The 230,686-nt window shown below is 37.2% G+C and carries 224 protein-coding genes, 6 tRNA genes, 1 other RNA gene, 7 pseudogenes, 1 riboswitch and 1 other annotated feature (1 of these 240 cut by a window edge); of the genes and pseudogenes, 56 read left to right on the top strand and 182 right to left on the bottom strand.

The annotated features are described in order from the left end of the window. From cysP to LDX58_RS01165, 6 genes are all read right to left on the bottom strand, one after another. Positions 1–651 carry the 5' portion of a sulfate permease gene (gene cysP, locus LDX58_RS01190; RefSeq protein ID WP_227935032.1) on the bottom strand. Its footprint begins 426 nt before the window's first position, so 651 of the gene's 1,077 nt are visible here — the first part of the coding sequence; its start codon is at positions 649–651; its stop codon lies off the left edge, out of view. 18 nt (positions 652–669) lie between these two features. After that, the gene (gene sat / locus LDX58_RS01185; RefSeq protein ID WP_227935469.1) at positions 670–1,812 is read right to left on the bottom strand and encodes a sulfate adenylyltransferase; all 1,143 of its coding nucleotides are present in this window, start codon (positions 1,810–1,812) and stop codon (positions 670–672) included. A 74-nt stretch (positions 1,813–1,886) separates the two neighbouring features. Then, positions 1,887–2,594 (bottom strand): phosphoadenylyl-sulfate reductase, encoded by a 708-nt coding sequence (locus LDX58_RS01180; protein WP_227935031.1) that lies wholly within the window; start codon positions 2,592–2,594, stop codon positions 1,887–1,889. 454 nt (positions 2,595–3,048) lie between these two features. Next, positions 3,049–3,819, bottom strand: coding sequence for a DUF4097 family beta strand repeat-containing protein (locus tag LDX58_RS01175; RefSeq protein ID WP_227935030.1), 771 nt, complete (start codon positions 3,817–3,819; stop codon positions 3,049–3,051). A gap of 106 nt (positions 3,820–3,925) precedes the next feature. After that, a complete protein-coding gene (locus LDX58_RS01170) occupies positions 3,926–4,165 on the bottom strand; it encodes a hypothetical protein (RefSeq protein ID WP_227935029.1) in 240 nt (79 codons plus the stop codon). A gap of 85 nt (positions 4,166–4,250) precedes the next feature. Next, complete coding sequence (locus LDX58_RS01165) at positions 4,251–4,682, bottom strand: SRPBCC family protein (protein ID WP_227935028.1); 432 nt, start codon at positions 4,680–4,682, stop codon at positions 4,251–4,253. A 352-nt stretch (positions 4,683–5,034) separates the two neighbouring features. Between LDX58_RS01165 and LDX58_RS01160 the strand changes: the two are divergent. After that, a pseudogene (locus LDX58_RS01160) lies at positions 5,035–5,367 on the top strand (CPBP family glutamic-type intramembrane protease); the annotation flags it as partial. A gap of 143 nt (positions 5,368–5,510) precedes the next feature. On the opposite strand, the gene LDX58_RS01155 reads toward LDX58_RS01160, so the two are convergent. The 6 genes from LDX58_RS01155 to LDX58_RS01130 all read right to left on the bottom strand — a co-directional run bounded on the left by LDX58_RS01155 (position 5,511) and on the right by LDX58_RS01130 (position 12,331). Further along, complete coding sequence (locus LDX58_RS01155) at positions 5,511–5,948, bottom strand: YaaR family protein (protein WP_227935027.1); 438 nt, start codon at positions 5,946–5,948, stop codon at positions 5,511–5,513. A 121-nt stretch (positions 5,949–6,069) separates the two neighbouring features. Further along, on the bottom strand, positions 6,070–7,491 hold the full coding sequence (locus LDX58_RS01150) for a flagellin N-terminal helical domain-containing protein (RefSeq protein ID WP_227935026.1): 1,422 nt from the start codon (positions 7,489–7,491) through the stop codon (positions 6,070–6,072). Between the two features lie 23 nt (positions 7,492–7,514). Then, complete coding sequence (locus tag LDX58_RS01145; protein WP_227935025.1) at positions 7,515–7,940, bottom strand: flagellar export chaperone FliS; 426 nt, start codon at positions 7,938–7,940, stop codon at positions 7,515–7,517. 63 nt (positions 7,941–8,003) lie between these two features. Beyond that, positions 8,004–8,303 carry an EscU/YscU/HrcU family type III secretion system export apparatus switch protein gene (locus LDX58_RS01140; protein WP_227935024.1) on the bottom strand — a complete coding sequence of 100 codons (300 nt, stop codon included), beginning with the start codon at positions 8,301–8,303 and terminating at the stop codon, positions 8,004–8,006. Continuing rightward, complete coding sequence (locus tag LDX58_RS01135) at positions 8,300–10,924, bottom strand: coiled-coil domain-containing protein (RefSeq protein ID WP_227935023.1); 2,625 nt, start codon at positions 10,922–10,924, stop codon at positions 8,300–8,302. The genes LDX58_RS01140 and LDX58_RS01135 overlap by 4 nt, the downstream gene beginning before the upstream one ends. Positions 10,925–11,146: 222 nt before the next feature. Next, positions 11,147–12,331: a DNA polymerase IV gene (locus LDX58_RS01130; protein WP_227935022.1), complete on the bottom strand. Its 1,185-nt coding sequence runs from the start codon at positions 12,329–12,331 to the stop codon at positions 11,147–11,149. Positions 12,332–12,444: 113 nt separating this feature from the next. On the opposite strand from LDX58_RS01130, the gene LDX58_RS01125 reads away from it, so the two are divergent. Beyond that, the gene (locus LDX58_RS01125; RefSeq protein WP_227935021.1) at positions 12,445–12,645 is read left to right on the top strand and encodes a hypothetical protein; all 201 of its coding nucleotides are present in this window, start codon (positions 12,445–12,447) and stop codon (positions 12,643–12,645) included. Positions 12,646–12,670: 25 nt separating this feature from the next. Here the strand turns inward: LDX58_RS01125 and LDX58_RS01120 are convergent, their stop codons facing one another. The 3 genes from LDX58_RS01120 to mce all read right to left on the bottom strand — a co-directional run bounded on the left by LDX58_RS01120 (position 12,671) and on the right by mce (position 15,006). Further along, complete coding sequence (locus tag LDX58_RS01120; RefSeq protein ID WP_227935020.1) at positions 12,671–12,811, bottom strand: hypothetical protein; 141 nt, start codon at positions 12,809–12,811, stop codon at positions 12,671–12,673. 346 nt (positions 12,812–13,157) lie between these two features. Beyond that, on the bottom strand, positions 13,158–14,279 hold the full coding sequence (locus tag LDX58_RS01115; RefSeq protein ID WP_227935019.1) for a M20/M25/M40 family metallo-hydrolase: 1,122 nt from the start codon (positions 14,277–14,279) through the stop codon (positions 13,158–13,160). Between the two features lie 319 nt (positions 14,280–14,598). Further along, on the bottom strand, positions 14,599–15,006 hold the full coding sequence (gene mce, locus LDX58_RS01110; RefSeq protein ID WP_227935018.1) for a methylmalonyl-CoA epimerase: 408 nt from the start codon (positions 15,004–15,006) through the stop codon (positions 14,599–14,601). A 151-nt stretch (positions 15,007–15,157) separates the two neighbouring features. On the opposite strand from mce, the gene prli42 reads away from it, so the two are divergent. Further along, entirely contained in the window at positions 15,158–15,247 is a 90-nt protein-coding gene (gene prli42 / locus LDX58_RS01105; protein ID WP_157076802.1) for a stressosome-associated protein Prli42, read from the top strand. Between the two features lie 56 nt (positions 15,248–15,303). On the opposite strand, the gene LDX58_RS01100 is transcribed toward prli42, so the two are convergent. The 12 genes and pseudogenes from LDX58_RS01100 to LDX58_RS01045 all read right to left on the bottom strand — a co-directional run bounded on the left by LDX58_RS01100 (position 15,304) and on the right by LDX58_RS01045 (position 26,453). Further along, positions 15,304–15,816 carry a L,D-transpeptidase gene (locus tag LDX58_RS01100; RefSeq protein ID WP_227935017.1) on the bottom strand — a complete coding sequence of 171 codons (513 nt, stop codon included), beginning with the start codon at positions 15,814–15,816 and terminating at the stop codon, positions 15,304–15,306. A 37-nt stretch (positions 15,817–15,853) separates the two neighbouring features. After that, positions 15,854–16,822 carry an aromatic acid exporter family protein gene (locus tag LDX58_RS01095; RefSeq protein ID WP_227935016.1) on the bottom strand — a complete coding sequence of 323 codons (969 nt, stop codon included), beginning with the start codon at positions 16,820–16,822 and terminating at the stop codon, positions 15,854–15,856. A gap of 166 nt (positions 16,823–16,988) precedes the next feature. Continuing rightward, positions 16,989–17,711, bottom strand: coding sequence for an amino acid ABC transporter ATP-binding protein (locus LDX58_RS01090; RefSeq protein WP_227935015.1), 723 nt, complete (start codon positions 17,709–17,711; stop codon positions 16,989–16,991). Beyond that, positions 17,704–18,360, bottom strand: coding sequence for an amino acid ABC transporter permease (locus LDX58_RS01085; protein ID WP_227935014.1), 657 nt, complete (start codon positions 18,358–18,360; stop codon positions 17,704–17,706). Before LDX58_RS01085 ends, LDX58_RS01090 begins: the two co-directional genes overlap by 8 nt. A gap of 86 nt (positions 18,361–18,446) precedes the next feature. Further along, positions 18,447–19,259 (bottom strand): transporter substrate-binding domain-containing protein, encoded by an 813-nt coding sequence (locus LDX58_RS01080; protein ID WP_227935013.1) that lies wholly within the window; start codon positions 19,257–19,259, stop codon positions 18,447–18,449. Positions 19,260–19,575: 316 nt separating this feature from the next. Next, positions 19,576–19,722 (bottom strand): hypothetical protein, encoded by a 147-nt coding sequence (locus LDX58_RS01075; protein ID WP_227935012.1) that lies wholly within the window; start codon positions 19,720–19,722, stop codon positions 19,576–19,578. A gap of 292 nt (positions 19,723–20,014) precedes the next feature. Beyond that, positions 20,015–21,793 carry a PAS domain-containing protein gene (locus tag LDX58_RS01070; protein WP_227935011.1) on the bottom strand — a complete coding sequence of 593 codons (1,779 nt, stop codon included), beginning with the start codon at positions 21,791–21,793 and terminating at the stop codon, positions 20,015–20,017. A 499-nt stretch (positions 21,794–22,292) separates the two neighbouring features. Beyond that, positions 22,293–22,605, bottom strand: a pseudogene (locus LDX58_RS01065) (manganese catalase family protein); the annotation flags it as partial. 214 nt (positions 22,606–22,819) lie between these two features. Further along, complete coding sequence (locus LDX58_RS01060; protein ID WP_227935010.1) at positions 22,820–23,278, bottom strand: spore coat protein; 459 nt, start codon at positions 23,276–23,278, stop codon at positions 22,820–22,822. A 200-nt stretch (positions 23,279–23,478) separates the two neighbouring features. After that, positions 23,479–23,856: a spore coat protein gene (locus tag LDX58_RS01055; protein WP_372459050.1), complete on the bottom strand. Its 378-nt coding sequence runs from the start codon at positions 23,854–23,856 to the stop codon at positions 23,479–23,481. Positions 23,857–24,049: 193 nt separating this feature from the next. Then, positions 24,050–24,370, bottom strand: coding sequence for a hypothetical protein (locus LDX58_RS01050; protein WP_227935009.1), 321 nt, complete (start codon positions 24,368–24,370; stop codon positions 24,050–24,052). A gap of 358 nt (positions 24,371–24,728) precedes the next feature. Further along, entirely contained in the window at positions 24,729–26,453 is a 1,725-nt protein-coding gene (locus LDX58_RS01045) for a BCCT family transporter (RefSeq protein WP_227935008.1), read from the bottom strand. A 292-nt stretch (positions 26,454–26,745) separates the two neighbouring features. Between LDX58_RS01045 and LDX58_RS01040 the strand changes: the two genes are divergently transcribed. The 3 genes from LDX58_RS01040 (at position 26,746) to msrB (ending at position 28,256) form a co-directional block, all read left to right on the top strand. Further along, positions 26,746–27,222 (top strand): DUF5683 domain-containing protein, encoded by a 477-nt coding sequence (locus tag LDX58_RS01040; protein WP_227935007.1) that lies wholly within the window; start codon positions 26,746–26,748, stop codon positions 27,220–27,222. A gap of 64 nt (positions 27,223–27,286) precedes the next feature. Next, on the top strand, positions 27,287–27,829 hold the full coding sequence (gene msrA / locus LDX58_RS01035) for a peptide-methionine (S)-S-oxide reductase MsrA (RefSeq protein ID WP_227935006.1): 543 nt from the start codon (positions 27,287–27,289) through the stop codon (positions 27,827–27,829). After that, positions 27,822–28,256, top strand: a complete 435-nt coding sequence (gene msrB, locus LDX58_RS01030; RefSeq protein ID WP_227935005.1) for a peptide-methionine (R)-S-oxide reductase MsrB — start codon at positions 27,822–27,824, stop codon at positions 28,254–28,256. Before msrA ends, msrB begins: the two co-directional genes overlap by 8 nt. A 560-nt stretch (positions 28,257–28,816) precedes the next feature. On the opposite strand, the gene LDX58_RS01020 is transcribed toward msrB, so the two are convergent. After that, positions 28,817–29,002 carry a hypothetical protein gene (locus tag LDX58_RS01020; protein WP_227935004.1) on the bottom strand — a complete coding sequence of 62 codons (186 nt, stop codon included), beginning with the start codon at positions 29,000–29,002 and terminating at the stop codon, positions 28,817–28,819. Between the two features lie 240 nt (positions 29,003–29,242). On the opposite strand from LDX58_RS01020, the gene LDX58_RS01015 reads away from it, so the two are divergent. The 3 genes from LDX58_RS01015 to LDX58_RS01005 are packed head-to-tail and all read left to right on the top strand — an operon-like array spanning position 29,243 to position 30,943. Beyond that, entirely contained in the window at positions 29,243–29,977 is a 735-nt protein-coding gene (locus LDX58_RS01015) for an esterase family protein (protein WP_227935003.1), read from the top strand. A gap of 12 nt (positions 29,978–29,989) precedes the next feature. Beyond that, positions 29,990–30,505 carry a YjcG family protein gene (locus LDX58_RS01010; RefSeq protein WP_227935002.1) on the top strand — a complete coding sequence of 172 codons (516 nt, stop codon included), beginning with the start codon at positions 29,990–29,992 and terminating at the stop codon, positions 30,503–30,505. Positions 30,506–30,511: 6 nt separating this feature from the next. Beyond that, complete coding sequence (locus LDX58_RS01005) at positions 30,512–30,943, top strand: GNAT family N-acetyltransferase (protein ID WP_227935001.1); 432 nt, start codon at positions 30,512–30,514, stop codon at positions 30,941–30,943. Between the two features lie 50 nt (positions 30,944–30,993). Here the strand turns inward: LDX58_RS01005 and LDX58_RS25715 are convergent, their stop codons facing one another. The 13 genes and pseudogenes from LDX58_RS25715 to LDX58_RS00945 all read right to left on the bottom strand — a co-directional run bounded on the left by LDX58_RS25715 (position 30,994) and on the right by LDX58_RS00945 (position 41,695). Further along, positions 30,994–31,344, bottom strand: coding sequence for an MTH1187 family thiamine-binding protein (locus LDX58_RS25715; RefSeq protein ID WP_265416539.1), 351 nt, complete (start codon positions 31,342–31,344; stop codon positions 30,994–30,996). A 78-nt stretch (positions 31,345–31,422) separates the two neighbouring features. Next, positions 31,423–32,103, bottom strand: a pseudogene (locus LDX58_RS25710) (DUF1385 domain-containing protein); the annotation flags it as partial. A 100-nt stretch (positions 32,104–32,203) separates the two neighbouring features. After that, the gene (locus LDX58_RS00995) at positions 32,204–32,791 is read right to left on the bottom strand and encodes a hypothetical protein (RefSeq protein ID WP_227934999.1); all 588 of its coding nucleotides are present in this window, start codon (positions 32,789–32,791) and stop codon (positions 32,204–32,206) included. A gap of 199 nt (positions 32,792–32,990) precedes the next feature. Further along, entirely contained in the window at positions 32,991–33,812 is an 822-nt protein-coding gene (thiD, locus tag LDX58_RS00990; RefSeq protein ID WP_227934998.1) for a bifunctional hydroxymethylpyrimidine kinase/phosphomethylpyrimidine kinase, read from the bottom strand. Between the two features lie 231 nt (positions 33,813–34,043). Beyond that, positions 34,044–35,150, bottom strand: a complete 1,107-nt coding sequence (gene thiO / locus LDX58_RS00985) for a glycine oxidase ThiO (RefSeq protein WP_227934997.1) — start codon at positions 35,148–35,150, stop codon at positions 34,044–34,046. Positions 35,151–35,175: 25 nt separating this feature from the next. Continuing rightward, positions 35,176–35,955, bottom strand: coding sequence for a thiazole synthase (locus tag LDX58_RS00980; protein WP_227934996.1), 780 nt, complete (start codon positions 35,953–35,955; stop codon positions 35,176–35,178). A 4-nt stretch (positions 35,956–35,959) separates the two neighbouring features. Continuing rightward, positions 35,960–36,157, bottom strand: coding sequence for a sulfur carrier protein ThiS (thiS, locus tag LDX58_RS00975; protein WP_227934995.1), 198 nt, complete (start codon positions 36,155–36,157; stop codon positions 35,960–35,962). A gap of 3 nt (positions 36,158–36,160) precedes the next feature. After that, positions 36,161–36,787, bottom strand: a complete 627-nt coding sequence (gene thiE / locus LDX58_RS00970) for a thiamine phosphate synthase (RefSeq protein ID WP_227934994.1) — start codon at positions 36,785–36,787, stop codon at positions 36,161–36,163. Positions 36,788–36,922: 135 nt separating this feature from the next. Continuing rightward, a riboswitch (TPP riboswitch) is annotated at positions 36,923–37,029 on the bottom strand. Positions 37,030–37,102: 73 nt separating this feature from the next. After that, positions 37,103–38,218, bottom strand: coding sequence for a YqgU-like beta propeller domain-containing protein (locus LDX58_RS00965; protein WP_227934993.1), 1,116 nt, complete (start codon positions 38,216–38,218; stop codon positions 37,103–37,105). 279 nt (positions 38,219–38,497) lie between these two features. Further along, a complete protein-coding gene (gene aspA, locus LDX58_RS00960; protein WP_227934992.1) occupies positions 38,498–39,913 on the bottom strand; it encodes an aspartate ammonia-lyase in 1,416 nt (471 codons plus the stop codon). An 88-nt stretch (positions 39,914–40,001) separates the two neighbouring features. Continuing rightward, entirely contained in the window at positions 40,002–40,961 is a 960-nt protein-coding gene (locus LDX58_RS00955) for an ROK family glucokinase (protein WP_227934991.1), read from the bottom strand. Then, a complete protein-coding gene (locus LDX58_RS00950) occupies positions 40,958–41,164 on the bottom strand; it encodes a YqgQ family protein (RefSeq protein WP_227934990.1) in 207 nt (68 codons plus the stop codon). The genes LDX58_RS00955 and LDX58_RS00950 overlap by 4 nt, the downstream gene beginning before the upstream one ends. An 18-nt stretch (positions 41,165–41,182) precedes the next feature. Continuing rightward, complete coding sequence (locus LDX58_RS00945; protein ID WP_227934989.1) at positions 41,183–41,695, bottom strand: hypothetical protein; 513 nt, start codon at positions 41,693–41,695, stop codon at positions 41,183–41,185. Between the two features lie 152 nt (positions 41,696–41,847). On the opposite strand from LDX58_RS00945, the gene LDX58_RS00940 reads away from it, so the two are divergent. After that, positions 41,848–42,246: a YueI family protein gene (locus LDX58_RS00940; protein WP_227934988.1), complete on the top strand. Its 399-nt coding sequence runs from the start codon at positions 41,848–41,850 to the stop codon at positions 42,244–42,246. A 69-nt stretch (positions 42,247–42,315) separates the two neighbouring features. On the opposite strand, the gene LDX58_RS00935 is transcribed toward LDX58_RS00940, so the two are convergent. Further along, positions 42,316–43,779 carry a spore germination protein gene (locus LDX58_RS00935; protein WP_227934987.1) on the bottom strand — a complete coding sequence of 488 codons (1,464 nt, stop codon included), beginning with the start codon at positions 43,777–43,779 and terminating at the stop codon, positions 42,316–42,318. Positions 43,780–43,904: 125 nt separating this feature from the next. On the opposite strand from LDX58_RS00935, the gene LDX58_RS00930 reads away from it, so the two are divergent. Next, positions 43,905–44,783, top strand: a complete 879-nt coding sequence (locus LDX58_RS00930) for a hypothetical protein (protein ID WP_227934986.1) — start codon at positions 43,905–43,907, stop codon at positions 44,781–44,783. Positions 44,784–44,871: 88 nt separating this feature from the next. Here the strand turns inward: LDX58_RS00930 and LDX58_RS00925 are convergent, their stop codons facing one another. The 11 genes and pseudogenes from LDX58_RS00925 to LDX58_RS00875 form a co-directional block, all read right to left on the bottom strand. Further along, positions 44,872–46,371, bottom strand: a complete 1,500-nt coding sequence (locus LDX58_RS00925; RefSeq protein ID WP_227934985.1) for a rhomboid family protein — start codon at positions 46,369–46,371, stop codon at positions 44,872–44,874. Between the two features lie 120 nt (positions 46,372–46,491). Next, positions 46,492–46,695: a protein YqgO gene (yqgO, locus tag LDX58_RS00920; RefSeq protein WP_227934984.1), complete on the bottom strand. Its 204-nt coding sequence runs from the start codon at positions 46,693–46,695 to the stop codon at positions 46,492–46,494. A 76-nt stretch (positions 46,696–46,771) separates the two neighbouring features. Continuing rightward, positions 46,772–47,500, bottom strand: a pseudogene (locus LDX58_RS00915) (lactate/malate family dehydrogenase). A 33-nt stretch (positions 47,501–47,533) separates the two neighbouring features. Next, a complete protein-coding gene (locus tag LDX58_RS00910) occupies positions 47,534–48,550 on the bottom strand; it encodes a ThiF family adenylyltransferase (protein ID WP_227934983.1) in 1,017 nt (338 codons plus the stop codon). 56 nt (positions 48,551–48,606) lie between these two features. Then, on the bottom strand, positions 48,607–49,401 hold the full coding sequence (locus LDX58_RS00905; protein WP_227934982.1) for a DUF92 domain-containing protein: 795 nt from the start codon (positions 49,399–49,401) through the stop codon (positions 48,607–48,609). Then, positions 49,398–49,958 carry a 5-formyltetrahydrofolate cyclo-ligase gene (locus LDX58_RS00900; RefSeq protein WP_227934981.1) on the bottom strand — a complete coding sequence of 187 codons (561 nt, stop codon included), beginning with the start codon at positions 49,956–49,958 and terminating at the stop codon, positions 49,398–49,400. The genes LDX58_RS00905 and LDX58_RS00900 overlap by 4 nt, the downstream gene beginning before the upstream one ends. 118 nt (positions 49,959–50,076) lie before the next feature. Next, positions 50,077–50,226 carry a 50S ribosomal protein L33 gene (gene rpmG / locus LDX58_RS00895; protein WP_034624960.1) on the bottom strand — a complete coding sequence of 50 codons (150 nt, stop codon included), beginning with the start codon at positions 50,224–50,226 and terminating at the stop codon, positions 50,077–50,079. A 158-nt stretch (positions 50,227–50,384) separates the two neighbouring features. Next, on the bottom strand, positions 50,385–51,065 hold the full coding sequence (locus tag LDX58_RS00890; protein WP_227934980.1) for a hypothetical protein: 681 nt from the start codon (positions 51,063–51,065) through the stop codon (positions 50,385–50,387). Then, on the bottom strand, positions 51,028–53,442 hold the full coding sequence (locus tag LDX58_RS00885) for a sugar phosphate nucleotidyltransferase (protein ID WP_227934979.1): 2,415 nt from the start codon (positions 53,440–53,442) through the stop codon (positions 51,028–51,030). The genes LDX58_RS00890 and LDX58_RS00885 overlap by 38 nt, the downstream gene beginning before the upstream one ends. 18 nt (positions 53,443–53,460) lie before the next feature. Beyond that, positions 53,461–56,241 (bottom strand): 1,4-alpha-glucan branching protein domain-containing protein, encoded by a 2,781-nt coding sequence (locus tag LDX58_RS00880; protein ID WP_227934978.1) that lies wholly within the window; start codon positions 56,239–56,241, stop codon positions 53,461–53,463. Positions 56,242–56,254: 13 nt separating this feature from the next. After that, the gene (locus LDX58_RS00875) at positions 56,255–56,893 is read right to left on the bottom strand and encodes a DUF4912 domain-containing protein (RefSeq protein WP_227934977.1); all 639 of its coding nucleotides are present in this window, start codon (positions 56,891–56,893) and stop codon (positions 56,255–56,257) included. A gap of 503 nt (positions 56,894–57,396) precedes the next feature. Between LDX58_RS00875 and LDX58_RS00870 the strand changes: the two genes are divergently transcribed. Continuing rightward, positions 57,397–57,771, top strand: a complete 375-nt coding sequence (locus tag LDX58_RS00870; RefSeq protein ID WP_227934976.1) for a hypothetical protein — start codon at positions 57,397–57,399, stop codon at positions 57,769–57,771. A gap of 263 nt (positions 57,772–58,034) precedes the next feature. Next, a complete protein-coding gene (locus tag LDX58_RS00865; RefSeq protein ID WP_227934975.1) occupies positions 58,035–58,220 on the top strand; it encodes a hypothetical protein in 186 nt (61 codons plus the stop codon). A gap of 253 nt (positions 58,221–58,473) precedes the next feature. Here LDX58_RS00865 and LDX58_RS00860 read toward each other — a convergent pair whose 3' ends face one another. From LDX58_RS00860 to LDX58_RS00845, 4 genes are all read right to left on the bottom strand, one after another. Then, entirely contained in the window at positions 58,474–60,564 is a 2,091-nt protein-coding gene (locus tag LDX58_RS00860; RefSeq protein ID WP_227934974.1) for a peptidoglycan D,D-transpeptidase FtsI family protein, read from the bottom strand. Positions 60,565–60,634: 70 nt separating this feature from the next. After that, positions 60,635–60,815, bottom strand: a non-coding RNA gene (gene ssrS, locus LDX58_RS00855) — 6S RNA. A 67-nt stretch (positions 60,816–60,882) separates the two neighbouring features. Next, the gene (locus LDX58_RS00850) at positions 60,883–62,181 is read right to left on the bottom strand and encodes an MFS transporter (protein WP_227934973.1); all 1,299 of its coding nucleotides are present in this window, start codon (positions 62,179–62,181) and stop codon (positions 60,883–60,885) included. Between the two features lie 298 nt (positions 62,182–62,479). Next, positions 62,480–63,088 (bottom strand): superoxide dismutase, encoded by a 609-nt coding sequence (locus LDX58_RS00845; RefSeq protein ID WP_227934972.1) that lies wholly within the window; start codon positions 63,086–63,088, stop codon positions 62,480–62,482. Between the two features lie 233 nt (positions 63,089–63,321). Here LDX58_RS00845 and LDX58_RS00840 point away from each other — a divergent pair, with 233 nt between their 5' ends. Next, complete coding sequence (locus LDX58_RS00840; RefSeq protein WP_227934971.1) at positions 63,322–64,134, top strand: undecaprenyl-diphosphate phosphatase; 813 nt, start codon at positions 63,322–63,324, stop codon at positions 64,132–64,134. A 757-nt stretch (positions 64,135–64,891) separates the two neighbouring features. On the opposite strand, the gene LDX58_RS00835 is transcribed toward LDX58_RS00840, so the two are convergent. The 7 genes and pseudogenes from LDX58_RS00835 to LDX58_RS00805 form a co-directional block, all read right to left on the bottom strand. Continuing rightward, a tRNA-Ser gene (locus LDX58_RS00835) sits at positions 64,892–64,984 on the bottom strand. A gap of 3 nt (positions 64,985–64,987) precedes the next feature. Further along, positions 64,988–65,064, bottom strand: a tRNA-Ile gene (locus LDX58_RS00830). 3 nt (positions 65,065–65,067) lie between these two features. After that, a tRNA-His gene (locus LDX58_RS00825) sits at positions 65,068–65,143 on the bottom strand. A 25-nt stretch (positions 65,144–65,168) separates the two neighbouring features. Continuing rightward, positions 65,169–65,242 (bottom strand) — tRNA-Met (locus LDX58_RS00820). A gap of 6 nt (positions 65,243–65,248) precedes the next feature. Next, a tRNA-Asn gene (locus tag LDX58_RS00815) sits at positions 65,249–65,323 on the bottom strand. 194 nt (positions 65,324–65,517) lie between these two features. Beyond that, on the bottom strand, positions 65,518–65,604 hold the full coding sequence (locus LDX58_RS26545; RefSeq protein ID WP_227935468.1) for a hypothetical protein: 87 nt from the start codon (positions 65,602–65,604) through the stop codon (positions 65,518–65,520). A 46-nt stretch (positions 65,605–65,650) separates the two neighbouring features. Then, a pseudogene (locus tag LDX58_RS00805) lies at positions 65,651–65,969 on the bottom strand (sodium-dependent phosphate transporter); the annotation flags it as partial. 256 nt (positions 65,970–66,225) lie between these two features. Here LDX58_RS00805 and LDX58_RS00800 point away from each other — a divergent pair. Continuing rightward, positions 66,226–67,008 (top strand): DUF1189 domain-containing protein, encoded by a 783-nt coding sequence (locus LDX58_RS00800; protein WP_227934970.1) that lies wholly within the window; start codon positions 66,226–66,228, stop codon positions 67,006–67,008. Between the two features lie 10 nt (positions 67,009–67,018). Here LDX58_RS00800 and LDX58_RS00795 read toward each other — a convergent pair whose 3' ends face one another. From LDX58_RS00795 to LDX58_RS00785, 3 genes are all read right to left on the bottom strand, one after another. Continuing rightward, on the bottom strand, positions 67,019–67,669 hold the full coding sequence (locus LDX58_RS00795; protein WP_227934969.1) for an NfeD family protein: 651 nt from the start codon (positions 67,667–67,669) through the stop codon (positions 67,019–67,021). A 203-nt stretch (positions 67,670–67,872) separates the two neighbouring features. Beyond that, complete coding sequence (locus LDX58_RS00790; protein WP_227934968.1) at positions 67,873–68,748, bottom strand: DUF1002 domain-containing protein; 876 nt, start codon at positions 68,746–68,748, stop codon at positions 67,873–67,875. A 313-nt stretch (positions 68,749–69,061) separates the two neighbouring features. Further along, positions 69,062–70,291 (bottom strand): MFS transporter, encoded by a 1,230-nt coding sequence (locus LDX58_RS00785; RefSeq protein ID WP_227934967.1) that lies wholly within the window; start codon positions 70,289–70,291, stop codon positions 69,062–69,064. A 115-nt stretch (positions 70,292–70,406) separates the two neighbouring features. On the opposite strand from LDX58_RS00785, the gene yqfZ reads away from it, so the two are divergent. Both yqfZ and ispG read left to right on the top strand, forming a co-directional pair. Then, positions 70,407–70,763: a protein YqfZ gene (yqfZ, locus tag LDX58_RS00780; RefSeq protein WP_227934966.1), complete on the top strand. Its 357-nt coding sequence runs from the start codon at positions 70,407–70,409 to the stop codon at positions 70,761–70,763. A gap of 268 nt (positions 70,764–71,031) precedes the next feature. Further along, positions 71,032–72,126, top strand: a complete 1,095-nt coding sequence (ispG, locus tag LDX58_RS00775) for a flavodoxin-dependent (E)-4-hydroxy-3-methylbut-2-enyl-diphosphate synthase (RefSeq protein ID WP_227935467.1) — start codon at positions 71,032–71,034, stop codon at positions 72,124–72,126. 64 nt (positions 72,127–72,190) lie between these two features. Here the strand turns inward: ispG and LDX58_RS00770 are convergent, their stop codons facing one another. Beyond that, positions 72,191–72,649, bottom strand: coding sequence for a DUF4190 domain-containing protein (locus LDX58_RS00770; protein ID WP_227934965.1), 459 nt, complete (start codon positions 72,647–72,649; stop codon positions 72,191–72,193). A gap of 161 nt (positions 72,650–72,810) precedes the next feature. Here LDX58_RS00770 and LDX58_RS00765 point away from each other — a divergent pair, with 161 nt between their 5' ends. Further along, entirely contained in the window at positions 72,811–73,389 is a 579-nt protein-coding gene (locus LDX58_RS00765; RefSeq protein WP_227934964.1) for a 5' nucleotidase, NT5C type, read from the top strand. 47 nt (positions 73,390–73,436) lie between these two features. Here the strand turns inward: LDX58_RS00765 and LDX58_RS00760 are convergent, their stop codons facing one another. The 6 genes from LDX58_RS00760 to LDX58_RS00735 form a co-directional block, all read right to left on the bottom strand. After that, positions 73,437–73,655: a DUF1540 domain-containing protein gene (locus LDX58_RS00760; protein WP_227934963.1), complete on the bottom strand. Its 219-nt coding sequence runs from the start codon at positions 73,653–73,655 to the stop codon at positions 73,437–73,439. A gap of 62 nt (positions 73,656–73,717) precedes the next feature. Next, positions 73,718–73,873 (bottom strand): hypothetical protein, encoded by a 156-nt coding sequence (locus LDX58_RS00755; protein WP_227934962.1) that lies wholly within the window; start codon positions 73,871–73,873, stop codon positions 73,718–73,720. 272 nt (positions 73,874–74,145) lie between these two features. Then, a complete protein-coding gene (locus LDX58_RS00750) occupies positions 74,146–74,565 on the bottom strand; it encodes a Fur family transcriptional regulator (RefSeq protein WP_227934961.1) in 420 nt (139 codons plus the stop codon). Between the two features lie 15 nt (positions 74,566–74,580). Beyond that, positions 74,581–75,411, bottom strand: a complete 831-nt coding sequence (locus LDX58_RS00745; protein WP_227934960.1) for a metal ABC transporter permease — start codon at positions 75,409–75,411, stop codon at positions 74,581–74,583. A 10-nt stretch (positions 75,412–75,421) separates the two neighbouring features. Then, complete coding sequence (locus LDX58_RS00740; protein WP_227934959.1) at positions 75,422–76,303, bottom strand: metal ABC transporter permease; 882 nt, start codon at positions 76,301–76,303, stop codon at positions 75,422–75,424. Beyond that, positions 76,304–77,083, bottom strand: coding sequence for a metal ABC transporter ATP-binding protein (locus LDX58_RS00735; RefSeq protein ID WP_227934958.1), 780 nt, complete (start codon positions 77,081–77,083; stop codon positions 76,304–76,306). 165 nt (positions 77,084–77,248) lie between these two features. Between LDX58_RS00735 and ppx the strand changes: the two genes are divergently transcribed. Both ppx and LDX58_RS00725 read left to right on the top strand, forming a co-directional pair. Beyond that, complete coding sequence (gene ppx, locus LDX58_RS00730) at positions 77,249–78,793, top strand: exopolyphosphatase (RefSeq protein WP_227934957.1); 1,545 nt, start codon at positions 77,249–77,251, stop codon at positions 78,791–78,793. A gap of 78 nt (positions 78,794–78,871) precedes the next feature. Then, entirely contained in the window at positions 78,872–80,983 is a 2,112-nt protein-coding gene (locus tag LDX58_RS00725) for an RNA degradosome polyphosphate kinase (RefSeq protein ID WP_227934956.1), read from the top strand. A 337-nt stretch (positions 80,984–81,320) separates the two neighbouring features. Here LDX58_RS00725 and LDX58_RS00720 read toward each other — a convergent pair whose 3' ends face one another. Beyond that, complete coding sequence (locus LDX58_RS00720; protein ID WP_227934955.1) at positions 81,321–82,460, bottom strand: two-component system sensor histidine kinase NtrB; 1,140 nt, start codon at positions 82,458–82,460, stop codon at positions 81,321–81,323. Positions 82,461–82,625: 165 nt separating this feature from the next. Here LDX58_RS00720 and LDX58_RS00715 point away from each other — a divergent pair, with 165 nt between their 5' ends. Continuing rightward, positions 82,626–82,889, top strand: coding sequence for a DUF2624 family protein (locus tag LDX58_RS00715; protein WP_227934954.1), 264 nt, complete (start codon positions 82,626–82,628; stop codon positions 82,887–82,889). Between the two features lie 546 nt (positions 82,890–83,435). Here the strand turns inward: LDX58_RS00715 and LDX58_RS00710 are convergent. Beyond that, on the bottom strand, positions 83,436–84,329 hold the full coding sequence (locus LDX58_RS00710; protein WP_227934953.1) for a deoxyribonuclease IV: 894 nt from the start codon (positions 84,327–84,329) through the stop codon (positions 83,436–83,438). Between the two features lie 22 nt (positions 84,330–84,351). Further along, a complete protein-coding gene (locus tag LDX58_RS00705) occupies positions 84,352–85,707 on the bottom strand; it encodes a DEAD/DEAH box helicase (RefSeq protein WP_227934952.1) in 1,356 nt (451 codons plus the stop codon). A 230-nt stretch (positions 85,708–85,937) separates the two neighbouring features. Between LDX58_RS00705 and vrrA the strand changes: the two genes are divergently transcribed. The 3 genes from vrrA (at position 85,938) to LDX58_RS00690 (ending at position 88,236) form a co-directional block, all read left to right on the top strand. Beyond that, positions 85,938–86,519 (top strand): VrrA/YqfQ family protein, encoded by a 582-nt coding sequence (vrrA, locus tag LDX58_RS00700; protein WP_227934951.1) that lies wholly within the window; start codon positions 85,938–85,940, stop codon positions 86,517–86,519. A gap of 143 nt (positions 86,520–86,662) precedes the next feature. Next, on the top strand, positions 86,663–87,157 hold the full coding sequence (locus LDX58_RS00695) for a CarD family transcriptional regulator (protein WP_227934950.1): 495 nt from the start codon (positions 86,663–86,665) through the stop codon (positions 87,155–87,157). 134 nt (positions 87,158–87,291) lie between these two features. Continuing rightward, complete coding sequence (locus LDX58_RS00690; RefSeq protein ID WP_227934949.1) at positions 87,292–88,236, top strand: 4-hydroxy-3-methylbut-2-enyl diphosphate reductase; 945 nt, start codon at positions 87,292–87,294, stop codon at positions 88,234–88,236. Positions 88,237–88,561: 325 nt separating this feature from the next. Here LDX58_RS00690 and LDX58_RS00685 read toward each other — a convergent pair whose 3' ends face one another. From LDX58_RS00685 to LDX58_RS00550, 28 genes are all read right to left on the bottom strand, one after another. Further along, positions 88,562–89,683 (bottom strand): Nif3-like dinuclear metal center hexameric protein, encoded by a 1,122-nt coding sequence (locus tag LDX58_RS00685; protein WP_227934948.1) that lies wholly within the window; start codon positions 89,681–89,683, stop codon positions 88,562–88,564. Beyond that, on the bottom strand, positions 89,680–90,387 hold the full coding sequence (locus LDX58_RS00680; protein ID WP_227934947.1) for a tRNA (adenine(22)-N(1))-methyltransferase: 708 nt from the start codon (positions 90,385–90,387) through the stop codon (positions 89,680–89,682). The genes LDX58_RS00685 and LDX58_RS00680 overlap by 4 nt, the downstream gene beginning before the upstream one ends. Before the next feature lie 228 nt (positions 90,388–90,615). After that, positions 90,616–90,993, bottom strand: a complete 378-nt coding sequence (gene cccA, locus LDX58_RS00675) for a cytochrome c550 (protein WP_227934946.1) — start codon at positions 90,991–90,993, stop codon at positions 90,616–90,618. A 145-nt stretch (positions 90,994–91,138) separates the two neighbouring features. Continuing rightward, positions 91,139–91,672: a hypothetical protein gene (locus tag LDX58_RS00670; protein WP_227934945.1), complete on the bottom strand. Its 534-nt coding sequence runs from the start codon at positions 91,670–91,672 to the stop codon at positions 91,139–91,141. Between the two features lie 172 nt (positions 91,673–91,844). Beyond that, positions 91,845–92,963: an RNA polymerase sigma factor RpoD gene (rpoD, locus tag LDX58_RS00665; protein WP_227934944.1), complete on the bottom strand. Its 1,119-nt coding sequence runs from the start codon at positions 92,961–92,963 to the stop codon at positions 91,845–91,847. Between the two features lie 40 nt (positions 92,964–93,003). Then, on the bottom strand, positions 93,004–94,803 hold the full coding sequence (dnaG, locus tag LDX58_RS00660; RefSeq protein WP_227934943.1) for a DNA primase: 1,800 nt from the start codon (positions 94,801–94,803) through the stop codon (positions 93,004–93,006). A 56-nt stretch (positions 94,804–94,859) separates the two neighbouring features. Then, a complete protein-coding gene (locus tag LDX58_RS00655) occupies positions 94,860–95,324 on the bottom strand; it encodes a YaiI/YqxD family protein (protein WP_227934942.1) in 465 nt (154 codons plus the stop codon). 394 nt (positions 95,325–95,718) lie between these two features. Continuing rightward, complete coding sequence (locus tag LDX58_RS00650) at positions 95,719–96,534, bottom strand: pyruvate, water dikinase regulatory protein (protein WP_227934941.1); 816 nt, start codon at positions 96,532–96,534, stop codon at positions 95,719–95,721. 19 nt (positions 96,535–96,553) lie between these two features. Further along, positions 96,554–97,189, bottom strand: a complete 636-nt coding sequence (gene ccpN, locus LDX58_RS00645) for a transcriptional regulator CcpN (protein ID WP_227935466.1) — start codon at positions 97,187–97,189, stop codon at positions 96,554–96,556. A gap of 252 nt (positions 97,190–97,441) precedes the next feature. After that, positions 97,442–99,523, bottom strand: coding sequence for a glycine--tRNA ligase subunit beta (glyS, locus tag LDX58_RS00640; RefSeq protein ID WP_227934940.1), 2,082 nt, complete (start codon positions 99,521–99,523; stop codon positions 97,442–97,444). After that, entirely contained in the window at positions 99,510–100,406 is an 897-nt protein-coding gene (glyQ, locus tag LDX58_RS00635) for a glycine--tRNA ligase subunit alpha (protein ID WP_227934939.1), read from the bottom strand. The genes glyS and glyQ overlap by 14 nt, the downstream gene beginning before the upstream one ends. 326 nt (positions 100,407–100,732) lie before the next feature. Further along, positions 100,733–101,485 (bottom strand): DNA repair protein RecO, encoded by a 753-nt coding sequence (gene recO / locus LDX58_RS00630; protein ID WP_227934938.1) that lies wholly within the window; start codon positions 101,483–101,485, stop codon positions 100,733–100,735. Between the two features lie 39 nt (positions 101,486–101,524). Beyond that, complete coding sequence (locus LDX58_RS00625; RefSeq protein WP_227934937.1) at positions 101,525–101,671, bottom strand: YqzL family protein; 147 nt, start codon at positions 101,669–101,671, stop codon at positions 101,525–101,527. A 490-nt stretch (positions 101,672–102,161) separates the two neighbouring features. After that, positions 102,162–103,073: a GTPase Era gene (era, locus tag LDX58_RS00620; protein ID WP_227934936.1), complete on the bottom strand. Its 912-nt coding sequence runs from the start codon at positions 103,071–103,073 to the stop codon at positions 102,162–102,164. After that, positions 103,066–103,464 (bottom strand): cytidine deaminase, encoded by a 399-nt coding sequence (locus tag LDX58_RS00615; protein ID WP_227934935.1) that lies wholly within the window; start codon positions 103,462–103,464, stop codon positions 103,066–103,068. Before LDX58_RS00615 ends, era begins: the two co-directional genes overlap by 8 nt. Then, complete coding sequence (locus LDX58_RS00610; protein ID WP_227934934.1) at positions 103,461–104,201, bottom strand: DUF502 domain-containing protein; 741 nt, start codon at positions 104,199–104,201, stop codon at positions 103,461–103,463. The genes LDX58_RS00615 and LDX58_RS00610 overlap by 4 nt, the downstream gene beginning before the upstream one ends. Before the next feature lie 112 nt (positions 104,202–104,313). Then, a complete protein-coding gene (locus LDX58_RS00605; protein ID WP_308017427.1) occupies positions 104,314–104,646 on the bottom strand; it encodes a diacylglycerol kinase family protein in 333 nt (110 codons plus the stop codon). A 37-nt stretch (positions 104,647–104,683) separates the two neighbouring features. Beyond that, the gene (gene ybeY / locus LDX58_RS00600) at positions 104,684–105,157 is read right to left on the bottom strand and encodes an rRNA maturation RNase YbeY (RefSeq protein ID WP_227934932.1); all 474 of its coding nucleotides are present in this window, start codon (positions 105,155–105,157) and stop codon (positions 104,684–104,686) included. After that, entirely contained in the window at positions 105,141–107,315 is a 2,175-nt protein-coding gene (locus LDX58_RS00595; protein ID WP_227934931.1) for an HD family phosphohydrolase, read from the bottom strand. The genes ybeY and LDX58_RS00595 overlap by 17 nt, the downstream gene beginning before the upstream one ends. 150 nt (positions 107,316–107,465) lie before the next feature. Continuing rightward, positions 107,466–108,437, bottom strand: coding sequence for a PhoH family protein (locus LDX58_RS00590; RefSeq protein WP_227934930.1), 972 nt, complete (start codon positions 108,435–108,437; stop codon positions 107,466–107,468). A 5-nt stretch (positions 108,438–108,442) separates the two neighbouring features. Further along, positions 108,443–109,642: a sporulation protein YqfD gene (yqfD, locus tag LDX58_RS00585; RefSeq protein WP_227934929.1), complete on the bottom strand. Its 1,200-nt coding sequence runs from the start codon at positions 109,640–109,642 to the stop codon at positions 108,443–108,445. Positions 109,643–109,695: 53 nt separating this feature from the next. Then, positions 109,696–109,986: a sporulation protein YqfC gene (gene yqfC, locus LDX58_RS00580; RefSeq protein ID WP_227934928.1), complete on the bottom strand. Its 291-nt coding sequence runs from the start codon at positions 109,984–109,986 to the stop codon at positions 109,696–109,698. 172 nt (positions 109,987–110,158) lie between these two features. Continuing rightward, on the bottom strand, positions 110,159–110,683 hold the full coding sequence (locus LDX58_RS00575) for a YqfB family membrane protein (RefSeq protein ID WP_227934927.1): 525 nt from the start codon (positions 110,681–110,683) through the stop codon (positions 110,159–110,161). A 39-nt stretch (positions 110,684–110,722) separates the two neighbouring features. Continuing rightward, positions 110,723–111,724, bottom strand: a complete 1,002-nt coding sequence (gene floA, locus LDX58_RS00570; RefSeq protein ID WP_227934926.1) for a flotillin-like protein FloA — start codon at positions 111,722–111,724, stop codon at positions 110,723–110,725. A gap of 23 nt (positions 111,725–111,747) precedes the next feature. Next, positions 111,748–113,091: an NfeD family protein gene (locus LDX58_RS00565; RefSeq protein ID WP_227934925.1), complete on the bottom strand. Its 1,344-nt coding sequence runs from the start codon at positions 113,089–113,091 to the stop codon at positions 111,748–111,750. Positions 113,092–113,361: 270 nt separating this feature from the next. Beyond that, complete coding sequence (locus LDX58_RS00560; RefSeq protein WP_227934924.1) at positions 113,362–113,805, bottom strand: GatB/YqeY domain-containing protein; 444 nt, start codon at positions 113,803–113,805, stop codon at positions 113,362–113,364. A gap of 22 nt (positions 113,806–113,827) precedes the next feature. Next, the gene (gene rpsU / locus LDX58_RS00555; RefSeq protein ID WP_003323311.1) at positions 113,828–114,001 is read right to left on the bottom strand and encodes a 30S ribosomal protein S21; all 174 of its coding nucleotides are present in this window, start codon (positions 113,999–114,001) and stop codon (positions 113,828–113,830) included. A 285-nt stretch (positions 114,002–114,286) separates the two neighbouring features. Then, positions 114,287–114,850, bottom strand: coding sequence for a TetR/AcrR family transcriptional regulator (locus LDX58_RS00550; RefSeq protein WP_227934923.1), 564 nt, complete (start codon positions 114,848–114,850; stop codon positions 114,287–114,289). A 265-nt stretch (positions 114,851–115,115) separates the two neighbouring features. Here LDX58_RS00550 and LDX58_RS00545 point away from each other — a divergent pair, with 265 nt between their 5' ends. Then, entirely contained in the window at positions 115,116–116,048 is a 933-nt protein-coding gene (locus tag LDX58_RS00545; RefSeq protein WP_227934922.1) for a Na/Pi symporter, read from the top strand. A 117-nt stretch (positions 116,049–116,165) separates the two neighbouring features. Here LDX58_RS00545 and LDX58_RS00540 read toward each other — a convergent pair whose 3' ends face one another. Continuing rightward, complete coding sequence (locus LDX58_RS00540) at positions 116,166–116,828, bottom strand: hypothetical protein (RefSeq protein WP_227934921.1); 663 nt, start codon at positions 116,826–116,828, stop codon at positions 116,166–116,168. 406 nt (positions 116,829–117,234) lie between these two features. Here LDX58_RS00540 and ymzB point away from each other — a divergent pair, with 406 nt between their 5' ends. Continuing rightward, positions 117,235–117,588: a protein YmzB gene (gene ymzB / locus LDX58_RS00535; RefSeq protein ID WP_227934920.1), complete on the top strand. Its 354-nt coding sequence runs from the start codon at positions 117,235–117,237 to the stop codon at positions 117,586–117,588. A gap of 141 nt (positions 117,589–117,729) precedes the next feature. Here the strand turns inward: ymzB and LDX58_RS00530 are convergent, their stop codons facing one another. The 6 genes from LDX58_RS00530 to LDX58_RS00505 all read right to left on the bottom strand — a co-directional run bounded on the left by LDX58_RS00530 (position 117,730) and on the right by LDX58_RS00505 (position 124,305). After that, complete coding sequence (locus LDX58_RS00530) at positions 117,730–118,656, bottom strand: AEC family transporter (RefSeq protein ID WP_227934919.1); 927 nt, start codon at positions 118,654–118,656, stop codon at positions 117,730–117,732. 84 nt (positions 118,657–118,740) lie between these two features. Further along, complete coding sequence (locus LDX58_RS00525; protein ID WP_227934918.1) at positions 118,741–120,231, bottom strand: tripartite tricarboxylate transporter permease; 1,491 nt, start codon at positions 120,229–120,231, stop codon at positions 118,741–118,743. 20 nt (positions 120,232–120,251) lie between these two features. Further along, positions 120,252–120,710: a tripartite tricarboxylate transporter TctB family protein gene (locus tag LDX58_RS00520; RefSeq protein ID WP_227934917.1), complete on the bottom strand. Its 459-nt coding sequence runs from the start codon at positions 120,708–120,710 to the stop codon at positions 120,252–120,254. A gap of 112 nt (positions 120,711–120,822) precedes the next feature. Then, complete coding sequence (locus LDX58_RS00515; protein ID WP_227934916.1) at positions 120,823–121,842, bottom strand: tripartite tricarboxylate transporter substrate binding protein; 1,020 nt, start codon at positions 121,840–121,842, stop codon at positions 120,823–120,825. Between the two features lie 187 nt (positions 121,843–122,029). Further along, a complete protein-coding gene (locus LDX58_RS00510) occupies positions 122,030–122,704 on the bottom strand; it encodes a response regulator (protein ID WP_227934915.1) in 675 nt (224 codons plus the stop codon). Between the two features lie 2 nt (positions 122,705–122,706). Next, the gene (locus tag LDX58_RS00505) at positions 122,707–124,305 is read right to left on the bottom strand and encodes an ATP-binding protein (RefSeq protein ID WP_227934914.1); all 1,599 of its coding nucleotides are present in this window, start codon (positions 124,303–124,305) and stop codon (positions 122,707–122,709) included. 250 nt (positions 124,306–124,555) lie between these two features. On the opposite strand from LDX58_RS00505, the gene LDX58_RS00500 reads away from it, so the two are divergent. Beyond that, on the top strand, positions 124,556–125,857 hold the full coding sequence (locus LDX58_RS00500; protein ID WP_227934913.1) for an ATP-binding protein: 1,302 nt from the start codon (positions 124,556–124,558) through the stop codon (positions 125,855–125,857). A gap of 63 nt (positions 125,858–125,920) precedes the next feature. Here LDX58_RS00500 and LDX58_RS00495 read toward each other — a convergent pair whose 3' ends face one another. The 11 genes from LDX58_RS00495 to lepA form a co-directional block, all read right to left on the bottom strand. Continuing rightward, positions 125,921–126,460, bottom strand: coding sequence for a hypothetical protein (locus tag LDX58_RS00495; RefSeq protein ID WP_227934912.1), 540 nt, complete (start codon positions 126,458–126,460; stop codon positions 125,921–125,923). 204 nt (positions 126,461–126,664) lie between these two features. Beyond that, complete coding sequence (gene deoC, locus LDX58_RS00490; protein ID WP_227934911.1) at positions 126,665–127,342, bottom strand: deoxyribose-phosphate aldolase; 678 nt, start codon at positions 127,340–127,342, stop codon at positions 126,665–126,667. 269 nt (positions 127,343–127,611) lie between these two features. Continuing rightward, positions 127,612–128,961 carry a tRNA (N(6)-L-threonylcarbamoyladenosine(37)-C(2))-methylthiotransferase MtaB gene (mtaB, locus tag LDX58_RS00485; protein ID WP_227934910.1) on the bottom strand — a complete coding sequence of 450 codons (1,350 nt, stop codon included), beginning with the start codon at positions 128,959–128,961 and terminating at the stop codon, positions 127,612–127,614. 5 nt (positions 128,962–128,966) lie between these two features. Then, the gene (locus LDX58_RS00480; RefSeq protein WP_227934909.1) at positions 128,967–129,719 is read right to left on the bottom strand and encodes a 16S rRNA (uracil(1498)-N(3))-methyltransferase; all 753 of its coding nucleotides are present in this window, start codon (positions 129,717–129,719) and stop codon (positions 128,967–128,969) included. 51 nt (positions 129,720–129,770) lie between these two features. Continuing rightward, positions 129,771–130,706, bottom strand: a complete 936-nt coding sequence (gene prmA, locus LDX58_RS00475; RefSeq protein ID WP_227935465.1) for a 50S ribosomal protein L11 methyltransferase — start codon at positions 130,704–130,706, stop codon at positions 129,771–129,773. A gap of 27 nt (positions 130,707–130,733) precedes the next feature. Next, on the bottom strand, positions 130,734–131,846 hold the full coding sequence (dnaJ, locus tag LDX58_RS00470) for a molecular chaperone DnaJ (protein WP_227934908.1): 1,113 nt from the start codon (positions 131,844–131,846) through the stop codon (positions 130,734–130,736). A gap of 202 nt (positions 131,847–132,048) precedes the next feature. After that, entirely contained in the window at positions 132,049–133,881 is a 1,833-nt protein-coding gene (gene dnaK / locus LDX58_RS00465) for a molecular chaperone DnaK (RefSeq protein ID WP_227934907.1), read from the bottom strand. Between the two features lie 154 nt (positions 133,882–134,035). After that, positions 134,036–134,593, bottom strand: coding sequence for a nucleotide exchange factor GrpE (gene grpE / locus LDX58_RS00460; protein ID WP_372459046.1), 558 nt, complete (start codon positions 134,591–134,593; stop codon positions 134,036–134,038). A gap of 80 nt (positions 134,594–134,673) precedes the next feature. Then, positions 134,674–135,705: a heat-inducible transcriptional repressor HrcA gene (gene hrcA / locus LDX58_RS00455; protein WP_227934905.1), complete on the bottom strand. Its 1,032-nt coding sequence runs from the start codon at positions 135,703–135,705 to the stop codon at positions 134,674–134,676. Between the two features lie 149 nt (positions 135,706–135,854). Continuing rightward, a complete protein-coding gene (gene hemW, locus LDX58_RS00450) occupies positions 135,855–137,000 on the bottom strand; it encodes a radical SAM family heme chaperone HemW (RefSeq protein ID WP_227934904.1) in 1,146 nt (381 codons plus the stop codon). A gap of 156 nt (positions 137,001–137,156) precedes the next feature. Next, positions 137,157–138,977: a translation elongation factor 4 gene (gene lepA / locus LDX58_RS00445; RefSeq protein WP_227934903.1), complete on the bottom strand. Its 1,821-nt coding sequence runs from the start codon at positions 138,975–138,977 to the stop codon at positions 137,157–137,159. Between the two features lie 204 nt (positions 138,978–139,181). Between lepA and LDX58_RS00440 the strand changes: the two genes are divergently transcribed. Beyond that, positions 139,182–139,421, top strand: coding sequence for a YjcZ family sporulation protein (locus tag LDX58_RS00440; RefSeq protein WP_308017402.1), 240 nt, complete (start codon positions 139,182–139,184; stop codon positions 139,419–139,421). 50 nt (positions 139,422–139,471) lie between these two features. Here the strand turns inward: LDX58_RS00440 and LDX58_RS00435 are convergent, their stop codons facing one another. The 3 genes from LDX58_RS00435 to gpr all read right to left on the bottom strand — a co-directional run bounded on the left by LDX58_RS00435 (position 139,472) and on the right by gpr (position 142,311). Beyond that, positions 139,472–139,834, bottom strand: a complete 363-nt coding sequence (locus LDX58_RS00435) for a DUF3679 domain-containing protein (RefSeq protein ID WP_227934902.1) — start codon at positions 139,832–139,834, stop codon at positions 139,472–139,474. A gap of 15 nt (positions 139,835–139,849) precedes the next feature. Continuing rightward, positions 139,850–141,022, bottom strand: coding sequence for a stage II sporulation protein P (gene spoIIP, locus LDX58_RS00430; RefSeq protein WP_227934901.1), 1,173 nt, complete (start codon positions 141,020–141,022; stop codon positions 139,850–139,852). A 173-nt stretch (positions 141,023–141,195) separates the two neighbouring features. Next, the gene (gene gpr / locus LDX58_RS00425) at positions 141,196–142,311 is read right to left on the bottom strand and encodes a GPR endopeptidase (RefSeq protein WP_227934900.1); all 1,116 of its coding nucleotides are present in this window, start codon (positions 142,309–142,311) and stop codon (positions 141,196–141,198) included. Positions 142,312–142,531: 220 nt separating this feature from the next. Here gpr and rpsT point away from each other — a divergent pair, with 220 nt between their 5' ends. Beyond that, positions 142,532–142,798, top strand: coding sequence for a 30S ribosomal protein S20 (gene rpsT / locus LDX58_RS00420; RefSeq protein WP_227934899.1), 267 nt, complete (start codon positions 142,532–142,534; stop codon positions 142,796–142,798). A gap of 52 nt (positions 142,799–142,850) precedes the next feature. Here rpsT and holA read toward each other — a convergent pair whose 3' ends face one another. Beyond that, entirely contained in the window at positions 142,851–143,876 is a 1,026-nt protein-coding gene (gene holA, locus LDX58_RS00415; RefSeq protein ID WP_227934898.1) for a DNA polymerase III subunit delta, read from the bottom strand. A 402-nt stretch (positions 143,877–144,278) separates the two neighbouring features. Between holA and LDX58_RS00410 the strand changes: the two genes are divergently transcribed. Then, complete coding sequence (locus tag LDX58_RS00410; RefSeq protein ID WP_372459045.1) at positions 144,279–144,413, top strand: YqzM family protein; 135 nt, start codon at positions 144,279–144,281, stop codon at positions 144,411–144,413. A 51-nt stretch (positions 144,414–144,464) separates the two neighbouring features. On the opposite strand, the gene LDX58_RS00405 is transcribed toward LDX58_RS00410, so the two are convergent. The 3 genes from LDX58_RS00405 to LDX58_RS00395 form a co-directional block, all read right to left on the bottom strand. Then, positions 144,465–146,786: a DNA internalization-related competence protein ComEC/Rec2 gene (locus LDX58_RS00405; protein WP_227934897.1), complete on the bottom strand. Its 2,322-nt coding sequence runs from the start codon at positions 146,784–146,786 to the stop codon at positions 144,465–144,467. After that, positions 146,783–147,361: a ComE operon protein 2 gene (locus tag LDX58_RS00400; RefSeq protein WP_227934896.1), complete on the bottom strand. Its 579-nt coding sequence runs from the start codon at positions 147,359–147,361 to the stop codon at positions 146,783–146,785. The genes LDX58_RS00405 and LDX58_RS00400 overlap by 4 nt, the downstream gene beginning before the upstream one ends. A 73-nt stretch (positions 147,362–147,434) precedes the next feature. Further along, positions 147,435–148,034 carry a helix-hairpin-helix domain-containing protein gene (locus tag LDX58_RS00395; RefSeq protein ID WP_227934895.1) on the bottom strand — a complete coding sequence of 200 codons (600 nt, stop codon included), beginning with the start codon at positions 148,032–148,034 and terminating at the stop codon, positions 147,435–147,437. Between the two features lie 87 nt (positions 148,035–148,121). Here LDX58_RS00395 and LDX58_RS00390 point away from each other — a divergent pair, with 87 nt between their 5' ends. Further along, positions 148,122–148,376: a DUF2533 family protein gene (locus LDX58_RS00390; protein WP_227934894.1), complete on the top strand. Its 255-nt coding sequence runs from the start codon at positions 148,122–148,124 to the stop codon at positions 148,374–148,376. An 82-nt stretch (positions 148,377–148,458) separates the two neighbouring features. Continuing rightward, entirely contained in the window at positions 148,459–149,286 is an 828-nt protein-coding gene (comER, locus tag LDX58_RS00385; RefSeq protein WP_227934893.1) for a late competence protein ComER, read from the top strand. Between the two features lie 162 nt (positions 149,287–149,448). On the opposite strand, the gene LDX58_RS00380 is transcribed toward comER, so the two are convergent. The 8 genes from LDX58_RS00380 to yqeH all read right to left on the bottom strand — a co-directional run bounded on the left by LDX58_RS00380 (position 149,449) and on the right by yqeH (position 155,037). Further along, the gene (locus LDX58_RS00380; RefSeq protein WP_227934892.1) at positions 149,449–150,198 is read right to left on the bottom strand and encodes a class I SAM-dependent DNA methyltransferase; all 750 of its coding nucleotides are present in this window, start codon (positions 150,196–150,198) and stop codon (positions 149,449–149,451) included. Positions 150,199–150,209: 11 nt separating this feature from the next. Then, the gene (locus tag LDX58_RS00375; protein ID WP_227934891.1) at positions 150,210–151,070 is read right to left on the bottom strand and encodes a CvfB family protein; all 861 of its coding nucleotides are present in this window, start codon (positions 151,068–151,070) and stop codon (positions 150,210–150,212) included. Then, positions 151,070–151,423 (bottom strand): ribosome silencing factor, encoded by a 354-nt coding sequence (rsfS, locus tag LDX58_RS00370; protein WP_227934890.1) that lies wholly within the window; start codon positions 151,421–151,423, stop codon positions 151,070–151,072. The genes LDX58_RS00375 and rsfS overlap by 1 nt, the downstream gene beginning before the upstream one ends. A gap of 6 nt (positions 151,424–151,429) precedes the next feature. Further along, positions 151,430–151,999 carry a bis(5'-nucleosyl)-tetraphosphatase (symmetrical) YqeK gene (gene yqeK, locus LDX58_RS00365; RefSeq protein WP_227934889.1) on the bottom strand — a complete coding sequence of 190 codons (570 nt, stop codon included), beginning with the start codon at positions 151,997–151,999 and terminating at the stop codon, positions 151,430–151,432. Beyond that, a complete protein-coding gene (locus tag LDX58_RS00360) occupies positions 151,953–152,567 on the bottom strand; it encodes a nicotinate-nucleotide adenylyltransferase (protein WP_227934888.1) in 615 nt (204 codons plus the stop codon). Before LDX58_RS00360 ends, yqeK begins: the two co-directional genes overlap by 47 nt. Positions 152,568–152,594: 27 nt before the next feature. Beyond that, positions 152,595–152,888: a ribosome assembly RNA-binding protein YhbY gene (yhbY, locus tag LDX58_RS00355; RefSeq protein WP_227934887.1), complete on the bottom strand. Its 294-nt coding sequence runs from the start codon at positions 152,886–152,888 to the stop codon at positions 152,595–152,597. A 2-nt stretch (positions 152,889–152,890) separates the two neighbouring features. Next, entirely contained in the window at positions 152,891–153,727 is an 837-nt protein-coding gene (gene aroE / locus LDX58_RS00350; protein WP_227934886.1) for a shikimate dehydrogenase, read from the bottom strand. Positions 153,728–153,927: 200 nt separating this feature from the next. Continuing rightward, entirely contained in the window at positions 153,928–155,037 is a 1,110-nt protein-coding gene (gene yqeH / locus LDX58_RS00345; RefSeq protein WP_227934885.1) for a ribosome biogenesis GTPase YqeH, read from the bottom strand. Between the two features lie 532 nt (positions 155,038–155,569). On the opposite strand from yqeH, the gene LDX58_RS00340 reads away from it, so the two are divergent. Further along, positions 155,570–155,710: a sporulation histidine kinase inhibitor Sda gene (locus LDX58_RS00340; RefSeq protein WP_227934884.1), complete on the top strand. Its 141-nt coding sequence runs from the start codon at positions 155,570–155,572 to the stop codon at positions 155,708–155,710. A 246-nt stretch (positions 155,711–155,956) separates the two neighbouring features. On the opposite strand, the gene LDX58_RS00335 is transcribed toward LDX58_RS00340, so the two are convergent. Beyond that, positions 155,957–156,190: a hypothetical protein gene (locus LDX58_RS00335; RefSeq protein WP_227934883.1), complete on the bottom strand. Its 234-nt coding sequence runs from the start codon at positions 156,188–156,190 to the stop codon at positions 155,957–155,959. 347 nt (positions 156,191–156,537) lie between these two features. Here LDX58_RS00335 and LDX58_RS00330 point away from each other — a divergent pair, with 347 nt between their 5' ends. Genes LDX58_RS00330 through mnhG form a run of 7 tightly spaced genes read left to right on the top strand, consistent with a single transcriptional unit; the run spans position 156,538 to position 162,304 of the window. After that, positions 156,538–158,940, top strand: coding sequence for a Na+/H+ antiporter subunit A (locus tag LDX58_RS00330; protein ID WP_227934882.1), 2,403 nt, complete (start codon positions 156,538–156,540; stop codon positions 158,938–158,940). Further along, positions 158,941–159,363: a Na(+)/H(+) antiporter subunit B gene (locus LDX58_RS00325; protein WP_227934881.1), complete on the top strand. Its 423-nt coding sequence runs from the start codon at positions 158,941–158,943 to the stop codon at positions 159,361–159,363. It abuts the gene before it with no gap. Continuing rightward, positions 159,363–159,704, top strand: coding sequence for a Na(+)/H(+) antiporter subunit C (locus LDX58_RS00320; protein WP_227934880.1), 342 nt, complete (start codon positions 159,363–159,365; stop codon positions 159,702–159,704). Before LDX58_RS00325 ends, LDX58_RS00320 begins: the two co-directional genes overlap by 1 nt. Next, on the top strand, positions 159,697–161,178 hold the full coding sequence (locus LDX58_RS00315; protein WP_227935462.1) for a Na+/H+ antiporter subunit D: 1,482 nt from the start codon (positions 159,697–159,699) through the stop codon (positions 161,176–161,178). Before LDX58_RS00320 ends, LDX58_RS00315 begins: the two co-directional genes overlap by 8 nt. 6 nt (positions 161,179–161,184) lie before the next feature. After that, entirely contained in the window at positions 161,185–161,661 is a 477-nt protein-coding gene (locus tag LDX58_RS00310; RefSeq protein ID WP_227934879.1) for a Na+/H+ antiporter subunit E, read from the top strand. A gap of 3 nt (positions 161,662–161,664) precedes the next feature. After that, positions 161,665–161,949, top strand: coding sequence for a Na(+)/H(+) antiporter subunit F1 (locus LDX58_RS00305; protein ID WP_227934878.1), 285 nt, complete (start codon positions 161,665–161,667; stop codon positions 161,947–161,949). Continuing rightward, complete coding sequence (mnhG, locus tag LDX58_RS00300) at positions 161,927–162,304, top strand: monovalent cation/H(+) antiporter subunit G (protein ID WP_227934877.1); 378 nt, start codon at positions 161,927–161,929, stop codon at positions 162,302–162,304. The genes LDX58_RS00305 and mnhG overlap by 23 nt, the downstream gene beginning before the upstream one ends. Positions 162,305–162,740: 436 nt before the next feature. Here the strand turns inward: mnhG and LDX58_RS00295 are convergent, their stop codons facing one another. Then, positions 162,741–163,523, bottom strand: a complete 783-nt coding sequence (locus tag LDX58_RS00295) for a phosphatidylserine decarboxylase (protein WP_227934876.1) — start codon at positions 163,521–163,523, stop codon at positions 162,741–162,743. Positions 163,524–163,671: 148 nt separating this feature from the next. Between LDX58_RS00295 and pssA the strand changes: the two genes are divergently transcribed. From pssA to LDX58_RS00265, 6 genes are all read left to right on the top strand, one after another. Continuing rightward, on the top strand, positions 163,672–164,211 hold the full coding sequence (gene pssA / locus LDX58_RS00290; protein WP_227934875.1) for a CDP-diacylglycerol--serine O-phosphatidyltransferase: 540 nt from the start codon (positions 163,672–163,674) through the stop codon (positions 164,209–164,211). Positions 164,212–164,487: 276 nt separating this feature from the next. Further along, entirely contained in the window at positions 164,488–164,763 is a 276-nt protein-coding gene (hbs, locus tag LDX58_RS00285) for a non-specific DNA-binding protein Hbs (protein WP_227934874.1), read from the top strand. A 155-nt stretch (positions 164,764–164,918) separates the two neighbouring features. Then, the gene (locus LDX58_RS00280; protein ID WP_227934873.1) at positions 164,919–165,725 is read left to right on the top strand and encodes a DUF2935 domain-containing protein; all 807 of its coding nucleotides are present in this window, start codon (positions 164,919–164,921) and stop codon (positions 165,723–165,725) included. A 223-nt stretch (positions 165,726–165,948) separates the two neighbouring features. Next, on the top strand, positions 165,949–167,385 hold the full coding sequence (locus tag LDX58_RS00275; RefSeq protein ID WP_227934872.1) for a carbon starvation CstA family protein: 1,437 nt from the start codon (positions 165,949–165,951) through the stop codon (positions 167,383–167,385). Positions 167,386–167,545: 160 nt separating this feature from the next. Continuing rightward, positions 167,546–168,424 carry an SDR family oxidoreductase gene (locus LDX58_RS00270; protein WP_227934871.1) on the top strand — a complete coding sequence of 293 codons (879 nt, stop codon included), beginning with the start codon at positions 167,546–167,548 and terminating at the stop codon, positions 168,422–168,424. Between the two features lie 132 nt (positions 168,425–168,556). After that, a complete protein-coding gene (locus LDX58_RS00265) occupies positions 168,557–169,681 on the top strand; it encodes a histidine kinase N-terminal domain-containing protein (RefSeq protein WP_227934870.1) in 1,125 nt (374 codons plus the stop codon). Positions 169,682–170,244: 563 nt separating this feature from the next. Here LDX58_RS00265 and sigK read toward each other — a convergent pair. Then, entirely contained in the window at positions 170,245–170,952 is a 708-nt protein-coding gene (gene sigK / locus LDX58_RS00260) for an RNA polymerase sporulation sigma factor SigK (RefSeq protein WP_227934869.1), read from the bottom strand. Between the two features lie 1,104 nt (positions 170,953–172,056). Then, positions 172,057–173,187, bottom strand: coding sequence for a M20 family metallopeptidase (locus tag LDX58_RS00255; RefSeq protein WP_227934868.1), 1,131 nt, complete (start codon positions 173,185–173,187; stop codon positions 172,057–172,059). A gap of 587 nt (positions 173,188–173,774) precedes the next feature. Between LDX58_RS00255 and LDX58_RS00250 the strand changes: the two genes are divergently transcribed. Next, positions 173,775–174,395: an NUDIX hydrolase gene (locus LDX58_RS00250; protein WP_227934867.1), complete on the top strand. Its 621-nt coding sequence runs from the start codon at positions 173,775–173,777 to the stop codon at positions 174,393–174,395. Between the two features lie 66 nt (positions 174,396–174,461). Here the strand turns inward: LDX58_RS00250 and LDX58_RS00245 are convergent, their stop codons facing one another. Then, entirely contained in the window at positions 174,462–174,701 is a 240-nt protein-coding gene (locus LDX58_RS00245) for a YrhC family protein (protein ID WP_227934866.1), read from the bottom strand. Positions 174,702–174,878: 177 nt separating this feature from the next. Here LDX58_RS00245 and LDX58_RS00240 point away from each other — a divergent pair, with 177 nt between their 5' ends. Next, positions 174,879–176,129 (top strand): adenosylhomocysteinase, encoded by a 1,251-nt coding sequence (locus tag LDX58_RS00240; RefSeq protein WP_227934865.1) that lies wholly within the window; start codon positions 174,879–174,881, stop codon positions 176,127–176,129. A gap of 266 nt (positions 176,130–176,395) precedes the next feature. Here the strand turns inward: LDX58_RS00240 and LDX58_RS00235 are convergent, their stop codons facing one another. The 21 genes from LDX58_RS00235 to LDX58_RS00135 form a co-directional block, all read right to left on the bottom strand. Then, the gene (locus tag LDX58_RS00235; RefSeq protein ID WP_227934864.1) at positions 176,396–177,688 is read right to left on the bottom strand and encodes an amidohydrolase family protein; all 1,293 of its coding nucleotides are present in this window, start codon (positions 177,686–177,688) and stop codon (positions 176,396–176,398) included. 47 nt (positions 177,689–177,735) lie between these two features. Beyond that, a complete protein-coding gene (locus tag LDX58_RS00230) occupies positions 177,736–178,368 on the bottom strand; it encodes a YrrS family protein (RefSeq protein ID WP_227934863.1) in 633 nt (210 codons plus the stop codon). A gap of 100 nt (positions 178,369–178,468) precedes the next feature. Beyond that, the gene (gene greA / locus LDX58_RS00225) at positions 178,469–178,945 is read right to left on the bottom strand and encodes a transcription elongation factor GreA (protein WP_227934862.1); all 477 of its coding nucleotides are present in this window, start codon (positions 178,943–178,945) and stop codon (positions 178,469–178,471) included. Positions 178,946–179,152: 207 nt separating this feature from the next. Beyond that, positions 179,153–179,788 (bottom strand): uridine kinase, encoded by a 636-nt coding sequence (udk, locus tag LDX58_RS00220; protein WP_227934861.1) that lies wholly within the window; start codon positions 179,786–179,788, stop codon positions 179,153–179,155. Next, the gene (locus LDX58_RS00215) at positions 179,788–181,050 is read right to left on the bottom strand and encodes a peptidase U32 family protein (protein WP_227934860.1); all 1,263 of its coding nucleotides are present in this window, start codon (positions 181,048–181,050) and stop codon (positions 179,788–179,790) included. Before LDX58_RS00215 ends, udk begins: the two co-directional genes overlap by 1 nt. 16 nt (positions 181,051–181,066) lie before the next feature. Then, entirely contained in the window at positions 181,067–181,999 is a 933-nt protein-coding gene (locus LDX58_RS00210) for a peptidase U32 family protein (RefSeq protein ID WP_227934859.1), read from the bottom strand. A 20-nt stretch (positions 182,000–182,019) separates the two neighbouring features. Beyond that, complete coding sequence (locus LDX58_RS00205; RefSeq protein WP_227934858.1) at positions 182,020–182,658, bottom strand: O-methyltransferase; 639 nt, start codon at positions 182,656–182,658, stop codon at positions 182,020–182,022. 68 nt (positions 182,659–182,726) lie between these two features. After that, on the bottom strand, positions 182,727–183,881 hold the full coding sequence (gene mltG, locus LDX58_RS00200) for an endolytic transglycosylase MltG (RefSeq protein ID WP_227934857.1): 1,155 nt from the start codon (positions 183,879–183,881) through the stop codon (positions 182,727–182,729). A 127-nt stretch (positions 183,882–184,008) separates the two neighbouring features. Further along, a complete protein-coding gene (locus LDX58_RS00195; RefSeq protein WP_227934856.1) occupies positions 184,009–184,317 on the bottom strand; it encodes a DUF1292 domain-containing protein in 309 nt (102 codons plus the stop codon). Positions 184,318–184,483: 166 nt separating this feature from the next. Further along, positions 184,484–184,903, bottom strand: a complete 420-nt coding sequence (gene ruvX / locus LDX58_RS00190) for a Holliday junction resolvase RuvX (RefSeq protein WP_227934855.1) — start codon at positions 184,901–184,903, stop codon at positions 184,484–184,486. Beyond that, positions 184,900–185,172, bottom strand: a complete 273-nt coding sequence (locus tag LDX58_RS00185) for an IreB family regulatory phosphoprotein (protein WP_227934854.1) — start codon at positions 185,170–185,172, stop codon at positions 184,900–184,902. Before LDX58_RS00185 ends, ruvX begins: the two co-directional genes overlap by 4 nt. 93 nt (positions 185,173–185,265) lie before the next feature. Continuing rightward, positions 185,266–187,905 carry an alanine--tRNA ligase gene (gene alaS / locus LDX58_RS00180; protein ID WP_227934853.1) on the bottom strand — a complete coding sequence of 880 codons (2,640 nt, stop codon included), beginning with the start codon at positions 187,903–187,905 and terminating at the stop codon, positions 185,266–185,268. A gap of 74 nt (positions 187,906–187,979) precedes the next feature. After that, positions 187,980–188,186: a binding site (T-box leader), on the bottom strand. 45 nt (positions 188,187–188,231) lie between these two features. Beyond that, the gene (locus LDX58_RS00175) at positions 188,232–189,296 is read right to left on the bottom strand and encodes an AI-2E family transporter (protein WP_227934852.1); all 1,065 of its coding nucleotides are present in this window, start codon (positions 189,294–189,296) and stop codon (positions 188,232–188,234) included. A 144-nt stretch (positions 189,297–189,440) separates the two neighbouring features. Continuing rightward, the gene (locus tag LDX58_RS00170) at positions 189,441–189,629 is read right to left on the bottom strand and encodes a YrzR-like zinc ribbon domain (RefSeq protein WP_227934851.1); all 189 of its coding nucleotides are present in this window, start codon (positions 189,627–189,629) and stop codon (positions 189,441–189,443) included. 17 nt (positions 189,630–189,646) lie between these two features. Beyond that, the gene (locus tag LDX58_RS00165; RefSeq protein ID WP_227934850.1) at positions 189,647–190,120 is read right to left on the bottom strand and encodes a PRC-barrel domain-containing protein; all 474 of its coding nucleotides are present in this window, start codon (positions 190,118–190,120) and stop codon (positions 189,647–189,649) included. 44 nt (positions 190,121–190,164) lie between these two features. Beyond that, positions 190,165–192,471, bottom strand: a complete 2,307-nt coding sequence (recD2, locus tag LDX58_RS00160) for an SF1B family DNA helicase RecD2 (RefSeq protein ID WP_227934849.1) — start codon at positions 192,469–192,471, stop codon at positions 190,165–190,167. A gap of 12 nt (positions 192,472–192,483) precedes the next feature. Beyond that, a complete protein-coding gene (locus LDX58_RS00155) occupies positions 192,484–193,137 on the bottom strand; it encodes a tetratricopeptide repeat protein (RefSeq protein ID WP_227934848.1) in 654 nt (217 codons plus the stop codon). Between the two features lie 79 nt (positions 193,138–193,216). After that, positions 193,217–194,326, bottom strand: coding sequence for a tRNA 2-thiouridine(34) synthase MnmA (gene mnmA, locus LDX58_RS00150; RefSeq protein ID WP_265416513.1), 1,110 nt, complete (start codon positions 194,324–194,326; stop codon positions 193,217–193,219). 16 nt (positions 194,327–194,342) lie between these two features. Next, the gene (locus LDX58_RS00145) at positions 194,343–195,503 is read right to left on the bottom strand and encodes a cysteine desulfurase family protein (protein WP_227934846.1); all 1,161 of its coding nucleotides are present in this window, start codon (positions 195,501–195,503) and stop codon (positions 194,343–194,345) included. Positions 195,504–195,729: 226 nt separating this feature from the next. Then, positions 195,730–196,149, bottom strand: a complete 420-nt coding sequence (gene cymR, locus LDX58_RS00140; protein ID WP_227934845.1) for a cysteine metabolism transcriptional regulator CymR — start codon at positions 196,147–196,149, stop codon at positions 195,730–195,732. Further along, positions 196,094–196,789: a YczE/YyaS/YitT family protein gene (locus tag LDX58_RS00135; RefSeq protein ID WP_308017400.1), complete on the bottom strand. Its 696-nt coding sequence runs from the start codon at positions 196,787–196,789 to the stop codon at positions 196,094–196,096. Before LDX58_RS00135 ends, cymR begins: the two co-directional genes overlap by 56 nt. 285 nt (positions 196,790–197,074) lie before the next feature. Between LDX58_RS00135 and LDX58_RS00130 the strand changes: the two genes are divergently transcribed. Together LDX58_RS00130 and LDX58_RS00125 are read left to right on the top strand one after the other, a co-directional pair. Continuing rightward, a complete protein-coding gene (locus LDX58_RS00130) occupies positions 197,075–198,349 on the top strand; it encodes a replication-associated recombination protein A (protein ID WP_227934844.1) in 1,275 nt (424 codons plus the stop codon). A gap of 237 nt (positions 198,350–198,586) precedes the next feature. After that, on the top strand, positions 198,587–199,213 hold the full coding sequence (locus LDX58_RS00125; protein ID WP_227934843.1) for an RsfA family transcriptional regulator: 627 nt from the start codon (positions 198,587–198,589) through the stop codon (positions 199,211–199,213). A gap of 281 nt (positions 199,214–199,494) precedes the next feature. Here the strand turns inward: LDX58_RS00125 and LDX58_RS00120 are convergent. From LDX58_RS00120 to selB, 3 genes and pseudogenes are all read right to left on the bottom strand, one after another. After that, a pseudogene (locus LDX58_RS00120) lies at positions 199,495–199,611 on the bottom strand (LUD domain-containing protein); the annotation flags it as partial. Continuing rightward, positions 199,611–200,027: pseudogene (locus tag LDX58_RS00115) on the bottom strand (L-lactate permease); the annotation flags it as partial. The pseudogenes LDX58_RS00120 and LDX58_RS00115, both read right to left, overlap by 1 nt. Positions 200,028–200,464: 437 nt before the next feature. Beyond that, entirely contained in the window at positions 200,465–202,387 is a 1,923-nt protein-coding gene (selB, locus tag LDX58_RS00110; protein ID WP_227934842.1) for a selenocysteine-specific translation elongation factor, read from the bottom strand. A 105-nt stretch (positions 202,388–202,492) separates the two neighbouring features. On the opposite strand from selB, the gene LDX58_RS00105 reads away from it, so the two are divergent. Next, positions 202,493–202,589: transfer RNA gene (locus LDX58_RS00105), tRNA-Sec, on the top strand. 424 nt (positions 202,590–203,013) lie between these two features. Here LDX58_RS00105 and ystJ read toward each other — a convergent pair. The 8 genes from ystJ to LDX58_RS00065 form a co-directional block, all read right to left on the bottom strand. Then, on the bottom strand, positions 203,014–204,273 hold the full coding sequence (ystJ, locus tag LDX58_RS00100) for an NADP-dependent malic enzyme (protein ID WP_227934841.1): 1,260 nt from the start codon (positions 204,271–204,273) through the stop codon (positions 203,014–203,016). Between the two features lie 267 nt (positions 204,274–204,540). Beyond that, positions 204,541–205,008 (bottom strand): glycine/sarcosine/betaine reductase complex selenoprotein A, encoded by a 468-nt coding sequence (gene grdA / locus LDX58_RS00095; protein WP_227934840.1) that lies wholly within the window; start codon positions 205,006–205,008, stop codon positions 204,541–204,543. Positions 205,009–205,088: 80 nt separating this feature from the next. Continuing rightward, the gene (locus LDX58_RS00090; protein ID WP_227934839.1) at positions 205,089–205,406 is read right to left on the bottom strand and encodes a thioredoxin family protein; all 318 of its coding nucleotides are present in this window, start codon (positions 205,404–205,406) and stop codon (positions 205,089–205,091) included. 1 nt (position 205,407) lies between these two features. Beyond that, a complete protein-coding gene (gene grdC, locus LDX58_RS00085) occupies positions 205,408–206,853 on the bottom strand; it encodes a glycine/sarcosine/betaine reductase complex component C subunit beta (protein WP_227934838.1) in 1,446 nt (481 codons plus the stop codon). A gap of 1 nt (position 206,854) precedes the next feature. Continuing rightward, positions 206,855–207,811, bottom strand: a complete 957-nt coding sequence (trxB, locus tag LDX58_RS00080) for a thioredoxin-disulfide reductase (protein WP_227934837.1) — start codon at positions 207,809–207,811, stop codon at positions 206,855–206,857. 11 nt (positions 207,812–207,822) lie between these two features. Continuing rightward, positions 207,823–208,284, bottom strand: a complete 462-nt coding sequence (gene grdA / locus LDX58_RS00075) for a glycine/sarcosine/betaine reductase complex selenoprotein A (protein WP_227934836.1) — start codon at positions 208,282–208,284, stop codon at positions 207,823–207,825. Between the two features lie 26 nt (positions 208,285–208,310). Further along, positions 208,311–209,627: a glycine/betaine/sarcosine/D-proline family reductase selenoprotein B gene (locus LDX58_RS00070; protein WP_227934835.1), complete on the bottom strand. Its 1,317-nt coding sequence runs from the start codon at positions 209,625–209,627 to the stop codon at positions 208,311–208,313. Between the two features lie 16 nt (positions 209,628–209,643). Continuing rightward, positions 209,644–210,951, bottom strand: coding sequence for a glycine/sarcosine/betaine reductase component B subunit (locus LDX58_RS00065; protein ID WP_227934834.1), 1,308 nt, complete (start codon positions 210,949–210,951; stop codon positions 209,644–209,646). Between the two features lie 1,111 nt (positions 210,952–212,062). On the opposite strand from LDX58_RS00065, the gene LDX58_RS00060 reads away from it, so the two are divergent. Further along, entirely contained in the window at positions 212,063–213,613 is a 1,551-nt protein-coding gene (locus LDX58_RS00060; protein WP_227934833.1) for a glycine betaine uptake BCCT transporter, read from the top strand. Between the two features lie 27 nt (positions 213,614–213,640). On the opposite strand, the gene LDX58_RS00055 is transcribed toward LDX58_RS00060, so the two are convergent. Then, positions 213,641–214,294, bottom strand: coding sequence for a TetR/AcrR family transcriptional regulator (locus LDX58_RS00055; protein WP_227934832.1), 654 nt, complete (start codon positions 214,292–214,294; stop codon positions 213,641–213,643). Positions 214,295–214,451: 157 nt separating this feature from the next. On the opposite strand from LDX58_RS00055, the gene pyc reads away from it, so the two are divergent. Further along, positions 214,452–217,895 carry a pyruvate carboxylase gene (pyc, locus tag LDX58_RS00050; RefSeq protein ID WP_227934831.1) on the top strand — a complete coding sequence of 1,148 codons (3,444 nt, stop codon included), beginning with the start codon at positions 214,452–214,454 and terminating at the stop codon, positions 217,893–217,895. Positions 217,896–218,171: 276 nt separating this feature from the next. Here the strand turns inward: pyc and LDX58_RS00045 are convergent, their stop codons facing one another. The 5 genes from LDX58_RS00045 to LDX58_RS00025 all read right to left on the bottom strand — a co-directional run bounded on the left by LDX58_RS00045 (position 218,172) and on the right by LDX58_RS00025 (position 224,917). Then, positions 218,172–219,158, bottom strand: a complete 987-nt coding sequence (locus LDX58_RS00045; RefSeq protein WP_227934830.1) for an MmgE/PrpD family protein — start codon at positions 219,156–219,158, stop codon at positions 218,172–218,174. A 50-nt stretch (positions 219,159–219,208) separates the two neighbouring features. Then, on the bottom strand, positions 219,209–220,138 hold the full coding sequence (locus tag LDX58_RS00040) for a glycine betaine ABC transporter substrate-binding protein (RefSeq protein ID WP_227934829.1): 930 nt from the start codon (positions 220,136–220,138) through the stop codon (positions 219,209–219,211). A gap of 256 nt (positions 220,139–220,394) precedes the next feature. After that, positions 220,395–221,771: a sigma-54-dependent transcriptional regulator gene (locus tag LDX58_RS00035; protein WP_227934828.1), complete on the bottom strand. Its 1,377-nt coding sequence runs from the start codon at positions 221,769–221,771 to the stop codon at positions 220,395–220,397. Beyond that, positions 221,746–223,887: a sensor histidine kinase gene (locus tag LDX58_RS00030; protein ID WP_227934827.1), complete on the bottom strand. Its 2,142-nt coding sequence runs from the start codon at positions 223,885–223,887 to the stop codon at positions 221,746–221,748. The genes LDX58_RS00035 and LDX58_RS00030 overlap by 26 nt, the downstream gene beginning before the upstream one ends. 154 nt (positions 223,888–224,041) lie before the next feature. Continuing rightward, a complete protein-coding gene (locus LDX58_RS00025) occupies positions 224,042–224,917 on the bottom strand; it encodes a selenium metabolism-associated LysR family transcriptional regulator (protein ID WP_227934826.1) in 876 nt (291 codons plus the stop codon). A 305-nt stretch (positions 224,918–225,222) separates the two neighbouring features. On the opposite strand from LDX58_RS00025, the gene selA reads away from it, so the two are divergent. Then, positions 225,223–226,623 carry an L-seryl-tRNA(Sec) selenium transferase gene (gene selA / locus LDX58_RS00020; protein WP_227934825.1) on the top strand — a complete coding sequence of 467 codons (1,401 nt, stop codon included), beginning with the start codon at positions 225,223–225,225 and terminating at the stop codon, positions 226,621–226,623. Between the two features lie 126 nt (positions 226,624–226,749). On the opposite strand, the gene citZ is transcribed toward selA, so the two are convergent. Continuing rightward, a complete protein-coding gene (gene citZ, locus LDX58_RS00015) occupies positions 226,750–227,865 on the bottom strand; it encodes a citrate synthase (protein WP_227934824.1) in 1,116 nt (371 codons plus the stop codon). 260 nt (positions 227,866–228,125) lie between these two features. On the opposite strand from citZ, the gene LDX58_RS00010 reads away from it, so the two are divergent. Together LDX58_RS00010 and LDX58_RS00005 are read left to right on the top strand one after the other, a co-directional pair. Then, positions 228,126–230,240, top strand: a complete 2,115-nt coding sequence (locus LDX58_RS00010) for an ATP-binding protein (protein ID WP_227934823.1) — start codon at positions 228,126–228,128, stop codon at positions 230,238–230,240. 254 nt (positions 230,241–230,494) lie between these two features. After that, positions 230,495–230,686, top strand: a 192-nt coding sequence (locus LDX58_RS00005) for a transposase (protein WP_227934822.1), incomplete at its 3' end; no start/stop codon positions are given.

The raw sequence follows: 230,686 nt of genomic DNA, 5'->3' as shown, positions 1-230,686 counted from the left end.
AATTGCTACGAAAAAGCCACCCATTAAAATGGCAGGTGTGATGTCTAACAATCCTGCACCAACAAGTGGACCAACTGCATTGGCTACATTATTCATTCCGGCTGCATAAGCTTCCATACACCCACTTACAATCAGAAGCACAACTAAAGGTGTTCTCCACTTGCCCTTCCCTGTTAGATCAGGATATTTTTTTTCTAATTTACGAACAAGATGACCGAACATAAAAGCAAGCAGAAAAGCCACAATCGGAATAATCACCCAGAACGATACGATGACGATTAATTTATCAAAGTAAAGCGATTGATAGGCGATTCCTGCACCAACGATCGCTCCTACAACCACTTCACTAGTCGATAAAGGAATGCCAAGTAAATTAGCAATAAATAAGGAAAGACAAGCAGCTGCTAGTATAATGATGACGATCTCTACATCAACAATGGAAACAGGAATGATCCCACTCCCGATTGTCCGAACTACTTCGCCACCTGCTAGAGCCCCTAAGAACGCAAATGCTCCAACAAGGATCATAGCATTACGTTTATTAGGAATCGCTCCGCTTCCGTAAGCAGGGCCCATTGCCGCAGCTGTTCCACTTGCTCCTATATTCATCGCAAAGAAACAGGCAATGATAATGGCGACAATGGTTAACATATTTGTTCTTCCTTCCTCTTAAACATGTACTTTCTGCATACCACGTATCAGAACTTCCACCACTTCACGACGACTAAATTCAGGTGGCGGTGTCACACCTTCCGATAGCATTTGACGAACCTTCGTTCCTGATAAAATCACACGATCTTCTTTTCCATGTGGGCATGTTTTCGTCGAAGCCATGTTCCCACAAGCTTTACAATAGAAACTATGCTCAAAGAATAATGGATTAATAGCTAAATCTCCTTCTTCAAATTCAGAGAAGATTAGTTGCGCATCATATGTCCCATAATAATCACCCACACCAGCGTGGTCGCGACCTACGATAAAATGCGTGCAACCATAATTTTGGCGAACAATCGCATGAAATACAGCTTCACGTGGACCAGCATAACGCATCGCTGCCGGAAATACAGCTAGAAAAACTCGATCTTGCGGATAGTACTTCTCTAACAACACTTCGTAGCTCTCCATTCGAACATCTGCAGGAATATCATCTGACTTTGTCTCGCCAACGAGCGGGTTTAAGAAAAGCCCATCAACGATCTCAAGAGCTGATTTTTGAATATATTCATGCGCACGGTGCACAGGGTTACGTGTTTGAAAACCAACAATACGTTTCCAGCCCAGCTCTGCGAATTTTGCTCTTGTTTCACTTGGATCTAGATAGTACGAATCAAAACGCTCATGCTTCACGCGCTTTGTCAAAGTGATTTCTCCTCCAACATATACATTTGGACGTTCAAACATTTTCTGAACACCGGGATGTTGATCGTCTGTTGCGCGATAAACCTTTTTTGCTTCAACAACTTTATTAGGTGTGAAAATATCCGCTACTTCAATGACACCATAAACCTCGCCATTATACGTTAGTTTCGCTCGCTCGCCAATTACAAGGTCAGCTGCTTTTTCTTCTGTCACAGGCAGGGTTACAGGGATACTCCATACCGTTCCATTGGCTAAACGCATTTTCTCTACGACAGATTCATAATCTTCTTCGCCAAGAAAACCAGTTAGAGGACTAAATGCCCCAATTCCTATTAACTCTAAATCTGAAAGGGAGAACGTATCTAGCCCAATTTCCTTTGTTACGTTTGAAAAATCATAATTGGGATTGAATTTTTGAATTAATTTTCCTCCATGTGCCTGTATCATAATAATTAACTTCCTCTCTAAATTTTATATTTTCTTCTTGGAAATAGACTACATTATGTTGCTCACATCATGCAGGTCACTTATCTGTGCAAACCACATTCAGTTTTTTCTGAATTAGCCCAACGACCACTTCTAGGATCTTCACCTTCTGCAACTGGTTTTGTACAGTATTCACAACCGATACTCGGAAAGTTTTGATCATGTAATTCATTGTAAGGCAGCTTATGAAGCTCGATATACATCCAAACTTCCTCTTCCGTCCAGTGGATCAATGGACAGATTTTAATCGACTTGAAGCGATTGTCTTGATTAACAAACTGTGTATTTACACGAGTTGGTGATTGCTCTCGGCGTAATCCAGAGATCCAAGCATCATAACGACTTAACTCGCGCTCAAGTGGCACTAGTTTACGTATGTTACAACAGGCATCTGGTTCACGTTCCCAAAGGCGATCACCATACTGTTTGGCTTGTTCTTCGGGTGTTAGTTCAGGTTTAATTAACTCAATATTTAATGAAGGGTAACGTGCTTTAACTTGATCAATAAGCTTATAAGTTTCCTTAAAGTGGAAGTCAGTGTCTAAAAAAACAATGGTCGCATCCTTTTTGACCTTGCTTATCAAGTCAATTAGCACCATACCTTCCGCTCCGAAGCTACAGGAATAAACGAGTTTGTCACCAAAAGCGCTGTACGCCCATTTTAAGACATCTAATGAGTCTTTTCTCTCTAATTTTTTATTAATTCCTTCGTAATCTTCCTTGTTTAATACATCGAATTGTAATTTCATATGCTCACCCTTTATAAAGACATATTGTTAATATCCACATCATTTCTACACAATGTTTACATTTTTTTATCATTCTAATTTTTTAACCCGATAATGATAATCAGATTTAATTACTGCGCCTTTTAACTCTTATTGATCAGTCATACAAGCCTTAGGTAAGGTAATTAAGTTCGATAGTTTTAATCCCTTGTAAATTGATATGATTTATTAGTTTAATAGTATTCTATCGGTCATATCGCAAAAAGTCAATATCGATTTTTTATAAATCTAAAAATTAAGCAACTAAAAAAAAAACGGGATAAGCCCTTTTCTAGTACGTTTCTTGTCGTTCCACTCAGCAAGCGTGTCGAGCTTTTGCGTAGGCTATCATACTGCTTAGAAACCCATCCAGGATTCACTTGTATGCTTGCTTTCAAATGAAAAAGTGCAGAGCCGACGGCCCTGCACTTTTTCACTATGGTTGATTTACCTTACCAGAAACGTTCTCAATCGTGACCATTCCATCACGACTTTCTAGAATCGTTACATCTCCATTTACATCATTTATATCTATATTACCTTGACCACTTCGAACCGTCACGTCTCCTTCATGTTCATTGATCTCAACCTGACCGGAACCTGCGATAATACTGGCTACACCAATCGAATTCGTTACTTTAGTTGCACCTGCGTTATTATTAATAACGATCTCTCCAGAAACCCCTTCTAACGACACGTTTCCCGCCCCATCTATTATTTGAATATTCCCTTGAATATCTTTAAGAACCAGCTGATTCGTGCCATGCTGTATGTTCAGGTCCGAACGCATCGATTCTATTTGCAACTGCCCCTCATTTTGACGATATTCAATCGCTACATGACTAGGCACTTCTATTTGAAGATGGATAAAACCTTGCTCCGGTTTATCTCTACGGTTTACAGCTGTCTTAAGAAAGGCTTCTTCATTTTCTGAAAAGAGCTCAACCGATAAATTTTCCTCACTAAATGTCTGTGCATGTTCAACACTATCATCACTCCAAGCAGCGAAAATAGCCGTAACTGTTATTTGATCAATCCCCTCGACACCTTTAACCGTTACATCACCTTCGTCATGATTGATGTTAAGTGTTGTAACGCCTTCTCCATCTAATGTAAACGTTTCTTCATGCTCATATGTGATAATGTTACAACCTGTTAAAGCAACAAGAATCATAGCTGAAATTAACCATCGTTTAATACCAATCATTTTATTCTCTCCTGTCTATATTGCACAACCTATCTTCTAGTCTACAGAAATTCTCTTTTTTAAGCCAATAGAATATACTTACAACCTTTGAAAATTCACGTTTTCCTCACTTTTGAGCAAAAGGGAGAATGACTGCTGGCTTATTTTTCATTGTTACATATTCTACTTTATATCCCTCGATTTTACGTTTTTGAAACGTTTCTTTAGAGATCGGACGTGGTGTCGACCACATTAATGACTCAATATTATTCCATGAATCATGAGTGATAAGTTCAATTTTATAATAATAATGATTGCCTGATGGATACGTCTCACATACATATTTAACAGTTTGCTTTGAATGCATTCTAAGCCACTCCTTTTCTGTCTAGCTTTCCCAGAAAAGGACGACGATAAAACCAATCGAATAGAAAGTGCTATATAGACAACGATTATTTTGTGAAATGAAGTTTGATGGCTTGTTCACGCCCTTTAAACATGTTGTTCACCAATGGCTTGACCATAAAGCTTGGCAAGACCGTACTACAACGAACCTGATCATCCATTACGGTTTGATTTCCCTGAGAGGTGAATGCATGTATATGCTTCCACTCCGTAAACGGAAACGGAAGCTTAATCCCAGTATCAACAAATTGAGTAGGGGCATCAACATCATGAATAAGTGATATCCACTTCATACGAACACCGGCAAAACCTAACTTCATCTCCATTTTATTTCCTTCCATTGTTCTTAGATCAGAGGTAACTTCAATCTTAGGAAAGCTCGTTATTTTAGATAAATTAGTAGCCGATGAGAAAAAACTCCAGACATCTTCAATTGGTGCATTTATAATGGTTTGGTACGTGTAAACGAATGAGGTCATTGGAATCCTCCTTTACAACAGTTTTATTTTTAAATGACTTTCTAGATAAGTCTATCTATAGGAGCTTGTTCAAAAAGGGAAGACCGTCCTTTTTGAACCTTTAGTATCCTCTCTCCTAATGCAGAGTTGCAATGGCTTCGAGCTTGTTCTTAAATATGAGTTTATAAGGATTTGAAAGTTGAATCAAAAACAATCCTTTTACATTGGACTACTGCTCGCATTTATCTTACTTTATGTAGGTTTTTCCTGGCAGCCTCTTGATTTCTGGGTGTTATTTCCCTGTTCTCTCTTCATCTTAACAATTTGGAGCTGGCTATTTGAACAGCATAACTTGAGACTACCTCCTATAACAATGTTGCTAGCTGCTACCTTATGTGGAATAGTGCTTTACAGTTTATTTGCTTTTGGAAAATGGTTTGTGCTCGTAACTGATATGCCTTTACTGACCGAATTAGAATCTTTATACCGACTAGTCAAACCAACTGAAACCATCCATTATAGTTGGCTTTTTCTCATTATTATACCGGGCGAAGAATGGTTTTGGCGTGGTTTTATTGTAAAAAGATTAAGTACCTATTTCACAAACGACCAAGCAGCGATAGTCGGAACTCTATTGTATGCAGGTGCCCATTTTGCTACAGGAAGTATGTTGCTTGTCTTAGCAGCTCTCACAGCCGGATTCGTCTGGTCTCTCCTTTATTTACGGACGAATAATATTGGGGTTCCGATTGTCTCACATATCACTTTGATGGATTTCTCCTCGTCCTCTTTCCCCTCATTTAAAAAGGCGACTCAGCTGATAGGAACACAGCTGAGTCACCCAATTTTTTATACATATATATTCACTAATAATCCTTTAATTTCACCAACCATATTCAAAATGTCTAATCCTTTTTTCTGTTTTTCGAGCACAGCATCTGTTAAATCTAATAGTTTACGATCGACCTCTTGAACAATCTTGTATATTTTAGTGCGACCTCTCCGGTTAAAACCACGACGTTCTTCAAGGCTCAGACCAAATTGAACTGCATCTTCCATAAACTCTTTGACTAGTTGCTTATATTTTCGCAGTTCATCAACGGTCCTTGTTTCAGATAACACTTTTCCTTGATCATCAATTTTATGCATAAGCTGCGCTAAACGCTCATACGCTTTTTCATCTCGCTGTTTCCCTATCACTTCATGAAAGGAAACCTTCGCTTCAGGGCCTGTCTTCTTGGTATCGACTCGGTTCATTCCCGTTTTTCCAATTCGTTGTACGTCCAATTCGCACCTACTTTCTAAAAACGTGCTTTTATTACAAGTTTATCATAAACACGAAAAATCTAAGACATAAATAATAATGGAAAAATGACGAGAAGGTAAATCCTTCCCGCCATTTTCTTTCTTATTGTAAAAGTTGTAACACGCCTTGTGGCAATTGATTTGCTTGAGCAAGCATCGCCGTTGCTGATTGGTTCAAAATATTATTCCGCGTAAACTCCGTCATTTCAAGCGCCATATCAGCATCACGAATACGGGATTCAGACGCCGTTAAGTTTTCGTGAGTTACTTGTAAATTGTTGATTGTATGCTCCATACGGTTTTGTGTTGCACCAAGTTTCGCGCGGACATCTGATAAGATGTTAATCGCTTTGTCCAATGTGAAAATAGCCTCATTTGCTCCTACTTGAGTCGTGACATCGATTTTCTCAATTCCTAATCGAACCGTATCTAATTGAGGAATATCGATCATTACATTTTGATTCGTATTTGGCCCAATTTGGAATGCAAGAGCATTGTTAATAAGAGCAAATTCAGTTTTATTTGTGGCATCTGATACTTTTATACTACTATCAAACTTAAATTCTAAGCCACCGTGTCGGATCACACCGTTTCGAGTGGTGATTTCTTTATCAAATTCACCTTTTTCATAACTAGCAGATGGATCATCCTCTTTATAGAAAACTGAAAACTCTGCTTTCATCTCCATTGATACTTTTACAGTGCCCGCACCTGTAATCTTTGAAACATCAATTTCCAAACCACCTATCACTTGTTTAGGAGAAGTACCTCCTACTGCAACAGCCTTTTTATCGATTGGAATTCCATTGGGTCCAATTACCTCGATTGAAGCTCCACCATCATTAAAGTTACGTATATTTATCGTATATTCTCCTAAAGCGTTTGCTTCACTTGGATCATCAAATACCACATCTGCCGCTTCACCAATTCCTGCAGCAGGTTGAGTAATACGAACTACTTCTTCTACTACTGTAGGTGTAGCACCTGTTCCCGTAATATCTAAACGGTAATCACCTGACTTTAAAGCTGGGTTCATAACCATTGGGAACTCGGTTAAGTTTGCCGTATTCGTTGTATTTGCATCTTTAAAAGTTGTTAACACCGCACTAGAACCATTTAATAGTGTTCTCGTGTTGAATTCCGTCTTCTCCGATACACTATCAATTTCTAATTTTAATTGATCAATTTCTTTTTGGATCTGCTCACGGTCGTATTCGGTGTTTGTATCGTTGGCACCTTGGACAGTTAATTCGCGCATTCGTTGTAGCATGGCATGAACTTCTTGTAATGCCCCTTCGGCTGTTTGCATGAGTGAAATACCATCCATCGAGTTACGCTCTGCTTGCTTAAGACCGCGAATTTGTGAGCGCATTTTTTCTGAAATTGCAAGACCTGCTGCATCATCTGCAGCACGGTTAATACGCAAGCCAGAAGATAACTTCTCTAAATTTTTCGACGTTTGAAATTGGTTTGCATTCAAGTTACGATACGCATTTAACGCTTGAATATTATTATTAATTTTCATATTGGTTTGACGTCCTTTCGCCTTTAATTATCATATATTGAGAAATTATCGTATACGTTTGTCTTTTTTCTAATCATTTTCGGTTGAACGTCATGCTTTGTTTTTAACGCTTCGTTCCATGAAGACATGAGCATTGTAAGGAGTTGTATTATTTCTTCAATAATTAATTTATCTTTTTTAAAATTTGCTTCAAATAGTTTATCCGCAATATAGTTGTAAACTTGTTCAAGCTGATCAGCTATAATCCCGGCTTCATAGTTAATACCTGCACCAAGACGATGGATGATATCACTTGCCTTTTGAAGTTTTTTATTAGCAGTAATAAAATCCTTTTTATCTAAATCAATAATTGAATCTTCTAAATTGATAAGACATGCTTCATAAAGGAGAGCAGTAAGCTCTTGTGATGATTTTTGATGAAGCGCTTCGTTCGTTAGGAACGTGGTCAATTCTTCCGCCTCCAAATTCTTTTTCTTAACTTATTATTAATATCGGAATATGTCGAAGAAAGTTTAATATTTTTTCTCCATCTCCTCAATTAATAGTAAAATCTCCGCCATGACTGAATATAATTGCGGAGGTATATTATCTCCTAAATCCATATCAAGTAAATTTTCAACTAGTCGTGCATCTTCTTGCATATGAATATTATTCTTTTTGGCTAAATCAATAATTTGATTGGCCACTTGTCCTTTTCCTTGAGCAACAATTTTAGGCACTCCCTCGTTCCCATCGTCATAACGAATTACTGCTGCTGTCGGACCGTTTATTTGCTTGCGTTGCTTATGATTAAAATGTTTAGATACGATCATATTTTCAAGTCAAACCCTTTCTCCGTCATAACAGGCTTTTGTCGCGAAGTACCTTCTTCCTTTTCCAAACTGGCTGACACGTCATTTTTAAATTTTGCATACTTGATTCCATTGATGGAATAACCAATCTCGGAAAGTTTCTCTACGGCTAATTGCACAAGTGGTTCCATCTTCATTTGAAAATCAGTTTTATCATTTTTGACCGTAACCGATAATTGTTTTTCATTTGCTGAAATAGCAATTCCAATCTCGCCCATCTTTGGTGTTTCCATTAAAAAGAACAAACTACAATTCTCCCAATCTACTTTCTCGCTTTCATTACGAGAATTCACAAAGACTTGTAGATTCTCTACTTTCTCTTGTAGTAAAAACGGCAATTGGAAAAATAAACTTTGTAAATTTCCTTGTTGATCAGATCGACTCATTAACTGTTGTCCCGTTACGTTTTGAAGTGCTTGATTCGCTAATTGTTGTACTTTAGTTTCTTCTTCGCCTTGTGCTAATTGCATTAACGATGTTTTTAAATTACGTTGCGCTTGTTCTTGCTGTTGCTCTTTCCCAGAAGCAAGAAATTGAGCCACTTCACTATCACGGTTCAACCCTAAACTTCTGACCGTTTCAAACATTGCTCTAGGTGACCCCTCTTGCAATGGGCCACGAATGGTTTCGCTATATTGACTTGAAAAGGATTGAGATGGCAAACTAGCCTCTCGTAACGCCCTTTCATTGACTGCCGTATAATGCTTCACTTTTGACTCTGCTGGTTGAAAATTCATTTTATCAACTAATTGCTTGACATCATGTACAATTTGATTGGCTTCACGGTGCTTGCCCCGCGAAAGCAATTTTCTCGCTTCTGCTAACTGACTACTCGCCTGCATCAGTTGCCGTTCCGTTTTCATATCGGTTAAGAGCATCATTTCACTTTTAAGAATAGCATTATCTAATTTTTTAATCGTTGTCTCAAGTAATGGCTTAACAACAGGTTGCGCCATATTCCGAAATTGCTCGATTTGCCTGTTGACCTGATCAAGTGTTCTCGATATATCTCTCTGCAAATGTTTAAAGTCGGCAGTCATTTGAGCTAATTTTTCTGTAACTGTTGTCACGGCAATCGACTTGCTTGCCATTTCTACACTTGTTTGAAACTGTTCATTTTCTGAATAGGCTCTAGCTTCTGGTGTTGATGGCAACGTAACAACTTGCTTGGAGGTTTGTTCAATTTTATCAAGTACGGCCGCCACTTCTTGCCTTGCTTTCATCTCGCGACCTTGTTGTTGCAGATCTCTTGCTGTTTGCGATGTTTGCGTTAACTCTACTTTTAAACTTTCATCGAGACCAGCCTGACCATTCAATAACGATTGAATTTGTTGAATCGCCCTATCAAAATTAGCTTCTTTTTCCAATACAGCCTTGCCTTCCTTAACTGCTTCGTTTAAGGAAGGCAAGTCACGATTTGTCACATGAACAAGGTCAGTGGCTTTAGAAGAAAGCTGATGAACGGCTGAAACTAATCTTTCTCTCGCTACAGCTAGTATTTGTTCAGCTTGTTTTAAAATTTTATCCACCTGTTCATCCGTTTCGGTATTAACTACTCCACGTTGGTTAATCATGCTCTTAACTTGCTCAAGAGCTTCCTGTGTTAGACCCTCTCTTTGAATCAACATTCGGGCTTCTTTAGCCCTATTTTGCTCTAGTTGAGCTGAGCTTGTCCGTTCAATTTGACTTAATACTTGGGTGACTCTTTCTTTTGCTACCTGGTCAAGATGTATCGATTCCGATATTGATCGCTCTAACGTTCGACTCGTATCCATATTGATTTGGGGGTTGTTCACCAATGATTGTATCCGGTCTACAGCTCGAGCAACCGACGTTTCTTTTTGAACCGATTCACTCACTTGTCTAATCTGTTCTTGAACCCTTCCCTCTTGACTTTGTCGAATAGTTGGTTGCTGCTCTCTAATCGCATTTGATTCAATCCTATTCAGAAGCTGATCCTGGTTTGTTGAACGATCTAGTCGCTCTCTTACAGGGGGTTGTACCTTGAAATCCTGGTCTAATTCTTTTGATAGATCATTTAATACTTCATTTAACGGCCTTCCGTGCATCGCTTCATGAACAGAACGAAGATGGGTTTCGGTCACATCTAAACGTTTATTAGCTATCGCCTGTACTGTTTGAAGACGTGTCTCTGCTTTTCCTTTCATGAAACGCTGTAAATCTTGAACGGATTCTTTCGTTAACGGTATTCCTTTATCTAAAATCATTGAAGCAGCTTGTTTTAATTCCGGTGTCGGTTGCAAAACGCCTAATTGACGAAGAGCTTGACTTACAGTCTCCCGTTCAGCCCTTGAAGCAGGAACTACAGAAGAACGATTCTCCTCAACAACTCTCACTTTAATGACATCTTGTTTCGAATCAACAATTTGTACCGTGACTCGATCTGTTTTAGGAATTTCTCCCTCAAATTTCACATTGACTTCACGACCACGGATAGAAAGCAAAGCTTCATCTTTTCCCGTATGCTCTTTCACTTTCGCTTGGTAAATTTCTCCATCTCTCATCTGCTGCACTTTCTCTTTCTGTTGTCCCGATGTGTGAAGATGGTTTTGAATTTGCATTTAACGTTCACGCTCCGCTCTTTTCAAATCTACTGGAGATTAAAAAAACCTCAAGCAACGAACGTAGCCTCTGCTAGTAGCACAAGAACAATCTCATACAGAAAAGCTAAATATAAGGGGATTTTAAGTCATATCTAGCACACTAGCTTAGCTTATCCATTGCAATCTGTATTTGAAGATATCTTATTGTTACTATCGGTCGGAACTAATCATTTGTTAACTCTATTCATCTTCTTGTTTCTTCCAACCTTTACGAACAATATTATCCCCAAATCGCTCGCGTAACTGTATTATCGTTTCATCTAATACACCTTGTTTTAAATCTTCTTTATACGTAAATAGGTCAAGCTGTTTGTATGCGTACTTTTTCTCAAGCAAATCATACGTACTAATTCCTAACAGGCGTATGGCTTCTCCATTCCAGGCTTTATCAAATAACCGATTAGCCTCAGACAGAAGTTCTTCTTTCGAGTGAATAGGATTGTAAACTTTATGACTTTTCGTTATCATTTTCCAATCATGATAACGAATAGTGATTTGTACTCCTCTTGTAAACATATCTTTTTTTCGTAACCGTTGATGTACACGTTCTGATAAGTTGTCGAAAGTGGCTCTTATTAATGGCAAACTCTTTGTATCTGCACGCAGTGTTGTGGAATGACCTATTGATTTATACTCAGAATAGGCATGAGGATTAACCGGCCTATCGTCCTGGCCATTTGCTCTTTCCTTCAATTGTATTCCCCGGTCCCCGAATTTTTTTAGCAACCATTCATGATCTGCTTTAGCTAAATCACCAATCGTTAAAATATCATTTTTCTTCCATTTTTCAACTGTTCTTTTACCGATCCCGTGCATCTCATGAATGGGTAACGGCCAAAGCATATTTCCAATATCTCTTTTTCTAAGAATGGTTATTCCATTAGGCTTTTTCATATCACTAGCCATTTTTGCTAGGAATTTATTAGGTGCAATCCCAATGCTACATGGGAGTTTAATTTCAGTTACTATTTTTTCTTGAATCGATTGGGCAAGCTTGATTGGGTGAACTTCCTTTAAATAAGAAGTTAGATCCAAATAACCTTCATCAATCGATACTTGTTGGACAAGAGGAGTGTATGTAAAAAGAATTTCAAATAAGGCTTTTGAAGCAGCACGATAGCGCTCGCCATTTGGCCTAAGAACAATCAAACCGGGGCATAGTTTCTTAGCTTGCCAAAGAGGCATGGTTGTTTTAACCCCTTTTGCTCTTGCTTCGTAACTACTTGTTACAATGATTCCCCTTCTTTCTTCAGGATTACCTGCAATCGCGACCGGTTTCCCTTTTAATGATGGATCATGAGCTATTTCAACAGATGCAAAGAAGCTATTCATATCAAGGTGAAAGATTAATCGTGCCTGGTTCATGTCCAACCCCCTCTTTCATCATTATAAGAAAATAGGTTCGCTAATGAAAGCTCGGTCTAGTTGCAATCGTAAACCAATTCTTGTAAAGTTATTATATAAAGGAGTGAGCTCTTATGACGACAAAAAAGCTAAAAGTACATTCAAACTACTCCGCTTTATTCGAAAACATAATACTCCTTCAACATAACCATGTAAAACAACAAAAAAAATCACCTACGATCGCTGAAATATCAGCGCTCACTGGTGATTCAGAAGAACATATTTTAGAATGTCTAGAGCTTGGTAGAACTGATCCTACTGAAGTCGTTCATTAAGCTACCTATAACAGCTCTTACAGCATTAAAAGGGTTGATCAACCTTTTTCAGCCTACTTTTTATATCTTTTCGAACAATGGCGCGTGCCACATGAACTCCATTAGCACGAACTTGCGTAGGAACACGCGTCATCCCCCCACCAACAAACCCTTTATAATTGAACATGCTGGTAAACAGCCAGTGAAATCTTATGTCTACATGAAGTGGATTTTCAGGTGTTTTTAGTATAGTTCGTAAGCTGTCAATATCCCAGCTTGTCCTTCATCCACAAAAATAACATCGTAACGAGTGTTCATTGTCACTCTCGCAATTTCTCATGAACCTTAATCTTCTAAAAGAGAACACACTCATATTCTACATTATTACGAATGCTGACATTTAAACGTTGAAGAACATTCGTGTATCGATTTAACTAAAATAAAAAAGATAACTTAACAAACTCTGTTAAAATCACTCTTTTTTATCTGTCCATCATTAAAATGATTTTACTTGAACAACGTTTTTACTATCTTTATTTTGCTGCTACTTCTTTTACGACAGCCACCACTGCACAAGAAAGTTTAACCAATTCAGCTATTGGCATCCGTTCATTTTTGGTATGAATTTCCTCATAGCCTACTGCTAAATTTACAGTTGGAACTCCATGTCCTGCAAAAATATTGGCATCACTCCCTCCACCACTTTGCAGCAATTCTGGGTTACGGCCTATAGACGTCATTGCGCGCTTTGCAACTTCTACCACTTCATCGCCATCTCCCAGTTTAAATCCAGGGTACATAATTTCCACTTCTACTTCTGCAGTTGTCCCCATTGCCTTAGCTGTAGACTCAAACGCTTCTTTCATTTTCGTAACTTGGGCGTCCATTTTCTCAGCAATTAATGATCTTGCCTCTGCTAATATGGCTACATGGTCACAAACAATATTGGTTTGTGTTCCACCTTCAAAACGTCCAATGTTCGCTGTTGTTTCCTCATCAATTCGACCTAATGGCATTTTAGAGATCGCTTTTGCCGCAACTGTAATAGCCGAGATTCCTTTCTCAGGTGCTACACCTGCATGAGCTGTTTTGCCGAGAACAGTTGCTTTTATTTTAGCTTGTGTTGGCGCTGCGACAATAATGTTTCCAACGGGTCCATCACTATCTAAAGCAAATCCATATTTCGCTTTTAGAAGAGTAGGATCAACCACTTTTGCTCCGACTAAGCCGGATTCTTCTCCCACTGTAATGATGAACTGAATCGTACCATGTTCAACATTTTGCTCTTTCAAAACCCGGATCGCTTCATACATCGCTGCAATTCCAGCTTTATCATCTGCCCCAAGAATGGTTGTTCCATCTGTTACCACATAGCCATCTTGAATAGAAGGTTTTACACCAACACCTGGCACAACTGTATCCATATGTGATGTGAAATAAATGGTATCTACGTTTTCTTTCGTACCTTCAAGTGTACAAATTAAATTCCCAGCAGCATGCTCCGTCTTACTTGCTGCATCGTCTTCTACGACATTTACACCTAAATCTTCAAATTTCTTTTTTAAAATTGGTGCGATCACATCTTCATGTTTGGTCTCTGAATCGATTTGAACTAGTTCAAGAAACTCGTCTACTAAGCGCTGTTCATTAATCATATGTATTTTGCCCTCCAAGTTTTAGTCGCAATTTTTAACGTCAGATAATGGCTTCACTCATTGATTCGATGTTGTTCAAGTCGAACAACCCATTAAATGGTAACGCTCTAAATTAAAAAGCGCAAGTCTCACTAGGCCACTGAAAGAGGTACGATTTTTACCTTTTTCAGTGGCCTTTAAGCAATGAGCGGAACCGTTGCTTTGTCTTAAGCCTGCTATGAGTGGGTTTCTCATAGCAGGCGCGCAACGTGTGGAGCCATTGCTGCTTCCTCGAATCTGCTAAAAGGGACTTTTTCAGTGCCCTCAAGTCTCACCACATTCATTCCTTTTCACATAATTCATAGAGAACGCCTTTAGCAGACTTAGGATGCAGAAAGGCTACTTTAGCACCTGCTGCTCCTTTTACAGGCTCGTCGTGGATCATTTGCAAACCTTTTTCTTTTATCTCTTCAATTTTTTGCTTAATACTCGTTACTCCTAATGCTATATGATGAATCCCCTCACCTCTTTTTTTAATAAAATGAGCTACAGAACTCTCATCTGATAATGGCTCAAGTAATTCAATTTTTGATTCACCTATTTTTAAAAAAGCAACTTTAACTCCTTGAGATTTCACTTCTTCTACTCCAAGTAAATCTAAGTTTAAGACATCAAGATAGAATGGTAGTGTTTCTTCAATTGATGCAACCGCTATTCCAATATGATCGATTTTCTTTGGCTTGTTCATCTGCCATTCCCCACTCTTTCATAAGCGTTTACTACTATGTTCTCGATCATTCCTTTAAATCCTGCTTTTATATGGTATTTCTAGTTTCCTCTTGTCCAAAAGGAAATAACAAAGTAAAATAGAGTGAGGTATTGTAGAGGAGGGTTTTCTTATGCCACGTAAATTTCAAAAAGCTATCATTTATCTTATGATTATAACAATGGTTCTTGGCACCCTTTTAATGGGCGTATCTTTCTTCTAAAGAAACTAACGGTAACTTATATTAAACCCCTGGTACAGGTTGTACCAGGGGTTTAACTATTCTATGGCGCCGTTCGACCTGGCCATTTCAATAAATGTTTCATCTTTATCTGTTATATAAATTTTTGTTCCAAGAGGTATCTCTTCAAATAACTTCTCTACAATTTGATTAGGCAATCTAATACATCCTGCTGTAACTGAATAACCAATTGAATTAGGACGGTTGGTGCCATGAATACCGAATGTCCGACCGTCTGTGTCATTCGCATTAAAGCCAATCCACCTTGAGCCTAATGGGTTGTTTGGATCCCCACCTACAATATCTTTTTTCCGGTAATATGGATCTTTTGCTTTGACAATAATTGAAAAGGTACCAGTAGGCGTTTCGTCGCCCGCTTTCCCCGTTGCAACCTTATAGACTTCTTGAATTTCGCCGTCATTGATATACGCAAGCTCATTGGTGGCAACATTGACTATGAGAAAAGGATCTCCAACCGTTGGATTTTCGCCAAGAGGCCAAATAGGAGAAATGACCAAAAGTGTTAACAAAGTTAGAAGTGAGAGTTGCATACGATAACCTCCCTCAACTGTTTTTGTTAGTTTCTCCCTATAATTTCTTTTTATCCGCGTGATTCCACAATCGATCCTTAATATGTAAGTATTCCTCTAGCTCATGCATGATATATAATAAGGATGAACGCACTTCAAATTCTTCCCTTGAAGTCGGTAAAGGCATTTCTTCAAATCCTTTCTTCATACTGATTATTCGATCTAGAAAATAGGGGACTCGATTGGCAGGACTTACTGATTTGCTTAACTGATCTAAAAAGTCAGCCACCGTCTCATTTTGTTCAAACGTACTAGTGATTTTTGAGACATGAGGCATCAGCCGCTCTAATATTTCAAATTGTTTTTCACGCATCTTGAAATAATAGTAATACTGATCCTCATAACGAAGAATTTGATTTTGAATATTCCGCATCGCAAGATTCTTGCCTTTTTGTAATAGATCAACCGTTTCCGGAATTTCTTTCCCATCCCAACTACTTTCCCCATATCTCAAATAAACAGATAACTCATGTAAAATGGTTTTAAAATGTTCTTCTATTTCTTTATGATAATTCCTTAGGGCTAAATCATTGTTAGGCATATAGAGATTCATTAAAAGAGCTACACCAATCCCTATGACAACTAGTAAGAGTTCATTGATTATTAGAGCCGTTGAGATTCCTCCTACCGTGTAAAGATGAAGAATAATAACAGAGCTAGTTGCAATTCCCGCATTCATCTTTAACTTAACAACTATGGGAATAAATACGATAATGATCAATGCTAATGTCCATGGGTGATAACCGATCCACTTAAATAAAAATCCACTAATAGCCATCCCAATGACACAGGCCACCAGCCGAGCCCAAGATACTTTAATTGAATCTCTTCTTGTAACAGAAATACAAAGAACTGTTATAATAGCAGCTGATCCATAGAAATCAAGATGCATTGCTTGAGCAATAGCAACAGCTAACCCAGCACCAACAGCTGTTTTCAACGTACGATAACCTATTTTAAAAGGCATTTGTCCCCCCTAATATATGGATGATTTTTCTTTAGTTTAGCACAATATGTCACTTATTGATTCACCTTCAAGAAAACAAATTAGCGTACTCCTTAGATGCCGTCAACAAAGCAAGTTTACGACTATATAAAAAGACCTACAGTTTTTCCCTGTAAGTCTACATGCGTTATAATACCTTCTCTAAAAAATCCCTAGCTCGGTCTGAACGTGGAGCATTGAAAAATTCATTAGGTGGAGCATCTTCCATTAAAATACCTTGATCCAAAAATAGCACTCTGTCAGCTACCTCACGAGCAAACCCCATTTCATGAGTAACAATAGCCATTGTCATCCCGGACGTAGCAAGATTTTTCATCACTTCGAGCACTTCTTTTACCATCTCAGGATCAAGTGCTGAAGTGGGTTCATCAAACAACATCACTTCTGGTTCCATCGCAAGTGCTCTTGCTATCGCAACACGTTGTTTTTGTCCTCCCGAGAGACGGCTTGGATACTCATCGCGCTTCTCGAGTAATCCTACTTTTTTAAGAAGAATTTCTGCTTTCTCAGTAGCCTCTTTCTTGGAAAGTCCTTTTACAGTCATCGGAGCATATGTTAAATTGCCCAAAACGGTCATGTGGGGAAAAAGATGAAAGTGTTGGAACACCATTCCAATTTGCTGCCTGGCACGAAGTACATTTGTTTTTGAACTTGTCAATTCTTCTTGATCGACCCAAATTTTACCTGAAGTTGGTTTCTCAAGTAGATTCATACATCTTAGTAACGTTGATTTACCTGACCCAGAAGGTCCAATGATGGCTACAACGTCACCCTTTTTTATTTCAGTAGAAATTCCTTTTAACACTTCTACCTTCCCAAACGATTTATACAAATCATCTACCTTAATCACTGCGCTGTAACCTCCTTTCAATGAGACGACCAATGATCGTCAACACCATTACTAGCAAATAGTAGATCAATCCAACGAAAAGAAGGGCCTCAAAGTATCTGTATATTTGCGCATTAAGCACCTGAGCACGACGCATTAAATCCATTACACCAATAATCGAGACAATAGCAGATTCTTTCGTCAAGTTGATAAATTCATTGAAAAGAGCAGGCAAAATGTTACGGAATGCTTGTGGTAAAATAATCCGTAACATCGTTGGACGATACGGAATTCCAAGAGCCGCTGCTGCTTCCTTCTGGCCTTTATCAACGGCTTGAATTCCGGCACGGATGATTTCAGAAACATAAGCTGCAGAGTTTAAACCAAAAGCAAGAACCCCTGCTATATATGCAGAGATCTCAAATCCAAATTGAGGAACACCAAAGTAGATAATCGACAATTGCAAAATCAGAGGTGTCCCTCGAAAAACAGATGTATAAGCATCTGCAAACCAACGAAGTACACGAAACCTACCAATTTTAAAAATAGATAAAATGACTCCTAAAACGAGCCCTAAAACTAATGCTGCAGATACGAATTGTAACGTGACCCCGATCCCTTGTAATAAAAAAGGGATATGGGGCACGATTTGGCTAAAATCCAAATTCATGCCTAACTTATCCTTCCTGTTTGTATCTTCTAAAACACAGCACATCCCGCGACATAATCATGCGCGCGGGTGCGTCTAAAAATTTCTTATTCTTCAGCGTCAAACCAGTTTAATATTAACTCGTCCATTTTACCACTCGAAATTAACTCATTCAACTTCTCATTGAATGGTTCGACAAGATCACTCCCTTTAGGAAAAGCGATCGCATACCCCAACTCACCTTCAGATGGAACTACAAAACTTACTAACTGTGGTTGTGCTTCTAAGTGACCTTCTGCCACTGTGTCTTCCATTAAGATTGCGTCAATACGTCCAGCTAATAACTCTTGCATGATTTCAGGGATTCGATTTAATTTAACAACTTCAAAACCGTACTCTTCTGCAAGTGCGTCAGCTTCTTCTTCTTGAATAGAGCCTAATTGTACACCTACTTTTAAACCCTCTAAGTCTTCAAGGGTTGAAAGGTTAGCATCTTCTCCTGAAACAATTAAATTTGTTGCTTCATAATAAATATCAGAGAAATCAACATTTTCTTTACGCTCTTCTGTAGGTGTCATCCCAGCTAATACAAAGTCAACTCGACCTGCTTCCATTGCTGGAATTAACGCATTGAAATCCATATCTTCAATTTGCAATTCATAACCTAACTCTTCTGTAATATACTTGGCAATATCAACATCAAAACCAATAATTTCCTGCGTTGCAAGGTCAATCGATTCGTACGGAGGATAATCTGCCGAAGTCCCCATCACAAGCGTAGTTGTTTTTTCTGTTTCTGGAGCATCTGACTCTACAGGTTCTTCACCAGTTGCTGCATCGTCCTCGCCTGTTCCACACCCTGCTAACAAAGCTACTGATAAAACTGCAGACATACCTAACTTCCACCATTTTTTCGTCATTGTAAACCCCCACTATTTCTCTATTAATATAATGATTATTCTTGTACATGCATATTAACACAATGTTTTATGAATGCAAATACTTTTGCTCCGAAAAAGGTGTCTTAATACAAGTAACAGGATTCCGCTGTCTTTTCAATATATTTTGTAGTTTATCTATCAAACTCTTTTATTATTTCTGTATATTTAATTTATTATCACAAAACAAATGGAAGTGCTTTTATTCACTCCCTAAAAAAAGTGACTCAACAGCCTTTTAACTATTGAGTCACTCATTTAATGCTAGTATATATTCATTTTGTGATGTTAAGTATTATTACTCAGTTGTTTCTTCACCAACAGGCTCATCGATCGTTGCTGGATCTTCGACTGGTGCGTTCTCGTCAACTGGCTCTCCACATGCTGCTAGCACGCTAATTGAAAGTGCTCCTGCTAAAATCGTATAAAGTAGTTTCTTACTCATCGTAAATTCCTCCTTTTTAGTTGGGTTGGAATTTGATTTTGTATGATGTGCTTCCAACTATCCCTATCATACTAAACTCCTTGAGTCGTTAGAAGGATCCCTCTCCCTTTTACATTTTTTCATAGATTCATTTGACATTATTACAACCTCACTAATCACTTTTTGATAATTCCAAAGAAAAAAGGACCTTGAAAAAGATTGTCCTATCAGAAAAGAAGAAAATAGTACTTATTAAATTAACCGTAAAACCTTTACGTGTTTTACGGCTAATGCTTAAAAGACCATCTTATTTTTATGAGCTTGCGGGTAAGATTACTTCCATTTTTGTTCCTAATCCTTCTTCACTATGAATATTTAAAACACCGTTATGATGCTCGATAATTTTATAACAAACCATAAGACCTAAACCTGTTCCTTTTTCTTTTGTTGAATAAAAAGGCTCACCAAGGCGCTCAATTCGTTCATATGGTATGCCACAACCATTATCCTCTACTTGAATGCATACTTGGCTATCTGGATGGTTTAAGATTCGTACATGGATGATTCCACTTTCAGTAACTGCTTCGATTGAATTTCTCAATAAATTGATGAACACTTGCTTTAATTGTTTCTCAAGACCATAAATAACTGGTACTTGTTCATACTCGAATTCCAAAGTAACATTATTCATATTGGATTGTGCCTTCGTTAACGTCAAGATCTGATCAATTAGTACGTGAATATCAATTTTTTTAAATACACTTTCAACATTCGGTTTTGCTAATGTTAAATACTCATAAATAATGGATTCAACTCTTACAAGTTCCTCCAACACTAAACTTACATAAAAAGGATTAAACTGCTGTTCTTTTTGAAAAAGTTGGAGAAATCCCTTTACCGTTGTTAAAGGATTACGAATCTCGTGAGCTACGCCTGCAGCAAGTTGGGCTACTACAGATAATTTATCTGACTTCCTAATAAGGTCATCTAGTTTTTTCCGCTCAGAAATATCCTTTAAAATCGTTCTAAAAGCTGGCTTCCCTTGGAATGTGATGAGAGTTGTTGTCGCTTCGGCTTCGAATTTCTTACCATCCATGCTTGTTAATGTACAAACAGAATTAGTCATTTTTTTCTTACCTGTTAAAAGCAAGCGAATATTCTCACGTACTCTAGTTTGATCTTGAAGCGCAATTACATCTAAAATCTTTATCTCACCATTTTTGAAACTCTTAATACCTAAAAGTTTTTTTCCAGCTGGATTAATATAGATAAATTCCTTCCCATCATGAACTGATATAGTTTCCGGAGACTCTTCAACTAAAGTTCTATAATTCATTTCTTTTTCTCTTAATTCTTTTTCCATTTGTTTTCGATTACTAATATTAATAAAGTAAAATGTTACTTGATCATCCGAACGATAGGCTCTAACATCGAACCACTCATTTTGATTCTTTCTATACAGTTCGAATTGTTTATAATCCTCACCCGCTAATAACTGATAAAATTTACCTAAAAGTATCTCATCGTTATTCTGTTTTAAGCAAGACCAAAAATCACTGCTGACTAGTTCTTCCTTTTCTGTTTTCAATATTGTTGCAGCTGCTTCATTCACGTATAGAAACTGACCATCTAGCCTAATGGTCATAATGGCATCTTTTATCCCGTCTAAAATCTTTTTAGGCAAACGAACTTCATCTCGTTCATGTATCCTTGATTCAAGTAATGAATAATCACCATCGTTAAAAGTAGTCACTATTTTATCTAACTGAACATGGAAGTAAACTTGTGCATCGTTAGAAACATCAGTTATCGTAAATAGTGTACTTTGTAAATAACCATTTCCATGTATTATGAGCTTTTCTAACTGTTTCTGCTGAATGCCCCTTTGGATCATCGGTTCTTTTTTCATAAGATCATCATTAGCCTCAGCAATGACAAACGATTCAATAGATAACAAGAAAATTTCCTGTTTCGTATATCCAACCTGTTCACAAAAAGCTCGATTGACGAACAGAAATTCTCCTTTTTCATTTAAAATTGCTTGTCCTTGTAATGACGCTTCTAGACATAGCGAAAAAACGGAACCATTCATTTACATTCTCCTAACAAAACTCTAGTATCGATAAAATTCTCCAAATTCCCACTAAATCCTCTTTATTTTTATACATTTTCCCGAATTACATGTACTTTCATGTACCAAGCTCTTATTGTATAAGTCAGATTGCTAAGTCAAACTCGCATGCTCTTTCATCGACTCTTTTCTATGTCTTAAAGCTGAATTATTTTATAATAAAATAAGGAGGGATTTATGGAGATTTATTGGTGCATACTTTTAGGAATAATTATTGGTTACTTCTCCGGTTTCTGGTATTGGTGAAGGAATTAATGAAAAAGTTTTTAGAACCTTGTACATAAGTATGATTGGAAGCATAATTTCAAATGCACTTTCCTTGAACTAGTTGGCTTAACTATTATTTCCGTTTTTACAGCTTTGTTTTTATCACTGCTTATCTTAAAATTCATCAAGGTAAAAAAAAAAGAAAAAGAGCTCATTCCTAATGAACTCCCTTTGTCAAAAATAAAAGAAAATATTATCCTATAAGAGGCGGTATATGAGGTCCTTTTGGAAAAATTGTATTGTGTACATATGGAGGAGCTAGTCTTACTTTAGGAATCTTACCAAAGGGTTCAGGGTTATGATAATACTTGAATTCACCTAAGCCATCCATACTTGGCCCTTGTGCCCAACGTCCTTCTTTACTTGCTGTGCCTCCAGATAAATCATAATAATCATAAGCTACCTCTTGTTTCTCAAGAGCACGAGGGAATGTACTTGGAACGACAATATTTTCTTTTTCTTCTAGTTCACAAATTGCTACATACCACGGATTCTGGTGCATCATCTCGCGCTATTAAGAAGGAAAGCATATCTTTAACACCAGGGTCTGTTGTCATTTCATATAATCACTCTATTCTTTTTAATTGGGTAAAAGTTCCAAATATCAACATGATTTCTTTACCGTAAAAGAAGTTTTCCTGATTACTTCAAATAAGATATACACGGTCGGCCCAAACAAAAAAATAGGACAGGTAGATCCCGTCCTATACCACTTTAATCTTATAGAACATCAAGGTTAACTAGTAACGCTAGGAGAATTTGAAGTAATAGTTGGATGTTTACACCAATTTGAGTGTCGGTTGTTGTTATATCCACGTTACGAGAGTTCTCTATGACTGTTTTTTGATAGTTCAATTGCTTCGTCTTTGTGCTTTGAAGTAATTCTTGAGTGATTTGTTCTGCTTGATCGCTACTTGCAACAGAGATACTGATTACTAACGCGATCGCTGCTTGTAATGACGCTTGTAACGACACCGCTGCTTTAGTATCCGTTGAGCTCACTGTTACATCACAAGAATCTTTAATGAAAATATACTCCTCAGAGAATTGTAATGTTTTGTCTACTTGAACAGCCTCTTGTTCTACAGCTGCATTTTCTGATGGATGACATGCTTGAGGATCAAGTGCAGACCAACTTGGTTCTTCCTTTTTAGATGAATAGTATACCTCTTGATTCATTTTCATTTCCTCCTTTCCTTTTCTAATTTACACTATGTCTCTATGTAAGATTTGCTTGGTCATTTGCCTCGGTTAATGCGTCTAATTTTACGTTTTAGCTTTAAATTCAAAAGAAAGAGCAGCTCTAAAGATGTAGCCGCTCTTTATAATCCATATTCAATTCATAGGATTCGTGAGATCTCTAACAACATCAACTATTTCTATAAAACATCCAGATTTACTAACAGCGCTAAAAGAATTTGCAGTAATAATTGAATATTAACTCCAATTTGAGTATCCGTTGTAGTCACATCTACATTTTTAGAATTCTCAATTACGGTCTTTTGTATCGTCACTTGCTTTGTTTTAGTTGTTTGTAATAATTCTTGAGTGATGCTTTCTGCTTGTTCACTACTCGCAACGGAAATGCTAATTACTAATGCGATTGCTGCTTGTAAAGAAGCCTGTAATGAAACAGCTGCTTTTGTATCGGTTGAGCTTACATTTATATCACATGAATCTTTAATAAAAATAAGCTCTTTCGATTGCTGCATCGTTTTATTTATCTGATCAGCCTCTTGGGTAATTTCGTGATTCATTTTTCACTTCCTCCTTTTCCATTCTACTGTACATTATGAACTTTGAAGATATTTGCTAGGTCGTTTGCCTCAATTCTAGCGCCTAATTATAATCACCTATAAATAAAAATGGCCTCACTATCTCAAAAGGCACTGAAAAAAGGTATGATTTTCACCTTTTTCAGTGCCTTATCAAGAGACCATCTTTAACAGATTATTTATTTTTATTAAAAAACATTTTTACTTTATTTAAATCATTTTTACTTTTTATTATTTTTTGCAATGATTCATTTACAACCGGATTAGTCTTGCCTTTAGACTTTGTTTTCGACTGTTCCTCACTCTGAAAATCTTGTTCGCTTAACGTTTTATTTTGATTTTCTAAAAAACTTTCCACTTCAGATTGTATTTCACCAACCACCTTTTTTACTTTCTCTTTATCCTCTTCTGACAAATCTGATACAGGTGTTACTTTATGCTTACCTAAAACCTTCTTTACCATTATATCCATAAGGTCTTGCTGATAATTTCCCATAATCAAGCATCCTTTCTTACTAAGTGTAGCCGAATGGCATTATTAGTTTATGATACAAGCGCTTAGAATGTGTTAATGCTTACAGAGAATAGGCTAAAGAAAAAGAGGATTAGCGTTTTGGGAACGAGTTGCAACTAGGGGAGAAAACAGTAAATAACAGGTTTATTGCGATAGGAAAAAGCTTATTCTTCTTTTTTCATTGTTGAAGTATTGATTCTATGATTCGAGAAGGTCCAATAAAATAAGCGCATTGGGGCAATTCAGAAATCCCAAGCGCTTATTGTTGTTATTCTATTTGCTATTTCAACTCTTAATGTAATTTTCCCTCTCCATTCAACTGAACCCTTTACATATTCGCTCATTCTTTTTTCTTATTATTGTTTCCTTGTTCGATATCTAATTCTTCAAAAATATTGTCTTTAATCTCATCCTTTAATTCCTTCTTGACTTCTTCTTTTATCTCTTCTAAAACTTCACCTCTCATCTCTTCTAATACTTCCTCTTTTATATCATCATACATTTCCTCACGAATTTCAGCTTTAATTTCTTTCCGGTTTTTCTTTTTACGCGTTTTCCCTTCTAAATTAAAATCTTTACCAAGCATAATTAAGACCGAAATAATCATAATGGTCATAATGATTGCAAAGGGAAGCGCAGCAATAATTGAAGCCGTCTGCAATGCACTTAGACCGCCATCCCCGCTTATCAGCAACACACTAGCTGTACCTGCTATTAAAATCCCCCAAAGCATTTTAACAAATAAGCTGGGGTTCAAGCTGCCGTTAGTCGTCATGGCACCTAATACAAAGGATGCAGAATCTGCAGACGTTATAAAAAAGATGAGAATTAAAATGACAGCAATGAAACTTGTAATAGCACTTAAAGGTAGTTCTCCGAGGGTCGCAAAAAGCGCAAGCTCAACATTACTCATGACTAGATCACCAATTGGCGCTGCTCCTGCAATCTCAAGATTCAAAGCCGTTCCTCCAAATGTGGTAAACCAAATAACAGCTAAAAGGGATGGGACCAGTAATACTCCTGTCATAAACTCTCTTATTGTACGCCCACGCGAAATTCTAGCAATAAAAATCCCCATAAATGGAGCCCACGCGATATGCCAAGCCCAGAAAAAGATCGTGTTTGTTCCAAGCCAAGTACTTTCTGTAAATGGCGTCATCGTCAAACTCATCGCTGCTACATTTGTGATATAACCACCAAGGGTAGTGACAAAGCTCTCTGCGATAAACAAAGTAGGCCCAACTATAATCACAAAAATTAATAAGATTGCCGCTACAGCTAAGTTTATATTACTTAACCTTTTAATACCTTTGTCGACTCCTTTTACAGCTGAGAACATAAATAGAAAAGTTACAATGGCAATTATAATGGTTTGTGTCAATGCTGTATTCGGAATATCAGATATATAAGACAGACCTCCGGTAATTTGAAGCGCACTTAGACCAAATGTCGTTGCTACACCCGTACAAGTGGCGATTACGGCCAAAATATCAATTGATTTACCCATCCATCCGTTCACTCGATCTCCAATAATCGGATAGAAAGCAGAACTAATTAAAGCTGGTCGATCTTTTTTAAATTGAACATAGGCAAGTGTTAAACCGACAATAGCAAAAATCGCCCATGGATGTAACGCCCAATGAAAAACAGCATAACGTAAACCAGCAACAGCGGCTTCAGGAGTTTCCGGACTATACCCCATAGGAGTATCAAAGTAATACAGAACTGGTTCAGCTACACCCCAAAATACAAAACCAACACCAATCCCCGCTGCAAACAACATGCCAATCCATGAATACCAAGAGTAATCGGGGCGTTCATCTGATTTCCCTAGTCTAATTCTACCGAACGGACTAATAGCTAATACAATTACAAATAAAACAAAAAATGCCGTGGACAACATATAAAACCAACCAAAGTTTTCTAACATCCACACAAGTCCTTGTCCTGCTACTGCATCTAAGGATCCTGGAGAAAGAGCACCCCATGCCACAAATAAACCAACAATTATGGCAGAAACAACCAGAACAACACCTGGATTATTAGACATATTAGTTTGACTCATTTTTAACTTCCTTTCTAAAAACCTTAAATTCCCAGTATGTATCCAATAATTACGTATATACCCTCTGTTTCCGATATTAAACTTTTTTTCTTACTGTGTAACCTTCAAGAAAAGTATACAGAAGAAGGACTAGAACAGATCGCAAATTACTGTAAATTATTTGGGAGTAAAAAACGCTTAAAAAGATAAACTATTAACACTCTATATAAAGGGTTCAAATGCTCGAAGCTAAATGTACATCAAGAATAAAGAGTTCACAAATTTAATCGTTATTTTGAAAGAGGTTGTTGCAATGAGTCGAGAACGCAAAACTGAGGCAATTTTTTGGAGCATAGCATTTCCTGGTTTTGGACAGTTTTTAAATAAAAAATATGCAAAAGGCTTTTTATTTATCTTTTTAGAATTCCTTGTTAATGTTCAAGCAAGATTAAATGCTGCCATTATACCGAGCTTTTACGGCTTAGGAGAAGTTTCTAATGCAACCGTTAATTATCAATGGATAATGTTCTATCCGTGCATCTACCTATTTTCCATGTATGATGCGTACAGAGATGCTGGTGGAAAGGATGTTCCTTATGCAGCGATTCCTTTTGCCATTGCTGCTTACACCGGAACAATTGGAGTGATTTATTCGCAAAGCTTTGCCTTATCTGGACATATCATCGGGGTTGTTTGGCTCCCCATCCTTTCTCTTCTTGCTGGCTACCTAATTGGCATGATAGTTAGGGGGTTTTTCATCAGATCAGGTGGCATTCATCCTCAACCTTAATCAAGTCATTATTTTTTAATTTTAATGAGATCACTGATATACTAATGAAAAAGGAGGTAATAAAATGACAACTCCAACTTTAGAAGTGGCCACTTTTGCCGGAGGATGCTTTTGGTGTATGGTCAAACCTTTTGATCAGTACGAAGGGATTGAATCGGTTGTGTCAGGTTATACCGGTGGTTATACAGAAAACCCCACATATAAAGAAGTCTGTTCTGAGACAACTGGGCATTATGAAGCGGTTCAAATTACATACAACCCATCTATATTCCCATATGAAAAATTACTAACTATCTATTGGCAACAAATTGACCCTACTGATGCAGGTGGACAATTTTTTGATAGAGGTGACTCCTACAGAACAGCTATTTTCTATCACAATGAAGAACAACGTCTATTAGCCGAGCAATCAAAAGCAGACCTAAGTGATAGTGAGAAATTCAATCGACCGGTTACTACACAAATACTACCAGCAAAGCCTTTTTACCCAGCAGAGGAATATCATCAAAATTATTACAAGAAAAATCCATTACACTATAATCGTTATCGAACGGGCTCAGGTAGAGAGGCTTTTATAAATCATAACTGGGGGAATTTTAATGAGTAAAGAATCAAAGGAACAACTAAAACAACGTCTTACACCGATGCAATATCATGTCACTCAAGAAAACGGAACGGAGCCACCTTTTCAGAATGAGTTTTATACAAAAGAAGAAGATGGAATTTACGTCGATATTGTCTCTGGAAAACCCTTATTTAGTTCAGCTGATAAGTACGATGCAGGTTGTGGGTGGCCCAGTTTTACAAAGCCAATCGTTGATGAAGAAATTCTTGAAAAAGAAGATCACAGTCATTTTATGATTCGAACCGAGGTTCGTAGTAAGGACGCTGATTCGCACCTTGGTCATGTATTCAATGATGGCCCAGGCCCGAATGGATTACGTTATTGCATTAATTCAGCCGCTCTTCGTTTTATTCCAAAGGAAGAGCTAGAAAAAGAAGGGTACAGTGTTTATAAAAAGTTATTTTCTTAACAAAAAGAAGGAAATGAGACCGAGTCTCTTTTCCTTCTTTTAATTTCAATCAGAGTTATCCTCAATCGAAGATTATTAATTCTCCAACCAATACCCATACTTTTGGATATGTATTAGGTGATTAAATGCATAAAAAACCTGCTGAGGGTAAATGGTGGGAACAATATGTTAATGGTACAGCTTAACTATGTTTACAAGAGCAATTTTTTACACCAATTGGTTTTACAAAATCCGATCTAATATTGGGCGAGAAGATTATTTTCTGACCTCTTCAGTTTAGATGACTTACACATTATGACGCAATATGGATTATTAGGACACGTCACATTGCTTTTTATGATTGTTGTAGTGGTGACGGAATAAGAGGGGTTCTACTTGCTCCTAACATCCAATCATCCTATTACATCGCAATTGTATAAAGTTAATTTTTATGAAATTCCTTTAAAAAAGAAGGTGACAACAAGGCTCGTTTCAACCTTTGTCACCCCTTTATTGCAGCTACAATGTGTTAGTCTTTATTTAATCCTTATTTAAAGCTTTCCTAGCTTTTATCTCATCTCTTATATCGTTTCATCATACGTGTACCTGACTACGTATTTATCGGTTCTTAATTTTTTTATTTCAACCAATGGACCCACTTCATAACCATTGACCCAATTGTCTTCAATCTTTGCTTTTATACAACCGGCTTGGAACTTGGAACGAAAGACTTGTTTATAATAGATCCACTTTGGTATTTTTCTCATGTTATCTCTACCTTTCAAAGACTATTCATCACTTATATTACAAAATATTAATGAACTTCTCAATTGGTTATAACTTCTTTTCTGCAAATAAGTATGATTTAAAAGCAAATTCTAAGGTTTTAATGCATCAAATATAAATCATACCATTTATTATATCCATGATTAAATGGCTTAACATGGCATTCTCATTAATGATTAGGTAGAATAAAAAGAGAGTTTCAAAGGAAAGGAATGAGGCATTTGGCAAGAAGACCATTACAAGGTTTGGTTTCTGATAGTAAAATTATTAGTCAGGAATTAAATGAAGAAATTTCATTATTGATTTATACTCCGCCCAATTACACACCCTTGCAAACTTATGACGTTCTTATTTGTCAAGATGGGAATGATTATTTCCAACTTGGTCGTATACCAAGACAAATTGAAGAACTAATTGAGGAAGGTGAGATCAGAGAGACAATAGTAGTAGGTGTACCTTACCCCTCTGTTGATGAAAGACGTAAACGTTATCACCCAAATGGAGAAAAGGTAGAAGCATATATACGTTTTTTAGCAAACGAACTTCTTCCTTTTATTGAGAAAGCATACCCAACTCACCAGCTTTCAACTGCTCGGACACTAGCTGGTGATTCTCTTGCCGCTACTGTTTCACTTTTAACTGCATTACGCTATCCAAGTTTATTTGGCCAAGTAATGTTGCACTCACCTTTTGTAAACGAGACGGTCCTTCGTGCAATTGAAACTTGTAAAAAGCCTGAAGAAATTGTACTCTATCATGTAATTGGAAAAAAGGAGACGGCCGTAAAAACAACTGATGGTCAAGTTGTTGACTTTGTTACACCGAATAAGGAAATGTGTGAGACTATTAAAAAAAGACCGTTTGCTTCCTATACCTACGAAGAGTTTGACGGCGATCACACTTGGACTTATTGGCAAAGAGATTTACCTAGAGGACTAACCACATTATTATCTTAAGGAGGAGTTACGATGAACTTTGGAATCGCTTTGTTTCCATCAAAACAATTACAAGATCAAGCTAATTCATTTCGCATGCGTTACGACTCTCGCTATGCATTCATCCCTCCACATATCACGTTAAAAGAAACGTTTGAGGTAAAAGATGATGAAATTCCAACATTAGTGGCGAATTTAAGTGAAATTGCTCAAAATGCAAAGCCTGCTATGATTGACATTTATAAAGTTGATAGTTTTTATCCGCAATCGAATACGATATTCTTTAAAATACGGGAACATGAATCATTAACATTTTTATACGAGCAATTACATAGTGATCCGTTTAGTCCAAATGACAAATATTCTTTTATTCCTCATCTCACCATTGGACAAGATCTTTCCGATGATGAACATGCAGACGTAGTAGGTAGGCTGAAAATGAGAAACTTTGAGCAACAAGAAGTCATTAATAGAATGCAATTGCTTTATCAATTAGACAACGACTCTTGGAGCGTATACGAAACATTTCATCTAAGAAAGGATGCTTAACGATTTATGAATGTAGTAACAGTTGCAACAAAGAAACAGCTAGATGACGCTTATCGTGTTCGAACTGAAGTGTTCGTTGAAGAACAAAATGTTCCATTGGAAGAAGAAATTGATCAATTTGAAGATGAAGCGATTCACTTTGTAGTTTATGACCAAAATGAAGCAGCGATCGGAGCTGGCCGACTTCGATTTGTAGATGGATATGGAAAAATAGAGCGCATTTGTATTGTGAAGACAAGCCGAGGAACCGGAGTTGGACAAGTTTTAATGGAAAAAATCGAAGAAACTGTCCGTAGTAAAGGAGCAATGAAGACGAAATTAAATGCTCAAATTCAAGCACAAACATTCTATCAAAAACAGGGATATGAAACAGTTTCAGGTGAATTTTTGGATGCTGGTATTCCTCATGTAACGATGATAAAGACGTTAGATTTATGATCGATTAAAGAAAGCTAACTCCTCATTAGAGACGTAGTTAGCTTTCCTTTTTATTTCGAATCGTCAGTTTCATTTTCAGTAAGCTCTTTACTCACTTCACGAAGATGCGCCTTTACAGCTTCAAGCTTTCCTTCCATCGTTGAAGGCTTATCTCTACGGTCATCAATTCTAATGTTCGTCGCCACACGCTTTAATCCATGTTTAAATGGCACCTCATGAATAGCTTGTATGACTTCAAATAAGATTGGTAACTCTCCTTCAATTAACGTGCTCATAGGTGTAAGTTGATACTTGATTTTGTCATCATATGACTTTAAAACCTCTTGAATCTCAGCTACATATTTACTCACACTAGGACTTTCTGTACCAATTGGGATAACAGTAACATCTACAATTGCCATTTGCTTCTCCTCCTTTTTAGATGTAGGTTTCCTTACGATTAATCTTTCTGGAAACTCCTTGCTCGCTAGCCGTCGATATGACTCAATCGATGCCATTAAATGGGTTCGTTCTGGTTCTGTTGTTGTCACATGAATCTGCAACCAATAGGAAATACTTAATATCACCTTTCTCAGCCAAGTAAACTTCTTAACGTTCATAAGCCTTTGAACGACTGGCACAAGAATTAGCCCGCTATATGATGCCATTTCTAATGAAGTAGATGCTTGTCTAGTCAAACCAAATAAAACGGCTGCACCGACTAATACACTCATAAAATAAATGACCACGGCATTTGTAGAACAATACCGGTTAGTAATACTAGCTTTTTTAATTTGAAACATTCGCGGCCTTCTGATAACTCCTTTATCACTAAATACTTTGTGTTCGGCTCCATGATATTTTTTTAACTCATTAGGAAAAAGAAAATGCGTTCCAAACATTAGATAAAAAATGGAGTATAAGGGCATACCATTCCATCCTATAGGATGCCAAATTGCAATGATTTTAGGTACAAAAATTAGCCCTATGTAAGTGAAAGTGAGAAACTTAAACCATATTGGCATTGACCACATAATCTGCTTCATCATCGTAAGTATTGTACGACCGCCAATCGGCTTCAGCCAACTCTTTAACATACCTTTTTCATGGTATGCACACGAAATGTGTTGTTTCCCTATGTAAAAGATTCCATTCTGATAAGAGAGTCCTCTAATTTTCACTTAGATACCAGTCCTTTTTTATATAGAGGTATTAAAAAAGTCATTTCTACCTTTTTATAGCTCATCACAGTTTTAGCATGTCATTCCACACCTTAACCGATCACTCAAACACTTTAATCCAATAAGGAACATTAGTTGCACCTGTAAAAACAGGTGATGAGAACGTTGCATCTTCCTTTTCAAGAGGGCTATGCTCCGTCCAAGTATGGAGAAGTTGAACCTTAACATCGTCAACGTTAAGATCTGCACCTTCTATTTTCACCTTAACTTGCCCTAGATTTCCATAGCTTTCATGGTCAACTAGTTTGTTAGAGAAAGCAAAGATCACCCCATTTTCAACAGTGGTGCCTACAGATTCCTCGATCACATGTTCTGAATAAAGAAGTTCAACAAGCCCGTCTTTTATATCTACATCCGTTCTTACTTCTCCTGTCGAACTATCAAGTACATATATACCGATGTAATCTTCACCGTATAAGCCTTCTGCTGGCATCACAGTCCAATCCCATCCTGCCTCTATCTGTAGACCACTTTCTATTTCAGTAATATTTACTTGAGAATTTAAAATCGTTTGAAGGTCCTCATTCGTAATCGTTTCAGAGTTTTGCAAGAATTGATAGCCTCCAATTAACATTACCAACATCAGAATACCTGGTAAAATGAGTACAGGTTTATTTCCACCGAACATCGTTGTCGTCTTCCTTTCTGTGCCTTTCTTGAACTTCCTTTAACCAATTCTACCTATATTCCTGTATAATCGACTTCTCTTTCATTATAACGCAACCTTCCTTTTTACGGAAAGCCGGGGTTAAGTAACATTTAAGCCCGCTATACGGATTTTCTCCTAGCGGGCTTAGGTTTTGGTATGTTTGACAACGGACTACGTTTTACTCAATTATGGCTTTTTCACTTTGGAAGCGACGATAAGCCGAATGATTAGTCGGTCCAATCCCCTTGCCAATCTCAAGAGAAGAAGAAATGGCAGCCGTAATAAAAGCTTTTGCTGTTTCAACTGCTTCTTTAGTAGGAACCCCTTTAGCAAGTTCCGCAGCAATCGCTGCAGCAAATGTACATCCCGTACCGTGTGTATGTTTAGTTTCAACTCGTTTTGTCTCTAGTACATGAATGGATTTACCATCGTACAACAAATCAATTGCTGGCCCTTCTGTTAAATGACCACCCTTAATGACCACATAGGCTGGGCCAAGCTTATGAAGATCAATAGCTGCTTGTTTCATTTCATCGATTGTTTTCATTTCTTCACGCCCAAGCATTTTTGCGGCTTCAGGTAGATTAGGAGTAATCACTGTCGCAATTGGTAGAAGCTCTTTGGTCAGAGCCCTAATAGCCTCTTCTTGTAATAGAGCCGCCCCTCCCTTAGCAATCATAACTGGATCGACGACAATATTCTTCACTTCATACTCTTTTAACTTTCTTGCAACTAATGAAATAATGTCCGCCGAAAATAACATTCCCGTTTTAACTGCATCTGTGCCGATATCAGATAAAACAGCTTCTATTTGTGCTTCTATTGCTTCTAGTGTTTGTGGAAAAACTCCATGAACACCAAGTGTATTCTGAGCCGTTAATGCCGTAATTACACTCATGCCAAATGTATTTAGTTCTTGAAACGTTTTAATATCAGCTTGAATTCCAGCCCCACCACCACTGTCGGAACCGGCAATCGTTAAAGTTTTTGCAATTGACATATGTTTCATCCTTTCAATGCATATGTATACAGGTTGCTTCGAGTTTAACCCCCAAAAGGTAAAGTTCGACCTTTTGCCTTGTTTTGTGCGAACATATTTGCAATGTCTCCACTCACTACCGCCTTTTATGAGAAGACCACTCAAAAAAGGCTTAAAACCACGTATCGGCTCCGCTCATTGCTTCGAGTTTAACCCCCAAAAGGTAAAGTTCGACCTTTTGGGGGTTAAACTCTAAAACCGTTCTGGTTTGCATGATTGAAGTGGTTGGTAAAATGGCTTTTCATCAAGTAAGTCCGCGACAGCAACTGCTGTGATAGGACTTAGTAATATTCCATTTCGGTAATGTCCTGTTGCAAACACAACATGTTGTGCTCCTTCTAGTTTTCCGATTAGCGGAAATCCATCTTGAGTTGCTGGACGTAAACCTGCCCACGTATGAAAAGGAGTTTCTTTCTCTAGAAATGGGAAAACATGCTTATTCCAATTGGTTAAACGGGCAATTCCTTTTTCTGTTACATCCGTTTTAAATCCAGCAATGTCTTCAGATGCCCCATTGACTAATGTTCCATTAGCCTTAGGAACGAGGTAGCCTTGACTTGTGTATACAATATGTTTCACTCGTTCAACTGGGATTTCATATGCACAGATTTGTCCTCTTATTGGATAAACTGGTATTCGAATACCAAAGGTATTCTCAAGTTCACCTGACCAAGCTCCTGAACAAACAATGAGCCGATCTCCAATAAATTTCTGACCATCTTTTGATTGTACAGTAATGGAACTTTTCCAATCGAGTATCTTCACTTGCTCTAATTGTTCAATGATCTCAACTCCATTTATACGACATGCAGCTTCAAGCGCCTTTACGTAATCTGGAGCAAAAACATGACTTTCCCCAGGGTAATACATAGCCGCCTTTACATCTTTCGCGAGTGAAGGTTCCATTTTCCATAAGCGCTCTCCTGAAATCAGCTCAGCCTCAGCTCCCCACTCGCGCTGCCACGATTGTCTTGTTTCAAGTGCTAATACATCTGCGTCATGATAAACCGCATGGAGGCTACCACTTTCCGTATACTCGAAATCCATCTGTGAACTTTTTTTTACATCGGCTTGCCATTTATTGTATAAACGTAAACTATCTAAACATAACCTGAAAAAATCATCAGGATCTTCTCCAATTTCTGAAAAAGGAGCAAGCATTCCAGCTGCAGCTCCTGAGGCTTGTCCCCCACAAGTTGTTTTCTCTAAAACCGTAACGTTGTAATTACGTCTGCTTAGCTCAAAGGCTGTCGCAAGACCAATCACGCCACCCCCAAGAATCAGTACTCGTTCCTGCACAATCATTCTCCCCCTAAGGCTCTTTCTATTTTGAAACGTATGAAGCTAAACCACTACTTGCTGTGGCATACTTTTTCTTCGGAATTCGTCCAGCTTCATAAGATAACCGACCTGCTTCAATCGCATATTTCATAGCCATCGCCATTTTAACCGGATCCTTCGCTTTAGCTACTGGTGTATTCATTAGTACTCCATCTGCCCCGAGTTCCATTGCCTGAGCGATATCCATCGCTGATCCGAGTCCAGCATCAACAATAATTGGCACTTGCGCTTGTTCCACAATAAGCTGTAAATTATAAGGATTTAAAATTCCTAAGCCAGTACCAATTGGTGCTCCCCCTGGCATAACTGCGGCTGCCCCAGCACTTTCAAGTTTTTTACAAAGTACAGGGTCATCTGATGTATAAGGCAGCACAACAAATCCTTCTGCTGCTAGTACTTCAGTTGCTTTTAATGTTTCAATAGGATCCGGAAGAAGTGTTTTTTCATCTGCACTAATTTCCACTTTAATCCAGTCGCTTAAGCCAGAAGCTTTTGCGAGTCTCGCAATCCTGATCGCTTCTTCCGCGGTTTTGGCACCAGATGTATTAGGCAAGTACGTAAAAGACATTCCTTCAAGATGTTGTAAAATTGCATCTTCATTCGGTGCACCTAGGTTTACTCGACGGATTGCAAATGTTAAAACCTCTGCTTCAGAAGCTTTAATGGCTTCATTTTGAACAAAAGGATTAGGATATCTCCCCGTACCAAGAAAAAATCTCGATGATAATTCCTTCCCCGCAATCGTTAATTTTTTATCTAACATATCTTCATCCACCTCCAACAAATTGAACAAGTTCAATTTTCATTCCATCGTTTAATTTTGTTTCTTCCCAGCTCCTACGTTCAATAATTACACCATCCACTTCAGTAACAACAAGATCGGGATCAAGGCCAAAATGTGTAATAACTTCAGTAAGATTAGAAATCTCTATTTCATGTTCTTCTCCATTAATAACTAAACGCATCGTTTATTCTCCCTTTTTAGATAGAATTTTTATGAATGTTTCGCAAACTCCCTTTATATCATCTGCACCAACAATCTCACTAATCATACAAATTCTAGTTGCACCTGCTTGTAGCACTTGATCAACATTATGCAACTTAATTCCACCAATCGCTACGAACGGAATCGTTATTTCATCAGCAACTTGCTTAACATAAGCAGTAGTCACTGGGTCAACAACGTCCACTTTGCTATTTGTGTGAAAGATCGGGCCAACACCGATGTAATCAGCACCACCAGCTTCGGCTTCAAGAGCTTCTTCAAGTTTATGTGTTGAAATTCCAATGATCTTATCTCCAACAATTTTTCTAGCTTCAGCTAATGGTAAATCATCTTGACCTATATGAATGCCATCTGCATCAACCGCAAGCGCGACATCAATATGATCATTTACTATAAACGTAACACCATACTTACGTGTTAACTCTCTCAACGCCTTTGCCTTTTTTAAGACCTCCCTCTTACTACTAGACTTATCACGAAGCTGAATAATATCAACACCGCCACGAATCGCTTGCTCCATCACTTCGATTAAATCACGTCCTTGGTGAAATTCTTCACCTGTAATTGCATATAACTTAAATTCTTTCATGTTGTACTCCACCTTTATCAATAATCTGTATATTCAAGATAACAAGTCAATAGCCACTTAGTTTTCAGCGTTAATAAAGAAACAACCTTTTTTATCAACCTTTAATATGAAAAAAACCGTATCCGAACGAACGGAATACGGCTGCGATGACTTCCCTACGCTGGCGTGATCCAGATCAGGTATAAGGGTAAAAGGAACTCCTTTTTCTCAGCCCATTCACATGGACACCCCTAGTCTTGAAAATACTACTAGTTATTACTCTCATTATGACAGACTCTTACTAAAAATCAAGAGCTGAAACTGTTTATTCAATCTTTAATATTCCCAAACCGGACTAAGAATGCCCTCACTTAAATCGAATACATTTTCAAATCGGTCTCCTATCAGAATACTTGCCCCCCCCGGAGAAATAGAGATCGGAACATGGTGATCTAGCGTTGTTAGCTTCGTCTCAGAATCAGCATATACATTATAGGCAATTAAATCATATCCTTCCGTATAGCTAATGAAATCACCACTTGATTTCGGACGAAGAAAATAAAAAATTCCATTTTCATTGTCATATGTGTAATAAGGGATCCACCACTGTTCTGAATAAGTGTTCAAGATGGGGACTTCTATCTGTCTAAACCTTTCTTGATTATCATAAAACTTATAGACAGAATAAAGATCATAATCTGTTTCTACTGTTATCGACAAAGATAAGCCATCTGGAAAACTTGTGTAAGCAATGACATCCTCCTTCCACAACTTTGTCTCACCCGTTTCCACATTGGCTTGATAAAGAGGAGCACGAAAACTAGGCTCTAGTTCATCCCACTTTAAATAAGCAACCGTATCAGAAGAGATCCATTGAATATAAGATTGTTCTAGGTTAACTTGCTTGATCCTCTCCTCTTCGACATTGACAAAATACGTTTCAAAATCCCAATCTGGTAAATAAGCTGTCATAATGAAAGAAGCAGGTTCATATTCGTTCCAATAAACCGAATATTCTTCACCAAAATCTTTTATCGTTAGTTTATTCTCACCTTGTTTGTCTACAATGACAATTTCAGATTGATCTAGCTCATTTATTACATGCACAGCAAACAACGAATGATCGACATTGACATTGACATTTACGATCCAACCCTCCATCTCAAAAAAGATAGAAGACTCTCCCGTGAAAAGATGGTGCTTATGTAAGGTTGATCCTTCAATACCCTCCTGTAAAAATAAAACTGTCTCGTCATCGAACCAATTCATGACCTCTACTACTTGACTAGATTCATGCACTGGAACAATTGCAGATCCATTAAAAAATGAGCTTGGTACATCTCGCTTTACTGGTGAATCAATAAGACTTTTTGGTAAAGGCTGACTCTTGAGCGGGGGTTCAGTACAGGCTGTTACTGTCAGTAGTATAACTATTAAAATCACTTTTCTCACAGCCTCATCCCCTTCTCTTTGTCCATTTTTAGTATTCGACGGTTCCATATATATTAGACGGATAATTGCATTAAAATGTTTCAAACTCATCAAAAAACACTCAAAAAAAAGATCACTCAACCGATTCTCTAAAGAACTACATTATAGCGCGAAATTGAATCATTTTGCACTATTTTTCACTTAAAGAAAGCCGATTGAGTAATCTATTTAATTTTAAGTAATGAATATCCTTTCTATATCATTTAAGCGCTACGTTCATTATGTTAATTTCCTTCTTTTTTAGCCTTGGATAAAACGTGCACCAGCAATTCCTGGGTTTGTCATTTCTTTAGGATCAAGGATTTCGTTTAGCTCTTCCTCAGATAAAATCCCTCGTTCTAGACAAATTTCTCTTACGGGGCGACCTGATTTGATCGCTTCTTTTGCAACCCTTGATGCGACCTCATATCCAACATGAGGGTTGATGGCTGTAATAATCCCAACGCTTCTTTCGACTAACTCACGACAGTGATCAATATTAGCTGTCAATCCATCAATCGCATAGTCCCTAAAGACACGAATTCCATTTTGTAAGATCGAAAACGATTGCAATAAGTTGAATACTAAAACAGGCTCCATCACATTCAGTTCAAGCTGTCCTGCTTCTGAGGCTAAACAGATCGTGTGATCATTTCCAATTACTTGAAAAGAAATTTGATTAATGACTTCACACATAACTGGATTCACTTTCCCAGGCATAATCGATGAACCTGGTTGTCTGGATGGCAGATTGATTTCATTAAAGCCGGTACGAGGTCCTGAACTCATAAGTCTTAAATCATTTGCTATTTTAGATAAATTAATTGCTGTAATTTTTAAAGCACTTGAAACTTCCGTATAAGCATCCGTATTTTGAGTTGCATCCACAAGGTTTTCAGCCGTTTTAATTGGATAGCCTGTTATATCAGCCAAATACGATGATACCTTTTTAATATATTCAGGCTTTGCATTTAATCCCGTACCCACGGCTGTAGCTCCCATATTCACTTCGTATAAATGACCAACAGATCGTTTGATTCGGCCAAGGTCACGAGTTAGAACACGACGATAAGCACCGAACTCTTGCCCTAATCGAATTGGAACTGCATCTTGAAGATGTGTTCTACCCATTTTTAAAACATCGTCAAACTCAGTCTCCTTTTCTTTCATTGTATCTATCAGCTTTTCTAATTCCATCGTTAAACCGTCCGCTAATCGAAGTGCGGAAATATGAATAGCTGTAGGAAAAGCATCATTTGTCGATTGGGCCATATTAACATGTGTATTAGGACTAACACGGATGTACTCTCCCCTCTTACCACCTAGCAATTCAATTGCACGGTTTGCTATGACTTCATTCGCATTCATATTAAAAGAAGTACCAGCTCCTCCTTGAATCGCATCGACAATAAAATGAGGATCAAAATTTCCATTAATCACTTCTTCAGCCGCTTCTATAATAGCGCCGGCTATATTGACTTGTAGAACGCCCACATCTCGATTAGCCATCGCTGCAGCTTTTTTCACGAAACCAAAAGCACGAATAAGCTCAGGATGTGGGGGATATCCAGTAATTGGAAAGTTTTCCCTCGCACGCATCGTTTGAATCCCATAATAGGCTTCCTTAGGTACTTGCTTTTCCCCAATTAGATCTCGTTCCGTTCTGAATTCTGACATTCACATTTATCTCCTTTATTAAAACTACCAGTATTTATCGGTTTTCTTCTCTATTATATGTGTATGTGTAAAAAAAGCTAGTGTGACCCTATCCTTGCTTAGCAAGCCAAGCTCCACCAATGACACCTGCATCATTTCCTAGTGTGGCAATTTTAAATTCACACCCTTCTTCGACTCGATCTAATGCGAAGCGTTTAAACTGTGCTTCTAGTGGGTCTAAAAGAAGTGGGCCTGCCTTTGAAACTCCACCACCTAAAACAATTTTTTCAGGGTTTAGAGCATTGGCAAGGTTAGCTAGTGCAAGACCTAAGTGAAAACTCACCTCTTCAATCACTTTAACAGCAAGCTTGTCCCCTGCTTCCGCAGCTTCAAAAACGTCTTTAGATGTAATTATTGCATTCTTATCAAATATCGCTTTAAGAACACTCTCAGAATGATACTCAAGGCTTTCTACCGCAAGCCTTGCTAAACCTGTAGCTGATGCAACGGTTTCTAAGCAACCTGTTTTTCCACAGTTACAAGCCGCTCCACCTATTGGAATTGATGTATAATGACCGATCTCCCCAGCCATTCCATTAACCCCATGCTGAATTTGTCCGTTTGTTATAATTCCACCGCCTACACCCGTTCCAAGAGTTACACAAAGAAGGTTTTTTGCACCTTCACCTGCACCCGTCCACATTTCACCAAGTGCTGCAATATTGGCATCATTATCTACCGTTACAGTAAGACCTGTCTCTTTCTCGAGTTTATCCTTTAACGGAAAATCTCTCCAGCCAATATTGACTGCATGATAGATGAAGCCAGTTTCCATATTGATGAATCCTGGGGCACCTAATCCTATCGAAATTAAGGAATCCTTCTTTTCTCCTAGTTCCTCACATTTCTCTTCAATTGATTTTCCTATTTCACTAGTAATGTGCTTTCCATCTTCCATTTTATTCGTTGGTATTTCCCATTTTGTTACAATCTCACCTTGAGATGTTACAAATGCCAATTTAATAGTAGTTCCACCGACATCTACACCTACATACCATTTCTTATTCATGTTTCTCCACCCTCAACCTTATTTATTTTTTCATTTCGTAAGGTGAGTAACCCCTGCTGAAGTTGATAGACATCTATTAATTTCATATCGTACAGTTCACGTAACTCGTCCTCCATTAGCATAAGATCAAGAGAACGGTCACGCGTATAAATAATGGTTCCATGTTTTTTTAATAGCTGCCCTATGTCATACATTGTTTTCATAAGCCCACCTCAGTTTTATTATAACAGCTTCAATACCGATACGAAAAGAAGCCAAACAAGAGGAGTGAAAGCAGAATAGGAATGGCGCCTTAAGGCATGTTGAATTTGCACTTGCATGTAGAGTCCTAAGGCCAATGCTACAGTGAATAATATGCCTGAAACTATTGTGAAAAACGTTCTAAATTCTAGTAATCCCCATTCAATACCCATGAAAAAAAACATCAGTCCTAAAACACTGAGTAGAACCCGATCCTCAGGATGGAAAAATCCTAAAGTTGGATGATATCGACTAAAACATGCAACAATAAATAAAATCGCCAATATTGCTAATACAATTTCAATTACACGAATAGCCATCCATCCACTAATAAACATTCCAGTGATCATTCCCATATAACATAGAAATAAGAAAAATAAAGAAAATAAGAAAAGATGAAGTGGCTTAACTGGCTCGCGTGGAGCAGCCAATAAACCACCGATCGTTAATCCAATTGTGAAAACAAACACTAAAATGATCATGATGATCCACATGAGAAAACACCATCCTTTTTTCGGCGCGTTTTGAATTGATAACTCTCGCACAACATATCAAGAACACTGTTATGCAAAGCCTGTTATGGTATGATATGTTTGTCTCAAGAAAAAAAGAAGGACAAAGTACAGTTTGAAAAGAGGGAAAAATAATGAGCGAAAAAGTTCAAGATATCATTGACCGTGCGATTTACGGTACTCCTGAAATTAAACCTGAAGAAAGAAGTTTATTCTTATCTACTATATTAGAACGAATTCATATCGCACTCACAAAAAAACAAGTCATTCATAAGGGGATATACCCTGAAGTAATAGAAATTATGAAGCAAAAATCGACCTTACATTTGTATGTCAATGGAGATTTAAATTACAGTAATTATTCCAATTATATTCAAGAGGCAAACAAACTTGGTGTTCGTTTTACGATCGTGAGTCCACAGAAAAAAACTCCTTTTGGACTTGTATTAGCAGATCAATCTCGTGCTGTCGATCAAATCAATGTTTTTATTAAAGATGATTTATATTCACGAGAAATGGAAGAACAATTGTAAAAAAGGGTGACTCAACTAATAATTGAGTCACCCTTTTACATTAAAACCATAGTGTACAATTTCTAATACTTATCTATCTGGGTCATTCGGATGCACCGCTGTTGGTCTACGTTTCTTGACCGGCATGGAAACACGGAACAAGACATCACGTAATGCTAAAGCATTAAATGGAATGAACGGCCACATATAAGGGGTACCTAAAGCTTTTAGGTGAACCAACATTAACAGCCAGATGGTTATCCCTATTAGAAATCCAGGTAAACCAAATATAGCCGTACTAATTAATAAAACAACTCGAATTAAACGATTAGCTAGACTCATCTCATAACTTGGGGTTGCAAATGTACCAACTGCAGCAATAGCTAAGTATAGAACCACTTCAGGTGAAAATAATCCGACGTTAATGGCCACATCACCAATCAACAGGGCTGCAACAAGTCCTAAAGCAGTAGCAAGGGCGTTAGGTGTATGAATCGCAGCCATCCTTAGCATTTCTATCCCAGTTTCAGCTGCTAAAAACTGAATATATAAGGGTACAGTTCCTTCCTCTTGGGCTCCGATAAAATCTAAAGTATGCGGGCCTAATTGATCATGTGTTGCTAAAAGATACCAAAGTGGAATTAAGAAAAGCGATGCCCATACTGCCAAAAAACGGACAAATCTTAAGGCCGTTCCAACAACTGGTTTTTGACGATATTCCTCTGCATGCTGCATATGATGCCAAAATGTTGTCGGAGAGATCATCACACTAGGGGAACCATCCACCATAATAATGACATGTCCTTCCAATAAATGCGTAGCCGCAACATCAGGCCGTTCCGTGTAACGCACCATCGGATAAGGATTATAATTATGGTCGAAAATAAACTCTTCAATTGTCTTATCTCCCATTGGCAGTCCATCTGTTTCAATTTTAGCGAGCGAATCTTTAATTTCACGTACAATTTCTTGGTCGGCAATATCTGCAATATATGTAATCGCCAAATCAGACTTAGATCGTCGACCTACTGAAACATACTCAACTCTCATCGTCCTATCACGAATTCTTCTTCTCATAAGAGCCGCATTCATAACAAGTGTCTCGACAAATCCATCCTTTGAACCGCGGACTACTCTCTCAGTATCAGGTTCTGCCGGCCCACGCACTGGATATTCACGTGTATCGACTAAAATTATTTTATCAAGGCCTTCGACAACTAATGCTGCTGGTCCTGCAAGAACTTGATCTACTACATTATCTAAATCGTTGGTTGTTTCTATTTCTGCATAAGGAATATGGTGCTTAATTAATTTATCTAATGGTCGATCCGCTAAATCAGATGCTTTCATTATACGCAATTCACGTTGAATCTGAGTAATGGCTTGATCTTTCCCAAAACCATCAACAAGGAAAAGCGACATTTCTCGATCAGCGTGTTCAAGCTCTAAATGGATTAAATCAAAACTTGTATCTACATCTAGTTCCTTTTTTAAAAACTCAACATTCTGTTTATAGATGATTGTTACAGGATTCTTAATGTCTTTGTTGCTCATCCATGGCCACCTCCAATACCTTTACATTATTTGCTTTCTTATCTAAATCCATGCATTGATCATGCATAATGTCTTTGTTAAAGACATATAAATGGTGCAAATAGTTTGTCCATGGAGGGACTAGTATGAGTAAATGGAAATTTGCAATCACTTTATTAATTACTTCATTTTGCGTTGGACTCTTTCTTGTCATTACGATTAAACCTGAGCCATTAAGGGACGCGTTAATTTTCTTCCCCATAGATCCAAATGCTACCTTTGAAGAGTCCACGTCGCGAATTCAATTCCAAGCGATGGAAGATGAAGATGAGTACACTCTTGATTGGACAGTTACTTCCGTTTTAAATCAGGACGCTTATTTACGACAGGATGTTTCTCTTTTATTTGAAGATGGTTATCTAAAAGATACACTCTCTACTTGGAAAGAGAATACATCAACTATTCAAATGGAAAAAGATATTAAGTCAGATGATAGTGGCAATTATCGAGTTGTGACCTTTCACCATGCTGAATTACATTACCCCAATGATGAGATCAAAAGTGCTCAAAAACTTAGTTTTGATCAGCTTTATGTCATTGACTCTCCTTTAAGTCCACTTCATGCGTTTCGCATCCCGGAAACGGAAGAAGAAAAAGAAAGTAAACGAATATTAGATTATATTATTAAACAACAGCAAGATTATGATTGGGATTCTTTATTTGACTATTACAATCTTCCAAAAGATGGCTATCTCCGTATAGCATTAACCGATTTAGTTCTATACGAAGAAAAACCTTTACCTGGTTTAACTCAGGAAAAAACTGCTCAATTCCTAGGAGGTCTGTGGGAAGGATTATATAAACACTACGTACTAGGAATTACAAAACAAGACGGAACCACCGTTAGCCCTGTTGGAAGTACCGTCCCTGTTATTCTCGTACCCAAGTCTGCCGACCACTTTTTTGTCCTTTTTCGGACATCAGATGGAGAGCCCATTCAACTTCTGCAAACTCTTCAAAATTAATACTTTTCTATGTATTCCTATTCCTAGTAGGTGTGAGATAAACTCACACCTACTTCACTTCACGTTGTGCTTACCATACTTCAATCAACTACCGAAGTTTTTCTTGCAAATCAAGATAGGCTTGATTAGGTTGAATTTGTACAGCTACTTTTATTGAAGCACGGGCTTCATCTAACTGATTAAGTTCTACATAAACCAGGGCTAAATTATAATGAGCTTCATGGAAATCAGATTGCCTGTTAATCGTTTCAAGTAATAACATTTTTGCTTCTTCATAGTTCTCAAACTTGGCTTCTGCGTAAGCTAAGAGGAAAGTTGCTTCTGGTATGTTTGCCCCTTGATCAACAGCTCGCTTCAAAAAAGGATAGGCCTGTTCTATTTTATCTTCTTGCAGATACTCTTGCCCAATTTGTAATTCTAATAAAGGAGAGCTCGCTTTGCTGTCATTTGTTTCACCAATCCAATAAAGACCCATCACAGAAAATAGCGTTATGACTAAAAAGGCAAATTGTTTTACTGATGTTCGATGTTTAGGTAATTGAACGATAAAACCAGCTAAAAAACCTCCAATTAGTCCGCCAATATGAGCACCATTATCCACCATCGGAAAGGCGAAGCCAAAAACTAAATTAATAACGAGGACTGTTAATACATTTTTCCCCATCGTACGAAGAAACAGCTTTCTATGAATCATTCCAAAATAAAGAAGCGCTCCAAAGCAACCAAATATGGCTCCAGATGCACCAGCTGCTACCTGCTCATTAAAAGCAAAACTAGCAACAGAACCAGATAAACCAGCTATTAAATAAATGATAAGAAAGCGAATTGTTCCAAACATTCTCTCTACTGTTCCTCCTAGATAAAACAGCGCTAGAGAATTCATAAATAAATGCAGGAATCCAATATGTAAAAACATGGCAGTGAATAGCCGCCACCATTCTCCTTCTAGAATAAGTGGATTATATTTTGCACCAAATTCGATTAACGTAAGAACTGAAGTACTACTACCATTTTGTTCTAAGATATAAAACATGAGTGCGACACTTACTAATAATAGATAAGTAGCAATTGGTTTCCCATAGAAAAACAATAATTTTTCTTTGCTTTCACGTTGCTCGACAGCTTGATGGATTTGTTGTTGTAAAGAAAAAATGGTCATTTCTAACTCCTCAATTGTATGAATAGAAGGCGCAGAAGAAAGTTCCATCTGATTTGCTTCTAAACGATCAATAATTGAGGAAAAAACGGTCGTTCGTTTTTTTCTACTTTCATAGAATGGTTTATTGATCTCATCCCACTGGTCAACAGGAGGATAAACACTTATATAAACATTTTCTCCAATTACACTTCCTAAACGTAATTTTCTTCGTACTAGATCAAATGCTTTTACTGATTCAGGAACATCTCTTCTTAACCAACTAGAAAAGTCTAGATCGACGCGAACAACCCGAATAAGACGCCTTGGTTTGGAGTCTTCATCTTCTAGCCATACCTCTTTGTTGTTTAGCCTATGAATTCGATACCCCTTTTGAAAAACATAGTGGTGAATAAATCTCCAATAGAAATAGTCTTGGTTTAATTGTTCCATAAAGAACCTCCTTTCAAAAATGGTTTCTTTAACATTATAACAAGTTTTACTTTTTCTTGAAGAAGATCTAAGATAAAAAGAGCCTGCCTTCAATAACCCTTGAAGACAGGCTCTTACTGCTTACATATTCTGTTGTGGACGATTAAACTGTAAAACTGAACCTAGTACTTTATCGCGAATAAATGGAATTTGCATCGCGACCATCACTGCAAGCTTTCGTAACATCCGACGCCCAAGTACGGCATTAACCAGGCGATAACGGTACTTATAGGCAAAGTACATTGAAAATACAAACGATAGAATTGAAATAAGGCGTTGGAACATCATCATCCCTCCTACCTTTAATTTGTGTTCGAAGCCGCTTTTTTATCCAAACCTTCTTAGTGTGAGAGAATAGATGTTAGTATGATAATAAATCATGCACAGATTTCGTCGCTTCTAATAGCACGTTAGCCGAATAATGAAGCTTTTTTGCTCTTCCTTACTAAGTTTTAAATCGATAATCTCTCTGACGCCTTGACGATTAATAACAGCTGGAACACCCATGTATACGTCATCAAGTCCATACTCTCCTTGTAATAAGGTTGATATTGTAAAAATTGAATTCTCATTACGCAAGATAGCTTTAGTTAATCGAACTAACCCCATAGCAATCCCATAATAAGTAGCGCCTTTTCTTTCAATAATATGATACGCAGCGTCACGCACTTCGACAAATATCTCATCTAATTGATGCATATCAATATTACGATAACTTAAAACTGGTTTACAACCAATATCAGCATGACTCCACACAGGCAGTTCTGTATCTCCATGTTCCCCCATAATATAAGCATGAACATTTCGCGAGTCTACATTAAAATACCGTCCAATTAAGAATTAGCTCCAGCTGTAATAACGACAAGATCAGCCTCTTTACAGTCTTCATAAGTCCCAGCCCATATTTTCATTGGCGAACCAAAAGGCCATGATTTAAATCCATCGCATCTCCTTCTGCCTTTTCTTTGTTTACATCAAGCAATACCAGTTCATCAACTACTTCTTGATTCAGTAAGGCATATGCATAGCTCGAACCAACAAACCCAGTACCAATTACTACAACTCTTGATCTGTTATCTATACGCTCCATAAACAGCCAGCCCCCTTCCTTAATATGCTGAGTTTACCCACCCATATATTTGCTATACAAAGACTTTGCTCTTGTCATATCCTCTGTCCCTTGTATGAGCACTCGTCCATCAGGAAATAATACTAGCCTTTCTCCTTCTTTTAAATGAACTCTTAAAAGAAAAGGTGTTACTTGTACTTCAGCAACTCCTTTTAGCCTTTTTGACCAAACGTTTAAATCAATTTTTTCTTTTCGTTGAATTTGAACCGTCTCTCTACCACAAAGAGTCGTAATATGATCTTCTTCATCAAATAACGCAGGGTACTCTTTTTTCTGGCACGTAGGACAATCACTTTTAGGTGCATCCATTTTCAAATCAAATTGATGGTTTCTCCATACATCAAAGCTTCGTAATGTCCCTCTAAGTGCTTGATGATCATCAACCAAGTATTTAAGTACCTCAATCACCTGATAAGAGGCAACAATATCAACAACAGGACTAATCACGCCTATTGTATCGCATGTTTGTCCATTGCCTTCACCATGATTAATAAAACAGCGCAGGCAAGGAGTTTTGTTAGGAATGAACATAGCAGACATGCCTCTTGCACTTACAGCTCCTCCATAAGCAAATGGAATTCCTAATTTAAAACACATATCATTTAAAAGAAAACGGGTTCTGAAATTATCGGTTCCATCTAAAACAAGATCAATTCCTTCTAATAACCCTGGTAATGTCGCAACTGTCACATCTGTTACAATCGCTTCTATAGAAACAGATGAGTTGATTGCTTTTAATTTCCTTTCAGCCGCTACTGCCTTAGGCAAACTATCGCGAACGTCTTGTTCATCAAATAACATTTGCCGCTGCAAATTGCTCATCTCAACATAATCTCGATCCACTATTCGAACGAGCCCTACACCGGCTCGCACTAAATGATTAGCAAGAACGGTTCCAAGCGCACCAACGCCAACAATGAGTACCGATTTGGTGCCCAACTCCTTTTGACCTTTTTCGCCAATAGGTGAAAAACGTATTTGCCTTGAATAACGTTCTAATGACTCCTCCATTCATATTCCTCCTTAGATAGACTAGATTAACTCACAGATTCTCCTAGGGCATTCTATTACGCTGTTACAAACCAACCAACAGTAATGCCGATAAGAGAACCACAAACCGTACATGCCAAATTAACGATATCGTTATTTATCCATTCTATTCCTTTTATTCTAACCGTTTCTACCCCACAATGTCTTTTACTTTCAGTCTCAATTAGGCAAGTAGGACAACGATAAAAGACTTGCCATATCGCCCCAAGCAAACTATCAATAAAATGCCCAATAAATCCAGTTAAAGTCAGGATCATTAAAAGCATGTAGCTTTTATCATAATCTCGCCACCAAAAGGAAATAGCAACCATAGCGATCAAAAAACTACCTGCAAAGGCAGCTGTTGACCCTAGTACTGTCATAGCACCAGATGTTCCTACCTCCACACGTTTTCTTTTTATTAAATGAAAGGGTTTATTTTTACTAAAAGCTCCAACCTCAGATGCCCACGTATCTGCATTAGCTGCGGCCAAACTTCCTACAAATCCACAAATGATGATGGAGGATGGGAAGAACGGATAGATACATGCAAGTAAAGCTGCTATACCACCGTTTGCTAGCACTTGAATAGCATCTCTTTTTTCTCCTTTTTCTGTAACTTCATTCTTCTTTCTTCCCTTTAAAGACCCCAGCAAAGTTGAACTTAAGAAGAAAATTCCAAGTAAGAATAAACCAAACACTTGTAAACCAAGTGCAATAAGAGAGCCAACGATGCAAGCAGCAACCAAACCTGATATCGTGAGCTTTTTTTTCAAAAAAGTGAAAAATGCTAAAATGAAAACGCCAACAAGAAGAAGCGTTATCGGTATCATCGATAAAAACCCGTTGGACTTATAATATGATCTATTTTCCAGTCATGAATGTCAACGGGGACTTCCTTAACCAGCTGACATGAAAAGGCTAACGCAATTGTCGGTGCTTTAATATGAGGTAGGAAACGATCATAGAACCCTCCACCATAACCTAAACGATACCCTCTCTTATCAAAGGCTACTCCAGGAACAATGACTAACTCCATTTCTCCTTTGCTAATAATTCGACAAAGAGTTTCTTTAGGTTCTTTCATTCGAAATGCACTTTGTTCTAATTGGTCAAAGCTAGTAAGTTCATAAAAAGTCATTTTTTTCGTTTTAAAATCCGCTCGAGGGACCGCGATTTTTTTATTTTCTTTCCATCCCTTTTTAATAATTTCATATGTATCTACCTCTTGATCACGAGGAATGGTTAATGCTATTACTTGAGCACCGTTCCAATATGGCGAATCAAATAAGTGTTGTGCTATTTGCTTTGACTCTTCTATGTATTGTTCTTCTGTAAGACGACCAAGTACCTCGGTCACATGTTTGCGAATTGATAGCTTTTTCTCCAAAACGCCCACTACTCCCTTTTTTATAAATTCCTTTATTTATAGATCTGCCCTATATTGCTCAGTTGCATCACAGTTTAGTTTACATCTATAAAAAAAAAGCAGCGGATAAACCAGCTGCTTACTTTGTTTCGCGGTGTAGCGTATGACGCTTTAATCTTGGGCTGTATTTTTTAAATTCAATACGCTCAGGATTTGTGCGTTTATTTTTTGTAGTAATATAGTTACGATCTCCTGTTTCAGTGCAAGCAAGAGTTACTTGTACACGCATTTGCTATCCCTCCAAACTATGCTTACTTCATACTTGAATATAATAGCAAATTCTCGGGAAGCAATCAAGTGTTTTTTCTTTACAGTGATGTTCATTAGTTCCAGTAAAGGATGTCTAACACAAGTTAAGTTCTCATTTTTCGTTTATATTAGCAAGATTTATAACGTTCGTTCTGCCGCACTTTTTAATTGATGATACATCTTTTGCTTATCATGTCTCGCATAGATTTCCTGTTCAGAATGTCCGGATATTTCCCAAATACGTCCATAGGTTTCTTGCCAAGGTTCAAGTTCCACCTTGGTGACAATCATACTTTCAAGACCGTCACGACATAAAGGCGCAAGAGCCAATCTACCTTCTCGTTCAAACCATATCTTCTCCTTTTTTCCAACAGCAAGTTGACTTTCCTTTTCTCTATTAAATCTCGAAGAAACTAAAGTTAACTGACTCTCATTATGCTGCATGATAGCATGCTTAGAAGGAGATACAAATGAAATGCTTTTTGTTTTTTCTTGATTGTGTTGACAATAGAAAACAAATTTCACTTCTTTTTTGCATTCAGTTTGGTTTTTCAAAATAAGAGTCATGACACTTTCGTGATCGGTTGGAGCGCTTTCTTGTAAAACAGTGATTTGCATTCCCCACTTTTTATGATAGGCCACTAAAATCGACAATGTTGAAGTGTGATCTAATTTCGGAGACAGATCCCACTCCTTACTACTTAACCAAGAGCATTCTCCATCCATCCATATACCAAAACTCTTTATAAATTGAGATTGATAGTGTGTTGTTGTAATTCGTTTAGGATGTTTGCTTTTTAATAACGTTAATTTGTTCAATGTATTCACCCGCCAATTGTTTTGCATGCTCTCCATCTTTAGATTGAGCATAGATTGTAAATAATCCATCTTCTTGGTCTGGTATAATATAGGTCCAACTATCTTCTTGATGTACTTTCATTCCATCAATAAGTTCGACTTCTTTTCCTTTGATAGACTCCATTAACTTCCGCATAACAAGTCCTTTTTGCTCGGTCCTGCAAGTAATCTCTTCCTTATAAATCGATTGAATTGGTAGCTTTGTCAAAAGTGTTGATAAAGACATTTCTTTTTCTGTTAAATATTCCAATAAATGAGTGATCGCAAAAGGAGCGTCATAATACATCATTTGTACAGTACCTTCAGATTCCATCATTGCTCTAGCTGATGTCTTAGAACGGATTAATGTCTTATCATAACTAGCTGCAATCTCCTCAAGGGCGGATCCACCGTAAAGTGGAATAGCTAGTTTTGAACGCAATCCTTTTTCAAGTTGTAATAATAAAAACAATGTCATCTGTTCTTCCTCAGTGACAAGTTTCCCATCCTCTGTCATTAAGCTGATAAATTCACCACTCTCACCTAACATGATTGAAAAATCTATGTTAAGGGTGAGCAAATAAGTTTTCATAGCTTCGATATCAATCTGTTTTGGAATTTGATAGACAACGCAACCAAGTTTCTCTAGCATTGATGGTAAAAATGTTAGTTCATTTGCCGCTTCATTATGAAGTCCTACCTTCCACTTTCTTTCTTTAACTGCTATCTGATTGACATTCCTTATAAGTTGTTGTTCGTACTTATCTTCTAGTGCGCTGTTATACTCTAATTTTCCAATGTAATCAAACGCTACTCGACGATAGGCATGAAATAAGATAATTTGCTCGAGTTCACGTTGATTGGTTGAATCAATTGGTAAACCCTCTTCGTTAAAAAATTCTATAACCATTTGCTTTTCTGCGTTCCGACCAGATAGTCTAATGTAAACTCCACCTTGTACTGCTTCGTTTTCAACACTATATCTTAAGATTGGAAGCATTGTCTGTCCAAGTTCGACCACATGAACGCCAACTGCTTGTAAACTTTGGATCAAAGAAAGTTTTAAAAGCTCTGAGAATGAGTTTCCGTCGCTTGCCACTAACACTTTGTCTCCTTGATTTAGCAGACTTCCGTATGCAGCCCCTAATTTCGAACCGTTCTCAGGAGTCAATTCAACATTTGCAATTCCAGTAGCTTTATGACCAGTTAAGAGAGATCTAACGCCAACTTCGTTCCAAATAAAGGCTTTTTCAACCGTTGAAAATTCCTCAATTCTCTTATATGGCCATACTTTAGCCTCAGGTTGGATGATTGCTCCTTCACCCACTGTACTATGATGTCCAACGACTACATCTTCATATATAGAGGTCTTCGGTCCTACTGTGACCCCATGACATAATGTCGCACCTCTTAGCTCACTGTTTTCACCAATGTAATTCCCATTCCAGATAACTGATCTTTTTAAAGAAGCTCGATTCGAAATGGTTGTCCCTGAACCAATAATCGTATGTGGACCGATGATAGCTCCTGTTTGGATAATCGTATTAGAACCAATAGCTACAGGAGCTTCGATCGTTACACCTTCTTCAAGAATGACATTTTCACCGATCCAAATATGAGGTTCCACTTCGGTTCCAGCAATATCAGCAATAAGCTCTCCATTTAAAAGATCACTATGCGCCTGACGATATTGCTTTAAGTTCCCAATATCGGACCAATACCCTGTTGCAGAATACCCATAAAGCCCTGCTTTTTTCTCTAACAGACGCGGGAATACATCTTTGCTAAAATCACAAATTGCATTCCTTGGGATGTAGGAGAAAATACTAGGATCCATAATATAAATCCCTGTATTGACCGTATCACTAAATACTTCACTCCAACTTGGCTTTTCAAGGAAACGAATAATTTGATTTTGTTCATCTGTCATAATAACGCCAAATTCAAGCGGACATTCGACTTGTTTCATAAAAATGGTTGTAACACTATTATGCTCATTATGGAAGTCCACTCCAGCTTTTAGGTCAAAGTCAGTTAAGGCATCTCCACTTACAACTATAAAAGGTTCATCTAGAAAAGATTCAGCTTGTTTTACACTACCCGCTGTACCCAGAGGGGTTGTTTCTTCGAAGTAGGTTAGATTTACACCGAACTTGGAACCATCTCCGAAATAATCTCTTATTACATCTGGTAAATATTGAATTGTAACCGCAATATCCGTAATTCCATACTTCTTTAACAGCTCAATACTATATTGCATAACAGGTTTTTCAATTAATGGAACCATTGGTTTTGGTACATTACAAGTTAATGGGCGTAGTCTTGTTCCTTTTCCTCCAGCCATGATGACACCTTTCATTACATCAAACCTCCTATATTAAATAGATAACTCTAGCTCTTCTCCTAGACACTTCTTTATTGCTATCTCAGTTTGATCGGCAATTGTGCTCCAATCAAAACGTGTTTTTACATCCTTCAGTCCTTGTGTAGCTAATGCCTCTCTTAAAATGGGATGATTATACAAATAGAGTACTTGAGTAACTAGACTTCCTTCATCACCTGGAATAAACTTAACTCCATTTTCATCGTGACGAATAATCCCTGATAACCCACCTGTGTCTGATACAATTGTCGCTTTACCCGCTGCGAGGCCTTCAAGAGCAACAATTCCAAACGGTTCATATAGACTCGGAAAGATGGTTGCATCACACCGATAAAACCATTCATTTCTCTCATCATCGCTTATAAATCCAAGAAAATTAATGTAAGATTCTAATTGTCTTTCCCTCACTTGTTGCTGATAAGCTTCGAGCATCGGACCTTTACCAGCAATAACAAAGCGGATCTTTACGTTTCGTTCCTTCAAAATAGCTGCAGCATTAATGACTGATTGAAATCCTTTTTCTTTCACCATTCGACCAACAGAAAAAATAGTGAAAGCATCATTCTTTTCTATAGAATTACAGTTTTTTTGTGGTTTGATCAGTTCAAAATCAACTCCATTTGGAATAACAGAAACCTTTTCCTCTGGTAATGAGAATATAGATTGAAGCTCCTTTTCCATGTAATCACTACAAACAATGATGTGATCTGCTTCATAACTTAATTCCCATTCTTTTTGATTAATTTCATATTGGAGTTCGCTATGAATTCCATTATTTCTCCCATGTTCAGTTGCATGGATCGTTGCAAGTAAAGGAATCTGAAGCGAACGCTTCAAAGCAGTTGCTGCAACACCTACTAGCCAGTCATGAGCGTGAATAATATCAAAATTTATTTTTCTAGTAAGCTTGTTAATGTATTGCACCATTGATAGATTCAAACTAGCTACCCAGTCAAAGAATTGTTCTGATTCAGGTTGCAACCCTTTGATTCGATGGACATTCACCCCTTGAGTAGTTTCAAAGTCTGGGTAACCAGCCACATGCGATGTCACAACATGTACTTCATGTCCTGCATGAACCATTGCTCTTGATAAATCAAATACATGACGTGATAAACCTCCTACCATCATTGGTGGAAATTCCCAACTTAACATTAGAATAGAACGTTTCTTAACGCCTTCACCATGCTTTACACTATTTGATTGGACATAAGCATCATGAGGAGAGAAGAATATTTGTTCATCAATTTCTTTTAAGAACGGAAATCCTTGTTCAATCACGATTAACCAGTTTTCTTGAATGTTTCCGTCTAGTAACTTTTCTTTTAAAGCATCAAATCGGGATAAATGCGTTAAAAATCGCTCTTCAGCGTATTGAACTGCACTTTGACCATCGATAATAAAGGCCCAGTCAGAGCTTACAGCCAACATCCACTCACGAACCATTTGCTTCAATGCACGTTTCTCAAGCTCATTAGGTTGTGATAACAAAGCAACCATGGTCGTAAGATCCGTTTCCATTCGTTGATGATGTCGATATAAATAATCATTCTTTTCATTGATCCAAACATGCCCATAACCATCACGACCCCAAGTCGAAAATGAAACATGAGCCGTCTCAAAGTCTTGGTAATGACGATTGATATAAGTCTCAGGTGTTATAAACTGAACTCGACCTTGCCCTTTTTTTAATACTTGTCCAATCCAGTCAGGTCCTTCAAACCACCAGTGCCCAAAAAGCTCGGCATCAAATGGGGTTACCATTAAGTAAGGAGGATAGCATTGATCGCCGTGATCATTTATCTCTTGTTCAATCGACCCAAGAAAATGTTCGGCGTGAGCCAGCACTTTTCCCTTTGCCCAATCAGGAACATAAATGTCTTTTTCTTCACCATGACCCGTAATTCGCTTATGTTTAATTCCTGTATCTATTCTTACTTCTTCATGCACAAAAGGTTTGATATAGTCCCAGTCACGTTCATATGCAATATCTCGGTAGAATTCGCGATAATCTACGTCTCCTGGATACCCTAAAGTGGAACTCCATACTTTGCTTGAGAGATCTGTATGCCTCGGAAAAAGAATAAGTCCATGCGGAGAATAAATAGGCGCCCCGGAACCTTTAGTAGGGTTTGGATCAGCATTTATTAATGCATGCTCGTCAACAAAAGAATAAGAAATTCCTTCTTCAACAAGAATTCGATCTATACCAGGAGCTATTGCACACTCGGGTAACCAAAAACCTTTTGGCTTCACTCCAAAATGTTGTTGAAAACAACGGATCGCTTCAACAACTTGTGAACGAATGGCCGCTTTCGTTTTCACGTAAGGTAAAAATGCATGTGTTGCAGCACTCGTAATACAAGAAATAGCCCCTTTTTTGAATAGTTCACGATAACCATATAGTACGTTTTTATCCAAATTTAGAAATGTATCCTTAATTTTCTGATATCGGTGTATGTAAAATTTATTAAGCTCTTTTTCTTCTGACGTTATGATAGATTCTGCTTCTTTGTGAAGCAATTCTTCCGTTTTGATAATATAGTCCAGGTAGCGTTCTTGAATAATTGGATCTGCTAACATTTCTAATACGGGAGGGGAAAACGATATCGTTAACGCGTCTTTAATATCGGTTTGATTTAACTCCCACAACAATGGAATATAAGACTCTGTTATCGCCTCAAATAGCCAACGTTCCTCTAGACGCCCCTCTTCTTTATGTCGAACATATGGCAGGTGCGCATGTAGTACTAACGAAAAATAGCCTTCTTTCATAAATAATCCCCCCTTACTTTACCGTCTCGTAATATGAATACGTGCTAAAATGTTCTAGCCATTTAGGCTCATTAGATTGACCCTGTTTCCATTCATAAACTGCGTTCACATGTAATCCCTTTTGACTATCCGTAGATCTCGGAGTGTCTATGGCATTGGAACGAAGAAGTGAGAGAAACGTGTGTTGTCTTGTGATAACTCCAAAATCAACCATATACGTTCGGTTCGGTTCTAGACCGTGGATGGTCCAATTATTAGTCATCTCTGGAATCTCAATATCAAAATATCGGTGTCCGTTGTGACCATTAAAATCAATCATCGTGCAATCATATACTCGTAATTGTTTTCTTAATTCATGCCATGGTAATCTGCATTGATGTTCTGACATTTGACGCAAAGATCCACTTAATTCCCAAAAGGCGTGAATAACCGTTGGGCTTTGCGGCAGCAAGGTTACTTCATCTCTGTCATAACTGGCAGGTATACTTTGTAAGAAGTGAACCTTCTCATCATCCACATGATCAGGGTTTTCTTGTTGTTGAAGATGCTTTTGATATCGATATTGTACTTTTCCAACTGTTGTATCTAATTCACTTGCTACTTTCCGAAAAGAGTAACCTTTTTCACGAAGGGCTAATATTTGTTCAATCACTATCTTCACCTCCTAATTATTAGTTAGTTGTCACTTACTTTTTATCATTATTTAAAGTCAAGCGGCATCTTTCTATGTTGTTTCTATTCTATTATGACTATTTCTTTTGTTACGTTAATCATACAGCTCCAAAATTCTATGAACAAGCAGGCTAATTTGTCTTTTTTTGTCAGGCTTAAGCTAGTTGTCACCTTCAAGAACTAAAAAAATTATTCGCCTTCATTCGATAGCAAATTTTGTCAACAAAAAGAGGTCGTATCTTGTTGAATAAACAGGTAATCACTCGTCTTTAATAAAAGAAACGAGAAATTGTCGATATACGATTCAAATTGGAAGACTTTCGTTTCGCATTCATCTTTTTTAGATGTATAATGCAAATAGACCATTATTTTACTAAGAAAGCATAGAGCACATATACCTCTTGTCATTTCTAAACTAGACTCAGAGCGTTGGCAAAAGTCTTAATGCCATTCTCGAAACGATTGTAGAAAGAAGGTAAATATATGTTAGAAGTCGTTTTAATTTGTTTATTTTCGCTTGCAGCATTTCTCTTTATCCTTTCATTTTTTAGAAAAGACAAAACAGCTGAATTGGAAAAACAAGTAGAACAAATATCCATAACCTATATGCAGGAGATTTACCAATTAAAAAGAAAAGTTCGCCTTCTCGAGGACGAATTACTTATAAGTGCTGAACAATCGACCGCGTTCAGACAAAACCATTCTAATTCACACAGTAAATTACTGGAAGAGATTCTTGAACTCTATGAACAAGGGTTTGACATACAATCAATTGCAACTAAGACTAACCTGTCAAAAAATGAAGTGATCCATTTAATCGAGTCAAAGCTCAAACCGAATAGCTTTAGGGAGATGTAGTATGAGTTCCAATGGATTACAAACCTTTGCAACTGCTGTTTTAGCAGGCACCTTTTATCTTACTCAGGGCAAAGTCTCTGAAGAACTTATAGCTTAACCACTTACAATTGAGGAAATGAAAATGGCTAACCATGGTCTCACTGTTTTACCTGAGAAAGAATTAAGGCAATTAAAAGAGGATAAAAAACTTAGAACATCTAGACAAACAAATTGAAGAGATTCAAAAAACAGTCTATATTCTTTTTCTTGAAATCGATCCTCGTATGTCAAGTTTCGAAATTGCTGATCGCCTAGTCAATGGTCAAATCATTCAAGATCGCGACCAATTCCTGAATGTTGTTGAACAATTAGGATTATCGACATCATTAAAGACTGGTTTTTACGAACTTAGCAGTGACATGACAATAGAAAAATTATTCAAACGATTTCATAAGAAAAAACGGCGCTAGCCGTCTTTTCTTAGAAGCAATGCGCGGGACCGCTGCTTTCCTTTAAGTTGAATAGCAAGTGGGTTTCTTGTCGTTTGACGTGCAGCGTTGGAGCCATTGAAGACACTTCCTGTATTCACTCGAATTTTATACTTTCTTATCTTTTAATAAAAAGAGGGTGTTGTTAGGTCAGTTTTGACCTAACAACACCCTCTTAGCATATAGTACATAAATTATCTAACAACCATGGTTCCCGACTTCTTCCAATTAACCGTTATTCATTATCAGGTTGTTCAAGTAAAGGACGAGCAGATGCTTTAGGACCATTACGAACTTCTTTCAGTTCAAAATAGGCATCTAATGCTTTGCTCGCAATTTCCTGTGCCATTCCTTGTCTACCACCATTTCTTTCTAACTTAACATTTGGAACGATAATAGCAAATGCGACTTCTGGGTTGTTAAAAGGTGCATAACCAACTAACGTTTGTGTATTGCCATCAACTAATCGACGGTTATCCCCTTCGCCAACAGCTACTCTCACCTGAGCTGTCCCAGTCTTTCCAGCTGGTTGGTAAGATTTATTGGAGAAACGACCACTTGCAGTACCGCTTGTCATAACGTTACGAAGCCCTTGTTGAACACGACTGATATATTCGTCACTCATATCAATACGATTCAAAATAGTGGGTTCAAACTTTTGAACAACAGCTCCTTGGTTGGTCCGATCAGCAATAGGTTCTCTTATCTCAGTTACTAAACGCGGTTGTGCTCTATACCCATCATTAGCAATGGTTGAAATATATTGAGCTAATTGAAGTGGGGTATACGTGTCATACTGTCCGATCATAAGGTCTAAGAGATTCCCTGGCACCTCACTTTTACCGATTAAACCAGTTGAAGTTGAAGGTAAATCGATACCGGTTTCAGCACCTAGACCAAATTGACTAAAACTATATCTTACTTCGTCATATGCAGCCTGCAAATTAGTCCATCTGCAATTGTTAGGATACTGGCAACCCGCCATTAACATCCCTATCTCAAACATATATACGTTAGAAGACACTTCAAGAGCTTTTTGATCATTAACCCATCCATAATTACGGACTGATTTTTTTTCAGGTGTAGATGGTAGTCGAATCGGTCGATCATTAAACGTCTTGCCCGGATAGGTAACACCTGACTCAAAACCAGTTAAAACAGAAGCGGCTTTTATCGAAGAACCCATTTCAAAAGCTTTTGTCACATTCCCAATATGATCCGTCTTATCATCACTGTTACGACCCACAGAATCAGAAAAACCAGACATCGCTAAAATGTCACCCGTTCTAGGATCCATTAACACTCCATAGGCTGAGCGATCAAGGATAAACGAATTTCCCGCTTTTTTCATTTCCTCTTCAATAATCTTTTCAAGTTGTTGCTGCAATTCCATATCAACTGAAAGAACTAGGTCATTCCCTCGTTGTCCTAGACGTTCATTAGTAGCGCTTTCGATAGCATCGCCTCCACTTGAAGACGTAATGCTTTCTATTACAGCTTTCTGTCCACGAAGAACGTTTTCATATTGTAATTCTAGAAAACTAGTGCCAACAAAATCAGAGCGATCGTAGCCTTTAGATACATAATTATCTAACTGTTCTTTTGGTATAGAACCAGTTGAGCCAAACAAACTACGAAAAGAATTGCCATAAACATAGTTACGTCTGGAGTCTCGTTGAATATCAATTCCTGGTAATCTATACAAATTCTCACTTAATTGGTGAGCTTCTTCATCTGTGATCCCACGTTTGATTCGTTGAGGTGCATTCGCGTAGCCACGTGACATCTCCCTATAAATGGCCAACACACGTAAGTCTTGTTCTGTTAATGCTTGTAGGGCTTCCTCAGAAACACGCTCAACTTCTAGACCGTATTCGTCGCTCGCATTTTCGAGTTCTTTTCTTTCTTCACGAGTAACTAGTTTATATCTCTCTTCTTCTGTCATCAATAGTAAAATAAAATCACGTTTATCTCTTTCTGTAATTCGATCTGTATCAACATCAATCATTTCTTCTAACTCCCGAGCTAATCTAAGTATGGTTTCAGAACTCGTACTTCTAGAAGGATTGGTGTATGTAACCGAAAGTTCAAGTTCATTATCAACAACTATATTTCCATATCGATCGTACATTATGCCTCTTGGTGCATCAATTCTTGCTGTCGTATTACTTGTTTGTTCCAACTCTTTCACAAATTCTTGTCCCTGAACAATCTGGACCATTCCTAGTTTAAGAATAAGGACTGAAAACAAAATAAAAACCGCGAAAAAAAGTACATTTAAACGCATGGGGACATGATGTCTTTTCTTTAGTCTTATTTTTCCCACTTATATTACTCCTCCAAACTCCCAAAAAAGTAGAATAGACACCTACTATGAGGTGCCTAGAATAATCATTTGTTAACCCGCGTATGCCGTTGCTTCAGTTGTTTCATGAACCTACTTAAGTAGGTGGGTGTTCGCAGAACCTCGTTCAACTTCCAAGACATGTTGGCTTGTTGGCTGAGCTTCAATATAGAACTCCCTTTGAAAATGCAAGGTTCGAAACAAGGAGAAGCTGACTAACACGGCAGGTAACTTTATTTAATTTTATTATAGCATATCGGTCTTTTTTGTCAAAAGGGAAAGCAACCCATTCAAGATTGGTTATACTCTTGTTTCACTTGTAGAATCGCCATCTCCACCTTTTTGTCTAGCGAATGAATAACTTTCTCCACCTTTTCCATCTTTAAATCGAACATGACGAACAAAGAAATAAATAACAGCATGTCCTGCACCTAAAATAAGAAGTAATACTGGAATGCCTTTTTCCTCTGAGAAAAACGTAATTGTTGCTAAAAATGCTAAAACTGATACAATTCGTCCAGAGTTAACAAATAATTCTCTAACAACAATATATTCAACTCGCATTTCCGCAGCTTTCCAACCTTTACCTATTACATCAAATGTTAATGAGACATATGGGACAAGTAGCATAGGGTACGCAATTGAGACAACAACCCCATACATAATTAGTTTCATGAAAGTGAGTTCACCTATCACAATAAGAAAAATGGCAGCGTATAAGATCATTCCACCTATTAAAATCAACTTCTTTCTGAAAGTTGGTTTAATCATGCGAGTAATGATATAGTACGCTACAAATTGAACAGCTGAAGCCACTAACCCATATGTACCGATGGCAAGCTCACTATCTGTAGCAATATAAACCCAAACAACAATGACAAACACAAATGTTCCTTCACGTAAACCCTGGAAGAAGTGAGCACGTGTTACCTGTCGCCAATTCGGATTGTGTTTACGTTCTCTAAGAATTTTCCTAAAATAAAACTGTCCCTCCGCGGATCTTCGTTCTAACAAAAAACTTGTTAAAACAGCTACTACAAAAAGCGATAAAGAAATCGTAAAAATAACCGTGTATCCTGTAAATTGTTCCATCCGTGTAATGATTAATCCCGCTAAGATCGGGCCAATCATTCCAGCAAATGAAGTTAAAAGTCCAAGGAAACCATTAAAAAAATCTCGCGTTTCAGGCTCTGTAATTTCAAAGGTTAGCACATTAAAGGCTAGCCAATAAAAACCAACTCCAGTTCCGATTAAAGCACCTAAAAGCAAGAGATATTCGTTTGCATTTTCACCCAAAAATAATACAGTTGAGAAAAAGATGGAAAGGGTAATAACACCGCTCCTTAGAACCACAACCCTGTCAACTTTCTTGGCGATCCTCCCAGCTATAATAAAAGCAAAAGGTTGCATAACAACAGAGCCTAGATTGTAAAGAGCAATATCAACAAATTCCCCAGATTGCTTCCATAGATATACATTTACAAATGTGTTTGACAAAGCAAAACTTAACGCATAAAGCCCTCCAATTACAAGCAAAAGTGTTAAGTCTCTTGTCACCTCTATATCACCAATCACTTTCTTTAGTACAGACTTATTCACGACTCCACCACCCTTACAAATAGTGTGTCACCACTAAATGTAGTTATACAAAAAAAAGAACAACCTAAGGCGCTTTTTCCTTAGGTTGTTCTTTTTTGAAAGCCAAGACGTTTTTCCTTGGCTCATCTTTTTAAAACCTAAGGCGCTTTTTCCTTAGGTTGTTCTTTTTTGAAAGCCAAGGCGTTTTTTCTTGGCTCATCTTTAAAACCTAAGGCGCTTTTTCCTTAGGTTGTTCTCTAGAAAAATATAGAATATAAACCCAGGAAATATCTTCCTGGGTTCATTCATTTTCTAAGTATTATTTAGCTTCGTTATAACGTTTTGCAACCTCATCCCAATTTACTACATTCCAGAATGCGTTAATGTAGTCAGGACGACGATTTTGATAATTTAGGTAGTAAGCATGTTCCCAAACATCTAGACCGAGAATTGGCGTTTTGCCTTCCATAAGAGGAGTGTCTTGGTTTGGAGTGCTTGTTACAGCAAGCTTTCCACCATCAACAACTAACCAAGCCCAACCAGAACCGAAACGGTTAGCGCCTGCATTAGCAAACTCTTCTTTAAATGCATCAAGGCTACCAAATGTAGAATTGATTGCATCAGCTAGCTCACCAGAAGGAGCTCCGCCTCCATTTGGACTAAGAAGTTGCCAGAACAAAGCATGGTTTGCGTGTCCTCCACCATTGTTGCGAACAGCTCCACGAATGTTTTCAGGAACTGCATCTAGATTAGAAACTAAATCTTCAATGCTCTTGCTAGCTAATTCCTCGTGTCCTTCTAGTGCTGCATTAAGCTTTGTAATGTAAGTAGCATGGTGTTTACCATGATGAATGTTCATTGTTGTCTCGTCAATATGTGGTTCTAGTGCGTTTGCTGCATAAGGTAATTGCGGTAATTCGTAAGCCATAATAATTCCTCCTCAGATTAATGTAACTTTATCAACATAAATGTTTCATAAGTCTTCCAGTTCTTACATTACCAAAATTTGAACATTCTTGCAATGTTTATGCTCATTATTTTCTAGTAAAGCAGACTTCTTTACTCTACCCCTCATATGTGTGAAATAAACACGGTCAACGTCATAACAATTGTGCTAGTTCATACACATATAGAAAGAGACAAGACGGGGGCATTTAGAATATGAATTGGTTCGAAGCTTTTTTAATTGGGTTTGTACAAGGTATTTCAGAATTTTTACCTATATCGAGTACAGCTCTTATGCTAATTGTGCAGCGTCTTCTTCACATAAGTATAGGCGAGGATTTTAAATTAGCATTTGAAACGTTCTTACACATAGCTTCTGTTTTAGCAGTGGTCGTTTATTTCAGAAAAGACCTTCGCCAAATAGCGAAAGATTTCTTGCAGCACATACGAATCAAACAACAAAAGACCAAGGCTAATTTCCGTTTTACTCTATTAATCATAATCTCAACAATCATTTCCATATTTGCTGTAACTCTTTTAGAATTTAGTCTAGGAGACGGCTTCACTACTCCTTCTACCATAGGAGTATCCTTAATTATCACCGGTTTATCACTCGGTTTGATCGAACACGGCTTAACGGTTGGAAAAAGGTCGGTTACTCAACTTAACTGGAAAGATGCATGTATGATCGGACTTGGCCAAGCGATTTCACTCATCCCCGGTATGTCTAGGACGGGTAGCACATTATTTACCGCTCTCCTTTTAGGTCTAAATAAAAAAAACTCTCTCCGTTACACCATTATTTTATCCATTCCTGTTTTCATCGGAATGAGTCTGTTAAAGCTCCCTGAATTACTAAGAAGTTACAGTGAGACACAGCTTCTTGCATTAACAACTGCATTTATTACTTCTTTCCTGTTTGCTTTAGTAGGAATAAAATGGATCATCTCAATGGTTGAGAATACGAAGCTAACCTATTTTGCTGGCTTTTGTATAGCTCTTGGTATTTTAACTTGGAATTTTCTATAGTAAAAGAACAAGCCACTTTTATTAGTAGAAGAAATGTATTGAGGTTGCTTTCCTTTTAAAAAGAACAAGAAAACACGCGTAGACTTTCATACTTCAGTAAAATCTTCTTATCTAGCCGAGGAGGAGGTGATTAACCCCCGACCTCATGTAAGGTTCCGTATACGGTAGTTTCCGAATTCAAACGGTCAATGAGTATGCTATCATTGACCGTTATGCTTTTCTGTCTCACTGTTCACACCCACTCTCATCTATGGTTTTCAACAGGATTCACTGTCTATTCCATAGGGAGCTCTTTGCAGACAACTGTTTCTTCAAGGGTTAATAAACGTTGAGGTTATTTCACACTCTTTTGGGTTCAGCCCTTCCAAGCTTCTCTGGTACTATGACTTCTGCTGACTTCTGACGTTCAGCTACTCTTCACAGAATAGGTTACCGAGTATGCTCGACTTATCAGTCAGACCTCGCCAAGAGTGCCATCTATCTACTTCAATTACTCTGTATCACCTTTGGCAAAAAGGCTTTGTCTTGTTTAGCAGACTCATCCAAGATACCTAGCCTTAGTATGAAGTTCGTGTTCCTCAGACTGGAAATTCGCCGCCCTCTTCCTTCAGATCCTGCGTCACCACAGACACCCTTGCGTTAAGCTACTGTTACTTATGCCCTCGCAGTTAGGGACTTTCACCCTATAGAGTGCACCCATGCTGGGCGCACTAAAAAAAGGATCTGCAAATGCAGATCCTTTAACTTTAATATGTAATGGAGGAGGAAGAGGGATTCGAACCCCCGCGCGGTTTGACCCGCCTGTCGGTTTTCAAGACCGATCCCTTCAGCCAGACTTGGGTATTCCTCCGTATGGTGGACCCTGTAGGACTCGAACCTACGACCGATCGGTTATGAGCCGACTGCTCTAACCAACTGAGCTAAGGGTCCTTATGGGGCGACTGATGGGAATTGAACCCACGAATGCCGGAATCACAATCCGGTGCGTTAACCACTTCGCCACAATCGCCATAGAGTAAGATTAATTTAAAAAGTAGCGGCGGAGGGAGTCGAACCCACGACCTCACGGGTATGAACCGTACGCTCTAGCCAGCTGAGCTACACCGCCATATGATGGCTCCACAGGTAGGACTCGAACCTACGACCGATCGGTTAACAGCCGATTGCTCTACCACTGAGCTACTGTGGAATGTCTTTTTCGGACAATAATAATAATACCATACTAAATAAAATGAGTCAATAACTTTTTTACAACAAACTAGATTGAACTTACTGATTTAATTTATCACATAATACAAGGATAGACAAGCTTGTTTCTCTACTTGAACAACAAAAGAAAAATGACTCATACGGCATTTTAACCTTCTGAGTCATTTTTTCACTTTAGTTTTCTTCACCAATAACCGCTACAGCTATATTAACTGAGTGGTTGCCTATACGTTCGAGATTACTAACAATATCAACAAACACAATCGCCGACCCAGAACAAATACCCTCGTTCACTCACTAACAGTTGTTCTGTAAAAGATTCTAGTTCTCGGAGAAGTTTTTGTCCAGTCCCCATTAATTCAAGTCGATAAACAAAACAAAAAACTACTTGCCCATAATTATTGACTTTTTTAGCTTTGAAAAAGAAATGAAGGGCTGCTCCAACTGCAACAATAGGTAAGTCATATGCTGAAATTAATAAAGGCTATTATCGTTATTCTAATATTAGCCGCCATTATAACACCTATTGCCTGTTTTAAAGTCATAACCCCTGCATTAACAAATCTTATTATTAAAATCGTAGTTCCAGTACTCGTTTGTAGGAGTAAGGTAACAAATAGCCCCGCAAAACCCCACACATCCTCATTCCTTCATTTCATATGATACGTTATCCTGACCATTCGACAAACATCAACATGGACACTCTATCTATTATTAAGCATTCATAAAGAGCTTGTTCAAAAAGGGAAGACCACCCTTTTTGAACAAGCTCATAATGTAATCAATTAATATTTTTTTAATTGCTGAGTCATTTCTTATCGATTTGATAAAAGTCATAGCATTTTTACGCTTATTTAGATAAAATAGCAAAGGATGAAAGAGGTGATTAACCTGAATTATTGGGAATGGTTTCTAAAAAGTTTTTATAGTAGAAAAACAATTGCATATAGCCGTTTCCGCCCCATTACAACGACAATTGGTTATGTCCTTTTTATCGTTTTAATTGCCAGTATCCCTTATTTTATTTCTATAAATATAACAGCTCATACTGGTATAGATCGATTGAATAATCTGTTAGTAGGAGAATTACCTTCCTTTCAAATTGTGAACGGTTCATTACAATTTGAAAATATGGAAACCTTTTATACAGATGAATTAAGTGAAGGTTTTGTTTTGATCGATCCAGAGAATAAATTCTCAGACGACGAACTAAAACAACTCAACGAAGGGATAGCACTACAGAAGCAAAACATCCTTCTTGTGACAAATGGAAACATTCAAACCATCTCCTATACGTTGCTAGGACTAGATGAATTTACAAAAGATGAATTTGTTAAACGAATTCAGGATTTGCAAGGTTTCTTGCCCATATTGCAGCTTATTGTAACGCTTTTACTTTATGTAGGACTTTCAGGGCTTGCTTATCTAGGAATCTCTTTACTCGCGCTTATTGCTATCTTATTTAAGGGGAATCGCCCTTCCTTGCACTACCGTCATTTATGGACGATAACCGCTCACGCCCTTACACTACCTGTTATTGTCCTTTATTGGATAGACACACTGGTAACTTCGATTCCATTTAGTGCTTTTGTTCTTTCTACTTTGCTACTGGTAGTTATGGCCGTAAGAACAATTCCAATTCCAAAAAGAAAAGCGAGTGCATAACCAAATTGGTTCACTCGCTTTTCTCATCTTCAACTTCAACTTTTTTTATAAGGATTCTCGTACCATCTACAGACGTTATGATAATATTCATGTTAGCTTCAAGCCAATGTCCGCCGCTAGTTGCACTGTACTGTTCTCCATCTACTTCAATTGTACCGGTTGGACGGAATGAACTAATTGTTCTTCCTTGCTTTCCTACAAGCTCATGATAACGTTCGTTTATGGAATTATAACCAATGTCACCAGTTAATCGGTCTTTTAATGTCATTTTTGCCCATAAATTTCTTGATGGAAATACTTTAAGAAAGAGAGCTGAACTAAACCCTCCTACTAAAAAACCCATAGAAACCATTGCACCATAAATGAAGTTAGGGGCAGGAACTGCAATACCAATAATCATCAATAAGACTCCGAGTAGAGCAATCGTTCCATCAGTAATAACCTTACCATCAATGACAATCATTAATAATCCAACTATATATAAGAGAACGACCCATAGTCCCACATCTCCTGAAAGGTGGTATGAGAAATACATGGCCATAATTGCAACACCCAAAATAGCAAAAAGACCTTTCGCCCGAACGAGCAATTCTCCAATTAGAAATAATGTTCCTAAAAAAACGACAACAAAGCCAAAACTAGCGGAATTTAACCAATCCATACTCAAACCTCCTTTGTATGTATACGAGTATAAAACCATTCCGTTTCACTAAATTATAATATGTATGTAATTTTAAAGCTTTACAAATCTTATGTCATAATTCATTTTTTAGGGTGAATTATGCTTAAAGAGGGATTAACGGCACTGAAAAAGGTACGATTTTCACCTTTTCAGTACCCTCGGATTTACCCCTCTCTTATTTTTTATGAACTAAATAAACCTCGGAGGGAATCAATAAGGCGGTTAATTAGATCAAGAAAATTACTAATAAATCCTTGAGTATCTTCTCGATTAAGAAACTCCCCTAAGTTTTCACGAACCTGTGAGATTTGATCTTGGACTTGACTCCAATCGATATTAAGATCTTTCATTCGCATAAAGAGCGAAACAAGACCATTTAACTCTTCATCCGTTAAAGTAATGCCGAGTTCAGCTGCTACACCTTGAATTAATTGACGTAAATCATCCTCCGTTTCAACTGGATTATTTGCGATTTCTTCTTTAATACGATTCATTAATTCTGTGGCTTCTTCAATCCCAATCGATTCACTTAATTCACCAGTTCGAACCATTTCTTCATTAGCGATTTGCTTTTGTTCTTCAGGAATTTCGATTTCAGTTGCAATTTCATACGCCTTAATTAACCCAGTCAATGCAGCTGTTCCAGACACATTAATAGGAGCAGTCACGTAAATATCAGCATCTTCAACGCCTGCTGTAATTAAAGCATTGGAATACATCTCATCGGCCACCCAATCAATATTATTTGATTCCACAGTAAGTCCCGCACCTGCTTCTCTAAGTGTAATTTTAGATGAAGACAAAGCTCTAGTTCCAATACGAGAAGCACTAATGTAATTTCCTAAGTATTGATGTTCTTCCGCATTGGTTACATAAATGACGAGATCATCTTTAGTTGCTCCCATTTCCGTTAATAAACTTTGCTTTTGTGTCTCCGATAAATTTTCTCCCAGTGTAATAACAACGTCTCCTGGCACAGCATCTGCAAAGACAAACATTGGAAATACTAAAGCTAACACCAGCGTTAGGGCAATTCCTTTTTTCCATACCAACTTCATTTTTTATCATCTCTCCTTTTTTGACTTGTCTTTTTTCGCTAAGTCTAGCCCTCTTATTAGACGAGTGCCTTACTAAATAAGAAACACCTTTTCAATGACTATGAACAGGGGCTTTAGTCACTTTTTTTTAATGATAAGAATGCATTGAGTGAATACTGGATGGGTTTCAATGAGCAAGATAGCTACTCAAGATGGAAATAGTTCTACACGCTACGTATCGAACGACAAGAAACCCCCTTATCGTTTTGCTTAAAAGAAGGCAGCAGTTTCGCTTCATTGCTTTTAAAGAAAGACGCTAATGCCGCTTTTCTTATTAAATGTGTGATATTTCAGTCACATCACATTTCTTTCCAACTGGTAGGCATGGCCAACTATAAAGTACTACAACACAATTTAGACTAATAAAAAATAAAGCTGTAAAAACCATTTGTTCTATGTTCTGTATCCACATTCCAAAACAAAGCGGACCAAAAGCAACACCCATAAACCGCATCATAGCGTAAAATGAAAAGATCGTTCCTCTCTCTCTTTTTGGCACGATTGAAGCAAGGGCCGCATTGGCAGCTGGTAGCATTATACCAAATCCACTTGAAAAGAGAACTAGTGAACTGATAAAAAGGATTAAATGATCCAAACTAATCATCAATGTGGAACCGAAAACCATAAGTATTAGACCAGTAATAATTGCCTTTTTATAATGATCTTCTTGTCCGTTTAATTTTCTAGCGGTACCGTATGAAAATAAGGTTAGCATGAAGAAGGGTACAGCAAGTAATAAACCATGCCAAAGTGGTGAAAGCAGTGTTGCTTCTAACAAATACGAGTAATAAAATAAATAACCAAAAAGCAAAAACATGCCAATAGCACCCGAAGAAAAAACCGGAAGTAACCAACGCCAATGTGCAATAAAAAGCGTCTTTATTCTCTCTCTTTTTCCATTTGTAGCCTCAACTGTTTTTCTTAAGAGTACTTCAGTGTCGATTAATAATAATATTCCTAAAAAAGCAAATAAAGATAGACCTAAAAGAACGACAAAACTAAGCGACCACGAAACAGCTAAAATAATACCACCAATAATTGGACTTATTACTTTACCCATCCCGTTAAAAACTTCAATGCTTCCGAGTGCCCGGTTCCTTTGTTCTCCATGGTAAATATCGGTAATAAACGCCATCGCTAGCGGCGTCACTAATCCGGCACCGATTCCTTGAAAAACCCTCCCCACGATCATTAACTGGAACAAACTCGCTGACCCTGTTCTTAAACCGGCAAGCGCCGAAATCAAACAACCACTCATAATCACTGGTAATGCTATGAGCGCTATTTTTTTTCTACCATATCGATCCGATAAAAAGCCTCCAACGGGGACAAGAAAGGCTGCTGGAATAGAAAAACTTGTTAACAACCATCCACTCTCTATCGTTGAAAGCCCCATATCCATTTGTATTTGTGGCAATAATGGAATAAACATCGAATTGCCTAAAACCATGATAACAGGCAAAAGGCCAATGAAAGATAACATATAAGATGGACGCAGCGTCACATTACTCACTCCTAATACTTTTATAGCATGTATTTTCCCTTGCCTTTATCATATTTAGAAAGAAAGAACATATACTCTAAATGAATAATGAATATTTTAGAGGAGGACAAGCTGAATGAAACGTATGGGAACGATTTTCATTATCCTCGTTATTTTATATAGTACTTATTATGATCTAACTGTTGGTACTTTACCCAATGGACTTACAGAAGCTGCTGAAGCAATAACGGATGAAGAAGCTACCAGCACTAACATAGCCGAAGAAGAGACAACGATTTTAGAACTTGATCCATTTCAAGAAGTGACTGTTGAACCTGGTCATACCGTTCTTTCCATCGTGGAACACCTGCATGAAGGAACGATTAAAGCAACGATTCAAGAAATTGTTTATGATTTTCAAGAGTTAAATGGGGGAATTAGGCCTGAGGAAATTCAAATAGGTGAAACATATTTATTCCCTGTTTATCATTAAAAATGTTTCGATTTTTAATCAAATGTTAGAGATCGCGCAAAGATTTAGGTGTAAATCTATTTTAAGCCAACTCCTAAAGTAGACGAGCACTTTGAGGGAGACAATAAACTCCTATTTTGATTGGACTTAAGATAGTCCTTCTTAAATAGATTTTACTTTATCCTTGCCAAACAATTACTGACATTGATAAAATGAAGACGATTCTCTTTGTGAGATAAGGTGAAGAGTCCACTCTTCAATATAAAGGAGCGATTGGTCTATGACCGAAATTATTCATCGTACAAAAACGCGACCCGTTAAGGTTGGCAATTTGACGATTGGCGGAAACAATGAAGTAGTTGTACAAAGCATGACAACGACAAAAACACATGATGTTGCAGCAACTGTTGCAGAAATTAAGCGACTAGAAGAAGCTGGATGTCAAATCGTTCGTGTAGCATGTCCTGATATGCGTGCAGCTGAAGCAATTGCTGAAATAAAAGCTCAAATTAACATCCCACTTGTTGTCGATATTCATTTTGATTATAAGCTGGCTTTAAAAGCAATTGAAGGTGGCGCAGACAAAATTCGTATTAATCCGGGAAATATCGGGAAACGTCATAAAGTCGAGGCGGTAGTAAAAGCGGCTAAAGAAAAAGGGATTCCAATCCGAATTGGGGTTAATGCCGGCTCTTTAGAAAAACGTATTCTTGATAAATATGGGTATCCCACTGCGGATGGAATGGTTGAAAGCGCCCTTCACCATATACAAATTCTTGAAGACCTAGATTTTCATGACATTATTGTTTCAATGAAAGCTTCCGATGTAAATTTAGCGATTGAGGCGTATGAAAAAGCAGCAAAGGCTTTTAATTATCCACTACACTTAGGAATCACAGAATCAGGAACTTTATTTGCTGGAACCATCAAGAGTGCAGCTGGACTTGGAGCTATCCTAAATATGGGTATCGGAAACACAGTTCGCATCTCGTTAAGTGCAGATCCTGTTGAAGAAGTCAAAGTTGCTCGTGAGTTATTGAAATCTTTTGGGCTTGCAGCTAATGCAGCAACGCTTATTTCATGTCCGACATGTGGTCGAATTGAAATCGACTTAATTAGTATTGCAAATGAGATTGAGGACTACATCTCCACCATTAAAGCACCTATAAAAGTTGCTGTCCTTGGTTGTGCTGTAAATGGACCTGGAGAAGCGAGAGAAGCAGATATCGGAATTGCTGGAGCTCGTGGTGAAGGTCTTCTTTTTATGAAAGGTGAAATCGTTAGAAAAGTTCCTGAGGAAACCATGGTTGAACAACTTAAAATTGAAATTGACAAACTTGCGGAAGAGTATTTTAAAAAGCAAAAAGAATTAGAAAAAGCTTAAAAGAGAAGCACTAGCGTTGGCTAGTGCTTCTTCAATGTTCCCCGCTCTCATCCTAGTCCTTAAGTTAGAAAAATGGAGAGAAAAAGACGGTCATGAGAATCGAAATCGCACCAATACCAATCGCCCAGTTACCTAGCGTTGTGGAGCCATATCGACGTGAAACAAAACCTACTACGATACCAGCTGCTCCAAGCAATACTGGCAAGAAGAATAAAGAGAGGATCGATAATACGATCGCAAACGTTCCGACACCACGTCCAGCCGTGACATCATCTTCGTTCATTCGCGCAGTCTTATCTTTTTCAACCAAATCGTTCGCTGCTCCGTATTCAACGGCTGTTTCCTCTTGAAAATTTGTAACGAATGGTTGATCTTTTTCTTCCTCAGTTTCTAAGCTACGGGTATCACTACGTCCGTTTTCATATTCGCCACCTTCAACATGATTATTAACCAAAGTTAACGAACGATCATCTTCATCAAATAACCTTATTGGTTCATCTTTTGGATGTTCTCGGTCTGCCATATGAATCCCTCACTTTCTTTATTTCGGGGAACAGTCCTTAGTATGGCGCACCTCTTGATTATTATCGGTGTTAATCTTTTCTTGCAAAGGGAACGGTTCACTAGACCGACTTCGTTTTTTCGTGTAAGGTAAAGGAAACAAGGTATTTATGAGGTGAATTTATGTCCGTAAAGAAAAGAATAGGGCTTGATATCGATGGTACTATAACGAGTCCAAATACATTTATTCCATATTTAAATAAGCATTTTAATAAAACGTTAACGTTAGATGATCTAACTGAATACGACTTAACTTCTATTCTAGATATTACAGAAAAGCAATTTTGGGAATGGATGGAACAGCATGAAGGTTTAATTTATCAAGAAGCAGAACTTGCTCCTCACGCCGAAAATACATTACATGATTGGACCAAATTTCATGATTTAATTTACATTACAGCAAGAAGAACTCATTTAGCAGATATCACCACTAACTGGTTTACAACAAAAGCAATTCCTTTTGATCATATTGAATTAGTTGGTAAACACGATAAATTAGAAGCTGTTCGTGAACATCAACTCGATATTTTCTTTGAAGATAAACACGATAATGCTGTAGCAATTTCTGAAGAATTTAATATCCCAGTTATCTTATTAGATACTCCGTACAATCGATTACCTGCTCCTAAATCAGTCATTCGGGCTCATAGCTGGGTAGAAGCAAAAGATTGGGTAGACAATTGGTTAAAAGAAAACAGTTAACAAAAAAAGTAAAAGGGCTAGCGAAAGCTAAGCCCTTTTACTTTTGATTATTCTTTAGGTTGAAAGGTATGACAACAAGTTTCTTTAATTGCCTGGGCTGCATCATGGTGTTCTGCCTTTTCGTAAGGTTCTTCTCCCGCTTCCATATTGTAATCACGGTTTGCGTGTGCATCAATTTCCACGAGAATCGAGTCAGCCTGACATTTGTTTCCTTCTCCCCAGAATGTGCAATTTGCTACGTTACATTTGACAAATGGATTAGCCATAGTATCCCCTCCTAATTTCTAGGATTGGACATTTGTACGTTATTATCCTTATCAATTTATGGTTAAGGATGTTTTAATTGCTCATCTGCAGATTTGGGATGATTATATTCGAGGTTACTACTAACCATCCACTTTATAAATTCAATTTCATTGTTTTTTAACGTTCTTTTAAGTTGCTCTTCAAAATCCTTCGTCAAAGAATCTACACATATTTCCATTAAATCACCTCAATAATTTAATCATCTTATTTTAATATTTACTTTTCATTAGAGTCCTCTTAAATTTTTACCAATTCACAAAAAAAAGAATAATTCATAACCTTTATTATTATACACCTAAAATCACATTTAGCAAACGCTTTCATAAGAGTAACAATGGATGAGCCAAATCACAACAAAAAGCACATCTAACTTCCCGATGTGCTTTTTAAGCTTTCTTAGTTATCATACCAATGAAAAAAGAGGAGACAAAACCAATCAATTAACCATTTTTAATTTATAGTCACACATTCCTGACATTTTCCGTAAATCTCAAATTTATGTCCTGTAACCTCAAAATCCGGAAATTGCTGACGAATGGAATCCATTGGACAACTGTCGATGTGCTTTGTTTTCCCACATTCAAGACAAATTAAGTGATGATGATGCTTTGAGATTGAGCAACTAAAACGGAATCTTTTCTCACCATCTAATTCTGTTTCTTCGAGTATATTAAGGTCTGCAAACAAAGACAAATTCCGATAAATCGTATCAAAGCTCATACCTGGGTATTCATTTTGCAAACGTTCCAATACATCTTTTGCAGATAAATATCGTTTCTCCAAAGCGAATAAGTGTAACATATCCTCTCTTTTATCTGTATGTTTATAACCCTTTTCTTTTAAGAGCTTCATTGCTTCATTTACATTCAAAAATAAGCCCTCCTTTTACTTTATTTGCACTTTCTTAACTATTAGTACAACGATTAAGATAAATAAGCTCATTAAAACAATCATTCCACCTGTTGAGATCGCAAATTGATAAGAGAAAAATAATCCAGCCAACATAGCAATCTGAGCAAAAATAATCCCATATCCCACAAGTTGTTTAAAACTTTTTGCTAATTGGATACTCGTAGCTACTGGGATAACGACTAAAGCTCCAACTAGTAAAATTCCGACAACCTTCATTGATAATGAAATTACCAAAGCAATTAACAAAGCAAACATAAAATTTACAACCTTTAATGGAATACCTGATACCTTAGCAAATTCCTGATCAAATGAAATCGAAATAAATTCTTTATAAAATAAAGCAATTATTAGTAAAACAAACACCGCTGTTATCAAGACAAAATGAAGATCACCAATGGTTACACTTACAATGCTTCCGAACAAATACGCATACCATTCATTATATCCTGTTCGTGCTAATGAAATAAAGATCGCACTCATTCCAATAGCCGTTGATAAGATAATCGGAACAGCTAATTCTTGAAAATGACTATAAATAGTCCTTAATCGCTCTGTAACTAGAGCCCCAATCAGAGCAAACACAACACCCATATACATTGGATTCACTGTTGGAAGCCATGGTCCAAGTGTTCCGATAAACACACCGGCTGATATTCCGGCTAACGTGATATGCGAGATTGATTCTGTGATAATCGATACTCTCCGCACTAATAGAAAGGCCCCTACTACTGGAGCAATGAATCCAATTATCACCCCTGCTAAAATTCCTCTTTCAATAAACGTTAGTTGTGTTAATAATTCCATTTTAGAGCCCCTAACATTCCTTATCTCTTAAGCTCATTTTTTGCCTTTTAACTTTTCTCACTTCTCCCCATGCTCTTTCTATAACCATGGTTAAGAGTAAAAGAACAACAGCGATAATTACAATCATTCCACCTGGAGCAAGATCATAATAAAATGCTGAGATTAGCCCTCCAATTACGGCAATTTCCCCAAAAAAAATAGAGTAAAGAAACATTTGCTTAAAACCTCTAGCTAATCTCATCGCCGTAGCAACTGGTAAAGTCATTAAAGAAGACACAAGTAAAATACCAACTATCCTCATCGATGCAGCTATGACTAATGCAACCATGATAATAAAAATGAAATTAATGACCCTCCGATTAATACCAGAAACAATTGCTTGTTCTTCATCAAAAGATAAAAAGAATAGTTCCTTATATAAAAGGATTAATACAGCCAATACGACAACTGTAATTACACTTATCGTCCACAAATCAGATCGACTCACAGCCATCACACTTCCAAATAAATAATGAAACAAATCATTATTAAACCCATCTGCAAGTGAAATAAAAACAACGCCTAAACCTATGCCACCCGTTAATATAATGGGAATTGCAATCTCTTTGTAATAGGAATAAACACTCCTCAGCTGTTCAATCAATAAAGAACCGCCAACCGAAAAAAGCAATCCTAAATAAAGTGGATTGAGCGTTTGAAAAAAAGTTACATGTTTAGCTAGTAACAAACTTGCTGCAATACCGGATAACGTAATATGAGATAAGGCATCCGCAATTAGAGAAAGTCTTCTAACAACTAAAAATACACCTAAGGTAGGTGCTAATAAACCTATTAGTACCCCAGTATAAAATGCATTTTGTAAAAATTCATAGCGAAAAAAAGCATCAATCATCTATACATGTCCTCCATGACTATGGTTATGAGTCAATAAATGAACATCATGGCCGTAAAATGTCGATAAATCTTGATTTGCTTCAAAATCTGCAGTATTTCCATGGAAATGAAGAGTTTTGTTTAAACATGCTACATCGGTGACGTGATCCGTCATCGCACCAATATCATGTGTTACCATGACAAGAGTAATCCCTCTATCTTTATTTAAGTGATCGAGCATATCATAAAATTGTCGAACATTGGTTGCATCGACACCCACTGTCGGTTCATCAAGTATTAACAATTCAGGTTGACTTACCAATGCACGGGCAATAAAGACACGTTGTTGCTGTCCACCAGATAATTCTCCAATATTCTTATGAATAAAGGTAGACATTCCAACTTGATCTATCGCTTCCTTAACTTGCTGTTTATGCTTTCGAGTTAAAAATCGAAACAAGCCTACTTTTCCATATAAGCCCATTGATACAACTTCAAAAACAGTGGCTGGAAAACCAGTGTTAAAACTATTCGCTTTTTGTGAAACAAAACCAATTTTTTCCCAATGACGAAATTTAGAAGCCTTTTCGCCAAACAATTGAATATCTCCTAGCTGAGTGGGTAATAATCCAAGCATTAATTTAATCAATGTAGATTTGCCCGATCCATTCGGTCCTACTAACCCTAAAAAAGATCCTTTTTGTATCGTTAACGATACATTTTCAAGAACTTTTTGATTACCATATTGAAATGAGATATTTTCTAATTTGACTGCTTCAGTTTGAATAGGAATATGCATATACCCTTCTCCCTTCCTAGTTTTTCATTATAAGAACAATTACGATTTAGTATGATGTCCTTTCTTATTATAAAGGTTATTTTTATTCTGTCTACCTTTGAGAACTAGTTGATGCTTTTGGTATAATCAGGAATAGAATATATCATTAGGTCAGAGGTGGGTTATGTGAGTAAAAATCAATACGCCATTATAGATATGGGATCAAATTCCTTTCGACTAGTAATTAATGAAATAGATACTCACGGTCAGTATAAAGAACTATATAATTTCAAAACAGTTGCTAGACTTAGTACGTTTATTACAGGAGAAGGGGATCTGTCTAAAGAGGGAGTCGCCATTATTTTGGATACACTCACTCATTTTAAACAAGTAACGCGCTACCATCAAGTTAACAAAACGATTGTGATTGCTACTGCTGCTATGCGTAAAGCAGAAAATCAAAAGGAAATCATACGTACTGTCCAAGAAAAGCTCGGTATTACGATTCGGATACTAAGTGAATATGAAGAAGCTTTCTATGGTTATTTAGCCGTTGCTAATTCGACAAATATTACTGAAGGATTTACCGTAGATATTGGTGGAGGAAGTACTGAGGTTACTTTGTTTGAAAATCGAAAACTAAAGCATTATCACAGCTTTCCTTTTGGCGCAATTACCTTATATCAGAAATTCTTTCATCAAACCCAGGACCTCGAGGGTTCTATACAGAAACTAAAGCAATATATTAACGAACAATTATTGACTCTCCCTTGGCTAAAAGTACATCTACATTACCCTGTCATCGGTATAGGTGGGAGTGCAAGAAATATCTCGCTTATTCATCAACATAAAAAAAGGTATCCTCTTGCAGGCATTCATCAATATGAAATAGATAGAGACGATATATTTCATATAAATAACATGTTACAGCAATCCACTGTGGAGGAACGTTCACAAATTGACGGACTTTCTAAGGATCGTGTAGAAATTATTGTCCCAGCAGCTGAAGTCATTTCTTCAATTGTAGATCATGTACAAGCCGACAAATTTGTCATGAGTAGAAAAGGATTAAGAGATGGTATATTTTACGAGGAACTGCTTAAAACGATGGAAACAAATCTTTTTCCAAACGTAATAGAAGAGAATATGCACCAAATTACGTCTAAATATAAGATCAAGTTAGAACATGCCAACCACATTTCTTTGCTTGCGACTCAATTATATAAAGAATTATCTTCATACGCTCAAGTGCAGCACGAACATGGCATCGCACTCAAATGGCTTAATTTAAGCGCTAGAGTTCTTTACATTGGAGAATCGATCAACAGTGAATCCAGTAGTCAAAATACTTTTTATTTGCTTACGAATATGACCATTGAAGGGCTATCTCATCAAGAACGCTTAGCGATTGCGTTTATCTCTTCGTACAAATCGAAGTCCCAAATGATAAAATTTGCGGAACCCTTCAAGCAAATTATTCAAAAAGAAGATTTGAAGTTGTTTGAATTCCTAGGTTCCATAATGAAACTTGCTTATTCTTTAGATCGTACAAGAAGAACAGCCATCACAATAGGACATGTAGCAAAAGAGAATGATAAATTAGTCTTACCACTCCTTTACAGTGAAGATCCTTATTTTGAACAAATCCAAGCAGCAAAGAATAAGAAACCGTTAGAGAAAGCGATTAAGCATCCAATTGAGTTCCAATACACACCTTCTAATAAGTTCTGAAAAATGAAAAATCAACATAAAATTTACAATCACCTGTTAAAATGGAGAAGGGCTAATTCAGTAGAAAGGTTGAGTACAATGATAGAAAATGAAACTCATGAATACATCGATCTCAATAACCCAACCTTTTATAATAATCGTGAGTTAAGTTGGCTTGCCTTTAATGAGCGAGTTTTAGAAGAAGCAATAGATGAACGAAATCCTATTTTAGAACGGCTGAAGTTTCTTGCCATTTTCAGCTCGAATTTAGATGAATTTTTTATGGTTAGAGTAGCTGGGTTAAAAGATCAAGTAAAAGCTGGATACAACAAACCGGAAAACAAGGCCGGATTAACACCGAAACAACAATTAAAGTACATTGCTGAAAAAAATCATAAATTAGTGCGTTTACTAGACACGGTGTATACAGAAACAATTGTTCCAATGCTTTATCAGGAAGGCTTTCAATTTATGACAATTGATGAATGCAATGCCGAACAGGTTGAATTTTTAAGACAACGATTTAATCACTATATTTTTCCTGTTTTGACTCCGATGGCGATTGATGCTTACCGACCTTTTCCTATGCTATTAAATAAGAGTTTGAATCTTGCTGTCATGTTAAAAAGACTTGGCAACTGGGAAGAAAAAGAACAATTAGCTATTGTTCAAGTCCCTGCTGTATTAAACCGTTTTATCACACTCCCTTCAAAAGGAGAAAAAGAACAATTTATCTTGCTAGAGAATGTCATTGGCTATTTTATCAATGATTTGTTTAATGGTTTCGCTGTTAAATCCGTCTCTCCTTTTAGGATTACTCGTAATGCAGATATGACCATCCATGAAGAAGGAGCACGTGATTTACTGTTAGAAATTGAAAAAGAGTTAAAAAAACGTAAATGGGGTTCGGCTGTCCGCTTGGAAATGCAAGAAGACATGATGGATCAGAATGTCTTAAACCTTTTATTAGACGTGTTGGAACTTCATAAAAACGATGTATATTCATTAAAAGGCCCCATGGATTTATCGTTTTTATTTAAACTCTACGGACAACTTGCAAAGGATCATGAGCATTTAGCCAATGAAACACTAATTCCTCAACCGCCTGAAGATCTAATGGAAGAAGAAGATATTTTTCAAGCTATACTTAAGCGCGATATCATTCTTCACCATCCATATGAATCGTTTCAACCCGTCATCGATTTTATAGCACGAGCGGCCGAGGATCCTAACGTGCTTGCTATTAAACAAACACTCTATCGCGTAAGTGGAGATTCTCCTATCATTAATGCATTGGCACTTGCAGCAGAAAACGGAAAACAAGTTACTGTGCTAGTGGAATTAAAGGCACGTTTTGATGAAGAAAATAATATTCAATGGGCAAAAAAGTTAGAAAAGTCAGGAGTTCATGTAATCTATGGCATAACAGCATTAAAAACCCATAGTAAAATAACGCTTGTCGTACGTCATAAGGACGATCAAATACAACGATTCGTTCACTTAGGTACGGGGAACTACAACGATTCAACAGCAAAATTATACACAGATATTGGCTATCTTACGGCAAATGAGGAATTTGGCATCGATGCTACTAATTTTTTTAATTTTTTAAGTGGCTATAGTGACAAACCGATCTGGCACCATCTTAGTATTGCTCCATTTGAGATAAGAAGTAAATTCCTCGGTCTAATCGATAAAGAAATTGAGCTTCATAAACAAGATGGCAAAGGGAGAATTATTGCTAAAATGAACTCCCTCACTGATAAACCAATTATTTTAAAGCTATATGAGGCGTCACAAGTAGGAGTTGAAATTGATTTAATTGTGCGAGGAATTTGTTGTCTTCGTCCTCAAATCGAAGGGGTTAGCGAGAACATTCGTGTTTTTAGTATCGTAGATCGCTTTTTAGAACATAGTCGTATTTTTTATTTTTATCAAGGTGGACATGAAAACTTTTACTTATCCTCAGCAGACTGGATGACCCGAAATATGGATAAACGTATAGAAATTTTATTTCCAATTATTAGTGAACAAAACAAAAAGCGTATTAAAGACATTCTGATGATAACGTTAAATGACAACACAAAAACGCGTGAACAAAATGCAGACGGTAGCTATCATTATGTTGTCAGACCTCAACACACCCAACCCGTCCAAAGCCAATTGCAGTTTCATGAAATTGCAGCCAGTTTTACGGTCAGTGAAGAATGAAGTAAGAAAACCGCAGAGCGGGTTTTCTAGACTTTCATACTAAATTGAAATCTACCCTGTATCACTGTTTTTTTAAACTCTTATCTTTTAAAAAGACGAAGCGCGGGGCTTTGTTTTTCTATTATCGTTATACTTTTTGTACCTTACTTGATCTCCCACTTTCTTGTATTACCCTTCTTCCGACGAAAAGAAAGTCTAAGCCAAAAAGTTTGGTGGATGAAACCCTTTATTGTCTGAATTGCACTTTCGTTTTAAAAAAGAGAATGATAAAAAGAACAAAAAAAAATAACTCCTCGAATTCTAGACTTTCTAGTATCGACGACTAGAAAACCCTAAATCAGGAGTTATTTATTTGTATTTCTAAGGGTAAGGATATTAATACACTTGTACCGACATTTAATACACTTTGAATGTGAAAGGTCCCCCCATGGTCTTCAATGATCTTTTTACAAAGAGGTATGCCAATTCCAGTACCTCTAGCTTTTGTCGTGAAGAACGGTTTGCCTAATTGCTTTAAAACCGATTCTGGCATACCCTTTCCGTTATCTTTTACTGCTATCACATAATTATTGTTTTCAATCTTTGTCTCTATTGTTAACTTTCTGTTTGAATTTGATTCTCCATAAGCTTCCACCGAATTACGAAGTAAATTTAGCATCACTTGTTTAACCATCGATTCATTCACATGTACTTGCCGATTTGTCTCCGTTAACTTTAAATGAAACTCGACATCATGAAGAAGACATTCTGCTTTTATAATCTCTATTAATGAATTCATAATATTAACTGGTGATTGCAAACGACGATCAATTTTCCTTCTAGAAACTGATAAAAAGTCTTCAAGTATCCCATTCATTCGATTTAATTCAGACATAACCGTATCATAATATTTTTGATGATCATTTGTCAGTTTGGCCAATTGTAGAAAGCCCTTGATCACCGATAAAGGATTACGTAATTCATGAGCCACTCCAGCAGCAATATGTGAAACAGCTTCCATTTGATCGTGGAAAGTAAGCAGATTTTCAAATTGCTTTTGAAGTGAGCGATCTTCAAAAATCAAGTACACAACCCCATCTTTAAAAGGTATTGCCCTAATTCGATAAAGTAAATCAACTTCTTCAAAGTCCTCTTCCTGTTTACAATTACTCTCCAGTGCCTTTTGTATGAGCTTTTTGCTAAACAAAAAAATGGAATTATTAAGCCCTAATTCTTCCAAGGAAAAAACCTGCAACTCAGATTTCTTTGTATAGGTTAGATCTAAAAAGGCTTGGTTCCAACTAAGAGGTTGTAAATATTTATTTACTTCTAAAAAAGGAACACCCAACTCTTCAATTAATAAATGCTGCTCGATCATTTTTTCCTCCGTAAGTGTCGATGACTGCACATGCGACGTCTCACTTCTTACAGCAGATCTCATTGTCATTAACTTACTCCCTACTGGGTCTATTTCCTCACTTAGGTGCTTATTGTCCATAAGACCCCCCTATTGCAATCTATATATGATTTTAAAATGATCTTCTTTTTTTACTCTAACTCATTATTCGCTATCACTTACAAAATTTCCTTTTTTTTCTGCACATTTTTTCTTGGCCCCTCATAAACTGTCATTATGTTTAACTCATGAAAAGAGGTGTTTTTTATGAATGTTTTTATGCAACAACTTGTTAACAATAAAGTTAATTCGCTTACTTCAAAGGAACTATTGGACCTTGCTGCCCAGTACAATATTCAGCTTTCTCCACAACAGGCTAAAGAAGTCATAGCAATTCTAAGATCAGAACAAATTGATGTTTCGAACCAAGCCCAAGTTGAAAAAATCATCCATCGCCTTCAAACGGAAGTCGATGAGTATGTTTCTTCTGTTATTCAACAATTATTACAACAATTTAGTCAATACCTATAAAGTGAAGTCATATCATAGAATCGAGTAGGAGTGAGAGTGGTGATTCTCCTCCGACCTCTCAAACCGAAACCAATGAAAAAACCTTTTTAGTAGTTCGAGGAAGCAGCAATGGCTCCCCACGTTGCGCGCCTGCGGATTGATATCCCACTCATAGCAGGCTTAAGACAAAATAACGGTTCCCAAAGTCAGATGGTCAATGATATTCTTTCATTGACCGTTTTGCTTTTCCGTCTCATTGTTCATTATCCACTCTGAACACTTCTACGGTTTTCAACAGATTTCACTGTTTATTACATAGGGAACTCTTTGCCGACATCTGTTTCTCCGAGTGATAAAAAACGTTGTCCCATCCTACACCTAGCCTTATATGCCCAAGGCAGGAATTTGCGCCGACTTCCTTCTAATTCTGGGTCACTGCAAACACCCTTGTAATTAAGCTAACTGATACTACTGCCTTCGTCGCTGTTCGGAATTTAAACCCTAAAGAATATGTGCATGCCTGACGCACCAAGAGAAAGAAACAGAAGGTATCCTTCTGCTTCTTTCTTAATTTATCATCTTATTGCGAATATCTTCATCAAACTCACCTGCAAGTAACATGTCTATTTCATGCTTATAAGGTGCTCTTTTATCCTTCTTATCTTCACCTACAAAAGGTGTTTCTAAAATTTTAGAGACATCATTTAGTTGTGGATGATGAACAATGTAGTGAAGTGCTTTATAACCAATATGGCCAAAGCCAATGTTTTCATGACGGTCTTTCGCAGCACCACACTCATTTTTGCTATCATTGATGTGAAGAACTTTCAAACGATCGATTCCGATGATACGATCGAATGAATCAAGGACCCCATCAAAATCAGATACAATGTCATATCCCGCATCATGTGTATGGCAAGTATCAAAACAAACAGATAAACGCTCATTATGTGTGACACCGTCAATAATTGCTGCTAGCTCTTCAAAGGTTCTTCCACATTCTGATCCTTTTCCAGCCATCGTCTCAAGAGCAATTTGAACATCTCGCTTTTCTTCAAATACTTCATTTAAACCCTCAATGATTTTTTGAATTCCTGCTTCTGCACCAGCACCCACATGAGCACCGGGATGAAGTACAATCTGTTTTGCACCAAGAGCCTCCGTTCGTTCGATCTCAGATCTTAAAAACCGAACCCCCAATTCAAACGTCTCAGGTTTAGTTGTATTAGCAATATTAATGATATAAGGTGCATGTACAACAATATCTGACATACCATTCTCTTTCATATGAGCAAGCCCAGCTTCGATATTTAATTCCTCTATAGGTTTACGTCTTGTATTTTGAGGAGCTCCTGTATAGATCATAAAGGTATTTGCTCCATAAGATGCCGCTTCTTCACTTGCACCAAAAAGCATCTTTTTTCCATTCATCGAAACATGAGACCCTAAACGAACTTTCATTATTCTCTCTCCCTTAAACTACTTACTTTTTCTTTTTGATCCGTCTTTGTTTTTGATCTTCTTTCGCTTGTTTGAAACGTGCTTTTTTCTTGTAGCCTGGCTTAACCGCCTTCGCTCTTGCGACAGCCTTTCCACCTGTTCGTTTTTGTTCGGATGGCTTTTTAATCGTTGTTGTTTTTGTATCTGTTGTGCGTGAGGACTTTTTCTTTCCCGGTACACCAAGAGGAACACGATCTAACTTTGTCCATTCACCTTGTTTAAAATCATAATAAGTGAATTTCACTCCACGTTTCAATAACTTTTCGATTGCTTGCTGATCATGATCTTCGTAGATGGTAAAAGCAATTCCATCCATCCCAGCACGTGCTGTTCGACCAACCCGGTGGATATAGAAATCTAAATCTTGCGGTAACCCAAAATTGATAATATGCGTAACACCTTTAACATCAATTCCCCTAGCGGCTAGGTCTGTAGCCACCAAATATTGAACTTTAACTTCTTTAACATGTTTCATAACTTGCTTTCGTTGTCGCGGCTGCAGGCCACCGTGAAGACGCTCCACATTTAAGCCGGCTTCATACATAGCATCGGCCACTTCATCTGCTTGCTCTTTTGTATTTGTAAACACAATAGCTAGATAAGGAGTGATTGATTTAGCAATTTCAACAACAAATTTAATTTTCTCACGATGTCTAAGTGGAATGATTCGATGTTCAATCTTTGTAGCTGTCACATGTTTAGAGTCCACTTGAACGTGACGAGGGTCCGTCATGTATTTTTTCAAAAATGGTTGTAGTTTTTCTGGAATCGTAGCAGAGAAAACCATCATTTGTAGTTTTTCTGACATTCTAGATGCAACCTTATCCACATCAGCAATAAATCCCATGTCTAACATTTGATCAGCTTCATCAACTACGAGCATAGATGCTGTGTATACCTTAAGTGCTTGATCATCAATTAAATCTGCCATACGTCCGGCTGTTCCCACAACGATATGAGGTTGAACCTTCAGACTACCAATAGCGCGAGCACGATCCGTACCACCCACTAACAATTTCGCATGAATTTGCTCGTCTTCAGGACAAAATTCCAATAACTTTTTTAACTCATCAAATAATTGACCCGCTAATTCACGTGTAGGTGCTGTAATCACGGCTTGTACTTCATCTTTTTGCGAATCAATCTTATCTAGAATTGGCAAAAGAAAAGATAGAGTTTTCCCCGTTCCTGTTTGCGACTGTCCAATTACATCTCGTCCATTACGAATTGCCGGTATGAGACGTTCCTGTATATCTGTTGGTAACGTAAACCCTTGTTCACTTAGGGCTTCAATTAAAAAGGGCTTCAATTCAAATCTCTTAAAGTTTTCTGATTTCATATAACAATTCATCTTCCTTCCGATTCCTTTGTGCAATAGTTCATTTTATCATACTTTGTCAGATCATGGCTAATATGATATATCTTTATCAAAACTCACCGCCATTTCATTCATTGCATATATCTAATTATGAGAATAACATTTTCGGTGTTTTAGCTTATTTTATTCTTCCCATAAAAGACAGATGATACACTTTTTAAATGATTGAAACTAGGAAAGGAGACATTTACATGCAACCATTTTTTGGCCCACCATTTAGTTCGATGCCCATGCAAGCTCCAATGCAAGGTATGTCTCAAGCAGCCAACATAGCCTCTTCTGGAGGTCAAATGCCACCAATGGCTGGAGTTGGAAGTCAAGCAATGCGAGGAGGTGGACTGCTATCAAGACTATTAGGAGGCTTAGGTGGAGCATCCAACGCGGCTAGTGGCCCGGCAATGGGAGGTCTTTCTTCCGCTGGTGCAGCTGGAGGGATGAACTTCACTTCAATGTTAACGAATGCCCAAAAAGTCTTAGGATTAACCCAACAAGTTATGCCCATGGTCCAACAATACGGTCCTCTCATTCGTAACGCTCCCGCCTTACTGAAGTTAATGAGAAGCAATAATTCAACAGATGAACCGAATCCAGCTGAAGAACAAGCAATGAATGTAGCATCAACAACTGAAATACCTATAGAAGATGAAGATCAAGTTTCTACTACTCAGGTACAGACTCTTTCTGATGAGACTTTCTCATCTAAAAAAGTTAAACCTACACTCCTAAAACCGAAAACAATAGATAATATTCCAGCACCAAAACTGTATGTATAACTTTTAATGGGATAAACTAACAATTAAAACAATTCATTATTTCACTAACTTTTTTATTGACAAGAATCGCTTCTTGATAGTAAAATTTACTTTTGCTTTTTTTTATGTTATACTGTGATTACAACCCGATTGGAGGAATGCCCATGTTTAAAGTTGGCGATCACGTAGTCTATCCTTATCACGGCGCTGGTACAATTCAAGATATAGAAGAAAAGGATGTATTAGGAGAAACACATTCTTATTTTATTCTTAATTTCCCACTCGTTGATGTGAAGCTTATGCTTCCGGAAAGCAAAATTAATGATTCTGGATTGCGTAAGATTATAGACCAATCAGAGTTAGATTCTCTTGTAGATGCTTTGCAAAATGGACCAGATATTCCACCTTCTACAAGTCACTTCTCTCGTGAGACCGAAAATCTCTTAAAGAGCGGAAGCATCATTGATGCAGCTCATTTGATTTCTTCTCTTTCAAGGAAACAAACAGAACGGGCAAATGGCCTCCACATCCAAGATCGTAATCACCTTCAGAAAGCTCGTCAAATGATTGCTAGCGAATTAGTACTCGTTAACGATATGACTGAGGAGCAAGCATATGAATTTATAGACGATGCTCTTATTGAGTTAAAAGAAGCGTAAGCATTGTCACTGATTAAAAACTCCTTTATACTAAATAAAGCTTAAGAAAATACACCATTCGGTAATCTACGGATGGTGCTATTCTTATTAAAAGAACTTTTTTACTAAATCGTTCTATTCGTAGGAGGCCTCTCATGAATGTAAAGAAAATTTCTCCAAGAGGATATTGCTACGGCGTGGTTGATGCCATGGTTCTCGCTAGACAAGCTGCAGCAAACTTGGATTTACCAAGACCCATTTATATTTTAGGAATGATTGTTCATAACAAGCACGTTACAGATGCTTTTGAAGAAGATGGGATTATCTCTTTAGATGGTCCTAATCGTGTTGAAATTTTAAATCAAATCAACAAAGGTACCGTTATTTTTACAGCACACGGAGTTTCACCCGAAGTAAGAAAGTTAGCAAAAGAAAAAGGTCTTACAGTCGTTGATGCTACATGTCCAGACGTAACCCGCACACATGATTTGATTCGAGATCAGGTGGCTGATGGTTATCAGATTATATATGTTGGAAAAAAGGGCCATCCAGAGCCTGAGGGTGCTATCGGTGTTGCTCCAGAATCTGTTCATCTCGTTGAATCGATTGCTGATGTTGAAGATTTATCGATTTCAACAGAAAAAATCATCATCACCAATCAAACAACTATGAGTCAATGGGATGTTAGTGACATTATGAAAAAAGCCATGGAAGTATATCCAAATGCTGAGGTTCATAATGAAATATGCCTTGCTACTCAAGTTCGACAAGAAGCAGTTGCTGAACAAGCGAAAGAGTGCGATCTTGTAATTGTTGTAGGTGACCCAAAAAGCAACAATTCCAATCGTTTAGCACAAGTGTCTGAACAAATAGCCGGTACAACAGCTTACCGGATTGGGGACATCTCGGAATTGAAACTTGAGTGGTTGAAAGGTGTGGAGACAGTTGGTGTCACATCAGGTGCCTCTACCCCTACTCCAATTACGAAAGAAGTTATTTCTTTTTTAGAAAAATACAATTCTGATGATGAATCTACTTGGACGGTTGAACATAAAGTGTCACTTCAAAAGATTCTCCCAAAAGTTAAAACGAAGCAGTAACAAAAAGCCACCTTTCGAAAGGTGGTTTTTTGTTACTGCATTTAAAGACGTTAGCACTCGTTAATCTCTGCACTCCTATAATGAGAAACCCCCACTCATAGTAGACTTAAAAGATGTAGCGCTTCACTCATTTCGTTCTATTGATTCATAATGGTAAATAACGTCCTTCGACCTTATATGGGTGCGAACATGTTTGCAATGGCTCCACACGCTGCGCGCCTTTCCTGAGAAGTACACTCAGAAAAGGCTTAAAAGCTGGCAGCGGTTCCGCTCATTGCTAAGAGAATAACCAAACAGGTAAAAACCGACCTGTTTGGTTATTCTCTTATACAAATTGAAACGGATCTGTATTTCGTTTTGATGTTATGACCTTCGTATCGTAGTTTGTTTGCTCTAAGAAACGTTCAAAGAATTGTTTTACTCCATTTTTCATAATCTTTTCGACATTATGACCTGGGTCGATTATATTCAATCCATCCATCATGGCATCATGAGCTACATGATAATAGACATCTCCTGTTACAAATACATCCGCACCTTTAAAAATGGCATCCTTCATATACTTGTTTCCATCTCCTCCTAGTACAGCTACTTTACGAACAGGTGAATGTAAATCCCCAACAACACGAGCTCCTTTTACATCAAAAACTTTTTTTACATGGTTAGCGAAATCTGCAAGGGTCATCTCGTTTTTTAATAGTCCAACTCGGCCAAGTCCGAGGACTTCCCCTTTATTTTCTAAAGGATATATATCAAATGCTGGCTCTTCGTATGGATGGGCTTTAATAATCGTTGAAATAATTTTCTTTTGAAGATGACTTGGTATAACTGTTTCTACTTTTACTTCTTTAACATATTCCAGTTCACCTTGCTGCCCAATAAACGGATTCGTTCCTTCCTCGGGCTTAAAAGTTCCTTCTCCCTTACTGTTAAATGTACAATGACTATAGTTTCCAATATGACCAGCACCAGCCTTTCCTAATGCCTCCCTAATTGTCCCAACATGCGTTTCAGGAACAAAGACCACAATTTTCTTTAAACCCACCATTTGAGTAGGTGAAAGTACTTCAGTTTGATGTAAACCAAGTGCTTCAGCCATCATATCATTCACACCACCCAACGCCACATCTAAATTAGTGTGAGCAGCGTAAATGGTTATTCTATGCTTAATCGCCTTTTCTATAATTCTTCCTTGCGATGTATCAAGGTCGATTTTCTTCAACGGCCGAAACAGCAAAGGGTGATGAGCTACAATTAAATCGACTTCTTCATTGATCGCTTCCTCTATCACTTCTTCCAACACATCTAATGCAACCATGACCTTCTTAATTGGCTTGTTTAACGTACCAATCATTAAGCCATTCTTATCTCCTTCTACAGCATAGGATTTAGGAGACCAGGCCTCAAATTGTTGAATAATAGCTTGACCATTTATGTATTTACTCATCTTAAAACCTCCGTCACCATATTTATCTTTTCTTTTAATTTAAAACGTTTTTGTTTTAGCTGTTCCGTGTCAGTAGCTTTTTCAAACTCAGTTAAAATTCTATTCCAGTTATCCAGTTCATAGTTCCATTTTTTCTTGAAAATATTATTACAGTCCTCCATTAAATAGGGTCCTAATAATAATTTTGCTTCTGTTTGTTCTGTATATAACTCTGTATCATTACCAGGATGAGCAACAAGGATTTCATAAATTTTTTCATCTTCCTCGAGAATTTCTTCTGCAGAGAGAATCCAACCATTTTTCCTCAACCACTTTCTAATGATATCAGCTGAGACATTAGGTTGTAATACAAGAGTCGTCACTTCTGTTAGTTTATCTTTTCCTACCTCAAGGATATCCGTTATTAGTCCACCACCCATACCTGCAATTGTAATCGTATTTACTTCACCCTTTTTTAGGATGGCTAACCCATTTCCTTTTCTAACTTCAATTCGATTTTGTAAGCCAACTTTTACAACTTGACTTTTGGCAGATTGAAAGGGGCCTTCATTCACCTCTCCAGCAATCGCTGTTGTTATTGGATCCTGTAAACATAAATAACAAGGTAAATAGGCATGGTCTGAACCAATATCAGCTATTTTTGCGCCTTTTGGAACATAATTAGCCACTCGAACTAATCTTTCAGATAATTGTTTTTCATTCATTTTATCACCTATATATGTGTCTTAGAAAAAAGCAGGAAAAAGACAGTAGCTGCTTTCCTTCTAGATAAAGAGCTTCTTTACAACCATTCAAACCATTAAAGCGATTTTCAAAAGGGATAATTGTCTTTTGAACCAACCTTTTTAGTTTCATACTACTAATTCTAAGAACGGATTTCAACTTACAAAAAGAAAGACGAGAGTTTAAAAGCTACTCTCGTCTTAATACTATTATTCAGATTCTGCTAATAGATACTGTGCAATCGCATCTGCTTCAACATCATTTAGATTAGAAACAGCAGGCATTGCACCTTTACCGTTTAAGATAATCTCAGCAATTTCTTCTACCGAATAAACACCATCAAGTGCCGTTAAAGCCGGACCTGCTCCGCCAGTGAGATCTCCACCGTGACAGCCAATACATGATTGTTGAGCAAGCTCCCCGCCAGCAGTAACCGGATCTTCAAACTCCGTTACCTCTTCTGTTTCTTCTGCAGGATCTGCATTCATTTCAGTACGTTGGTTTAGCCCTACAAAAGAAAGAGCAATCATAAGCAAAATCCCAACAATTGCAGTTACTGCAAAAGGTAAAAGTGGTCTTCCCTTCATCGTCATATCCTCCTTTAAGTTATATCGGATCAAACACATATCGTCAAACAGCTATGTAGACGCTTAAAGATTCCCTTTTCATTCTACTTGAATTTAATCACAATGAAAAGGGATACTTAATAGTTTTACTTTTTTTGTCACTCTTTTAACGGAACAGAAAAAAAAGCAAAACCATTGAAGCTAATATCGCCGAAATGGTAAAAAATCGAATCGACCATTTCCAACCAATCCAAAACCAAATTAAACAATGACTTAAAATGGATATCAGTAAATAATTAGAGTTCCCATCTGAAAATGTTAACACAATATGTACAGTTAACAAAAGAAAAACAAATGCTGTCATCATTAGATATAAGTTTGATAACAATTCAATTAATGACTTCTTTGCAATAATGAGAAGAGTAATGGCAATAAAAAGGACGATAGTTATTTGCATTATTAAAGAAAAATCAGTAAAATAAATGACAAGAACCGCTAAAAGAAACAATGATTGGGCAGTTATAAAGAAAAGGAAGGGTTTAAGTTTTGTTACCGCGCTGTTTTCTTTTGACTCTTGATCGAGGGATTCTCCCTCTGTATAAAGAGTGAGCAAAAAATCACAGTAGTGTTCAGGTAAAAGCTTGGACTGTTTCCAATACTTGATTTCTTTTATAATGATTTCTTTTCTTTTATACTCCATCTCTTGCCTCCGAATACCAACCAATACTTATAAAATCAAAGGCCCTGTTCGCAAATTAACAAACACAAAGAAATACAGACGTTTCTTTGCATTTGCTAATGTATTGAACAAGACCCTTTAGAAACAGTATACTTTATCAAGTAACCCTAGTACAAAAATTAGCTCTTACGTTCTATTCTAAGAAATCTTTTAAACGCTTGCTCCGGCTTGGATGACGAAGCTTTCTCAATGCTTTAGCTTCAATTTGACGGATACGTTCACGAGTAACTCCAAAAACTTTTCCAACTTCTTCTAATGTTCTAGTACGTCCATCATCAAGGCCAAAACGTAAACGTAAAACATTCTCTTCTCTGTCTGTTAATGTATCAAGAACATCTTCTAGTTGTTCTTTTAATAACTCATAAGCAGCAGCATCTGAAGGAGCAAGTGCTTCTTGATCTTCGATAAAATCACCTAAATGTGAATCATCTTCTTCACCGATAGGTGTTTCCAATGATACTGGTTCTTGTGCAATTTTTAGAATTTCCCGAACTTTATCTGGTGTCAATTCCATCTCTTGGGCAACTTCTTCAGGTGTAGGCTCTCGACCAAAATCTTGAAGAAGCTGACGTTGAACACGAATCAATTTATTGATTGTTTCAACCATATGAACGGGAATTCGAATTGTACGTGCTTGGTCAGCAATAGCACGAGTGATCGCTTGCCTAATCCACCAAGTTGCATACGTACTAAACTTATAACCCTTTTCATAGTCAAATTTTTCAACTGCTTTTATCAGTCCCATATTACCTTCTTGGATTAAATCAAGAAATAGCATTCCACGCCCAACATAGCGTTTAGCAATCGAGACAACAAGACGTAAGTTAGCTTCAGCTAATCTTCTTTTTGCTTCTTCGTCACCTTGTTCTATTCGCTTGGCTAACTCAATTTCCTCTTCAGCCGAAAGAAGGGGAACACGACCTATTTCTTTTAGATACATCCTTACGGGATCATTAATTTTAATACCTGGAGGTACACTTAAATCATTTAGATCAAACTCTTCTTCATCTTTTGCTGCTTGCTGAAGATTTGGCGCGTCGTCGGTTTCATTGAGTACTTCAACACCCTGTTCACCAAGGTATTCAAAGAATTCGTCCATTTGGTCGGAGTCTTGGTCAAACGCTGCAAGTTTTTCTGTGATCTCTGCATACGTGAGAACCCCTCTCTTTTTACCAATCTCCACTAATTGTTCTTTAACTTGATCGATGGACAATTCACCTTCCGCTAACGGGCGTAATGGTTTATCTGCCATTCGATCCCCTCCTTCCATTGTTCACAACCAAAGCTTTTGCCTAATACTTAATAAGTTCTTGCTTCATACGGTTTATTTCCATTAACAGCTTTGCAGCTTGCAAAGGATCTGGCTCCCGTTTCATTTCAAGTTCCTTTTCTTGTATTTGTACCCGCTTTGGATAAGTTTCAATCTGTTTCATATAATCAAGCAACTCTTGCTCTTGATAATGTTCATTTACCGAAAGCATGGCAAGCTCAGTAGTTATTCTAATAAGCTTCTCATCCTTTAAGCTTTGTATAAATTGACTAGGATTTGCCTCGTTTCCCTCTCCATAAAAGGCAAAAAGGTATGCTGCTATTGCTTGGTGTTCATCAATATTAAATGCGCCACCAATCCGTTCCAAAACGACATCTGCTACTTGAACATCTCTCATCATATGAGCAAGTAAATAACGCTCAGCATTATGATAAGCTGGTAAAAGCCTTTTGGTCTCAATTATTTTACGGGTTGGTGCCGGTTTATCATTAGATGAATATTGACTCTCTTTTTTGTTAGCACGAATGTTTTGGTGAAGTTCTTGTTTTAACGCTTCTAGAGAGAGAGAAAATTCTTCCGCTATTTGCCGTAAGTAATGATCTCGCTCAACTGCTCGTGAAAGCATAGAAATTTCTAAAAGAACTTCCTCAATATAACGCATTCGTTCTGCTTCATTTGTTAAATTCTTTCCTCGACGCAAATAACGCATCTTAAATGACATAAATGTCAAACTTGCCCCTATTACATCCGATTTAAAGCGATCAGCACCGTATGTACGAATATAGTCATCGGGGTCCATACCTTCAGGCATATCTGCAACCTTTATGATGCAACCAGCTTGTTTAAGAATACTGGCCGATTTAAAAGCCGCATTAATTCCTGCATTATCAGAATCATAGCAAATCGTTACTGTTTCTGCATTACGTCTTATAATACGTCCTTGCTCTTCTGTTAGAGCGGTACCGAGAGTCGCAACCGTATTGGATAGGCCTGCTCCCCATGCTGCAATCACATCTACGTACCCTTCGAATAGAATAACTGAACCTTCTTTACGAATGGATGGTCGAGCCAAATGTAAACCGTACAGCGTCTGTCCTTTATGGAAGACCGGAGTATCAGCACTATTTAAATACTTAGGTTTTTCATCAGAGATTGTTCGACCACCGAATGCAATAACTTTTCCTTGTCCGTCCCATATGGGAAACATAAGTCTGTTTCGGAAACGGTCAAAATAACCGTCTTTCGATTCTCTTTCGACTAGTAATCCTGCTTCTACCATTAAGTCAAGAGAATATTCACGTTTATCTAAGATAGTTGTAAGAGAATCCCATCGGTCTGGAGCAAAACCAATTTGAAATTGCTCTATTTGTTCCCTCGTAAACCCTCGTTTTTCAACGTATTCACGCCCCTCTGCTCCCTGCTCAGTTAACGTCAAGACATGGTAATAAAGTTTTGCAGCTAACTCGTGAGCGGTCCGCATCGTTTCATGAGGCCCATCAGCTGTAGTTCTCTCTGAATTCGCTTCTTCAGGTAAATCAATATTTAACTTTGTACCAAGTTTTCTAACAGACTCAATGAACGTAAGTCCTTCAAGTTCCATTAAAAACGAAAATACATTTCCACCCGCACCGCAACCAAAACAATGATAAAGTTGTTTCTCCGATGAAACAGAGAAGGACGGTGACTTTTCACCGTGAAAGGGACATAATCCAATATACTGTCGACCTTGCTTTTTTAGTTGTACATAATCACTAATCACTTCGACAATATCCGCTGAGCGTCTAATATGTTCAACCTGTTCATCCGGTATCCGTATGCTCACAATATCATCACCATCACAAAACTTTTAAATTTCGAGCTTTTTTTAGCCTCTTCTTTTCAAGAAAGAATTTTTAGAAACTGCTCCGTAAACTTCATCCGATCTACTTGTCGAAAGGGTTTTGGTCCTTTTGTTTTTTCTCCCATTCTTCTCTGTTTTTGAGACAAGTATCTTGCATCTAACATCTGTGAAATCGTATCATCTTGATAAACAAGTCCACGTGGAGAAAGCACAACCACTCCTTTTGAAAGCAGTATCGAAGCTAACGCATGATCTTGCGTAACACAAATGTCACCCTTTCGAACTTTGTTCATTAAATATAAATCGACAGCTTCTTTTTCATTATCAACTGTGACTATACTTACAGTAGGCGGTAAAGTTAATGTATGAGCATACGATGAAACAAAAACCATCTTAACTTGTAACTGCTCACAAACTTCTACTATTTCTTTTTTTACGGGACACGCATCTGCATCCACGAATACTGTTCGAATTGAAGGATTCATAATAGTTGAATTCAACATTCCTCTCAAAAATCCTGCTATGATTTTAAAGAATTTCGTAGATATTTGTCGAACGAAACAACTTTTACGTGATTCATTCTTTTTATCCTTACTATCATTACCAAAAAACTAAGAAAAAGTCTTGACTTTTAAAATTTATTTGTTCTTTTTTTATTTATGACAAAAAAATAATCCTTTAGAATCACAATTCTTTATTATACGCAACTTCTCCTGCTTTGCATAGTGAAAATATTTTAGAAAACCTTAATTTCCACAAACCTGATTACTTATCTGAAATTAATCGTTCTGAGAAACAAAAAAATACTTTAAAACAAGGCCTCTATAAGGATGAAAAATCTATGCTATTCAGCTCATCAAAAAAGAGCACCCTGGTCTCACAGGATACTCTTTCCCTCTATTTTTTTAAAAACATACTTGATATTAAGTTAGCTGTTTCCTCAACGGCTTTATTAGAAACGTCTATAACAGGGCAACCAATTCGTTGCATTATTTTGTCTGCATACGCTAACTCTTCTTTAATGCGATCCAGATTGGCATAATTAGCTTGCGCTTTTAGACCAAGTGCTTTCAAACGTTCTGCCCGAATATCATTTAACTTTTCTGGACTAATTTTTAAGCCCACACATTTTTTCGGTGCTACATGAAACAACTCTTTAGGAGGTTCGACCTCAGGAACAAGAGGGACATTCGCTACTTTTAACCGCTTATGTGCGAGATATTGTGATAGTGGAGTTTTCGAAGTTCTTGAAACTCCTATTAAAACAATATCCGCTCGGATGACCCCCCTTGGGTCTCTCCCATCGTCATATTTAACAGCAAATTCAATAGCCTCCACTTTACGGAAGTAGTCTTCATCGAGGCGATAAATCAGCCCAGGTTCATAACGCGGTGCCTTATTTGTGAGTACACCTATCTTTTCTAGCATAGGTCCAATGATATCAACCGTTTCTACATTAGCCTCTTTTGCCAATGTTAGTAAATGATCTTTAATCTCTGGTACCACTAATGTGAAAGCTATCAATGCTTTCGCTTTAGTTGCTAAAATAACGACTTCTTCAATGGTCTCCTTATCTTCCACGTAAGGAATGCGTCTTACTTCAAGTCCTGCACTACTGAATTGACTAGCAGCTGCCTTTACAACAAGTTCAGCAGTTTCTCCAACAGAATCGGAAACAACATATACAACAGGACGCTGCTTGATCTCTTCCATTCTCCATTCCCTCCTTTATTTAGATCATTTCGTCATTTGCTAAATCTACAAGCAGTGCGGTTATATTCGTCTTTGTAATACGACCAACAACTTCATAACCAGATCCACGATCGACTTCGATCACAATAGGTAAACCATCAATCTGCTTATCAATTAATTTACTTGCAACTTCAATAATTAGGTCTTCTTTCTTACAGACGGTTATATTAGGCATGCGCGTCATAATAATACTTACAGGCATCGACTCAAGAGCTTGTTTCCCAAGACTAGCTCTTAGTAAATCTTTTCTTGAAAGGACCCCTACGAGTGTTGTATCTGTATCGACTACAAATAGCGTTCCAACATCCTCAAGGAACATCGCACAGATCGCATCATAAATAGTTATAGATTGCTGAACAACTACTGGTCGTGATAGATAATCATTTACCGTAATATGTTTAACTTTATCAGCTAAAAGTTGCGTACCCGTTTTCCCGGTATAGAAATAGCCAACCCTTGGCCTTGCATCTAAATATCCTGCCATTGTGAGAATAGCCAAATCAGGTCTAAGAGTAGCACGTGTTAACGAAAGCTGGTCAGCGATATGCTCCCCAGTAATAGGCCCACTATTTTTTACAATTTCTACAATTTTTTCTTGCCGGCTTGTCAGTTCGATTGGTTTTCACCGTCCTTAGCACAAAAGTGCCATACTAATATAAAATTATTATATACGAATGAAAGCCTTTATGAAAAGGAATATCAATGAAAATTTTGTAGAATCATCCTTCTTTCTCTTTACAAACTGCTACAAGACTTCACATCGTTGGAGTTTGTTCTTTAAAAATCACCGTAAAACATTTGAAATTCGGATTCAAACCAATACATTGGTGGAACAGCTCTTTTACCTTTAGAATAATAACTACCTCTTTTAAGCAAAGACAATTGCTTGAAACTGTGCAAAAGAACGAATAATTTTTGACAACTCTCTCATTTGATTTAATCGGTTATCTCGCACTTCCCTTTTTTCAGTCATAACCATAATATGATCAAAATATTGATTAATAATTGGCTCTGAACTCGCTAGTGCCTCATACGCTTTTTTGGCATTACCTTGTTTTAATGCTTGCTCGACTTGTATCGATAATTCTTCATAAAGAGTATAAAGCTGTTTTTCTTCTTCTTTTTCAAATAGATCAACATCGATGGCTCCACTATCTTTGGCTTTCTTTGCAATATTTGTAACCCGACTTAATGCTTCCACCACTTTCTTAAAAGCTTCTTCCTGATGCAATTCTGAAATGATAACAGACTTTGTAATTAACGTTGGTATATGACCTATTTGATCGTTTAGCACAGCATCGACTACATCGTATTGAACACCTTGTTCTTGTAATAATGCCTTTACTCTTAGCTTAAAGAATTCTAAGAGGTCAGACTTAATTTCTCCTGCTTCACTTTTTAATAATTTTCTTGATTCAGCCACTTCAAGACTAATGGAAACCAACTGTTCAAGACTCACGTCCAGTTTATGGTCATTAACCATCTGAACTATACCAGCCGCCTGACGTCTAAGTGCATAGGGGTCCTGTGAACCCGTCGGTATTAGTCCAATTGCAAAACATGTCGAAATTGTATCTAGCTTTTCTGCAAGGCTGACAATGGTTCCAGCTAAAGTAGATGGACTTGTATCTCCAGCAAAACGCGGTCTGTAATGTTCGTTTATTCCTTGAGCCACTTCTTTTTTCTCACCAGCGAGATCAGCATAAACTTCTCCCATTCTACCTTGTAATTCCGGGAATTCATTAACCATTTGTGTAACAAGGTCAAATTTACCAATTTCAGCAATACGACTAGCTGTCTTTTCTGTTTTTTCATCTACAGCTAACAACTGAGACATTTTCGTTACAGCTTCACCTACACGACGTACTTTATCACCGATTGAACCTAATTCCTCATGGTAGACAATTTGTTCTAATCTAGTTAAAGCATCCGTGATTTTTAATTTTTGGTCCTCCGCGTAGAAGAACGCTGCATCTGATAATCGAGCCCTTAATACCTTTTCATTCCCTTTAGAGACATTATCTAAATGTTTATGGTCCCCATTACGGACAGTAATGAAATAAGGCAACAAGTCACCTGAATGATCTTGTACTGGGAAGTAGCGCTGGTGCTCCCTCATTGAAGTGATTAAAACTTCTTTAGGTAACTGAAGAAAGCTCTTATCAAAACTTCCAGAAAGGGCTGTTGGGTATTCAACTAAATGGGTTACTTCCTCTAAAAGTGATTCATCAATGGAAACAAGCCAATTATTTCCTTCTGTCATCGATTCAATCTGATTACGAATTCCTCTTTTTCGTTCTTCTGGATTAACGATTACATATTCCGCTAGTAAAGAAGTTACATATTCTGAAGGCTCACTAATTTCTATTTCATTACCAAGAAAACGGTGTCCATATGTTTTAGATCCCGTTTTGATTGATGTAATTGAAAAAGGAATAACCTCTTTTCCATACATTGCCACAAGCCATCTAATTGGACGAGCAAAACGAAGGTCATTGTTTCCCCAACGCATATTCTTCGGAAAATGCAGAGAAGTAATAAGTTCTTTTAATGCCGGTAGAAGTTCAATGGTCTTTTTTCCTTGAATATATTTGTTCGCATAAATGTATTCAACACCTTTGATTTCCTTAAAATATAATGAATCCGTACTTACTCCTTGTCCTCTTGCAAATCCAGCCGCTGCTTTTGTCCAATTCCCATTTTCATCAAAAGCAATCTTCTTGGCAGGGCCTTTAGCCTCTTCTTCAATATTCGGTTGATTTTCAGCCAGCCCTTCAATTATGACAGCTAATCTTCTTGGTGTAGCAAAGGCTTGAATTTCACTGTATTCTAGGCGTTCATTTTTTAACCACGTTTCTACTTTTTCTTTTAATTGGTTCATTGAATCCGTCACAAAACGGGCTGGTAACTCTTCCAATCCAATTTCTAGTAAAAAATCACGCTTGCTCATTATTTTCTCCCTCCTTCTTTTTTAACATTGGAAATCCTAGTCTTTCACGCTCATTATAATAAAGTTTTGCTGCAGCACGAGCTAAGTTTCGAACTCGACCAATGTAACCTGTACGCTCTGTAACAGAAATCGCTCCTCTAGCATCAAGCAGGTTAAATGTATGTGAACATTTCAAAATATAATCATATGCTGGAAAAACAAGGTTTTCATCCAAAGCACGCTTTGCCTCTTGCTCATATGTACCAAATAGAGAGAAGAGCATTTGACTATCTGATACTTCAAATGTGTACTTAGAATGTTCATATTCTGACTGTTTAAAAATATCGCCGTAAGTGAATCCTTCTACCCATTCAAGATCAAAAACATTTTCTTTATCTTGAATATAGGATGCAAGTCTTTCTAGTCCATACGTAATTTCCGCTGAAACCGGATTTGCCTCTAGGCCTCCAACTTGCTGAAAATAGGTAAATTGAGTAATCTCCATTCCATCTAACCAAACTTCCCATCCTAAACCGGCGCAACCAAGAGTAGGATTTTCCCAGTTATCCTCTACAAAGCGAATATCATGTTCGAGTGGATTAATTCCAAGAGCCTCAAGGCTTTTTAAATAAAGCTCTTGAATATTGATTGGAGATGGCTTCATAATAACTTGAAATTGATGATGCTGGTATAAGCGGTTCGGATTTTCACCGTATCTTCCATCAGCAGGTCTACGAGAAGGCTCCACATAAGCCACATTCCACGGTTCTGGTCCAATTGTACGTAAGAGTGTAAATGGGCTCATCGTTCCAGCCCCTTTTTCTGTATCATACGCTTGCATAATCATACAATTTTGTTTTGACCAATACTCTTGTAAGGTCAAGATCATATTTTGAACATTCACTTGTTCTTACCTCCTTATTCTTGATCGGTGACATTCGCATTTAAAATGGCATAGAAAAAACCCTCATCCTTATGTCATTTTTAGACATAGGGACGAGAGCTTTTCCCGCGGTTCCACCCTAATTATTAAGAAGATTACTATAATGCAACCCACTTAATCACTTTCAACGAATATGCTCCGGAATGCCTTCTTTACTTTCTTAAGCCCTAGCTCACACCACCCTAGGTTCGCTTTCATAAGAGGAGAGTAAATACTAATTTCCATCTATGCACCATATCTTATTATTAGCATCATACTAAAAATCCAACTTGACTGTCAACTTGCCATTATTCAAATCCATTCATCCGTTCCATTTGTTCAAGAAACCTTCTAGACTTTAGCCGTAATCCTGAATATTCATCATAGTAAGCCGAAATAATGATTTGTAATTCCTTTTTTGTTTCTTTCTTTAAGGAAATCTCGCCAAGTCTTTGTAAATCAAAATAATAAAACAATCGCAATAGTCTAGCTGCATGCGCTGATAACCGGTAAGCTTTTGTATCTTGATGTAAACATTGTTCACACAAAAATCCAGCATGTCGAATAGAAAAGGCAACAGGAACATCAGTCGATGCACAACTTACACATTGATCTAACTCCGGTTTTATTCCTGCAACAGCAAGCATCTTCACTTCATAAATCCGAAGTAATACTTCTGGATCTATACCTTCATTTAAATAATAGAGCATTTGATAAAGCAATTCAAAAAGATAGGGATTTCGTTGTCTATCTTCTGTTAATTTATCCGTAAGTTCGACTATGTACGTTGCATAAGAGGCTCGAAATAAATCATTCCGAACCTCTCGAAACGAATTTGAGATATCAGCTTGATTTAATGTTCCGAGTCCAGAACTTAGCTGAAAAACAAAAGTACCATACATGAACAATTGGGAAGCCGCAGATAAACGATTTTTAGGTTTTTTGGCTCCTCGAGACATAACTCCAACCTTACCTAATTCCCTAGTAAATAACGTCAAAATTTTATTTGATTCCCCGTAATCCGTCGTACGAATAACTAAACCTTCTACTTTTTGAATCATTCTATCACCACACATTCTTCGTGAGGTGTCAACATACTGTTAATGCGTTGGCGAGTCTGTTGTTTCAATGTCCTCTATGTCTTCTTGTCCGAATTGTTCGTCTGAATCTCGCTCTAGCTCTTTCAATAATAAATACGTATCCACATTACCTGTCATTGAAAAGACTTTCCAAGAAAAATCGAGCATATCAGATTCCACCTTTCTTCTTCATAAGACTTCAACGCTCTATACTTGTATGATGACCTTCTTTTCTTAAATCATGTTAAGGAAAAATTGTTAATTAAAAACACTTGACTTTTTAGATCTCCCTAAGGGGATATCGTTACTCTAATGATAAGCGTTCAAATAAAAAAAAACAATGGCTAGACACCTAGTCATTGTTTAATGGGGAAAGAAATATGAGAGTTATTTTCTAATTCGCGTCCCTCTTTCAAGGAGTGTTCACTCGCCACTCAATTTGAAATCACCCACCTGAAATGGCAATGACTACTTAAGTTGCTTCTAGTTTTTTATTACGGATTCAAACTACCTTCTTACTTTGGTTTTGACAATGGCTCCGCACGTTGCGTGCCTTTCCTGAGAACCCCACTCAGAAAAGACTCAAGACATGGCAGCGGCTTCGTTCATTGCTAAGAGCAGAAGAAAAAGGATAAATTTGACCTTTTTCTTCTACTCTTTAATACTCATCCTCTCTAAATCCATAATCACGTAAGTGGGAAGCCTTATTTCTCCAGTCTTTTTGGACCTTTACCCATAACTCTAAAAAGACTTTAGATCCTAATAACGTCTCAATGTCCGTTCTTGCTAATTTCCCAACTTCTTTTAGCATCGAGCCTTGTTTTCCAATAATAATCCCTTTTTGAGAAGTACGCTCAACAATGATTGTAGCCCCAATATAGACAGTTTCCCCGTTCCCACGCGTCTTCATTTGTTCCACATTAACAGCAACAGAATGAGGAATTTCCTCCCTTGTTAAATGGAGAACCTTTTCTCGAATGAGCTCACTTACTACAAATCGTTCTGGGTGATCGGTCACTTGGTCGCTAGGATAATATTGTGGACCTTCGTCCAAGTAGTTGGTAATTTGCTCCATAAGAGTTGGAATATTATTCCCTTGAAGAGCTGAGATTGGGATGACCTCTTTGAAATCTAATTTTGTTCTGTACGTTTCAATCACACCGAGAATGTCATCCGGTTTGATTTTATCGATCTTATTAATGACTAAGAAAACTGGAGTTTTTATTCCCGTTAACTTTTCAATAATAAATTCTTCTCCTGATCCAAAAGCTTCTGTTGCATCAATAACATAAAGTACTAGGTCAACTTCTCTTAACGTATTCTGAGCTACCTTCATCATAAAATCGCCTAGTTTATGTTTAGGTTTATGGATTCCTGGTGTATCAATAAAAACAATTTGTGATTCATTACTTGTGTAAACGCCTTGTATTTTATTTCTAGTTGTTTGTGGCTTGTCCGACATAATGGCAATCTTTTGACCAATAACATGATTTATTAACGTAGACTTTCCGACATTAGGACGACCAATAATAGAGACAAACCCTGATTTAAATCCTTTTTGATTATTCATTCATATCCTCCGCTGTAAATGCTCCCGGCAGCAATTCAGCTACCGTCATTTCTAATATATCACCTTTTAAATTTGTAAGAATTACATTTGTGCCAGGGGAACAAAGCTCGACCATCACTTGACGGCAGGCTCCACATGGAGGTACAGGACGATCAGATCCTGCCACAACAGCAACCATTTCCACTTTACGATTCCCTTCTGAATAAGCTTTAAACAAAGCTGTTCTCTCTGCACAATTTGTTAAACCAAAAGAAGCATTTTCAATATTAGCACCTAAAAACACGGTTCCATCCTCCATTAAAATAGCTGCTCCCACTGGAAACTTAGAATAAGGTACATACGCTTGCTCCCTTGCACGTTTAGCTTCAACTATTAATTCATGCTTATTCATTTCTCATCATCCTTTCTTCTCGAACGAACATGAACAACCATATTGTGAAAGTCCACTTCCGTTTCCATATCGTCCACAACAGATCCTGGGTCTGGAGGTACGACGACCCCACCAGATATGATGAATTTAAGTCCTTGTTCAACTGACATATTTAAAAGAATTACATCTTCTCTAGGGACTAAAACAAGCCAACCCGATGTTGGGTTTGGGGTAGTAGGCAAAAAGACATTTATACAATCTCTAGAGGTTAATCGCTGAACTTCACCTCTAGATTCACCTGTTTGGAAACCAATCGTATAAAGTCCCTTTCTAGGATATTCAACAAGCACAACATTCTTAAACGATGAACGTTCTTGAGCAAATGCGTGAATAACTTGTTCAACAGAAGTATAAATTGAGTTTGCAATTGGAATCCGACGAAAGGTGCGGTCGATCGTTCCAAAAATTCGGCTTCCCTTCCCTTGAATACGCATAGCTCCTACCCACGTAATAAGTAAGATCGTTAAGACAAAACCAATCCCTAGTAAACGTTCTGAGAATGGTGTATATACTCCCAGAAAATAGATACGACCTTCAACAGTTGTGATAACATTAAGCGCTTTTAACAGATCTGTTATAAAAGCTCCAAGAAACGAGTCTACAAGTCCAAAAAGTAATTGGATTACATAGATTGTTGCAATGGCTGGAAGTAAAAAAATGATTCCAGAGATAATATTTTTTTGAAACCTTTTCCACATAATAGAGGGTACTCCTCTCAACCAATCTATAAGTTTTCGATCAAAAGGGGATTACGATGACGCGGTCCATGTTAAATTTATTACGAGGGGACCATCGCCTCTTTAAACTATTCTAAAGCAGTTTGATTAAAGCAGGGACAAACAAAATCACTCCTATTATAACGGCAAAAATACAATACACAAACACAGCTGCTGCTGCAATATCTTTGGCTCTCTTCGCTAATGGATGAAATTCTTCAGTGATCAAATCTACGGTTCGTTCAACAGCGGTATTCATAATCTCTAAAGAAAACATCCCAGCAATGACTAGAAGTAAAATCATCCACTGCACCAGTGGCAGGCTTAATAGGTATGCTGAAACTAAAGTGACTCCTGCTATTATTAAGTGTATTTGCATATTCTGCTCATGTTTTACTACAAAAATTAATCCCTGAGTTGCAAACATGAACGATCTTAGCAAACGTTTAAACCCTTTTTGATTTCTATCGTGTAAGCCCATAGTCAGATAAAATGTCCTCTTGCCTTGAGAACATTTCCTTCTCTTCGGCTTCTGTCATATGATCATATCCGAGTAAATGTAGCATACCATGAACAGTCAAAAAACCTAATTCACGTTCAAAAGAATGTTCGTACTCCTCTGACTGCGCCTTAATATGTGCTAGAGAAATGACGATATCACCTAGAACATTGGGCATATCAGGATTAGGAATTAGCTCTAGTTCATCTTCCCCTTGTTCATTTAGCGCAAAAGAAATAACATCAGTAGGCTCGTTTTTATCTCGATATTCCAAGTTAATCTCTTGAATCCGTTTTTCGTCTACTATTGTCACTGAAACTTCTACCTCGCCATTTAATCCTTCCCTTTTGGCAGTTAACATGATGACCTTTTCAACAAGCACTTGATGTTCTTTTGTTAAAGCATTCGTTTCGTCAGTAAAATCAACTGTTACGTTCATCCTTTTTATCTCCTTTTTCTTTAACGTCTTCTGGATATTCAATTCGTTGATGGAAAGTGCCCTTGAGCGTTTCACAAATGGATACGGCCACTCGATCTAGTTCTTTTAAGGTTAAATCGGACTCATCGAATTGTCCATCTTCGAGTTTATCTTGAATAATTTTCCGTACAAGTGCTTCAATTTTATCAGGAGTGGGCTTTTGTATCGTTCGAACTGCTGCTTCAACACTATCGGATATTCCTACAATTGCTGAAACCTTTGTTTGAGCTTTTGGACCAGGATATCTAAATTGAGATTCAGGTATTACCTGGTCCGAGTCTTTATTAGCTTTATGGTAAAAATATTTTAATAATGTTGTTCCATGATGTTGTTGAGCTATATCAATTATTTCTTTTGGCATTTTAAATTCGCGTAATAAATCAGCCCCATCATAAGGATGAGCAATGATAATCGTTCTACTTAATTGTGGAGAAATCTTATCATGAGGGTTCTCCATTTTCATCTGATTTTCAATAAAAAAGTGTGGTCTTTTTGTTTTTCCTAAATCATGATAATAGGAGCCAACTCGAGCAAGCAAACCATTTTCACCTATTGACTCACACGCTGCCTCCGCCAAGTTCCCAACAATAACACTGTGATGATAGGTACCCGGAGCTTCTACTAAAATCTTACGAAGTAGAGGTTGATTAGGACTAGAGAGTTCAATTAACCTTGATGTAGATAGAATCCCAAATCCCGCTTCAAAAAATGGCAACAAACCAATAGTTAGTACAGCAGCCACAAAACCAGACAAAAAAGCAAAACCAACATGCATTCCTACCTCAAACCAACCGCTCTGAACCGTCTTCATAAATAGTAATGCAACAACAGCTACCATATTCACTATTGAAACAAACAAACCAGCTCGAAGAATTCGAGAAAGTTGATTCGATTTACTAAGGAAATACGCCCCTGCAAATGAACTGAATAAAATATAAAAACCATAACTGAAATGAAAAGTCCCTACAGTTTCATTATTAAACATGATACTTCCAATTACTGCAAACATAATACCTGTAAATAAAGCTAACCTAGTATGAATTAATAAGGTAATAAGCATAGCCCCAACTGATACAGGGACAACAAAACCAATACCTTGTATCTCTAATCCTTCAAACATGCTTGTAATCTTCATAATAACGATGGTAACAATAAAAACAAGGGTGAACATTAACAAATGACTATTGTTTTTTTGTACAGATGTTTGGGCTTCACTAACATAATAGGAAAGCATGCTAATAATTAATCCAATCAAAATGGCTAATCCTACATATGGAAATACATTAAAAGAATCATCCAATAAACCAACGATTCTTAATTGTTCATAAATCTCATGGTTAATCATTTCCCCTTCTTTAACTAGAAGCTGTCCTTCACGTATCAATACGGGTTCTACACTCTCTGCAGACTCTTGTCTTAGTTGTTCAGTAGCATTAGCGTCATAAATATAGTTAGGAATGATCGCAAACTCGGCTATCTCTTTCATCGCTTCAAGGAGATCGTTACTAACTGTTGAAATAGCAATTTGACTGCGTACTTCTTCTTTAGCTTCTGTCAAATCTTTAATTGAAATTCTTTCGCTCATAATTTCATAAACAGCATTTGTCGTTGTTTCTCTTGCAATTTGTAATTGTGAATCACTTGCTTGTAAAAACGTTACTAAAGTCTGATCAGAAATATCATTGCTTGTTCTTGATGTTAGTACATCTTTAACAAAATTAATTTGACGATTAAGAATGTCCTCTTCATCTTGTTCAATCTCGACATTGTCCTCTAATTCGTCTAATCGAACTTGATTAACTAAATCAAAGATATCATGAACTTTCCGCACCTGATTTTGTGCATATTCTTTTTTCAACTCATAAATCGGACTAACTTCATCGACCGCTGCACTTCTTCGTTCCTCAGTAGCCGTTTTGTGCTCAGCCGTAATCGGAGATCTTATATCCTGATCTGCTATCTGCGATAATTGTACGTCTATTTTTTCTGGTATGATATTACCTAATAACAGAATATAGAGAAGGATTCCAATTAAGAAAAAAAGAATGCCTCTTATGTATTGATGATCCCGAATACTTTTCCACCATTTGTGTTGATCAATTGACGATCGTCTTTTCAAATGAAACACCTCACGTTCCAAACTGCCATCTTATTTATAAAGGAAGACCCTCTTTCTAAAAGAGGGTCTTCCTATTAACGCCTCTTAGGCAAAGGCTTTCTGTATTCAGTCCACTTTCAACTTATCAGACTGGTAGCATGAGTGATTTCTTCATTTTTCTTGGGTAGCTTCTTGTTGCTCATAGGCGTTTATAATTTGCTGAACCAGTGTATGCCTGACAACATCAGATTGTTGAAGGTAGATAAAAGAAAGATCTTTAACATTTGAAAGAATTTCAATTGCTACTTTCAAACCCGATTTTTTTCCTCTTGGTAAATCAATTTGTGTTAAGTCGCCATTAATGACCATTTTAGAACCGAAACCTAGTCTAGTTATAAACATTTTCATTTGCTCTTTTGTTGTATTTTGAGCTTCGTCCAGAATCACAAAAGCATCATCTAGTGTCCGACCACGCATATAAGCTAAAGGTGCCACCTCAATCGTTCCGCGTTCCATTAAGCGAGCTGTCTGTTCCATCCCAAGGACATCGTGAAGGGCATCATATAAGGGACGTAAATAAGGGTCTACTTTCTCTTTAAGATCACCAGGTAAAAACCCAAGACTTTCTCCCGCTTCTACAGCTGGTCGAGTTAGTACAATTCGTTTTACTTGACCTTCTTTTAAAGCAGTCACCGCCATGACTACAGCTAAGTAGGTTTTCCCAGTACCTGCTGGCCCAATACCAAACACCATATCTTTCTTTCTTAAAGCTGATACATAATGGCGTTGCCCTAATGTCTTAGCAATAATTGGTTTACCTTTAACATTTGTAGCTATCTTTTCATCGTAAAGTTCCAATAATTCTTCAAGACGATCATTTTCTTCTAACTGTATAGCGTAAACGACATCACGCTCCGATATTGATATACCTTTCCGGATTAACTGAATTAAGGCAGCAATAACATTGCCAACGATTTCTGTCTTTTTTGCATCTCCAGTAACTTGTACCTCTTCACCTCGTGTTACAAGCGTTATTCCTAGTTGTTCTTCCATTCGCTTAAGGTGTCTGTCATGAGGTCCAATAAGCGCTTGTGCCTCATTGGCATTCTTAACTTCTAGCTTTATTGTTTTAGTTTCTGTCAATAGACTCAATCTCCTTGAATAATCGGTTGCTCCGATGTAATATCTTCTATTACTTGGTAATGTATCCTTAAGTTAACTTTACCATTCTCCACGTCCTCGTGCAAAACTTTTTCGCCAATGATTTCCGCACCCAAGGGCAAATGCTTCTTAAGATCAACACGAGCCCTTTTTCTAGCGGCGCTCACAGCTTCTTTTTTTGTATACGTTCGATTTAATTGAGAGGTTTCAAGAAATTCTGTTCTTTTATAACTAATTGGCAATGACCAATTCAAAAATTGAAATTGACGTTCATGCTCAAATTGAGTATATTCAGGGAATTTCACTTTACCAAATCCCCAAATCGGAATATTAAATCCTGAAAAAGAAAGATAGTGCCTTTCTTTCTTTTCACCTGTTAGAGTTGTGAACAAGTTGTCTAATGGCACAGATACATCAGACTTGTACCAAATCTCCCCTAACACCATAGCCTGCGCTGGTACTAACTCCTTTTCTTCATCTTCCGCATCCTTTTTACCAATATAACCAGAAACAAGTCTGTCTCCCTTACGGACAAAATCATTTGGTTTAACTTCAGCTTGCCCGTGCTCCACAAATATTTTATGAATAATAGCTTTCTTCGTTGCGATAAGATGTCGTGGACTATAACGTTCAGCCTCATCTGGTAACTGCTGCTCAACAACCTCAAATTCAAAGGTCGTCCCTTTTTGGCGCACACCTACCCATGTAGCCCCTTGAACCAATTCTGTTACGTCACGTTGAATCAATTCTACACTTGGCAATGAAAATTGAAATGTTCCTCTTTTGATTCCCATTTCAGTTACAACCTGCCTTAGTTCATGTTCGACTTGAGGTGAGGCACCTTTTATTTCGATATCCCAAACCATATTTGATAGAACGAACATAACCGTTAAGAAGGAAATGATCCCCACTAAAAAACCAGATCGTTTTAGAATGCGTTTAAGAAGGAAGGGCATCCCACTCCGTTGCACAAACGATACCTTACAATTTGTCTGTCTAAGTAAAGGTCGTATTCGCTTAGCATCTTCTACATCCATATAACAAACAATTCTACGGTCATCTATTCTTTTTATTTGCCAAATGGAAAAGTCATGTTCAATACATCTATTTAAAAAACGCTCTGGATAATCCCCATCAATCCTCACTCGTACATAACCGTTAATATGGTTAGTCCATTTATTATTCATTTACAGTTTTTCCCCCTTCTGAGCATGCGTATACCCTATAGCAAACTTTCTAGCTATGTACCTTTTCCCTCTATAAACAGGACTTGATCGATCCGCCCCTCAAGTAATAGTTCTTCAGGTAATATCGTCTTAATAACAAAATTGTCACCTTTTATTAATAATTGACCCTGCTTCAATAACAAGCGGAGCTCTTGATTAGAGAATCGTAAAACACCGCGATGGTTTTCAATATAAATATGTAACTGGCCAATCATTGTAATTCGCGGCAGGTCCATCATGACATCTGCAGGAAGTTGCATCTGCTTCGTCATCCAGTTCTTCATTTGTTGTCTCATCTTTTTCATGTGCGAACCCCCTTCCTCTAATCTTTATGATCATTTTTTGCTCGATATCACAATGAATCCTTTATAAAAAGTAAAATATTGAACTTAAATCTTTCTATTGCCGTCGCAAACGTTTTGCTACTATACAAAAAAGAAGCAGCGCCATGTAGGCACTGCTTCTAAGAATGACTTATTAACGTTTTTTCACAAACGTAGCATGTGGTTGGCGCGACCTAGGTGGTCCTAACACCTCTGCCCAAACCACGGCTTTCATCGCTTCTTTATTAGACAAATTATTTAAATGTAGATCTAATTTATCCTTTTTCTCCAGTTCGGAAGTACTAGCTTCTTTTCGTATTTCCTTACTTTTCCTTGAAGAGACCTCTCTTTTTCGTTGCATCTCTTCATATTGATTTTGAAGTTCTTGTTGACGGCCCACGACACCTTCTTCAAAAGAGACATGTTGCGTAGGTGGTTCTATATTCGTTGAAGTACGTCGTTGCACTGGCTCAGGATCCACCTCTTCCTGCTTGAAGATCTCTCGCCAATCCACCTTCTCCTGTTGGGGTGCATCAGAACGTTGTGGACGGCTTGGACGCTGCTCTTGTTGTTGACCAGCACCAGTCAATCGCCCAAACATACTTATTAACCCACCAATTAGCAAAGCCACAAAAATAAAATTTTCAGTGATAAGATCAAATATTTGGTCCAATGTCACAGTCAATTCCTCCTTTCATTACTTGGAAAGGATTCATGATTAATCTCGTTTCGGACTATTTGAATCTCCATCAGTAGCTTTACTAATGGAACCACGCATATCCGTGTCAGCCATCACATTTTGATAGTTCATATAATCCATGACACCCATATGACCTTTACGCAATGCTTCAGAAAGCGCCATTGGTACTTCTGCTTCTGCTTCCACAACCTTCGCACGCATTTCTTCAACTTTCGCTTTCATTTCTTGCTCTTTTGCAACAGCCATTGCACGACGCTCTTCTGCTTTAGCTTGAGCGATCTTTTTATCTGCTTCCGCTTGATCTGTTTGAAGTTCAGCACCGATGTTTTTACCGATATCGATGTCTGCAATATCAATCGAAAGAATTTCAAAAGCCGTACCCGCATCTAACCCTTTTGAAAGAACTGTTTGCGAAATCATATCTGGATTTTCCAATACTTTTTTATGATTGTTAGCCGAACCAATCGTTGAAACAATTCCTTCACCTACACGAGCAATGACAGTATCTTCCCCCGCACCACCGACTAGTCGATCAATGTTTGCGCGAACCGTGATGCGCGCTTTTGCCTTCACTTCAATCCCATCCATTGCCACACCAGCAATAAATGGTGTTTCAATCACTTTCGGATTAACACTCATTTGTACCGCTTCTAGTACATCACGACCTGCTAAATCAATCGCTGCTGCACGCTCAAAGCTTAAGTCAATGTTTGCACGTTGTGCTGCAATCAGTGCATTAACAACACGGTCAACATTCCCCCCTGCTAGATAATGCCCTTCTAACTTTGATGTACTTAAATCAATACCAGCTTTAACTGCTTTAATTAATGGATTTACTACACGCGCAGGAATAACACGACGTAACCTCATCCCAACTAATTCAAAAATTCCAATCCTAACTCCGGCTGCCAAAGCTGAAATCCACAACATGACAGGAACAAATGTAAATAATACGGCAAGCAAAATTAATAAAACCGCTAAACCAATCAATAAACCAATACTACCAGGATCTAAAACCATAATCTAAATTCCTCCTCTTATTTTTAGTTTTCCTTTACTTCTCTTACAACAATGCGCGAACCAGCTGTATAGATAATTTCGACATTCTTTCCCTGTCCAATATATCCTCCCTCAGAGACAACGTCAAGGCGTTCATTTCCAAAAACCACCGACCCAGAAGGACGAAGAGGGGTTAAGGTTTCACCAATTTGACCAACCAACTCTTTCCTTGTTGCATTTGAGATATAACCCTTCTCGGCGCTCGTTGAATCAGTAAGAATGATTTTACGCATTGGACCTCGATGTCCAAAATAACGAAAGATCAAAATCGCTACAACAGTTGTGATAACTAAAGCAATAGCAATGTAAATCAACATCGAAGCAGTTGAGAATGAAGCCAAAAGCATCCCTGCAATTACAGCCGCAATTCCGAGTAAACCGAATATCCCAAAGCCTGGGACAAAAATTTCAATCAATATCAAGACAAAGCCAACAACAAATAAAATCATCGATTCCCACCCAGCAAAACCCGCAAACATATGTCCAAAGAAAAATAGCAATAAAGCTGATATTCCCATCAGGCCTGGCACACCGAATCCAGGTGAATAAAGTTCGAGAACAAGCCCTAAACTTCCAATTGATAAAAGTATTGGTATGACAACCGGATTAGTAACAAACCGCGCTAGTTGCTCAGAGAAACTAACTTCCATTTCTCGCTCAATTGCATTTTCAAGTCCTAAATGTTCAAGTAATTCAACCCGGTTAGCGGCAATCGCTTCTGCATATCCTACTTGCAGAGCTTGCTTAGAAGTTAGTGTTAGCAAATCTCCTTCAGGCGCTCCGAGTTCCGGTAGATCAATTCTATTATCGGCCATTGCTAAGGCATATTGCGGATCGCGGCCATTTAACTCAGCCGCACTACGCATCTCAGACAGCCAATATGATTGAGTTTTATCTTCAGCTGCATTGCCTGCACCATCTATAACCGCAGCAGAACCCATTGTTGCTCCTGGTGTCATCACAATTTTATCCGTATTCAGTGCGATATAAGCTCCTGCAGAAATTGCCTTACTTTTTACAAACGTAATTACTCTTACCTCTGTTTCTTGAATTAGAGTAGCAATATTACCCGCCGCATCTACTGCTCCACCAGGTGTATCCATTTCTAACACAATATGTGTGGCACCTTCTTGTGCGGCGGTTTCAAATGACCGAGCCATAAAAGCTTCTAGTCCTCTTTCTACCGTTTGTTCAACAGGAATATAATAGACAATCGGCTCTCCTTTATTCGCTCTCTCACTATGTACCAGCGATTGAATGGGCATTAAAAAAGCAGCTAGAATAAGCAACGTAATGAAGAACATCAATCGTTGATTTCTTGTTGCCATACAAACCCTCCCTTCTAATTATCCTATTTATTTTTACGAACCAGATATCAAATGGTTTCATTTTTTAAAAGGTTTTTTTATTTTATCTTATCCTATTCTCTTTAAATCATATCACGAGTAAGTATTCAATCTCTAGTTAGTAAGTACCAATAACATGGTTTAGCTCACACTAATTCAAATGAAAAAACTTGAAAAGTAAGGCCACTGCTATCAAAAAAAACAAAAAAACGTCTCAACTCTTTTTAAAAAAGAGATGAGACGTTTGTGTCATTATGATAAATGTTGTTGCACAAGACGATTCACAAGACCACCATCAGCTTTTCCTTTAACCTTAGGCATGACTGCTCCCATGACCTTACCCATGTCTGCTTTGGTTGAAGCACCTACATCGGCAATTGCTTCTACAACAATCTTCGATACTTCTTCTTCAGAAAGCTGTTCTGGCATATAGACCACAAGCACAGCAACTTCATCACGTAGCTTGGAAGCTAGATCTTCTCGGTTAGCTTTTTCAAACTCATGGAGGGAATCCTTGCGTTGTTTCAGTTCGCGATTAAGCACCGTAAGGCTTTCATCGTCCGTCAACTCACGTCCGAGCTTTATTTGCTCGTTTTGCAACGACGACTTTACCATACGGATGACAGAGAGTCTATCCTTTTCCTTGTTCTTCATCGCATTCTTCATGTCTTGATTCAAACGTTCAAGAAGATTCAATGAAAGCACCCTCTCACTTCAATTAGAACTTACGTTTTCTTGCTGCTTCAGATTTCTTCTTACGCTTAACACTAGGCTTTTCATAGTGCTTACGCTTTTTAACCTCAGCCAACGTTCCTTCTTTAGAGAGTGATCTCTTGAAGCGACGAAGTGCAGCATCAATCGATTCGTTTTTGCGAACACGAGTTTCTGCCATTATATTTCCCTCCCTCCGAAACAACCAACTCAGGACGTACATTTAGTTCAAGTGCACGTCTTATAGAATTATAATATATGGAAGTCTATAGGTCAACCGAAAAACGACAATTTCCTTAGTTTTTACAACTTCAATCTGCTATGAAAGTAAAGGTACTCTTCAAAAATCTTCCTTCTAAATTAATTGGAGATGAACTAAACTTAGCATAAACAACCTTACTATTAACAATAATAGGTACTAACCAGATAGTATTTTTAGAATAAAAGATCCTACTCTAAAGGATCTTTATTTTGCTTTTAGGCCATTTAGTATAAAATCAATGTATATCGTTGTTACTGCTTTTTCGTCTAACTTCCCCTTAGGATCAAACCAATGATAACTCCAATTCACTGCCCCAAGAATCGCTAGTCCAACAATATCAACATTAAGGTCTTCGCGAAAATCTCCGGTGTCAATTCCTTCTTGAATCACCTTATTCAAATTACCTCTAAACAAGTCACGCTTTTTAAAAATATCCTCCAAATGCTCTTCATTCAAATGCTGAATTTCTCTAAAAAACACTCTTGCACTTTGACCATGTCCTTCTATATGTTTCATAATCATATAAACAATGTTATATAGCTTTTGTTCAGAGTTCATTTTTTTATTAAATATTTCTTCTTGATGCTGTAATAATTCATCAATGTAGCGCAGATGAATTTCCATCAACAATTCTTCTTTACTTTTATAATAGTAATAAAATGTTCCTTTTGTCACGCCAAGTGCTTCTACAATATCCTGAATCGAAGTTTCTGTAAAACCGTTTTTTCCAAATAAATCGATACTCACTTCTATTATTTTTTCCTTCATGTTGTCGCCTCACAATCTCTCTTAACTCATTCTCTCTAGTATACCATAAATGGCTTTACCACTTTAAATAGGTAACCGGATTCACTGTGAGTTACTAGTAGATAAACTGACTAGTTAATTTGCTAAAGCGACATCAAATAATTAGTCTTGTTCGCTTATAATTCTCTTTCTACAATCGCTATTCCGAACATTCATTTACTAAATTATTTATTTTCAGTCATGCTTGTTGAGTTTGGTCCATAGATTGAATAGAGAGGTGATCACAGTGATCAAAGAACTATTTTCCTTATTGGCTGTTTTTATAGCGTTATTCTTATTTGGTATGGTTGTTATGAGGGCTGGCCTTTTTCAACTCGGACAAGCGAGCTTTCAAAAAATAATATACCAATTAACGAACTCTGCATGGAAAGGCATGATTGTCGGTGCAATGGCTACAGCAATTCTTCAAAGCAGCTCCGCTATTATCGTTATGACTGTAGGACTTGTTGCAACAGGGTTACTTTCCTTTCGTCACTCTATTGGAATCATTTTAGGAGCCAATATTGGAACCACTATGACAACTGAATTACTTGCCCTAGATTTGTCTATGTTTATCGTTCCTCTCTTGCTTATCGGCTTACTATCATTGCTACTTCCAGGTACACGGGCTTATGCAATTGGATGTCTATCCTTTGGACTAGCTTGCATTTTTATTGCAATGGACGGATTAGAGACGCTGGCTTATCCTCTGGCATCCATTCCTTCTATTCATTCTTTTTTTAATTTAACAAATGAACATGAGTTACTTGGAGTTGGAATTGGAGCCGTGCTAACTGCCATTATACAATCGAGCACAGCAACAACTGCTATTGCTATGGGGTTCATGGGGGATAAAGTCTTAACCCTTCAAGCTGGAATAGCCATTATGTTAGGAGCGAATATAGGTACATGTGTTACTGCTTATCTTGCAAGTATTGGTTCTGGACGTAGTGCAAAACTCGTTGCTTATGCTAATATTTGGCTAAATGTATTTGGAGTCCTTGTATTTATTCCACTAATTGGATCGTTAAGCAATTTGGCTAGTAGCCTTACTTCTTCACCCATGATGCAACTTGCTCATGCTAGTTTAGTTTTCAATGTCATTTGCTCCATTATCATGCTGCCACTTGTTACATACTTCGCTAAATTTATTGAATGGTTTCATCTAAAGAAAGCTTAATCAACTTGTATCATCCGATCATCAGCTGTGAACCTTATGTTAATTCTAATGAAAATCTTTATAAGATCAAAAGGTAACGGTTAACAAGAAGTCAACCGTTACCTTTTTAATGAATAGTTAGTTTTGATAAGATTGATTATAGTCTTGGCCAAATTGACTTTGCTGACTTTGTGGACTTTGCATTTGTTGTAACTTCTGAAGCTCTTGTTGTTGTTGTTGTTGCTGTTGATTTTGTTGTTGCAGTTGTTGCTGTGATTGATTAATTTGTTGAGTCATTTGGTTCAATACATTAATGGATTGAATCGATTGACCAACATTCCCTAACATTTGAGTAGCTTGCTGAATAGATTGCTGTAACTGTTGGAATGTCTTTTGTTGTTGTTGTTGTGCTTGAGTACTAATTTGTTGCATCTGTTGTAAAAGCTGATTTGTTTGTTGTTGGTCTTGTCCTGATGAAGACATTGTTGAATTTGCTTGTTGTTGAGTAGATTGAAGTTGATTTAATGTAGATTGCATCGTTTCTAAATGGCCTCTAAGCGGATTGATTTCTTCCCCAATTTCTTCTTCTGCTTTTCGTTCCGCTGCTTGTTTCACCATTTCTTCTGTGCTTTTCTCCATCCCAAACTCCTCCTTAAACTGTTCTTGGTTCATGTTGTTCAAATCCGTTCGATCAATATATGCCGGAGCCGGTTCAGGCTTATTTCTAAAGAAAAAAGCTAAAGCACCAAGTACGGCAACAAGCACAATGACAACGAAGAATAACATTCCATCGATGATCATGCACCTCCAATATGAAACACAATCCCAAACTGCTTTCAAGTCGGGACAAAGTTTATTATGAACAAGAATTGACTTTTATATTTTAAATTGTCTATTCCAATATTAACTAGATAATGTTAAAGCACAGGAGACATTCTAATGCCAAAAAAACACTCTTATTTTATCTTAAAATCAGTATGCTGTTTTGAGCATGATCTTCTCTTCATTGGATAAAATACTTGTATAGCTTCTAACGTTCTCTGAAATAGGAAAAACTTAAATATTGCTCCATTTCTTAATCATCGACTTTTGATTGTTCAACAATTTGTTTATTTTAGCACTATTTATAGAGCTTGTTCTTAATATTACCGTTGCATGAACAAGCCCCAACCTGGGAAAAGTACAAAAGAAATTAAGGAGGTAGAATATGGCTCAAGATATTGAAGAGTTGTCAAGTTGGTTGGAGTCACATAAAGGGGAGACATTGACCATCCATAAAGGAGAGTTATCTACAGGGCTACAACAAATCTTTGATATTGATCAAGTCACACTCAAGCTTGATCATATCTCTCTTGTTTCAAACGAGGAAAATATAGACGATTATATTCCCCAACAAGAACTAATCCTTCATGGACAAGGGAATATTAACAGTGAAGAAGGAAAAAAGGATTTACCTCAAGACGCATATGAAATTCCACTGACCGGAAACGTAATTACTTCAAATGAAGGAAATGCACTAAAGATCGAGACAGAGAAAGCAGTTTATAAAATTCACCATTAATATTTTCTTTATACTAAGGAATTCACCCTCCAAATAATATGTACCTTACTAGCTTATTCGTCAAAACTATATAAAAAAGGCTGCTATCATCCAGCAGCCTTTTTCAATTTTAATTTGAGTAGAAAAAGCCTAAATTTTCTCTCATAAAAAGTAAATCGTAGCTAAATAAATAATAAAAGTAATAGATAAACTACCAAATAATGTAGAAAATAAAACGGCTTGAGCCGCAAAATCTGGATGATTATCATAATCTAACGCAATTAAAGCACTATTTCTCGATGTCGGAAGAGCACTTGCAATAAACAAAGCTGCAGCTACTACCCCATTAATATTTAGTAACAATAGAATTCCAAATGCGATAGCTGGTGATACGACTAATCTGATAAATACACTTGCTAATAAAGGAGCAAAATAACCTTTCAAATCTTTGAAAGTAATTTGGGCACCAAAGGTTATTAACGCAATTACAAAAAAACCATCTGCAATTGACCAGATTGGCTCTTTTAGAAACAAAGGAATTTCCACATTTGTGATGTTACCAATGATCCCTAGAAAAACAGCAAAAAAAATCGGCGATTTAATATATCCAATTAAATCTTGTAGAATGCTGGCATCTGCAGAGGATTTTGCATTCATAATTCCAAGCGAGAATGTCATGAAATTTTGAATAGCCATAACTATAATTTGTACTGACATTGCTAATGGGTCATGGTTAAAAGCTAGACTATTTACTGGGAGACCAAAGTTACCAGCATTCGTAAGTATGACACTATTAACAAAACTAGCTCTTATCTTTTTGTTAAACTGTAAAATTCTCGACACAAAATAGTTTAATCCGTATAAACAAATTACCTGAACACATACAATAAAGACGATTAGTACAAGAAGTTTAAAATTTAAGTTTGTATCATAAATTTTTGTGAAAACCAAAATGGGAATATAAAAATATAATGTTAACTTAGATAATGTAATGACATGAAACGAGAAAATTCGATTTAAAATATACCCTGCGCTTATTAACAGTAGTAGCGGTACAATTATATTTTTTAGAATTTCGATTATGATCATATTTACATGTACCACCTTTAACTTCCTTGAAAAAGAGAGTGACTTAATAAAGTTAAAACTTTTGATTAAGTCACCCTTACGGCTTTATAATTTCTTTTTAGCTCTCGGCTTCTTTATTAATGGAATAACGAGAGATACAACAGTAAGCATTAAAAGCACAATAGTTATCATGCTATCAAAGAAAATAGAAATGCTTCCATTTGAGATTGTCAAAGATTGTCTTAGAGATTGCTCCATCATTCCACCTAGGATAAACGCAAGAATAAACGGAGGTGCCGGAAATGAGAATAACCTCATTAGGTATCCGATTACTCCAAACGCTAATAATAAATACAGATGGAAAGTATTAAAACTAATAGCATAGACACCTACCAAACTAAACATAATGACTAAAGCAATTAACATTGGTCTTGGAACTTTTAACACTTTTGCAATATAAGGAATCAAAGGTAAATTTAATATTAAAAGAAATACATTACCTACATACATACTTGCAATAATTCCAAAAAATACGTCAGGACGGTCTTGCATTAATAATGGTCCAGGTTGTAATCCCATAACTAAAAATGCACCTAACATAACAGCAGTTGTCCCCGAACCTGGTATGCCAAGACTGAGCAAAGGAACAAACGCTCCTCCAGTTGCAGCATTGTTTGCTGTTTCTGGACCTGCTAACCCCTTTATAGAGCCTTTACCAAATTCTTCAGGTTTTTTTGCAATCTTCTTTTCTGTAATATATCCAATAAATGAAGCGATGGTCGCGCCAGCACCAGGTAGAATACCTAGAATAAACCCAAGAATGGACTGTCTTCCCATAGGACCGACCATCTCTTTCAAATCCTGCTTCGTTAACTTTAAGCTTCCAATTGACTGACCATTTTCAAAGAAACTACCTTTACGGTTTAAAATTAATGTACAAACTTCTGCTAATGCAAATAACCCTAATGCAATAACTAGAAAATCTATCCCTTCAAGTAAATTGACATTTCCAAAAGTAAAACGAGGAGTTCCTGTTTGACCATCAATTCCAACAGTAGCAATCATAAAACCAACAACTGCCGAAATAAGTGCTTTTACTACTGAACCTTCGGATAAACTTGTTATCGCTGTAAGTCCAAGTAACATTAAGGCAAAATACTCCGGAGGTCCGAAGACAACTGCTACATTTGCAAGTGTTGGAGCTAAAAACATCAATAATATAACACTAACCGTACCACCTACAAAGGAAGAGATTGCTGCAATTGCTAAAGCTTGACCAGCTTTTCCCTGCTGTGCCATTGGATAACCATCAAAAGCTGTAGCAACCGTACCGGAAATTCCAGGGGCATTTAATAGAATTGAGGCAGTCGAACCACCAAACACTGCACCATAGTATACCCCTGACATCATAACTAAAGCTAATGCAGGATTCATTCCATACGTAATAGGAATCATAATTGCAATGGCACTAATTGGTCCTAATCCTGGCATCATTCCAATAAATGTCCCAACAAAAACACCAATTAACACAAATAAAATTCCATTTAAACTTAGAGCCACTTCAAACCCTGACATCATTCCTGATAATACATCCATTTAGACTGAACCTCCTTTCTTCAGATTGGTAAAATACCTTTTGGTAGCGAGATTTGTAGTAAATAAACAAAGATCCCATACATAATTACTGGAAATAAAATTGAAACAACAATATTTGATTTTAAGCTGTCATATCCTAGGAATTTTGAACAAACGAAGATAAATAACATCGTGACTATAACGAACCCAAGAATTTCTAATAAAGAGATATATAAGAATATAAGTAAAGCTACTATAAGTAGTACTCCAATTTCCTTTTTAGGGATTTGTCTTCTTTGCCTCTGCTCCTCTGTCTCTCTATCCTTCTGAATGAATAAGATAATGGACAAACCAAGCAGTATCCAACCTAACGCTTTCGGTATGGCATCAGCGTCTACTGTCGCAAATTGAGAAGAAGGCAATTGATAGCTCATAACAAGAAATAGGATTGAAAATACTAGTATGACACTACCTAATTTACGATTTGTTGTATTAAACATATGCTTCACCACCTTAAATTTGATCCTTACTTCTTCATAGACTGGAATAAATTCTGAAAATAATTATGTACCAACGATCCATGAAAGAGATCGTTGGTACTTGTTTTTATTACTAGTAACCTAGCTCAGTTAAAAGTGCTTGAATCTCTTCTTTTTCGGCGTCAAGAAATGCTTTATAATCACTACTATTCATGTAAAATTCATCCCAACCATATTGAGCACGAATTTCTGCAAATTCTTCAGAATCACTTAATTCCTTGAATTTTTGTTCATAGTAAGCAACTTCTTCCGGGTTCATATTCGGAGGACCGAAGAAACCTCTCCAGTTTGTAAATGTCTCATCGATACCTTGTTCTGTAGCTGTTGGAAAATCAGAAATCACTTCCCCTACCAGACGTTCTTCTGCTGTAATTCCTAGTACTTTAATCTTGCCAGCTCTCACCTGCTCAACTGTTTCGGCAATACCTGCTGAGTAAACATCAACACTTCCATTTAATAGTGAAGTTAATGCTCCACCATCCTGGTCTGAAACATATTTTACTTTTGTAATGTCTACTCCAGCTGCTTTTGCAATTTTCACAAACTGAATATGATCCATACTACCTGGAGAAGAGGCACCGACAACTGTAATACTTGATGGATCTTTCTTCATATCTTCGAAAAGTTCATTTAGATCATTCCACTTTGCATCAGCATGTACCGCAAAAGCCCCGTAGTCTGCAATCACATTTGCAAGAGGTGTAAAATCTTCATGTCCATATTGGGACTGACCTGCCAATGGAATTAAAAGGATTGGAGGTGAATTTACAAATAAGTGATGCGGGTTTCCTTCTTTTTGAGCTATATAAGCCCAACCAACGGCTCCACCACCACCTGGTTTATTTACAACACCCATGTTCTGATCAATAATACCCGCTTCTTCAAATACTTTTGCTGACATACGCGCTGTCGTATCCCAACCACCACCAGCACCACTTGGGGCAACAATTTCAATTGGCTTTGTAGGCTCCCATCCTTCAGAACTAGATGCATCTGAGTTAGTTGAACTAGTTTCTTCACTTGTTGCACCACCACAGGCGGCAACAATAATCATCATTAACACTAAAACAAAAGAGAATGCTATTTTTTTCATCTTTCAATTCCCCCATTCTTAATTTTGAAAAGACTTTCTTTTCTATCTATCTGAATCTTATAGTATTTTCTCGGTAATGTAACCGTTTACAAATTTAAGTGTTTTAAAAATTTTAATTCTATTTTGTTCATTTTGTTCACAATGTAAAAATTCACTATGTAAAAACAAAAAAACATCTTGCTCGATATCAAGATGTTAAATAATATTTTCGTTCTGGTCGACCAACTATTCCATATGATAGTTCAGCTTTTCCTGCTCCTATTGAAATCAAATACTCCAAGTATCTCCTTGCTGTTGTTCGAGACGCACCCATTATTTCTCCTGCTTCATCTGCCGTAATTCCATCTTGTTGTGTCATAATTTCTTTTATTTTCTCTAAAGTGATCGGGTCAATTCCAGTAGGTGTATGCTCTTTCTCTATTGTTTTTGGTTTAACCGTTCCAAGATACTGATCAATTGAGTCTTGTGTCATTTCGTTTTTTTGTTCGAAAAATTTCTTTCTCTGTAAATAGTGTTCTATTGTCGTTTTAAATCTTTCAATTGTTACTGGTTTTAAGATGTAATCAATTACTCCATTTCTTAAAGCAGACTCTACCATCTGCATCTCTGTGGCAGCAGTAATCATAATAATATCTACTTTGGGGTGATTAAGACGTACTTCTTTCATTAATTCCACCCCTAGCACATCTGGCATATAGATATCCAATAGCAATAAATCAATTTCCTTTTTCTCTAGTAACTCTATTGTTTCCTTACCATTTAATGCTTTTCCTACTAATTTAACTCCTTTAACTTGTAAAAGAAATTCCTCATGGATCATCGCAACTCTAAAGTCATCTTCAACAATTGCCACCTTAATCACAGTTATTGCTCCTTTCCAATACCATCTATTTTTTTAGGTAAGAAAATTGTAAAAATTGCACCTCCCTGAATTTGATTTTTTGTTTCTATAATTCCACTCAAACTTTCTACCGTCTTCTTTACATTAGTAAGACCAAATCCGTGTTGATTAGAACCTTTCGTCGAATATCCTTTTTTAAAGATGGCATGAAATCGGTCATCTTGGATTCCTGGTCCATTATCACTAACTTCAATGACAATGTCGTTCCCTATGTCTGTAATAAAGAACGTTACTTCCTTTAAAGATTGCCTATCAATTGCCTCGAACGCATTATCAATTAAATTCCCGATAATAATGATAATATCTGATGGATTTATATGTTTAGGTAATAAGTCTAATGAACTATTATCATCTATAATAAAAGTAATTTTCTTTTCAGAAGAAGTACTAATTTTCCCTAGCAAGATAGCTTGTACTGTTTGATCATGAATTTGATCAAATAAAATTTTATTTTGACTTTCCTGCTGAATATATTCATTTTGTATCATTTGAATCGCTTCATGATAGTGACCTAACTGTAACAAACCAGAAAGAACATACAGTTTGTTCGTATATTCATGAGTTTGTGCACGTAGATCTTCTGAATATCTTCTAATTTCAAATATAGTATCAACCATTTTTTGTAAATCAGTTTTATTACGAAAGCTTGCTACTACCCCTACTATTTGATTATCTTCTATAATAGGTGTCCTGTTCACAATTAATACAAGATCATTTATCTCTATTTCTATATCTTGGTCGGTATGATCTGACATGAAAATTTCAAGCAATTTTGATTGAGGAAATACATCTATTATCATATCATTCACACAGTCGTCTTTTATCGCTAACAGTTCTTTTGCCGAATGATTGATCATTGTAATTCTTCCTTGAGCATCAACAGCAATTATTCCTTCTTTAATTGAAAGCAATACGGCGTTTCTTTCTCTGTACAATGACGCAATTTGGTGCGGTTCCAAACCAAGAGTATCTTTTCTAATATTACGAGCTAACAATATTCCTCCTAACGTTCCTAGCAATAGAATGACAATAGCAATACGACTAATTTTAAGTATAGTCCCGAAAATGATCTCGCGAATATCCTTTATTAAAAATCCTACTGAAACAACACCGATTATCTCTCCAGTGTCGTCAATAATTGGAGCCTTTCCTCTTAATGAAGGGCCAAGACTACCAGTTGCTTTTGATAAATAATGCTCTCCATGAAGTAAGGCTAATTCATTATCACCGCCAACCATCTTTTTTCCTATTTTATTTACATCGGGGTGGGAATACCTGACATTTTCTTTGTTTCCAATTACAATAAACTCGGCACCTACTATCCCTCTGATTTTTTCAGCAAGTGGCTGAATAACAATGGATGGATCATCTAATTCAAAAGAACTTTTTATTGCGGGGATTAATGAAACCGTTGTAGCAATCCTTAAAGCCGTATTACCAATATTTTCTTCAATTTCTTCTGACTCAAAATATGCATATATTCCCGTAAGCATGGTTGTTATAAATAGAATGATGAAGATAATTACAGTTATAATTTTTGTTTGAAGTGACAATCGAATCATCTTCTTCTCCTTATTCACAAAAAAATTAGTTATTAACAGCATAAGAAAACCACCATTTCTAATCTCAGGATTATTAAATAACCCCTGCCATATTCAAGAATTTGTATGTATGCATTTCTCATAGGTTAATCTAAACACGTGTAATTGCCCTATTACTTCACGTTTAGAAACAAAATCTAAAATTTAAAAGGTATTTCTATCCTAATAGAGAATTATAACTATACTATAATTCGACAAAATGAGGGGACTTATGAACGAACTAATATTCGATCTTCAAATATTCTTATTAAACGTTTCATTTATATTTCTTCTTTTTTTTATTCATCATAAATATATTGAGGGAAAAATCAACAAAGTATCTAAGGAAATCTTTATAAGTGTTATATCTGCTGTTTCCATTTTATTATGTATGTCTTTTCCTTTTTCCCCATCTCCAGGATTCTTTTTTGACTACCGCTTAATTCCATTTATCATAGGTGCGTTATATGGTGGTCGAAAAGTCGGTTTTTTCTTATTATTAGTTTTACTATCGTATCGCTTCATGATCAGTTATGATGCGGGTTTTTATTCTTCTGTCATTATCTATTTACTTATCTTTTTTATTTTATGTGTTATATCGCCTCATTTTAATAAAACAACACAATTGAAGAGAAAAATCATACTAGCTATTGTAACAAATATCGTCGGAATTATTATCCTTTTAACGGTCATTTATTTTTTTAAGATCAATTTATCTACATTGGGCTGGTTCTCTTTAACTTTCTTTTATACTTCGCAGATTATAGTCATGTTCTTCTTTATCCATTTTATTGAAAGAGCTAAAAGAGAAAGTATTGTTTTAAGTGAATTAAAAGAACTTGTAAAACTAAAAGTCGTAAGTGAAATCGCTGCAAGTATCTCTCATGAAGTTAGAAATCCACTCACTGTTACAAAAGGATTTCTTCAGTTACTTCAAGATAGAACCGTCACAGAAGAAAAAAAAGATTTCTATATTAAACTTTCCCTTGATGAATTAGAACGGGCTGAAGGTATAATCTCTGATTATCTAACTTTTGCCAAACCCTCTTTAGAAAACATAGAGTTGCTAGAATTAAACACACAAATTCAATATATTTTAAAAGTTATTACCCCTTATGCAACGATGAGAGGTGTACATGTAAATTTTGAAAAAACAAAAGATATTACCATTGTAGGTGAACGTCAAAAACTTCATCAATGTTTAATCAATATAGCCAAGAATGCAATAGAAGCTATGACCGATAGAGGAGAGTTGAAAATCACCTTAAATAGTAGAGAAGAAAGCGCTATCATTTCAATCACAGATACTGGTATTGGCATGAATGAAGAGCAAATTCGCCGACTGGGGACACCCTACTATTCCACGAAAACAACGGGGACGGGGCTTGGAACAATGGTTGTATTTAGCATTATTAAAGCAATGAGAGGTGAAATATCTGTAACGAGTAAAACAGGCATAGGAACAACTTTCACAATTGCTCTTCCCCAAGTCCATGATGAAAAAAGGTTAATTCCTCAAAGCTATAGTATTTAAATTAGAAAAAGAAACAGTCAACCTAAGAGAATTAGATTGACCGTCCCACATTTTCCTACTTTTTTATTTGTCCTCGTAATGAACCATCGAAATTTGGATAGTCGGGATAGCCTTGATGGTTCCCGGGGCCAGGCAGTGGTCCTTCAAAATTTGGATAGCCGGGATAGCCTTGATGGTTCCCAGGCCCAGGCAGTGGTCCTTCAAAGTTCGGATAGCCGGGATAGCCTTGATGATTTCCTGGCCCAGGCAGTGGTCCTTCAAAGTTCGGATAGCCGGGATAGCCTTGATGGTTTCCTGGCCCAGGCAGTGGTCCTTCAAAGTTCGGATAGCCGGGATAGCCGGGATGGTTTCCTGGCCCAGGCAGTGGTCCTTCAAAGTTCGGATAGCCGGGATAGCCTTGATGGTTCCCAGGCCCAGGCAGTGGTCCTTCAAAGTTCGGATAGCCGGGATAGCCTTGATGATTTCCGGGGCCAGGCAGTGGTCCTTCAAAGTTTGGATAGCCGGGATAGCCTTGATGGTTTCCTGGCCCAGGTAGTGGTCCTTCAAAGTTCGGATAGCCGGGATAGCCTTGATGGTTTCCGGGGCCAGGTAACGATCCCTCATAGTTCGGATAGCTAGGATACTCATTATTACGATGCATATAAATCCCCTCCTATAAATGGTTACACGCACATTCTATGTAATCATAGTAAAATTGGGACCAATAATTGACACCTTTTGAATAAAAGATCAAACATCATATAAAAAAAATAACCTGATCGCCAAAAGGGAGCAGGTTATCGATAAGAATAAGAAAATTGATAGATTTTAATAATCGGAATTTGCCTTCTCACCATTTACAATTGAAACACCAGCACTTGCCCCGATTCGGGTAGCACCTGCTTCTACCACTGCTTTTGCACCTTCAAGATCGCGTACGCCTCCTGAAGCTTTAACACCAACATTCGGTCCAACTGTTTTTCTCATTAATGCAATGTCTTCAACAGTCGCTCCACCCGTTGAAAAACCAGTAGATGTTTTCACAAAATCAGCACCCGCTTTTATGGATAATTTACAGGCTCTTACTTTTTCTTCATCCGTAAGAAGACTTGTTTCAATAATTACTTTCGTTAATGCTTTTCCACTCGCCGCCTCAACTACAGCTCGAATATCTCTCTCAACTAGCTCGTCATTCTTGTCTTTTAAAGCAGCAATATTAATTACCATATCCACTTCTGTCGCACCATTTGCAATAGCATTGGTCGTTTCAAACGCTTTTACTTCGGTTGTAGAAGCTCCAAGTGGAAATCCAATAACCGTACAAACTTTCACCTCTTCCGTATCTTTTAATTGTTCTGCAGCAAGTTTAACCCAAGTTGGATTCACACAAACTGATGCAAACTTAAACTCTTTTGCCTCAGAACATAATGTTAAAATTTGATCTTTTGTTGTATCTGCTTTTAATGCCGTATGATCAATTAAGCTTACGATTGATTGACTACTCACGCGTCAGCATCCTCTCTATATGTAAGTTGTTCGTACCTCATCTTATCCTAGCATAGATTCAAATCAGATACAGCAAATTTCTACCTTTCATGTCAGTGAAATCCTACCTATTATTATACCCATTTCATCGAAATAATTATCTGATTCATGTTATCCTTCATTTGGTATACAAGAATTTAAAATTGTTCAGATGCCGTCCTAATAAATTGCCATCTTGTAAAAAAACATCAAAGTTCTCTCGTTTGAAAAGAGAAGCTTTGATGTTTTTTTTAACCATTTACAACTTGTTTCACTGGTAAATCATCCATTACACGAACGAATTCTCCTTGATTATAAGGATAATCAGCTTTTGTAATTTTCACTTTAAGTAATTTCCCAATCATCTCTTCTGTTGCAGGTACTTTCACTTTTAAATAGTTATCTGTATAACCGATATACATCCCACTATCAGGGTTTTCTTTATCTTGCTCTTCAGGGATCATTTCAAGAACTTCACCTTCAAACAATGAAGAATACTCTTTTGCAAGTTGATTTGATAACTCAATTAAGCGATGAACTCGCTCGTTTTTAATTCCTTCATCCACTTGATCCTCCATACGAGCAGCCGGTGTTCCTGTTCGTTTTGAGTATGGGAATACATGTAGTTCACTAAATTTATGCTTAGCAATAAAATCAAAGGTTTCTTGGAACTCTTCTTTTGTTTCACCAGGGAAACCAACAATTACATCTGATGTCACGGCAAGACCAGGAAGAACTTCTTTTAGACGATCTAATCGTTCACCAAAAAATTCCATCGTATATTTACGACGCATTCGCTTTAATACCGTATTTGAGCCCGATTGTAAAGGAATGTGCAAGTGACGAACGACTTTTTCAGACTGATCAATTACACCAATAACTTCATCTGTAAGCTGACTTGCTTCGATAGAAGAAATACGAATTCTTTTCAATCCTTCTACTTTCTCTAAGTCTTTTAATAATCGTGCGAGGCTATAATCCTTTAAATCTTCTCCATACCCACCCGTATGAATTCCAGTTAACACAATTTCCTTGTATCCTGCATCTACTAGTTGCTGAGCTTGTTTGATTACTTCTTTCGGATCACGAGAGCGCATGAGACCACGAGCCCATGGAATGATACAAAACGTACAGAAATTATTACAACCTTCTTGAATTTTCAAAGAGGCACGTGTACGATCTGTAAATGCTGGAACATCCAACTCCTCATAAACACGTGATTTCATAATGTTGCCTACACCATTAATCGGTTCACGTATACGTTTAAATTCTTCGATGTATTCAAGCATTTTCACACGATCTTGAGTTCCAACAACAATATCGACTCCAGGAATAGCCATAATTTCTGCTGGCGATGTTTGAGCGTAACAACCTGTGACACAAATAACAGCATCAGGATTTTTACGTATCGCACGACGTATCACTTGACGACTTTTTTTATCGCCAGTATTCGTTACTGTACATGTATTAATAACATAAACATCTGAAGTAGCTTCATATTCAACCTTCTCATAGCCTTCTTTTTGAAACAGTTGCCAAATCGCTTCTGTCTCATAATGATTAACTTTACAACCTAATGTATGAAACGCCACAGTAGGCATTGTCTTCACCTCATTAATTCGAAATGGTACGAAAGAGCGGCAAGTGCATACATCGCAGCTGTTTCTGTACGTAGTATTCTTGGACCAAACCCACAAGCTAGTGCACCAGCAAGACTTAATTGCTCCACTTCTTCTCCTGTTAATCCACCTTCTGGACCAATAATCACAAGAACCTTTTGACCTTGTGAAAGTGTCTTTAAAGTTGCTGCAAATTGGGCTTGTTCTCCTTCTTTGGCCACTTCTTCATAAGCCAAAATAACTGAGTCAAATAAAGCCATTTGCTTTTTCAGTTCCGCTAAAGAATGAATGTTATGAACTGCTGGAATTCTTTCTCGATAAGACTGTTCTGCAGCTTCTTTCGCAATTTTCTCTAGTCGTTCGATTTTTTTACCAGCTTTTTTCTGGTCCCACTTAACAATTGACCTTGAAGCAGAAAATGGAATAAACGCTGTTGCTCCGAGTTCCGTGCCTTTTTGGATAATTAAATCAAGTTTGTCCCCTTTAGGAAGTCCTTGGGCAATCGTTACCTCAATAGGTAGTTCTGTATTCGGGATTAAATCTTCAATAATATTAGCCGTTATTTTTTGATCCTCTACCGCAGAAATAACACATCTGACCGTACGTGAACCGTTATTACTGCAAATGATTTCATCACCGACATCCATTCGCATTACTCGTGAGATATGCTTGACATCTTCTCCTGTAACCTTTACTTCCTGATTGGTCATTTGCTCTTTCGCAACAAAATATCGTTGCATCTTCATCGTCCTCACTATTATAAAGTGGTATTTATCCTCAAACAAACTCTATTATGTTTTACGAGCGATAATCGCTACCCAATCATCCATTTCAACAACTTCTTCAATCGTAAAGCCACCTTTTACAAGGGCGTCTTTCACTTCTTGCTTTTTCCGTTTAATAATACCTGAAGTAATATACACTCCATCTGGTTTAAGAACCGCTGCCGCATCTTGAACAAACCGAACAATGACTTCTGCTAAAATATTCGCCACTACCATATCATATTGTCCATTAACATCTTCTAGTAAGTTATTTTGTTTGACTGTTACAACATCTTGAACACGATTTAAGTTCACATTGAGCGAAGCACTTTCAACTGCAACATAATCAAGATCAAGCGCTAAGACATTTTTCACCCCTAGCTTTGCCGCAGCGATACTTAATACCCCAGAACCTGTACCAACGTCTACAACTTCTTCTCCACCTTTAATGTACTTATCTAAAGCTTGGATACATAAAACCGTTGTTGGGTGCGTCCCAGTACCAAAAGCCATGCCAGGGTCAAGCTCAATAATCATCTCATTCTCCGTAGGCTCATATTCTTCCCAAGTAGGAGTGATCGTAATAGAGTTTGACACCTTAACTGGCTTATAGTATTTTTTCCACGCAGTCGCCCAGTCTTCTTCATGAACTTCTGCAATTTGAACTTTATTATGACCAAGGTCAATTTCATACAAAGGCAAGCCATTTATTGATTCTGTTATTTCATCAATTGTTTCAGCTAAAAAGCTATTAACAGGGAAATAAGCTTTGATTATAACTCCTTCTTCAGGATAATCATCTGGAGAGAGTTGGTAGATTTCGCCGAATTTATCGCCCCATTCCCTCACAAGGTCTTTTGGGTCCTCTATTACGACGCCACTTGCACCAGCTTCATGTAGAATATTACAAACCGGTTCGACGGCTTCTTCTGTCGTATGAATACTAAATTCCGACCACTTCATCATAATCTCCAACTCCATCCTTAATTGCTATTCTCCTTTAAAGGCGCGTCTTACTTTTGCAAAAAAACCATCACTTTGTTCATCTGGTTGTCCTCCAGACATTTGGGAAAATTCACGAATCATCTCTTTCTCTTTTTCAGTTAAATTCTTAGGCGTGATCACACGAACTTTAACATGTTGATCTCCTTGACCACGTCCATGAACATTCGGAACACCTTTACCACGTAGACGGAAATTAGTTCCTGTTTGCGTACCAGCAGGAATTTTCAATTTTACTTTTCCATTTAAAGTTGGTACTTCGATTTCATCTCCAAGTGCAACCTGAGCAAATGTTAACGGCATTTCACAATAAATGTCATCACCATCACGCTCAAAGAACTCATGTGGCTTCACATTAAAGACTACATATAAGTCACCAGCTGGACCACCATTGACACCTGCTTCTCCTTGACCCGATACGCGTAATTGCTGCCCATGATCAATACCTGCAGGAACTTTCACGCTAATTTTTTTACGTTTACGTACTTTGCCTTTACCACCACAAGTTGTACATTTAGATTTAATGAACTTACCAGTGCCGTCACAATGGTGACAGACACGACGATTGACAACACGTCCGAATGGTGTGTTTTGTTCAACGTTTAATTGACCAGCTCCACCACAGTGTGAGCATGTTTCTGGTTTAGTTCCGGGCTTTGCGCCTGAACCTGTACATGTTTGACACGTTTCCTCGCGTGGAATTTCAATTTCCGTATCCTTACCAAATACGGCCTCTTTAAATTGAAGTGTCATCGTGTATTGAAGATCAGCGCCTTGACGTGGAGCGTTCGGATTTCTACGCCCTCCTCCACCAAAGAACATATCAAAAATATCTCCAAATCCTCCACCAAAGTCTCCAGAGCCGCCGCCGAATCCTTGATTAGGATCAGTATGACCAAATTGATCATAGTGCGATTTTTTCTGGGGATCACTTAATGTATCATATGCATCTTTTACTTCTTTAAATTTATCCGTAGCATCTGCTTCCTTGTTGACATCTGGGTGATATTTGCGTGCTAATTTACGGTACGCTTTTTTCACTTCATCAACAGAAGCATTCTTATCGACACCAAGGACTTCATAGTAATCTCTTTTACTCATGTCATCCACTCCCGATTAAGTTCCATAACGTTCATCTTATCATCATTCTGTCTAAATCTGCAAGACATAGGTGAGAAGAACCGTTATCCTCTTTTTGGTATACACTCGAAGAAAAAGTCAAAGTCATATACGCTGACTTTGACTTTTCTACAGGTTTGTCAATCTGTTAATATTGACGCTGCCCAATCAATCGATCGAACACTTATTTCTTTTCTTCTTCTTTTACTTCTTCATAATCAGCATCTACCACATTTTCATCTGCATTTGTTGCACCAGCGTCTCCGCCTTCAGCACCTTGTGCAGCTTGAGCAGCTTGCTCATACATTTTCGTCGTTAATGCCATGACGATTTCTTGAAGCTCATCTTTCGCCGTACGAATCTCGTCAATGTTATTAGATTCAATTGCTTGCTTTAATTTATCTTTTGCAGCTTCAGCTTTGTCTTTTTCCTCTTGCTCTACACCTTCACCAAGGTCTTTAATGGTTTTTTCCGTTTGGAAAACAAGTTGATCGGCTTCGTTGCGAAGTTCTACTTCCTCACGACGCTTCTTATCTTCTTCTGCGTTTGCTTCAGCATCTTTTACCATCTTTTCGACTTCTTCATCTGAAAGACCTGAAGAAGATGTAATCGTAATTGATTGCTCTTTGTTTGTTCCAAGATCTTTCGCCTTAACATTAACAATACCGTTCGCATCAATATCAAAAGATACTTCAATCTGAGGAACGCCACGTGGTGCTGGTGGAAGATCAGTCAATTGGAAACGTCCAAGTGTTTTATTGTAAGCTGCCATTTCACGCTCACCTTGAAGCACATGAATATCAACAGATGGTTGACTATCAGCAGCTGTAGAGAATACTTGTGATTTAGATGTCGGAATAGTAGTATTACGTTCGATTAGCTTTGTGAATACACCACCCATTGTTTCAATACCAAGTGATAATGGTGTTACATCTAGAAGAACAACGTCTTTAACATCTCCAGTAAGTACACCTGCTTGAACTGCAGCACCAAGTGCAACAACTTCATCTGGATTTACCCCTTTATGCGGGTCTTTACCTGTTAACTTTTTAATCGCCTCTTGAACGGCTGGAATACGAGTTGAACCACCAACAAGAACGACTCTGTCAATTTCACTAGCAGAAAGTCCTGAATCAGAAAGAGCACGACGCGTTGGCTCAAGTGTGCGCTCAACTAGATCAGAAGAGAGCTCTTCAAACTTTGCACGGCTCATGCTTACTTCTAAATGCTTAGGACCAGTAGCGTCTGCTGTAATAAAAGGAAGTGAAATTTGAGTTTGAGTCACTCCCGATAAATCCTTCTTCGCTTTTTCTGCTGCATCTTTCAAGCGTTGCATAGCCATCTTATCTTGTGAAAGGTCAATACCGTTGTCTTTTTTGAATTGCTCAACAAGGTAATCAATAATGACTTGGTCAAAATCGTCTCCACCAAGTTTATTATCACCCGAAGTTGCTTTTACTTCGAAGAAACCTTCTCCAAGTTCAAGGATAGATACGTCAAACGTACCGCCTCCAAGGTCATAAACAAGTATCGTTTGATCTTCTTCTTTTTCTAATCCATAAGCAAGAGCAGCAGCAGTTGGTTCATTGACAATACGCTCTACTTCAAGACCCGCAATTTTCCCAGCATCTTTAGTTGCTTGGCGCTGTGAATCATTGAAATAAGCTGGAACTGTGATGACTGCTTTCGTCACCTTTTCTCCTAAATATGCTTCAGCATCTGACTTCAACTTTTGTAGGATGATCGCTGAAATTTCTTGAGGTGTATAATCTGTTCCCTCAATAGTTTCTTTATGATCTGTTCCCATATGACGCTTAATAGAAATGACTGTATTTGGATTAGTGATCGCTTGACGCTTTCCAACTTCCCCAACTAGACGCTCACCATCTTTAAATGCAACAACAGATGGCGTTGTACGGTTTCCTTCTGGATTTGGGATAACTGTAGCTTCTCCACCTTCCATAACCGCGACACAAGAATTTGTTGTACCTAAATCAATACCAATGATTTTACTCATGATTTCTTCCTCCATTTCAGCATTTAGCTTTCTAATATTCTAATACTCTGTATATTCATGTTCTGTAAGGGATGTTGCAATGAATCCGCTCATTGCTTTAGAGTATTAACAAAAAGGTAAAATCGGCCTTTTCTTATCCTCTTATATGTAAGGATTACGCGTTAACCTTGACCATAGAAGGTCTTAGAACGCGATCCTTTAATTTATAACCCTTTTGTAATTCTTCAACAATCTGGTTTGATTCAAACCCCTCTTCTTCAACTTGCATAACAGCTTGGTGCAAGTGAGGATCAAACATTTGACCTACTGTATCAATCACTTCGATTCCTTCATTTTTCAAAGTATCTTGAAATTGACGATAAACCATTTCCATCCCTTGTAAAAGGGATTTAGCTTCTTCAGCTTCCGGTTTTACAAGTAGCGCACGCTCAAAATTATCAATTACAGGAAGAAGCGCTTCAATGACGGTTTGTGATCTATATTTCGCAGCCGCTTCTTTCTCCTCACGAGAACGCCGACGGAAATTATCATAATCAGCTTGAATACGTAGGATTCGGTTATTGAGTTCAGCGATTTCAGCTTGTGAATTTTCTTCTTCAGTGATTTCTATCACTTTTTCTTCACCTTCACCGTTTACTTCTGTTTCAAGTTCTTCGGATTCAACTGTTTCTTCTTCCACTGTTTGTGTTTCTTTTTCTGTCAACTCATTCACCTCCTAGTAAAATTAATTTAATTCTATGTAGTATGACAATTAGTTAAGAATACCACAACTAATTGTCAATATTACCATTTCTAGCCTTGTTGATACAAGTTTGTCAACAGCTTTGTTAAATCCTTTGAAAGTGTATCGACAACTCCGATCACTCTTCGATACTCCATTCTAGTTGGACCAAGGATTCCAATTGTTCCCATGTGTTTTCCCGCTATCGAATATGACGCGGTTATTAAACTACAGTTATCAAAGGCTTCTAAATTATTTTCCTGTCCTATTTTCACTTGAATTCCTGTTGTCGGCACACGTAAAATCTGGTGCATCGTTTCATCTTCATCAAGCATATTCAGTAACATTCGCACTTTTTCAACATCACGGAATTCAGGTTGCGTCAAAATGTTTGTTTTCCCACTATAAAACACTTTTTCTGCTTTATCTATTTCTAAGGATGATCCAAGCATACTTAATACGTGATCATAGTTTTGAACATGGCTACGCAAAACATCTCTTACCTCAGACTGCAATTTCTCTCTGAGCTTATATAGAGGCACACCCATTAAACGTTCATTAAGGATATTGACAGTACGTTCTAAATCAAAAGCTTCTATCTTATCTGGTACAGCGATTGTTTGATTCTCAACATGTCCTGTATCTGTTACAAGAATTAAAATAGCCGAACCCTTAGCTAATGGAATAATTTGAATATTTCTTAATGTAGCTTCAAATATCTCTGGACCTAAGACAAGAGAGATATAACTTGTCATATTGGATAACACACGCGCAGAATGTTGAATCACTTCTTCTACTTCTCGTATTCGTTCTGAAAAGATCGAGCGAATATCTAACTCTTCATCGACGGTTAAATGATGAGGCATCAGAAGATTGTCTACATAATAACGATATCCCCTTTGAGAAGGAATTCTCCCGGCTGAACTATGTGGTTTCTCTAAAAAACCTAACTCCTCTAAATCTGCCATATCATTACGAATGGTAGCTGGACTAAATGTAATATCCTCTCTTTTGGAGATGCTTCTCGAGCCAACTGGCTCTGCAGAACGGATATAATCATCAACAATGGCATGCAAAATCAACAATTGTCTATCTGTCAACATCCCTTCATCTCCTCTGTTAGCACTCACTACATTCGAGTGCTAAATCTAATGATAAATTATCAAAAAGGAAGCACTTTGTCAACAAATAAACCTTATTTATCTTAGAAAAATAGAGCAAATCTTCTGCTTCTGAACAATTGACCCCCTACTTAATGATCTAATACAGCTATAAATTGCTCGAATACTTCATTACTTAGTAGTAAACCCTCTTCTGTTAATTTAATAGATTGTTCATTTGAAGTTAATAAGCCTCTTTTTTTAAGCAATTCTATTTGCTTACTAAAACATTCATCAAGGGACCGTCCATATAAATGTTTAAACTCTTCTTTATTAACCCCTCTTCTCTTCCGCAATCCCATAAACATAGCTTCTTCAATTCGTTCGACAGGAGAAACCTGATGTTCAGCCAATACAGGAGGAAGGCCTGCTTCTATAGCTTTTAAATACTTGGGAAGTGGTCCATGATTTTGATATCGGACTTGATTCACATAGCCATGGGCCCCTGCACCAAAACCATAATATTCTTCATTATTCCAATAAACAAGGTTATGTTTACTTTCATAACCGGCTTTTGCAAAATTACTAATTTCATACTGCTGATACCCTTCTTTTTGTGTTTCAACTAGTAATTGTTCATACATCTTGATTTCATCTTCCTCGGGCGGCAAAGTCAATTTGCCTTGTCGCTGACGAATGTAAAAGACCGTCTTCTCCTCTACCTTCAAAGAGTATGCCGATAAATGTTCAACTCCTAAAGCCATCGCTTCATGAATAGTCTCTTGAAAGTCAGCAGGCTTTTGGCTCGGTAAGCCAAACATCAAATCTAATGAAATATTTTGAAACCCTGCTTCTCTACTTCTTTTAATAGCGTCCACTACACTCGCTTTGGAGTGAGTTCTTCCTATTTCCTTTAAGAGAGTTTCTTTAAACGTTTGGACCCCCATACTTAAACGGTTAATTCCGTTATTTTTTAATACACTTAATTTATCTTCTTCAATACTATCTGGATTCACTTCAATTGTGTACTCTTCCAAATCGTTTAATGGAAGAACTTCCTTCATCCCTCTTAGAAGAGTATTCAATTGATCAGAAGTTAGCGCTGTAGGTGTTCCACCACCAATATAAACGGTTTTTAAAGCTGTTGTTGGGTGTTTCTTCATCGTTCTTTCCATCTCTACAAGTAATGAAGAAATATATTTGTCGACTGGCTGATTTTTCAAAAAAACCTTATTAAAATCGCAGTAGTGACAAATGTGTTCACAAAATGGAATATGTACGTAAGCAGCTTTGACCATTTGCATCTTCTCCTTTCTAGAGAACTCATTCTTGCCTAGTCACCGACATTAGATTTAATCACTCATGTTAAGAAGTTAATCCAAAGGTTATATTAGCCATTGGGCGACCATTTAACAACCAAAACCGCAGGAGCAATCCTGCGGTTGATGTCAACATTAATCGTCCATCCGTAAAACGGCCATAAAGGCTTCTTGAGGTACTTCTACGTTCCCTACGGATTTCATACGTTTTTTTCCTTCTTTTTGTTTCTCAAGCAATTTACGCTTACGTGATATATCCCCACCGTAACATTTAGCAAGAACATTTTTGCGCATTGCTTTTATCGTAGATCTGGCAATAATCTTTTGACCAATACTTGCTTGAATTGGTACTTCAAATTGCTGACGAGGAATTAATTCCTTTAACTTTTCAACAATAATTTTGCCACGTTCATAAGCAAAATCTCTATGAACAATGACAGACAAGGCATCAACAGTCTCACCGTTTAGGAGGATATCCATTTTAACAAGTCTTGATGGCTTATATCCAATTAACTCATAATCAAACGAAGCATAACCCTTTGTATTTGATTTTAATTGATCAAAGAAATCATAAACAATCTCAGAAAGTGGAATTTCATAAACGATCTGGACACGATTGTCATCAAGATACTGCATATCTATAAAATTACCACGTTTCTTTTGGCAAAGTTCCATTACAGTCCCAACGTAATCGTTAGGTACCATCACCTTTGCCTTAACGAAAGGCTCTTCAACGGAGTCAATTTTTTGGATATCAGGCATGTTGGCTGGGTTATCAATCTTTATTTCTTCACCACTTGTCGTTGTTACCTGATAAATAACGCTTGGAGCCGTTGTAATAAGTGTAATATTAAATTCACGCTCGATTCGCTCTTGGATGATCTCCATGTGTAACAGTCCTAAGAAACCACAACGGAAACCAAATCCTAATGCTTGGGACGTCTCTGGTTCATACTGTAATGATGCATCATTTAACTCAAGACGTTCTAATGCTTCACGTAGATCATTGTATTCATTTGTATCTACTGGATACAAACCACAATAGACCATTGGATTCATGCGGCGGTAACCAGGTAATGGTTCGTCAGCCAGATTTTCGGCACTTGTTATCGTATCACCGACTCTTGTATCTCCGACATTTTTAATCGCAGCAGATAAGAATCCAACGTCACCAACAGTTAACTCATCACGCTTTACAGCCTTTGGAGTAAACACACCGATTTCATTCACTTCAAATTCTTTCCCTGTCGCCATCATTCTGATTTTTTGTCCAGGCTTAACCGTACCTTCCATGATCCGAATGTATGCTACAACACCACGGTAAGGATCATAAAGCGAATCAAAAATAAGTGCTTTAAGAGGTGCTTCAGAATCTCCAGTTGGAGCAGGAACTTTCTGGACCACTTGTTCTAAAATATCTTCAATTCCAATTCCATTTTTCGCAGACGCTAAAACCGCATCAGAAGTGTCTAAACCGATAACCTCTTCAACTTCTTGCTTGACACGCTCAGGGTCAGCACTTGGTAAATCAATTTTGTTGATAACAGGTAAAATTTCCAAATCATTATCTAACGCTAAATAAACATTAGCAAGAGTCTGGGCTTCAATTCCTTGAGCAGCATCAACGATTAATAGCGCCCCCTCACAGGCTGCTAAACTACGTGAAACTTCGTACGTAAAATCGACATGCCCAGGTGTATCAATCAAATGGAAAATATATTCTTCGCCGTCTTTCGCTTTATAAGTAAGCTGAACCGCATTTAGTTTAATCGTAATTCCACGCTCACGCTCTAAATCCATTGCATCAAGCGTTTGTTCTTTCATTTCACGTTGTGTTAGGGCACCTGTCTTTTCTAAAATTCGATCGGCAAGTGTGGATTTCCCGTGGTCAATATGAGCGATGATTGAAAAATTTCGGATCTTCGCCTGACGCGCTAATCTTTGTTCTTTGTTCATGACATGATCACTCCTACATTCTCGTACAATGTACACTATTTCTAATTATACCAATCGATCAGGAGTCAAGCAACAACTCTCTTTTTCATATCGTCGTATTCACCGTTTTTCTTAGCCAATCATAATTTGGGCTCTAGTTACTATCCCACTTAAAAAACTATTGCATACTGTGAAAGTAACTTCTTTGAAAGGTGGTTTTTCTTAATGTATAATTTTGGTGAACCAATGACTGGCGCAGCTGGATTTGAAACAGGTTATACGGGTTACGGTGCTGGACATGGTACGGATTGTGTAGCACCAGGCTATGGCTACGGCGCACCAGTTGCTGGGTACGGAGCACCAACTGCTGGTTTTGGAACTGGCCGCGGATTTGCTTTAATCGTTGTCCTTTTCATCTTATTAGTGATAATTGGGGCTTCTTGGGCTACTCCAGGAACAGTCTAATTTTGTCGATAAAAAAAGGGGCCTTTAACTTGGCCCCTTTTTCTAGTTATTCATTTATCTCCCCCATTTCCATTTAAAACATTGTTGACAAATGACATCACTTGAGACAGTAAGCTTCGGCTAGCATAATTCATTCCCTCAGCAAGATAACTTCCCATATCAGAAAAGAAATTAAATCGACCTACCTCTTCTACCTTTTGACTTTTCTCGGCAAGTTCTATTTTGGATGTAATGACAATTTTTGATTTATCTACTGCCTTGTCTTCAGCACTAGAACTATTTTCTGTTTCCTCAACAATAAGGGGAACTGGCCACGAAATTCCAAGCTCTTCATTCATTACTTGAACCCCGAACGAAGCACCAATTAATAGCAGCAAGCTAATAATAGAAATTCTTACAACTAGCTTTTTCATGCGGTCTCCCTCTCCTTATTCAGCGTCTACCGCTTCAGCTTCAAAGTAGTATTCGGAAAATACTTCCGCTATCGCACCAGTAGTTTTATATGTTTCATCAAGTGTGTTGTAAAGGCCACCCATTTCAATTAGAACTGAATTAGGTGATAAATCTTGATTATAAATCCCATTAGATCCAGGTGTATCTTTAAGAATAACCCCACGACTTAATCCAGGATATTTTTCTTCAAGCAAATTATGAAGTTGTTTCGCTAACTGTAAATTTTGTTCATGATGACTATGCCTTCCACCTATGACAAATACTGTACGAGCATATTCAACTCCATTGATTTTTACGGTTGTTCTCTCTTTAGGAAGAGTATCTCTGTGTAAGTCAAAGAAAAATTTCAAATCATCATTGTTCGCAATTGCTTCTTTTACATAATTACGAGAAGCATCATAGGATTGTGAGTACTGCCATCCTTTATTAACCAGACCAGCTTGAACATCCCGTTCTTCTACTTCAACTCCAATTCCGCGTTTTTCAAGTTCTTGTGATAACTTCTCGCCAACTAATGTTATATTGATTTTCTTGTGGAAAGCCTCGTTTGGCTTATTTGTCTCAAGCTCAGGTAAGAACGATTCTGTATTATGAGAATGAATGATATGGACTACTTTTCGTCCGTCTGTTGTCCCTTGCGATTGTACTGCTTCTTTTTTTAATTCTTCTAATCTCGCTAAGCTTTCTTGTGTTGCTTCCCTCTCTGCCATAATGACATCCATGGGGGGAGATGACTCAATTGGCAATGTCGTATAATCCATTCCATCCCCTGCAACGATAATTTGCCCGTCAAATAAGGCAAATCCCGGTAACTCACGACCAAGTAAGCTTCTGGGATCATCTGGATTTATACTTGTTGCTACTTCAAAGGCTAAATTCGAAAGACTCGGGGGCCGGCTATCCTCTGGTAATACTTGGGTGAAAAATTTATTTTCCATTCCGAGCACATGAACAAAGTCTTCTCCTTTTACACCTGTTGCCCATTCATGTACTTGATTTGAGGCTAATCCATATCCAGGTTCAAAAGATGTTAACATGCCCGTAAAAATAAATAATGCCATCATTCCTATAATAGTCATGACAATTAGTCGTTTAAAGCTCGTCCGATTTATTGAAACCGTGAAGCTACGCATTTGTTTTCTTTTCATGGTCCCATCCCTTCTCCTCGTGTGTTAACTTGTCCAGTACTGCAATTAAAGGAGCCTTTAAACAACTATTATGAAAAGATGGCGACTAATAGAACCAATATGCTTAAACTTTGCCTACCCATTCCACGACAAAAACCCCAACTCTTTTTCAAGTTGGGGTTCTAAAATTATGGTTAGTGCGTATAACCACCGACATTTTCTTGATTAATTTTATGATGTAAAGAAGCATTTAAACCAGCAGCAATGACATTAGCCATATCATCGATGAAAACATCTACTTCTTTAGGAGTTACCATTAAATTGTGTCCAAGTGGAGCAAGAACCTCACGAATAAGTTGTCGCTTTTCTTGCTCAGGCAAATTACCAACCATACCCATGATCGTTTCACGTTTCGCTTCACTCGGCAAATCTTCATTCTTTAGCTTTCGCTGCTCACCGAAAGTCATTCCTGCCGGAGCAAGTGCACGTGAAGGAGCTTTCCCTTCTTTCATTTCACGACCGAAATGCTTCAATACATAGTCAATTGTATCACTGGTGATTGATACGGCATCAACCACGGTCGGAATGCCAACTGCAATGACCGGAATCCCTAACGCTTCTTTACTTAATTCTTTTCTCTTGTTTCCAACACCACTTCCAGGATGAATACCGGTATCTGAAACTTGAATCGTTGCATTCACCCTCTCAATTGAACGTGAAGCTAATGCATCGATAGCAATTACAAAATCAGGTTTTGTTTTCTCGATAATTCCATAAATCACATCACTCGTTTCGATTCCTGTTAATCCCATTACACCGGGTGTAACAGCGCTTACTGGACGAAAGCCTTCTTGAACTTGCTCAGGAGCAAGTTCAAATAAATGTCTAGTCACAAGCAAATTCTCAACCGCAATCGGTCCTAATGCATCTGGTGTAACGTTCCAGTTCCCAAGACCAACTACAAGACATGTATCTGTATCTTTTATTCCGATCTCTTGCATAAAAGCATGAAATTTATCAGCAAAAACACGCTCCATTTTTTCCTGAATTTCTGTATCTTTTTTACGGATACCTAATGATTCAAAAGTTAGATAGTTTCCTTTTTTCTTTCCTAAGCGTTTCGCTCCTACTTCATCTATTATTACACGTGTAACCGTAACATCGTCAATCGTTTCTTCATGTATTTGTACTCCATTTACTTCCTTTGAATACTTACCATTTTTTTCCTCTTGCTCTAACACGATTTGATGAGCTTCAACCGCAAGATCAGTACGAACTTGATATTGATTTAAGTTCAATTCCTCAGACATTTATTTCACACTCCTACTATAGAATCTCTTTCATGTTAGTGTTTCCGGCAGGGATCGTTTTCATTCTAGCTATTGCTTTTTCTCGTCGAATTTGATAGAATGCAATTTGTTGTATGAATGATACATTAGTGTCACCGTACCTTGAACAAGTAAGCGAAACCGTTCATAATAGATGGACTGGGATCAGAACCTGAACAACATTTATTAGGAGGTGAAAGATATGCCAAATATTAAATCTGCAATTAAGCGTGTAAAAACAGCTGATAAGCGTCGTGCTCAGAATATCTCTGTGAAATCTGCTCTACGTACTGCAATCAAGAACTTTGAAGCAAAAGTAGAAGCTGGTGACGTAGAAGTAGCTAAAGCTGCTTATACTGAAGCAAGCAAAAAGCTTGATAAAGCAGCTAACAAAGGCCTTATCCATAAAAATGCAGCATCACGTCAAAAGTCTCGTCTTGCTAAAAAGCTTAACGGACTTTCTGCATAATCATTAAGCCGATTAGAAAAAAACACGCGATTAATCGTGTGTTTTTTTCTTTCTATTTTTTTATTGTTGCCAACTTCATTAACAATAACTCGACAGCAAGTGTTTTTTCCATCTTCCCTGATTTAATTGCATAATCCGTATCTGCCGCTTCTTCAAGCAAGCGCAGCAATTGTGTGTCCTCAAATCGACTTATCTGCTGACTTGCCAGTTTCACGACATAGGGGTGTAATTTTAATTGAGCAGCCATATCTTTTTGAGAGTAAGATCGTCGACTCATTTCCTTCACTTGATAATAAATGCGTAATTGCCTTGCAATTAATGCAAGTAATTTTAATGGCTCTTCTTTTTGTTTTAAAAGATCGTGATAAATAACAAGGGCTTTATCTAATTGCTTTTTGACGGCAAAATCAATTAAAGCAAAAACGTCTTGTTCCAGCGAACGAGCCACCAAAAGGTCAACCACTTCTCCGCTTACCACCCCTTCATTACCCACATACAACGAAAGTTTTTCCATTTCTGAAACTAACAGCAGAAGTTGTGGTCCAAGTCTTTCTAACAACCGTTCTTTCCCATCAACTGAAAAAGTAAATCCTTTCTTTGCTGCTTGAACTTCTAACCATTGTGACAACATTTTATCATCAAAAGGCGAGCATTCAACGACAGCAGATCTTTTCTTTAGTGCTTTTGTAATCCTTTTTCTTTCGTCTAATTTCTCGAAAGGTGTTAAGAATATAAGAATAGCTTCAGGTGAAGGGTGTTCTATGTATTCCAGTAACCGATTCAAATCATGGTCAAGTTTCGCTTCTTGTTTTTGGGCAGTTACAATCGAAAAGTCTTTTACCACTACCACTTTCTTCCCTCCAAAAAAAGGGAATGTTTCCGCCTCTTCAATCGCAATATCTAAAAGCGTATCTTGTATACTAAAAGAAATCACATTCGGATCATCCTGAGAACCAACTGTCTGCTTAATGATATCCAACACCAAATCTTCCATTAAGTAAGATTGAGTTCCATACATAAAATAGATCGGTCTAATATCTCCTCGTTTTACCTCTTTTTTTACTGCTAAGTATGACATAAATTATTCCTCATTTTCACTTGCATAACTCCCACAGATTTGGGAAGGCTACACTAAAATTATATGTTTGTCCTTTTTTAGGATAGCCAAAGTATACAAAAAAAACAAGAAATATGAGAAAGGGATCTAGCCCATAATGCCAGACCCCCATTTATGATAAACGCCATAAAATAAGATCCCGGGATATCTTATTCACGACGATAACCATGATCGCTTTCACTAGTTATCATATCCTATGCAGTGCCAAACTATAGGTGACAACTCTTTACAGACGAACCAACAAGGTCAAAACTTTCTAACAATTTCATGAACATGTTGCATTTAGCTATCTAACCAAAAGAATCGAACTAGCAATTTCTGAGCCCATCCCGTATACTTAATTTGTTAAAGGAGGAATGTCTGATGCATTTTGAAAAAGAAGTACAATGTAAACGAAATGATGCAATTGACTCTGCTATCGGGTTTATCATTCCTTTTGGTTTCTTCGCTACAATATTTATCATCGCTTCAATTGTTGATGTATTTAGCGCTATGTAAGTCAATAAACCCGATATACTTAAAAAGAGGATGATTTCGTTCATCCTCTTTTTATTGTTCTAGCGCTGTTTTAACTTCAATTTTTTGCTTCTCAATAGTTAACTCAATGGCCCCTTCTAGGTCCGATCTCAACAAAGGAATTCCCCTGTCTTCTATGCGCTCGACTACCTCTGGATGAGGGTGTCCAAAGCGATTTCTTCTCCCGGCTGATATTAAAACTAATCTAGGATTTATATGATTTAAGAATGCCTCCGTCGTTGAAGTTCGACTGCCATGATGCCCTGCTTTCAATACATCTATTTGTAAATTAGGATAAGTTGAAATTAATCTCCTTTCACCACTTTCTTCTAAATCTCCAGTAAACAGAAAATTAATCCCTTCTACTTCTAAAACTAATACGATTGAACGTTCATTTAAGCCTTGTTCCATTCCACTTGGTGAAAGAACTACAAAAGTAGCTCCGGCGTCTTTCCAACTTACTCCTTCCTTAACAAACCTAATTTTGGTTTGCTTTCGAGCAAATTCAGTTAATAATTCTCTTTCAAACTCGCCTTCAACGACCCCTTGACTATAATTGACTTCCTTGATGTTAAAGGCTTTTGATAGCGCCATCGCTCCACCGATATGATCCAAGTGTCCATGTGTTAGAATAAGTCGATCTATTTGATTAATTCCACGCGCTTTCAAAGTTGGAACTACCACATCTGCACCCACTTCAAACGGTTTTCTTCGTTTCCGCCAATCCTCATCAGAAAAAGATATTGTCCCCCCAGTATCAATGAGGTAAATCGCTTTTCGAAAGGGGAATTCAATTAATATGCTGTCGCCTTGGCCAACATCAATCATGGTCACTTTCGTTCTTGAATCTACATAAGGTGAACTGACTTGAACGATTAATAATATACTTAAAATTGCCATTGGTTTTATCCACCAACCTCTAGTACCTTTCTCCCACATCAGACAACCGAAAAATACACAAAGATAATAAGCAAAAACAAGCAACATTGAAGGCTTTCCAACCACAAAGGAGGAAAATCTAAACTCTGCGCTTTTTCGCAATAATTCATGAATAAACGGAAAAATAAATTCCAACAGGAGAAGGGGATAATTAAAGGCAGACGAAATAAAGAAAGAAAGCATAAAAGACAATAAAGTGAGCGGTAAAACGAATACCGTTATAATGGGGATATAAATCAAATTTAATGGGATTGCTAACATAGAAAGCTCAAACATATGAAGCAACAATAGAGGAAAAGACAGCACCTGAGAGAGCAAAGTCACCGACAATAATTGAATATAGCGATTAGGATACCTCTTTTGAATCATAGGGATTGAAATAATGAGTCCAAATGAAATTAGAAAGGACAATTGGAAACCAAGATGAAAAAGAGCGAATGGTTTAATGAATAAATAACCGAGGTAAACGGAAGATATTCCAGTTAATGGGGACACCCGTTTTTTAAAACGTAAACAAACTAAGACGACCATGGCCATAATCGATGCCCTAATAACCGAGGGTGCCGCACCAGCAATAATCATATATAAGGGTAATATAAAAAGAAGAATTTCTATAACTCGTTCTCTAGTAATACCTACTCTAATCAAGGAATAAAAAAGCATCGTGACAATCATCCCAACATGCAAGCCAGAAACAGCAAGTAAATGAATAATACCAAGACGCTGGTAAGCTTCCAGTACTTCCCCGTCTATGAAAGTTCGATCTCCAAATACTAATGCAACCATGATGCCATTAAATTCTGGATGTACCTGCTGTTCAACCTTGCGAATTTGTGTATGCCTCCAGCGCTGAAGAGCGAGAAATAAATTTCCCGTCGTTTCAATACATTGTATACCGCCACGTTCTGGTCTTAATACCCAAAAAATATTCTGCTCCCTTAAGTACTTTTGATAATTAAATTCACTAAAATTTGTTGGTGGCAGAGGGGATGTGAGATTCCCATTAATCATACACGTATCTCCTGGTGATAGCTGTTTCAACCTAATCTGATCGCTTTGATCATATAGCAATGCTTGAACTTGAATAAGTTCATTTAAGTTGCTCTGTAAACGTAAGGACATAGTGTCGCCGTCTATATTAGGTGTAGTTTTAACTACACCATAAATGGTTTGATTCCCTTCATCATAAGCAGTCAATTGCTGACTTACCGCAACATATCCAACGAGATAATAGAGGAGAAAAGGAATAGTAATGATAACTAACTTCTCTTTGAAGAAGGAACGATGAATGAAACAAAAGAAAAGAAACAAAATTAATAGAATGAAATAAAGAGGGCTCGATCCGCCGAGGGCAAGGAAAAGACCGAGCGTTGCGGAGAGGGGGATTAAAAAAAGGAATCGACTTATCTTTCTCACCCCTTATAAAAACTCTGAGTAAATAATTGTTTTGCTTGTTCTCTAAGTTGAAAGAGTTCGTCTTTTTCCATGCCAGTTTGAGCTAATTTATCTAATAATGAAACGGTAAACTCCTTTTTTTCATGATGAGATTGATCCAAACTTACTTCCTCTAACTCGACTTTCACTACGTGAATTCCTGCTTCACGAAACATTTGCTCGGCGTAAGAGTGGTTTTTATAATCCGTTGCATAATAAACACTTTTTATCCCTGCTTGAATAATGGCTTTCGAACAATTAACACAAGGAAAATGAGTGACGTAAATTTCTGCCCCCTCGGTTGGAACACCAAATTTAGCGCACTGTAACAAAGCATTCACCTCTGCATGAATCGTTCTGATGCAATGATTATCAACGACATAACATCCATCATCTATACAATGGGCTCCTCCTGAAACGGAACCGTTATAGCCGCCAGCGATGATTCTCTTCTCTCGTACAATCGTCGCTCCTACCATAAGGCGTGTGCAAGTACTTCTTAATGCTAGTAAATGGCTTTGAGCCAAAAAGTATTGGTCCCATGATATTCTGTCCATTTCTTCCTCCCTCTTTAAAGTGATTAAGATAAGTTTAGTGAAAAGCCAGTCCACCGTCAATATATAGAGTAAGTTAATTAAAGATCAGATATTCTTCTAAATTTTCAATAGATTTGGGTCCAATTCCAGAAACATTTAACAAATCATTAATGTCTTTAAATGGACCATGTTCATCACGATAACTAATAATAGCTGCGGCCTTCGAAGGCCCTATTCCAGGAAGCTGTTCTATTTCCCCTGCCTCTACTTGATTAATCGCAATTTTCCCTTCAGATTGGCTTGAAACACTATTCATTCCCTGAAAACTTTGTACATCTTCTCCCTGAACCGGAACATAAATTACCATCTCATCTTGTAAAAGTTGGGCAAGATTCAATTGCTGTTCATCCGCCTCAGTAAGAAGACCTCCCGCTTTATCAATGGCATGATACACGCGATCACCCTGTTTTAATTCATAGACACCAGGTCGTGCAATTGCTCCTTTAATATCGATCATAATAAAAGTCTCCTGATTATTTAAGGACTTATCTGTTTCCGAAGTAACCGTATGTAAATCAGCTTGAAATAAATCGACTATAGCTTCTTCTTCTGAATTACGAAAATGTAAAAACAATACTACACTAACTAATAGTACTACAATACCTGAAAACACGACATATTCCTTTTTCGCCATTATCTTCACACCCTTTACCTTTAATTGAGTTATAATAAAATAATAGAAACTACATTATTACTATTTAAAAAAGGAGTCGATTTATTTATGGCTGTACATCTACAAATTGCAGAACAAGTAAAGAAACATCGTGATGCACAAAAACAGTTCCTTGCCCTCGATGCTTCTAGGGAGCGCGCAATAGAAAGAGTACTTGAATTAGCAAAGGTAGGAAAAGAAGTTCAAATAACTGAGATCAATCAAATAACAGAGGAAATGAACAGTATCGCTATGAAATTTCAGTTTCCTCCGCGGAAGCTCGTCACTCGTCAAATGGTAATAAATTACTTAAACATTCGTTAAAGAGGTCATAACAGAGTCCCTTCCTTCATACGTTTAGTCATAACGGGTGTTCGCGTTGAGCATGCAAAAGGAGGGGGCTAACTTGAAAATAGGAATCATTGGAACGGGGAGTATGGGAAGTATTTTACTCGAATCTTTGATTGAGTCTGGTGTAATATCACCAAGTCAAATAGTGATTACAAATCGAAATCAAGACAAAGCCAAGGCACTTAAAAAACGGTTTCCAAATTTAACAATTGGGAAAGATGCACGAGAAGTTGTTCAGGAAGCAAATGTCACCTTTATTTGTACTAAGCCTTTACAATTCCCAGCTGTCCTTAATCAGATTGCACCTTTTTGTCAGGCAGGCAAATTCTTAATTTCGATTACTAGTCCAATTTCAGTAGAACAATTAGAAGGCAAAGTCGATTGTAAGGTTGCTCGAGCAATACCGAGTATCTTAAATAGAGCTTTAACAGGATCTTCTCTTTTAAGCTTTGGTAGTAGGTGCGAAGATACAGATAAACAATTCCTAACAACACTTATGTCTGCTATCTCTGAGCCTCTTGTTATCGATGAAGACATCACTCGTGTCTCTTCCGATATTGTAAGCTGCGGGCCTGCATTTTTCAGCTATATTATGCAACAATTTATTGATGGCGCAGTGAGACAAACGAACATTTCTAAAGAGGATGCAACGACACTTGCGACTAATATGATGATTGGAATGGGGAAGTTACTTGAAAAAGGACACTACACATTGCCTACATTACAAAAACGTGTTTGTGTTCCTGGCGGTATTACAGGTGAAGGAATAAAAGTACTTGAGGCAGAAATCGGGTCAATGTTTGACCATTTATTTCAACAAACACACGCAAAGTATTACGAAGATCAAGAATTGATAGCAGAGGCATTCTCAAATGATCGGTGAAAGGTAAAATAAGAAAAACGCCGCATCCGTCTTTTCTTATTCGGTTAAACTTTGATAACTCTTGTTCACTCAAATTTAAACTTTTTCATCTCTAAAATCTCTAAAAAAGGAAGAGCAGAGGCTCTTCCTTTTTTATTCGCTTCTTTTATGTGTAATTCCTTTTTAATTCTTTTTCTTTGCGAAAAAAAATATTCGCTCACTTTCCTCTTTTGGCTCAAAGTTTGTAAAATCTGCAAAAACTGAAACATCACCAAAACCCGTTTCGAAAAGCCAATTCCTATATTGATCGATCGAGAATGTTCGTTGTTTATGTAATTCAAAACTACGTTCAAACAGTCTAGTTTCCTCATCTTCAATAAAAAAGGTTACTTCATGCTCAACACTATTAGCATGCTCACCTTCAAAGGACGTCCAAATATAAGCCATTTTTTCAACATCATCAGCAAATGTTTGATTAATAAACCCTTCATTAATCTTAACGATGGAATGTACATCAAACAACAGTATTCCTTCAGCTTTTAGTTGTTGATGTACACTTTTAAACGTATTATGAACGTCTTCCTCTGTTTCTAAATAATTGAGGGAATCACAAAAAATGGTCACAACATCATATTGCCCTAATCCTTCTAAGTCGGTCATGGATTGTTGAAATAAGGGAGGGGAAAAACCTGCCCTGTCACACTTCTCTTTTGCAAGTGAAAGCATGTCAGCAGATAAATCAACCCCCGTCACATTCGCACCACTTTGTTGTAATTGAACAAGAAGTTCTCCCGTGCCACAACCAACGTCAAGAATAGACAGTCCCTCTAAATTTTGTTGCTGAAGTTGCTTCTGAACAAATTCAACCCATTTTTCATAAGGTGCATCTGTCATTAACGAATCGTATAAAGCAGCAAAAGCTTGATAATTCATAAAAGCTCCTTCTATTTATCTTCTTTTAGATATGTCCAACCATCACGTTGTTCTATTTTCTTTTCTTTCATCAGTTTGCCAAGTGCACGCTTAAACTTTGCCTTACTGATTGAAAAACGCAACTCAATGTCTTCAGGAGGGGTCTTGTCCCAATAGGGCATAGAACCTCCGCGCTCCTTTAAGAAGTGATAGATTCGCTCGGCATCTTCTTCTTGCTGTTCCGATCTAATGGGATTCATTGTCACATTAATGCGTCCATCTTCACGTACGAATTGAACACGAACCTGAATATACTCACCGTACCTTGGAACTCCTTGCATTTCATCGTTATAGAGAAAGGCAATATAACCTTGATCGGTTAAGATAAGGGCTCCTTCATCAAGAAAGTGATAAACATATCCACGCACTTCTTTATTCATCATTTCCGCAGGAGCCTTTATGGATTGTCGCTCAATCGGTTCACCCTTTACAAGCTTCCCCATCAAACGCCCGCGCTTATCCCACGTCAGCGAAAGCGGGAGTTTATCCCCCGGCTTAGGCCATTGCTCGCGTTCATATGGCAGTTCATCCATAGATAAAAAGAGATCACGTGAAATGCCATTATGAAAAAAAACTCCATGTCCAGTTTTTACTTCAACAGCTTCTAACCAGGCTATCTCCCCCACTTTTAAAAGCGGCTTTTCCATCGTAGCAGACAATCTCTCTTGATGATCATGATATAAAAAAACATCGACATGATCACCAATTTCTAAGTCTTTCGTAACTTCACGTTCATGGAGAAGAACATCGGTTATTCCATCACTAACAAAAAAACCAAAGTTTGTCGCGCGTACCACTTCAAGGTTGACACTGTATCCAGGCTTAAGATCCATCAACCTAAAACCCCTTCTAATTCAACAACTGGAGCATCGCCCCAAAGCTTTTCCAGGTTATAGTATGCACGTTCATCCTTGTGGAAAACGTGAACAACAACGTCTCCTAAGTCAATTAATATCCAACGCGCTTGATCAAATCCTTCTAGACGCTTGATTTCAATTCCCTTTTCTTGCACTACTTTTTTTAGTTCGTACGCGATTGCTTGAACTTGTTTATCAGAATTACCATGACAAATAACAAAATAATCGGCTATCAAAGAAACCCCTCTCATATTTAATGCTACAATGTTTTCTGCTCTTTTATCATCGATCGCTTTGACAGCTAATTCTAAAATAGGTGTTTCATTCACTAAACATCACTTCTCCTTTTTTTCTTTAATTAACTGGTTGTAAGTAGCTATCGTATCTGGGAATATCAGTTGGTTTCGTTTCATAAGAAATACCATCGTATTTTTTAATGCTTCAATAATAGCTTCATCTAAATCTTTTCTCGCAAGCTCTCGTACGTCATCTACCCCTTTAAAATGTCGCCCTGGTTCAATATAATCGGCCAGAAAAATCACCTTTTCCAAAACCGTCATACCTGGCCTGCCTGTTGTATGATACCGAATTGCATTTAGTACATTTTCATCTGTAATACCAACTTCACGTTCAACATAATAAGCCCCACAAGGAGCATGTAAAAGTTCGTCACCATAATTTAAGAGTGACTTATCATTTAGTTTCTCCCAAACAAGCAGTTTCATTTCTTCCTTATCACGGAACTTTGCATAATCATGAAAGGCAGCTGCTAACATCGCTTTTTCCTTATCCGCTCCAAAACGAAACGCTAGCTCCTCTGCGGCCTTTATAACCCCAAGTGTGTGTGTGTAGCGATGATCAGTAAGGTGAGGCTTTACCTTTTCCAACGCCTGTTCTAGATTCATATAACGACCTCTCTTTCACCAATGCTTCCACTTCTTTAGGGACCATATACGAAATTGGTTTGCCATCTTGAATCCTTTTACGAATAAGGGAAGATGAAAAATCCACCTGCACCATTTCTAACAAATATACCTGTTCTGCATAATGAGATTGCTTGATCGATGTCCCAGGACGCTCTACACCAATAAACGTTACAAGTTCTAGTAACTCATCTATTCTATGCCACTTCGGAAGATAATCAACCATGTCTCCACCAATTAAAAAATAAAATTGATCATTTGGATATATCTTTTTAAATTCTTTAATTGTCTCAATTGTATAAGAAGGACCTTCTCTTTCTAATTCAATGGTTGAAACATGAAATCGCTCATTATCATGTGTTGCACTAACTAACATATCAAGGCGGTCTTCATTGGAAGCCAAGTCTTCGCTTTCCTTATGAGGCGGTTTATTCACAGGAATGAACCAAATTTCGTCCAGCTCATAATAGACAAGAGCTTCTTGAGCAAACAATAAATGCCCTGTATGCGGAGGATTAAACGTACCACCAAACAACCCAATTTTCTTCATTTATTCTGCTCCTCTCCTCTTATTTTATTAAGACGGGAGAATAAGTTCCTTATTTTCTTTTGATTCTTTGTATAGAACAATCGTATGACCTATTAATTGAACAAGTTCGGCTTTAGTTGAAGCAACGATTTTTTCTGCTACTTCATCTTTTTCTTCGTCGCAATTTTGTAAGATACTTATCTTAATTAGCTCCCTGGCCTCGAGAGCCTCTTCTATTTGCTTTGTCATATTTTCATTTACTCCACCTTTACCAACTTGGAAGATAGGATTTAAGTGGTGCGCTTTAGAACGTAAAACTCTTTTTTGCTTTCCTGTTAACATGTTCAACCTCCTAATTGTTGTAAGACGATTTTTTTCATCTCTTTGTTATCTGGTGTTATTTCAGTCCAATGCTCAAAGGAAAGGGCCGCTTGATTAACTAACATTCCAATCCCATTTACTATTTTCCCACCACGTTCTTTGGCTTCTTTTAAAAATTGCGTTTCTAATGGATTATAGATCAGATCACTTACAATGGTTCCTGGTTTTAATAATTCAAGGGAAAGAGGAGAATGATTAAAATTAGGACTCATCCCAACAGATGTCGTATTGATGATGACATCATATTTGTTTAAGCTTTCCTCTGCCACTTTTCTCTCAACCGTTGCAGAAGGTATGCTAAACTCTTCCGCAAGTTTAATTAATGAAGCCGTTTTTTCTATTGTTCGGTTCGTAAATTCGATCCTTCCAACACCATATCGCAGGAGCGCAGTAACGATCCCCCTAGCACTGCCACCAGCACCAATAATTAAAATAGACTTCTCGCGGATTTCTTCCTCTGTTTCATCTAATAACGATTGAACGTACCCACGACCATCCGTATTATATCCAATTAACTTCCCGTTTTTGTTTACGATCGTATTAACAGCCCCTATTTGAAGCGCCTCATCATTAATCTCATCAAGAAATTCCATTACTGCTATCTTATGCGGGACGGTGACATTACAACCAGCTATGTCCAAAGCTCTTATCGCATCAACTGCTTCTTTGACCAATTCTGGCTTTACATCAAAAGCATGATACCTTGCTTCAATCCCTAATTTAGCAAATGCATCATTATGAATGAGCGGAGACATTGAATGTCCTACCGGATGACCTAACAGCCCAAATACTTTCTCCATTTTTTCTCCTCCTCGAAAGATAAATCTTCATTTGAATTTGGTATGGTAAAAGAGTGGGCGAGCGTTTACACAATCTATTTACTTGGATGCCCTTCTACCTTTAAGCTCAACTTAACCTTTTTCACGTTTTTAAGAAGCACTCTCCCATTTCCCTTAACGAATAAGAAATGACTTCAAAAAAAGCTTTGTTCCTTCATTACTTATATAATAGATTCTCTAATGGTAACATTTACTCCTTTAGGAGCATAACCATCTACTTTCAAATTTGTGCCGTTAACCGTGATCCAACCTAATCCAGAAAACACGATATCCGCTTTATTTCCTTTAATATGAAATGTGTGCTTCACCAATGGCGGTAGTGACTCTTTCGTCTTCGGCCCAGGAGGAATTAACAAGTCTCCCAAATGGGTTTGATAAAGCTCCTCTGCTTTTTCCATTTTTGTTCGATGAATATGCAGCTCATTTGAACAAAAGCATGTAAAAGATGTTCGTTCCCCTTGCACAAAGTCAAACCGTCCAAGTCCTCCGAAAAATAAAGTCTGACCAGCGTTCAGCTGGAATACCATAGGTTTTATTTCTTTTTTAGGTGTAATAGCCTTTAACTCTTGTTTATCTATATGATGAGCCATTTGATGATGATTGATAATTCCTGGTGTGTCATAAAGTGCTTGTCCATCTTCTAAAGGAATATCAATCATGTCCAACGTCGTTCCAGGGAAATGTGATGTAGTAATTAATTGTTCCGTATCCCCACCAAAAGACTTAATCATCTGATTGATAAATGTTGATTTCCCTACATTTGTACATCCAACCACATAGACATCTTGACCTTTCCTAAGGCGATCAATTTCAGAAGCAACTTCAACGATGCCAACTTCCTTTTCTGCACTCATAAGCAGGACATCAACAGGTTTTAACCCAAGATCTTTTGCAGATTTTTTCATCCAATTGACTAAACGGTTGTGATTCAATGATTTGGGTAACAAATCTACTTTATTCCCAACAAGCAATACATCATTATTCCCAACAAAACGATGAAGACCAGGTAACCAACTACCAGTAAAATCAAAGATATCAACAATCTTAACAATCAAAGCCTTTTTTTGGCCCAAACCATTTAAAATCTTTAAAAAGTCATCATCAGTTAGAGCAACATCTTGAACTTCATTATAATGTTTTAAGCGAAAACAACGTTGACAAGTAATGACCTCTCTTTCTAATGCCGATGGCGGCGCAAAGCCCAATCCTTCTTTTGTTTCTGTCTGAATATGAACACCACATCCAGAACAAATAGGTCTGCTTTCTTCCATTGTGATCCTCCAATTTCTTTTAAAATTAAAAGCTTTAGTTTTTCTTCTTATATTATTAGAGACAACATACTCCTTCATCCCGCATAATTATAAACTCAAATTATTTAGATAAATAACTTTTTCCAACAACCTTACACTTACCAATCTTTAACTATACATTTACTCACCTTTTTTTTCAATCACGGAAATTGAGATTTGTCATCCTCTGTACTATTTTGTCAATATTCCTATATTTTTCATCAATTTAAAAAACTTTTCGACAAATCTAATCAACACTCAACATTGTGGATAACTTTATACACGTTATACCATAATAAACATAAGGGTTTCATCTTGTCATAAACAGGGAATTAACAACTTATCCACTTATCAGTGTGGATAAGAGGAACAGTTGTTCTATTTTGAAAGTCGTGGTAGGATTAAATCACACGAATAACGTACTAGTTTATTCATATAAAACAACGAATTTCCTTTTTAATTTCGACAAACCCTGACGAGGAGGTGAACCTGTCGTTATAGTAGACAGGACTATATGCAGAATCTATCAGATGAACTATTAATTGAGACTTATTATAAGGCGGTAGAATTAAATTTAAATCATGATTTCATTGAACTAATCCGAGTAGAAATTGCTAAACGTTCCCTCTCAGACAAAATAAAACTTTCATCATGATTACAAACTTAGCTTCCGCCAGAGTCCTTAAGAGCATTTGCTCATGTTCTTGTTTTGTTAAAAGCAAGATTTTTGGATTCAGACGGGAGTTTTTTATCTATTTTTCTACATATATTCAAACCATACTTTCGCATAAAACGGATGTTAGCCCCTTTTCATATAAGCTCATCCTGCATACTTGAATTTTTATCTTTGCAGTAAAAACAGCTATCGTTTTTCACGATAGCTGTTTTTTTTGTTGTCCATTTATTCAGCTTGTTTTGAAATACGGTTGCCAATACGAATGTATTCTCTCGGTTGAAATGGTCCTGTCGTTGGCACAATATGATTATGATCTAACTGTTGGACATCAACAGAGCCTGGCCGGTCTAATCCTTTTTCATGAATCGTACGATTATTAAATTCGTTCGCATACCATCCACCTGAAAAAAGGACGAGGAAAATACTAACGGCCGCTAACCCCTTTTGTTTATTATTCATAGTTGTCACTCCTACATTAGGCAACGGTCTTTTCTATTTAAAAGAGGTCGTTTATCTATAGAGTGTCGTACCCTTTATAAAAATATACATACGTTTTCAAATTTTATATAAAGTTTCTCAAAATAAAAAAAAATTCCCCCCCCCACACTATCGCATTTCTACATATTTAATAAGACCAAGGAAATCGGTTAAACCTAAAGGTGTTCTGGGATGCATGTGTCTGAAAAGTAGGTTATAATTTTATTTAGTCTATAAGGACATGCTTACAAAAAGCTAGAAAGAAAGGATAAAAGCATTGAGTCGCAACATTCTACATGATTTGAAAATTTAAAAAGGAGGTATGTAATTTGACGGTTTTACACTGGGCTACAATCTCCCCATTTTTGTTAGCCATTTTGATTCCTTTTTTGTATAAGTACGCAAGACCGATACATACGGGGTGGTTCGTCCTTGTACTCCCGCTCGTGTTGTTTATTTATTTTATTAGCTTTTTACCAATTACATCTGACGGTGGAGTTATCGAGTATAGTGCCCCTTGGGTTCCTTCTCTTGGAATTAATTTTACTGTTTACATTGATGGGCTTAGCCTATTATTCTTATTGCTGATAACGGGTATAGGTTCCCTAGTCGTATTATATTCGATCTACTATCTTTCGAAAAAAACGGAACGACTACACAACTTTTATGTGTATTTACTTATGTTTATGGGAGCAATGCTCGGGGTTGTTATATCAGATAACTTAATTGTTTTATACACATTTTGGGAGCTCACTAGTTTGGCCTCATCTTTGTTAATTAGTTATTGGTATCATCGGAAGAAATCGACTTATGGAGCTCTAAAGTCGATGCTTATTACTGTCTTTGGCGGCTTTGCAATGCTCGGTGGTTTTTCCTTACTCTACCTTATGACTGGAACATTTAGTATTCGCGAGATCATTAGTCAAGTTGAATTAGTGACTTCAAGTTCACTCTTTATTCCAGCGATGATCCTTATACTACTAGGGGCCTTTACCAAATCTGCTCAATTTCCATTCCATATTTGGTTACCGGATGCGATGGAAGCCCCTACACCAGTAAGTGCCTATCTTCATTCGGCAACGATGGTCAAAGCAGGTATTTATTTAGTTGCTCGTCTTACACCTGTTTTCGGTGGAGCCGCAGAATGGTTTTGGATTTTATCTGGAATTGGGTTGCTCACGCTATGTTGGGGCTCCATCTCTGCGGTCCGACAAAAGGATTTAAAAGCAATTCTAGCCTTTTCAACTATTAGTCAACTTGGATTAATCATGTGTTTACTCGGTCTTGGCTCGGCCTCTCTTTATTTTGGATATGGTACGGAATCAACGGTGTATACGACGGCAACTCTGGCAGCTGTTTTCCACCTGATCAATCATGCGACATTTAAAGGAAGCTTGTTTATGACAGCAGGGATCATTGATCATGAAACCGGAACACGAGACATTCGCAAACTCGGTGGTTTAATGACAATTATGCCGATTACTTTCACTGTCTCTTTAATCGGAACAGCCTCAATGGCTGGATTACCTCCATTTAATGGCTTTCTAAGTAAGGAAATGTTTTTTACTGGAGTGTTAAATGCAACTGAGTTATCTATATTTAACATGCAAACATGGGGGATGTTATTCCCAGTTTTAGCTTGGATTGCTAGTGTTTTTACATTTTTATACTGCTTAATTATGTTCTTTAAGACGTTCACAGGTAAATTCAAGCCAGAAAACTATGATGTGCACGTACACGAAGCCCCAATCGGAATGTTAGTTAGCCCAATTATTTTAGGGTCACTTGTAATTATTTTCGGTTTGTTCCCTAATTTACTGGCTTATACACTAATTGAGCCTGCTATGGCTGCAATCTTGCCAACTCTATTGGGGGGGGACGATGTATTCAAGGTACATATCTACCATTGGCATGGCTTTAACCCAGAGTTATTTATGACAATTGGTGTCATTGTATTTGGTACTATATTATTCCTATTGATGAAAAAATGGGCTCAAACTACGATTTATTTAAGAGAACGAGATCCACTTAACAGGGTATATGATGGAACACTTTCTGGTTTAGCAACAGGAGGTAATAAACTTACTTCATTTTATATGACAGGTAGTATTAGACATTACCTAATCTACATTTTCTCATTTCTAGTTTTATTTATTGGATTTATGTTTGTCCGCCTAAATGCCTTTGCATTTGGTGGTGAAACAGCCCCAATAACATTTTTCGAGACTGCTATAGCTATTGTCATGGTAATCGCAGCAATTGTTGTTGCTTTAGCCCGCACACGTTTGACTGCCATTATAGGTTTAGGAGCAGTAGGATATTCGTTAGCGACATTCTTTGTTTTCTTCCGAGCACCTGACCTAGCTCTTACTCAAATGGTTATTGAAACGGTCTCAACTGTTTTATTTTTGTTGTGTTTTTACCACTTGCCAATGTTCAAGCAAAAATTCGAAAATGTTAAGTTTAAATTGGGCAATTTAATGGTTAGTTTAGGTGTCGGAATTCTCGTTACCATGCTTGCTATTTCTTCACACAACTCTAAATTGTTTGATTCACTAAAAGATTACTTTGTTGCAGCTAGTTATGATGAAGCCGGTGGAAAAAACATGGTCAATGTCATTCTCGTGGATTTCCGTGGCTTTGATACTTTATTTGAGATATTAGTGTTAGGCATTGCAGCGATCGGTATTTACTCAATGATTAAACTACGTTTAGCAAAGGAGGAACAATAAATGCGGACAAATGATGTAATCCTTAAAACTGCTACTCAACTTGTTACATTTATCATCATTATTTTTTCCATTTATGTTTTCCTTGCTGGGCATCATAACCCTGGTGGAGGGTTCATTGGTGGGTTAATGACGGCTGCAGCTTTTATTTTGCTTGGACTAGCTTTTGACATTGAAACCGTAAAAAAAATCATACCTATTGATTTAAAAATCATTACGGCGATTGGCTTATTAATCGCCGTTTTAACTGGCATAGGAGCCTTTGTCTTTGATGCTAACTTTCTAAGTCATACCTTTGGCTATTTCCAACTACCACTACTCGGGAAAACCGAATTAGCTACTGCTTTACTTTTTGATATTGGAGTCTATCTTGTGGTAATTGGTGTTACGCTAACAATTATTTTTACAATTGGGGAGGATCAATAATGGAAATTCTAATCTCCATCGTTGTAGGGATCCTGTTTACAGTAGGAACCTACCTTATCCTTTCAAAAAATATTACGCGGATAATTATTGGAACGGGGATTCTAAGTCACGGTGTCCATTTGCTTTTACTGACGATGGGAGGATTAAAACAAGGAGCGGCTCCGTTATTAGGACAAGAAGCAGCTTCTTATACCGATCCTTTACCACAGGCCCTAATACTAACTGCAATTGTTATCAGCTTTGGGGTCACCTCTTTCTTTCTTGTTCTAGCGTATAGAACTTATAATGTCCATGGTACAGATGACATGGAAAAGATGAGAGGGTTGGAAAATGATGAATAATCTTATTATATTACCGTTATTAATACCGTTACTAACTGGTGTTATATTGTTATTTTTAGGAAAAAAGATCATCCTACAGAAAACATTAAGTATCCTTTCTGGGATCGCCATTATTATTACTAGCATATTACTGCTTATGGATGTCAATAGTAATGGAGTTCAAGCTTACTTTTTAGGTGGATGGTTACCACCCTTTGGGATCGCTTTAGTGGCAGATTCATTTGCGATTTTACTTGTCATATTTGCTAGTATTATTCTAGTAGCAACAACCTTGTTTACATTCAAAGGTTTGGATTTAGAACGCAAAAATTACTATTATTACCCACTCGTTCAATTTCTGCTTACTGGTGTAATTGGAGCGTTTTTGACAGGTGATTTATTTAACTTGTTTGTCTTTTTTGAAGTTTTACTGATGTCCTCGTATGCTCTAATTGTTTTAGGAGGAACCAAAACTCAATTACGAGAATCGATTAAATATGTTCTTGTAAATGTTATTTCTTCAGCTTTGTTTGTTACAGCTGTTGCCTTTCTTTACTCCGTTACAGGAACATTAAACATGGCTGATTTATCTGCTCGGATTGCAGAAATCAACCAACCAGGTTTGGTAACAGTCATTGCTTTGCTCTTCCTAATTGTTTTCGGAATGAAAGCAGCTATTTTCCCACTATACTTTTGGCTACCAGGTGCTTACTCAGCGCCACCACCAGTTATTTCAGCTATTTTCGCTGGTCTATTAACCAAAGTAGGGATTTATGCGATTTACCGAGTATTTACGATTATTTTCTACCATCAACCTGAAGTTACTCATTATACAATTGGGGTATTGGCTGCCATTACAATGATCATTGGTGCTATTGGAGCGATTGCATACAATGATATTCATAAGATACTTGTATATAATGTGGTTGCAGGGGTAGGCTTTATTCTTCTTGGTTTATCTTCCTTTAATTCAGATGGGATTTTTGGAGGAGTATTCTATTTGCTGCATGACATGATTATAAAAGCAGCTCTATTTTTATTGGCTGGTGCTATTGTTGTTGTAACAAGAACAACAAAGATCGGTCAGGCAAGTGGGATAATGAAAAGTTATCCTTTACTAGGTTGGTCCTTTTTGGCCGCTGCCCTTTCTTTAGCAGGTGTCCCACCGTTTAGTGGTTTTTTCGGAAAACTTCTTTTAATCCAAGGTGGATTTCTAGCAGAACAATATGTATTTGTCGGTATTTTATTACTATCAAGTCTACTTGTTCTCTATTCTGTTATGAGAATCTTCTTTTTAATGATTTTAGGAGAAGAGAAATTGCCTGAACCGCATCAAAGAGGTAATGTAAAAGGACTAGTCTATCCAAGTATATTTTTACTTGCTTTGTCATTTTTAATGGGTATGGGAGCTGAAGTCATTTATCCTTTTGTAGCAGATGCTGCTTCGACCCTTTTAAATCCTGAATCTTATATTGAAGCTGTACTAAAGGAGTAGGTAAGAATGGCCTTTCAACTTTTACTAAACCTTATAATTGCGTTTACCTGGATGTTTCTTTACAGTGCTTGGGATTTACCATCCTTTATTATCGGTTTTTTAGTTGGGATGCTAATTCTCATTATTGTGAGACGGTTCTTTAATGGACCTTTATATATCACTAAGATATATGCAGTAATTAAATTAATATTATTATTTTTAAAAGAACTTGTACTCTCTAACATTACGGTTATCAAACAAGTTCTACAGCCTAAATTAGCAATTAAACCAGGTATCTTTGCTCTGCACACGGACTTAGAATCCGACTGGGAAATCACTTTGCTCTCTTCATTAATAACATTAACACCTGGAACACTAGTGGTAGATGTATCAAACGATCAACGTACGTTATACATTCACGCAATGAATATCGACGACATCGAAGATTCTATCTCTTCTATTAAGAACACGTTTGAGAAAGCTATTATGGAGGTGAGCCGATAACCTATGCTTACAACAGTGCTTATTATAGCCATGTCCCTTTTATCGTTATCATTATCGGGGAGTATTTATCGCATAATCAAAGGCCCATCACCAGCTGATCGTGTCATTGCGCTTGATACAGTTGGGATTACAATGATTGCTTTAGTAGCTGTACTTTCTATCTTATTAAGAACTTCGGCCTTTCTAGAAGTAATTCTACTTATAGGGATTCTAGCTTTTATCGGAACGGTTGCCTTTGCCAAGTTTATTGAAAGGGGTGTTGTTCTTGAGCGAAAACGAAATCACTAATGTCATTGTCGCAATTCTCGTTCTTGCAGGGACCTTTCTAAGCTTAGTGACAACGGTTGGTCTTTTACGACTCCCTGATATTTACTCAAGGTCACATGCGGCTTCTAAAAGTGCTACTCTCGGAGTCATGCTTATTTTACTCGCTGCATTGATTTTCTTTTATCAAGATTATGGACTTGACGCTCGCTTAATTCTTGGTATTATTTTTGTCTTAATTACATCTCCTGTGGCCGGTCACTTAATAAGTCGAGCTGCGTACTATTCAGGGGTCCCCCTTTGGGAACAGAGTGTCCAGGATGATTTAAAAGAAGTTGTGGAAGAAAAGAAACGTTCAGCTTCTAACGCCAAGCAGTAGACGACTAAGCTCCCCTTTAACTGGGGGAGCTTTTTTAAAAATCATTTAAATGACTTCAAGAATTAGTTTCGGCTTCTCATACTTCTTCAGATACCAAGTCGACAATATGAACAAACAACCGTTTTTATAAACATTCCTTTGCGCTCGATCCCCTCTTCATTTCCAACAAATAACCTGGGATTGCCGTTATAAATGACCATATCACTCCTAAAAGGCGCACAGGTTCATAAACTCTACATCCTAAGCATAAATGTTCACTATCTCTCGAAGTCTGCGTCAGGAGCCTTCTTGCCGCCCACAATCGCCTTCATTCATGCAATACGTCCCCTTGGATAAGTGCCTTCCTTTATCTCAACTTAAAATCAAGCCAACTTAAAGCCTTTATTATTTTTGATACCTAAAGTAACTATCCCTTTGTGCTACAGGCCGAATAACCTCAACTTCGCCCCATTGTTGCTATTTTTTGCCCCATTTTAACGTCAGTTTGGTCTTTGATCGTTACATCTGTAACTAAGCCTTCCTCACAAAGTAAGACAACAGTTGATCCGAATGAGAAAAAGCCCACTTCTTCTCCTTTACGAAGCCGGTTATCCTGATGCGTAACTTCTATTGTATTAATATTCATTGCACCAACCTTTACTACGGCCATGTATTTATCAAGCACCTTCATTTCTGTAATTAATCGATAGTTTCTCGACAATGGTTTTTTTCCATAGCGAAGCCCTAGATCATTCACAGGATAAGATCGACCGCCAAGAACCCATTGTTTCTTAATAGTTCCATCAACTGGACTGTGAATTCTGTGATAATGACTCGGACTTAAGTATAAGATAAAATAGTAACCATTAAGATAAGGTTTGCTTGCTTCTTTTGAACCAAGCATCTCTTCAATGTTATAAGTTTGTCCTTTTACATGAAAATATGTCTCTTCCTCCAATCTGCCAAAATGAGCAATCACCCCATCTACAGGACTTACAAGTGCACTTTTTTGTGCTTCAATAGGACGTACTCCCTTTTTTAATTCTCTCGTAAATAGATCATGCAAATGATTGTATTGATTAAGCGATCTATCCATTTCTGACTCATTTAGTTTGAACGTATTAGAAAATGGTTTAATAAATGGTTTGCTTATCTTTGACCTCGAAAAATTCCGAATCAATGTTGAAGACAAGCGGTGATTCGTTAGTTCTATGAATGATCTAAAGAGTACCTTTTTCAATTCTAAAATCCTCCTTTTTAAAAATTAGCAGCTCTCTACAAAACGTGCCACCTAGTCGTTTAATCGAACCTATGGTATGATTATTAATTAAGATCATATGATTAATTTAATTGTTAATGTTATACAAATCATGCAAGGAGTTGATGTCTTGTTCCTTTTACATCAATTGGATCATACCGTCAAAAAGCTAAAAGGGCAAATTGCAAATGCTCTAACGGTTGTAAATTTAGGATTAGGTGCTTTTGCAATTATGTTTATTATACAAGATGAATTACGTTTAGGTCTTTTATTTATTACGATTGCAGCACTTACAGATCGGTTGGACGGTGCTGCTGCAAGACGATTTAATAGTACATCAGAATTTGGAAAGCAATTAGATTCATTAAGTGACATCATATCCTTCGGTGTAGCTCCAGCATTTTTAATTTATCAAGCTGTTTTATTTACGTTTGGTTTACCTGGAATGTTCCTTACTATATTCTTCATTGCATGCGGAGCTATTCGTTTAGCACGGTTTAACATCACAGAGAATACAGGTTTCTTTGTTGGACTCCCCATTACGGCTGCTGGGTGTGTGTTAACGTTTCACTTATTACTCGTTCCCTATATTGCAGGACCCTACTTTTTATTTGCTACATTAATTTTTGGGGTTTGCATGATTAGTACGTTTAAAGTCAGAAAGATGTAAGTTAATATAGTTAGCATAATCATTCTCTCTTTTGACAAATTACGGTTGTAAATGACAATAATTGACCCTATATTATCTAAAAAAGTGAAAAATATGGGTTTAGATGGTTTATTTTCCGTGGAAAGTCTTGACACCATTAGGGTTTCATTATTAAATGAAGTTGCGGCTTTATTTTTCAGCTTGTCGAATTGGCAAGATTACTCAAAAATGAAGAACTAGCACTTCATCTACGGATGATGTGTTTTTCAAAACAAGGTATGAAAGGGAGTTTTTTTCATGAACAAAACAGATTTAATTAACGCAGTATCTGAGCAAGCAGACCTTTCTAAAAAGGATGCTTCGAAAGCAGTCGACGCTGTATTTGACAGCATTACATCAGCACTAGTTGAAGGTGGAAAAGTTCAACTAGTTGGCTTTGGTAGCTTCGAAGTTCGCGAGCGTTCTGCTCGTAAAGGCCGTAATCCTCAAACTGGACAAGAAATTGAAATTCCAGCTACAAAGAATCCAGCTTTCAAGCCAGGTAAACAACTTAAAGATGCTGTAAACGAATAGTCAGTAAAACGATGAGACAAGCTCTCATCGTTTTTTTATAACATTAAGTTGGAATTTTAACTGACCATACTAAACAAAGTATGTTTATAATAATCATCATAAAAATTTATCCCCTGTCATAAAGTGAAAAGATTAATGATGATGGGGGTGGCTTTATGAACTCATTCTATGAAAATGCTTTATTTGAACATCGCTTTTGGCTTCAAGTATTAGGTGATCATGCAAGGTTTATCCGTGATACTCTATCTCCAACTGAAACTGAATTGGTGAAAAAAGCCGTTCAATTTATCGAGAGATTTGATTCCCTCCTTCATGATAGTCGCCAAAACCTATCTATGGAAGCTATACAGAACCTTACTGAAACAGCCAATGAACAAGCTAAGGAAATTCGATCATTTAAATTAGAAATTATTCGTGAACATTTGGTCGGTGACGTGACAATTGGTCTATCCCCGACATTTCTAAATCATATGGTAAACGAAGTGGAAGAATATCTACGTCTTTTATCTTATCTAATTCAACAGCAGGAGCCCCCTTTATCACATCCCCTTCACCATCACCTCGTCTGGTTATTAGACGCTGCCGGACATGCAGGGGGAATAACAGGGAATTTAGATATAGTGGAAAAACAGCTGCAAAAAAAAAGTGAAGCATTCACGAAAAGATTTGAGCAGTTCTATATTAAAGCTGTAGAGATGGCGGGCTATCTAAGGTCTAATGTACAGCTATTCCCTGCTCTAGAACGTTTTAATGAGAATGTTAAACTAGAGATTGCCTTATTTAAAGTTTTCCTACATGAACTTGAAAAAATGGAAATGAACAATCACCTACTTGGAACATTCGATCGACTCATGGCTGATCATATGGCTAGAGAAGAATGTTATTATTTACTAAAATTAGCACGATCGTCACATCTTGAAGAACCTGACTGTGATCCAACAGCACCTAGATCTAAAGGGTAATAGCTACTTTACTGACAAGATCCTCTTTTCATAGGTTCCTGTCTTGTTGCTGTTATCGCTATTGGTGACCAAGTTCTATCTGAATAATCACTTTCTTCCTTTTAGAAACATTTTGTTTATCGAATATGTTGTTTCTCTGCAAAAATAGGTTGATCCAATTGTCAGAAATCGTTACAATACTTATCATGATTTCGTTTATCTGATAATTGGAGGCTTTATATTTATGTTTACTTTTCTTTTTGCCATTGCCCTACTAATTGTAGGTTATCTCGTTTATTCCAAAGTGGTGGAACGTATTTTCGGAATTAATGATTTAACGCAGACACCAGCTTACACCAGTCACGATGGAATTGACTACACACCAATGCCTTGGTGGAAAGCAAGTTTAATTCAGTTATTAAATATAGCAGGGTTAGGCCCTATTTTTGGGGCGGTTGCTGGGGCTCTATATGGTCCTGTTGCTTTTATTTGGATTGTGATCGGCTGCTTATTTGCTGGAGCAGTGCATGATTACTTCTCTGGTATGCTTTCATTACGTCATAATGGTGCTCAGTTCCCTAGCTTAGTTGGACGTTATTTAGGAAACAACATGAAAATAATAATTAATATTGTTTCCATCGTGTTAATGGTCCTTGTTGCGGCTGCATTCACTGCTGGTCCAGCACAATTAATTGCAAGTCTAACACCGCTTTCGTATACATTTGCTCTTGTCCTTATTTTCACCTATTTCTTAGTTGCAGCTGTTTTACCTATTAACCGTATAATCGGAAAGATTTACCCTCTATTCGGAGCGATTTTAATATTCATGGCTGTATCGATTGGACTTACCTTATTATTTACAGACCGATCGATTCCTAACTTAACCTTAACCAATTTACATCCTGGTGAATTACCAATTTGGCCTCTTTTGATGGTTACGATTTCCTGTGGGGCCATTTCAGGTTTTCATAGTACACAAAGTCCAATACTAGCACGCACAATTAAACATGAGTCTGACGGACGAAAAGTGTTTTACGGTGCTATGGTTGCTGAAGGAATCATCGCTCTTATTTGGGCTGCTGCTGGTATGACCTTTTTTGGAGGTACTGGCGGACTTCAAGAGGCCCTTGCTGCAGGTGGTCCTGGAGGTGTCGTCAATGAGATATCCACGACATTACTTGGCACTCTCGGGGGAATTCTTGCTGTTTTAGGAGTCATCATTTTACCGATAACAACCGGTGATACAGCACTACGCTCATCGCGAATGATGGTAACTGAAGTAATTGAAAAGTTCTTTAAAGTACGTGGTTTAAGAGGCATTTTATTAGCAACCATTCCTGTTACTATTCCAACCTTTTATCTTGCTACTATCGATTATACATTTCTTTGGAGGTATGTTGGTGGAACCAATCAACTAGTCGCTACCATTATGCTTTGGACTGGGGCAATCTATTTGCTTGAATCACGAAAATTCCACTGGATTTGCGGCGTCCCCGCTCTTTTTATGACAGCTGTTGTGTCTACTTATTTTCTTTATGCTCCTGAGGGTTTTTCCTTATCTTATGAACTCTCATTGACAATAGGAGGAATGATCACGCTAGTTGTTGCCCTTTGGTATATAAACAAAATACGTAAGAGCAACAAACAATCTTTAATAGCTAAACCTGAACAAGCTGCTTAATACATTTAAAAAGGCTAGCATTGAGTGTTACTCAATGCTAGCCTTTTCAATATTTGTAGAGATTTAATGACCGATTAGAAAATTTCTTTTTAAACGTTTAATTATATGACATACAAGGAATTACTAGATCTATAGTCAAATAACAGAGGAGTGATGATAAATGAATTATAATGAAATAGAATCCAAACAAGCTAATGGTCAACCTGCGCAAACTCAAAACCATCAGCCTGGTATAGAAAGCAATATGAAGCCATCACCTGTTTATGATGACCCTAACTATAAAGGAAGCGGAAAATTAAAGAACAAAGTAGCTCTCATAACAGGGGGCGACAGCGGCATTGGCAGAGCTATTGCGATTGCTTTTGCTAAAGAAGGAGCTAAACTTTCCATCATCTATCTTGAAGAGCATGACGATGCCCATAAAACGAAAGCAGAAATTGAGAAGTATGGTGGAGATTGTTTATTAATTGCTGGTGATATTGGCGAAGAATCCATTTGTCAACAAGCAATAAAGCAAACAATTGAAAACTACGGACAACTAGATTGTTTGATCAACAATGCAGGTGAACAACATTATCAAGAAAACATTGAAGATATTAGTACTGCACAACTTGAACGTACGTTTAAAACCAATATCTTTTCATGCTTTCACTTCATTAAAGCAGCTATGCCCCATTTAAAGAAAGGTAGCACCATTATTAATACGGCATCAATTGTTGCTTATAAAGGAAATCCTGTTTTAATCGATTACGCATCAACAAAAGGTGCAATAGTTGCTCTTACTCGGTCACTTTCCGAGAGTTTAGTATCTAAGGGAATCCGAGTCAACGCCGTTGCTCCAGGCCCTATTTGGACGCCATTAATACCTGCTTCATTCCCTGCAGATCAAGTCGCCTCATTTGGGACAACCAGTCCAATGGGAAGACCGGGACAACCAGCAGAATTAGCACCAAGTTACGTTTATCTTGCTTCCGAGGATTCCTCCTATGTTTCTGGACAAATTATTCATGTCAACGGGGGATCGATTGTAAATGGATAAAAGCAGCAGGCTGATTTAACTAGGTTATAAACAACCTTTTGAATCAGCTTTTTTTGTCAAAAATAAAGGGATAACAGCAATACTTGTCTAATAGAGTAGTAATACCTTCTTTTAAGAAAGTAGTGACGAAGAATGCTGTTGGAAACAAATTCAAACCTCAATTTTGAAGAATTATACGAATACCTGGAACAACATAAATCATGCTTCTTTCAAGAATGGACAGACCAAGTCTTACTAGACCCACATGACATCTTTAAAGATAACATCAAAGACAATGGTCTTATGATGTATAAACTTGTGAGAAATACTCTACTTGGACAGATAGACAAGACTCAGTTAAAAGAATTAGCTATCAAAGTGGCTCATGAGCGCTTTGAAGCAAACAGTAATATTGGTGACTTTGTTTTTAATGTGAACCTGGGGAGAAGCATTCTCGTCAAATTCATTCTTAATGCAGGCCTTGAAAATGAGAAACTACAGATGTCAGTCACTTTAGTTAACCAACAGTTTGACCAGTTCTGTTACCATACGGTGACAAAATACACAGAGATTAAAAATCAAGAATTACAACAGAGTAAGCATTTTATCAGTCAATCGCATAAGGATAAACTGGCCATACTTGGTCAAATGTCTTCAAGTTTCGTTCATGAATTTAGAAATCCACTAACCTCCATTATTGGATTCAACAAATTACTTCGCAGTGAATACCCAAACTTAAAATACTTAGACATAATCGAACTCGAACTTGACCAATTAAAATTTCGAATCACACAGTTCCTTCACACATCGAAAATGGACATTGTTGGTGACTCCAAGAAAAAGGTAGAATTAAAAACATTACTAGAAGACATTTTAAATTTTTTGTACCCTAGCTTTGTTGATGTCGATGTCAATGTTACATTGATGATGAAAGAGGATTTAAAGATCGAAGTATATCAAGATGAATTGAAACAAGTTTTTGTCAATTTACTGATGAATTCGATTGATGCCATACAACAAAAAGAAAAACCTAGAGAAATTAAAATTACCGTTGAGTACAAGCTTGATGAAGATGTTATGATTCAGATTTCCAACAACGGACCAGCGATTCCTCTCGAAGTTCGAGAAACGATATTTGAACCTTTCTTTACAACAAAAGACCTCGGCACTGGTATCGGACTGTATGTTTGTAAAAACATCATCGAAAAACATAATGGCACGATGAACTGTCTTTCTGATCAGGATGAAACGGTATTTGAGATTCGGTTACCACTGTAGACTCGAACCAAATAGCTGTCTTACAATCAAAGGAATTCATGATGAATTCCTTTGATTTTCTAATAAGTCCGTTACCTTTCGCTTCTTTCTTCATCTTCTATTCCTCGTCTACATAATCCCTTTCCACCACTAGATGTTATCTGTAACAGTGCAACTTATTAATCGATTTTTGAAAAGACACGCCTGCAGACAGAGAACACTCAAAAAGCTAATATCGCTCTTAAAAGATCCATTAGGAAACGGCAATGCCGTCGCATATTGCTCTCTTCTCTAAGCTATGAAGACACACAAATAGAGGAAACTCCCTTATCTAGCGTTACCTTCTAACCCTATACTGAGAACCTTTATCGCCTACCTAATGTATTATTTATTCCAATGTCAAAAAACAATCTCGAAGCAATGAGCGAAGCCACTGCAAAGTTTTAAGTCGATCCGAGTGGTTTTCTCGGATCGACGCGCAGTGAGTGAAGCCATTGCAACTCCGCATTAGGAGCTAAAGGTTCAAAAAGGGCGGTCTTCCCTTTTTGAATAAGCTCTAGAAGAGAAACCTCCTAGTTCATTAGTTAACCTTTTCCCTGACTATGCTTATAAAATTCATGAAACAGTTTCATCAAGGCGCGTTTCTCAATTCGTGACACATAGCTACGAGAAATTCCTAATTCTTTTGCTATCTCTCTTTGAGTTCGTTCTTCCTCTAGATTCAATCCAAAGCGACCGATAATTACCTCTTTCTCACGGTCATCTAAAACATGAATAAACTTATAAATCTGTGTTTTTTCCATATTCGTTTGGATCACATCGACAATATCTTCCCCTTCTTCTTGTAAGACATCGATAAGGGTAATCTCATTTCCCTCCTTATCTGTACCAATTGGATCATGGAGAGAAACATCTTTCTTGACCTTTTTCAATGCCCTTAAGTGCATGAGGATTTCATTCTCAATACAACGAGCGGCATAGGTTGCTAGCTTTGTCCCTTTTCCATCAGAATAACTCTCTATTGCCTTGATTAAACCAATCGTACCAATCGAGATTAAATCTTCTGTGTCTTCTCGGGTATTCTCAAATTTTTTGACAATGTGAGCAACAAGCCTTAGGTTATGTTCAATTAGAAGGTCCCGTGCTTCTGCATCGCCTTCCTGCATAAGTTTTAAGTATTTACGTTCTTCGTCTTTTTTTAGTGGCTGTGGGAAGGCGTTGTTCTTGACATAGGATACAAAGACGATCACTTCTTTAAATAAATACGATATCGCTACAATTATGGCTGACACGAAATCACCCCCAAATTATCGTTACTTCATCCCTATGTCAAAATGGGCTTGCTCGTGTCTGTACAACAAAAAATAAAGTAGAAATTTTTTGTTGTACAATAGGAAGTGTGTTCACGCAGTGGATTCAATTGAAATTATAAATGGATAGAGGTGATTGAGTCGTTGAAAATACACTGCCATTAACTAAGAGAGTTTAGCATGGAATCAATTAATTTGCTGCAAAAACCATTCTTCAGCATGGCATCTGGTTAGATGTCCAAAGAAGATTAACGGATTTTGGTCCTGGTTTTCATGTTACATTTTGCAGAGAGTAAGCAAGGAATTGGGAGCTTGCGAAAGCAGAACAACCACAAGCATATAAAACCTTGATTGAACGTTTAAACATTAGCTTTGACGACTATATCAAACACCCTAATACAAGAAAAGCAGCTTACTTGTTTTACGATCTCGATCTATATTAAAACAGTTGAATAGAAAGAGCTATCCACTTCCTCAACACCCTTGCTGGCCTTTTCACAAAAAGGAATGAGAGGAATTTGTGAAGAATTGTCGTGGGGGAAAAACATCGATATGATTATGTATATGACCAATAGGAAAAAAACATAAGAACATTCCATTACAGATTCTCTTATCGAATCATTTAACTTTGACTTTTTGATGCAACTATCGATACTAATCTTTGTTTCGTTTCCTCCGTTAATCAATGCATCCGCCTATTTTTCAGTACGTATCATCGCGATTTCATGACATCACCGAGATTATTGTATTCATTTGAAAATTGGTTTGTTAAGTTATTATAAATAATCGTTAAAGAAATCAAAATCAAACCAGTTATATGTTGAAATTGGGTTGAATTTATGTTTGAGTTCGAAGTTAATTTGACAGTAGCCCAAGTTAAAAATTAACCATTAATAAACTTTTTTAGGTACTTACTTGCATAAGCGATTTTTCAGATTTAATTAGGCACTTGCATAGGATTGTACAATCAAAAATAAGACGTTATCCTTTTATCGATAGCGTCTTTCCCCAAAGTTATATTTCACCTATTATCTTAGCAACTTGAGGTTGATCTCAACCAGGAATTAACCGGTAAACTTAGCTGCTCTATTTTTGATTTAATCGTTCAATCACTTTTGCTAATAATAATGTTCGTTCCTTTAAAGATGAAATTTCTAAATACTCCTTATCACTATGTGCATTACCACCGATAGGCCCGAGTCCATCAATGGTTGGTATCCCCATAGCTGAAGTAAAAGAAGCATCAGAACCTCCACCTGTTTTTGTATCTTTAATTTCAATTCCAAGATCTGCTCCAACATTTTTCACAATATTAAAGAGAGCCTCAATCTTTTTGTCTTTTAACATAGGGGGGCGTCTCATATCACCAGTTAATTCAATTTCCGTACCATTAACATCCGCTGACGCGCAGACTTCTTCAATTTTATGTTCAACTTCTTCAGCTTGTTCCAAAGTAGAAACTCGAACATCTAAATGACCGATTGCCATAGCTGAAATGGTATTAACCGCATCTCCACCTTCAATTATTCCTACATTGACGGAAATACCGTGCTCGTGATCATTTAATTCATGTAATTTAACAATCTTGTGGGCAAGTTCTTCAATCGCACTTCTTCCTTTTTCTGGTTCAATCCCAGAATGCGCAGCTTTTCCATGGACTTCGATCGTAAAACGCCCACTTCCTCGTCTTTCTGTAACAAGAGAACCATCCCGTCTCGCCGGTTCCATAATAAGTGCAAAAGACTTTCCTTTGACCTCAGTTTCTATGATCTCTCTAGATGTGACTGAACCTATCTCTTCATCACTATTTAAGATGACTTGTACATTCTGATACGCCTTTGAACCGAATTCCTTTAAATAGCGAAGAGCATAAATAACAGATACTAGGCTAGCCTTCATATCAATAACCCCAGGTCCATAAGCTCGTCCTTCTGCAATTGTAAAGGGACGTAAAGCTACTGTTCCTTTTTCAAATACCGTATCCATATGTGCAACAATTAAAATAGAGGCTACCTTTTTCTTTGGATGAGTGACTATTAAATGGTCACCGACTTCTTCTTGCTTCACCCTCTTGATCTCAAAACCTAGCTCTTGAAATAAAGGAACGAGTTTTTGACCAACTTGGTCAACTCCTTCTTTATTATGTGAACCACTATCTATATTTACGAGTGTCTCTAATAAGTCGAGCATACTTTTTTCGTTTAAAAATGCATCCATCTTGCCCTTCCCCTTACCCTTCTACCATTGTATCTATTATAATTGTCGTGTATTTCGACACTTTTTGCAAGCCTGATTCTTATAGTACCAATATATGCATCTTGTGAGGATACAAACACCATATTCTTACACGCTACAATTTTAAAAAAAGATGAGCGATTCATCAATTGAATCGCTCGCAATGGGGGAGAGTAGAGAGAACATTTTTGGAAGCTAGGTCAATGACCTTTCCTGTAATTAATGTACCGTACTATCTCTTCCATTACAGCATCTTTGTAACATATTCTTACAGAGAACTTAGAATTTGTTAATCCATCTTCCATTGAAGAAAAATAGTGAGTCACAATCTCCCTTTCAACCTTATGCTATACTTAAAAACAAGGCTTACATTTTTATTAGTAGCATCATGGAGTTTCCGTACAAGTGGTTTTTTGCTTATTTAGAAATTAAAGGAATGGATGTAAAAAGGCTAGAGATTTTATGGCTAAGCTATACTCTTTTCTTGAGTTTCATCGCAAAAATCCTCAAGAATCAAAAAGTATTAACAGTTATTCACCCTACATGTTCTTAATGAAGGAGATGATAAGATGTACGATCTTTCTTATGTTCAAAAACAACTAATAAATAGAAAACCAGGAATTTTAGGTAGTTCAGACTCCATGAAATCAGCTGTGATCCTTCCACTTGTTTATGTAAATCAAGAACTTTCCATTCTTTTTGAAGTCCGTTCCAAAACACTTACCAAACAGCCAGGAGAAATATGTTTTCCAGGAGGTAAAATAGATCCAAGTGATTTAAACCCTCAAGCTGCTGCTGTTCGAGAACTAAGTGAAGAAATTGGAATAGCTGAAAGTGAGGTTGAAATTGTTGCACCTCTTGATATTTTAGTCACACCTTTTCGAGGTATTATCTACCCATTTGTTGGAATCTTTAATAATTTAAAGGATATCAGGATCAACGCATTTGAGGTCGACCATATTTTCACCGTGCCGCTTTCCTTTTTTGAAAATTATCAACCACTGAAACACACGATGCGAATGAAATTTGAACCAAATGAAGGTTTTCCGTTAGAGAAAATTGCAAATAAGCGATCTTACACCAATCGCTATAGTGATTTCCCTGAATCTTTTTATTACTATGAAAATTATGTGATATGGGGGTTGACAGCACGAATTCTCACTCATTTCATAGAAATCATCAAACGTTAATTCAACAAAGAGGCTAACGTTAAACAAGGATCCATTCACCCCTAAAAGTTAGCCTCTATCTCTATATTATTCTTTCTCTTGATATAATTCATTTTGAGCTCTCATCGCTAATAGATGACAGACAACGGCAACAGTTAATGTGACAAAAATACCACCAATAAATAATTCCGGCATCTTTAAGGTTGAACTTTCTGATGGAATAACTAATCCGATAAACAGAAAGATACTTAAAGACAATAAAATGAACCCATACTGCTTATAATCAGCTACTTTCGCTTCAAGTTGTTTAATCTTTTTTTCTTCCATTTATCTTCCTCCTACTCTTCTATCATTCTATCACCTTTCTTAGATTAATAGACGATGTAAAAATCGCTAAGTGAGGAAGAGTCATCCAACTAGACTTACACCTCCTTCCATATAGACGCATAATAAGTTATCATAGTACTGAGTTTACAACTACAGTTATTGGAGGAAATACATAAAATGAAAAGCATTGTACGTGATTTGAGTCTTGCCAAAAATGGACACTTAAAAATTGATTGGGTTAAAGAGCATATGCCTGTTTTAAACCGAATTCGTGAAGAATTTGAAGTCACTCAACCATTCAAAGGATTAAAAGTCGCCATTTGTCTTCATCTAGAAGCAAAAACTGCCTATTTAGCGAAAGTCGTTCAAGCAGCTGGTGCGGATGTATATATCGCAGGAAGTAATCCACTTTCTACTCAAGACGATGTATGTGCAGCATTAGTCGAGGACGGTATTACCGTTTTTGCTAAACACAAACCAGACCCAGAAGAGTTCAAACAACACCTTATTATGGCTCTAGAAGTTGAGCCAGACCTAATCATTGATGATGGTGGTGATTTCGTCACCTTACTGCATGCAGAACGCCCTGACTTAATGAAGAATATACGTGGGGGCTGTGAAGAAACCACTACAGGAGTAATTCGCGATAAAGCGCTTGAGAAATCAGGTAGCCTTCCGTTTCCAATGATTGCCGTTAATGATGGGTATTGTAAACATTTATTCGATAACCGTTATGGAACAGGTCAATCTGTTTGGGACAGCATTAATCGTACAACCAATTTAGTCGTAGCAGGTAAAACCGTTGTCGTAGTCGGTTATGGTTGGTGTGGACGTGGTGTAGCGCTTCGAGCCAAGGGACTCGGGGCAAAGGTCATTGTTACTGAAGTCGATAGCATTAAAGCAATTGAGGCGTATATGGATGGATTTGAAGTTATGCCTCTTACTGAAGCTGCGAAGACAGGAGATTACTTTATTGCCGTAACGGGGAATCAATATGTGATTCGTCGTGAACATATGGAAAATATGAAAGATGGAGCGATCCTTGCAAATGCAGGACATTTTGATGTTGAAGTGAACAAACATGATCTTGCTGCATTATCTACATCCAAGCGAGAAGTTCGTGCCAACATCGAAGAATATCTTTTAGAAGATGGTCGTAAGTTATATTTATTAGCGGAAGGTCGTTTAGTAAATCTTGGTGCAGGAGATGGTCACCCTGCTGAAATTATGGACATGACATTTGCTTTACAAGCTGTTTCACTTGCTTACGTCAACGAACAATATAAAGAAATAGGAAATCGAATTATCACGGTTCCTTATGAGCTAGATCAAAAAGTAGCTCGTTTAAAATTAGAAGCTCTAGGAGTAGGAATTGATGCATTAACAGATGAGCAAAAGGTATACTTAGAAAGCTGGAAAATTGATTAAAAACAGCATTTGATTGCTTATCTAGTTAGTTCAAAAAGGTTAGATTAACCTTTTTGAACTTTTTTGTTTTGTGTGAGAAAGTTCAAAAAGGTGAAAACCAACCTTTTTATCTTATTGAATTCTCACTTTACATGATGGCAATGGCTTCTCTCGCTGCGCGCCTGTTATAAGAAGAGCACTCATAACAAGCTTAATATCTTGCAGCGGCTCCGCTCATTGCTTCGAGAAAGTTCAAAAAGGTAAAAACCAACCTTTTCAAACTTTCTCTAAAATTCTTGGCTTAGGCGATTTACTTCGAAAATAACCTTTTCTTCATCAATGGTTATACACTCACCATTTTTCACAACTTGTTTCCCTTGGACATAGACATCCTTTACATCTCTACCACTTCCAGAATAGACGAGGTGTGAGATTGGATTATGAACAGGTTGGTAAAATGCTTGCTTGGTATTTATAACGATTAAATCAGCTTGCTTCCCCACTTCTAAACTTCCTATTTGATCATCTAGCCAAATTGCTTCTGCTCCGTGGATCGTGGCCATTTGTAATGCTTTATCCGCCGGGATTAACGTCGCATCGTTATGAACACCTTTATAGAGAAGGGCCACTTGCTTTAACTCTTCAAAAAGGTCTAAGTTATTATTAGAAGCAGAACTATCAGTTCCTAATGAAACAGTAATCCCCTTTTTAAGCATTTCTGGTACTGATGCAATTCCGCTTGCAAGTTTCAGATTACTAATAATGTTATTCGAAACTTTCACATCGTACTTTGCTAATATATCCATTTCCCAATCTTCCACATGGACTGCATGCGCGACCAACGTTGGTTGGTGGAACATACCTAGTTTTTCTAAATGCTTAACAGGACGCTCCCCATATTCTCTTTCATTTAGCTCAACTTCAGATTGCGTTTCTGACATATGTATATGAAGAGGAGAATTTAACTCAACGGCTTTTGAAACGATTTTTTCAATAAAATCAGGTCCGCACGTATAAGGAGAGTGTGGCGACATCATCGTTGTGATCCGACCATTTGCTTGATTATTCCAGTTTTGCACAAAATTTGATGCTTCTTCTAATTTAGATTGACGTAACTCATCTGAACCAAAGCCGATCATTCCTCGACATAATCTAGCTCTTACTCCTGCAGCATCAACAGCCATTGCCACTTCATCCATATTATCGTACATATCCACAAATGTTGTCGTTCCCGTACGTAACATTTCAATAATCGATAAATACGTGCCCCATTTGGCATGATCCCTTGTATAAGTCGCCTCAATCGGCCACATTTTCTCTTCGAGCCATTGCTGTAATGGAAGATCGTCTGCATAGCCTCTTAATAGTGACATAGATGCATGTCCATGTGTATTAACTAAACCAGGTAAGACATAATCACCATCTACATCAATAACCTCATCATATCTTGATAAATCATTAGGGGTTTCACCTACAAACGTAATCTGACCATCTTCAAAAGCAATAGCACCCTTTTTAATTAAAGTGTTTTGGGCATCCATTGTAATGATTGTTCCATTAATAATAATCTTTTTTGACATGTGCAAACTCCTTCTTTTCTGGTAGAAGGCTGCCATAATGGCAACCTTTATCTATATGGATTTGTTGACAATTGATTTTTCTCTACTGGCTTCCATCCTTGACCATCTATCCACTCAATATACACTTCATAAGGTTGACCTGGATTATCTGGACCGCTTACTACACCTCTTGCGCGTGTAGGCGAACCACCATTTTCGATACGCCACACGGTCATATTATGATCAAGACCAGTTGCATAACGTATGGCCTTTTCCATTTCCGACCAGTTTGTACTTCCACTTGAGAAGTTAGGAGTGAAATCCGTTTGCTCAGTCCCTATTGGTTCCCATTCGCCGTCAGGTACTGATTCAAGTTCCTTTTCTTCTGTTTCTTCCTCTTCTATGGGCTCCTCCTCAGTTTCTTCCGAGTTGCTTTCTTCTTTGTCAGCTTCATCTGAACTCTCCTGCATCTCTTCAGCAGTGTCAACTGACTCCTGTTCTTCTTCCACAACTACCTCATCAGACGTTACTTCCTCAGTAGATGGTGAACCAAAGAATATTTGATAAGCAAAAAATAAAATAAGAATGGTCACAATACTAATCGCTACATTTAACATACGGTTCATTCGTTTTTTCTTTCGTTGTTCATAACGAAATCCTTGCATATCTCCACTTCCTTTTATCACTCTCTTTTTCGTCATTATACAAGATCTTCTCTAATTTCGCGAGATTCAATCGAACTAAATTCTTTAATATGCAAACTAAAGAAGCTACTCAGACTGAGCAGCTTCTTTTCTAAAATTAACGAATATCAACAATTTTGATTTCCATTTCCCCACCAGGTGTATTGACCGTTACCTTGTCATTGATAGCGCGTCCAAGTAAGCTTTGAGCCATTGGAGAATCGTTTGAAATTTTACCTTCTGCTGGATCCGATTCTGCACTTCCTACAATCGTATACTCTTCTTCATCACCATCAGGTAGCTCTATGAATTTAACTGTTTTCCCTAAAGAAACCACATTGGCTGCGCCTTCTTCTTCTTCGATCATGACTGCATTTCGAATCATTTTTTCGAGTTGCGCAATTCGACCTTCAACAAAAGCTTGTTCTTCTTTCGCTGAGTCGTATTCAGAGTTCTCTGAAAGATCTCCAAAACTGCGAGCAATCTTTATACGTTCAACGACCTCTTTACGTCGTTCCGTCTTTAGATATTCGACTTCCTCTTCTAATTTGCGCTTTCCATCCATCGTCATATAATGCTTCTTCTCTTCTGCCATGTCTTTCACTCCTCATTCTGCTACTATAAGTGCGGGTATAAAAAGATAGGGCAATGGCCACTCTCATTGCCGTGAAGTTGTTCAAACTTGAATAACTTCTTTAAAAAATAGATAAAATGATTAAAGCCGTATGTAGATGAAAAACTCGGATTTCCGAGTTTTTGTATCTAACTTAGAAGGTCTTTGCAAGACCTTCTTCTTATGCTATTACAAAATCGCTTTCTCTTCAATAATTGTACGAATTTTTGTCACCATTAGATCAATAGCGACACGATTCTGTCCACCTTCTAGAATAATCACATCTGCATAACGTTTCGTTGGTTCAATAAACTGTAAATGCATCGGTCTTACAACTGATGTATATTGATCAATCACTGATTCAATTGAACGCCCACGTTCTTGTATATCTCTCACTAAACGACGGATGATTCGAATGTCAGCATCTGCGTCAACAAAAAGCTTAATATCCATCATTTCGCGAAGACGCTCATCCTCTAAGATCAATATCCCTTCCAAAATAATGACATCTTTTGGCTTAATGTCAATCACTTCTTTAGAACGAGTATGAGACGCGTAATCATAAATCGGCTTTTCTATTCCTTGATTTAAAGATAACTTCTGCAAATGTTCAAGTAACAAATCATTATCAAATGCTAATGGATGATCGTAATTAGTTTGTAAACGTTCTTCAAAACTAAGGTGGCTTTGATCTTTATAATATGCATCTTGTTCAATTAATACAATAGATTGTTCGTTAAATTGATAAAATATTTCTTTCGCCACTGTTGTTTTACCAGATCCTGTTCCTCCAGCTACACCGATAACAATAGGCTTTTTTGACATTACCTTACCTCTTTACGCATCATGTTTTTCGGGTAAACTGCTTTGTCCACTTTAAAGCGAACGATCTGCAGTGGATGTCTGGCTGCATCTAATTCATTGCCATCCTCATCCCAAATGGTTCCGACCGTCTGAACAAAGTTAGTGATTTCGGGTCCGAAAAACTCAATTTCATCACCAGACTTAAAATGATTACGTTGCTGCAGAGTAACCATTGAAGATTCTTCGTCATAATCAAGTACTAATCCAGCGAAGTCATAATTTGTTCTCTTTGAGTTCTTACCATACATCTGATCTTCAAAAGTTGGTGCTCCCTCAAAAAACTGCGGAGCAAAATCGCGATTTGCGCATTTATCTAATTCATCTAACCATGCTTTGTCAATTTGAAAATCATCCGGATCAGCACAATAGGCATCAATAACTTTTCGATACACGCTTGTCACTGTTGCGATATAGTGGATCGACTTCATTCTTCCCTCAACCTTCAAACTATCAATACCAGCCTCGATCATCTTAGGTATCGCCTGAACTAGGTTTAAATCTTTTGGACTCATCGTATATTGAGCATCGCCTTCATCAAACAGCGCTTTTTCACCAGTGTCATTTGTTTCATATAAGTCATATTCCCAACGACAAGATTGACAGCATCCACCACGGTTTGAGTCTCTAGCAGTCATATGATTACTTAATACACATCGTCCTGAATAAGAAATACACATCGCACCATGAACAAACGCCTCAATCTCGATATCAACGTTTTTCTTCATTTCTAACATTTCTTCAAGACCTACTTCACGTGCTAGAACAACACGGTGCAAACCTTCTTCTTTCCAAAACTTTATCGCAAGCCAGTTGCTTAAAGATTGCTGGGTACTTAGGTGAACCTCTACTTTAGGAGCGACTCGCTTGCACGTTTCAATTATTAAAGGATCAGCTACAATAATTCCAGTAACTCCAACTTCTTGTAATCCTTCTAAATATTCATCTAAGCCGTCCATATTTTCATTATGAGCAAAAATATTAGTCGTCACATAGACTTTAGCACCGTAACTATTCGCAAATTCAACGCCTTCTCTCATTTCTTCAAGAGAAAAGTTATCAGCATTAGAACGGAGTCCAAACTCACGTCCACCAATAAACACGGCATCTGCACCGTAGTGAACTGCAACTTTTAGTTTTTCTAAATTTCCTGCTGGAGCCAGTAATTCAGGCTTTTTCATAATTACTCGTTTTCCTTCTTTTGTACGTTCTGCTATTGTTGTCATACAAGATCCCCCTTTCCTAATAAACCGTTTCTTTAAAGAAAAACCCTGTATCTAACTTACGATTTTCAGGTTGAATCTCTTTTAACTTGTTTAAATATTCTTCTTTACGTTCCTCGTATGTTTCACGATCGTTTGCACATAAATCAATTGCTTCACGATATAGGCCTGTTACTACTTCCATATAATCCGTTGTTTTTAACAATCCGTCAATTTTAAAGCAGTCGATTCCAGCATCGATCATTTCCTCTAATTCATCAATAATACAAATATCATTTGGACTCATAATATGCGTGCCATTCTCATCTTCAAAAATTGGATATTTCGCTTCGCGCTCAGGATCATATAAATGAAGATTGCGATCTTTATCCCTTTTCTCCACTTCTAACTTTTTACCTTGAAACTGCATATAATTTCCAATTAATGTCCGTTTTGATTGGAACATAGAAGTCATTCCGTGAACTTGTACTTCAACTTCAACCTCTGCATTTTCCTTTATTTCAATGATGGAATCCATATTTATTTCACGAGCTAAAACAGCACGTTTTGCGCCTTTATTTCCCCAATAATTTGCTGTAAACCAATTCGTTGCGGTTTGCTCTGTATTCCAGTGTAATTTCAGGCTTGGAGCAACTTCACGCGCTACCATCAACACAGCTGGGTCACCAAAGATAACTCCATCGACTTTAATATCCTTTAAGAATTCAATGTAGTTGGTCAGTTCCCTTACTTTGTCATTATGAAAAATTGCATTCATCGAAACATACACTTTTTTTGCTTGTCCATGTGCGATTTCAATAGCTTGTTTTACATCATCTCTTGAAAATTCACCTGCTAAACGTAGACCGAATTTTTCCTCACCTATTACGATCGCATCGGCACCTGCTTGAAACAATTTTTTTGCGGCAGCGATATCTCTAGGTGTTACTAGTAATTCTGGCTTTTTCCCCATTAAATCACCTTCCTCCTAAGTTATTGTTTAATGCTAACGGCTAATCCATCTCCAACGGGCAATATTCTTGTATCATAATCCTCATGATTCATTAACCATTGATTATAGCCATTTATCTTTTCTGCGATTTTGCGTAACCGTTTATTATCTATGCTCTTGTCTGCTACAAGCCCACGAAAAAGTACATTATCAGAGTAAATCACACCACCAGTTTTGACGAATCTTCCGTATAAATCAAAGAAACGTTGGTATTGGCCTTTGGCAGCATCAATAAATAATACATCAAAAAGGGGTGCTGATTCAAGTATTTCAGCTAAATCAAGTGCATCACCGAGCTTGACCTCGATTCGTTCCGTAAGATTTAAAGCTGTGATATTCTTAATCGCCTCGTCGTAACGTACTTCATCTCGCTCAATTGTCAAAACCTTTACATCAGGCAGAGCTTGCGCCATCCTTATCGCTGAGTAGCCAATAGCTGTACCAATTTCTAAAATTCGCTTTGGACTGTGTAATTTCAACAGTTGTAACAGACTTTCCATTCCTACTAAATCCATAATCGGAACTTGATGCTGCTCTGCATAAACTTCCATTTTTTCAATCTGTTCACATCGTGGTGGTACGAGAGACTTTAAATAGCTTTCAACTTGCTCATTAATCATTGTTCCACTCCATTCATGCTTTCATTACATAGAAAAGAGGGCGTGCCTTCACACATCCCCCTCACTCATTAATCGCCTTGTTTTTCCTCTGCTGCTTGTCCTTCAACCCATTCATCTCGATACTGTTGATGAACTTTACTATGTTCTTCTAATGTTTCGGTATAAATCACATCTCCACCATATCGTGCATAAAAGAAAAGGGCAGAGGTCTCTTCAGGGTTTAATGCTGCCTTTATAGAGTCCTTCCCTGGGTTTGCAATCGGGCCAACCGGAATCCCTGCATACATATACGTATTATAAGGAGAATCAATCTTTAACATTTCATATGTTGTCATATAACTATGTTCCCAATGAGCGTAAGAAACAGTCGGATCAACTTGTAACTTCATTTCAAGCTCTAGACGATTGTGAAGAACACCAGATATTTTATATCGGTCTTCTGATTTTTGCGCTTCTCTTTCAATAATCGACGCGAGCGTCAAAATTTCGTGGACGGTATATTCACTTTGCTCCACTTCAGAAGCAAACTCATCCAACACGGACTGTGTACTCTTAAGCATTTCCTCAATGATTGTTTCAATTGTAGGTTGTTTCTCGATAAAATCATAACGAGCAGGAAATATATACCCCTCTAACGCATAATGTAATTCATCATTTAAAATTTCATCTGTCAACATCGGATATTGATTAATTAAGCTTTCGATATAATCTTTGTCAGTCAAAACATCCATTACTTCTTCTTCAGAATGATCTGTTTCTTCAGCAATAATTTTTGCTACATCAATTAGCCATCTGCCTTCAGGGACAGTAAACACTAACTCTGGCTCTTGAAGAACTCTTCCTTCTTTCAAGGCATCGATCAAATCATCCATGGTCATATCTGTTGCAAGGTTATATTCGCCGGCTTGAAAACCTGACTCATTCTTATAACGGACATAATAGCGAAATATAGTCCCATTGCGAACTAATCCCTCCGACTCAAGAATCGTTCCTATTTGATTAGCCGTTGAACCTATTGGAATCGTCACCTGAATTTCCTCAGGATTACTCGCGTTAACAGGTCCTAACGTATTCTTAAAATAAAAATAAGCACTAATAAATATAATGATACCTAGAACTACTAAGCCAATCAAACTAAAAAAAACTATTTTCCTCACTATTCTAGCCTGAGAAACTCGTTCTTCATACAACTCATTTCGTGGTTTTTCGTTGGAATCAGACATCATTCTCCTCCTTCCACCGTCTTATTATACTACAATTCTACAAAAGTTAAAGAAAAAAACCAATTCCCTGGTCTTGGGAATTGGTTTTTTTGAAGTTACCCCGTTTTTGGGTAACCAGGTTTTTCCATTACTCTTCATCACCTTCCGGTTGAAATGTATTCAACATTTCTTCAACCATTTCCCACTCTTCATCAGTCTCTACAGGGAATAAAGCAATATCATCTTCTTCGCCTTCACGGTCCTCATAACGAAAAGCAAAAACTTCTACTTCCTCGTCATCTTCCTCATCTTCATCATCTTCATCAGCACCAACTGGAGTCACTAAAAGATAAGATTTGTTGGTTGCATCTACATGAAATCTGAATAATTCATCAAAAAGATGCTCATCCCCATTTTCATCAGGAATTACAATACGTTCTTTTTCTTGTTCTGTCATTTTCTTGCACCTCTTTGTAATAATTTGGGGTAACACAGGATGTGCAATGGCTATGCGTCTTCTCTAAGAAAACCACTTAGGGAAGATGTAAGAACCTTGCAACGGCTTCGAACTCACTGATTAGAGAAATTATAAAGGGTAAAAATCAACCTTTTTATTATTCTCTTTAGTTTCCTTTGTAGTCTAGATAGCCTTGTAAAATCAGAACGGCGGCCATCTTATCGATGACTTGCTTTCTTTTCTTCCGACTAACATCAGCGGAAATGAGCATCCGTTCTGCTGCAACGGTTGTTAAACGTTCATCCCACATCTTTATAGTGCACGATACGTACTCACTTAATGTATCCGCAAATAACTGACTTCTTTCACCACTCGGTCCAATTGAACCATTCATGTTTTTAGGTAAACCGATCACGATTGTATCAACACCATGTTCTTCGACAATAGTCTTAATTGCTTGAAAATCTTTTTCAGGATTTTCCTCGATTCGTCTTAATGTCGATAAGCCTTGTGCTGTCCATCCAAGTTCATCACTTAAAGCCATTCCAACTGTCTTCGTACCAACATCTAATCCAAGTGCTCTCATTCATTCTCCTTACGGTGCTGTGATAAATAGGATTTCACTAACTCTTCAATTAGTTCATCACGTTCTAGCTTACGAATGAGAGTACGTGCATCCTTATGACGTGGGATGTACGCCGGATCTCCTGAAAGCAAGTAGCCAACAATCTGGTTAATGGGGTTATAACCTTTCTCCTCTAGTGATTCATAGACAGAGAAAAGCACCTCTTGGACATCAACATCAACCGTTTCATCATGAAAATTAAATTGCATCGTTTTGTCCATAGAGCTCATCACAAACACCTCTTTCATTCATTGCTTTGGGCTAAAAATATGATCTTTACCCAAGGGCTTGTCTACTTTTTATTGTACACCATAAAACCCCAATTAGGAAATCGTATTAACATATTCTTCTACAAAAGCCAGTGCACCTTCTAGCTCAGCTGGATTTTTCCCTCCAGCTTGCGCCATGTCTGGGCGGCCACCTCCGCCTCCGCCACAACGCGTTGCCACTTCCTTAACAATTTTACCAGCATGATAACCTTTTGAATTAAGGTCTTTTGTCACTCCTGCTACAATATTAACTTTATCACCTGAGACTGCACCTAAAACAATAATACCCGATGAAAGGTCTTGCTTTAATTTGTCAACGATCCCTCGTAAGCCATCCATATCTGCGGCATCTACTTTTTTAGAAAGAACCGTCACTCCATTAACCGTTACAGCTTCATTCACAAGGTTTCCAGCTTCCATATTACCCAATTTAGCTGTTAATGATTCATTATCACGCTGTAATTCACGAATTTGTTGTTGAGTTGCTTCAATCCTAGCAGGTACATCCTGCACACGTTTCACTTTTAAACTTGATGCAACATCTTTCAACAATTGGATTTGAGCATTCATGTGTTCATAGGCATCTTTTCCAGTCACCGCCTCAATACGACGAATACCAGCCCCAATACCTGATTCTGAAACAAGTTTGAACAGCCCTATTTCAGCGGTATTACGAACATGGCAACCACCACAAAGCTCTAAACTATAGTCACCAACTTTAACTACACGAACAGTTTCTCCATATTTCTCGCCAAATAAAGCCATTGCACCCATTTCTTTAGCTTCAGCTAAATTTTTCAAAGAAATATCAACTTTAAGAGCGTTCCAGATTTGTTCATTAACGATATCTTCTACCTGTGTAATTTCTTCTGCTGTTACTTGCCCAAAATGAGAGAAGTCAAAGCGGAGACGATCTTCCGATACAAGAGAACCAGCTTGATTAACATGAGTACCAAGAACATCTTTTAAAGCTTGGTGTAAAAGGTGAGTCGCCGTATGATTTTTCACAATCGATACACGCTCTGTTTCTTCAACCACACAAGTAACAGCTGCACCTTTTTCAAGAACACCTTCTTTAATCAAAATCGTATGAAGATGTTGTCCGTTTGGTGCTTTAATAACTTCAGTAACTTCTGCAAACACTTTTTCACCTTGAATGATTCCCGTGTCGGCAACTTGACCGCCACTCTCCGCATAAAATGGTGTTTCATTTAAAATAATTTGTGCTGTGTTTCCTGCAGACACAGAATCTCTAACCTCTTTTTCAGCTATAATAATTTCAACCTTGGCATCAACCTTCAAGTGGTCATAACCAACAAATTTACTCGCTGTCGTAATTTGACCAAGGATCTCATCTTGCACTTGCATCGATCCTGATTCTTGACGTGCAGAACGAGCACGTTCACGTTGGCCTTCCATTTCACGCTCAAAGCCTTGACGATCGATTTCTAGTCCTTTTTCCTGGACATATTCTTCTGTTAGATCAACAGGGAACCCATACGTATCGTATAAACGGAATACATCAGCACCATCAATCGTTGACTTTCCTGATGCAACAGCGTCCTCAAGTACCTTTCCAAGAATCGCTAATCCCTCATTTAATGTTTCATGGAATCGCTCTTCTTCATTTTTTAATACTTTTTGAACAAATTCAGTTTTAGCCTTTACTTCTGGATAGAAATCAACCATGATCTCTCCAACAACTGGTACTAGTTGAAACATAAAAGGACGATGAATGTTGATTAATTTTGCGTAACGAACAGCTCGACGAAGCAAGCGTCTTAAAACATATCCTCTTCCTTCATTGGATGGAAGAGCTCCATCTGTTACTGCAAAAGCAACCGTCCTCACATGATCAGCAATGACTTTAAAAGCTACATCAATTTCTTGATTCTGCCCGTACTTAACTCCGGAAATCTCTTCTGTTGCTTGAATAATCGGTAAGAATAAATCTGTTTCAAAGTTCGTTGGAACATCTTGAATAACTGAAACCATGCGTTCTAAACCCATCCCTGTATCAATGTTTTTCTTTGGTAACGGAGTATATGTACCATCAGGATTATGGTTAAATTGCGAAAATACTAAGTTCCATACTTCTAAATAACGATCGTTTTCACCACCTGGATAAAGTTCTGGATCATTCTCATCATTCCCATAACTAGGACCACGATCATAAAAAATCTCTGTATTAGGGCCACTTGGACCTTCACCAATATCCCAAAAGTTCCCCTCTAATCTAATGATTCGCTCTTCTGGTATGCCAATTTTTCCCTTCCAATAATCATAAGCCTCATCATCTTCAGGGTGAACCGTGACAGATAACTTGTCTCCTTCAAAACCAATCCATTTGTCACTCGTTAAAAATTCCCAAGCCCACTCAATGGCTTCTTCTTTAAAGTAATCCCCAATTGAGAAATTACCCAACATTTCAAAAAATGTATGATGGCGTGCAGTCTTCCCGACATTCTCGATATCGTTGGTGCGAATAGATTTTTGGGCATTCGTAATTCTTGGATTTTCAGGTATGACACGTCCATCAAAATATTTCTTAAGTGTTGCTACCCCGCTATTAATCCATAATAACGTTGGATCTTCATGAGGAACAAGTGAAGCACTTGGTTCAATATCATGTCCTTTTTCCTTAAAGAAATCTAAATACATTTGACGAACTTGTGCAGACGTATGTTTTTTCAATTTAGTCATCTCCTTGTTTATGTAATAAATCGTGTAAACACTTACTTAAAAACAAAAAAAACTCCCTATCCCAATAAAGGGACGAGAGTTATGATCACGCGGTACCACCCTAATTATAGACATTTTAAGTCTATCACTTAATGCCTTAACGCGGCGAACGTCAGAGATTATCTGCACTCAGGAGTAGCTTTCTGAAACTCTTCGTTTAATATACCTCTCAGCCAATGGGTATATCTCTCTTGAAACGGGCTGCTTCATACTTCTTCCTTCAACGTTTTCTAACTTGTCTATTTGCACTTATATTATAGAAATAGAGAAAGCGATTGTCAATCTTTCATAAAATGAAGTCGAATATGCAAGAGGGTAACCTTACCAATAGCTAATATAGGTATAGCTATTAACATCCCAATAAACCCACCCACTTCAACTCCAACAAGAAGAGCTAAAATAATGAGGGCCGGATGAAGATGTAACGTCTTCCCAACAATCAATGGTGAGAGAATATTCCCTTCTATTTGTTGAATAACAAATATTAAAATGATCGTAAACATCCCCAGTTGCCAAGATTGTAAAAAGGCTATCACCACTGCTGGAACTGCTCCTATAAAAGGGCCGAAATAAGGTATTAAATCCATGATTCCCATAAAAAAACCTAAAACAATTGGATATGGTACACCTACTACCCATAAACCAATTGTTGAAATGATAAAGACAGATAATGAGACCAGTAATTGTCCACGGATATAACTCCCAAACGTATAGTCAACGTCTTTAATGTATCGTTTGAGTGCACTTCTCCATTTTCTTGGAGTAAGATACCATGTTGATTTCTGAATGAGGTCATGATCTTTTAGAAAAAAGAACACTAGAAACGGAATAACAATAAAGGAAAATACAGATTTCACTAGAAATAAAGCGACTGCTTCTACTTGATCAAAGACATTCTGACCAACCTTTTCTAGCTGGACGCTCCATTCCTGGGATTGTTGTTGCAATGGCCCAGGTAAATTATCAAGTTGCTGTTGAATACGCGCTGTTTCTCTTTCTAACTGGCTAATTTGTTCTGGTATCGTTTCAAATGCATGCTGTATTTGTTTGATAAAAGCTGGTAAGCCAATTATTAAAAGAAAGGTAAATAAAAATAAAATAATAAAAAAAACGAGTAAAACAGCCAGTCCTCTTGATAAGCCTACATCATGTAATTTCTCAACTAAAGGGTGTAGTAAATAGGTTAGGATAACAGCAATTCCCACAGGTAAAAGCAATGCTTTAAAGACATTAGCCAATGGCAATAATAATGGTAGTAGTTGGAAAGTCAAGTAAATGATCAATAGAGACAGTAAACTCAGGATTAGTCTATACATCCATTTTTGCTGTATTTCCTTGTTCATCCTGTACACCCCCAACTATTATTGTGTTCATACGCCATTTATTCATTCAAAAAAAGAGAGACCCTTTTCCATCGGCTATATTTTGCAACAAGCCAACTTTAAAGAATCACTCTTTTTTCAAACGACTGCAGACCTAATAAGCAGTTACATTCCAACTTGAAGGTCCTGATCTTCAAATAAATCATCCAATGAGCTTAACGAGCCATCTTCCTCTACTTGATGCATCGAAAGTCTGCCTTTTAATAAACTCATTTCAACAAAACAATTCCAGCAATAATATTGGTTCGTACCAATTTTTCCGATATCTTTACTCTGGCAATTAGGACAACGCATGATTATAAGGCTCCCTTCTATTCCGTTAGGATGGCACGTCCCCCAGCGATCGTCAGCTTTGCATTGCTTTTGACGACACTACGTCCTTCAACTAGGTCTGCTACCAACCCTTCCGTCACTTCATACCCTATAATCGTTCCCATTTCTTCCTGAAAGTATACGTCCTCGAGAAGACCTAATTTTTCCCCTTCAGCCGTGAGTATTGCGGTACCATGAAGACGTCTCTTTCCAGTCTTTAAAGGAAAGGCCTTTTTTTCATTATCGGTAATCGGTTTTAAAACATGGGAGTCAGAAATCATCACTCCGTCTGTTCCGATAGCCTCAATAGACGTAACAGGTAAAAACTGATGTTTTGTAAACCATCCTTTAGGGGTAATAAGAAAGCCTATCACAGACCCATCCTGATAAAGGAGATCTTGAACATGTCCATATTCGTTTCCATTAGATAAGGAAATAATCGGTAAACCTTCGACTGTTGAAAAAGTACGCAAAGCAATCGCCACCTTTCCGAACAGTTTTAGTTTGTGGCAATTATTCATCTGTTATGTTGGTTAGCTTTTTCCACTGTTAAACTTTGCAACTTTGACTGTAACATTGAATTTCTTATTAATTCTTCTTTTTGCGTAATAGCCGATTGAATTGCTTTAAGATCTCCACACAACAATAAGAATTGCTTTGCACGTGTAAACCCTGTATATAATAAGTTGCGTCTAAGCATCCTTCCATAGTTTCTTACAACAGGCATAACAACAATTGGAAATTCGCTTCCTTGAGCTTTATGAATCGAACAACAATAGGCATGCGTGATTTGATTCAGATCTTTTTTTAAATAAACGACTTCAATTCCATCAAAAGAAATAACCAATTGATCTTGTTTTTCTTGGTTTTCTTTTGCATAAAAGATCGCAACAATTTCTCCACGATCACCATTGTATACATTCTCATCGGGATTATTGACTAACTGTAAAACCATGTCTCCAGTTCGAAATGCCACATCTCCAAAGCTCAATTCTCGCCTTTGTTCTGTCTTTGGATTAAATAAATTTTGAAGCATCCTATTTAGTTCAATAATTCCAGCACTGCCTTTGTACATAGGAGCTAAAACTTGAATGTCTTTTGCCGTATATCCCTTTTTCATAGCATTTTCACAAATTTGCGCAACAACCTGTTGAACGTGATCCATTTGACAAGGAAAGAACCGGCGATCCTTTTGAGGTTCCGGTAAATTAACAGGCACCGACCCTTGCTTCATGGCATGAGCTAACTCAATAATAGATGACCCTTCAGCTTGTCGATAAATATCAATTAAAGGAACGGTTGGAATAACCGTTGAATCAAGAAAATCACGTAGCACCTGCCCTGGTCCAACGGATGGCAGTTGATCCTGATCTCCTACTAGAACGACTTGCATCCCTTTTGGCACAGATTTTAATAATTGGTTCATTAGCCAGATGTCCACCATTGAGCTCTCATCAACAATTAAGAGCTCTCCTTCAAGAGGTTCATGATCTCCTTTTTCAAAACCTCCGTTACCTCCTTTCCAACCAAGAAGGCGATGAATGGTTGTTGCAGGAAGCTCGGTAGCCTCACTCATCCGCTTTGCAGCTCTTCCTGTTGGTGCCACGAGTAAAATTGGAAATGGATTTGTTTTGGTGTATGCTTTTTCGTCCAATGAAATTCCATGTAAACGCGCATATAGTTCAACGATTCCTTTAATAACAGTCGTTTTCCCTGTACCCGGACCTCCCGTTAAAATCATCAAAGGAGAGGATAAAGCCGTTTGGATGGCTTCTTTTTGAGAAGGTGCGTATTCCATTTTAAACTCTTCTTCTAGTTTTCCTAACGTTTTTAAGAATTCTGCCTCTGGGAACTCATCTTTTACTTCCTCACTTAAGAGTCTACGCGCACTTGAAACGATTCCTTTTTCAGCAAAATAAAGGGATTTAATATATACTCGCGTTTCTTCTAGATGAATCACATCTTCTTCATGCATCAACTCAATTTGTTGTTCCACTTCTTGATCAGTTATTTTAATTTCATATGATGAAAGCAAGGAAACAACATGAGGAATAAGGGTATGCCTCTCAAGAAACACATGTCCATCCTGAAGACAAAGTTCCTGAATCAAGAAAAGACACCCTGCACGAATCCGGTCTGGATGATTCCCAGTAATACCAATAGCAGCTCCTAATAAATCCGCTTTTCTAAAACCTATTCCCTCAACATCGGCAATTAATTGGTAAGGGTTCGTCTGTATAATGTCAATCGCTTGTAATCCATAAGCTTGATAGACTTTCATGGATAACTCTACACCGAACCCATGCTTCGATAACGTCATTAGAACTTGTTCAACGCCTTGTTGATCAATAAGTTGTTCATACAAAGCATCAGCTTTTTCTTTTGGTAATTTAGGTACTACATCTAACACAGATCGACTTTCAACAATGCGTGTAATGGCACGTTCACCCAAGACTTCTACAATCGATTCAGCTGTTTTAGCTCCTATGCCAGGAAATCGATCACTAGATAAGTATTGAATGATTCCATGTTTTGTTTGAGGTAAATCTCTTCTAAATTGTTCGACTTGATATTGAACACCAAATTTAGGGTGAGCAATTATTTGACCAAAAAACAAAAAGGTCTCCTCTTGTTCTAATTTAGGTAGAACACCGACAACTGTTAATTTCTTCTCTTTTAAGTCTTCATTCGTTTGTTGTACACGAATGAGGGCAACCGTATAAAAGTTTTCCTCATTCCGAAAAACAATATGAATGACATTTCCTTTTATAAAACCTCGCTCAATGCTTTGTTCTTCTTCAGGCAAAATTGATTCTTCATTCACATGTCATCATCCTTACTTGATGGCTTGTTCGATTGTTTTCTTTCCATTTGCTGCTAATGCATGATCTGGTTGAATAATGAGAGCTTGATCAAAAGCTGATAAAGCATCTTCTGCACGCTCATTATAAGCGTAAGCTACACCTAAATTAAAGTAAGCATCCGCATGTTGATCGTTCAATTTTATAACCTTTTCAAACTCATTTATAGCCTCATCAATTTTTTCTAATTGTGCTAAGCATAATCCATATTGAAAACGACCGTCAATGTCTTTTGGCTGAAGTTCTACCGTTCTTTTAAAAGAAGCTAAAGCATGTGGTAATGCACCTAGTTGATAATAGCTCATCCCTAACATAAAATGGACATCCGTTTCATCTAATTTTTCAATTAGAGCTTTCTTAAACATCTTTGTCGCTTCTTCAAATTGATCTTGTTTATAATAAATCGTTCCCGCTCCGTAGTAAGCAGTAGCCGCATGGTCATCAAGCTCAATTGCCTTATCAAAGAAAGTTAAAGCCCGTTCAAAGTCTCCCAATACACCCAGTAAGTTGCCGAAATTGATGAAACCAGTTGGATCTTTAGGATTCTCCTCAATCGCATCATTAAACATTTTTGCCGCTTCTTCATACTTTTGCTCATTCATATATGCAATACCTTTTTCATTAGACATATATGTCCCTCGCTTTCAATTACTATTTTCAAAACCGTACCCAAATTCTTGATGACTGAAAAAAGAAAATGCCTATCAATTAGGCATTTTCCCACTTCTTAATAACATGATCAATCGTCCCGCCACCAAGACAAACTTCACCTTCATATAGAACAACAGCCTGTCCAGGAGTTACAGCCCGTTGTCGTTCATGAAACAAAACTCTTAGCGTTTCATTCTCTCCAGGATAAACGGTTACCCTTTGATCGTCTTGTCGATATCGAAACTTAGCTGTGCAAGTAAATTCTTTTTCTGTCGGTATTTCCCCAATCCAGTTCATTCCGATCGCATCTAAACCTTCCGAGTATAACCCTTCATGATGGAACCCCTGTCCGACATGTAACACATTTCGTTCTAGGTCTTTTCCAATTACAAACCAAGGTTCACCAGCTCCGCCAATTCCAAGACCCTGTCGTTGACCAAGTGTGTAATACATCAGACCATCATGCTGACCTTTTACTTCCCCTTCTAATGTTTCCATGTCACCAGGTTGAGCCGGCAAAAATTCACTTAAAAATTCTTTGAAATTCCGCTCACCGATAAAACAAATTCCAGTACTATCTTTTTTCTTAGCCGTCGCCAGATCTGCTTTTAAAGCAATTTCACGTACTTCTTTTTTAGGGATATTCCCAATTGGAAACATTGTTTTAGATAATTGTTTTTGCGAAAGTGCATTTAAAAAGTATGTTTGATCTTTATTATCATCCACGCCTCGAAGTAAAACAAATTCTCCGTCTTTCTCTTCCACGCGTGCATAATGACCTGTAGCGACATAATCAGCACCGAGAGTCATAGCGTGATTTAAGAAAGCTTTAAATTTAATTTCCTTATTACACATCACATCAGGGTTTGGCGTACGTCCAGACTTATATTCTTCTAAGAAATAGGTGAACACCTTATCCCAATATTGCTTTTCAAAATTCACGGCATAATACGGAATACCAATTTGATTACAAACACGAACTACATCTTCATAATCTTCAGTTGCTGTACAGAAACCATTTTCATCGGTGTCATCCCAATTTTTCATAAAGATTCCAATCACATCATAGCCTTGTTCTTTAAGAAGTAAGGCTGTTACGGAAGAGTCTACCCCTCCGGACATTCCAACTACGACTCTTGTTTCTTCAGGTCGCTTATTCACATTCATCCACCACCTATGTCTTCTAGCTGATAAATTCACTTTGTTGCCTGAGCCGTTTTACGATTAAAGCTGATTCTTTAGCAACACGTTCAATCTGTTCAACTGTATTACCTAATCCAAAACTAAAACGAATTGCTGATTGGATTCGTTCGCTTGATTCACCAAACATTGCTACGAGTACATGTGAAGGCTCAATCGAACCTGCTGTACAAGCAGAACCGCTTGATGCGGCAATCCCTGCTAAATCTAGATTCATCAAGAGCGATTCGATATTCACACCTGGAAAACTGACATTTATGATGTGCGGCAGCCGCTCATGTTGATGTCCATTAATAGAATACAGGACCTCTTCTTTTGACCATGTATCGATTAAGATCCGTGCAAACTGCTGATACAGCTCTTGCCTTTCATTAATAGACTCAGCGGCAATCTTCAATGCTTTAGCAAAGCCGACAATGGCTGCCACATTCTCTGTACCTGCTCTTCGCTTCCTTTCTTGCTCACCACCAAAAAGAACGGGTCTTAATTTGATCGTCTCTCGAATATATAAAAGACCAATTCCCTTTGGACCATTAATTTTATGAGCAGAGACAGAAAGCATATCTATCGGTAACTCGTTTAATTGTAAATCGACTACGCCACATGCTTGTACTGCATCTGTGTGAAATACAGCTTGATGATCTTTTAAAAGCTCACCAACTTCTTTAATAGGTTGAATCGTTCCCACTTCATTATTACCAAACATTAGCGTAACAAGAATAGTATCATCCCTTAAAGCTGTTTGTACATCATTTAGCTTGACTCTTCCTGTTTCATCGACCGGTAAATAGGTTACTTCAAAGCCTCGTTTTTCTAGTTCTTGGCAGGCGTGTAACACAGCATGATGTTCAATTTCTGAAGTAATAATATGATTCCCTAATTTTTCATGCTCAAGCGCGTAACCTATTATCGCCATGTTATCTGCTTCCGTTCCACCGCTTGTAAACACAAGGGTTTGCTCTGAAACATGGAGCTTTCGAGCGATTGTCGCACGTGCTTGACCTACCGCTTGCCTCGCTTGTCTGCCAATCTGATGGATACTTGAAGGATTGCCAAAGTACGTATGAAAATATGGAAGCATTGCTTCTACTACATCTGAATGAAGTGGAGATGTTGCGGCGTGGTCGACATAAACTACTTCCACGTAAGTTCACCTTCTTTAGTAAGAATATCTATTCTAGTTGTTTCAAAAAGGTTAAGACCGTACCTTTTTAAAAGAATTTAGCTTTTTCAAAGAGGGCAATGGCTTCTCTCGCTGCGCGCCTGTTATGAGAAACCCACTCATAACAGGCTTAAAACCTTGCAACGGTTCCGCTCATTGCTTCGAGTTACCACAAAAAGGTTAAGACCGTACCTTTTTGTGGTAACTCTCAAATATAAAACATATAATATTCTTGGTCGCCTGAGTCTTCGTAGGTTGCTAGGTCTTCGAGTGTTGTGTTGTCTAGTACATCCTTGACAGCATCGCGGATTTTTATCCATAAGTTACGTTTTGCTGGCTCTTCATCATCCATTACTTCAACTGGACTAATTGGACCCTCGAGAACTCGAATAATATCGCCTGCAGTTATATCTTTTGCTTCTTTTGCAAGCATATAGCCACCATAGGCACCACGAACACTTTTAACAAGCGTCGCATTTCGAAGAGGAGCGATCAATTGTTCTAAGTAATGCTCCGATAGATCATATTCCTTTGCAATTGATTTTAATGAGATAGGACCTTCACCAACTTGTTTAGCTAACGCCATCATGATAGTAAGTCCGTAACGACCCTTTGTTGATATCTTCATCCTTGTTCCCTCTTTCCATAATTAACTCAAATATTCGCTGACACAGTGGCAATGTAACCCCTACAATAGAGCCGATCCCAAAACAAAATAACACGGTCCCAATAAAAACCGTCCCCCCCATCAACCATCCAAGGATGAGCACAGCCACTTCCATTAGTACTCGAACATATTGCACTTTCCAACCTGTTTTCTCTTGTAGTGCCAACATTAAACTGTCACGTGGACCAGCTCCACATCTAGGTGCTATATAAATACCAATGCCTAAACCGATGATTAAAATTCCAAATCCAAGCATTAAGTACTGAAGAATCATGTTGGTAGGTGTTGATAGGAGCCATAAAAAAAGATCTATATAAATCCCAAGAAACAGCATATTTAGGAAAGCCCCTATTTGTGGCCAAGACTTTGTTAACAAAGCTGTTATCCCTAAAACAAGCGCCCCCATAATGATCGACCACGATCCAACCGTTAAGCCAAATTGAATACTTAACCCTAGATGAAGCACATCCCATGGAGCACCCCCTAATTCTGCTCGTATCATCATGGCAATCCCCAGAGCCATCACCATCAACCCAAACATAAACGCACCCCAACGAATGAGAAATGTACGCTTGTTTTTATCATAATTAATTCTCTCCAAGGGAAATCCCTTCTCTCTACTAAGTCTTTGCCATTATAGCATGAAAATCAAGCAATTTGGTTATAAGACAGGGAAAATTCCGATGTGAAAATAGGGTTATAAATAACCCGCACTAAAACATCAGTAACAGAAATTGATTCGAAGACAAATGAGTACTATCCGAATTGTATTAGGGTAAAAAAACTTACTCGTTCCAATTTATTACTTTTGCACCGAGGAGGTTAGTTGGCATTTAGTTATTCATCCATTACACTAATAACAGCAAGTATGATGGAGGCTATAAAAATGAAAAAAACACCGCTCGCATTTCGCATGCGTCCTAAGAAAATAGAGAATATTATTGGCCAACAACATTTAATTGGGGAAGGGAAACTTTTAAAAAGGATGGTTGATGCTGAACAATTATCATCTATGATCTTATATGGACCACCAGGAATCGGAAAAACGTCCATCGCAAGTGCCATTTCAGGATCCACTGGAACCCCATCAAAAATGCTAAATGCTGTTGTTAATAATAAAAAAGATATGGAAATTGCTGTTGAAGAAGCAAAAATGTACGGACAACTTATCTTAATTCTTGACGAAGTCCATCGATTAGACAAAGGCAAACAAGACTTTTTATTGCCCTATCTTGAAAATGGTCTTCTTATCCTAATTGGAGCCACAACGGCCAACCCTTTTCATTCTATTAATCCAGCAATTCGCAGCCGCTGTCAAATATTTGAACTCGAACCATTGACTGTTTCAGATATCGAGCTCGCTTTGAATCGTGCATTGCGTGATGAAACTAATGGATATGGAAAAGAAAAAATTACTGTTGAGGAAGAGGCTCTTAAACATTTAGCTTTAGCATGTGGTGGAGATGTCCGCTCTGCACTCAATGGTTTAGAGTTAGCCATTTTATCAACTTTTCCAAATGAAAAAGGTGAAAAATTGATTTCACTGGCTACAGCGGAATCTTGTATTCAAAAGAAAAGCTTTCAACATGATAAGGATGGCGATGCACACTATGACGTTCTTTCTGCATTCCAAAAATCGATTAGAGGGAGCGACGTGAATGCAGCACTTCATTACCTTGCCAGATTAATTGAAGCAGGGGATTTAATTAGCATTCATAGACGATTGCTCGTAATTGCCTATGAAGATATTGGTCTTGCAAGCCCTCAAGCAGGTTCTAGAACTTTATCAGCAATTGAATCTGCAGAACGTCTTGGATTACCAGAAGCCCGTATTCCGCTCGCAAATGCTGTAATTGAGCTGTGTCTGTCACCTAAATCGAATTCTGCTTATAAAGCTCTTGATGCCGCTTTGGCAGACATTCGCAATGGTAAAATAGGGGTAATTCCGAAACATTTAAAAGATGCTCATTACCAAGGTTCGGCTCAACTTGGTCGAGGAATTGACTATAAATATCCTCATGATTTTGAGCATGGATGGGTTAAACAACAATACCTTCCTGACGCCCTAAAAAATAACTCGTATTATCAACCAAAACGTACAGGGAAATTTGAAACAACATTGGCCGATGTGTATGAACGACTTCAAAAAAGCAATAAATAGATAACAATCTGTCATTCACCTTCTTTGAAATGTTTAATGGATTCAATTTTTTCATTCTCTCAATTAATTATATGAACCGATATATTTATAGATTAAATTAATTTCAGTAGTCGAAGCACTATTTCATAAGCAGTATTAATTACTTTCATCTTTTTCTATCAGCCTTGTATAAATGTTGTTTTTTCTGGTTAGAATTTGTATCAACTAGTTAACAACACTATTTAGGAGATGATAAGAATGAAAGTAAGACAAGATGCATGGTCACATGAAGATGATGTTTTGTTAGCAGAAACTGTCCTTAAACATATTAAAGAAGGAAGCACGCAACTTCGTGCATTTGATGAAGTAGGAGACGAGCTAAACAGGACCTCTGCTGCTTGCGGATTTAGATGGAACGCAGTTGTTCGTAACCGCTATATGAAACATATTGCTGAAGCGAAAAAAGAACGTAAAGAGAGAAAAAGAGCCGCCTCTTTCTCTTATTATCCGCAAATGAGGCCGATGTGGACACCACAACCTACTATGGAGCACATGACACAATCACTAGATAGCGAGATGTCATTGGAATCTGTCGTTCAATACTTACAGACAATGATTCATTCAAACACGCAATCACCTGCTTTAGAACGCGAAAACGAAAAACTAATGAAAGAAAACCGGGATCTACAATTACGTAACCAAGAACTAGAGCGGGAATTAAAGAAAATCAAGCAAGATAATAGTATCATTGAAGAGGATTATCAATCTCTTATTCAGATCATGAACAGAGCTAGAAGAATGGCTATTTTAGAAGATGAAGAATCTCTGTCTACTGCTGCATTCAAAATGGACAAGAATGGAAATTTGGAGAAACTGGCTAAATAAAATACTTTGTAGAGAGTTCAGGTAAAATGTGCCGTTTTTATACGTACAATTCACATCTTATCCTAGCCGAGAATTGGTCATCCCATCTCTCGGCTAATAGCATTTGATCGCTAATTCGGTAATAACAAAATCGAATTCTTTAAAAGGTCTTTAGTTTGCGTTTATTTACATAACAGTAATAAAGAAGAGGAGCAAATCTATACGATTTCTACGTCTCCATTTTCTACGCTATTTAGGATTTCCTCCTAGGTTTAGAACCGCTTAACATGCGTCTGCTTCTTCTATTTGCCTTCAACAATAATATAACAAGTTCTTACTGGCCCGTGGACTCCTACAACTAAATTCATTTCAATATCAGCACTGTTACTTGGTTCAGATATAAAGTTCACACAAGAAGGAAACCGATTGCAACTAAAAGCGGTGCTATTATCGCAGCAGGAGTACCCCAACCAGAAGCCCCTTCAATAAATGAACCAAATAGCTAGCAAATAATAATGGCTTGAACACGACGGTCAGGTGATATATCTATGAAATCTTGACGTATCGTTCGAATAGCACCACTTTCTTTCAATGCATTTAATAACAGAATTGCATCAAAAACGATTAATAGTACTTCTAAAGCTGTAGTAATCCCCTTTATACTAGCAGCCGCTATCTGATTACCTGGTACCTCCCACACAAAAAGTGAGACAAGCACTGTTATCAGAAAAGACAATGGCATCGCTCTTTTAGCAGGCCACTTTAATAAAACTAAAAACAGAAAAACTGCTAAAATTGGAACCAATGCTAAAAGTGCTAATGTTCCTAAATTCATCATTACTCCCCTAAATGTACATAGATCAGATGGCCTATTAAAAGTGCTTTCATTATAGGGGAAGTTCAAGAATTATTCAATAATCTCCAAAAAATTGATATTTATTACAAAGGTATTTGTATGAACATACAAAATAAAAGAGGTAGTTTCTTACTTGATCCTCGATTATTTTATCTTTATTTTTATCTTTATTTTTATTTTTGTTTTCATATAACTATTTAAAAGTGGACTTATTTATAGTGCCATTAAAGTATGAGGACTATTACTCTATTTTTATTACTACCGTTTCAACATTTCTTTTGTCTATTGCTTACAATCATTTCTTAGGACATTGCACAACCAACAAATTTCGGGGGTGTAAGCAAAAACTCATTCTTAGTAGTGAGAATGAGCTTTCTAGTTAAATAAAATATTACCGGGAGGAACGGCTTTAGGTACTATAAAATTTTCAGTTCTCTTTTATTAATAGACCACAACCTATTAGCTCCTTTCCGTTCCGTAATGGCTAAATGATCAAGTAATTCTAAAAATGGAACTACGTATTTCCGAGAAACAGTTAAGACATCCTTCGCTTCTTTTAATGTGAATTCACCTTTCGTCTTATCAATTAATTTGTGCAGGTTATATTCGAACACCTTACTATGTATGGTGTACTTTTCATCTAGATAATAAGTGATTCCTTTACTTTGTAAAAAGAATTTCAAATCATCATGCATCTCTTTAGGAATTCCCTCTTTTGACACCAATTCTTCCCATGGATCGACATTTAATCCTTGTCCCTTTAATTTTTTTAATAAATTCTCAATCCGATTTCTCCACTTTTCAGGATAATTCGGTTCAAATCCAACGCCTGTGAGAAATTGCTCTTTTCTTTCTAGTTTTTTTTCTTTAATGAGTTGGTCAATCATAATCTCTGCTGTCTTTTGAGGTACATAAGCTTTTAAGGATTGGATGATTTCAGCTTTATTTTTACCGATTCTCATCGGAAATTTCAAATGATATTCCTGTAAATCTAGTTGGACAATATTAGTTATTTCATTGTATATCTCCGAAATCATGAAATATCCTTCAATAACTTGAATAACATCCCCTTGCTCTAATAATACCTGAATGCTTTCAATTACTGTCTCCTCAATTAAAGTTGTTTCTTGGACTAGTTGTTTGATCGACATTAATTTATGCTCTTTCAATGTATCTAAAATTCGATCACTCGAGGTCCCCTCTTTCTTCCGAACTAGCATCCTCACTGTCTCTTCTCCGAATTTGTAGCGTTTTCCAAAGGAGTCAATTACAGTTCCACCCCCAATGATTTCCGGAGGTGTAGGTCTACGTAAAATGAAATGATCTCCTCTTTTTGTTACAATCGGTTCATTGAGTCGAACTTGGCAAAGTATTTCCTCGTCTTCTTCTAACTGATTGCGATCAAAAAAGACAATCGTCCCAAATACTTGAGCTGTTCCAATATGTACTTTTACTAAAGAACGCTGTTTAATTGATAGTTTTAACGTTTTAACTGTCTGAAGTGAAATATCAATTGTATCTGTTCTTGAAAAATGATTGGGTGAAACTAATACATCTCCTCGACTTATCATATCTTTAGATAACCCACCCAAGTTAAGTGCCACTCTCTGTCCTGCATGTGCCTCTTTTTTTGCTTGATGGTGGACTTGCATTTGTCTTACCCTTACCTTTTCACCCTGTGGTAAAATTTCTAGGACATCTCCTTCTCTTACAGTACCTTCATAAGCTGTTCCACGGACAACAGTACCTTGGCCATGCACGGTAAAAACTTGATCAATAGGTAAACGAAATGCCCCCTGGTAATAACACCCCCGACCAGGTATATCTACTAGCTCAATTTGAATTTTATTTTTTAATTCATCAATACCTTTACCGGAAATACTATCTACAAATGCTAACGGTGCCTGTTCTAAAAAAGAACCTTCTACATGTACCTTAATATCTTCCTGTACTAATTCTATAAATTCTTCTTCAACGCGATCAATCTTTGTTATGACAATAAGTCCCCGTTTAATTCCTAAAAATGATAAAACTTCAATGTGTTCTTTTGTTTGAGGCATAATTCCTTCATCTGCTGCAACAATAAGTAGCACCATATCAATTCCTGCGACACCAGCAATCATTTGTCGAATAAACCGTTCATGCCCCGGCACATCAATAATAGAAACTTCAAATTCAGCATTTATCTTTAATGGAGCGTAACCAAGTTCAATTGAAATATTACGTTCCTTCTCTTCCTTCAACCGATCTGTCTCAATATTGGTTAATGCTTTTGTTAGAGCTGTTTTTCCATGATCAATATGCCCAGCCATACCAATTGTATAAAATCTATCTTTCATAAAATCACCACATTTCATTTAATCACTAAAAATATTTTGTTATAATGCAATCGTTTACTTGATAAAATAATCACTTTTAGTATATAATAGAATTAATTAAACCATGGGGTTGGTTGGGGAACTGGTGTCCCCCGGGGTCTTCAAAACCTTTTGGGAGGCGCGTGCCGTCTTCGGTGGGTTCGATTCCCACACAATCCCGCCATTAAACTATCAAACTTAATTTCCTCTCAAAACCTCTTGAATGTTTCTTTTCTCTTTCTTCAAACTTTTAGATCAATCACCACTCACTTAAAAATTCATTATCTCCTTTTAATCCATTCTAATCAAAGTAAGTACGAATTTATCCATGCACACTAACGAATTCTCTTTTGTTGTTGATATCTTCTGCCAAATATTTCTTTAAAATTTCCCTACTTCCTCTTGAAAAGATTGTATTGTTACAGATGATGCAGTCGCATTAAGGGCAACTGCATCAGCCATAACACATCATGAGTACGGGGCGATCCTTAAAATACACTTATGAAGGAATATTATCGTTTTCATCTAGAGCTTATCCACTTCGAAGTTCATATCCTTATTCATATCACTGCTTCGTATTTTGTTCCCTTTTCAACATAACAGCATCTCTATAAAATTGTAGCTTTTGCTTCTTCGATTCCGATCATTGACAAATGCTGTGTTTTCACTTTGATTTCTTGAGGATCAACTTTACGTCTAGCAACACCCGTTCTCATTGCTTCCTCAGCAATAGCAGCGGCCACCGTTGGCGCAACACGCGAATCAAAGGGGGCTGGGATCACATAATCCTCTGATAATTCTTCTACCGAAATAAGAGATGCAATTGCGTAAACTGCTGCAAGCTTCATCTCTTCATTGATTTCAGTAGCCTGCACATCAAGAGCTCCACGAAAAATACCTGGGAAAGCTAAAACGTTATTTACTTGGTTAGGAAAATCAGAACGACCTGTACCGATAACTCTTGCTCCAGCTGCTTTTGCTTCATTAGGCATAATTTCAGGATCTGGATTGGCCATAGCAAAGATTATTGAATCATCATTCATGCATTTAATCATTTCTTGTGTGAGTGCACCAGCAATAGAAACCCCAATAAATACATCTGCACCTTTTAAGGCATCTATCAATGTCCCTTCTATTCTCTCTCTGTTTGTGAATGTTGCCACTTTCTCTTTTGCTTCATTCATTCCATAAGGGCGTCCTTCATAAATTACACCTTTTGAATCGCACATAATGATGTGTTTCACACCAATTCGGTGCAATAAATTTATATTTGCAATACCAGCAGCACCTGCTCCATTAACTACAACTTTTATATCAAAAATAGATTTATTGACCAATTTTAATGCATTTAATAACCCAGCAATGGTTACAATAGCTGTACCGTGCTGATCATCATGGAATACAGGAATATTCATTTCTTTTTTGAGACGCTCTTCAATAATAAAACAATTGGGAGCAGCAATATCTTCTAGATTAATACCACCAAAGTTTGGTTCAATTAACTTAACGGTTTCTACAATTTTATCTATGTCTGTTGTATTCAAAGCTAGAGGAAATGCATCTACACCGGCAAAACTTTTAAATAATACGGCTTTTCCCTCCATAACCGGTAAAGAGGCTTCTGCACCAATGTTACCGAGTCCAAGTACAGCTGTTCCATCCGTTACAACAGCCACCATATTGCCTTTCATCGTATATTCATATACACGTTCTTTATCTTCTTTAATTTTTCTACAAGGCTCTGCTACCCCTGGTGAATAAACTAAACTTAAATCCTCAGCGTTCCTTACCGTTACTTTTGGAACTGTTTCAAGCTTTCCTTGGTTTAGGCGATGAATTTGCAAAGCTTCCTCTTTAAAGTCGGTCACTGTATACACTCTCCTTTTTATTACACTATTAACTCTTTTTTATTTCTTCACTACAAATTACATCCGAAAAAGCATTTTCTAGTTTTGAAGTGCAATTCACTTCTGTAACCGTAATCGAGTACCATCAATCTTCTTATGGCTTAGCTATGATAAATCCTAAGAGTAATCTTACTTGTATGAAAAAGTCCCTTTCAGAAGGAAGGGACTTTCACTCTCTTTTATCTATGGTACTAACCTCTCCACTCCAGTTTTACCCATACTACTAAATCAACTAATTAAAAACTTCTCTCTAGCACTTTCCATCGCCTTGCAAATCTGATCTCTATCAAGTGATAGCTCCATTAGACCAACTTGATCTTGATAAACATCTTCTGGAATAGCTACCTTTATTTCATCTTCCAAAATATGATAAACAGCTAACCCTAATGCAACACCCGCTAACGGTCCTGCATAGGTTGGATCACCAACCGTAACCGTTTCGGCGAAAATATCTGCACTATCTTCGTCTGGTGAACCTAGAATCACAATGACATTCTCATTTCCGAATTTTTCTGCTGCTTTCTTCAATTCTTCTTGAACCACCTGGTCCATTGCACCTGCAGCCGTTCAAACAAAGCACTGAGTATCTTTATAAATAACTTCCGCTCCTACAGCTTTCACACACTCTTCAATCGCTGGGGCTGGCACACCATCTCTTTCTCCTAGTACAAATACTTTTTTGCTTGTTAAATCCATCCTTATCATCCTTTCAATTTAAAGTACGTGTTCAAAAAGGTAAAAAAGACTTTCTTTTTGACTAACCTCTTAAAAGATCATCAAAGATTTTCTTTGATTAAATTTTCGATATCATCTTTTGTAATGTCTCCACCTGAAATTCTATTTACTTCTTCTCCATTTTTAAACACTAGAAAAGCAGGTAACCCCATCACTCGACGATCAATACAAACTCTTCTATTTTCTACACTATTTAATTTAACAATCTTAACTTGCTCCCCATAACTTTCAGAGAGTTGTTCGACATCCGGCATCAATTTAAGACACGGCTGACAACTTGGGCCCCAAAAGTCCACAATTACAGGCTTATCAGATTGAAGAACTTCGTCATTAAAATTTTCCTTATTTACAGCAATCATCTTATTCAACCCCTTTATTTTTTTCAATTAAGAATGACATCCCATCAGAAAGCGTAGTCATTTTCCCTAAGAAAAGACTTCCTTTCCCAATAAACATCGCATTTTCAATTTCTCCATTCATGATCATTTCTCTAGCATGACCTATGAATGGAATGGCAGATGCGATATGACCTTGAGTTGGCGAAAAGCCTAACATGCCGTGTTTATCTTCAAATGTATCCATTTCTGAGCGATCCATTTCTTTTCGAAGAACGGCCATGCCTGCAAGTGTACGGTAATTCCCTCTCGGAACGTTTCCATTTCCATTAGGTTCTGTTACGTCTGGATTATGAAGTTCAACAGCAAATTTATCAATATCGGTAATCTTTTTACCGATTCTTTCAAGCGGATTTACAACTAATGTTTGATAGATCGCTTGAGCCGAAGACCCCGCCGAAATATCATGTTTCCCAAACGCGTCTAGACGTATTTTCGGACTTTTTCCATCATCTTGACCAACTAAAATAGCAATTGCCCCCATTTGATCCTCTGTAATAGGCATATCCTTAGAGAGGTTCCCAGCAAACTTCATTCCTAATTTACCTAAACACCCTCCACCAATCACTAACACCTCTTTATGAATGCCAGATTGAACAAGACCTGCAGCCACACTCATAGCATGTGCTGGTGCACAACAGAATGACTTCACATCAGATCCAGATGCATTAATACATCCTGCATGTTCAGCAATCGATTTTGCCATGTTCCCCCCACCACGTTGATAACGATCTCCAACTGCTTCCTCGTCACAACCGATTACATAATCAATTTGCTCTGGAGTCACATCAAAAGATTTTAGCGCATGACGCATGGCAACAACTCCAGATGCTTTATTACTGAGATTTTCTAGTAAAATATGTGCTGATAAAAATTTATCTTCATCATGCCCTGCTTCAATCACACCAATCAATTGATCTTTTTTTACGTGAAGAGGTAACGCATTACCTTTTAATAGCTTTTCTTCAATTTCTTCGATTCCAACACCGCTTCCTAATTTTTCAATATCCTCATCCGTTATTAGGGGGTGATGGTTAAGTCGAGTTTTCACTTGATTCAGAAAATCACTTTCTAAAGTGATTAAATTATAAAGGTCTGATATTTTAAGCCAACCATAAAACTCATCTTCAGGAAGGATCTCACCATAAGGACTAAAACGATCTGCTTGATGAATTCTTGTATTTGTCCAAGGTCTTTCATATTCTTTTAATTGTTCTGGCCTCATGTTTCCGATAAATACTTGGTTAGGTGGATAAGCGACTGCGTCTTCAAAACTACGCAACCCATTTAATATTTTCCCTAGTACTTCTGGATCTTTTTCAATTTCTCTAACTGGCTTAGATCCATGACGGACTAAGCTCGGGGTATGAGTAATTACAAAAGATGCTCCTTTAATAACTGGTGCGTTCATGTTACACCTCCAAATTCATTTCTTTTAATTCTTCTTGTAAGTTTTCTACATAATGTTGTGCAGATAATGCTGCGATACTGCCGTCACCTGTTGCGGTAATCACTTGACGAAGCATTTTTTCATTAACATCTCCAGCAGAAAGAATTCCCTTGACTTTGGTCTTCATGTCTTCATCGACTTCAATATAGCCATTTTCATTAGTTACTCCTAAATTCTTTACACTATCCGTAATCGGATCCATACCGATATAGATAAATACACCGCTACACGGAAATTCTCTGACTTCTCCTGTATTCCTATCTTTTATTAGGACACCTGTCACTAGACCATCTCCAAGAACTTCTTCTACAGTATGATTCCAAATGAAATCAATTTTTTCATTATCAAATGCTCGTTTTTGAATAATTCTTTGAGCACGTAGTTCATCACGACGGTGGATAATGGTTACTTTTGTGGCAAATCTTGTTAAAAAGATAGCCTCCTCAACAGCAGAGTCACCACCACCTACAACGACTAACTCTTGGTCTTCAAAAAATGCCCCATCACAAACCGCACAATAGGAAACTCCAAAACCAGACAATTCTTTTTCTCCCGGTACTCCCATTGATCGGTGTTGGGCACCAGTTGCTATAATGACTGATTTTGTTTTATATTCTTTGTCATCCACGATCACGGTTTTAAACGGGTGACCATCTTTTACTTCTTTAATTTCTCCACGGATATAATCAGCACCGAACTTCTTTGAATGTTCGAACATTTTAGTTGATAATTCTGGACCTAATATGGTTTCAAAACCTGGATAGTTTTCAATGTCTTCTGTTTTTGTCATTTGTCCACCAGGTTGCCCCTTTTCAATCATTAGAGTCTCCATCTTTGCCCGAGAAGTATAGACAGCAGCCGTCATTCCAGCTGGACCAGCCCCTGCAATGATGACATCATACACTTTTTCAGTACTCATAAAATCCTCCCCTATTTCAAAAATTTTTCTCTAGCATTTTTCATCGTCGTGCAAATTAGGTCTCTATCAAGTGATAGCTCCATTAGACCAACTTGTTCCTGGTAGACCTCTTCAGGAATGTCTTGTTTAACTTCATCTTCCAAAATGTGATATACCGATAAACCTAACGCAACACCCGCTAACGGCCCTGCATAGGTTGGATCACCAACCGTAACCGTTTCAGCAAAAATATCTGCACTATCTTCGTCTGGTGAACCCAAAATGACAATGACATTCTCATTTCCGTATTTTTCTGCTGCTTTCTTTAATTCTTCTTGAACCACCTGGTCCATTGCACCTGCAGCCGTTCAAACAAAGCACTGAGTATCTTTGTAAATAACTTCCGCTCCAATAGCTTTCACACACTCTTCAATGGCTGGTGCTGGTACACCATCTCTTTCTCCTAAAACAAATACCTTTTTATTTGCTAACATTTTTCTTCCTCCCTTTAACAATTAAATTAGATTTTAACTTCAAATATAGTTGTTTCTTCTATCTCACTAGCCAATGTGTTAATTGCTACTTCAACACGATGCCTACGTAACTTCCATTGCTCTTCTTTGGATGTGTTTGGATCTCCTAAAGGATAAGGGATTGAAATAGTTGGTACGATTCGATTCGAACCCACTGTCTCTGCAATCGTGACTAAATTAGCCATTTGAACTATTGGAATTCCTACTCTTTCGATTTCTTTGGTCATCGTTGCCCCGCAACGAGTACAAGTTCCTCAGGTGGAAGTTAAAATTACTGCTGAAATATTCGCATCTAGAAGTTGTTGAGCAATCTCAGCTCCCATGCGGCTCGCTTCTGCCTGAGTAGTCCCAGTGCCTACAGTGGAATACACATACTCATGCACTGCTCCAATTCTACCCTCTTTCTCTAGTGATTTTAAAGCATCTAAAGGTACGATAACATTTGGATCTGCATTTGCTGCCGACGGGTCGAATCCCGCATGAATCGTTTCCCATTCTCCTGCCTTTAAAGAATCAAGACTAGTTATATCGTACTTTCCCCATTTAGTTGCAGAAGCGGATTGTATTCTGTCAGGATTCCCTAAAGGTACAATTCCTCCTGTATTCACAAGAGCAATTGTCGCACGACTTAAATCCTTAACTGCTGGAGCGATCGGAACTCTTTCTATTACAGGCATTGGCATTTCCGTTTCATACTCTTCTTCTCTGAGTTTCTTTAGCAGCATTTCTACAGCACGGTCTGCACCAACGGCACCTGAATCTTTAAAAGCCTCATGACGTATGCCTCGCGGGAAATAGCCTTCTTCTTTTGCCGGTTTAAGACCTTCCCCTTGAATAATTTTTTTCACAAAGGTAGCCATTTTAGGAACGTCTTTTCTCATTGCTGCTGCACTGTTTCCACCAGGGAAAATATAAATATCTTTATGGAACATTTGCACTGCTGGGTTCTCTACATACATGCTCGTGACAACCTCTACACCAAACTTATCCTTTACAGCTTTACAGATTTCCCCACATGCCACTCCATAACGTCCTGCCATAAAAGCTGGACCAGCAACAAAAAGGTCAAAGTCTTTATCTTCTAGAAATCCTAAAATCCTTTCAATCGCTTCTTCTTTGCTCGAACCCATAAAATTGTCCCCACAAATAATCGTATGTGTTACCTCTGCATCAGGAGCTAACAAGCTATTGAGTAACAATCCTGGTCCAACGACACCATCTTTAATTTCCGGTTCAAAATCAGCTTTATCTTCACCACCGATTTGACCAAAAAATTGATTTATATAATGAATAACTTTTTTCATTTTTCTCCCCCCCTTTTTAATATTCGACTACTGTTTTATAATGATTTCCGGTACTAGAATCCGCACAAAAGATACCGTTATTCTCCATTTCGACAGATCCATCTTCTTTTACGGAACCTTCCCATCCACCAGAATTTCCGTCCCTAGCCAAGGCCTCGAGTTCACCGATTACTTTATCCATTGGACCTAATTTCAAATGCTCGGAAACGTTCCCTGTCGATACAATCGCATTCGCCTTTTGCGATAAATCAACCAATGATTGAGATTTCCCGTCACGACCTGTACATTCATTTGTAATACCGACAACTTTAATCCCGCAATCTTCTAACTGGTCGTATACTAGAATAAAATCAGAGTCAGGATTTCCATACCCTTCTTCAGAGATCACCGCACCTTGCGCTCCTAAAGATGTAGCCATTTTACTAACGAAAAGGGCTGAACGTTTTTTCTCATCTAATTGAACATTTAAGTTTGAGATAATGACTCCAAGAAAATTAATTGTTTTACCATGCTCGTTAAGCAACCGTTTAACTGCAAGGTTATTTACATGTTGATACGTAGAAATTTTAGATGATGATGGCATAAAACTTCCAGATACAACAGCTCCATCAAATAATTCATTTGGTGTTAAGTATGTCGGTAACATCCGATTAGCATCCCAACCATATACGAGTGCATTGTAACCGCTTTCAAGCATTTGCGATTGAAGTTGAAGGATATAGACCACTCCTGGAAGTTGCTTAACTTCTTCGCTTCGTTGATCAAGTGGCTCATGGTTATAGATCTCTATTTCTTCAGGTTCCAAATCCCTTACGCAGTTACCCAAATACTCAGATAACCTCATTGCTCCCCAACGCAATGCTGTATTTTTTTTCTGTTGCTCATATCTTTCAAACTCTTCATTCGTATCAGCAACTAAACATATATTCAACAAATCAGAAAAGATCGTTTGTCTAGCTCCTGGACCACTCATATCAATGAGTCCGTCTTGAAATCCCCCCCAGTGTTGTCCTACAGCTAAAACACAAGCCCCTTTTAAAACATGGGTCCTTCCACTTCCAGCTGCAACCAACTTGTTCGTAACACCTGGAAACATTACTCCTTCAGATACTTTGCAACGAGGTTCTACAGCTTCTTTAACAGGAGTAATTCGCACTGATTCACCGGGCTTTGTAATGATAAGATCAGCGGATGTAATCCTATCGTCTTCATAAATAAAACGTAAGGCTTCTTCCTTATTGATAGTTAAAATCCCATTTTGGAAGGATGTATCGTTTCCAAAAACAATTTCCTTCACATTAAAATTTCCAACTTCTAACTTCACAACTTCCCCTCCTTTTATTAATCATGATTATAAAAAAATCAACATCAGTTAATTTGTTTATGATTATAGTATAGTTTTGATTTTTAAAAATGTAAATGCCTTTTTTAAGAATTATTAAAAAAATTATTAAAATCAAAAAAGTCTATATTTTCATAGACTGTAATTTCTCTGTATATAAAACGGTTTTATAGTAAGAGAGGTTGTTCAAAAAGAATTTGATAATTCTCACCTTTTTTGAGCAACAGCGAACGGAATTATATCATTTTATTCCTTCAATGATAGAAAAGGACAGACGTATCCCTTTGTACGAATTTTCTTTATATGGTTTTTGTGGTTAATTTGCTTTTTCTACTCAAAGAGAAGGCAATTCTTCTATATATTTAAGTGCTGGCCTGTATTCATATTAAATAAAGACAGCTACTGCATTCTTTAAAAATGATGTTATTGATATGATCTCACGATATTCCCTGCAATTTTTACAAGTTAGGTAAGAACCTTCTCTATTGGAGAACCTTCTTTATCTTTGGCATGTAAAGTCGCAGAAAAAACTAACGTTGCACGGAGATCTGAGTTTTGTTGGGTTGGTATCACAGATCCGAATGCTTAATAGATCAAACTCAAAGCCCCTTTGCCTTCTTTGATTAAGTTTTCAATCGTAATTAATGATAAAAGCTTTGCTCTGAACGTGTAGACATTTGCTGGTCGTAAATACATGCTCAAACCTAAGTTAATCGACCTGATCCTGATACCCGCTAAAGTGTTGGTAGATTTTTCAAATAAATACTTCATAATTTGGACGAGTATGATACGGAACCGAATCATTATATGTTTAGGTTTAACACTTCAAACATTCGGCTCCTTTTACTTATTAAGTGAAAAAGAAAAATTCATAGCTGGTTGTTTAACAGTTTTTTTCCGTGGCTTGACTATTCTTTATAAAAATATTTCAGGATAAATAGTTTTCAGAAAATAAAATAAATAATTGTTTTATAATCATGATTATGGTAACATCACGGTTATAGGTCGTATTAAAATAAATGAAAACGCTTTCTAGGGAGGTGGACTTTCTTACGAATGAAAGAAAAAATAATTTAACTTAGGGGGATTTCACATGAGGAATTATATTAAGCAAAACGTTGTATTTAGTATTTCGTTATTAATAACGAGTGTTTTTGTTACCTTCGGAGTTTTCTTTAATGACTTGCTATCAAGAGGGGTAAATTACTTCTTAGAGACTACAGTGGAATATTTTGGTTGGTTTTTTCTAACGGCTACACTTGGTTTTTTAGTTATGGCTGTCTTATTAATGTTTTCGAAATTTGGGAAGCTTCGTTTAGGCGAGGATACTGATAAGCCAGTTTATGGAACATTATCATGGATATCTATGTTGCTTAGTGCAGGGATGGGGATTGGGCTAGTATTTTGGGGCGTTGCTGAACCACTCTTCCATTATATGACGCCACCATCTGGTGAAGCACAAACAGCTGATGCTGCAAATACAGCAATGACCTATACTTATTTCCATTGGGGACTACACCCTTGGGCCATTTATACAATAGTCGGCCTAAGTCTAGCATTTTTCCAATATAGGAAAGGTTTACCAGGACTTATCAGTTCAACCTTTTATCCAATTCTAGGTGATCGAATAAAAGGTCCAATCGGAAAAGGAATAGATGTTCTGGCTATATTTGCAACTGTATTTGGACTTGCAACTTCTTTAGGCCTAGGAACGTTGCAAATCGCTGGTGGATTAAACTTTCTTTTCGATGTTCCTAATAACTTCAATACACATTTAATCATTATCAGTCTGGTCACGGCTCTCTTTGTTACTTCAGCCTATATAGGAATTAACAAAGGGATGAAAATCCTTTCAAATTTCAATATCTTATTAGCTATAACACTTATGCTAATAATAGCAAGTGTAGGACCAACGGCACAAATTTTCAAAGTCTTTACTAGCACAGCTGGTAGTTACTTAGATAATTTACTTTATATGAGTTTAAGAATCAGACCTTTTGGTGATAATTCATGGATTACAGGATGGACATTGTTTTATTGGGCTTGGTGGATTGCATGGGCACCATTTGTCGGCAGTTTTATTGCAAAAATCTCTAAAGGGAGAACCATTAAACAATTTATTCTCGGTGTATTATTCATACCTACATTAGGTACGTTTGTCTGGTTTTCTGTATTTGGTGGTGCAAGCTTAAATCTCGTTCATGAGTTAGGTAATATTGCTTTAGCAGAAACAGCTACATCAGATGTATCTATAGCATTTTTTGCTTTTCTTCAATACTTTCCATTAGGATCGTTATTAAGTATATTAGCTGTTCTTCTTGTTATTACCTTTTTCGTTACATCAGCCGATTCTGGGACATTTGTGTTATCCGTATTTAGCTCGCAAGGGGATTTAAACCCTTCCAGGAAAATCAAGCTCATATGGGGGTTCATACTATCGCTTGTTTCTATAGTCTTACTTTTAAGTGGAAGTTTAAATACTCTACAATCTGCATCGATAGCCGCAGCATTTCCATTTACTATTATAATGACGGTAATGTGCTTTTCCCTATTAAAAGGGTTAATTGCAGAACATGATAAGGTATCAGATCATTCGCAAAAAAAAACTGAGAGAAGCATTAAGAAGCAAAAAAACATCATATGAAAATAAAAGGTACATGCCCAATAATAATTAACTCATAATGGTGTTACGAATATGATTCATTGTGATCTCAGTTGCTTCTTCAACTGAATAGTCACACCGCTTATTTAAAAACATTGTATGCATTCCTTGCCAAATGAGATATTGCATTTCACTTAATCGTTCTACATCTTCTTCATTTAAGTAACCATTTTCAACACATTCTTTAAGGGCTAGTCGATCTCGTTTTGCCAGGCTTGGTTCTAATATCATTTCTCTTAAATCCTCTGGAACTTGAATTAGATCCGTAGGGAACATTCCGTAATAATCTTTTAGTAGTTTTTCAGGGGGACAACCTAAATTTGATGAAAACACAGCATAATAGATTTCCGGATCTTCAAATGAATACTTGCAAAAACACTCCCACATTTTAAAGTATTTGTCCAGTGGATCTTTTGCAGTAGAAAGATGTTCAGGTAAGGCATTAATATACTTTTTAATATGGCGCATCGAAGCAAAGAAGATTAAATGGGATAATTCTTCAAAATAATTATAAATCGTTGCGCTATTAAATCCTGCTAGATCAGCAATTTTTCGAATAGTGAGTTTGTCCATTCCCTCCTGTTCGATAATTTCGGATGTTGCGTCAATAAAATAAACTAGCATACGATTTGTCTGAATTTCTTTATTCTTAGCCTTTTTCAATTTACAGCACCTCGAATCAACTTTTAATAATTATGATTAAGTTTTAATTATGATAAGTGTAGTATATCATATTTCTTTTTTACGTTACTAAAACTAATTCACCTTTTAAGTTACAAAAAAACGTTTCACTCAATGTTAAAATTTAGGAGGAAAATCAATGAAAAAAAACATTAAAAAACTATTAGTAGCAAACAGAGGCGAGATTGCCATTCGAATTTTTAGAGCATGTACAGAGTTGAACATCCGAACGGTCGCCATATATTCCAAAGAAGACACAAGTGCTTACCACCGCTATAAAGCTGATGAAGCATACATTGTAGGAGAAGATAAAAAACCAATAGATGCTTACTTAGATATTGAAGGTATTATAGAAATAGCAAGAAATAACGGTGTCGATGCCATTCACCCTGGGTATGGGTTTTTATCAGAAAACTCCCAACTAGCATCACGCTGTGAGGAAGAAGGTATTCTTTTTGTAGGTCCTAAAGTGGAGCATCTTGTTATGTTTGGCGACAAGGTGTCAGCACGAAATGTAGCAATAAATTCCGGTCTCCCAGTTATACCTGGTACCGATGGTCCGGTCCAAAACTTTAACGAGGTAAAAAGGTTTGCTGATGAACATGGGTATCCAATTATTATTAAAGCTTCCCTTGGCGGTGGTGGTCGTGGGATGCGAATTATTAAAAACGAAGAGTCGCTTAAGGAAGGATATGACCGAGCAAAATCTGAAGCTAAAGCTGCTTTTGGCCGAGATGAAGTATATGCAGAAAAGTTTGTTGAAAACCCAAAACATATCGAAGTTCAAATCTTATCAGATTCTCAAGGAAATACTGTTCATTTATACGAACGTGATTGCTCTGTTCAACGTAGACATCAAAAAGTAGTCGAGGTCGCTCCTAGCATTTCCATTAATCAAGACTTAAGGAAAGAAATTTGTCAGGCTGCTGTAAAGTTAGCAGAGAACATCAATTATTTAAATGCAGGAACTGTCGAATTTTTAGTAACTCCAGATGAACAATTTTATTTTATTGAAGTAAATCCAAGGGTACAAGTTGAACACACAATAACTGAGATGGTCACAGGGATTGATATTGTTCAATCACAAATTTTAATTGCAGAAGGTCATACATTACATGGCAACCAGATCAATATTCCTTTACAGAAAGACATCACCACAAATGGCTACGCGATACAATCAAGAGTAACGACCGAAGATCCTGCAAATAACTTTATGCCAGACACTGGTAAAATTACCGTTTACCGCTCGAGTGGAGGATTTGGAGTCCGCCTTGATGCGGGAAATGGATATCAAGGTTCCATCATTACACCGCACTATGATTCCTTACTTGTGAAAATTTCAACGTGGGGTTCATCATTTGAACAGGCTTCTAAAAAGATGTTACGTAACTTAAAAGAATTTAGAATTCGAGGCATTAAAACAAATATTCCATTTCTTGAAAATGTGGTTAAACATGAAAAATTTCTTTCAGGAGAATATGATACATCGTTTATTGAATCTTCTCCTGAGCTATTCGTTTTCCCTATTAAAAAAGACCGTGGCACCAAAATGTTGTCGTATATTGGTTCGACAACGTTAAATGGATTTCCTGGACTAGAAAAGCAAGAAAAACCGTTTTTTTCAAATAGAAGAGTTCCAAAAATAAAATCATATGAAGCTTTCCCAGAAGGAACTAAACAAATTTTAGATAAATCTGGCCCAGACGCTCTTGCAAATTGGGTTAAACAACAAAACAAAGTACTTTTAACTGACACCACATTTCGCGATAGTCATCAATCGCTTCTAGCAACGAGAGTACGAACCAAAGATTTGCTAGACATTATTGAACCCACATCTAAACTTGTCCCTAATCTTTTTTCCCTTGAAATGTGGGGAGGAGCAACCTTTGATGTATCGATGAGGTTCTTAAATGAAGATCCTTGGGAAAGATTAATTAAATTAAGGGAAAAGTCACCAAATATTTTGTTTCAAATGCTATTACGCGCCTCAAATGCAGTAGGATATACAAACTATCCTGATAACCTAATCAGAGAGTTTGTTACGAAATCAGCCGATGCTGGAATTGATGTTTTCCGAATTTTTGATAGCTTAAATTGGGTCGAGGGGATGAAGCTTGCAATTGAATCAGTAAGAGATTCGAATAAAGTTGCTGAAGCCTCTATTTGTTATACAGGTGATATTTTAGACCCCACTAGAAAAAAATATAATTTAGAATATTATAAAAACCTTGCTAAAGAACTGGAACATTTAGGTGCACACATATTAGGAATTAAAGATATGGCTGGATTATTAAAACCACAAGCAGCTTATGAGCTAATATCGAGTTTAAAAGAAACCATTGATATTCCTATTCATCTTCATACACACGACACAAGCGGCAATGGAATTCTAATGTATTCTCACGCTATTAAAGCTGGTGTTGACATTGTTGATGTAGCAGTAAGTTCCATGGCCGGATTAACGTCACAACCAAGCGCTAATTCGCTTTATTATGCACTCGAACATTCAGAACGCCAACCAGATATTGACATAAAGGGGTTAAATAAATTGTCCCAATACTGGGAGGACACTCGAAAGTATTATGCAGGATTTGAAAGTGGAATGATAGCCCCTCATCATGAAGTATATGAACATGAGATGCCAGGGGGACAGTACAGTAACTTACAACAGCAAGCAAAAGCAGTTGGACTCGAAGAACGTTGGGAAGAAATCAAATGTATGTATCGACGTGTTAATGATTTATTTGGTGATATTGTAAAAGTTACCCCTTCCTCAAAAATTGTTGGCGATATGGCTCTATATATGGTACAAAATGATTTAACAGAGGTTACCGTCCATGAAAAAGGAAACTCATTAGATTTCCCGGATTCCGTCGTTGAATTCTTCCAAGGTTATCTTGGGCAACCTTATCAAGGTTTTCCAAAAGAACTACAACAAATCATTTTAAAAGGACGCGAGGCAATTACAACTCGTCCAGGGGAACGATTAGATCCAGTTAACTTCCAGAAAATCACAAACGATCTTTCTCAACAATTTAATCGTCAAGTGACGGATCACGAAGTCCTATCATACGCACTTTATCCAAAAGTATTTTTAGACTATACCAAACTCAGAGAACAATTCGGTGATTTGTCTACCTTGGATACTCCTACTTTCTTTTATGGAATGCGTACTGGGGAGGAAATCAATGTTAAAATCGAGCAAGGAAAAACGTTATTTGTAAAGCTCGTCTCGATCGGTGAACCTCAAACAGATGGTACTCGCTCTATTTATTATGAATTGAATGGTAAACCACGAGAGGTTTCTGTTCGAGATTTAAACATTGAAACATCTAATACAATCAAGGCAAAAGCTGACAAAACGAATCCTGAACATATAGGGGCTTCAATGCCAGGTACGGTCATAAAAGTGTTAGTAGAAAAAGATACAAAGGTGAAAAAAGGTGATCATTTAGCCATTACAGAGGCAATGAAAATGGAAACAACTGTTCAAGCACCCTTTAATGGAACAATAAAGGCCGTTCATGTTGCTAACGGTGAGTCTATTGCCACAGGTGATTTACTATTAGAAATAGGTGAGTAAACGTTTTAAAAAAACAAAGCGTCTATAGTCTCTGGACTAAGACGCTTTGTTAAAGCTGTTAGCAAAAAACCTGTCATTTAAAATGACAGGTTCCATAGAAAGTAAATTCAACTTATTCTTTTCTATAAGTTTGTGTACAATGAAGGTTGCAATGGCTCCACTCGCAGCTCGTCATTTCCGAGAAACCCACTCAAAGTCGGCTTAAGGGACAGCATGTCTCCGCTTATTGCTTCGAGATTTTTCAAAAAGGTAAAACCAACCTTATTGACAATTCCCTTATACAACTTGCTTTAAAATCATTTTATTAATGAGGGAAGTAAACTCTCTCATGTTTTTAACTTCCTCCAAATGAGTAATAGTCTCAATTAACTGACCACTCCACTCCCGTCCAATAACAGGCTCAGTTAGTGACAAGAACTTTTGTTTTATTTCCTTCTCTGAAACCTCTCCATATAACATAAGCGCTTCTGAAGTTTCACTCTGAAACCGATTACAAATATGAGCCTTATAAAGCAGTTGTTCAACTAAATATTTCCGTCCTAGTTCTTGAACATGTTGATTTTCAAAATAATTCATTTCGGAAAACGTTTTTGATTCTCTTTTAAATCCTTTTTCTGCTAGCATAGCAGAATTCACTCCTGCCATACTAGCCCAACTTATCGCTTCTTGCTCTCCTACAGGTTCAATAGAATTCATTAACGGTGAATAAGTGGAATAATGTTCTGTAATCCCAATTGCATTAACTAGTGCCTCTTCTGATAATCCTATTACCCTACTAACACCAGCAGTAGCACCAATCATCCCCGCTGAACATATAGCCTGTAAATTGGATCTTGTCTCATGAGCAATCCTATCTGCCCTAATTCCAATTTCATATCCAACAAGTAATGCTGAAAGAAACTCTTCACCACTAATTTTTCTTTCCTCAGAGGCAGCAAGAATGGCAGGAAAAATAATTGAATTTAATTGTCCCTTAACCATTCGATGTTCACTATTTAGATCAAGCGCAGTAGTCATTGTTGCATTAATAAATGCAGCACCAACTGAATTTATTTTCTCAGAAGATAAGAAAATAGAGCACTCGCCTTCTTGCCAAAGTTCGAGAGCAAAGTCTTTTGCTAACTTTGCCTCATCCGTTTGAGAGCCAGCAACTGTGTATCCAACAATATCTAATATTATTTTTTTAAATACGTCTTGCGTATTTATATGACAATGACTGAATTTCTCTTCTAAAATAAACTCCGCTAAATAATTTTTAACCATCTTTCACTACCCCCTTAAAATAATCAATAAAATATAATGAATAGAACTTTTTATTTAAGTAAGCCTTCACTTTCTAACCACTGACGACTAATTTCTAAAGGGTCTTTGTGTTTAATGTCTACATCATAATTCAACTTCATCATAGTATCGGTATTTAGGCGATCAGCAATATCATTTAATAAATCAATTAATTCCTCATGTTTTTCTAGTACTCTTTTACCTACTGTAGGTACCGCATTATATGCCGGAAAAAAAGTTTGATCATCCTTTAGTAAAACAAGATTATACTCTTGAATACTGCCATCTGTTACAAAGCCAACAATCGCATCAACTTCCCCTTCTTTCAAAGCATGGTATGTTAATTTCGAATCTAATTGAATAATATCCTCAGATGGTAAATAAAAATTATATTTGTTTTCGAGCCCTTTTAGTCCATCATTACGGTCATAAAATTCAGTTTCAGAAGCAAACTTAAGCTTCTCACCATCATTAATGAATTGAGCTAAATCGGAAATAGACTCTATTTCATATTTTTCTGAAAACTCTTTTCTTACTAAGATCGCATAAGTATTATTAAACTCCGATTTATTCAGCCAATCAATTTCATTTTCTTGATCCAAATTTTTTACTTTTTCGTAAGCTGTAGTCGGATCTGTTTCTCCCTCTTGATTTAAGTAGAGCATAAGCGCGGTTCCTGTATATTCCCAATAAAGATCAATGTGGCCATTTTCAAGCGCCGAACGGAGATCAGAACTCCTCATATTACTTATTTCTTCCACATCAAATCCATTTTCTCTTAAATATATAGATGTAATTTTTAAGAGAATTAATTGTTCTGTGAAACCCTTTGCACCAATGATTAATTGACCCTTCTCAAAACTATCTAAATTAGCATCTTGATTTTCTTGATGAGTCTGGCAGCCGTTTAATAAAATAAGAACAAGAAAACTTTTTATCAATGAAAAAACCATTCTTTTCATATAACCGCTCCTTACATATTAGTATGCAAATTACATGCCAATAAATAGCATCTTTTAAAGCAGTAAATCTAAGGTTTCGTAAAAAAAGTGATCAAATGCGTAATAATTTTTTTACAAAAAGAGAAGGGTGACCTTAAATACATGGATGGTTACCCTTCTCATTAAGATAATGTTAAATAAGGTTGTTCAAAAGGTCGGCTTTACCTTTTTAAACAACCTCGGACAAATGATCAGATCCGCAAGTACGGCGAGCAGCTTAAGGAGTCGTTGTATCCTCTTTTTGAAAGTACTTATTCATTTTATATAACAAGTTTTGACGTGATATCCCTAGCTTTTTAGCTGCAGCAGCAGGCTGACCTGTAGCCTCATCAAGTGCTTTAAGAATAAGTTTTTTTTCTATAAATTCTAACTTTTCCGCAAGCGTTATTTCATCATGATAAATATCCATTTCTTTATTCTTATTTTGGGGATATCTAATCTCCTCTGGAAAATCATCAATAAATAATTGTTCATCTCGACATAAGATTACTGCTCTCTCAACAGCATTTTCTAATTCTCTAACATTCCCTGGCCAATCATAGTTTTTAATAAAATTAACTGCCTCCGGCATTATTTCATAATTTTTCCCATTTTTAATGCGAAACCTTTCCAAAAACTTTTCAATTAAAAGGGGGATATCATCTCTTCGTTCTCGGAGTGGCGGGATATACATATCAACAATATTTAAACGATAATATAAATCCTCTCGAAACTCTCCTTTTTGAACCATTAATTTCAAGTTGCAATTTGTTGCAGCAATGATTCGAACATCAACACGTTTAACTTCATCACTACCTACCGGCATAAACGATTTATCTTGTGTAACCTGAAGTAACTTCGCTTGAAAAGAAGGGGAAATCTCACCTATTTCATCAAGAAAAATGGTTCCTCCATTTGCAGCTTCAAACTTTCCTTTTCGATTAGTTTGCGCGCCAGTAAAAGCTCCTCTTACGTGACCAAAAAGTTCACTTTCTAACAATTGTTCTGGTATCGATGCACAATTAACAGGTATGTATGGAGCTTGCTTTCGTTCACTTAAATTATGAATCGCTCTTGCTATCATACTTTTACCCGTTCCGCTCTCCCCTTGTAGTAAGATATTGGCCTCTGTTGTTGCAACTCGTTCAACAAGAACAGAGATTTTTTTCATTACCGAACTTGCTCCAAATAAATCGTCTATCATTGAACTTTTTTTTAATTCCTCTTTTAATAAAGTATTTTCTTCTTTTACTCGTAACCATTCAAACGCTTTTTCGATCATAATAGATATTTGATCAAGCTTTACTGGTTTTATAATATAATCAAAAGCCCCCCCTTTCATAGCAGCCACCGCATTTTCAACATTTCCATATGCGGTCATCATGATATAAACTTTCTTAGGATATATGGTGGTAAATTCCTGTAATAATTCTATTCCGTTGCTATCAGGTAATTTAAGGTCAAGAAAAACAATATCAATTTCTAATTCCTTTATTTTTTTTCGAGCTTCTTGACCATTCGCTGCTGTATAAACATTATATTGTCTTTTTTTTAAGGATACTTGGAGGATTTTTAATAGCTTATATTCATCATCCACGAGTAATATCGATTTCATCTGCTTGTTCCCCTTCCTTAAATTTAGGTAAGCTGACAAATATAGACGTACCTTCTCCCACTTTACTTTCTGCTCTTATATTTCCTTTACTTTGCACAATAATATCATAGGAAATGGATAAACCTAAACCTGTTCCTTCTTTTTTGGTCGTATAGAAATGATTGAAAATCCAATTGATATTAGATGCTGGTATGCCTTTCCCTGTATCTCTAATTTCTACTTCCCAATCTAATTCTCTATTATAGATATTTATTTCAATTTTTCCTCCTAGCTCCATGGCTTGCAAGCTATTTAATAAAATATTTAAAAATACCTGAACTAGTTTATTTTCGCTAGCATATACACTAGCTTCATCTAACTCCTTATATGCTGAAATAACCGTAATATTTTGCTCCTCTACTTTTTTCCTTAATAGGATTAACAACTCATCGATAACAAATACGAGATCTACTTTTTCTTTACGAGTCCCTTTTTCATCTTTAGACATTTTTAAGAAATCAGTTAAAAGTAAATTAAGTCGATCGTTCGTTTCCAAAATATCTTCACTTAATTCTCTAATGAATTGTTTATCCATTTGCTTATCCCCAGTTTCATAGCGAATAGCTTCGGCGGCCACTTGAATAATACTTAGAGGATTTTTGATTTCATGAGCAATTCCTGCTGTTAATTGTCCTAAAGAAGCTAATCTTTCACTTTGCTTAAGATAATCCTCTAATTTTTTAATTTCACTAACATCTCTTAAGATTAACAGAGTGCCCACTTTATTTTTTAATTCATCATTAAACCAAGAAGAATAAACACGTATATCATGCTCTTCTTTCTCCTTATCGATAATCCTCGCTTCTAATTCATTAAGTTCCCTTCCTTCAAGAAATGTTTCCCAAGTAATAATTTTCTCACTATTATTTTCTTGAATAGGAAAGTCAAAAATGGATTTTCCCGTAACTTCTTCTCTTGAAAACCGTGTTAACTGTTCAGCAGCTTTATTAAAGGTGGCAATTTCTCCATATTTATTAGTTGTGATCACAGCATAAGGAATGGACTCCAAAATATTAAACAACCTTTGTTCAGTACTAATCAGTTCCTGAGCCATTTCATGCATAGTGATGGATAATTCTTGTAACTCATCATTTGTGTTCAAAAGGGGAAATCCACTTCGTTTTCTCTGTTTATACTCTTTTACTTGTTTGATTAAATCATTAATTGGTTTTACCACTCTCTTTGTTCCAATTATAGTGAAAGTGATTGTTACAACCAGTACAATAAGGAAGCTTTCCATTAAAATCCTTTGTAAATTAATTACAGGGATAATTGCCTGTTCTACTGTTTCACCAACAATTATGCCAAACCCTCCTATCGGAATAGAACGATAGGATAATAACATTTTTTCTCCGAATAAAAACCCTTCCCAATCTCCGAATCTGCCTTTCTTTAAGAAGGTACTTAAAACATGCTCTTCTATATCTTGTCCAATGTATCGCTCATCACTATGAATAATGATTTTCCCCTCACGATCTACTAAAACATTGATACCTTCATCACCAATTTTAACTTGATTTAAATAGTTAGATAAAGTATTTAAATTAATAAGGGCGGTCACTCCACCTATAAATTCCCCGTCTTCATCTACAGTAGGATAAGAAACTGCTATTACTTGTTTTTGGGCATCAAGTGTGATCAGATTAGAAATGTGATATGTTTTACTCCAACTAAGTCGATTTAGTATCTGCTTAAACTCACTCGTATTCGTAAAACCAACCCCATGGACTGAAGCGAGTGATTTACCGTTTTTATCGAACACTTTGATAGATCTATAGAGAGGATTTTTTATAACCAACTGCCTCATATCATTTAAATAATTTTTTTTACTACTCTCTGTTTCTGCTAACACGTATGGGGAGATGCCTTTAATATCACTAATGATTTGTTGTAATCTTATTTCTGATTGTTTGGTCAGAGTCTTTGCCATTAATTGGTTCCGTTCCCCTAGCCCTTCCCTTACTGAAGTATTTACTACATGGACTGTTATCACATAGACAAGTGCTAACGAAAAAACACTTGCAATAAGGGAAACAATCAAATATCGTTTTGTTAATTTAGAATGGAATATCCCCATTTTTTAATTACCTTTCTCCTAATATAATGAGCTGTTCCCAAGGTCAAAAACGAACTTAGGGACAGCCTATTTTATAGTCGCAACTTGTTTGACGTGTGAATTAATTACCTTAATTGGTATGGCAAAATCAATCTTGACTTATTAGCTAATTGAATTATAAAAATTCATTTTTCTTATTTAACTGTTCTAAGAATTCGATTATAGCCGGGTGATGTTGTTTGTAAGGGGAATAAACACAGTAAAACTCTCTACTAACAGGAAGTTCTGTTAGTATCTTAATTCTGTTATATTTACTAGCTGATCTTGCTGCAATATCGGATACAATCGAATAACCTAACCCTGACTCCACCATGGTTATAACAGATTCAGTACTGTGAACAGTAGCTAAGCATTTTAATTCATTAATAGAACCACCCCATTCTAGCATTCCTTTTTGAGCCGCTTTCCATGTGCCTGAACGAGCCGTTCTAAAAATAAATGGAAAGTCCTTAATATCTTCAAAGCCTTTAATCTCTTCACTATCAGGTGGACCAATTAATAGTAAACGGTCTCTAGCAATGAGTGTACTTTTTAAGCCTTCAGTCTGTGGTTTAGATCCTATGAAGCCAATATCTAATTTTTCATTTTGTACCATATCTAATACCTCATCAGATTCATAAACTGAAAGGTTTATTTCTATTTGGGGGTGCTGGTTTAAAAATTGTTTTAAGATAGTTGGGACGATATATGTACTAGGAATTGAACTTGCTCCAACCTTAAGAAGACCAGTTAGATGATTTTCAAATGCTCGACATTTTTCTTCTAATTTTTGCCAATCGTACAAAAGACTTTTCCCCTTTCTGTATACGAGACGGCCGGCATCAGTAGGTTCTAGTGAGTCTCTATACAAGAGTGAGGTACCTAATTCTTTTTCTAAGGTTTGAATTTGTTTAGTAACCCCAGGCTGACTTATATTTAAAATATCTCCTACTGTTGAAAAACTTTTGTGGTCTATAAGTAAAATAAAAGTATGTATTCTTTTTAGATTCATAGTTAGATCCCCACTTACGAATTTTTTAAAGGTAGTTTAACAAGGTGTTTTCCTTCTTGAATTATCTTAAATCAATGAGCTAAGTCGCTGAACACATCCTTATGGAACCCGCACTAATAGTAACACACCTCAAATGATTACTTCAATGTCGTGATTTATTAAATAAAATAGGCTGACAACATATTGTAATCACGATTATAAAATGATAATGTTTAAATGGATGACTAACTATAATGGTATTTTTAACATCATTGAACAGAGATAATTATGGAATCATATAAACTTAATGAACGGGAGGGGACAGAATGAAACAATATCTACGTGAATTGCCAGCTATTTATACTCTACAAAACAATGTACAATTTTTAGCATTATTAGAAGAGCAACAAGTGCCCTTTAATAAAGTAACTGAATGGCTTCAAGAAGAAATTGATCATATAAGAGAAGCACTATTAAATAACTCTTGGAAAGAAGAACAGATATCGAAACAGGTATTTACAGAATATATTTTTCAAAGGGTAGAACAAAGAGCAATTGATTTCCATCAATATTTTGTAAAACGTGTAATCAATGCGACAGGTACGATTTTACATACCAATTTAGGTCGAGCGAGATTAAGTGAACAAGCGATAAATCAGGTTATTCAAGTTGCCATGAATTATTCTAATCTAGAATATAACATTGAAAAGGGTGTTCGTGGTTCAAGACATGATATTATTGAATCGATTTTAATGGAAGTTACAGGTGCTGAAGCAGCGATGGTTGTAAATAACAATGCTGCTGCCGTCTATTTAATTTTAAGAGGACTTGCTAAAGGCAAGGAAGTAATTGTTTCTCGTGGAGAACTTGTTGAAATAGGAGGTTCATTTAGAGTTTCATCAATTATGGAAGAAAGTGAAGCGAAGCTTGTAGAAGTTGGGACGACAAATAAAACACACTTATTTGATTATGAACGAGCTATTAATGAAGACACGTCCTTGCTAATGAAAGTACATACAAGTAATTTTAAAACAATTGGGTTCACCGCCTCTGTATCAACTAAAGAATTGACAGAACTTTCTACTCAACATGACCATGTATTAGTCTATGAAGATTTAGGAAGCGGTGCATTATATGATTTCCAACACCATGGAATTGGCGATGAACCAGTTGTAGCTAAAGTTTTGAATTCAGGTGTAGATATCGTGTCTTTTAGCGGGGATAAATTATTAGGTGGTCCTCAAGCTGGTATTATTGTTGGTAAAAAAGAATTAATAAATAAGTTAAAGAAACATCAGTTAGCACGTGTTTTACGAGTAGATAAAATGACACTAGCTGCATTAGAAGCGACAGTAAAATCGTATATTCAAGGAAATCAAGAGACGATTCCAACGCTGCGTGACCTATTGCTACCTCTCTCTATTATAAAAGAGAAAGCAGATCAATTTATTTGTGAGCTAAGAGAAGTCAATCATGGTTGGAAGTTTGAGGTGAGAGAAGATCATTCGCAAATAGGTGGTGGAACAATGCCGGGAGTGGAAATTTCAACTTTTATAGTTGCTATTAGCCATCCTGATATACACTCACAACATCTTGTTGATTTACTACGGTTAGGTGAACCAGTTATCGTTGCCCGACTTAAAGATGACAAGGTTCTCATAGACTTTAGAACGGTGACTGATGAGGAAGTGATAATGATGATTAAACGTTTCCGAGAGATTATTTAAACTTGATAGAACAGTTAAGACCTATAGCCAAAATAGGAAAAGCAGCTCTTCAATGGTAAATGGAGAGCTGCTTCTCTTTTATGTTGTTAATAGAAAATGAGTTTTAAATCAATCGGTAGTTGCTGTTTAACGTGAATGAATGGCGATGTACTTTTGGTTGAAAGCTCCAATATAATCTGCACGTGGACGAATTAAACGGTTATTCTCGTATTGTTCTAAAATATGTGCAATCCATCCCGATGTTCGACTGATAGCAAAAATAGGGGTGAATAAATCATGTTTTATTCCTAAACTGTGATAGACAGAGGCGGAATAGAAATCTACATTCGGTAGTAATCCTTTTTCATTTGTCACGAGTTCCTCTATTTTTGCCGACATGTCATACCACTTTTTTTCACCAGTAATCACAGTTAACTGGTTTGACATTTCTTTAAGATGCTTAGCGCGAGGGTCTCCATCTTTATATACTCTGTGTCCAAATCCCATAATTTTTTCTTTATTATCTAATGATTTACGAATATACGATTCTACATTTTCTACTTCTCCAATATCGATAAGAGTCGCCATGACAGCTTCGTTCGCACCACCGTGTAAAGGCCCTTTTAAAGCACCGATTGCTGCTGTAATACCGGAGTAAATATCCGAAAGTGTAGCCACACAAACACGAGCTGTAAACGTAGAAGCATTCAGTTCATGATCGGCGTGAAGAACAAGCGCTTTGTTAAAGGCATTTACTGAAATTTCATCAGGTTTTTTCCCAGTTAACATATAAAGAAAGTTTGCTGCATAGGATAAATCCTTATTAGGAGCGATCGGGTCTTTCCCTTCTCTAATTCTAGAAAATGCAGTCACAATTGTTGGGATCTTTGCTTGGAGTCGAATAGCCTTACGTCGATTGGCTTCTTCAGACATGTCATCCGCCTCTTCATCGTATAGAGCTAAGCTTGAAACCCATGAACGAAGCGCCGCCATTGGATGAACGATCTCAACTGGCGAGGTCTTGATTTGATCTAATATAGCCTCTGGTATGAAAGCGTTTTCGGAAAGCTCTTCAACTAATAGATTTAGCTCGTCTTGTTTAGGCAATCTTCCATTCCATAATAGATAAATGACTTCCTCAAAGCTAGCATTATTTGCAAGATCATCAATGTTAAATCCTTGGTAAGTTAAGACGCTATCAATAATTGAGCTAACGCTTGATGTGGTTGCAACTACACCTTCTAAACCTTTCGTTTTTAACATAAGAGCATCTCCTTATAGTTTGATTTACAATCATGATCATAACATAATCATGATTATAAATCAATTCAAAATAGTATTAAAAATAATGAGCTAGTCATTCAATGAATTTAGAGATACTGAATAGGGCTAACAATGGCCATTTTTTAATGACTTCAAAAGATGTAAAAAAATCAGAATTGTAAATAAATTATAACTATTATATAATCATCATTATAAAAGTAATCATGATAACAAGATGAGGTATAAGGAGTGTTCAAATAATGGTACTTTCAATCGAAAAAACAAGAAAACAAGCTATTTTCATGAGTGTAATTTATTCCATAATATATTATTTGTGGATTATTACTGGAAGTAGTGGTGGCTCGTCACTAATTCTAGGAGGAATTTTAGGGGTTGTCGGTCCATTACTAGCCGTACTGATCTTATTGTATTCAATTAAAATGAAGACAAGCAAAGTCGAAAGGACATTTTGGAGCTTAATACTTATAGCTTGCTTTACTTATTTGGTTGCTGAAATAATATGGAGATACTCAATCGTGTTTTTAGGAACAGGATATAGTTTTCCAGGTTATGCAGATTTGTTTTATATTATGTTTGTCTTCATTTACGCTGGATCATTAATATATAAAGTATCTGCGACTTGGAACGGAAAATTTTCAAAAAGTATTCAATTTTTTCTTGATGCTTTTATTTTTATGACTGTCATCACAACTGTTTGTTGGAGTTACTTTATCAAACCTATTTTAATGAATAAGTCTGTCTCTACTTTCGAATTTTTTTTGTTTTTAGGGTACCCAGTTGCTCTTTTAGGAGTGTTGTTAGGAATCATTCTCATTCTTTCTTCTAAACCATTGTTTTCTCCTGTCGTTTTATCTCTCAACTTAGTAGGGGTACTTATGTACATAATTGCCGATTTTATCTATTTATATCAGTCGATTTACGCTAGTTATCAGCATTTTTCTTTTTTTACCCCTATGTGGAACATTTGCCTTTTACTTATTGCAATTTCTAGCTTATTTAATAATAATCCTTGCTCAGAAGAGAAGCATTTAAACGGTCATGAAAAAATAAAATTATACCAAAGGGCCTCAATGCGAAGGATTGTTTTTCCTTATTTAAGTATCGGCATTTTTTTAATTTTATTTTTCATCAAGAAAGATGATGAATTAACAAGTATTTTGATTGGAGGATCCGTAGTCCTTTTGCTATTAGTAATTAGACAAATTATCACGCTTAAAGAAAATGATCAATTACTTAAACGTGTCACCAAAAAAACAATTGAATTAGAAAAACTAAAAAATGATTTAATTGAAAGTGAAAAAAGACATAAGTCATTAATGGATTACCATCCTTATGCCATTATTTTCATAGATAAGCAAGGGAACATCTTTTTAGCAAATGGAGCATGTGAAAAAATATTAGGTTATCCCCAACATCAAATCATTAACAGTCATTATTTGGATATTATAAAAGAATTTAAAGCTGATGATCAGTTAGTATTGTATTTTCGTAGCGCATTAAAAGGAGTTCCTAAAACATTTGAAACGACAATTGTAAATGGAATGGAAAATACAATTGATTTAAACTTAACCTATATTCCTTCAATTGTTAATGACCAAGTTGTTGGAGTTTTTGTTATGGGAGAAGATGTAACGAAGAAGAAAAAAACCGAAGAGCTAATTTTAAAATCAGAAAAGCTGTCGGTTGCTAGTCGTTTAGCAGCGGGAGTTGCGCATGAGATTCGAAATCCATTGACGTCAATTAAAGGCTTTTTACAAATGATGAACGAGTCCTCGACGATAAATAGTAAATATATGGGGATTGTTATTTCAGAGTTAAATCGTGTCGAGATAATCATCCGCGAGTTTTTGAACCTTGCAAAACCACATCATGAAAACTCATTCGAGTTACAAAGTATAGCAACGATATTAAGGGAAGTCACAGATTTACTAAGAACAAACTCTATTTTGGAGAATATTGAAATTACATTGAAAGTTGAGGAAGATCTTCCTTTAATTAATTGTTTAGAAAACCAGCTAAAACAAGTGTTTATTAATGTGATTCAAAATGCGGTTGAAGCAACTGGGAATAATGGACATGTTTTAGTTCGAGTAAAAAAGGAAGGGGAGAAGGACGTTTCAGTACATGTGATAGATGGTGGGAATGGAATACCTCAAGAACGGTTACATAGACTTGGAGAGCCGTTTTATTCTACCAAAGAAAAGGGTACGGGGATAGGATTGATGGTTTGCTATAAGATTATTGAACAACATCAAGGGAATATTAAAATTTTAAGTGAAAAGAACGTTGGGACAACTATTGAAATAAATTTGCCTATTAATCACAGTGAAAAGCAAAAACAAGTAAGCGTTTAATGTGTGTTCATGTAAAGAAGCCCTTTAAGACGGTTTATACGAAACTAAGTCATTACTCCTAGTTTCATTCATCATAGTTTTTGCTTAAACAAGGGGGTTTTGAACAACCTCTTTAAATTAATATTCCTTATTTTCACTGAGAACCTATCTTTTTAGATGACGTAAAATAGTTTGTGTAAATGAATTGAAACAAAAAAAGAGGTAGGGTACCCTCTAGTTAACCGCTAAACCAACTGAGAGGAGATGCCCTACCTATGAGTACTAGTATAGGACAAAACACACTTGAAAATCAATTAGATTCTATGGTTCGTGAGTTTGTTAAAGAAAAACTTGAGACCCTGATGAAGGAAGAAATGAATAGCTTTTTTGAACATGAACACCCAGAGTTTAAAAACCAGAAGAACGGTTTCTATCAAAGGCAACTAGATACCAAGTATGGAAGATTG

Source organism: Alkalihalobacillus deserti, from assembly GCF_020734105.1.
Classification (GTDB): Bacteria; Bacillota; Bacilli; order Bacillales; family Bacillaceae_D; genus Halalkalibacter; species Halalkalibacter deserti.
The sequence above is the reverse complement of the archived record's forward strand: the minus strand, read 5'-3'. Positions and strand labels throughout refer to the sequence as shown.

What these genes read in the sequence shown, in the direction of transcription:
- LDX58_RS01180 (WP_227935031.1), bottom strand. Translation starts at nt 2,594, where the DNA reads ATGAAATTACAATTCGATGTATTAAACAAGGAAGATTACGAAGGAATT.
- LDX58_RS01175 (WP_227935030.1), bottom strand. Translation starts at nt 3,819, where the DNA reads ATGATTGGTATTAAACGATGGTTAATTTCAGCTATGATTCTTGTTGCT.
- LDX58_RS01170 (WP_227935029.1), bottom strand. Translation starts at nt 4,165, where the DNA reads ATGCATTCAAAGCAAACTGTTAAATATGTATGTGAGACGTATCCATCA.
- LDX58_RS01165 (WP_227935028.1), bottom strand. Translation starts at nt 4,682, where the DNA reads ATGACCTCATTCGTTTACACGTACCAAACCATTATAAATGCACCAATT.
- LDX58_RS01150 (WP_227935026.1), bottom strand. Translation starts at nt 7,491, where the DNA reads ATGAAAATTAATAATAATATTCAAGCGTTAAATGCGTATCGTAACTTG.
- LDX58_RS01140 (WP_227935024.1), bottom strand. Translation starts at nt 8,303, where the DNA reads ATGATCGTATCTAAACATTTTAATCATAAGCAACGCAAGCAAATAAAC.
- LDX58_RS01135 (WP_227935023.1), bottom strand. Translation starts at nt 10,924, where the DNA reads ATGCAAATTCAAAACCATCTTCACACATCGGGACAACAGAAAGAGAAA.
- LDX58_RS01130 (WP_227935022.1), bottom strand. Translation starts at nt 12,331, where the DNA reads ATGAACCAGGCACGATTAATCTTTCACCTTGATATGAATAGCTTCTTT.
- LDX58_RS01125 (WP_227935021.1), top strand. Translation starts at nt 12,445, where the DNA reads ATGACGACAAAAAAGCTAAAAGTACATTCAAACTACTCCGCTTTATTC.
- LDX58_RS01120 (WP_227935020.1), bottom strand. Translation starts at nt 12,811, where the DNA reads ATGTTCAATTATAAAGGGTTTGTTGGTGGGGGGATGACGCGTGTTCCT.
- LDX58_RS01115 (WP_227935019.1), bottom strand. Translation starts at nt 14,279, where the DNA reads ATGATTAATGAACAGCGCTTAGTAGACGAGTTTCTTGAACTAGTTCAA.
- mce (WP_227935018.1), bottom strand. Translation starts at nt 15,006, where the DNA reads ATGAACAAGCCAAAGAAAATCGATCATATTGGAATAGCGGTTGCATCA.
- prli42 (WP_157076802.1), top strand. Translation starts at nt 15,158, where the DNA reads ATGCCACGTAAATTTCAAAAAGCTATCATTTATCTTATGATTATAACA.
- LDX58_RS01100 (WP_227935017.1), bottom strand. Translation starts at nt 15,816, where the DNA reads ATGCAACTCTCACTTCTAACTTTGTTAACACTTTTGGTCATTTCTCCT.
- LDX58_RS01095 (WP_227935016.1), bottom strand. Translation starts at nt 16,822, where the DNA reads ATGCCTTTTAAAATAGGTTATCGTACGTTGAAAACAGCTGTTGGTGCT.
- LDX58_RS01085 (WP_227935014.1), bottom strand. Translation starts at nt 18,360, where the DNA reads ATGAATTTGGATTTTAGCCAAATCGTGCCCCATATCCCTTTTTTATTA.
- LDX58_RS01080 (WP_227935013.1), bottom strand. Translation starts at nt 19,259, where the DNA reads ATGACGAAAAAATGGTGGAAGTTAGGTATGTCTGCAGTTTTATCAGTA.
- LDX58_RS01075 (WP_227935012.1), bottom strand. Translation starts at nt 19,722, where the DNA reads ATGAGTAAGAAACTACTTTATACGATTTTAGCAGGAGCACTTTCAATT.
- LDX58_RS01070 (WP_227935011.1), bottom strand. Translation starts at nt 21,793, where the DNA reads ATGAATGGTTCCGTTTTTTCGCTATGTCTAGAAGCGTCATTACAAGGA.
- LDX58_RS01060 (WP_227935010.1), bottom strand. Translation starts at nt 23,278, where the DNA reads ATGAATCAAGAGGTATACTATTCATCTAAAAAGGAAGAACCAAGTTGG.
- LDX58_RS01055 (WP_372459050.1), bottom strand. Translation starts at nt 23,856, where the DNA reads ATGAATCACGAAATTACCCAAGAGGCTGATCAGATAAATAAAACGATG.
- LDX58_RS01050 (WP_227935009.1), bottom strand. Translation starts at nt 24,370, where the DNA reads ATGGGAAATTATCAGCAAGACCTTATGGATATAATGGTAAAGAAGGTT.
- LDX58_RS01045 (WP_227935008.1), bottom strand. Translation starts at nt 26,453, where the DNA reads ATGAGTCAAACTAATATGTCTAATAATCCAGGTGTTGTTCTGGTTGTT.
- LDX58_RS01040 (WP_227935007.1), top strand. Translation starts at nt 26,746, where the DNA reads ATGAGTCGAGAACGCAAAACTGAGGCAATTTTTTGGAGCATAGCATTT.
- msrA (WP_227935006.1), top strand. Translation starts at nt 27,287, where the DNA reads ATGACAACTCCAACTTTAGAAGTGGCCACTTTTGCCGGAGGATGCTTT.
- msrB (WP_227935005.1), top strand. Translation starts at nt 27,822, where the DNA reads ATGAGTAAAGAATCAAAGGAACAACTAAAACAACGTCTTACACCGATG.
- LDX58_RS01020 (WP_227935004.1), bottom strand. Translation starts at nt 29,002, where the DNA reads ATGAGAAAAATACCAAAGTGGATCTATTATAAACAAGTCTTTCGTTCC.
- LDX58_RS01010 (WP_227935002.1), top strand. Translation starts at nt 29,990, where the DNA reads ATGAACTTTGGAATCGCTTTGTTTCCATCAAAACAATTACAAGATCAA.
- LDX58_RS01005 (WP_227935001.1), top strand. Translation starts at nt 30,512, where the DNA reads ATGAATGTAGTAACAGTTGCAACAAAGAAACAGCTAGATGACGCTTAT.
- LDX58_RS25715 (WP_265416539.1), bottom strand. Translation starts at nt 31,344, where the DNA reads ATGGCAATTGTAGATGTTACTGTTATCCCAATTGGTACAGAAAGTCCT.
- LDX58_RS00995 (WP_227934999.1), bottom strand. Translation starts at nt 32,791, where the DNA reads ATGTTCGGTGGAAATAAACCTGTACTCATTTTACCAGGTATTCTGATG.
- thiD (WP_227934998.1), bottom strand. Translation starts at nt 33,812, where the DNA reads ATGTCAATTGCAAAAACTTTAACGATTGCCGGTTCCGACAGTGGTGGT.
- LDX58_RS00980 (WP_227934996.1), bottom strand. Translation starts at nt 35,955, where the DNA reads ATGTTAGATAAAAAATTAACGATTGCGGGGAAGGAATTATCATCGAGA.
- thiS (WP_227934995.1), bottom strand. Translation starts at nt 36,157, where the DNA reads ATGCGTTTAGTTATTAATGGAGAAGAACATGAAATAGAGATTTCTAAT.
- thiE (WP_227934994.1), bottom strand. Translation starts at nt 36,787, where the DNA reads ATGAAAGAATTTAAGTTATATGCAATTACAGGTGAAGAATTTCACCAA.
- aspA (WP_227934992.1), bottom strand. Translation starts at nt 39,913, where the DNA reads ATGTCAGAATTCAGAACGGAACGAGATCTAATTGGGGAAAAGCAAGTA.
- LDX58_RS00955 (WP_227934991.1), bottom strand. Translation starts at nt 40,961, where the DNA reads ATGAATAAGAAATGGTATGTAGGTGTAGATGTCGGTGGAACTACTATT.
- LDX58_RS00950 (WP_227934990.1), bottom strand. Translation starts at nt 41,164, where the DNA reads ATGAAAACAATGTATGACATAGGGCAGCTATTAAAAAAACATGGAACC.
- LDX58_RS00945 (WP_227934989.1), bottom strand. Translation starts at nt 41,695, where the DNA reads ATGTGGATCATCATGATCATTTTAGTGTTTGTTTTCACAATTGGATTA.
- LDX58_RS00940 (WP_227934988.1), top strand. Translation starts at nt 41,848, where the DNA reads ATGAGCGAAAAAGTTCAAGATATCATTGACCGTGCGATTTACGGTACT.
- LDX58_RS00935 (WP_227934987.1), bottom strand. Translation starts at nt 43,779, where the DNA reads ATGAGCAACAAAGACATTAAGAATCCTGTAACAATCATCTATAAACAG.
- LDX58_RS00930 (WP_227934986.1), top strand. Translation starts at nt 43,905, where the DNA reads ATGAGTAAATGGAAATTTGCAATCACTTTATTAATTACTTCATTTTGC.
- LDX58_RS00925 (WP_227934985.1), bottom strand. Translation starts at nt 46,371, where the DNA reads ATGGAACAATTAAACCAAGACTATTTCTATTGGAGATTTATTCACCAC.
- yqgO (WP_227934984.1), bottom strand. Translation starts at nt 46,695, where the DNA reads ATGTTCCAACGCCTTATTTCAATTCTATCGTTTGTATTTTCAATGTAC.
- LDX58_RS00910 (WP_227934983.1), bottom strand. Translation starts at nt 48,550, where the DNA reads ATGGAGGAGTCATTAGAACGTTATTCAAGGCAAATACGTTTTTCACCT.
- LDX58_RS00905 (WP_227934982.1), bottom strand. Translation starts at nt 49,401, where the DNA reads ATGATACCGATAACGCTTCTTCTTGTTGGCGTTTTCATTTTAGCATTT.
- rpmG (WP_034624960.1), bottom strand. Translation starts at nt 50,226, where the DNA reads ATGCGTGTACAAGTAACTCTTGCTTGCACTGAAACAGGAGATCGTAAC.
- LDX58_RS00885 (WP_227934979.1), bottom strand. Translation starts at nt 53,442, where the DNA reads ATGAAAGGTGTCATCATGGCTGGAGGAAAAGGAACAAGACTACGCCCA.
- LDX58_RS00880 (WP_227934978.1), bottom strand. Translation starts at nt 56,241, where the DNA reads ATGAAAGAAGGCTATTTTTCGTTAGTACTACATGCGCACCTGCCATAT.
- LDX58_RS00870 (WP_227934976.1), top strand. Translation starts at nt 57,397, where the DNA reads ATGTTAGAAGTCGTTTTAATTTGTTTATTTTCGCTTGCAGCATTTCTC.
- LDX58_RS00865 (WP_227934975.1), top strand. Translation starts at nt 58,035, where the DNA reads ATGTCAAGTTTCGAAATTGCTGATCGCCTAGTCAATGGTCAAATCATT.
- LDX58_RS00845 (WP_227934972.1), bottom strand. Translation starts at nt 63,088, where the DNA reads ATGGCTTACGAATTACCGCAATTACCTTATGCAGCAAACGCACTAGAA.
- LDX58_RS00840 (WP_227934971.1), top strand. Translation starts at nt 63,322, where the DNA reads ATGAATTGGTTCGAAGCTTTTTTAATTGGGTTTGTACAAGGTATTTCA.
- LDX58_RS00795 (WP_227934969.1), bottom strand. Translation starts at nt 67,669, where the DNA reads ATGGATTGGTTAAATTCCGCTAGTTTTGGCTTTGTTGTCGTTTTTTTA.
- LDX58_RS00790 (WP_227934968.1), bottom strand. Translation starts at nt 68,748, where the DNA reads ATGAAGTTGGTATGGAAAAAAGGAATTGCCCTAACGCTGGTGTTAGCT.
- yqfZ (WP_227934966.1), top strand. Translation starts at nt 70,407, where the DNA reads ATGAAACGTATGGGAACGATTTTCATTATCCTCGTTATTTTATATAGT.
- LDX58_RS00770 (WP_227934965.1), bottom strand. Translation starts at nt 72,649, where the DNA reads ATGGCAGACCGAGAACATCCAAAAGATGAACCAATAAGGTTATTTGAT.
- LDX58_RS00765 (WP_227934964.1), top strand. Translation starts at nt 72,811, where the DNA reads ATGTCCGTAAAGAAAAGAATAGGGCTTGATATCGATGGTACTATAACG.
- LDX58_RS00760 (WP_227934963.1), bottom strand. Translation starts at nt 73,655, where the DNA reads ATGGCTAATCCATTTGTCAAATGTAACGTAGCAAATTGCACATTCTGG.
- LDX58_RS00755 (WP_227934962.1), bottom strand. Translation starts at nt 73,873, where the DNA reads ATGGAAATATGTGTAGATTCTTTGACGAAGGATTTTGAAGAGCAACTT.
- LDX58_RS00745 (WP_227934960.1), bottom strand. Translation starts at nt 75,411, where the DNA reads ATGGAATTATTAACACAACTAACGTTTATTGAAAGAGGAATTTTAGCA.
- LDX58_RS00740 (WP_227934959.1), bottom strand. Translation starts at nt 76,303, where the DNA reads ATGATTGATGCTTTTTTTCGCTATGAATTTTTACAAAATGCATTTTAT.
- LDX58_RS00735 (WP_227934958.1), bottom strand. Translation starts at nt 77,083, where the DNA reads ATGCATATTCCTATTCAAACTGAAGCAGTCAAATTAGAAAATATCTCA.
- LDX58_RS00725 (WP_227934956.1), top strand. Translation starts at nt 78,872, where the DNA reads ATGATAGAAAATGAAACTCATGAATACATCGATCTCAATAACCCAACC.
- LDX58_RS00720 (WP_227934955.1), bottom strand. Translation starts at nt 82,460, where the DNA reads ATGGACAATAAGCACCTAAGTGAGGAAATAGACCCAGTAGGGAGTAAG.
- LDX58_RS00715 (WP_227934954.1), top strand. Translation starts at nt 82,626, where the DNA reads ATGAATGTTTTTATGCAACAACTTGTTAACAATAAAGTTAATTCGCTT.
- LDX58_RS00710 (WP_227934953.1), bottom strand. Translation starts at nt 84,329, where the DNA reads ATGAAAGTTCGTTTAGGGTCTCATGTTTCGATGAATGGAAAAAAGATG.
- LDX58_RS00705 (WP_227934952.1), bottom strand. Translation starts at nt 85,707, where the DNA reads ATGAAATCAGAAAACTTTAAGAGATTTGAATTGAAGCCCTTTTTAATT.
- vrrA (WP_227934951.1), top strand. Translation starts at nt 85,938, where the DNA reads ATGCAACCATTTTTTGGCCCACCATTTAGTTCGATGCCCATGCAAGCT.
- LDX58_RS00695 (WP_227934950.1), top strand. Translation starts at nt 86,663, where the DNA reads ATGTTTAAAGTTGGCGATCACGTAGTCTATCCTTATCACGGCGCTGGT.
- LDX58_RS00690 (WP_227934949.1), top strand. Translation starts at nt 87,292, where the DNA reads ATGAATGTAAAGAAAATTTCTCCAAGAGGATATTGCTACGGCGTGGTT.
- LDX58_RS00685 (WP_227934948.1), bottom strand. Translation starts at nt 89,683, where the DNA reads ATGAGTAAATACATAAATGGTCAAGCTATTATTCAACAATTTGAGGCC.
- LDX58_RS00680 (WP_227934947.1), bottom strand. Translation starts at nt 90,387, where the DNA reads ATGAATGAAAAACAATTATCTGAAAGATTAGTTCGAGTGGCTAATTAT.
- cccA (WP_227934946.1), bottom strand. Translation starts at nt 90,993, where the DNA reads ATGAAGGGAAGACCACTTTTACCTTTTGCAGTAACTGCAATTGTTGGG.
- LDX58_RS00670 (WP_227934945.1), bottom strand. Translation starts at nt 91,672, where the DNA reads ATGGAGTATAAAAGAAAAGAAATCATTATAAAAGAAATCAAGTATTGG.
- rpoD (WP_227934944.1), bottom strand. Translation starts at nt 92,963, where the DNA reads ATGGCAGATAAACCATTACGCCCGTTAGCGGAAGGTGAATTGTCCATC.
- LDX58_RS00655 (WP_227934942.1), bottom strand. Translation starts at nt 95,324, where the DNA reads ATGTTGAATTCAACTATTATGAATCCTTCAATTCGAACAGTATTCGTG.
- LDX58_RS00650 (WP_227934941.1), bottom strand. Translation starts at nt 96,534, where the DNA reads ATGGAAGAGATCAAGCAGCGTCCTGTTGTATATGTTGTTTCCGATTCT.
- glyS (WP_227934940.1), bottom strand. Translation starts at nt 99,523, where the DNA reads ATGAGCAAGCGTGATTTTTTACTAGAAATTGGATTGGAAGAGTTACCA.
- recO (WP_227934938.1), bottom strand. Translation starts at nt 101,485, where the DNA reads ATGATTCAAAAAGTAGAAGGTTTAGTTATTCGTACGACGGATTACGGG.
- LDX58_RS00625 (WP_227934937.1), bottom strand. Translation starts at nt 101,671, where the DNA reads ATGCTCGATTTTTCTTGGAAAGTCTTTTCAATGACAGGTAATGTGGAT.
- era (WP_227934936.1), bottom strand. Translation starts at nt 103,073, where the DNA reads ATGAATAATCAAAAAGGATTTAAATCAGGGTTTGTCTCTATTATTGGT.
- LDX58_RS00615 (WP_227934935.1), bottom strand. Translation starts at nt 103,464, where the DNA reads ATGAATAAGCATGAATTAATAGTTGAAGCTAAACGTGCAAGGGAGCAA.
- LDX58_RS00610 (WP_227934934.1), bottom strand. Translation starts at nt 104,201, where the DNA reads ATGTGGAAAAGGTTTCAAAAAAATATTATCTCTGGAATCATTTTTTTA.
- LDX58_RS00605 (WP_308017427.1), bottom strand. Translation starts at nt 104,646, where the DNA reads ATGTTTGCAACTCAGGGATTAATTTTTGTAGTAAAACATGAGCAGAAT.
- ybeY (WP_227934932.1), bottom strand. Translation starts at nt 105,157, where the DNA reads ATGAACGTAACAGTTGATTTTACTGACGAAACGAATGCTTTAACAAAA.
- yqfD (WP_227934929.1), bottom strand. Translation starts at nt 109,642, where the DNA reads ATGAATAATAAATGGACTAACCATATTAACGGTTATGTACGAGTGAGG.
- yqfC (WP_227934928.1), bottom strand. Translation starts at nt 109,986, where the DNA reads ATGAAAAAGATGAGACAACAAATGAAGAACTGGATGACGAAGCAGATG.
- floA (WP_227934926.1), bottom strand. Translation starts at nt 111,724, where the DNA reads ATGGTTTTAGATCCTGGTAGTATTGGTTTATTGATTGGTTTAGCGGTT.
- LDX58_RS00565 (WP_227934925.1), bottom strand. Translation starts at nt 113,091, where the DNA reads ATGGCAACAAGAAATCAACGATTGATGTTCTTCATTACGTTGCTTATT.
- rpsU (WP_003323311.1), bottom strand. Translation starts at nt 114,001, where the DNA reads ATGGCAGAAACTCGTGTTCGCAAAAACGAATCGATTGATGCTGCACTT.
- LDX58_RS00550 (WP_227934923.1), bottom strand. Translation starts at nt 114,850, where the DNA reads ATGAAGGAAAAAATAATAGAAGTGAGTATCGATTTATTTGGAAAAAAC.
- LDX58_RS00540 (WP_227934921.1), bottom strand. Translation starts at nt 116,828, where the DNA reads ATGATCATCGATGGAATGTTATTCTTCGTTGTCATTGTGCTTGTTGCC.
- ymzB (WP_227934920.1), top strand. Translation starts at nt 117,235, where the DNA reads ATGGCTCAAGATATTGAAGAGTTGTCAAGTTGGTTGGAGTCACATAAA.
- LDX58_RS00530 (WP_227934919.1), bottom strand. Translation starts at nt 118,656, where the DNA reads ATGATCATAATCGAAATTCTAAAAAATATAATTGTACCGCTACTACTG.
- LDX58_RS00525 (WP_227934918.1), bottom strand. Translation starts at nt 120,231, where the DNA reads ATGGATGTATTATCAGGAATGATGTCAGGGTTTGAAGTGGCTCTAAGT.
- LDX58_RS00520 (WP_227934917.1), bottom strand. Translation starts at nt 120,710, where the DNA reads ATGTTTAATACAACAAATCGTAAATTAGGTAGTGTCATACTAGTATTT.
- LDX58_RS00515 (WP_227934916.1), bottom strand. Translation starts at nt 121,842, where the DNA reads ATGAAAAAAATAGCATTCTCTTTTGTTTTAGTGTTAATGATGATTATT.
- LDX58_RS00505 (WP_227934914.1), bottom strand. Translation starts at nt 124,305, where the DNA reads ATGATTCGATTGTCACTTCAAACAAAAATTATAACTGTAATTATCTTC.
- LDX58_RS00500 (WP_227934913.1), top strand. Translation starts at nt 124,556, where the DNA reads ATGAACGAACTAATATTCGATCTTCAAATATTCTTATTAAACGTTTCA.
- LDX58_RS00495 (WP_227934912.1), bottom strand. Translation starts at nt 126,460, where the DNA reads ATGAGGGATCGTTACCTGGCCCCGGAAACCATCAAGGCTATCCCGGCT.
- mtaB (WP_227934910.1), bottom strand. Translation starts at nt 128,961, where the DNA reads ATGCCTACTGTGGCGTTTCATACATTAGGTTGTAAAGTTAATCATTAT.
- LDX58_RS00480 (WP_227934909.1), bottom strand. Translation starts at nt 129,719, where the DNA reads ATGCAACGATATTTTGTTGCGAAAGAGCAAATGACCAATCAGGAAGTA.
- prmA (WP_227935465.1), bottom strand. Translation starts at nt 130,706, where the DNA reads ATGAAGTGGTCGGAATTTAGTATTCATACGACAGAAGAAGCCGTCGAA.
- dnaJ (WP_227934908.1), bottom strand. Translation starts at nt 131,846, where the DNA reads ATGAGTAAAAGAGATTACTATGAAGTCCTTGGTGTCGATAAGAATGCT.
- dnaK (WP_227934907.1), bottom strand. Translation starts at nt 133,881, where the DNA reads ATGAGTAAAATCATTGGTATTGATTTAGGTACAACAAATTCTTGTGTC.
- hrcA (WP_227934905.1), bottom strand. Translation starts at nt 135,705, where the DNA reads ATGTTGACAGATAGACAATTGTTGATTTTGCATGCCATTGTTGATGAT.
- hemW (WP_227934904.1), bottom strand. Translation starts at nt 137,000, where the DNA reads ATGGTCAAAGCTGCTTACGTACATATTCCATTTTGTGAACACATTTGT.
- lepA (WP_227934903.1), bottom strand. Translation starts at nt 138,977, where the DNA reads ATGAACAAAGAACAAAGATTAGCGCGTCAGGCGAAGATCCGAAATTTT.
- LDX58_RS00440 (WP_308017402.1), top strand. Translation starts at nt 139,182, where the DNA reads ATGTATAATTTTGGTGAACCAATGACTGGCGCAGCTGGATTTGAAACA.
- LDX58_RS00435 (WP_227934902.1), bottom strand. Translation starts at nt 139,834, where the DNA reads ATGAAAAAGCTAGTTGTAAGAATTTCTATTATTAGCTTGCTGCTATTA.
- spoIIP (WP_227934901.1), bottom strand. Translation starts at nt 141,022, where the DNA reads ATGAAAAGAAAACAAATGCGTAGCTTCACGGTTTCAATAAATCGGACG.
- gpr (WP_227934900.1), bottom strand. Translation starts at nt 142,311, where the DNA reads ATGTCTGAGGAATTGAACTTAAATCAATATCAAGTTCGTACTGATCTT.
- rpsT (WP_227934899.1), top strand. Translation starts at nt 142,532, where the DNA reads ATGCCAAATATTAAATCTGCAATTAAGCGTGTAAAAACAGCTGATAAG.
- holA (WP_227934898.1), bottom strand. Translation starts at nt 143,876, where the DNA reads ATGTCATACTTAGCAGTAAAAAAAGAGGTAAAACGAGGAGATATTAGA.
- LDX58_RS00410 (WP_372459045.1), top strand. Translation starts at nt 144,279, where the DNA reads ATGCATTTTGAAAAAGAAGTACAATGTAAACGAAATGATGCAATTGAC.
- LDX58_RS00400 (WP_227934896.1), bottom strand. Translation starts at nt 147,361, where the DNA reads ATGGACAGAATATCATGGGACCAATACTTTTTGGCTCAAAGCCATTTA.
- LDX58_RS00395 (WP_227934895.1), bottom strand. Translation starts at nt 148,034, where the DNA reads ATGGCGAAAAAGGAATATGTCGTGTTTTCAGGTATTGTAGTACTATTA.
- LDX58_RS00390 (WP_227934894.1), top strand. Translation starts at nt 148,122, where the DNA reads ATGGCTGTACATCTACAAATTGCAGAACAAGTAAAGAAACATCGTGAT.
- LDX58_RS00380 (WP_227934892.1), bottom strand. Translation starts at nt 150,198, where the DNA reads ATGAATTATCAAGCTTTTGCTGCTTTATACGATTCGTTAATGACAGAT.
- LDX58_RS00375 (WP_227934891.1), bottom strand. Translation starts at nt 151,070, where the DNA reads ATGGATCTTAAGCCTGGATACAGTGTCAACCTTGAAGTGGTACGCGCG.
- yqeK (WP_227934889.1), bottom strand. Translation starts at nt 151,999, where the DNA reads ATGAATCTAGAACAGGCGTTGGAAAAGGTAAAGCCTCACCTTACTGAT.
- LDX58_RS00360 (WP_227934888.1), bottom strand. Translation starts at nt 152,567, where the DNA reads ATGAAGAAAATTGGGTTGTTTGGTGGTACGTTTAATCCTCCGCATACA.
- yhbY (WP_227934887.1), bottom strand. Translation starts at nt 152,888, where the DNA reads ATGTTAACAGGAAAGCAAAAAAGAGTTTTACGTTCTAAAGCGCACCAC.
- aroE (WP_227934886.1), bottom strand. Translation starts at nt 153,727, where the DNA reads ATGGAGAAAGTATTTGGGCTGTTAGGTCATCCGGTAGGACATTCAATG.
- yqeH (WP_227934885.1), bottom strand. Translation starts at nt 155,037, where the DNA reads ATGGAAGAAAGCAGACCTATTTGTTCTGGATGTGGTGTTCATATTCAG.
- LDX58_RS00340 (WP_227934884.1), top strand. Translation starts at nt 155,570, where the DNA reads ATGCAGAATCTATCAGATGAACTATTAATTGAGACTTATTATAAGGCG.
- LDX58_RS00335 (WP_227934883.1), bottom strand. Translation starts at nt 156,190, where the DNA reads ATGAATAATAAACAAAAGGGGTTAGCGGCCGTTAGTATTTTCCTCGTC.
- LDX58_RS00325 (WP_227934881.1), top strand. Translation starts at nt 158,941, where the DNA reads ATGCGGACAAATGATGTAATCCTTAAAACTGCTACTCAACTTGTTACA.
- LDX58_RS00320 (WP_227934880.1), top strand. Translation starts at nt 159,363, where the DNA reads ATGGAAATTCTAATCTCCATCGTTGTAGGGATCCTGTTTACAGTAGGA.
- LDX58_RS00315 (WP_227935462.1), top strand. Translation starts at nt 159,697, where the DNA reads ATGAATAATCTTATTATATTACCGTTATTAATACCGTTACTAACTGGT.
- LDX58_RS00310 (WP_227934879.1), top strand. Translation starts at nt 161,185, where the DNA reads ATGGCCTTTCAACTTTTACTAAACCTTATAATTGCGTTTACCTGGATG.
- LDX58_RS00305 (WP_227934878.1), top strand. Translation starts at nt 161,665, where the DNA reads ATGCTTACAACAGTGCTTATTATAGCCATGTCCCTTTTATCGTTATCA.
- hbs (WP_227934874.1), top strand. Translation starts at nt 164,488, where the DNA reads ATGAACAAAACAGATTTAATTAACGCAGTATCTGAGCAAGCAGACCTT.
- LDX58_RS00280 (WP_227934873.1), top strand. Translation starts at nt 164,919, where the DNA reads ATGAACTCATTCTATGAAAATGCTTTATTTGAACATCGCTTTTGGCTT.
- LDX58_RS00275 (WP_227934872.1), top strand. Translation starts at nt 165,949, where the DNA reads ATGTTTACTTTTCTTTTTGCCATTGCCCTACTAATTGTAGGTTATCTC.
- LDX58_RS00270 (WP_227934871.1), top strand. Translation starts at nt 167,546, where the DNA reads ATGAATTATAATGAAATAGAATCCAAACAAGCTAATGGTCAACCTGCG.
- LDX58_RS00265 (WP_227934870.1), top strand. Translation starts at nt 168,557, where the DNA reads ATGCTGTTGGAAACAAATTCAAACCTCAATTTTGAAGAATTATACGAA.
- LDX58_RS00255 (WP_227934868.1), bottom strand. Translation starts at nt 173,187, where the DNA reads ATGGATGCATTTTTAAACGAAAAAAGTATGCTCGACTTATTAGAGACA.
- LDX58_RS00250 (WP_227934867.1), top strand. Translation starts at nt 173,775, where the DNA reads ATGTACGATCTTTCTTATGTTCAAAAACAACTAATAAATAGAAAACCA.
- LDX58_RS00245 (WP_227934866.1), bottom strand. Translation starts at nt 174,701, where the DNA reads ATGGAAGAAAAAAAGATTAAACAACTTGAAGCGAAAGTAGCTGATTAT.
- LDX58_RS00240 (WP_227934865.1), top strand. Translation starts at nt 174,879, where the DNA reads ATGAAAAGCATTGTACGTGATTTGAGTCTTGCCAAAAATGGACACTTA.
- LDX58_RS00235 (WP_227934864.1), bottom strand. Translation starts at nt 177,688, where the DNA reads ATGTCAAAAAAGATTATTATTAATGGAACAATCATTACAATGGATGCC.
- LDX58_RS00230 (WP_227934863.1), bottom strand. Translation starts at nt 178,368, where the DNA reads ATGACGAAAAAGAGAGTGATAAAAGGAAGTGGAGATATGCAAGGATTT.
- greA (WP_227934862.1), bottom strand. Translation starts at nt 178,945, where the DNA reads ATGGCAGAAGAGAAGAAGCATTATATGACGATGGATGGAAAGCGCAAA.
- udk (WP_227934861.1), bottom strand. Translation starts at nt 179,788, where the DNA reads ATGTCAAAAAAGCCTATTGTTATCGGTGTAGCTGGAGGAACAGGATCT.
- LDX58_RS00215 (WP_227934860.1), bottom strand. Translation starts at nt 181,050, where the DNA reads ATGACAACAATAGCAGAACGTACAAAAGAAGGAAAACGAGTAATTATG.
- LDX58_RS00210 (WP_227934859.1), bottom strand. Translation starts at nt 181,999, where the DNA reads ATGGGGAAAAAGCCAGAATTACTAGTAACACCTAGAGATATCGCTGCC.
- LDX58_RS00205 (WP_227934858.1), bottom strand. Translation starts at nt 182,658, where the DNA reads ATGATTAATGAGCAAGTTGAAAGCTATTTAAAGTCTCTCGTACCACCA.
- mltG (WP_227934857.1), bottom strand. Translation starts at nt 183,881, where the DNA reads ATGTCTGATTCCAACGAAAAACCACGAAATGAGTTGTATGAAGAACGA.
- LDX58_RS00195 (WP_227934856.1), bottom strand. Translation starts at nt 184,317, where the DNA reads ATGACAGAACAAGAAAAAGAACGTATTGTAATTCCTGATGAAAATGGG.
- ruvX (WP_227934855.1), bottom strand. Translation starts at nt 184,903, where the DNA reads ATGAGAGCACTTGGATTAGATGTTGGTACGAAGACAGTTGGAATGGCT.
- LDX58_RS00185 (WP_227934854.1), bottom strand. Translation starts at nt 185,172, where the DNA reads ATGAGCTCTATGGACAAAACGATGCAATTTAATTTTCATGATGAAACG.
- LDX58_RS00175 (WP_227934852.1), bottom strand. Translation starts at nt 189,296, where the DNA reads ATGAACAAGGAAATACAGCAAAAATGGATGTATAGACTAATCCTGAGT.
- LDX58_RS00170 (WP_227934851.1), bottom strand. Translation starts at nt 189,629, where the DNA reads ATGCGTTGTCCTAATTGCCAGAGTAAAGATATCGGAAAAATTGGTACG.
- LDX58_RS00155 (WP_227934848.1), bottom strand. Translation starts at nt 193,137, where the DNA reads ATGTCTAATGAAAAAGGTATTGCATATATGAATGAGCAAAAGTATGAA.
- mnmA (WP_265416513.1), bottom strand. Translation starts at nt 194,326, where the DNA reads ATGAATGTGAATAAGCGACCTGAAGAAACAAGAGTCGTAGTTGGAATG.
- cymR (WP_227934845.1), bottom strand. Translation starts at nt 196,149, where the DNA reads ATGAAGATATCAACAAAGGGTCGTTACGGACTTACTATCATGATGGCG.
- LDX58_RS00130 (WP_227934844.1), top strand. Translation starts at nt 197,075, where the DNA reads ATGAAAAAAACACCGCTCGCATTTCGCATGCGTCCTAAGAAAATAGAG.
- LDX58_RS00125 (WP_227934843.1), top strand. Translation starts at nt 198,587, where the DNA reads ATGAAAGTAAGACAAGATGCATGGTCACATGAAGATGATGTTTTGTTA.
- selB (WP_227934842.1), bottom strand. Translation starts at nt 202,387, where the DNA reads ATGAAAGATAGATTTTATACAATTGGTATGGCTGGGCATATTGATCAT.
- LDX58_RS00090 (WP_227934839.1), bottom strand. Translation starts at nt 205,406, where the DNA reads ATGATTGCTGTAAATAAGGAAAATTTTAATGACGAAGTTCTTCAATCT.
- grdC (WP_227934838.1), bottom strand. Translation starts at nt 206,853, where the DNA reads ATGAACGCACCAGTTATTAAAGGAGCATCTTTTGTAATTACTCATACC.
- trxB (WP_227934837.1), bottom strand. Translation starts at nt 207,811, where the DNA reads ATGAGTACTGAAAAAGTGTATGATGTCATCATTGCAGGGGCTGGTCCA.
- LDX58_RS00060 (WP_227934833.1), top strand. Translation starts at nt 212,063, where the DNA reads ATGAGGAATTATATTAAGCAAAACGTTGTATTTAGTATTTCGTTATTA.
- pyc (WP_227934831.1), top strand. Translation starts at nt 214,452, where the DNA reads ATGAAAAAAAACATTAAAAAACTATTAGTAGCAAACAGAGGCGAGATT.
- LDX58_RS00045 (WP_227934830.1), bottom strand. Translation starts at nt 219,158, where the DNA reads ATGGTTAAAAATTATTTAGCGGAGTTTATTTTAGAAGAGAAATTCAGT.
- LDX58_RS00040 (WP_227934829.1), bottom strand. Translation starts at nt 220,138, where the DNA reads ATGAAAAGAATGGTTTTTTCATTGATAAAAAGTTTTCTTGTTCTTATT.
- LDX58_RS00035 (WP_227934828.1), bottom strand. Translation starts at nt 221,771, where the DNA reads ATGAAATCGATATTACTCGTGGATGATGAATATAAGCTATTAAAAATC.
- LDX58_RS00030 (WP_227934827.1), bottom strand. Translation starts at nt 223,887, where the DNA reads ATGGGGATATTCCATTCTAAATTAACAAAACGATATTTGATTGTTTCC.
- LDX58_RS00025 (WP_227934826.1), bottom strand. Translation starts at nt 224,917, where the DNA reads ATGAATCTAAAAAGAATACATACTTTTATTTTACTTATAGACCACAAA.
- selA (WP_227934825.1), top strand. Translation starts at nt 225,223, where the DNA reads ATGAAACAATATCTACGTGAATTGCCAGCTATTTATACTCTACAAAAC.
- citZ (WP_227934824.1), bottom strand. Translation starts at nt 227,865, where the DNA reads ATGTTAAAAACGAAAGGTTTAGAAGGTGTAGTTGCAACCACATCAAGC.
- LDX58_RS00010 (WP_227934823.1), top strand. Translation starts at nt 228,126, where the DNA reads ATGGTACTTTCAATCGAAAAAACAAGAAAACAAGCTATTTTCATGAGT.